Origin of the sequence: Nitrospira sp. (assembly GCA_029194665.1) — a bacterium.
In the GTDB taxonomy this organism is placed as follows: Bacteria; Nitrospirota; Nitrospiria; order Nitrospirales; family Nitrospiraceae; genus Nitrospira_D.
The window spans coordinates 57,672-288,357 of sequence record JARFXO010000007.1 but is presented as its reverse complement, the minus strand read 5'-3'; the positions used below and the strand labels follow the sequence as shown (position 1 = coordinate 288,357).

195 protein-coding genes, 2 pseudogenes and 1 riboswitch (1 of these 198 running past the window's edge) are annotated in these 230,686 nt (G+C 56.6%); of the genes and pseudogenes, 86 read left to right on the top strand and 111 right to left on the bottom strand.

Annotated features, from left to right (window positions below; genetic code table 11):
• Positions 1–84 precede the first annotated feature (84 nt).
• The 6 genes from P0119_21140 to P0119_21115 all read right to left on the bottom strand — a co-directional run bounded on the left by P0119_21140 (position 85) and on the right by P0119_21115 (position 2,821).
• Positions 85–270 carry a hypothetical protein gene (locus P0119_21140; protein ID MDF0668563.1) on the bottom strand — a complete coding sequence of 62 codons (186 nt, stop codon included), beginning with the start codon at positions 268–270 and terminating at the stop codon, positions 85–87.
• Positions 271–291: 21 nt separating this feature from the next.
• Positions 292–615, bottom strand: coding sequence for a nucleotidyltransferase domain-containing protein (locus P0119_21135; protein ID MDF0668562.1), 324 nt, complete (start codon positions 613–615; stop codon positions 292–294).
• Positions 591–1,019: a HEPN domain-containing protein gene (locus P0119_21130; protein MDF0668561.1), complete on the bottom strand. Its 429-nt coding sequence runs from the start codon at positions 1,017–1,019 to the stop codon at positions 591–593. Before P0119_21130 ends, P0119_21135 begins: the two co-directional genes overlap by 25 nt.
• 488 nt (positions 1,020–1,507) lie before the next feature.
• A complete protein-coding gene (locus P0119_21125) occupies positions 1,508–1,948 on the bottom strand; it encodes a type II toxin-antitoxin system VapC family toxin (protein MDF0668560.1) in 441 nt (146 codons plus the stop codon).
• A complete protein-coding gene (locus tag P0119_21120; protein MDF0668559.1) occupies positions 1,945–2,181 on the bottom strand; it encodes a type II toxin-antitoxin system prevent-host-death family antitoxin in 237 nt (78 codons plus the stop codon). Before P0119_21120 ends, P0119_21125 begins: the two co-directional genes overlap by 4 nt.
• A 364-nt stretch (positions 2,182–2,545) precedes the next feature.
• Positions 2,546–2,821 (bottom strand): hypothetical protein, encoded by a 276-nt coding sequence (locus P0119_21115; protein MDF0668558.1) that lies wholly within the window; start codon positions 2,819–2,821, stop codon positions 2,546–2,548.
• Positions 2,822–3,307: 486 nt separating this feature from the next.
• Between P0119_21115 and P0119_21110 the strand changes: the two genes are divergently transcribed.
• Together P0119_21110 and bioD are read left to right on the top strand one after the other, a co-directional pair.
• Complete coding sequence (locus tag P0119_21110) at positions 3,308–4,045, top strand: SDR family NAD(P)-dependent oxidoreductase (protein ID MDF0668557.1); 738 nt, start codon at positions 3,308–3,310, stop codon at positions 4,043–4,045.
• Positions 4,046–4,061: 16 nt separating this feature from the next.
• Positions 4,062–4,799 carry a dethiobiotin synthase gene (gene bioD / locus P0119_21105; GenBank protein MDF0668556.1) on the top strand — a complete coding sequence of 246 codons (738 nt, stop codon included), beginning with the start codon at positions 4,062–4,064 and terminating at the stop codon, positions 4,797–4,799.
• Here the strand turns inward: bioD and thiE are convergent.
• From thiE to P0119_21090, 3 genes are read right to left on the bottom strand one after another with little or no spacing between them, the layout of a single operon-like run.
• Positions 4,750–5,424, bottom strand: a complete 675-nt coding sequence (gene thiE, locus P0119_21100) for a thiamine phosphate synthase (protein MDF0668555.1) — start codon at positions 5,422–5,424, stop codon at positions 4,750–4,752. The genes bioD and thiE overlap by 50 nt on opposite strands.
• Positions 5,425–5,429: 5 nt before the next feature.
• Positions 5,430–6,014, bottom strand: a complete 585-nt coding sequence (locus P0119_21095; protein MDF0668554.1) for a hypothetical protein — start codon at positions 6,012–6,014, stop codon at positions 5,430–5,432.
• Positions 6,007–7,119, bottom strand: coding sequence for a DGQHR domain-containing protein (locus tag P0119_21090; GenBank protein ID MDF0668553.1), 1,113 nt, complete (start codon positions 7,117–7,119; stop codon positions 6,007–6,009). The genes P0119_21095 and P0119_21090 overlap by 8 nt, the downstream gene beginning before the upstream one ends.
• Before the next feature lie 485 nt (positions 7,120–7,604).
• Between P0119_21090 and queG the strand changes: the two genes are divergently transcribed.
• The 5 genes from queG to P0119_21065 all read left to right on the top strand — a co-directional run bounded on the left by queG (position 7,605) and on the right by P0119_21065 (position 12,743).
• Positions 7,605–8,612 carry a tRNA epoxyqueuosine(34) reductase QueG gene (gene queG, locus P0119_21085; protein ID MDF0668552.1) on the top strand — a complete coding sequence of 336 codons (1,008 nt, stop codon included), beginning with the start codon at positions 7,605–7,607 and terminating at the stop codon, positions 8,610–8,612.
• Between the two features lie 307 nt (positions 8,613–8,919).
• A complete protein-coding gene (locus tag P0119_21080) occupies positions 8,920–9,867 on the top strand; it encodes a multicopper oxidase domain-containing protein (protein ID MDF0668551.1) in 948 nt (315 codons plus the stop codon).
• A 59-nt stretch (positions 9,868–9,926) separates the two neighbouring features.
• Complete coding sequence (locus P0119_21075; protein ID MDF0668550.1) at positions 9,927–10,370, top strand: group 1 truncated hemoglobin; 444 nt, start codon at positions 9,927–9,929, stop codon at positions 10,368–10,370.
• Positions 10,371–10,645: 275 nt separating this feature from the next.
• Positions 10,646–11,104: a cytochrome c gene (locus P0119_21070; GenBank protein MDF0668549.1), complete on the top strand. Its 459-nt coding sequence runs from the start codon at positions 10,646–10,648 to the stop codon at positions 11,102–11,104.
• A gap of 301 nt (positions 11,105–11,405) precedes the next feature.
• Positions 11,406–12,743: a sigma-54 dependent transcriptional regulator gene (locus P0119_21065; protein ID MDF0668548.1), complete on the top strand. Its 1,338-nt coding sequence runs from the start codon at positions 11,406–11,408 to the stop codon at positions 12,741–12,743.
• Between the two features lie 46 nt (positions 12,744–12,789).
• Here the strand turns inward: P0119_21065 and P0119_21060 are convergent, their stop codons facing one another.
• The 6 genes from P0119_21060 to P0119_21035 form a co-directional block, all read right to left on the bottom strand.
• Complete coding sequence (locus P0119_21060) at positions 12,790–13,647, bottom strand: hypothetical protein (GenBank protein ID MDF0668547.1); 858 nt, start codon at positions 13,645–13,647, stop codon at positions 12,790–12,792.
• Between the two features lie 54 nt (positions 13,648–13,701).
• Positions 13,702–14,169 (bottom strand): thioredoxin-dependent thiol peroxidase, encoded by a 468-nt coding sequence (bcp, locus tag P0119_21055; GenBank protein ID MDF0668546.1) that lies wholly within the window; start codon positions 14,167–14,169, stop codon positions 13,702–13,704.
• A gap of 221 nt (positions 14,170–14,390) precedes the next feature.
• Positions 14,391–14,849, bottom strand: a complete 459-nt coding sequence (locus tag P0119_21050) for a tetratricopeptide repeat protein (protein ID MDF0668545.1) — start codon at positions 14,847–14,849, stop codon at positions 14,391–14,393.
• 19 nt (positions 14,850–14,868) lie between these two features.
• Positions 14,869–15,144, bottom strand: a complete 276-nt coding sequence (locus tag P0119_21045) for a DUF507 family protein (GenBank protein ID MDF0668544.1) — start codon at positions 15,142–15,144, stop codon at positions 14,869–14,871.
• Positions 15,145–15,218: 74 nt separating this feature from the next.
• Positions 15,219–15,500: a DUF507 family protein gene (locus P0119_21040; GenBank protein ID MDF0668543.1), complete on the bottom strand. Its 282-nt coding sequence runs from the start codon at positions 15,498–15,500 to the stop codon at positions 15,219–15,221.
• Positions 15,501–15,505: 5 nt separating this feature from the next.
• Complete coding sequence (locus P0119_21035) at positions 15,506–15,889, bottom strand: cyclophilin-like fold protein (GenBank protein MDF0668542.1); 384 nt, start codon at positions 15,887–15,889, stop codon at positions 15,506–15,508.
• A gap of 95 nt (positions 15,890–15,984) precedes the next feature.
• Here P0119_21035 and P0119_21030 point away from each other — a divergent pair, with 95 nt between their 5' ends.
• The 7 genes from P0119_21030 to P0119_21000 all read left to right on the top strand — a co-directional run bounded on the left by P0119_21030 (position 15,985) and on the right by P0119_21000 (position 23,484).
• Positions 15,985–16,329, top strand: coding sequence for a hypothetical protein (locus P0119_21030; GenBank protein ID MDF0668541.1), 345 nt, complete (start codon positions 15,985–15,987; stop codon positions 16,327–16,329).
• Positions 16,326–17,081: a protein phosphatase 2C domain-containing protein gene (locus P0119_21025; GenBank protein ID MDF0668540.1), complete on the top strand. Its 756-nt coding sequence runs from the start codon at positions 16,326–16,328 to the stop codon at positions 17,079–17,081. Before P0119_21030 ends, P0119_21025 begins: the two co-directional genes overlap by 4 nt.
• An 82-nt stretch (positions 17,082–17,163) precedes the next feature.
• On the top strand, positions 17,164–18,042 hold the full coding sequence (locus P0119_21020) for a nuclear transport factor 2 family protein (protein ID MDF0668539.1): 879 nt from the start codon (positions 17,164–17,166) through the stop codon (positions 18,040–18,042).
• Between the two features lie 77 nt (positions 18,043–18,119).
• Positions 18,120–19,124 (top strand): hypothetical protein, encoded by a 1,005-nt coding sequence (locus P0119_21015; protein ID MDF0668538.1) that lies wholly within the window; start codon positions 18,120–18,122, stop codon positions 19,122–19,124.
• A 311-nt stretch (positions 19,125–19,435) separates the two neighbouring features.
• Positions 19,436–20,713, top strand: coding sequence for an ATP-binding protein (locus P0119_21010; GenBank protein MDF0668537.1), 1,278 nt, complete (start codon positions 19,436–19,438; stop codon positions 20,711–20,713).
• Positions 20,714–20,729: 16 nt separating this feature from the next.
• Positions 20,730–22,160: a sigma-54 dependent transcriptional regulator gene (locus P0119_21005; protein MDF0668536.1), complete on the top strand. Its 1,431-nt coding sequence runs from the start codon at positions 20,730–20,732 to the stop codon at positions 22,158–22,160.
• A 199-nt stretch (positions 22,161–22,359) separates the two neighbouring features.
• Positions 22,360–23,484, top strand: coding sequence for a response regulator (locus P0119_21000; protein ID MDF0668535.1), 1,125 nt, complete (start codon positions 22,360–22,362; stop codon positions 23,482–23,484).
• 1 nt (position 23,485) lies between these two features.
• Here the strand turns inward: P0119_21000 and recN are convergent, their stop codons facing one another.
• From recN to P0119_20945, 11 genes are all read right to left on the bottom strand, one after another.
• Complete coding sequence (gene recN, locus P0119_20995) at positions 23,486–25,165, bottom strand: DNA repair protein RecN (protein MDF0668534.1); 1,680 nt, start codon at positions 25,163–25,165, stop codon at positions 23,486–23,488.
• 17 nt (positions 25,166–25,182) lie between these two features.
• The gene (gene trxA / locus P0119_20990; protein MDF0668533.1) at positions 25,183–25,530 is read right to left on the bottom strand and encodes a thioredoxin; all 348 of its coding nucleotides are present in this window, start codon (positions 25,528–25,530) and stop codon (positions 25,183–25,185) included.
• A gap of 86 nt (positions 25,531–25,616) precedes the next feature.
• Positions 25,617–28,085, bottom strand: a complete 2,469-nt coding sequence (gene lptD / locus P0119_20985; protein MDF0668532.1) for an LPS assembly protein LptD — start codon at positions 28,083–28,085, stop codon at positions 25,617–25,619.
• 1 nt (position 28,086) lies between these two features.
• On the bottom strand, positions 28,087–29,385 hold the full coding sequence (locus P0119_20980) for a bifunctional folylpolyglutamate synthase/dihydrofolate synthase (GenBank protein MDF0668531.1): 1,299 nt from the start codon (positions 29,383–29,385) through the stop codon (positions 28,087–28,089).
• Between the two features lie 25 nt (positions 29,386–29,410).
• Positions 29,411–30,247 carry an acetyl-CoA carboxylase, carboxyltransferase subunit beta gene (gene accD, locus P0119_20975; protein ID MDF0668530.1) on the bottom strand — a complete coding sequence of 279 codons (837 nt, stop codon included), beginning with the start codon at positions 30,245–30,247 and terminating at the stop codon, positions 29,411–29,413.
• An 86-nt stretch (positions 30,248–30,333) separates the two neighbouring features.
• Positions 30,334–31,044, bottom strand: coding sequence for a hypothetical protein (locus P0119_20970; protein ID MDF0668529.1), 711 nt, complete (start codon positions 31,042–31,044; stop codon positions 30,334–30,336).
• A 103-nt stretch (positions 31,045–31,147) separates the two neighbouring features.
• Entirely contained in the window at positions 31,148–32,215 is a 1,068-nt protein-coding gene (gene moaA, locus P0119_20965; GenBank protein MDF0668528.1) for a GTP 3',8-cyclase MoaA, read from the bottom strand.
• A gap of 178 nt (positions 32,216–32,393) precedes the next feature.
• Positions 32,394–33,089 carry a molybdenum cofactor biosynthesis protein MoaE gene (locus P0119_20960; protein ID MDF0668527.1) on the bottom strand — a complete coding sequence of 232 codons (696 nt, stop codon included), beginning with the start codon at positions 33,087–33,089 and terminating at the stop codon, positions 32,394–32,396.
• A 24-nt stretch (positions 33,090–33,113) separates the two neighbouring features.
• Positions 33,114–33,608, bottom strand: coding sequence for a cyclic pyranopterin monophosphate synthase MoaC (gene moaC, locus P0119_20955; protein MDF0668526.1), 495 nt, complete (start codon positions 33,606–33,608; stop codon positions 33,114–33,116).
• 181 nt (positions 33,609–33,789) lie between these two features.
• On the bottom strand, positions 33,790–35,319 hold the full coding sequence (locus P0119_20950; GenBank protein MDF0668525.1) for a hypothetical protein: 1,530 nt from the start codon (positions 35,317–35,319) through the stop codon (positions 33,790–33,792).
• Between the two features lie 261 nt (positions 35,320–35,580).
• Positions 35,581–35,982: a hypothetical protein gene (locus P0119_20945; protein MDF0668524.1), complete on the bottom strand. Its 402-nt coding sequence runs from the start codon at positions 35,980–35,982 to the stop codon at positions 35,581–35,583.
• 204 nt (positions 35,983–36,186) lie between these two features.
• Positions 36,187–36,257, bottom strand: a riboswitch (Fluoride riboswitch).
• 678 nt (positions 36,258–36,935) lie between these two features.
• Between P0119_20945 and P0119_20940 the strand changes: the two genes are divergently transcribed.
• The 3 genes from P0119_20940 (at position 36,936) to P0119_20930 (ending at position 38,408) form a co-directional block, all read left to right on the top strand.
• Positions 36,936–37,112 (top strand): hypothetical protein, encoded by a 177-nt coding sequence (locus tag P0119_20940; GenBank protein MDF0668523.1) that lies wholly within the window; start codon positions 36,936–36,938, stop codon positions 37,110–37,112.
• Positions 37,113–37,392: 280 nt separating this feature from the next.
• Positions 37,393–37,776: a hypothetical protein gene (locus P0119_20935; protein MDF0668522.1), complete on the top strand. Its 384-nt coding sequence runs from the start codon at positions 37,393–37,395 to the stop codon at positions 37,774–37,776.
• A gap of 83 nt (positions 37,777–37,859) precedes the next feature.
• Positions 37,860–38,408: an OmpH family outer membrane protein gene (locus P0119_20930; GenBank protein MDF0668521.1), complete on the top strand. Its 549-nt coding sequence runs from the start codon at positions 37,860–37,862 to the stop codon at positions 38,406–38,408.
• Between the two features lie 18 nt (positions 38,409–38,426).
• On the opposite strand, the gene P0119_20925 is transcribed toward P0119_20930, so the two are convergent.
• The gene (locus P0119_20925) at positions 38,427–38,792 is read right to left on the bottom strand and encodes a rhodanese-like domain-containing protein (GenBank protein ID MDF0668520.1); all 366 of its coding nucleotides are present in this window, start codon (positions 38,790–38,792) and stop codon (positions 38,427–38,429) included.
• 16 nt (positions 38,793–38,808) lie between these two features.
• Positions 38,809–39,822, bottom strand: a complete 1,014-nt coding sequence (locus P0119_20920; GenBank protein MDF0668519.1) for a PA0069 family radical SAM protein — start codon at positions 39,820–39,822, stop codon at positions 38,809–38,811.
• Between the two features lie 118 nt (positions 39,823–39,940).
• Between P0119_20920 and P0119_20915 the strand changes: the two genes are divergently transcribed.
• Positions 39,941–40,996, top strand: coding sequence for an NAD(P)/FAD-dependent oxidoreductase (locus P0119_20915; protein MDF0668518.1), 1,056 nt, complete (start codon positions 39,941–39,943; stop codon positions 40,994–40,996).
• Here the strand turns inward: P0119_20915 and P0119_20910 are convergent.
• A complete protein-coding gene (locus tag P0119_20910; protein ID MDF0668517.1) occupies positions 40,990–42,414 on the bottom strand; it encodes a patatin-like phospholipase family protein in 1,425 nt (474 codons plus the stop codon). The genes P0119_20915 and P0119_20910 overlap by 7 nt on opposite strands.
• A 424-nt stretch (positions 42,415–42,838) precedes the next feature.
• On the opposite strand from P0119_20910, the gene P0119_20905 reads away from it, so the two are divergent.
• Positions 42,839–43,753, top strand: coding sequence for a serine protease (locus tag P0119_20905; GenBank protein MDF0668516.1), 915 nt, complete (start codon positions 42,839–42,841; stop codon positions 43,751–43,753).
• A gap of 3 nt (positions 43,754–43,756) precedes the next feature.
• Complete coding sequence (locus P0119_20900) at positions 43,757–44,305, top strand: META domain-containing protein (GenBank protein MDF0668515.1); 549 nt, start codon at positions 43,757–43,759, stop codon at positions 44,303–44,305.
• Between the two features lie 8 nt (positions 44,306–44,313).
• On the opposite strand, the gene P0119_20895 is transcribed toward P0119_20900, so the two are convergent.
• Both P0119_20895 and P0119_20890 read right to left on the bottom strand, forming a co-directional pair.
• Positions 44,314–47,433: an alpha/beta fold hydrolase gene (locus P0119_20895; GenBank protein MDF0668514.1), complete on the bottom strand. Its 3,120-nt coding sequence runs from the start codon at positions 47,431–47,433 to the stop codon at positions 44,314–44,316.
• 44 nt (positions 47,434–47,477) lie between these two features.
• Positions 47,478–48,635 carry a hypothetical protein gene (locus tag P0119_20890; protein MDF0668513.1) on the bottom strand — a complete coding sequence of 386 codons (1,158 nt, stop codon included), beginning with the start codon at positions 48,633–48,635 and terminating at the stop codon, positions 47,478–47,480.
• Positions 48,636–49,428: 793 nt separating this feature from the next.
• Here P0119_20890 and P0119_20885 point away from each other — a divergent pair.
• The 10 genes from P0119_20885 (at position 49,429) to P0119_20840 (ending at position 59,342) form a co-directional block, all read left to right on the top strand.
• A complete protein-coding gene (locus tag P0119_20885) occupies positions 49,429–49,866 on the top strand; it encodes a hypothetical protein (GenBank protein ID MDF0668512.1) in 438 nt (145 codons plus the stop codon).
• A 361-nt stretch (positions 49,867–50,227) separates the two neighbouring features.
• Entirely contained in the window at positions 50,228–51,406 is a 1,179-nt protein-coding gene (locus P0119_20880) for a thiolase family protein (protein MDF0668511.1), read from the top strand.
• Positions 51,407–51,477: 71 nt separating this feature from the next.
• Positions 51,478–52,230, top strand: coding sequence for a 3-oxoacyl-[acyl-carrier-protein] reductase (gene fabG / locus P0119_20875; protein MDF0668510.1), 753 nt, complete (start codon positions 51,478–51,480; stop codon positions 52,228–52,230).
• Positions 52,231–52,248: 18 nt separating this feature from the next.
• Positions 52,249–52,806 (top strand): hypothetical protein, encoded by a 558-nt coding sequence (locus P0119_20870; protein ID MDF0668509.1) that lies wholly within the window; start codon positions 52,249–52,251, stop codon positions 52,804–52,806.
• Between the two features lie 70 nt (positions 52,807–52,876).
• A complete protein-coding gene (gene phaE, locus P0119_20865; GenBank protein ID MDF0668508.1) occupies positions 52,877–53,917 on the top strand; it encodes a class III poly(R)-hydroxyalkanoic acid synthase subunit PhaE in 1,041 nt (346 codons plus the stop codon).
• Between the two features lie 47 nt (positions 53,918–53,964).
• Positions 53,965–55,059 carry a class III poly(R)-hydroxyalkanoic acid synthase subunit PhaC gene (gene phaC, locus P0119_20860; GenBank protein MDF0668507.1) on the top strand — a complete coding sequence of 365 codons (1,095 nt, stop codon included), beginning with the start codon at positions 53,965–53,967 and terminating at the stop codon, positions 55,057–55,059.
• Positions 55,035–55,949 carry a hypothetical protein gene (locus P0119_20855; GenBank protein MDF0668506.1) on the top strand — a complete coding sequence of 305 codons (915 nt, stop codon included), beginning with the start codon at positions 55,035–55,037 and terminating at the stop codon, positions 55,947–55,949. The genes phaC and P0119_20855 overlap by 25 nt, the downstream gene beginning before the upstream one ends.
• Before the next feature lie 52 nt (positions 55,950–56,001).
• Complete coding sequence (locus P0119_20850) at positions 56,002–56,934, top strand: hypothetical protein (GenBank protein MDF0668505.1); 933 nt, start codon at positions 56,002–56,004, stop codon at positions 56,932–56,934.
• Between the two features lie 297 nt (positions 56,935–57,231).
• The gene (locus tag P0119_20845; GenBank protein MDF0668504.1) at positions 57,232–58,254 is read left to right on the top strand and encodes a patatin-like phospholipase family protein; all 1,023 of its coding nucleotides are present in this window, start codon (positions 57,232–57,234) and stop codon (positions 58,252–58,254) included.
• 116 nt (positions 58,255–58,370) lie between these two features.
• Positions 58,371–59,342: a biotin-dependent carboxyltransferase family protein gene (locus P0119_20840; GenBank protein MDF0668503.1), complete on the top strand. Its 972-nt coding sequence runs from the start codon at positions 58,371–58,373 to the stop codon at positions 59,340–59,342.
• A gap of 56 nt (positions 59,343–59,398) precedes the next feature.
• Here the strand turns inward: P0119_20840 and P0119_20835 are convergent, their stop codons facing one another.
• From P0119_20835 to istA, 5 genes are all read right to left on the bottom strand, one after another.
• Positions 59,399–62,134 carry an ATP-binding protein gene (locus tag P0119_20835; GenBank protein MDF0668502.1) on the bottom strand — a complete coding sequence of 912 codons (2,736 nt, stop codon included), beginning with the start codon at positions 62,132–62,134 and terminating at the stop codon, positions 59,399–59,401.
• Positions 62,127–63,764: a lipoxygenase family protein gene (locus P0119_20830; GenBank protein MDF0668501.1), complete on the bottom strand. Its 1,638-nt coding sequence runs from the start codon at positions 63,762–63,764 to the stop codon at positions 62,127–62,129. The genes P0119_20835 and P0119_20830 overlap by 8 nt, the downstream gene beginning before the upstream one ends.
• 67 nt (positions 63,765–63,831) lie before the next feature.
• Complete coding sequence (locus P0119_20825) at positions 63,832–65,673, bottom strand: peroxidase family protein (protein ID MDF0668500.1); 1,842 nt, start codon at positions 65,671–65,673, stop codon at positions 63,832–63,834.
• A gap of 943 nt (positions 65,674–66,616) precedes the next feature.
• Entirely contained in the window at positions 66,617–67,399 is a 783-nt protein-coding gene (gene istB / locus P0119_20820) for an IS21-like element helper ATPase IstB (GenBank protein ID MDF0668499.1), read from the bottom strand.
• Positions 67,396–68,664 carry an IS21 family transposase gene (istA, locus tag P0119_20815; protein ID MDF0668498.1) on the bottom strand — a complete coding sequence of 423 codons (1,269 nt, stop codon included), beginning with the start codon at positions 68,662–68,664 and terminating at the stop codon, positions 67,396–67,398. Before istA ends, istB begins: the two co-directional genes overlap by 4 nt.
• Positions 68,665–69,299: 635 nt before the next feature.
• Here istA and P0119_20810 point away from each other — a divergent pair.
• The 9 genes and pseudogenes from P0119_20810 (at position 69,300) to P0119_20770 (ending at position 77,063) form a co-directional block, all read left to right on the top strand.
• A complete protein-coding gene (locus P0119_20810; GenBank protein ID MDF0668497.1) occupies positions 69,300–69,911 on the top strand; it encodes a DedA family protein in 612 nt (203 codons plus the stop codon).
• A 169-nt stretch (positions 69,912–70,080) separates the two neighbouring features.
• A complete protein-coding gene (locus P0119_20805; GenBank protein MDF0668496.1) occupies positions 70,081–72,192 on the top strand; it encodes a PAS domain-containing protein in 2,112 nt (703 codons plus the stop codon).
• The gene (locus P0119_20800; GenBank protein MDF0668495.1) at positions 72,185–72,823 is read left to right on the top strand and encodes a response regulator transcription factor; all 639 of its coding nucleotides are present in this window, start codon (positions 72,185–72,187) and stop codon (positions 72,821–72,823) included. Before P0119_20805 ends, P0119_20800 begins: the two co-directional genes overlap by 8 nt.
• Before the next feature lie 283 nt (positions 72,824–73,106).
• The gene (locus P0119_20795) at positions 73,107–73,316 is read left to right on the top strand and encodes a hypothetical protein (protein ID MDF0668494.1); all 210 of its coding nucleotides are present in this window, start codon (positions 73,107–73,109) and stop codon (positions 73,314–73,316) included.
• Positions 73,313–73,726 (top strand): response regulator, encoded by a 414-nt coding sequence (locus P0119_20790; protein MDF0668493.1) that lies wholly within the window; start codon positions 73,313–73,315, stop codon positions 73,724–73,726. Before P0119_20795 ends, P0119_20790 begins: the two co-directional genes overlap by 4 nt.
• 308 nt (positions 73,727–74,034) lie before the next feature.
• Positions 74,035–74,583 (top strand): universal stress protein, encoded by a 549-nt coding sequence (locus P0119_20785; GenBank protein ID MDF0668492.1) that lies wholly within the window; start codon positions 74,035–74,037, stop codon positions 74,581–74,583.
• Positions 74,580–75,896 (top strand): NAD(P)/FAD-dependent oxidoreductase, encoded by a 1,317-nt coding sequence (locus tag P0119_20780; protein MDF0668491.1) that lies wholly within the window; start codon positions 74,580–74,582, stop codon positions 75,894–75,896. The genes P0119_20785 and P0119_20780 overlap by 4 nt, the downstream gene beginning before the upstream one ends.
• Before the next feature lie 326 nt (positions 75,897–76,222).
• Positions 76,223–76,531 (top strand): GYD domain-containing protein, encoded by a 309-nt coding sequence (locus P0119_20775; protein ID MDF0668490.1) that lies wholly within the window; start codon positions 76,223–76,225, stop codon positions 76,529–76,531.
• Between the two features lie 197 nt (positions 76,532–76,728).
• Positions 76,729–77,063, top strand: a pseudogene (locus tag P0119_20770) (transposase).
• Positions 77,064–77,293: 230 nt separating this feature from the next.
• Here the strand turns inward: P0119_20770 and P0119_20765 are convergent.
• Positions 77,294–79,486, bottom strand: a complete 2,193-nt coding sequence (locus P0119_20765) for a hybrid sensor histidine kinase/response regulator (protein ID MDF0668489.1) — start codon at positions 79,484–79,486, stop codon at positions 77,294–77,296.
• 651 nt (positions 79,487–80,137) lie between these two features.
• On the opposite strand from P0119_20765, the gene P0119_20760 reads away from it, so the two are divergent.
• The 27 genes from P0119_20760 to P0119_20630 all read left to right on the top strand — a co-directional run bounded on the left by P0119_20760 (position 80,138) and on the right by P0119_20630 (position 101,334).
• Positions 80,138–80,998, top strand: a complete 861-nt coding sequence (locus tag P0119_20760) for an arylamine N-acetyltransferase (protein MDF0668488.1) — start codon at positions 80,138–80,140, stop codon at positions 80,996–80,998.
• 33 nt (positions 80,999–81,031) lie between these two features.
• On the top strand, positions 81,032–81,352 hold the full coding sequence (locus P0119_20755; protein MDF0668487.1) for a hypothetical protein: 321 nt from the start codon (positions 81,032–81,034) through the stop codon (positions 81,350–81,352).
• A gap of 331 nt (positions 81,353–81,683) precedes the next feature.
• Complete coding sequence (locus tag P0119_20750; GenBank protein MDF0668486.1) at positions 81,684–82,784, top strand: efflux RND transporter periplasmic adaptor subunit; 1,101 nt, start codon at positions 81,684–81,686, stop codon at positions 82,782–82,784.
• 55 nt (positions 82,785–82,839) lie between these two features.
• Entirely contained in the window at positions 82,840–85,935 is a 3,096-nt protein-coding gene (locus P0119_20745; GenBank protein MDF0668485.1) for an efflux RND transporter permease subunit, read from the top strand.
• Positions 85,936–85,973: 38 nt separating this feature from the next.
• Positions 85,974–86,246: a hypothetical protein gene (locus tag P0119_20740; GenBank protein MDF0668484.1), complete on the top strand. Its 273-nt coding sequence runs from the start codon at positions 85,974–85,976 to the stop codon at positions 86,244–86,246.
• Positions 86,247–86,584: 338 nt separating this feature from the next.
• The gene (locus tag P0119_20735) at positions 86,585–87,025 is read left to right on the top strand and encodes a YciI family protein (GenBank protein MDF0668483.1); all 441 of its coding nucleotides are present in this window, start codon (positions 86,585–86,587) and stop codon (positions 87,023–87,025) included.
• A 63-nt stretch (positions 87,026–87,088) separates the two neighbouring features.
• Positions 87,089–87,613 carry an SRPBCC family protein gene (locus P0119_20730; protein ID MDF0668482.1) on the top strand — a complete coding sequence of 175 codons (525 nt, stop codon included), beginning with the start codon at positions 87,089–87,091 and terminating at the stop codon, positions 87,611–87,613.
• A gap of 14 nt (positions 87,614–87,627) precedes the next feature.
• Positions 87,628–87,990: a DUF1428 domain-containing protein gene (locus P0119_20725; protein ID MDF0668481.1), complete on the top strand. Its 363-nt coding sequence runs from the start codon at positions 87,628–87,630 to the stop codon at positions 87,988–87,990.
• 39 nt (positions 87,991–88,029) lie between these two features.
• Complete coding sequence (locus P0119_20720) at positions 88,030–88,350, top strand: hypothetical protein (protein ID MDF0668480.1); 321 nt, start codon at positions 88,030–88,032, stop codon at positions 88,348–88,350.
• A 58-nt stretch (positions 88,351–88,408) separates the two neighbouring features.
• Complete coding sequence (locus P0119_20715; GenBank protein MDF0668479.1) at positions 88,409–88,936, top strand: SRPBCC family protein; 528 nt, start codon at positions 88,409–88,411, stop codon at positions 88,934–88,936.
• Positions 88,937–89,026: 90 nt separating this feature from the next.
• The gene (locus P0119_20710; GenBank protein ID MDF0668478.1) at positions 89,027–89,602 is read left to right on the top strand and encodes a dihydrofolate reductase family protein; all 576 of its coding nucleotides are present in this window, start codon (positions 89,027–89,029) and stop codon (positions 89,600–89,602) included.
• A gap of 78 nt (positions 89,603–89,680) precedes the next feature.
• Positions 89,681–90,139, top strand: coding sequence for an SRPBCC domain-containing protein (locus tag P0119_20705; protein ID MDF0668477.1), 459 nt, complete (start codon positions 89,681–89,683; stop codon positions 90,137–90,139).
• 10 nt (positions 90,140–90,149) lie between these two features.
• On the top strand, positions 90,150–90,605 hold the full coding sequence (locus tag P0119_20700; GenBank protein ID MDF0668476.1) for a hypothetical protein: 456 nt from the start codon (positions 90,150–90,152) through the stop codon (positions 90,603–90,605).
• A 56-nt stretch (positions 90,606–90,661) separates the two neighbouring features.
• Positions 90,662–91,069 carry a hypothetical protein gene (locus P0119_20695; GenBank protein MDF0668475.1) on the top strand — a complete coding sequence of 136 codons (408 nt, stop codon included), beginning with the start codon at positions 90,662–90,664 and terminating at the stop codon, positions 91,067–91,069.
• A gap of 72 nt (positions 91,070–91,141) precedes the next feature.
• A complete protein-coding gene (locus P0119_20690; protein MDF0668474.1) occupies positions 91,142–91,741 on the top strand; it encodes a DUF1579 domain-containing protein in 600 nt (199 codons plus the stop codon).
• Positions 91,742–91,842: 101 nt separating this feature from the next.
• On the top strand, positions 91,843–92,106 hold the full coding sequence (locus tag P0119_20685; GenBank protein MDF0668473.1) for a hypothetical protein: 264 nt from the start codon (positions 91,843–91,845) through the stop codon (positions 92,104–92,106).
• 369 nt (positions 92,107–92,475) lie between these two features.
• A complete protein-coding gene (locus tag P0119_20680) occupies positions 92,476–93,549 on the top strand; it encodes a hypothetical protein (protein MDF0668472.1) in 1,074 nt (357 codons plus the stop codon).
• A 230-nt stretch (positions 93,550–93,779) separates the two neighbouring features.
• Complete coding sequence (locus P0119_20675; GenBank protein ID MDF0668471.1) at positions 93,780–94,640, top strand: SDR family oxidoreductase; 861 nt, start codon at positions 93,780–93,782, stop codon at positions 94,638–94,640.
• A 189-nt stretch (positions 94,641–94,829) separates the two neighbouring features.
• Positions 94,830–95,981: a nucleoside hydrolase gene (locus tag P0119_20670; protein ID MDF0668470.1), complete on the top strand. Its 1,152-nt coding sequence runs from the start codon at positions 94,830–94,832 to the stop codon at positions 95,979–95,981.
• 75 nt (positions 95,982–96,056) lie between these two features.
• The gene (locus P0119_20665; GenBank protein ID MDF0668469.1) at positions 96,057–96,605 is read left to right on the top strand and encodes a hypothetical protein; all 549 of its coding nucleotides are present in this window, start codon (positions 96,057–96,059) and stop codon (positions 96,603–96,605) included.
• A 15-nt stretch (positions 96,606–96,620) separates the two neighbouring features.
• Positions 96,621–97,043: a hypothetical protein gene (locus tag P0119_20660; GenBank protein MDF0668468.1), complete on the top strand. Its 423-nt coding sequence runs from the start codon at positions 96,621–96,623 to the stop codon at positions 97,041–97,043.
• A complete protein-coding gene (locus P0119_20655; protein MDF0668467.1) occupies positions 97,036–98,172 on the top strand; it encodes an alpha/beta hydrolase in 1,137 nt (378 codons plus the stop codon). Before P0119_20660 ends, P0119_20655 begins: the two co-directional genes overlap by 8 nt.
• Positions 98,173–98,331: 159 nt before the next feature.
• Complete coding sequence (locus P0119_20650) at positions 98,332–98,931, top strand: DUF1579 domain-containing protein (protein ID MDF0668466.1); 600 nt, start codon at positions 98,332–98,334, stop codon at positions 98,929–98,931.
• 258 nt (positions 98,932–99,189) lie between these two features.
• Positions 99,190–99,486 carry a MoaD/ThiS family protein gene (locus P0119_20645; protein ID MDF0668465.1) on the top strand — a complete coding sequence of 99 codons (297 nt, stop codon included), beginning with the start codon at positions 99,190–99,192 and terminating at the stop codon, positions 99,484–99,486.
• 59 nt (positions 99,487–99,545) lie between these two features.
• The gene (locus P0119_20640) at positions 99,546–100,010 is read left to right on the top strand and encodes a VOC family protein (GenBank protein MDF0668464.1); all 465 of its coding nucleotides are present in this window, start codon (positions 99,546–99,548) and stop codon (positions 100,008–100,010) included.
• A gap of 63 nt (positions 100,011–100,073) precedes the next feature.
• Complete coding sequence (locus P0119_20635) at positions 100,074–100,565, top strand: VOC family protein (GenBank protein MDF0668463.1); 492 nt, start codon at positions 100,074–100,076, stop codon at positions 100,563–100,565.
• Positions 100,566–100,791: 226 nt separating this feature from the next.
• On the top strand, positions 100,792–101,334 hold the full coding sequence (locus tag P0119_20630; GenBank protein MDF0668462.1) for a peptidylprolyl isomerase: 543 nt from the start codon (positions 100,792–100,794) through the stop codon (positions 101,332–101,334).
• 93 nt (positions 101,335–101,427) lie between these two features.
• Here P0119_20630 and P0119_20625 read toward each other — a convergent pair whose 3' ends face one another.
• The 16 genes from P0119_20625 to P0119_20550 all read right to left on the bottom strand — a co-directional run bounded on the left by P0119_20625 (position 101,428) and on the right by P0119_20550 (position 120,011).
• A complete protein-coding gene (locus P0119_20625) occupies positions 101,428–102,876 on the bottom strand; it encodes a hypothetical protein (GenBank protein ID MDF0668461.1) in 1,449 nt (482 codons plus the stop codon).
• 40 nt (positions 102,877–102,916) lie between these two features.
• Positions 102,917–104,053 carry a patatin-like phospholipase family protein gene (locus P0119_20620; protein ID MDF0668460.1) on the bottom strand — a complete coding sequence of 379 codons (1,137 nt, stop codon included), beginning with the start codon at positions 104,051–104,053 and terminating at the stop codon, positions 102,917–102,919.
• A gap of 61 nt (positions 104,054–104,114) precedes the next feature.
• Positions 104,115–105,419: a TRAFs-binding domain-containing protein gene (locus P0119_20615; GenBank protein ID MDF0668459.1), complete on the bottom strand. Its 1,305-nt coding sequence runs from the start codon at positions 105,417–105,419 to the stop codon at positions 104,115–104,117.
• A 56-nt stretch (positions 105,420–105,475) separates the two neighbouring features.
• A complete protein-coding gene (locus P0119_20610; protein ID MDF0668458.1) occupies positions 105,476–111,112 on the bottom strand; it encodes a CHAT domain-containing protein in 5,637 nt (1,878 codons plus the stop codon).
• 73 nt (positions 111,113–111,185) lie between these two features.
• Complete coding sequence (locus tag P0119_20605) at positions 111,186–112,022, bottom strand: caspase family protein (protein ID MDF0668457.1); 837 nt, start codon at positions 112,020–112,022, stop codon at positions 111,186–111,188.
• A gap of 272 nt (positions 112,023–112,294) precedes the next feature.
• Positions 112,295–114,280: a hypothetical protein gene (locus P0119_20600; GenBank protein ID MDF0668456.1), complete on the bottom strand. Its 1,986-nt coding sequence runs from the start codon at positions 114,278–114,280 to the stop codon at positions 112,295–112,297.
• Between the two features lie 102 nt (positions 114,281–114,382).
• Positions 114,383–114,808, bottom strand: a complete 426-nt coding sequence (locus P0119_20595) for a toll/interleukin-1 receptor domain-containing protein (protein ID MDF0668455.1) — start codon at positions 114,806–114,808, stop codon at positions 114,383–114,385.
• On the bottom strand, positions 114,780–115,214 hold the full coding sequence (locus P0119_20590) for a toll/interleukin-1 receptor domain-containing protein (GenBank protein MDF0668454.1): 435 nt from the start codon (positions 115,212–115,214) through the stop codon (positions 114,780–114,782). Before P0119_20590 ends, P0119_20595 begins: the two co-directional genes overlap by 29 nt.
• A gap of 90 nt (positions 115,215–115,304) precedes the next feature.
• Positions 115,305–115,856 (bottom strand): DUF4231 domain-containing protein, encoded by a 552-nt coding sequence (locus tag P0119_20585; protein ID MDF0668453.1) that lies wholly within the window; start codon positions 115,854–115,856, stop codon positions 115,305–115,307.
• 348 nt (positions 115,857–116,204) lie between these two features.
• Positions 116,205–116,579 (bottom strand): hypothetical protein, encoded by a 375-nt coding sequence (locus P0119_20580; protein ID MDF0668452.1) that lies wholly within the window; start codon positions 116,577–116,579, stop codon positions 116,205–116,207.
• Between the two features lie 12 nt (positions 116,580–116,591).
• Complete coding sequence (locus P0119_20575; GenBank protein MDF0668451.1) at positions 116,592–116,870, bottom strand: DUF6516 family protein; 279 nt, start codon at positions 116,868–116,870, stop codon at positions 116,592–116,594.
• 127 nt (positions 116,871–116,997) lie between these two features.
• On the bottom strand, positions 116,998–117,168 hold the full coding sequence (locus P0119_20570; protein MDF0668450.1) for a hypothetical protein: 171 nt from the start codon (positions 117,166–117,168) through the stop codon (positions 116,998–117,000).
• A 147-nt stretch (positions 117,169–117,315) separates the two neighbouring features.
• Positions 117,316–117,831: a transposase gene (locus P0119_20565; GenBank protein MDF0668449.1), complete on the bottom strand. Its 516-nt coding sequence runs from the start codon at positions 117,829–117,831 to the stop codon at positions 117,316–117,318.
• Positions 117,832–117,921: 90 nt separating this feature from the next.
• Positions 117,922–118,272 carry a transposase gene (locus tag P0119_20560; GenBank protein ID MDF0668448.1) on the bottom strand — a complete coding sequence of 117 codons (351 nt, stop codon included), beginning with the start codon at positions 118,270–118,272 and terminating at the stop codon, positions 117,922–117,924.
• A gap of 280 nt (positions 118,273–118,552) precedes the next feature.
• Positions 118,553–118,744, bottom strand: coding sequence for a hypothetical protein (locus P0119_20555; protein ID MDF0668447.1), 192 nt, complete (start codon positions 118,742–118,744; stop codon positions 118,553–118,555).
• A 61-nt stretch (positions 118,745–118,805) separates the two neighbouring features.
• Entirely contained in the window at positions 118,806–120,011 is a 1,206-nt protein-coding gene (locus P0119_20550; GenBank protein ID MDF0668446.1) for an SUMF1/EgtB/PvdO family nonheme iron enzyme, read from the bottom strand.
• Positions 120,012–120,561: 550 nt separating this feature from the next.
• Here P0119_20550 and P0119_20545 point away from each other — a divergent pair.
• Together P0119_20545 and P0119_20540 are read left to right on the top strand one after the other, a co-directional pair.
• On the top strand, positions 120,562–120,852 hold the full coding sequence (locus tag P0119_20545) for a type II toxin-antitoxin system prevent-host-death family antitoxin (protein MDF0668445.1): 291 nt from the start codon (positions 120,562–120,564) through the stop codon (positions 120,850–120,852).
• Entirely contained in the window at positions 120,849–121,277 is a 429-nt protein-coding gene (locus P0119_20540) for a type II toxin-antitoxin system VapC family toxin (GenBank protein MDF0668444.1), read from the top strand. Before P0119_20545 ends, P0119_20540 begins: the two co-directional genes overlap by 4 nt.
• A gap of 17 nt (positions 121,278–121,294) precedes the next feature.
• Here P0119_20540 and P0119_20535 read toward each other — a convergent pair whose 3' ends face one another.
• Positions 121,295–121,954 (bottom strand): class I SAM-dependent methyltransferase, encoded by a 660-nt coding sequence (locus tag P0119_20535; protein ID MDF0668443.1) that lies wholly within the window; start codon positions 121,952–121,954, stop codon positions 121,295–121,297.
• A 101-nt stretch (positions 121,955–122,055) separates the two neighbouring features.
• Between P0119_20535 and P0119_20530 the strand changes: the two genes are divergently transcribed.
• Positions 122,056–123,588, top strand: coding sequence for a carboxypeptidase M32 (locus P0119_20530; GenBank protein MDF0668442.1), 1,533 nt, complete (start codon positions 122,056–122,058; stop codon positions 123,586–123,588).
• Here the strand turns inward: P0119_20530 and P0119_20525 are convergent.
• Positions 123,576–124,172, bottom strand: a complete 597-nt coding sequence (locus tag P0119_20525) for a hypothetical protein (GenBank protein MDF0668441.1) — start codon at positions 124,170–124,172, stop codon at positions 123,576–123,578. The two genes, P0119_20530 and P0119_20525, sit on opposite strands and share 13 nt — an antisense overlap.
• Positions 124,173–124,462: 290 nt before the next feature.
• Between P0119_20525 and P0119_20520 the strand changes: the two genes are divergently transcribed.
• From P0119_20520 to P0119_20495, 6 genes are all read left to right on the top strand, one after another.
• Positions 124,463–124,897 carry a Fur family transcriptional regulator gene (locus P0119_20520; GenBank protein MDF0668440.1) on the top strand — a complete coding sequence of 145 codons (435 nt, stop codon included), beginning with the start codon at positions 124,463–124,465 and terminating at the stop codon, positions 124,895–124,897.
• An 83-nt stretch (positions 124,898–124,980) separates the two neighbouring features.
• Positions 124,981–126,048: an extracellular solute-binding protein gene (locus P0119_20515; GenBank protein MDF0668439.1), complete on the top strand. Its 1,068-nt coding sequence runs from the start codon at positions 124,981–124,983 to the stop codon at positions 126,046–126,048.
• Between the two features lie 15 nt (positions 126,049–126,063).
• Entirely contained in the window at positions 126,064–127,647 is a 1,584-nt protein-coding gene (locus tag P0119_20510) for an iron ABC transporter permease (protein MDF0668438.1), read from the top strand.
• A 7-nt stretch (positions 127,648–127,654) separates the two neighbouring features.
• Positions 127,655–128,782: an ABC transporter ATP-binding protein gene (locus P0119_20505; GenBank protein ID MDF0668437.1), complete on the top strand. Its 1,128-nt coding sequence runs from the start codon at positions 127,655–127,657 to the stop codon at positions 128,780–128,782.
• A gap of 123 nt (positions 128,783–128,905) precedes the next feature.
• Positions 128,906–129,340 carry a TonB-system energizer ExbB gene (gene exbB / locus P0119_20500; GenBank protein ID MDF0668436.1) on the top strand — a complete coding sequence of 145 codons (435 nt, stop codon included), beginning with the start codon at positions 128,906–128,908 and terminating at the stop codon, positions 129,338–129,340.
• Positions 129,324–129,698, top strand: coding sequence for a biopolymer transporter ExbD (locus tag P0119_20495; protein ID MDF0668435.1), 375 nt, complete (start codon positions 129,324–129,326; stop codon positions 129,696–129,698). Before exbB (P0119_20500) ends, P0119_20495 begins: the two co-directional genes overlap by 17 nt.
• Before the next feature lie 132 nt (positions 129,699–129,830).
• Here the strand turns inward: P0119_20495 and P0119_20490 are convergent, their stop codons facing one another.
• Together P0119_20490 and P0119_20485 are read right to left on the bottom strand one after the other, a co-directional pair.
• On the bottom strand, positions 129,831–130,856 hold the full coding sequence (locus P0119_20490) for an FAD:protein FMN transferase (GenBank protein ID MDF0668434.1): 1,026 nt from the start codon (positions 130,854–130,856) through the stop codon (positions 129,831–129,833).
• Positions 130,857–130,871: 15 nt separating this feature from the next.
• Complete coding sequence (locus P0119_20485) at positions 130,872–131,480, bottom strand: hypothetical protein (protein MDF0668433.1); 609 nt, start codon at positions 131,478–131,480, stop codon at positions 130,872–130,874.
• A gap of 161 nt (positions 131,481–131,641) precedes the next feature.
• On the opposite strand from P0119_20485, the gene P0119_20480 reads away from it, so the two are divergent.
• The 7 genes from P0119_20480 to P0119_20450 all read left to right on the top strand — a co-directional run bounded on the left by P0119_20480 (position 131,642) and on the right by P0119_20450 (position 137,842).
• A complete protein-coding gene (locus P0119_20480) occupies positions 131,642–131,818 on the top strand; it encodes a hypothetical protein (GenBank protein ID MDF0668432.1) in 177 nt (58 codons plus the stop codon).
• 132 nt (positions 131,819–131,950) lie between these two features.
• Positions 131,951–133,438: a TonB-dependent receptor gene (locus P0119_20475; protein MDF0668431.1), complete on the top strand. Its 1,488-nt coding sequence runs from the start codon at positions 131,951–131,953 to the stop codon at positions 133,436–133,438.
• 55 nt (positions 133,439–133,493) lie between these two features.
• Entirely contained in the window at positions 133,494–133,967 is a 474-nt protein-coding gene (locus P0119_20470; protein MDF0668430.1) for a hypothetical protein, read from the top strand.
• Entirely contained in the window at positions 133,964–134,632 is a 669-nt protein-coding gene (locus P0119_20465; GenBank protein ID MDF0668429.1) for an FMN-binding protein, read from the top strand. Before P0119_20470 ends, P0119_20465 begins: the two co-directional genes overlap by 4 nt.
• Positions 134,633–134,657: 25 nt before the next feature.
• Positions 134,658–135,176: a hypothetical protein gene (locus P0119_20460; protein MDF0668428.1), complete on the top strand. Its 519-nt coding sequence runs from the start codon at positions 134,658–134,660 to the stop codon at positions 135,174–135,176.
• Positions 135,177–135,280: 104 nt separating this feature from the next.
• Complete coding sequence (locus P0119_20455; GenBank protein ID MDF0668427.1) at positions 135,281–135,973, top strand: HD domain-containing protein; 693 nt, start codon at positions 135,281–135,283, stop codon at positions 135,971–135,973.
• A gap of 132 nt (positions 135,974–136,105) precedes the next feature.
• Entirely contained in the window at positions 136,106–137,842 is a 1,737-nt protein-coding gene (locus tag P0119_20450) for a cytochrome c peroxidase (GenBank protein ID MDF0668426.1), read from the top strand.
• 474 nt (positions 137,843–138,316) lie between these two features.
• On the opposite strand, the gene P0119_20445 is transcribed toward P0119_20450, so the two are convergent.
• The 26 genes from P0119_20445 to exbB (P0119_20320) form a co-directional block, all read right to left on the bottom strand.
• A complete protein-coding gene (locus tag P0119_20445; protein MDF0668425.1) occupies positions 138,317–139,879 on the bottom strand; it encodes a TolC family protein in 1,563 nt (520 codons plus the stop codon).
• A 193-nt stretch (positions 139,880–140,072) separates the two neighbouring features.
• Complete coding sequence (locus P0119_20440) at positions 140,073–143,189, bottom strand: efflux RND transporter permease subunit (GenBank protein ID MDF0668424.1); 3,117 nt, start codon at positions 143,187–143,189, stop codon at positions 140,073–140,075.
• A gap of 56 nt (positions 143,190–143,245) precedes the next feature.
• Positions 143,246–144,313, bottom strand: coding sequence for an efflux RND transporter periplasmic adaptor subunit (locus tag P0119_20435; protein ID MDF0668423.1), 1,068 nt, complete (start codon positions 144,311–144,313; stop codon positions 143,246–143,248).
• Between the two features lie 273 nt (positions 144,314–144,586).
• Positions 144,587–145,345: a class I SAM-dependent methyltransferase gene (locus P0119_20430; protein ID MDF0668422.1), complete on the bottom strand. Its 759-nt coding sequence runs from the start codon at positions 145,343–145,345 to the stop codon at positions 144,587–144,589.
• 73 nt (positions 145,346–145,418) lie between these two features.
• A complete protein-coding gene (locus P0119_20425; GenBank protein MDF0668421.1) occupies positions 145,419–152,642 on the bottom strand; it encodes an amino acid adenylation domain-containing protein in 7,224 nt (2,407 codons plus the stop codon).
• 2 nt (positions 152,643–152,644) lie between these two features.
• Entirely contained in the window at positions 152,645–153,715 is a 1,071-nt protein-coding gene (locus tag P0119_20420) for a TauD/TfdA family dioxygenase (protein ID MDF0668420.1), read from the bottom strand.
• Between the two features lie 10 nt (positions 153,716–153,725).
• Positions 153,726–161,633 (bottom strand): amino acid adenylation domain-containing protein, encoded by a 7,908-nt coding sequence (locus P0119_20415; GenBank protein ID MDF0668419.1) that lies wholly within the window; start codon positions 161,631–161,633, stop codon positions 153,726–153,728.
• Between the two features lie 12 nt (positions 161,634–161,645).
• Positions 161,646–169,535 (bottom strand): amino acid adenylation domain-containing protein, encoded by a 7,890-nt coding sequence (locus P0119_20410; GenBank protein MDF0668418.1) that lies wholly within the window; start codon positions 169,533–169,535, stop codon positions 161,646–161,648.
• Positions 169,536–169,543: 8 nt separating this feature from the next.
• Positions 169,544–176,110: an amino acid adenylation domain-containing protein gene (locus tag P0119_20405; protein ID MDF0668417.1), complete on the bottom strand. Its 6,567-nt coding sequence runs from the start codon at positions 176,108–176,110 to the stop codon at positions 169,544–169,546.
• Between the two features lie 2 nt (positions 176,111–176,112).
• Positions 176,113–177,138: a TauD/TfdA family dioxygenase gene (locus tag P0119_20400; protein ID MDF0668416.1), complete on the bottom strand. Its 1,026-nt coding sequence runs from the start codon at positions 177,136–177,138 to the stop codon at positions 176,113–176,115.
• A gap of 57 nt (positions 177,139–177,195) precedes the next feature.
• Positions 177,196–178,005, bottom strand: a complete 810-nt coding sequence (locus P0119_20395) for an alpha/beta fold hydrolase (GenBank protein ID MDF0668415.1) — start codon at positions 178,003–178,005, stop codon at positions 177,196–177,198.
• Entirely contained in the window at positions 177,957–178,199 is a 243-nt protein-coding gene (locus P0119_20390; GenBank protein ID MDF0668414.1) for an MbtH family protein, read from the bottom strand. Before P0119_20390 ends, P0119_20395 begins: the two co-directional genes overlap by 49 nt.
• The gene (locus P0119_20385; protein ID MDF0668413.1) at positions 178,196–180,640 is read right to left on the bottom strand and encodes a penicillin acylase family protein; all 2,445 of its coding nucleotides are present in this window, start codon (positions 180,638–180,640) and stop codon (positions 178,196–178,198) included. The genes P0119_20390 and P0119_20385 overlap by 4 nt, the downstream gene beginning before the upstream one ends.
• Positions 180,637–182,043: an aspartate aminotransferase family protein gene (locus tag P0119_20380; protein ID MDF0668412.1), complete on the bottom strand. Its 1,407-nt coding sequence runs from the start codon at positions 182,041–182,043 to the stop codon at positions 180,637–180,639. Before P0119_20380 ends, P0119_20385 begins: the two co-directional genes overlap by 4 nt.
• 76 nt (positions 182,044–182,119) lie before the next feature.
• Complete coding sequence (locus P0119_20375; GenBank protein ID MDF0668411.1) at positions 182,120–183,784, bottom strand: cyclic peptide export ABC transporter; 1,665 nt, start codon at positions 183,782–183,784, stop codon at positions 182,120–182,122.
• 13 nt (positions 183,785–183,797) lie between these two features.
• Positions 183,798–188,396 (bottom strand): SDR family NAD(P)-dependent oxidoreductase, encoded by a 4,599-nt coding sequence (locus P0119_20370; GenBank protein ID MDF0668410.1) that lies wholly within the window; start codon positions 188,394–188,396, stop codon positions 183,798–183,800.
• A 1-nt stretch (position 188,397) separates the two neighbouring features.
• Entirely contained in the window at positions 188,398–193,788 is a 5,391-nt protein-coding gene (locus P0119_20365; GenBank protein ID MDF0668409.1) for an amino acid adenylation domain-containing protein, read from the bottom strand.
• A 339-nt stretch (positions 193,789–194,127) separates the two neighbouring features.
• The gene (locus P0119_20360; protein ID MDF0668408.1) at positions 194,128–196,737 is read right to left on the bottom strand and encodes a TonB-dependent receptor; all 2,610 of its coding nucleotides are present in this window, start codon (positions 196,735–196,737) and stop codon (positions 194,128–194,130) included.
• 97 nt (positions 196,738–196,834) lie between these two features.
• Positions 196,835–197,800, bottom strand: a complete 966-nt coding sequence (locus P0119_20355; GenBank protein MDF0668407.1) for a FecR family protein — start codon at positions 197,798–197,800, stop codon at positions 196,835–196,837.
• 100 nt (positions 197,801–197,900) lie between these two features.
• On the bottom strand, positions 197,901–198,497 hold the full coding sequence (locus P0119_20350; protein ID MDF0668406.1) for an RNA polymerase sigma factor: 597 nt from the start codon (positions 198,495–198,497) through the stop codon (positions 197,901–197,903).
• A 488-nt stretch (positions 198,498–198,985) separates the two neighbouring features.
• Positions 198,986–199,204: a hypothetical protein gene (locus tag P0119_20345; protein ID MDF0668405.1), complete on the bottom strand. Its 219-nt coding sequence runs from the start codon at positions 199,202–199,204 to the stop codon at positions 198,986–198,988.
• A gap of 656 nt (positions 199,205–199,860) precedes the next feature.
• On the bottom strand, positions 199,861–201,132 hold the full coding sequence (locus P0119_20340) for a PepSY-associated TM helix domain-containing protein (protein ID MDF0668404.1): 1,272 nt from the start codon (positions 201,130–201,132) through the stop codon (positions 199,861–199,863).
• Between the two features lie 332 nt (positions 201,133–201,464).
• Positions 201,465–201,923 (bottom strand): hypothetical protein, encoded by a 459-nt coding sequence (locus P0119_20335; GenBank protein MDF0668403.1) that lies wholly within the window; start codon positions 201,921–201,923, stop codon positions 201,465–201,467.
• Positions 201,924–201,977: 54 nt separating this feature from the next.
• On the bottom strand, positions 201,978–202,808 hold the full coding sequence (locus P0119_20330) for an energy transducer TonB (GenBank protein ID MDF0668402.1): 831 nt from the start codon (positions 202,806–202,808) through the stop codon (positions 201,978–201,980).
• Entirely contained in the window at positions 202,805–203,179 is a 375-nt protein-coding gene (locus tag P0119_20325) for a biopolymer transporter ExbD (protein ID MDF0668401.1), read from the bottom strand. Before P0119_20325 ends, P0119_20330 begins: the two co-directional genes overlap by 4 nt.
• Positions 203,169–203,594 (bottom strand): TonB-system energizer ExbB, encoded by a 426-nt coding sequence (gene exbB / locus P0119_20320; GenBank protein ID MDF0668400.1) that lies wholly within the window; start codon positions 203,592–203,594, stop codon positions 203,169–203,171. The genes P0119_20325 and exbB (P0119_20320) overlap by 11 nt, the downstream gene beginning before the upstream one ends.
• Positions 203,595–204,019: 425 nt before the next feature.
• On the opposite strand from exbB (P0119_20320), the gene P0119_20315 reads away from it, so the two are divergent.
• Entirely contained in the window at positions 204,020–204,787 is a 768-nt protein-coding gene (locus P0119_20315) for a TatD family hydrolase (protein MDF0668399.1), read from the top strand.
• Here P0119_20315 and P0119_20310 read toward each other — a convergent pair.
• Entirely contained in the window at positions 204,774–205,295 is a 522-nt protein-coding gene (locus P0119_20310; protein ID MDF0668398.1) for an NYN domain-containing protein, read from the bottom strand. The two genes, P0119_20315 and P0119_20310, sit on opposite strands and share 14 nt — an antisense overlap.
• Before the next feature lie 546 nt (positions 205,296–205,841).
• On the opposite strand from P0119_20310, the gene P0119_20305 reads away from it, so the two are divergent.
• From P0119_20305 to P0119_20295, 3 genes and pseudogenes are all read left to right on the top strand, one after another.
• Positions 205,842–206,510: an N-acetylmuramoyl-L-alanine amidase gene (locus P0119_20305; GenBank protein MDF0668397.1), complete on the top strand. Its 669-nt coding sequence runs from the start codon at positions 205,842–205,844 to the stop codon at positions 206,508–206,510.
• A gap of 30 nt (positions 206,511–206,540) precedes the next feature.
• The gene (truA, locus tag P0119_20300; protein ID MDF0668396.1) at positions 206,541–207,278 is read left to right on the top strand and encodes a tRNA pseudouridine(38-40) synthase TruA; all 738 of its coding nucleotides are present in this window, start codon (positions 206,541–206,543) and stop codon (positions 207,276–207,278) included.
• A gap of 115 nt (positions 207,279–207,393) precedes the next feature.
• Positions 207,394–207,564 (top strand): annotated as a pseudogene (locus tag P0119_20295) (PsiF family protein).
• A 69-nt stretch (positions 207,565–207,633) separates the two neighbouring features.
• On the opposite strand, the gene cysE reads toward P0119_20295, so the two are convergent.
• From cysE to P0119_20160, 27 genes are all read right to left on the bottom strand, one after another.
• A complete protein-coding gene (cysE, locus tag P0119_20290) occupies positions 207,634–208,272 on the bottom strand; it encodes a serine O-acetyltransferase (protein MDF0668395.1) in 639 nt (212 codons plus the stop codon).
• Between the two features lie 23 nt (positions 208,273–208,295).
• A complete protein-coding gene (gene ispF, locus P0119_20285; GenBank protein MDF0668394.1) occupies positions 208,296–208,781 on the bottom strand; it encodes a 2-C-methyl-D-erythritol 2,4-cyclodiphosphate synthase in 486 nt (161 codons plus the stop codon).
• The gene (gene ispD, locus P0119_20280) at positions 208,778–209,497 is read right to left on the bottom strand and encodes a 2-C-methyl-D-erythritol 4-phosphate cytidylyltransferase (protein ID MDF0668393.1); all 720 of its coding nucleotides are present in this window, start codon (positions 209,495–209,497) and stop codon (positions 208,778–208,780) included. Before ispD ends, ispF begins: the two co-directional genes overlap by 4 nt.
• A 70-nt stretch (positions 209,498–209,567) precedes the next feature.
• Positions 209,568–211,121, bottom strand: a complete 1,554-nt coding sequence (locus tag P0119_20275) for a DegQ family serine endoprotease (protein ID MDF0668392.1) — start codon at positions 211,119–211,121, stop codon at positions 209,568–209,570.
• 235 nt (positions 211,122–211,356) lie between these two features.
• Positions 211,357–212,361: a class 1 fructose-bisphosphatase gene (gene fbp / locus P0119_20270; GenBank protein ID MDF0668391.1), complete on the bottom strand. Its 1,005-nt coding sequence runs from the start codon at positions 212,359–212,361 to the stop codon at positions 211,357–211,359.
• A 48-nt stretch (positions 212,362–212,409) separates the two neighbouring features.
• Positions 212,410–213,231, bottom strand: a complete 822-nt coding sequence (locus P0119_20265; GenBank protein MDF0668390.1) for a DUF3108 domain-containing protein — start codon at positions 213,229–213,231, stop codon at positions 212,410–212,412.
• On the bottom strand, positions 213,225–214,625 hold the full coding sequence (locus P0119_20260; protein MDF0668389.1) for a phosphomannomutase/phosphoglucomutase: 1,401 nt from the start codon (positions 214,623–214,625) through the stop codon (positions 213,225–213,227). The genes P0119_20265 and P0119_20260 overlap by 7 nt, the downstream gene beginning before the upstream one ends.
• A 124-nt stretch (positions 214,626–214,749) precedes the next feature.
• A complete protein-coding gene (locus P0119_20255) occupies positions 214,750–216,228 on the bottom strand; it encodes a mannose-1-phosphate guanylyltransferase/mannose-6-phosphate isomerase (protein ID MDF0668388.1) in 1,479 nt (492 codons plus the stop codon).
• Positions 216,229–216,237: 9 nt separating this feature from the next.
• Positions 216,238–216,720, bottom strand: coding sequence for an HAD-IIIA family hydrolase (locus tag P0119_20250; GenBank protein MDF0668387.1), 483 nt, complete (start codon positions 216,718–216,720; stop codon positions 216,238–216,240).
• Positions 216,721–216,968: 248 nt separating this feature from the next.
• On the bottom strand, positions 216,969–217,847 hold the full coding sequence (locus tag P0119_20245; GenBank protein MDF0668386.1) for an NAD-dependent epimerase/dehydratase family protein: 879 nt from the start codon (positions 217,845–217,847) through the stop codon (positions 216,969–216,971).
• Entirely contained in the window at positions 217,840–218,814 is a 975-nt protein-coding gene (locus P0119_20240; protein MDF0668385.1) for a glycosyltransferase family 2 protein, read from the bottom strand. The genes P0119_20245 and P0119_20240 overlap by 8 nt, the downstream gene beginning before the upstream one ends.
• A gap of 458 nt (positions 218,815–219,272) precedes the next feature.
• Entirely contained in the window at positions 219,273–219,503 is a 231-nt protein-coding gene (locus P0119_20235; GenBank protein MDF0668384.1) for a type II toxin-antitoxin system HicA family toxin, read from the bottom strand.
• On the bottom strand, positions 219,500–219,724 hold the full coding sequence (locus tag P0119_20230) for a type II toxin-antitoxin system HicB family antitoxin (protein MDF0668383.1): 225 nt from the start codon (positions 219,722–219,724) through the stop codon (positions 219,500–219,502). Before P0119_20230 ends, P0119_20235 begins: the two co-directional genes overlap by 4 nt.
• A 76-nt stretch (positions 219,725–219,800) precedes the next feature.
• Positions 219,801–220,745, bottom strand: a complete 945-nt coding sequence (locus P0119_20225; protein ID MDF0668382.1) for a glycosyltransferase family 2 protein — start codon at positions 220,743–220,745, stop codon at positions 219,801–219,803.
• A 301-nt stretch (positions 220,746–221,046) separates the two neighbouring features.
• On the bottom strand, positions 221,047–222,294 hold the full coding sequence (locus P0119_20220) for a glycoside hydrolase family 99-like domain-containing protein (protein MDF0668381.1): 1,248 nt from the start codon (positions 222,292–222,294) through the stop codon (positions 221,047–221,049).
• 93 nt (positions 222,295–222,387) lie between these two features.
• Entirely contained in the window at positions 222,388–223,233 is an 846-nt protein-coding gene (locus P0119_20215; GenBank protein MDF0668380.1) for a class I SAM-dependent methyltransferase, read from the bottom strand.
• A 191-nt stretch (positions 223,234–223,424) separates the two neighbouring features.
• On the bottom strand, positions 223,425–225,440 hold the full coding sequence (locus P0119_20210; protein ID MDF0668379.1) for a macrocin O-methyltransferase: 2,016 nt from the start codon (positions 225,438–225,440) through the stop codon (positions 223,425–223,427).
• Complete coding sequence (locus P0119_20205; protein ID MDF0668378.1) at positions 225,437–226,957, bottom strand: ABC transporter ATP-binding protein; 1,521 nt, start codon at positions 226,955–226,957, stop codon at positions 225,437–225,439. The genes P0119_20210 and P0119_20205 overlap by 4 nt, the downstream gene beginning before the upstream one ends.
• Before the next feature lie 260 nt (positions 226,958–227,217).
• Complete coding sequence (locus tag P0119_20200) at positions 227,218–227,442, bottom strand: DUF2283 domain-containing protein (GenBank protein ID MDF0668377.1); 225 nt, start codon at positions 227,440–227,442, stop codon at positions 227,218–227,220.
• A gap of 17 nt (positions 227,443–227,459) precedes the next feature.
• Positions 227,460–227,687, bottom strand: coding sequence for a DUF4258 domain-containing protein (locus P0119_20195; protein MDF0668376.1), 228 nt, complete (start codon positions 227,685–227,687; stop codon positions 227,460–227,462).
• Between the two features lie 354 nt (positions 227,688–228,041).
• Positions 228,042–228,443 (bottom strand): HEPN domain-containing protein, encoded by a 402-nt coding sequence (locus P0119_20190; GenBank protein MDF0668375.1) that lies wholly within the window; start codon positions 228,441–228,443, stop codon positions 228,042–228,044.
• On the bottom strand, positions 228,436–228,762 hold the full coding sequence (locus tag P0119_20185; protein ID MDF0668374.1) for a nucleotidyltransferase domain-containing protein: 327 nt from the start codon (positions 228,760–228,762) through the stop codon (positions 228,436–228,438). The genes P0119_20190 and P0119_20185 overlap by 8 nt, the downstream gene beginning before the upstream one ends.
• Before the next feature lie 212 nt (positions 228,763–228,974).
• The gene (locus P0119_20180) at positions 228,975–229,250 is read right to left on the bottom strand and encodes a hypothetical protein (protein ID MDF0668373.1); all 276 of its coding nucleotides are present in this window, start codon (positions 229,248–229,250) and stop codon (positions 228,975–228,977) included.
• Positions 229,251–229,252: 2 nt separating this feature from the next.
• Positions 229,253–229,558, bottom strand: a complete 306-nt coding sequence (locus P0119_20175; protein MDF0668372.1) for a hypothetical protein — start codon at positions 229,556–229,558, stop codon at positions 229,253–229,255.
• Between the two features lie 9 nt (positions 229,559–229,567).
• Positions 229,568–229,747: a hypothetical protein gene (locus tag P0119_20170; GenBank protein ID MDF0668371.1), complete on the bottom strand. Its 180-nt coding sequence runs from the start codon at positions 229,745–229,747 to the stop codon at positions 229,568–229,570.
• Between the two features lie 43 nt (positions 229,748–229,790).
• Entirely contained in the window at positions 229,791–230,441 is a 651-nt protein-coding gene (gene cysC / locus P0119_20165; GenBank protein MDF0668370.1) for an adenylyl-sulfate kinase, read from the bottom strand.
• Positions 230,431–230,686 carry the final stretch of an ABC transporter permease gene (locus P0119_20160; protein ID MDF0668369.1) on the bottom strand. The gene runs 608 nt beyond the window's last position, so the window shows 256 of its 864 coding nt (coding positions 609–864); its start codon lies beyond the right edge, outside the window; the stop codon is at positions 230,431–230,433. The genes cysC and P0119_20160 overlap by 11 nt, the downstream gene beginning before the upstream one ends.

Genomic DNA, 230,686 nt, shown 5'->3' with positions numbered 1-230,686 from the left:
GTCGATTCTCGATATGCCTGTCTCAAAAGCGAACTGGTGAATTGCCCCGTGGTGCGGAGCGGCCGACGTATTCACCCGCATTTGTCATGACGATTCGTGGCGCTTGATCTTGTGGAGTTTCTGTTCAAGTCGTGCCAACTGGGATTGAATCGACTCTCGTTGGAACACCGTCGTCGTGAGAAGCGTCTTCAACAGGCGGTGATAGGGAAATTGTGCAGAGCCAATGATGCGGATTGTATTGCCTCGCTTGACAAAGCGCGTGGTGAGCACGCGACCGGTTGCGAGCAGTCGTTAGCTGATTGGTTTGCCGTGGGTGCGCAGATATCCAAAAAAGTTGGTGGGTCGGGCGTCAGCGTATTGGCTAGCCCCGTATAGATGCAGCTCGACGGACGCACCGACTTGCCGTTCCACATCGACGACCAGCGCGACCCTCGTGGCGGCATCCATCGCATCTGCAGCCGGGCTAAAGGCGGCAATATCGATGTCGCTATGCTCATCCGGAACACCTTCGATCTGGGAGCCGAAGAGATAGGCCTCGGTGACCGGAATGCGCTTCCGTAAGAGCGAGAGAGTTTGGCTGGCGATTGTTTCTATCTCGGCAAGGTTTCGAGCCATCGGAGCAGGTCCTTTGTCTGTGTCAGTAAACGCGTCGCCAGGTCCCTTGTCGCTTCATCGGCCAAGGTGCGTACTTCTTCCGGATACCGTGTCCCCACATAGTATTTCGTTAAGGTCCTGAGAAAGAGGTCCTGACTATTGTCCGGCGTAACGTTGGCGACATGAGCCAACTTGGCCAGATCATGCGTGCGGGGTGGGAACGTCCCGCAGCGCTCAACGATGAGTCCTTTCAGGTGTTTCTCTACCGCCTGTTGGCAGCAAAACAACACATATAGGTACCGACCGGCGGTCAGCATGGCCTCGGCTGTCCCGAGATCATATGCCGCGAGCTCCCGCCATCGCTCGGCATCAGGATTCATAACGGCAGTATAGGCAGGATCTTCTGTCAATTCAACGAAACGCAAGTCTTAATCAACTGACTGCATCGACAATAGGTTCAATAGCTCACAGCCCGGTGAATAGGCCGAGGGACATCATGCACAGAACTCATTTGAGATCGGATCTTGTATTGTGCATTCCGCATCTCTCTCGATTGACAGATAGGCGATGGAGACCAGCATTGCACCGGACATTGCTGGTTGACAAGGGAGGGATATAAGAACGAGGTCAGGAGTGACTCTTTGGAGTCAAGGTGCAGACGGAGCAACTGCTGTGTAGGGAGTGGTCGGCATGAGGCCAGGCATGGCTAGTGATTTATTGGCGAGCACTACCGCCCATTTCTATCGAGCCTGTAGATCAGCACCCGCCAGTTAAGAATCCCGAAGCCAGCGCAGTAGGAGCACGTTCACGCCCAACCCACGGCGTCGCAACGGCTCTGGAATCACCAGCGCCGTGCCGCTTTTCAACGCACTGGCGATGCATCGATGGACAGCGCTTCTTCATGAGAGGCAGGTTATCCTGCACGCCCCACGGTGAGCAGTCGAACCGGCACACCCAACCTTTGAGCTTCGGCTGCGAGCCGGTGATCGGCTGTGACGATTGCTCCCCCGGTAGCCTCGGCCACGGCGAGATGCAAAGCATCAAGCGTTCTGAGTGTGCCACTGAGTTGTCCCAACCAAGACTTGGCTAGGCGATAGTCTCGCGGCCTCAGGGAGAGGACTTCATAGTATCCATCCTCGACATGCGTCTCGAATTGGGCCATCACTCTCGCCGCATGTTCCTGAGACAATGTCTTTTCCCTGACCTTCTTGGAAATGGCAGAGGCGAACTCGACCTGGGTAAGTTCGCTGATTGTTGGTGCGCGATGACTTCGGAGTGTGCGCTCCGCCGCAAGACTCAATGCTTCCGGGCAGTAGTACGCGGCAAGGACGCTGGTATCGACATAGACCGTCACGCGCGTTCATCCAGCCGCGAGTCAATCACGATACGACTCAAGGAGCGCCCTTTTCTCTTAATCGAGCCGCGTAACCGACTGAGAGACGGCAGTTGGCGAGGATGCCGAGAAGGAGGAACGAGTCTCGCGACAATTTCGCCATGTCGCGCGATGGTAATGGTTTCGCCGGCTTCGGCACGATCAAGGAGCGATTTTAAGAGGCGGCGCGTCTCCTTGACGTTGACAGATCCCATGAGTACCTCCCATGTACACGACTAGTGTACATCACCCCAGCGAGATGAGCAAACCTGTTTTCAGCGTTGCTTATGCTCGCCGAAGATGGATCGGAACGAGTGAACCGACTATGGATAAGAATTCGGGTTCGGATCTTGGATTATGTATTGTGATCTCCGATTAAAATCTTGGGGGTAGCTATTCCCAAAAAAGAACTGGTGAATGTGTCCATGGAGCAGAGCGGCCGGCGGAGTTGTGCGGGATGCCGGCGGTCAGGCTCTGATGGGGCAAGTCTTCCTCGGCTGCGCGCTGCTTCAGCACACAACGATCGGGCAGGCGTCGTGACGTAGGACTCCTCTATCTCCTTTAATGGACAGTGAGTTGCTAGGCAGCGATGTGGCGCTTGATCTTGCGGAGTTCCTGCTCAAGTCGTGCCAGACGGGACTGAATCGAATCTTGTTGGGACACAGTGGTCGTGAGAAGCGTCAACAGACGTTGATAGGGAGCTCCGGCTTTCTTGGAGTGAGTCTTTTGTGCTCGAAGATCGGCCGCGTCAAGATTGACGGTGATGGTTACTCGCCCTTTCCTTCGAATCGCGTTGCGAATGATTTCAGTGCCTCCTCGGTCGATCTTGAGATGGCGAAGGTTTGGTTGTTTCATGATAGAGCCTCCGAAACTTTCTCCATTCAGCGGAACCAATGATGCGTATGGTCTTGCCCCGCTTGGTAAAGCGCGTGGTGAGCACACGACCGGTTGCGATGCGGCCAACCCAGTACCATCGCTTTTCAGACCCAGAATGCTTGCTATCGGTCAGTTGAAAGCCCTGCGGATCAAGAAACGATTCGACTGCCTCGGCAAAACTCACTCCGTGTTTTCGGATGTTTTCATTGTCTTTTGCAAGGTCTCATTCAAATTCCACCGACTGGACCATACCACATCAATCATCAGCGTACCAAGCACTTGAGATGATTGCAGTCTACTGGTAGGGGACGACGGGGAGCCATCTAAGGCTCACGACTCAAGACCACGGTGAGCATCACCTCACAATGCCTCAGGCCACCTTCCTATCCCGTACTACCTCACAAAACGCCTGCCGGTCTTTCCACCGCTTGCCTTCGTACAGCTCTCCTCGCATAATTCGCTGCCATGCCGTCGCCGATTGGATCGAGACCAGCAGTCCTCATTACCGGCGCTTCTGGTGGGATCGGGCGTGCCATCTGTGAGGGATTCGGAAAGGCCGGGTGGTATGTGGGCCTGCACTACTATCGCAACAAACCGTCGGCAGAAGAGACATTGCGACAGGTGCTGAACGCAGGCGGAGCCGGTGATCTCTATCCCGCCGATATTCGAGAAGCGGAATCCGTTCGACGCATGGTCGACGGATTCTCCGGCTGCACGTCCGGCCCATTGGTATTGGTTTGCAACGCCGGAATCGGGCAAGGCGATTTGCTCGTGCGCCATTCAGACGAGATCTGGGAGAACGTCATCGCCACGAATCTCACAGGCACATTTCACTGTCTGCGAGCCATGGGGCCTGCCCTGCTCGCCCGCGGCGGAGGCTCCATCATCGTGATCGGTTCCCACACGGGATTCCATGGGGCGACGGGCCAGAGCGCCTATGCGACATCCAAGGCAGGACTGATCGGTCTTGTCAGAACGGCGGCGCTAGAATGGGGGCCACAGAATATTCGTGTGAATCTCGTGCTGCCAGGCTGGCAAAAGACCGACTTGACGGATGGAATATTCCCGGAAGATAAGGGATGGTTCGATCACGCACTACATCGGCCGGCATCTCTCGACGAAGTCGTCGGTACGATCGTACATTTGGCCCAGCTTAAGGACGTATCGGGACAGGTTTGGAACTGCGACAGCAGACATCTCTAGTAAAAGCCTCTCGCTGATGAACCACGGGATCTTTATCACCGGCACTGATACAGACGTTGGGAAGACATTGGTCACGGCGGCGCTCGCCCTGCATCTCAAGAAGCGCGGGCTGACGGTCGGCGTGATGAAGCCGATTGAGACAGGAGTCTCGGCAGGAAGAGCAGCTCAGTCGGATGCAGCCCGGTTACGAAACATCATTGAAAGTGAAGAGACATCGGGAGCTATCTGTCCCTATTCGTTTGAGTTGCCGGTCGCTCCACTTGCTGCTGCTCAGGCCGAAGGACAGACCATCGATCCGAACACCATCAAGAAAGTCTACCGCCTCTTGTCCGGCCGGTATGATTGCATGGTGGTCGAAGGAGTCGGCGGCGTGCACGTGCCGGTCACAATCAAGTCCAATGTCACGAATCTGATCAAGCTATTACGCCTTCCAGTCGTGGTCGTTGGGCGATCCGGCCTGGGAGGAATCAATCATGCTTTGCTGACCGTCGAAGCCCTTCGGCGACAGAAGATCCGGATCATCGCTCTCGTTCTGAATCGCACCCAGCCCGTCCGATCGGGGCTCGCGCTCGTTCAAGAGCGATCGACGATTGAGATCCTTCGCAAACAATCCGGCATAGCAGTGCTCGGCCCACTCCCTTACGAACCAGGCCTGCCGAACCGCTTCCGCCCCGCCATCACCCATCTTGCGCGATGCGCTGCGCTCAAGAACTTGGCGAAGTTGGTGTTGAAACCCGCGAGACAAAGTCGGTGACGGCCTGCGAAATATCCGGTGCCTTCAGAATTGCGGAGATGACCGCCACTCCGTCGGCTCCTGCTCGAATCACTTCCCCAGAGCGATCGGCCGTAATTCCACCGATGGCAAAGATCGGGAGCGTAGTCACGGGGCGGATTGTTCGTAGCCCCTGCAGGCCAACGACCGGATCATGGTCCAACTTTGAGCCGGGCGTGAAAATCGGACCAAAGCCGAGATAGTCCGGCCCGCCGGCTGTCGCCGTCGCCACTTGCTCTCGGCTGTGTGTCGAAATACCGATCAGTTTGTCAGGCCCCATGACCTTTCGTGCGAGATTGAGCGGTAAATCTCCCTGTCCGAGATGCACACCGTCCGCATCCACCGCCAGCGCCAAATCGCATCGATCGTTGACAATGAACAGCACACCGAGTTCTTGCGCTACTTGCCTCAGGGGCAACGCCTCCGCATAGGCGGTTTTCATCGAAGCCGTCTTGTTCCGGTACTGAAAAAGCTTGGCTCCTGCCTCGGCTGAAACCTTCAAGACATCGAGAAGGGGACGATCGGGACTGACCGATGGATCGAGAATGACGTAGAGGCCGGCGAGCACCGATGCACTAGGATTCTTCCCTCTGGAACCGTGAACCATATCAGTTATCGCTTGGAGAGCTCCAACGCCTTCTGTTTGACGATACGAAAGTGCGCCTCCAGTTCCTGTCGCATCGCGATTGCCACGAGCCAATCCGGCACCATGGATGCGATTTCAACCACCAACTCGAAATCACCCCGCGTCTGGGTTCCATCTCCGATCGACTGTAGTTTCCATACTCGATGATAGCGCTTGAAGTCGCCCCCCGTGAGGTCCGTCACAAGCCCGCCGCTCGATAAAGTCTTTGATGCTGTGACTAACTTGCGCTCCCCCGGCATCAACGGGTGATCGATGCGAAGATCGACCGTCGCGATCCCATCATGGATCTGTAAGTCGGCTACCCGCAGACGAACTTCAAAGAGCTCGGGCCAATGCGGATAGTCGGTCAACAACGATTGGACGATCGCTGGCTTGGCTGGAAAGAAGACCTGCGCCGTCGCGCGGACTCCACCACCGGATTCTACTCTCACCTCCAGCCTATCCGTCTCGGCCGCCAGCAGAGGCGCCGCCTCCGATTCGGCAACGGAGAGAAGCACGGCGAGTGATAGCCGTAAGACGACGCCCGACAAGAATGCTGGTCGGTTATCCAACAATCGCATCCAGCAGCCGCTGGTGAATCTTCCGTACCCGTTCAAGTTGCCCTTTAGCCGGAAATCGCTCATAGAAGCCGTCGGCGCGGAACTCCTTCGTCAGAGGAGCCCAGGGCTTGACGATCTCCGCAAACGGCTTGTGCGACCGTTGTTCGTCCCAGTCATTGATGAGCTTACGATCCACGATCAAATCGTCCAAGACGCGAATTAATGCCTTGAGCGTCACATCACGAGTAAACATATACCGATCGTTCTGCCCCCAGACCTCGCCCATGACCTCCTTGATCCCCTTCAGGTAGTCACGCACCAGTGCGTAGCAGCGATCTGCCTTCATCCCAAGATGAGTCTCTATCCAGCGCTTATGGATGGTCACGACTTTCAGCAGCTCGTTGAACACCTCGGACTGCAGAATCCATTTTTCCTGTTTGCTCCGCCCTCCGAGTCGATTGATCTTGTACTGCAGCGGTGAGTCCGGCTCGGCATACAAGAGGTTCACGACCTTGGCGGCGAACTTCTTCTCAGGACTTTCCCATGAGACTTTCTCGTAGAGATCGACCAAATGCGACCGGTTGATCCTCGTGTGGGTAGAGTTGATGATCACGAACATCTCCGTGGCAAAGTCGGCGCTCCGCCCATCGAACAAGAGACAGGGTACCTCGACCTGCGCGCTTTGATCGGGATGTTTTTCGTGGAAAAAGTGGAGCCCTGCGAGGCGGTGTTGGCCGTCGATCACCAGATACTTTCCCTTCGGCTCGCTCAGGTGGCCGATTGACTCTGAGCCCTCCGCCTTTTGAAAGCGAAGCGTCTCATCGGTAAAGAGCAGCACGGTGCCGGGAATCATCGGTTGAGCTACGACCGTCTCATAAAAATTGACGATCTGCTTGATCTTCTGCCGATTCAAGACCCGTTGGAACCCCTTCTCGCTCCGCTCGATTCCCGCAATAAACTGCGCCACGTCGTCATGGTCGGAAATCTTGGCCTGTGCGATCTCTTCCCCCTCGAAGTAGTATCGGCTGGTGAACCGAACCTTGCTCAAGAGCTCACCGGCCTTGTACGCGATGAAATAGAATGCGCCCTCTTTTTGCGTAATCCGTGTCGCGAGCATAGAGCCTCCATTGGTGTGAATAGAAGCCAGTGGGAAGATTCTACGCGGCCCTCTTCATGGCCGCAAGCCAAAGGACTGTGCTACCATCGAAACCTATGACGATTCGATGCAGGGCGTTTGGCCTTTTCACTTTGCCGCTCTTGATGCTGCTCATTCCTTCCCTCGACATCAGGGCACAGGAGATAGAGGATTCCGGAGCCACAACAGAGTTGTCGTGCAGCTTTTCAATGGAAAAAGGTGACACCGGACGCCCCTGCCACGTTCCGTTCCCACAAGGATGCCGGGTGGCCTCCATTCCCGGAACCAAGCAGCCCTGGAGCACGATCTCGAAAGGCGGCCGACTACAGTGCCGGTTTGATAAAAGGGAGACCGATTGGAAGACGAACATTGTCGGCGCTTGCGACCGATGCAAATCGGTCCGATGTTCGGCACACTTCAGTGTCCGCTTTGATTGCTCCGCCCAGCCTTGAGCTCACGTACATCCCATGTCCATCACGGCAACCATCAAACAAGAAGCCCGTAGGCTGGGATTCGATGCGGTCGGCATTAGCCAGGTATCCAGTGAACAGACAGGGTCGATTGCCGGCGATCGGGAAAAGAGTTCCCTTTCGCATCCCGAAACTGCAGTTCCCCGACGTCTCCTTGATCGTCTCACCGAATGGCTCAGGCGAGGCTACCACGGCACCATGGCCTGGATGGAACGGGACCCGAACAAACGCGCCGATCCTGGCCTGGTGCTTCCCGGCTGCCGCTCCATCATCTCGTTGGGGACCAACTATCTTACCGAGCACCGTGCCAACGAACAGCCAGGCTACGGCCGCATTGCGCGATATGCTTGGGGAGGAGATTATCACAAGCTTTTTGATTCCAGGCTCAAGCAACTGGAACAGTTGATTCACAGGATGGCACCAGACGCCAGAACCCGTTCATACAGCGACACCGGCCCCATCATGGAGAAAGCCTGGGCGGAACGAGCAGGCTTAGGCTGGATCGGAAAACATTCCAATCTTGTTTCAGCAGAGTATGGTTCTTGGCTCCTGTTGGGAGAAATTCTGACTACGGCGGTGCTGGACCCCGACGAATCGGCGACCGATCTCTGTGGCAGCTGCACGCTCTGCATTCAAGCTTGCCCGACGGGAGCCATCACGGAGCCCTACGTTGTCGACGCCACTCGTTGTGTGTCATACCTCACGATCGAACTACGTGGCGACGACAGCACCGTCCCTCACGAGCTACAAACAGGCATGGGAAACAAGATCTTCGGATGCGACGATTGTCTCGATGTCTGTCCGTTCAATCTGCGAGCGGAACCGACTCGGGAAGGCGCCTTTCAACCTTCACATCTGACACTCTCTCCTGAGTTGAACGAACTATCCAAGCTGGATGAGACGACCTTCTCGATGGTATTTCGACAGAGCCCGATCAGGCGCGCAAAACACCAGGGCCTTCTCCGAAACGTGGCGATCGCCCAGCGTAATCTCAAGCCTGCGTAACCATGTCGTGCAGTCACCAACTGCCTGGTAGATCATTCCCTTTGGCACAGAGATCAGAGTTACCTCTTTAACAACAGTGCCGGTATGTATTGTGCGATGCCGCTATTCCCATGGCCTTAGCCCCTGCGAAACAGGGTCCTGCTGTACTGGGAAGAACAGGTCATAAAAATTTTCTTTGTATTTTCTCCTCAGAATTTGGTAGATAGTTGGCCCGGCGCCTGCTTGATGAGCGATGGAGGGGGGGGTATTCGCAGAGCTCATTTAGTGCAGCGCCTCTTTTCCATAAAAAATCTAAAGGGAGGCTACTATGCAGAGGTTTCGTATGCTCACATCTACCCTGGGACTTGCCGTCCTCTTCGGAGCCAGCGGTTGTATCACGATGCCTGGGTCCGCAGCGGCGAAGGTCCATGACGTCACGTTCACGGCGACCGAAACGGAGATCGTCATCGACGGTAATGGTACGAAGTACAAGGCCTGGACCTTTAACGGTCAGATGCCAGGCCCGGTCGTCCGGGTGACGGAAGGGGATACAGTGCACTTCACCCTCGTCAATCCCCCGACGAACGCCAACGGACATTCGATGGACTTTCACGCGGCTGAGATCGACTTCCTGAAGAACTACCGCGAAATCAGGCCCGGCGAGACGATCAAGTATACCTTCGTGGCAAAGAAGCCCGGCGTGTTCTTCTATCACTGCGGCGCACCGCCGATGATCCAGCACATTGGCCGCGGCATGTTCGGTGCGATCATCGTCGATCCCAAGAACGCAAACGCTTGGCCCAAGGCCGATCGGGAATTCGTCCTGGTGCAATCCGAGCTGTGGCAGAACCCGGACAATGTGCAGGCGATGTTCGATCGGAAATTTGATTTCACGGTCTTCAACGGCGGCGTCTTCAAGTACCATCCCTTCTTCCCGGGATCCGAGCCGTTGGAAGTCAAGGTCGGCGAACGGGTACGCATTTACTTTGTGAATGCCGGCCCGAACGAGTTCTCTTCTCTCCATACCATCGCCGAAATCTGGGACAACGTCTACGAAAGCGGCAATCCGGCCAACAAACTTACGGGGGTCCAGACCTATGTGGTCGGTCCGGGCAGTGCAGCCACGTTCGATATGATCGTTGATGAACCGGGAGCCTATCCTATCGTGACCCACTCCTTGACGAGCGCTCTGCGAGGTGCGATTGCCGTGGTGGTCGCCAACCAGAACCCAAAGAAGTATGACAACTTGATGCCGCTGACCCCCTGGAATCCTTAATCACTAGGCCGGGGTACGGACGTCATATCAATCATTACTTACAAAAAGGAGCCGACGACATGAGATTCTCGAAGCAGATAGCGACGGTTGCCATTGCCGTGGCGGCCACCTGGACACTGAGCAGCGCGACATCCTTTGCGGCGGAGCGATCGCTCTATGAACGGCTTGGCGGGCAGGGTGCCATTCAAGCCGTCGTCACCAAATTCATCGGCAACGTAGGAGCAGACAAGCGCATCAACGGCTATTTTGCGAAAACCGACCTCAAGCAGCTCAATAAGCTCTTGGTCGAACAGGTCTGCCAGGCGAGCGGCGGGCCTTGCACCTACTCAGGCCGAGATATGAAGACGACGCACAAGGGCATGAAGGTCACAACGGCCGCCTTCAACGCCCTCGTGGAAGACCTGGTCAGTGCGTTGGACACCTTCAACGTCGGAAAACAAGAAAAAGACGAACTGCTCGGCGTCCTCGGGCCGATGAAAAAGGACATCGTCGAAGTTCCCTGATGACACAATGAGGGTTCGCAGTGATGATCACTGTGGTACTCCCAAGTTAGTCTCTCGCCAAGCTCGGGCTGGTAGGTTCGGGCTTGGCGAGGTCCTCAGCTGGCATCCCAAACCTGCCTGCAACTCGACTTCGGCCTGATCATTTTCCATCGGACATGGGCACTGCCGCTGAGGACCATATCGTGTTATCATATTTTTCAACATTTGCGTCTTCGGGCGCGCAACCTGAGCAGCCGTCTAGCGGTAACCTCAGCGGTAATCACCAAGGAGGAATCATGAGAGGTACGCGTATAGTCGTGACAGTATGCAACATAGTCGCCGTTGCCTTGTTGAGTACGGCTGGATGGGCCGCACCCGAGGCCGACCCATTGAAGCCGCGTGTCCCGGAGGCTGAACGGGCCGAAGTACGGAAGGCAAAGAGCCCTTTGACCGTGACACCCGAGATCATCGCCAAAGGCAAGGAACTCTATGAAGGCAAGGGGACCTGCGTCAACTGTCATGGCCTGACTGGAGAAGGGAATGGGCCCGGTGGAATGTTGTTGTCGCCGGGACCCCGAAACTTCACGAACTGCAAGTTTCACAAGAAGCGGAACGACGGAGAACTACACTGGATCATCAAGAACGGAAGTCCCGGCACCGGTATGCCGGCCCTGATCAAGGGAGGCGTCATCACCGAGGAGGAAGCCTGGATGACCATCGCCTACGAACGAACCTTCTGTAAGGACACCGAATAGCTGCTGAAGAAATCCGGATGCACCCTTCACGACGAGCTGTCAGTTGATGATTTCGGCTGACAGCTCGCCGGAATTGCATCATTCCTCAATCCCGGTCCCACTGTTCTCCAACATTCCTTTTCAAATACTCACGGAGTTGTTCTGCGAGTGACGTCTCCACGGGAAAACCCGATTGGCATAGGTACTCCTGTTAGACCCGGTTAAACTTCTCTCGCCTCCCCCCTTTTCTTCCATGCGCAAAGAGGTATAGGTTATTGGGGGTTCGATGGTTCGGTTGGAGATTACAACCGGGAGCACTCCGATGAACCTTCAGACGTTTCTCCTTATTTCCAAAGACTCCGGACTCCGGCAGCTAGTCCAGGTTGCCGCTCCTCAAACAAAAATCTTCTCTACCGAGAACGTTTCAGAAGGACTCACACTCTGGCCTGAGATTTCCCCGGCTCTGGTTCTCGGTGAAGGTAATCCCCACAGTCTGTCTCCGCTGCTGGAGTATGCTCGCCAAACGCCGGCATCCTCGCCGTTGCTCGTGATCGGGGAACGCCATTCCATCAAAGACGCGGTCGAGATCATGCGGGCCGGCGCTGCAGATTACCTGACGAAGCCCGTTCTTCTCGAAGATATACAAAGCGCCATCACTCGAGCGCTCAGGCATCCTAGCTCGGCCTTGCCCCCTTCCGCACAGGATCCATTCACCTCCATCATCAGCCTTTCCCCGCAAATGAATCTGATGAAGCAACTGGCAAAAGAAGTGGCTCTGACGGACGCAACCGTCCTCATCACTGGTGAAAGCGGAACCGGCAAGGAACTGTTCGCCAAAGCCATCCACCACTACAGCCCTAGAACCAATGGTCCCTTGGTCGCCTTGAATTGCGCCGGCATCCCGGAGAATCTCATCGAGGCGGAGTTATTCGGTTATGAGCCAGGTGCTTTTACCGATGCCAAACGATCGAAGGCAGGCCGATTTCAGATGGCCGAGGGAGGAACACTGTTTCTCGACGAAATCGGTGAAATGAGTCCCACCGCCCAAGCCAAACTTCTACGCGTGTTGGAAAATCACACCATTGATCCCTTGGGAGATACCCGCAGCCGTAAGGTCAACATCCGCATCATCGCCGCCACGAATGAGGATCTGCTTGCCCAGATCAAGGCCGGTCGTTTTCGCCTCGACCTGTACTATCGATTGAACGTCTACCAGCTGCGCATTCCCCCGTTGCGTGAACGACTTGAGGATATCGAGCCGATTCTCCTGATTTTTTTGGAACGGGCCAGACAGGAGCGCGGGTGCCGCATCAGGACTATCGCTCCGGCAGCCCTTACCGTCCTTCGGGACCATGACTGGCCTGGAAATGTACGCGAGCTCCACAATGTCGTCGAATGGCTGACCATCACATGCAAAGCAGAGATCATTCAGCCTGCTCATTTACCGGCATCCGTGAGAGCCGCTCCCCCGACCAATGGCCTGAGTCAGAGTGCCAAGCCATCGTTGCTGGCCTTCGGGCTGTCGTTTCAGGACATTGAAAAGCGGATGCTTGAGGAAGCGTTACGGAAGTCTTCAGGCAATGTCTCGGAAGCCAGCCGACTCCTCAAAATGACCAGGAACACGCTGCGCTACCGTATGGCCAAATACCACCTCCAATAAGCGGATGGCCAAGGCCATCGACGGCAGTGTGGATGGTGGATTTCCGTTACAACCTTTTCCGCACCTCCTTCCAATCCTTCGCCACCTTGGCTTTGCGCGGCACGTCGCCTTTGGTTGGTTCCGGCACGATGATGGCTTCGAGGCGGCGTTGTAGGAACGCTTCGGCGAAGGCTTTGGATCGGCCGATTCCGATCTTGACGGTCTTCCATCCCGCCGCATGGAATTCGTCGATCTTTGCCCCTAAGGCTTGGGGAGCCGACGGTAACGGCATCACATAGCCGGTTGGAAACTTGTGTCTGTTCAGCCAATCTCTCGCCTCAGCACTCGCCCGAGCTCCATCTCCTCCGGCAGACAAAGCGACGACATAAATGACCCGATAGTAGAACTTGGTGAGCTTGCCGAGTTCATCGGCTGCCTGGGTCATTGGTCTTCGTTCCGACTCAAACGCAATCCCCATGGGAGGGACAGGACTCGGCGTCGGTTCTTCCATCAGCGACGACAGCTCGATCATGAGAATCGGTTGTCGCTTTTCCCACACAGCCAGATTTGCCTGGCCTTCTGCGTGATCGACTCGAGGGCTGTTGCCAACGCGGACGAGGACTGTTGCGAGACCCGGGGCCTTCGGGCTATAGGTGAAGAACGCCCTTCCGTCCCCGCCCGTCAAAGCTGTGGCGACAACCTTCCCATCCAACACGAGTTCAAGTGGTTCCCCGCCAAGTGCGGCAATCAGCATGAGCCGTTTTGAGATGAGTTTGGCCTCTATGGTGGCAGACTGACCAGGAGACGTCAGCACGTCCTTGACGAGAATCGTAGCGGAACTTTTCTCCGCCGCAAACAGCAGACCAGGTGAGGCAATAATGACAAGGCAGAGAGAGAAACAGGCTCTGCGGAATTGGCTGATCATCGGCCGCACAGCCTTCTGAACAAGAAAAGACACGTCACGAACTGCCGGTGGAGATTAGGCTTTCAGCGCCTTGAGCACTTCATCCGCGTGACCGTCGACTTTGACCTTCCGAAAGATCGCCTTCAGCTTGCCTTCGGGATCAATGACGAACGTGCTCCGCTCGATACCCCAATATTTCTTGCCGTACATGTTCTTTTCCTTGTACACACCGTACGCCTTGGAGATCGCCGCATCTTCATCGCTGAGGAGCGGAAACGGCAATCCAAATTTCTTGATGAATTTCTGGTGGGACTCTCTCCCGTCCAGACTCACTCCGACGATTGTGCCTCCCGCCCGGAGAATCTGCGATTCCACATCCCGAAAGTCGCAGGACTCTTTCGTGCATCCCGGCGTATCGTCTTTCGGATAGAAATACAGCACGATTTGTTTGCCCTTGAAGCTCTTCAGAGTCACCGTCTTCCCATGCTGATCCGGGATCGAAAGTTCCGGTGCCTGATCCCCTACCGCAAGATCTTTGCTCATAGCTCCATCCTCATTCGGGAATTAACCAGGATTCCGCAGTAACCGTACAACGTGTGTCGATCTACCAAGATTCAGCCAAATGAATTCCTGCACAACCAGCAAAACCGACTTTCATCATATTCAACTGCGGCGCGCCTCAGAATTGACGCCTCAAGCCATTGGTGGTCGAGGTGTTGCTCGACCCGGCTTCTTGGTTACACCGGCTACTGCGAAATCCGGGATTAATACCCCCCGGAGGGCATGCCACCGCCGAACGACGAGCGGCGAGGCGTATTGGGACGCATCTTGGCCTTGTTTTTACTTTCTGGATTTCCGTATGGCGACAGCGCCGGAGAGTCCCAGATGACTTTGTCTCCTGGCGCTAAGTCGGCAGCTGCTATGAAGTGCTGCCGCGCGAGTTCAGTATCACCAAGCGCATTCAACGCCAATGCATAGTTATAATGGGCTTGGCCGGATTGCGGTGCTGCGGCAACCGCCTGTTCAAAGTATTGCTTAGCCTCTTCAAACTGTTTGCCCTGATAGGCTTGCGTTCCCTGTTCAGTCAGCGCCGTAGCCTGAGACTTCACCTCGCCGTCAAGGGCAAGTGGCACAAGCGGCTTGCGCTTCTGCGAACAGGCGGTCATGCCGACAAGCACCAGCACGATACTCAAGATTGCCAATCGTTGTACGGGATTTTTCATGACGATGCGACCTCAACCTTCAGACTTTCATCTGCTTGCGCGTTTCTTCCTCGAACAGCTTTCGATACAGCACGTCCCATTCGTTACTCCCTTCAATAATGCCTCGGGAATACGACGCGAGTTTGGCTTTCACTTTTCGATCAATCTCCTGTTCCTGGACCAACTCTGCAGCCAACACGCGCTTGATCTCTTTTAACAACCGTGCATCATCGCTCTTGACTCTCGCTCCGGCATATTGCTTGATGGCCGTGAGAATCACATGAGACAGATGACTGACTTTGTCCTCGCTCAACATGCAGCACGCGTCGTGGGTCGCTCGTCTCTCGCCATTCGCAAGCGCTTCACGAAATAGGCTTCACGTTTCACGCTTTATAAAATGATGCCCCGTTCACGGACTAACTTTTGTTTCACCATCTGGAACATCTTCTGATAGTCGACCTGCCCTTGCTCAATCTGATGTTCATAGGCCTTCAGCAGTTGCCGCACCTCCGCATTCACACGATCCTCCGCGGCCAGCTCATGCGTGATGGCCTGATCCAATGCCTCGACGAATCCCTTGCGCTCTCCGACTAGTTCGAGGTGTCCTTCCGCTTGGAGACGACCGGTGAGGCTCTCGGCTATATGCCGCCCCCGCTCTTTCGACAGCCGCATCGCATTCACCCAGGTTCGAGATGAATCGTCGGGACGTCCATGACCTGCCGAAATCGGCTCGCATCGCCGACGATTTTCCCGATGATATTCACCCGATCGGCCGGGACCGGGTCGGCCCCCAAACTCATTGGGGTTCTCCCAAAAAAGATCGCCAGCACCTTCCCTGCTCCCCAGAAGGCGATGTCTCCGACCTTCAGCTGGGTCGTCGCCGTTTCCCGATAGTCGCGGACCCCGGAAATCGGGAAGTAAAATTCCTCTCCCCATGTGCTGATCGCAGCCGTGACCGGAAGCGCCGCGTAGACTTCGTCAGCCGTCTTCGTTTTTCTGAGTTCTGCCTCCAGCTGAACTCCCCCCACGGTGATACGAATCCGCTTTGCCTGCACGGTCATGCGATCGATGATCCACTTGTCTCTTCACGGCGTTCTTCGTGATCCTTGGAACTGTAACTTGTCTCCTATGCGAAATCAAGGCTACAATCGCTGAGATGCCGACCTTCAGCCTCATCTTTTCACCAGACGTTGGGCCAGTCCGGCGCCGGCAACAAGAGGGTTTGTTCGAGCGGCGAACCTTGCGTAATCGCCCGTCGGTAGACGCCCTAGGCGAGCACCGCAAGATCTGGTACGATAGGGAGCTTCTAGAGGCGTATGGGACCTGCCGATCTCGGGCAAGTTACCTCGTCATCGAAACGACCGACGCCTTATCCGAATCTGAGGAGGTGACGGTCATGGGACTTCATCGCGAGAAGAAGGCGACGAGCATGGTTTGGTTCGGACTCTCCTCAATGTCGACCACTCTTCCATCGACCTATTCCCCGACCTATTCCCAATGAGTACCTGGATCGGCACCGGTCGGAGCGAAATCGGACTCGTGCGCACCCTCAACCAAGATGCGTTCGCTGTCATCAATGAGGTGGGTGTCTGGGCCGTCGCGGATGGAATGGGTGGTCATATTGGCGGAGAAGTCGCCGCTCAGACGGCTATCGCCACGATACAGGCCGAGGCCGCAGCATCGAGCCGCCTGCTCGGTAACGGTCAAACGTCTCCCACAGATGTGTTGACGGACCTGATCAGCCGAACGCATGACGCCATCCTCAATCGGTCCAGATCAAAATCCAGGCTGAAAGGAATGGGCACGACCATCGTGCTGCTGGCGATCATTTCTGGACCTGCCCCGGTCGCATATCTCGCCCATGTCGGCGACAGCCGTGCCTATCGATTTCGATCGGGCACGTTGACCCCTCTGACCAAGGACCACACGTTGATCGAAAAATACCTGGAACGAGGCATCCTCACGACAGAATCGGCGAAAACACATCCGGAGCGGCATGTGTTGACGCGTGCCTTGGGGGTAGGCGCGACAGTGAAACCTACCATCACCGCGTTTCCCATACTTCCGGAGGACCTGGTTCTGCTTTGCTCGGATGGACTGACCAAGATGCTGGAGGACGAGGATATCCGAACAGTGTTCGCCCCCGGCGAACTCGATCCGACTCATCTCTGCAACCGCCTCGTCACCGCGGCGCTCGATCGTGGCGGCGAAGACAATGTCACCGTAGTGGTGGTCGCTCCTCGTTCGTCCTGATTTTACTTCGTTGTTGACATGATCGTTCAGGCCGTGTAGTTTTCCTGCTCATTTGAACCTTGTCGCATATATGGAGCTCCCTATGCCCCATCGGGGATGGTTTGTCTGTGGAAGTCTGCTGCTTGTCATCGGGTTTGCTCAGGTGGCGAGCAGCGGTGACCCTTCCGACCCAGAAACGGCTATTCGTCAAATGGTCCGGGCCAATGCGGACAAAGACCTCCCGACTCTTTCTCGGCTTATGGCTCACGATGCCGACATCGTCAGTTACTCGGTCGGGGGTCGCAAATACGTGGGCTGGCCGGAGTTCGAACAGGAAATGAGAGAGGAATTCATCAACGCTCAGAAGATTGAGATTCCGATCAATGAGCTCAAGGTCTGGACGAAAGGCGACCTGGCCTGGTTTACGATGGAGGTCGACTATACGCGCTACGTCGGTGAAGGGTCCAAGGTGAAACGGACCGTGCTTCCTTTAAGGGAAACCGGTGTTCTCGAACGTCGTGCCGGCCGTTGGCAGCTGTTGTCGTGGCACGAGTCCTTTCGATCCGCTCAATTAGGAGGTTCCCTTGCCTCACCAGCGCTGGCTGCGGGATCGCAAAAGCTCGTCAGCAATGATGCTGCCGCAGCGGTGCCTGACGTGAGCGGAGAATGGGAGATTCTCGAGGTCGAGGACGAAAAACGGTACAAGGCCACGCTGGACAAGAACGGCAACGGGCCGTACACCCAACATGGCGGCCGTTTTGTCACCACGAAGATTGCCGATCGTCTGTGGCAAGGCACCTGGCAACAACCCGGTAACGATCGTGAGGGAGGTTTTGAAGTCCTCCTCTCAGAAGACGGCTCTCAGGCCAAAGGCGTATGGTGGTACACCCGCGTGGGCACGCATAAAAACATTCCAGCGCGCGAACATGGCGGTACCTACCAATGGAATCGGCTCACGCCGATCCCCGCCGGCACCCAATGAATCAGCTCACTTATTCAACCATGCCACCAAGTCGGAGTCCGGTTCCAATCACTGCTTTACTTCCTCTGGGAGGTCCTATGCGCAGATTCCTTATGCTTCCGCTCTCCGTGTTGCTCCTGGCCTCATCAGCCTATGCCGATGGGGGCCACGATCACCATGCAATTCCCACATTGAAAAAACACGTGGGCTCAAAGATCACCTATGGAGAGAATACCGCGATTCTGACCTTCGGCCCCATCGATCTTCCGACCGGCCATGGCGAAGGCGATATGGGCGATTCCATGCCTCGGTTCCACTTCCAGTTGCCGGAAGATAAATATTTGGTCGGCTTTAAGTCGGCCATTACCACGGTCGATGGGAAGGAATTACCAAAAAATTACCTGCACCATATTTTGATGATCAACAACACCAAACCCAGCGTGTCCTGTCCCGGTGAGCCACTCTTCTTCGGTGGAGCCGGACTCGAAATGTCCGAGACCCAATTCCCCGATGGATATGGCGTGAAGCTGTCGGCAACCGACAAATTGATGACGGTCGTCGCCTTCTATCACGGTGCCCCGCCCACCAAAGACGTCATTACAACGTTCACGATGTATTTTGCGCCGAAGACCAAACCGGTCAAAGCGATGGAGGTCTATCAGGTCGGCGTCAACATCGTTTGCTTCACCAAGTTCGGCGACCGTCCGCCGGATCAGACAGACGAAGGGATCGAACTCGGAGCGGGTGTCCAAGTCCGTACGGCACCATTGAAGTTTAGTATGGATGGCTGCGTCAAATACGCGTATCCGCACGGCCACGATGAATTGCTCCTGATCGCATTGGAGAATAAGACCAAGGGAGAGACCCTCCTCCGGACTGTACCGGATGTTGAGAGGGATGGAACGCTCCGCGAATTCTTACCCCATCAAGTCTATAAAGATGTCCAGGGTTTCCCCATCTCCAAGGAGGATGACTATGAGATGGTAATGGTCTACCACCATTCTCTACAGAAAACTGAACTCCAACATGGCATGGGCAATTACTTGCTCTACATGACTCCAGGGGCTTGCTCGGAGCAAGGCAAGACCGCCGCCGCGTACTGATCTCCTCCCGCAGGCTTGTCGGCAGGAACCATCCGACAGGCCTGCGGGCATCCCGCAGTTTTCTATCGTCCAAATTCTGCTTCACTATCTCAGCCGGCTCCGTGGAGCCTGATGGTTTGACAGCCGTGATTCCGGAGGTTCAATCCAGTTTTTCCGTCCACGACAACCAACGTCTACTCATCATTGTACGGAAGACCAAATCCGCTGGATGAAACAGCCCCTCGGGTGTATACTTTCAACCTAGGAATGATACTTAGTCATGTTTTTACCGCGACGAACGGCACCCGCATAAGACCTCACACACCACGCTCATGACGGATCGCACGACTCTGCAATCGGGCTCTGATCAATCAATTACAGCATCGCTGCAACGACTCACGCAATTCGCGCGGGACATGGGACACCCGACCAGTCTCCCCGTCATCGCAGAGCGCATACTTTCCGGCCTCTCCGAAGTGTCCCGGCACTCTCAAGCCGTGCTCTATGTGTTTGATCGCGACCGCGAATGTTTCTGCCAGGTGGTTTCACAACCGGAGATCCCTTCGAGAGTAGGATCTCCCATCGTTGCCCTCAATCATCCCCTAGTTCAGCAACTGGCCAACCACCAGGACATCCTCGATTCGTCCGCCTTAATCGATTCCCTATACATGGCACCGCTGGACAATACGACCGGTACCCAACTCGCCACACTTGCGATCGATCTGGCCATCCCGCTGCTGAATCGTGGAAGGTTGATCGCCTTCGTGTTGCTCCAATCCCGGACAGGTCCCATTGTCACTCCTTCCCATACCATGGAACTCCTGGCTGCTATGGCTCAGAATGCCGCCAACGCGATCGACTCCTTCCTGCTGTACGAGGATCTCGGGCAGTCACAGGCTCTCATGCGACGAACTGATCGCTTGCGTTCCTTGGAGACCATTGCCGGAGGTTTCGCTCATGAAATCAGAAATCCCTTGACGTCGATCAAGACCTTCATTCAGCTGGCTCCGGAACGCAAGGATGATAGTCGATTTATCGGTGAATTCAGTCGAATTGTTCTCGAGGACGTCAATCGAATTGAACGGTTGATTCAGGAAATTCTCGACTACGCTCGGTACATGGAACCTCAGTTGACCGATGAGGATCTGAATGAGATCGTCTCGTCCTGCCTGTACTTCATCCAGGTGAAAGCCGACAACCGCGGGATTAAGATTGAAAAAGATTTGGCGCCTGAGCTGCCCCGTGGCATGTTGGATCGGCAACAAGTCAAACAGGTGCTTTTGAACCTGCTCTTGAATGCGATGGATGCCATGAGCGATAAAACCGGAACCCTCCGTGTACGGACCACCAGGCTCCAGAAAGCGGACGGTGCGGTGTGGTCTCAGATAGAGATCGAAGATACGGGGCACGGCATCTCACCAGAAAATCTTGATCACATCTTCGACCCGTTTTTTACCACCAAACACACGAGCACCATCAACGAAGGAACGGGGTTGGGACTGACCATCGCTCATCAGATCATTCGGGAGCATCGCGGAGAGATTCAAGTTCAGAGCACGAAAGGGATCGGAACGACCTTCCGGATCACACTTCCCTCCCATCAGGGGTAGAAGGCAAGGAGCGCTTGTGGAAAGCTCGGTTGCTAAGCAACGAATTCTGTTGATCGATGACGATCCCCGAGTCCGTACCTCTCTGAAGATGGTCCTCGAACCAATCTATGACATTCTCCAAGCTAGTGACGGACATGAGGGGCTCGATGTGTTTCGGAAGGATGAGCCCGACCTCATCCTCCTCGACGTTCTTCTCCCCGGAACCGACGGTCTCGCAGTGCTTCAAACGCTCCGTATGGAGAGCAAGATAACCCCTGTCATCATGCTGACAGGCACCAAATCCGTCAAAACAGCCGTCGACGCCATGAAGCTTGGAGCCGCTGACTATCTCTCAAAACCGTTCGACGTCGATGAACTCCGTATCGTCATCGATCGAGTGCTGAACTCCTCCGAATTGGAGCGAGAGGTCAAGCAACTGCGGGCACAAGTCGTCCAGCGCTATGCCTTCCATAATTTGATCGGCAAAAGCCAAGGCATGCAGGAGATTTACTCAAAAATCGAGCAGGTCGCCGACAGCCGTACCACCGTGCTCATAACGGGAGAAAGTGGCACGGGAAAGGAATTGGTGGCGAGAGCCTTGCACTACAACAGTTCCCGGCGCGAACGCCCCTTCATTGCACTGAACTGCGCGGCTTTGCCTGAAACGCTCATTGAAAGCGAACTCTTTGGCCACGAAAAGGGCTCGTTCACGGATGCCACAGCTCGACGCGTCGGACAGTTCGAGTTGGCGAACACCGGAACGCTGTTCCTGGACGAAATCGGCGACTTAAGTCCCGTCACACAAGCGAAGCTTCTGCGTGTCATCCAAGAGCGAGAATTTACGAGGATCGGGGGGGTTCAGCCGATCAAGGTCGATGTCCGCATTGTGGCGGCGACGAACAAGAATATCGACGAACTCGTTCGAAAGGGGCAGTTTCGAGAAGACCTGTACTACCGCATCAACGTCATTGCGCTCTTTCTCCCCCCGCTCCGGGAACGTGGCGAGGATATTCCCCTTCTGGCCAAACATTTCCTCGAGAAACGGCTGGAGGCGGAACGACGTCCTCAGATCGATTTCGGGAAAGACGCTCTGGAGCTCCTGACTCGTTATGCTTGGCCGGGCAATGTTCGCGAGCTCGAAAACTTCGTCGAGCAAGCATTCATCTGGTCTCAACATGCTGCACAAATCACCCCCGAGCATTTGCCGACGCTGATGAAGAGCGACTCTCGTTCAACGTCTCTTCGAGACGATACCCTCGCCGGTCGCATGTCGCTTGAAAAAGCCGTGATGGAGTTTGAACGGGAGATTATCCTGGACGCGCTAAAACGGACCAATCACGTACAAACCCACGCCGCGAACTTACTGGGAATCAGCCGCCGGATGCTGAAATACCGAATGGACACCCTCGGCATTGGTCGTCCAGACAATTCCGCCGCCCAAGAGCAGATTCCACCCATGCAAGAATGACACACTTCTGCACAAGAATGTCGCACTTCTGCACACATGACCCTACTGATCAGCAATACAAATAGGTATCCTATTATTATTGTAAGCTACTTATAGTTGCCCGCCCCACCGTCCACCACCCTATATTGAACAACTCCCTAACTCCATGAAAAGGAATGAGAATTGCTTGCTAGCACGTGATTTGGAGTAGCCAGCGAGCATGGTCACGGCTTCTTGTCAGACAGGGACACAACCGACAGTCCTCGTAATCGATGATGAAGCGGGGCCCCGCGATGCTCTTAACGTGATACTTCGCACCTTCTGCAACGTTCGTTCAGCAGAAACCGCTAAGACAGCTCTTGAAGTCCTCGACCGGGAATCCATTGATGTGATCACTCTTGACCAAAAACTCCCGGATCGTCACGGACTCGATCTTCTCAAAGACATCAAGCACCATCGCCCCGACGTAGAGGTCATTATCGTCACGGGATACGGGAGCCTGAAGTCTGCCATGGAAGGTATCCGCCATGGAGCCGCTGGTTATTTGCTTAAACCTTTCAACGTGAATGAACTGACTACCCTGATTCGGCAGACGATGGACAAGAAACGCCGCCTCGACTTTCTACGAGGCTGTCTTCTGACACTCACGGACCTTTGGGGATCAGAGGAAGAGAGCGCACGAGCATGGGATCACGTCAAGACAGGATATGCCGCACTGTCCGACCCACAAGGCGATGCCGCTTTACGGCAAGACGACATGAACCTGCTTCCACTCTTGTCCGATATTCTGGAGGCCACAGACCGTCAATTACTCAATCATTCCAGCCGAGTGAGTTTCCATGCCACGTTGATGGCCAGCCGACTCAATCTTAACGCCTCCGAGCAAGAAGCATTGGCCCTAGGGGCCTTCTTACATGACATAGGGAAAACCAGCATCCCATCGTATAGGTTTTCAGAGGACCAGATCCTTCCGTCCGGCGAAGCATCCCCCTGTAGAGAACACCCCGACAGAGGAGCACGGATGATTGCCCCATTGGGATTCCCTATTGAGGTGGGACAAATCATCGCATCCCACCACGAGCAATGGGATGGACAAGGTTACTCTCGTGGACTCCGAGGCTCGGATATTCCGTTGTTGGCTCGCATTGTCGGCATCGCTCAAACGTTCGATCATCTGACCGCCGACGCACCTGGGCGAGTCGCTCTCCCACTGGATGTCGCGATCCGTCAGCTCTCCCTCCAATTCCATGGACATTTCGATCCGCTGTTACTGGAATTCTTCCTACAGGTCGTGAAGGACTCGCCCCTCTCGCCGCCCGCCATCGACATCGCTCCCGCCGCTTGATCTATTCACGCGTTTCGGCGATCAACTCCGCTGCCGCAGATCGTGCCTTTTGAGTGATTCGCTCTCCACCAAGCATGCGCGCAATTTCTCCCTCGCGACTCATACCGGTCAACGAACGCACCGTCGTGACCGTCCGTCCCTTCACTTCCGACTTTTCAACCGAGAAATGATGTTGGGCTTGAGAGGCGACCTGAGGGAGATGCGTGATGCACAACACTTGATGGTATCGGCCCAACTCCCTTAGCCGTTTCCCGATCGTGGCCGCGACAGCCCCTCCAACCCCTGTGTCGATCTCATCGAAGATCAAGACCGGCACATGATCGACATCAGCAAGGACGGATTTCAACGCCAACATGACACGCGATAGTTCGCCGCCGGATGCCACACGAGATATCGGCTTCAAAGGCTCACCGGCATTGGCCGACAGCAGAAACTCGACACGATCGCTTCCATCAGGACCGTAGCCATCGGCAGCTCCGCTCGGCATGACTTGAACAAGAAACCGAACCGACCCCATTTTCAGCGCGCTGAGCTCTTTGTCCACTGATTTCGTCAACCGTTTCGCTGCTTCCGCTCGCTGTTCTGAGAGCGTTCGCGCCAGCACCGACATGTTCCGTTCTTGTTCATCGATGAGATGATCATACCGATCGAGCTCGCTGTCCGCTCCTCGAAGTTGCTCCAAGTCATGCTTCACCCGGTGATGCGTCTCCAGGACAGCTTCTATCGTCCCTCCGTATTTCTTTTTCATCCTCTGGATGACGGCCAAACGATCCTCGATCGTACTGAGTCGCATAGGGTCGGCGTCCAAGCCCTCGGCATAACGACGAAGCGAATCGGCGACTTCTTTCAGGAGCACCTTGGCCTCGGAGGCAAATCGAAGGGCCTGCTGCATCTCAGGATCAATCTGACACAGTTCCGCCAAAACGCGCTCCATTGACACCAGGTTCGCCAAGATACCTTGCGCGTCGTCGTGAATTCGTCCCTGAGCTTCTGATGCCAGCTCGGCGAGACGTCGCGACGACCCCAACCGATGCCGTTCGGCTTGCAGTAACTCTTCCTCTCCGATTCGGCAGGCAGCCTCATCCAATTCCTGCTGTTGAAAACGCAACAAATCCTCTTGCTGGGCTCGCTGCTGCAGCCTAGCCGTCAACTCAGCCCGTGCCTCACGGAAACGTATCCAAGCACAATAGGTCGTGCGATACTGAGACCGCAGCTCCAGGAGACGGCCATAGGCATCCAGAACCTCGAGCTGAGCGGAGTTAGACAAGAGCGATTGCTGGTCGTGCTGGCCATGAATATCGATGAGCGTGCCAGCGAACTCTTCCAGCACATGGACCGGGCTTAGGACTCCATTCAAGTAAACCCGGTTTCTTCCTGATCGAGCAATGATGCGTCGAATGATGAGTTGAGAATCCTGCGGTCCTAGGACCTCTCGGGTCCGCAGGCGTTGAAGGAGGGGATGTGCGGGCGGAATCTCGAACGACGCTTCCAGCTGGGCTTCATCTTCCCCGAATCGAATCTGGTCGCTTGAGGCCCGCCCACCCACAAGCAGGGCCACGGCATCGATCAACAAAGACTTTCCGGTTCCCGTCTCTCCGGTCAACACGGTAAATCCTGAGTCAATGGTCAGACTCAGTCGTTCGATCACAGCAAAATTTGTGATGCGCAGCTCAGTGAGCATGGCTGCGAGGAGGCTACTTAGGCGGTCCCTGCATGTTGAACGAGCAGCGAGTCGATCATCTCTTTGAATTGACGTTTTGGCCTGGCACCCACCAACTTCTCAACCTGCTGGCCGTTTTTGAAGAAAAGAATGGTGGGGATACTCATCACCTGATAACGACCCGCAACCTCTGGATTCTCATCGGTGTTTAGCTTTCGAACTTTGAGCTTTCCGGCATATTCCTGGGCCAATTCGTCGACGATGGGAGCCACCATTTGGCAGGGGCCGCACCACACAGCCCAAAAATCGACCATGACAAGTTCGGAAGCCTTCATAACTTCGGCATCCCAGGTGGAATCTTCGACTTTCAAGGCATCACCAGCCACGTCTGCGCCCTCCTTCAAGGTTGAGATCATGAACACGCACCAACTTCGGCATCGTACCCCACCATTGTTTTTACTGTCAAATACGGTCATCGGCTGGTTTGAGCTCCGGGCAAGGTGTCGCCCGTTTCCGCAGCCTGCGGAGGCAGGCCATAGGGACCACCCGGCGCCGCCCAAGGAAGACCACGCTCACCCCACAGAAGCGGGCTCAAGAGAGTCCGTATCACACGCGTCCCGGAATCCTCGGTCCAGCCGATCCCAGTGAGGCTCAACATGAAGCTGTACTGCTCGCGGTCCGGGAATTTTAAAAAATAAAACCCCACAGACCAACACTTGCATGGATTCTGATAGAGCGCAACCGTATCCACTTCCGGAACTAGTCCGCTTTCGAGGTCATAATAGGCCTTTGCCCCGAAGGTCCATCCCCAAGGAGTGCGGAACGCGCCGCCCATCGTGGCAAACAGGATTCCATTGGCCGGAGCAAACACTTCATTGAACGAAATGGCATTCCAAATATCCCCTCTCCGTACCCGCGAGCCGTCTCGTGCGTAACGCTGCCCCACCTCGACATACCAATTGGTTCCTTCTTGGAAACGAAGGTCAGTGTTGATTTGACTGAACCCGAGTTGGTAGGGATCGACGAACGCATCGATCGTCAGATACCGATTGATCGGCGGGCGCAACGCCCAGGCCTGGGACGCGGGTCCGAATATCGGCGCACCCATTTGGGAGAGTCCGAATTGCGACGGGAGGTTGTTGCCGATGACGGCCCGCATCCAGATATCAGAAAACTTTTTCCCTTGAATCGGCACGGTCGCCGGTTGGAGCGGCTGGGTAGGCGTTCCTATGGTCGGAGTGACACCGGGAGCATAATCAGCCGCCATCGTCTGCACATCACCGACATGATAGCTCTGGGCCACCATCAGATCGAGCCAGTTGAAGGCATTTCGCTTGCCGGATTCCAATAACCGGCTGCGCAGCATGTAGGTCAGCAGATTCTTCCCCGGCAGGTCATCGACTGCGTCGATTTGAGGCAGATTGGACTGGTTGGTCACCGGAACATACTCGTAGGTGACCCTCGGTTCGAGCGTGTGCAAAAGACTGTTTCCATCAGCCAGCGGGAACCGGCGTGCCAGCTTCGAAGTCGCATCCAGTCCTAACCAAAACGTTTCTCGATTTTGCGCCTCATCATCTTGTATGCCTCTGGTATAGTACACCTCACGAAACTTCGCCTGGGGGCGGAGTCCGATCATCCGTCCGAGATGAAACACCTCGGTCGAAATACCCGGAACCACATTGATCCGATTGAACGTAAACCCTTCCTGTCGGTACCAATAGACCTGTTGTCCGTCCATGCCGAAGAGGATAGGTGAATTAAACAGTGAGACATAGGGTAGGTTATAGCCGGCCTCTGGGAGACGTTGGAATGTGTCCGCTCCTCCCTGTTGTAACGGCTGTAGATAAAGGCCCAGGAGATAGAGATTGCCGTAGGGCAAGCGCTGAGTCGCCAAGAAGTTTGATTCGGAATTCGGTAACGCTCGGAGCGCTCCGGAATTGCTCAACTGATTCAAAATCTGTGGGTCTGAAAGCAAATTCGCGTTGGCTCGGAGCAAGAGGGTATCGGTGATGTATTGCGTATGGGTTCCGGTGAGCACCGCCCGTCCCTCTTCCGCACTTTGCCCGCTGGCAGCGGCACCGGAGACGTTGGGAAGCTCAGTCTGTTGTAGATAGCTCACAAACCACTGCCCGCGAGATCGCCGGTCCAAGGCATACCGATACAGAAAATCTGACCCATACCCGAGGTTACTGTAATACGATGGTGTCACCGTCAGGTCATGACTCGGATTGATCGCCCAAAAAAAGCTCTGTTTCACGTGGAATCCGAACCGATTGTCATAGCTCGGGATCGGCATCAGAAATCCGGTGCGTCGTCTGTTCATAGGATACGAGAAGATGGGCAGTGGAATCGTAGGCACGTCTAATACGCAGAACCAGGTGCCCTTCAATCCCAACGTGTCCCCGAGCGTCATATCCAGATCTTTAAACCGAAAGCGCCAGGCCGGCACTTCTCCATCTTGCGCATCACAATTCGTAAAACTGCCATCTTTCGCTCGGTAATGATATTCGGAAAATCTCTGTAGGAGGCCTCCGGAGATTGAGGAGTTGGTCGTCGGAGCATAGAGCCGGCCATGCGTCACGACGCCGGCCTCAGTATTGATATTGAGCTCCATCCGCTCAGCCGTCACGTCAGCCTGCGGGTCTGTTAAATGGACATGGCCGACGGCGGTGAGAATCCCCGGCAAGGCTTGAATGGTGGCGTGGTCAGCCGTCAGCTTGATCGTTCCCTGCTGAATCACGACCGATCCGTTCGCTTCGAAGACGTCTTCCTCTTGTCGATAGTCGATACGTTCTGCCGTGATGTCGAGAGGAGCGGATCCAGCAGAGGACGTTCCGGCACCAACTCGATTGTCTGCCGCTGATCCAGGAAACGGAACGACAACGAGGGCGGCGACGGCAAAGAAGAGCCGCCAGCGGACCCACACGAGAGGACCCACCATGCTAGCCACGAATCGGTGACAGCCCACAGCCACGCACTGCCGCTTTGATATCCCCTAAGAGCATCAACGATCCGGCAATACAGATGAGATCGTGAGGCATGGCTCGGCTTCTGGCGGCTGTCATCGCGTCCATGGGAAGAACAGCCTCGAGCACCGGCCCCTGCCATTCGTGCAGCGTTGCACGGAGCTCTCGGACCGTAGCAGAGCGCGCGAGAGTCGCCTGCGTCAGCACGATTTCCGACACAAAGGGTAACAGTGGAGCAATAAATCCATGTCGATCTTTATCCCGCATCATGCCCCATACGAGAATGATCCGAGAGGTGGGGTGACTGATGGAAAAGTCCCTGAGATACTCCGCGAGCGCATGCGCGGCGGCAGGATTGTGGGCGCCGTCGAGCAGGACCTTTGGATACTCGTCGATCAGCTCCAAACGACCTTCCCAGGAGACCGTACGCAAACCAGCACGCACAGCCATGTCATCCGAGTCGATGCCTGCTCGGCCCGCCGCTTCAAGGAGTGCTAACGCACAAGCGGCATTATCCCGCTGGTGGCGCCCTTCCAGACCGCAGATCAGATCCTCACAGACGCGCGTCACTCCCCGATAGGTGAATCGATCGGGACGATGTCCGTCAACAGCAAAGTCCCGGCCAAGCTGCCACAGAGGGGCCGATCGATCCCGCGCAATCCGGCGTAGGACCTGTTCAGCTTCCTGCCCCATCCGTCCGATCACCACCGGTACAAATGGCTTGATGATTCCCCCCTTTTCAAACGCGATCGCCTCCTCCGTTTGCCCCAGATACTCCTGATGGTCCAAGCCGATCGTCGTGATCGCAGTGGCCAGCGGTTGCTCCACGACGTTGGTTGCATCGAACCGTCCACCCAACCCGACTTCCAATACGGCGACGTCGACCGCTGAATCTGCGAAATAGAGGAACGCCAACGCCGTCGTCATCTCAAAAAAGGTTGGTTCCAGATCATCTTTCAGAGCGACTCGTAAACGCGCGATCACCTCTTCGACTTGATTCTCCGTGATCATGCACCCGTTGATACGAATCCGCTCCCGGAATTCGACGAAGTGGGGAGACGTGTAGAGCCCCACGCGCCGGCCTGACTGCTGAAGCACCGACGCAACCATCGCCGCCGTGGAACCCTTGCCGTTGGTTCCTCCGATATGAAGCGTGCGAAGCGAGCGATGGGGATTGCCGAGCCTGTCTAACAGAATCCGCATCGGCTCCAGCCCCAGCTTGATACCGTGCTTCTGAAGCGCGTAGAGATACTCGATGACGGAGGAGTAGCTCATCAACAAGCCGGGAGGACGCAGAAAGCTAAAAATGATTCACGAGGGTGCCGATCGTCTCCTTGAGACGCTTACGCTCGACGATCATATCGATCATGCCGTGTTCGAGAAGAAATTCGGCCCGTTGGAACTGATCCGGCAGCTGTTGCTTGATGGTTTGTTCGATGACGCGAGGTCCGGCAAACCCGATCAGCGCTTTCGGCTCGGCAATGATGACATCCCCCAACATTGCCACGCTGGCGGTGACGCCGCCGAACGTGGGATCGGAGAGGATCGAGATGAACGGCAGTTTGGCCTCGCCTAACTTCGCGATCGCAGTCGATGTCTTGGCCATTTGCATCAACGAAAGAATACCTTCCTGCATCCGGGCGCCCCCGGAAGCGGTGACCAGGATGACCGGCAGCTTCAGTTCCAAGGCACGATCAATCGCTCGACAGAGCTTTTCGCCGACCACGGATCCCATACTTCCGCCCATAAAGCTGAAATCGAAGACACAGAGCACCACACGGCGCCCATTGACCAGGCCTTCGCCGATCACGAGGGCATCTTTCCGGCCCGTCTTTTCTTGATGAGCCTTCACACGATCTCGATAGGCCTTGGTGTCTTGGAAGGTCAATGGATCTTGGGGTTCGAGTTCAGCATCCCATTCTTTGAAGGTCCCGAGGTCGATCAGTAACCCGATTCGCTCTGTGACCGAGATTGGAAAGTGATACTCGCACTTCGGGCATACTTTGCTGTTCCGATCGACTTCCTTCCGATAGACGATCTCCCGGCAATGGTTGCACTTGAGCCACATCCCCTCGCTGCCTTTCGATCGTGGCGGCGGGCTAGATTCTGCGGGCTTCTCTTTCTTGAACCAGGCCATTGCGCTCTCCTATCGGATCTTGCACTCCATTCTTATAAGCAGTGCCGAGCTTCAAGCATGCATGCGATATCCACAGAGAGATGGCTTCATTCCCCCGCAGCCGACAGCGCCAACTTGAGCAACATCCACATGCCTATCGAGACACTGGCAACACTTGCCATACCCTGTACCGCCATAAAAAGGCGCCGACTCATCGAACGTGAACAAATGACCGGCACACTGATCGTCAGCCCAATCACCATCATGCCGATAATCGAGCCGACTCCGAAGACGAGAATGGACAGAAGTCCGGCTCCCATCTCCTTCGTGGTGGCAAGAATCGTCAGCATCAACGCCGCCGATCCAGCCAGTCCATGAGCCATCCCGATGCAGAGAGGGCGGATTGACTGAACCATCCAATGCCGATGCCGGTGATCCTCCTGCCACTGGTGGCTGTGCAGGTGGGAATGTCGTTCACCGTCGTGGTGATGGCTGTGCACATGCCATCGTGCTCGGTAGAGTTTCAGCGCCAGGGAAGCGCCGAGGGCGATCAGTAGAATCGCCACACCTGATTCAGCCAAGAATTCGAATTCCTGGGGAATACGAATCCTCCACGCAAGCACAACCGATCCCACCAGCAATAGAGTGAGAGTGTGCCCAATGCCCCAACAGAGTCCCACTGCCCCAGATGCCAGAAGTGACGGCCGCTCCGCAAGCACCGTCGAGACAGCGGCCAGATGATCGCTGTCCAAAGCATGCTGCAGCCCCAGCAGGAACCCGACGCCTAGCAACGACACAAATTGTGGATCAGGCAGCATGTTCTAGGAAATCAAACCCATGGACGACCTTCTTTTGAATAGTCGGCTGAAACAGAACTTTTGAAGGCGGGCACCTATTGTAGCAGATCCGTCTAAGAGAATCTCATCCTCCGCGGGCATGCATCTCTAAGTGTGGATCTTCACGGAGGCGATCAATCTCGATCAACCCTCCGTCCCGAAGCCCCACTCGCTCCAACGCCTTACGCTCCTCCGCTCCGCGATCGCGGCGAGCGGCCCATCCCGATCGAATGATTTCCCGCATGTGGTCTGGGTGCTCGTTCAGGCGAAGCGGCTTACGGAGGTCGACTCCCGATCCCGCGTACAAGCACAGATACCACAAGCCGTCGGCCGTGAGACGACTGCGATCACAATGCGAACAAAACGGCGCCGTCGTCGAAGGAATAATCCCAAAGATCGCGCCATCCGGCAAGCGAAATCGCTGTGCTGGGGCGGCTCCTCGTCCCGGAAGCGGCGTGATCCGACCATACCGTCGGCTTAACACATCCAGGATCATGCCTTGCGACAGAACCTTATCCAGGCTCCACTCGTTCGCCCCCCCGACATCCATATATTCGATGAAGCGCACCTCGGCCTGCCAGTGTTTAGCAAATTCGATTAACGCACCCAGTTCATCTTCATTGAACCCACGAATGGCGACCGTATCAAGTTTGAAGTTGGTAAAGCCCGTTTTCCCGACCGACTCGATACCTTCCAGAACTCGTGAAAATTCATCCCGCCCGGTCAGTTGCCGGAACCGCTCCGGTCGGAGCGTATCGAGACTGACCGTCACCCGATCAAGCCCCGCCTCGTAGAGTGCTTGTGCACAGTCGGTAAAGAGTATGCCGTTCGTAGTCAAGGCCACTTCAGTAATCCGCCGATCCTGTCGGAGTAACCGCACCAGCCGTGCAAGATCCCGCCGCAGCAAAGGCTCGCCCCCGGTCAATCTGATCTTGTCCACTCCCAGATCAGCGAAGTATCCCGCGAGCGTCGCCATTTCCTCGAGGCTGAGGATATCCTCACGCGGCAGCCAGACATACTCAGGCTCCGGCATGCAATACCGGCAGCGAAGATTGCAGCGATCCGTGACAGACAGTCGCAGACTGCCAAGTGGTCGACCAAACGTATCGGTTACGCCTTCCACAAGATCACTATGAGAAGAATCTTCTTTCATCTGTCTCTCATGAGGATGGTCAAAATGGTCGTCGTTCTCACCCGCCCACCCCAGCGCGCCAAGACGCGCCCTTCACCGGGCAAGGCCGCAGCGAGTAAAGAGGCGAGTCGTACATTGTTTGGTACGTCGAGCCTCTGAGCGATGCGAGAACGAAGCTGGGCGCCATTTTCACCATCCTCTAGGGATGTTCCTCCACCCAGACCTCCCCTTCCGGCGTATGTTCCAGCTTCCAGATCGGCGTGATTTGCTTCAACTCGTCGATCGCCCACTTGCAGGCCCGGAACGCGTCTGCACGATGCTCGGCCCCGGCGATGATCAGGACGATATTTTCACCGATCGCAATTTCTCCGTATCGATGGATGATGAGCAACTCGAGGATATCGAACTCTTTCAGCGCTCGTTCCCGAATTTCACCCAGCTTCTTCTGCGCCATTCCTTCGTAATGTTCGAACGTAATGCCATCGACAGCCCGCCCGCGGGACCGATCACGGGCAATGCCCAAAAACGTCGCAATTCCGCCGATTCGCTTCGATCGGCTGCGCACCCGATCAAGTTCCCGATCGATGGAAAAATTCTCCCGCTGCACCCGGACGAATTGACCATCGTGAACCTGTTCCAGACCTGTGCCTCCGGCAAACGGAGGGAGCAACGCAACCTCATCGTTGTCCCCAATGATCGTCTCTTCATGCGCGATTTCTTGGTTCACCGACACAAGCACCTTCTTCTTCTGAATCAGTTCGCCGATCGCGGGGTAGCGAGTTAGGATGAGTTCCACCAGCTCTTTAACCGGTCGACCGTTGTCCACACTCAGCGACAGAGAACTCTGATTCCCTGCCAGCAGTTTCGTCATACCAAACAACCGAACCGTGATCATCGTCCCTCAGCCTTAACCAAAGTCTTAATCATTCCTCGAATATGTCCCTGATTTTCCACCTGATTTGGACATCAAACAGACATCACTGAAACTCATGCCGCGATCCACCGCCTTACACATATCGTAAATAGTCAGCGCCGCAACCGAAACGGCCGTCATCGCCTCCATTTCGACTCCCGTCGGCCCTGTCGTCTTGGCGGTTGCCGTAATAGTAATGGAACAGCGCCCCCCTCTGTCTGGCTGCGGCTCCTCTTTGAAGGAGATATCGACCGCGGTGAGCAGAATCGGATGGCACATGGGAATCAGGTCCGGCGTTTTCTTCGCACCCATCACCCCGGCAACCTGCGCAACCGCCAAGACATCGCCCTTGGCAATCTTGCCTCGTTGAATCTTTTCAAGAGTTTCGGGGAGCAGGAAGACCTTGGCTTGAGCAGTGGCAAGCCGTTCGGTTGAATCCTTGGTAGTGATATCGACCATCCGCGCCCGTCCCGATTCATTGAAATGGGTAAATTCTGCCATTTTTGCCTGTTGAATCAGTATGTTGCAATCAATACGTAGCGGGACTCGAGGGGATTATAGGTGCCGCTGGAGAGGAAGGTCAAGAAAGGGAGATTTTCCTCGGCGCTTTCTGCCATGTTGCCGCTCGCCGGAACAGAGCCCGTGTTTGCACGATGATCACCGTCGTGTTACAGAGCACGTTTCACGGGAGATAATAGCGAATCGTTGTCATGATCGTATGTTGTTCCCCCCAGGGTTGTATCCCATCTAACCCCGACCACACAGTGCGATGCGTGTACTGATAGGAGAGTCCGAGCGCGACGATCCCAAGCTCTGAGTTGATCATCCGATACCAAACCCCAGGTTGAACCTGGGTGACGGTCTGATTGCCGGCGTGGCAAGGCTGAGTTCCCGGATCTTCGACCCCACAACCACTGAGGTCAGCCAAGGGAGAACCGTATCCGATCGATGTGCCGGCATAGGCTGTCCTCGCATAATGCTCTAACCCGTAGTACGCATAGACATCCCAATCATCTCCTGGATGCCATTCGAGTCCTGCCATAAAATGGACCGCTGGAATCGGCACAACCCTCCCCGAGGGGCTGGCGACGACATCGGCCCCAATCGTGGAGGCATAGCGGCCGATTCCTTGTCCTACCAGGCCCTCAGCAATCAGAGTGAACGTTCGTGTCACGGGAAGCACGGCAGCTAGTCCTAGCCCGCCACCGACAGCGACATGGTTCTCACCGCCTAATCGGTCTCGAAAAAATCTGACAAGACCTTTCATTTCCCAATGCCCATATCTTGGCTCCCATACCAGCTTCCCTATAATGTCCGGTGCAAGATCCGTCGAAATACCATTGGCTCCCGGCGTGGCACTGGTGGTGAAAAAATTAGAGGGATTTTGAGCATTGGGGGAGGTATTGAAACCCTGTACACCGGTCGGCTGGACGACTCCGTTCACATTGGTTTCTGGATTTTCGATCGAAACAGCCATGAGAAAATTGGGACCGAAGGCTTTGGTGACACGCAATCCCCATTGCCGCGCCCAATTGTTCCCCACCACTGTTTGGAGGTCGGTGTTAAGAGGAATGAACTCGTGCCTCGGTTTGATTCTGTCGCGATAGGTGGTGAGAAGAGACCAGCTTTGGCCGAACAACAGAGAGAGGCCATTTGGAAGATCGACATTACCCCACACTTGCCGCAGCCTCGGACCCCAGCTATTCGTCTCCAACTCGTTCGAGTAGGTCGCGCCGCCGAGAAAGTCGAATTCGACATAGCCGGCAATCGCAGCTTTCCGATATTCCCCTTCGACTAAGAGGTTCAAACGGGAGCCACGGGCCGTTCCTCGAAATTCCGAAAGCTGGCTGTTTGCCGACCCTTGGAGCGCGATGTTTCCATACGTACTTTGAACGTCTGCATTTTCATTGGTAGAACGGAAAATAGCGGTGCCGTCGAAAAAACCACCGGGCGAAATGACGATGCCTTTGTACCGAAACAGTTGGTATCCTCGTCCAGCAATCCGCCCCGCAGTGGATGACCCTCGGCTCGTAGATGGCTGCCCTGCCTCCTCTGTAGCATCCGTCTCCGAGCCTTCCGGGCTACTAGCCGGTTGAGGCTCACTCGCCGTATCAGCAGCTGCATTCGTGCTCGAATACCCCTGCATGAACAACAGGGCCAGGAGCGCTAGGCTGACGAAGCAAAAGCGATCACGCCTCACACCCGATACCATCGCACTGCTCCGGACTTATTTTGAGTGGCTTCGCACCTCGGCACTGACCGGCTCTCCTCTTCCATGCTCCGCATGGTCAAACGCAGTTCCGTTGTCGCATCGACTATGGTTTTAGCCTGCCATGTCGCCACCATCTCTGGTCGCGCCCATGCCGCCACAGCGGCACACAGGCAGGCTCCTCGACGCTTCATCTTACCGGCGAAAATCTGACGTCCCCTGCGCCAACACTCAGGGCCTACAGGACTCGTGGCAGCGAGGCCGCTACTCTAGTTTGGATGAGACCATAGTTCCCTCCGGCCTGCTCCCTCTTCGTCCTTCAGGTAGAACAGACGCCTGTTGGTGTTTGACATGATCGTAGGGGCGCCCGGCCTGTCCGCCGATTCGTGCCCCGGCCTGTCCCTCTACTCCTTCTTCAGCTTGGACCTGTGCTTGTTCAGGATGATCGTAGGGTTGTCCAGCTTGCCCTCCAATCCGTTCTTCAGCTTGGACAGGCGCGAACTCCTGTTTGACGTGATCGTACGGCAGCCCGGCCTGTCCGCCGATTCGTTGAGCAGAACGGGAGACGTTTGTTTCGTCTCCAGCCCACGTGGTCTGATCTGACAGGCCAACAGTCAACACAAAGCCGCACGCGACGGTACAAACCATTTTGGCTACAGCTTTCATGAGAACCTCCTTCTTTGGAAAGAAACTTGGAATGACCTACAGGGGAAAACGACATCGATTGCATTGGTGCAGACAGAAATGGCGTGATGACGTGAGACTGCAGAACGGAGCTGCGTCTCTCTGGAGAATGTACGAATGAAAGGGGAAAGGAAAAAGCGGAAAGGGCTCGACCGAGGGTGCCCATAAAAAACTCCTACCAGATGATGTCAGGTAGGAGTCATCGTTCCCCTCGGTGGAGAGGACGGTTCTTGGTGAACTCCATCACCGCTTAAATTTACTCAGTAAACATTGCAAACCTCGCACCAAACAAAAGCCTGACGAAACGGCTCGGTTCTACAGGCTCCTGCACAACAAAAAGCATATCCGCACAGTGGACCATGTGCAGCATCTCACACATTTAGTCATCGGTTTTATTGATCCCCCCACTCCGTTGGAATTCATGCTTACAACGCCTACGAACTGTGACTGGCAGAGCTGCACTTGGTTGACGCGGGCAGGCGAGAGTGTAATCCCACGGTGATAATGTCCGCTTCTGCCACCATAGAAATGTTCTCGGTGGACTGTCAGCTCCAGCAAGGAAAGCTGGATGGTTGGAGAGGATAGAGTCACGATGAGTGGAAACCCTAGTTCCAAGCCTCGGTAGAAATCATTGATGCCATCGAAGCGGAGCTCCGCGACGAACAGATCGTTCCAAAACCCAGGAAACCCTTACCCATTCCCATTCGTGATCCTGATGACCAGTTAGAATCTCTTTTGATACAGGGCCCAAATCGTTTCAGATACAGTTCTCTTACTCGATCTCGTGCCCCAAGCCTTCCGCCTTTGTATGTTTATGAAAAATCAGCACTGACCTTTCCTGTGGTCTTTGGTACAAACCTTGCGGGTGTTCTCACCAAAGATTCCCGTTCCCTTTCATTGTTTCGGCCGCTTTAATCTGCTGAGGAGGGAGCTCCGTGAAAGTGATCAACTATTACTACTTGGAGGATGAGCAGCAGTGGTTAGGCTACCTGCAAGACCAACCCGATTACTGGGAAGAGGCAGAGTCGTTCGAAAGCCTGCACTCCAACCTTTCTCACCTGAACTCTGACCTCACCCTAGTGAGAGCCCTAAAGGGTAGTAAGGCAGCCTGACCTCTAGCAGATCCAGCTCCCCTCTCCATCGTAAGCTCACGCGGCTGCTGGGATCGCCTCCGCGGATTGCGTACGTGAACACCCGAAAACAATTCGGTATCAGCGATAGAAGCTGCTGCAAGGCTCACCATCCCCCTCTTCTTGCAGTCTGGAAAATCGCCGCCCGTTTCAGTACACTCGCTGAATCCTAGCCGCTTCGTCGGACGGACAAGCCGCCCTATCACAGCTTCACGATCTTGCAGCGAGGATTCCGATGGGATTTCTAAGCAGGCTTCTGGACATGCCGTCGTTCAATGGCGCCACCAACGCGCTCTTGGTAGAACTGGCTCTTCCAGAACTCACGGACCTTCAACGCTCCCAATTGAAAGGCCGGGTGATTGAATTGTTCCAAACGCATCGCGCTTCAGATGGTTCGGGGGAAGTCGTATTGGTAGAACTGAATCAAACGCCACGCGTTTTTCAGCTGAACATCTTGGCGCTCGCCATGAAGGACCTTGGGTATCCCCTTCCGTTCAAAAAGGAAAAGATACAGAAAATCCAGAATCCCTTCGATCCAAAGCACGCGGATGAGCACGCCATGAGAGCAGTCGCGCGACGCCTGAAATGGCAGTATGGCGTCGAGGTCTGGATCGCAGAAGAGTCGATCACCTTTGATACATGGTAGTCATCTGATCGCTTGACAGACCCACTAGGCGCGGTTATTCTGCCGCGGTTCCCTCATTCAGGTCAGGAGGCCCAAGAGACGATATGCGTATTCCTGCTTTGCAAACCCTGTTGCCGACGGTGCTGCTCGCTCTCCTTGTTCCGCTCTCAGCGACATCCATCCAAGCCGCGGAATTTAAGATGGGGGTGGTGGACCCCCAGTCCGTCTTAGAAAAATCCAAGGCAGGGAAGCGAGCGCTAGACGGACTGAAAGAATATGTCTCGACCAGGCAGAAGCTTCTGGCGAAGGATGAGGACGACCTCCGCAATTACGAAAAGCAACTGAAGGAACAAGCTCCCAAGTGGAGTGACGCCGAAAAGAAAGAGAAGGAAGGCCAGTTCCGAACGAAGGTCCAGGATTTTCAGAAGCGTGCGCAGGAATTCAACATGGAGCTCCAGAAGAAACAGAAGGAGCTGGTGGACGAGTACATGAAGAAAATCTCCGTTGCGACACAAACGGTCGCTGAAAAAGGAGGAGTCGCGCTCGTGGTGGATAAAGGCAGCGAGCAGACCGTCAAGATCGTGATCTACAGTAAGGACACAATCGATCTGACCGAGCAGGTGATAAAGGAGTTCGATCGAGTGAACAAGTAACCTGGGACGGCACTCAAGCTATTCCAACGGGTACCCTGCCTCCCGCCATGCGCTGATCCCTCCATCCATAGAGAGCACATTCTCATACCCCATCTGCTGCAACGCATCAGCTGCCAGCGCCGACCGATAGCCGCCGCCACAATAGAGCACGACTGAGTCCTGCTTATCAGGAACCACCGACTCGATATCCCGCTCAATAATCCCCTTCCCAAGATGTCGAGCGCCTCGAGCATGGTCCTTGGCGAATTCGTGATCCTCCCGAACATCGATGAAATGGAACCGCTCGCCCCGGTCGAGACGAGCCTTCACCTCGGCCACGCCACACTCCTTGACGCGTCGTTTCGCCTGTTCGACAAGTTGTAAGAACCCCGGATTATGTTTCATGTCTCCTCTGCTTTCTTCAAAACAGCGACATCTGTTGAGCGCCTGGACGTCGAAACGTTTGAGGGATGATGGTCATGTCATCTTCAGGAAATCCCACCCTCCGTTTCGCAAGAGCGAATAACTGCTCGATCAGCTCCCAATAGGGTCCCTGTCCGGCCTGCCGCTTGAAAAATCGGCTCTCGGACAACGTCCCGCCCCTGACCTCACGGAGCCGATGGGTGATCTTTCCGATCCGTTCGGGAAAGGCCTCCTGCATCCGTTCCAAGAACACCGGCTCCAGGCTGCCGGATAATCTCACCAAGTTATATGTAGCAGTACGGGATCCGGCACAATAGGCGCGATCCAGCAAGGAGGGAATATCATCATCATTAAGACCGGGAATGACAGGGGCAATGGAAATTCCTGTCGGAATGCCGGCGTCGGCAACTGCCTTCATGGCCGAGAACCGCTTCGTGATCGAGGGCGCATGCGGTTCCACCTTGCGAGCCGTATCGTCCGAGGCGAAGGGAATACTGAAATACACCAGTACCGAAGCTTCCCGGCGCAACCGAAGCAACAGGTCCAGATCACGAAGAATCAATGCGCCTTTTGTGATGATACCGACAGGGTTCCGATAATCCGCGCAGACCTCCAAACAGGCACGGGTCAATCCGTACTCTGCCTCAAGCGGTTGGTAACAGTCCGTGTTACCAGAAAACACAATCAGTTCTCCATGCCAGGACGGCTTGTCAAAGGCACGCCGCAGCAGCTGCGGTGCATCCTCCTTCACCACGATCTTGCTCTCGAAATCGGTTCCGGCGCCGAATCCCCAATACTCATGCGAAGGACGCGCGTAACAATAGGCACAGGCATGGAAGCAGCCTCGATAGGGATTCACGCTCCATCGAAAAGGTAAATCCGGGCTCTCGTTACGGCTTAAAATCTCCCGACTGTCGTCCGCATAGACTGTCAGCTTGGCTGGGCCGGCCGGTTCAAGCAGGTCCCGATGGTGCGACTCAAATGGGTTTGGAGGATTGGCAATTTGGCGCATAAGTCCATCCTGGCGCTTGCACGGATCGAAGTCAATTCTCCATCGAACTTTCCTTGGATTTTCATCTGCTCTCACATTTCGTTTACGTCAGGCCCAGGGCTGCCTATAATCCTCCGCCATGCAGCAGTCTCAGCCCATCTCTATCGCAGGAGCCGGTCCCGCCGGCTTAACCGCTGCGATCACCTTGGCCCGTGCAGGGCAGCAGGTCGTCGTGCACGAGCGCCGGCCGGACGTGGGCATGCGGTTCTGCGAAGATTATCAGGCGTTGGAGAACTGGACCTCGGAAGAAGATACCCTGGACACGATTCGCCGACTCGGAATCCAGCCTGACTTTTACTGCCGACCGATCACCCGCTTATCGTCGTACGGCCCGCGCAGCGCCGCGCACGTGACGTTTGCAGAACCCCATGCCTACCTGATTCGACGAGGCGCGAAGCCCGGTTCTCTGGACAGCGCGCTGAAGCGGCAGGCGCTCGATCTCGGAGTGGATATACGCTTTGAGAGTGTTGCGACGGAAACAGAAACAGACATTGTCGCGATGGGACCCCGCCAGGCTTGCGCGATCGCCGTCGGCTGTGTCTTCGACACCGACATGCATGAGCAGGCGGCCGTGCTGCTGGATAACCGGCTCGCCCCCAAGGGCTATGCCTACCTGCTGGTCGCGGAGGGACGAGGCACGTTGGCCACGGTGCTCTACGATCAGTTTTCAGCGGGCAAGGCCTGTCTGGAGCGAACCATAACCCGTGTTCAGGATCTCGTGGGCCTCACGATGCGCAACGTGCAACACTTTGGCGGCTACGGCACGTTTGACCTGACCAGGCCGTTGGTCAGTGGCCGGCGACGCTACGTCGGCGAGGCGGCGGGATTACAGGATTATCTGTTCGGCTTCGGCATCAGACAGGCGATGGTCTCCGGCCACCTCGCCGCTCGCAGTATCATTGAAGGTTCGCAGTACGATCGATTGTGCCGAACTTCATTAGGCAGTCAGCTGCGGACCTCGCTGATCAATCGCTACTGGTACGAATTCATGGGGCAACCAGGGTATGACCTCCTCGTGCGCCTCAGCAGCCGCGCACGGAATCAGCGAGCCTTTTGGTCGAAGATCTACACCAAGCCGGTGCTCCGGCTGCTGCTCTATCCCCTGGCCCGCCGGGCCGTGCGACGGCCTCAATGAGTGGTCCGCCGACTGATCAATGGAGTTTTTGCAGCTTCCGTCTCCAGGTCCCGTAGGAGGCGTTGAAATTCTTTGTCGGTCCTGACGAGTTTGGAAGCGGCCAGCAGCAGGTCGTCCACTTGAGCACCGGTCAGTGCCAGATTCGTGGGAATGCTCATAAGGCGCGATAGTTCTTCCGGGTCTTCCAACTCCGACAAACTCGCGTCGATCAAGTAGATATCCGCATCGGGTGCGAAGACGCTCTTCTCGGTCCTGGCACGCTGGCGAAGTTGTACCTGCCACTGCGTGACGGCCTGGTGCATCATCTCCAAGGTGTCGTCGGAATACCGGTTGATCGGGATGTCGACCAACGCATTCAACACCCGTGTGAGGCTGGGCAGTTCATCCAGGTGGTAATGACTCAGATTCGGATCGGTCTCCGCGCTCACCATCAGAAACACGAGTTTTCGGACCTTCTTCACCCCGAGGATCTGGAACGTAGAGTCGAGATCTTCCACAAGGGCTGAGAGTTCCAACATATTGCGCATGCCGAGGTTATCAGCCAGTCCACCGTCCAACAGATGGATGTACGGGCGCTTCTCGGAATCAAAATATGACCGTAGCTCGGCGGCGCGCCTTCGACCCCAGGAGGTACGCTTGGTCTCGGTCAGGTATGCCGGCGGGTCAAGTCCGCACTGTCCGGCGTAGTTCTTCAACGAAATGGGGCTGAGAACCAAAGGGAGGGCGCTCGATGCGGCGGTCGCCACCGCCAGCGGGAACTTGCTGAGATCGGAGCAGATCAGGTCGAACTGTCGCTGGTTGAATTCGAACCGCGAGACGGTGGCCATGTCGGAGGCGTGAATGAAGACGATCGGCCGCTGAGTGCTTGAGACGAGATCATTGAACGTCGCCCCATCGAACAGTTCTTTGTCCAGGAGTTCGGCAAAGATGTGCGCCCGCCCGAAATAGGGAGACAGGAGCCGCAACCAATTGCCGGGAGAATGTAAGATCCGCGTGCGCAGTTCATCTTCCCAATCCTTTCGCAGAAAGCGAGATTCAAAGTCCCGAAAAATCCGATCGTGATAGAGGGCATAATAGGCCGCAGTGAAGCTGCCCCCTGAGAGCGCGTTGATGATACTGAGTTCGTCGGCGAGAGTTTTCCGATAGCCTTCCCAGACGATCGGCGTCCGGGCCAACTCCGGCAGCACGCCGTAGGAGAGGGCGGCCGCGCGCGCGCCGCCTCCGGAGAAGGAGGCCACGAGAAAGAGACTGTCCGTGCTGCCCTCCAACGAGGGCGGAAGATTGGCGAAGCGATATCCGTACTCAGGATTCCACTTGGGAAGCGGCTCGTTCATGGTGGGGCGCACATACTCGCCGCCGAACATCACGCTCACAAGAGCGATCAGCACGATCAGTGTACAGAGAGCGGCCCACTTCATGGGATGAGGAAGGTACAGACCGGGTGAATGGCTGTCAAGCCGGCAGCGTCGGGACGACGCCTACTTCCTCTTTTCCGTGTTTTTCAGACAAAGCAGCCTGAGTTGTCTGCTTTTCCCGTTTTTCTCTGCCACTTTGTTTCACTCCTCTTTTCGCTGCTGCGTACTTTTAGCAGGTTGCGGAAAAACCCTCCGTTCATCCTTCGAGAGCCTCAGGACGAACGGAGCGGCCATTGAATTTACTGAGTTTTTCCGTTCGCACTGAGCCCGTCGAAGTGCAGTAATCGAGTTTTTCCGCAGCCTGCTTAGAATAGCTGCGGTTGACTTCATAGGAGGAATCACCTATAGAGGTGACCTCTACCCAGGTACTGTATCGTCACAGGCACCAAGTGGCGTGCGGGACCAATCTCAGAAAAGGAGGCGCACGATGTCGATCCTGATGCTCATCGTCACATTGTTGATCGGCGTTCCGGCCATCGCGGGGGTGCCGGTCAAGGAAGAATCATACAACAAGGCCGTGAATGAACTGGAAGAGAAGGGGTCTGTACCGCTGATCGACGCCGTGAGCCGGTCGGAGGGCAAGGGACACTTGGAAGGAATCCGGTTTCGCCCGCGGATCGTCGGCGGCGAGGACGCGGAGATCAAGGACAGCCCCTGGCAGGTGTCGATCGTCGCGGCGGAATCCACCTCAAACCTGACCGGACACTTCTGCGGCGGATCTCTGATCAAACCCAACTGGGTCCTAACGGCGGCGCATTGCGTCAGTCGAGGCACCATGCCGGATCAAATCGACATCATCTCAGGGACCGATGATCTCAGGTCGGGCGGGAAACGAAGCTCGGTCAAACAAATCATCATTCACGGTAAATACAACGCCAATACCAATGACAACGACGTGGCCTTGCTGAAGCTCTCCAGACGCGTGAAAGCCTCGAGCCTGCGTGCGCCCATACGCCTGATCACCGCGCAGGAAGAAAAGTCGAAGGTGAAAGCCGGTGAACCGGTCCTCATCACCGGATGGGGATACACGAAAGAGAACGGTGAGGTCTCGCCGAAGCTCCAGCGCGCGACCGTGCCTGTTGTGGACAGGAAGACATGCAACGCTGAAGGTTCCTATGACGGCGCCATCACCGACAATATGCTGTGTGCGGGCCATCAGGAAGGTGGGATGGATTCGTGCCAAGGGGACAGCGGAGGCCCATTGGCGGTAAAGATGGACAACGACCTGTATGCGCTGGCCGGTGTGGTGAGCTGGGGAGAAGGTTGCGCAAGAGAAGATAAGCCGGGCGTCTATGCCCGTGTGTCGAAATACGTGAAGTGGATCAATGACCATGCCAAGTGAGCCATGACGCCTGTGTTCATCAGCCTTGTCATTTTCGGTATGGCCCTCATGGGCATCGAGGTCAGTCGGTCAGCAGCGATGAATAATCTCGTCGGCGCGAGCGGCCTGCTGATATGGCCGCTCGGAGAACCACTCTCAGTGCCTCCTCGTGAGGGAACATCGCACGGTGGAACGGCCACCAGAATCGGGAATGGAACGGTGCAACAGGCAGACCTCCTGGACCGCGAGTGGGCGCTCATCCAAATTGGTGATCGATCAGTCCAGGCAGGTTCAGGACCCAGGGCCTATTTCCGCCTCGTTTCAGGTAGCCGAAAGGTAGAGGGCTTTACGGGTTGCAATGGCTTACAGGGGCACTTCGAATCAGCGGACCGGAACGTGAGATTTGTCGGCTTGGCCACCACGCGAAAGTTTTGCCCAGGGCTCATGGAACAGGAGCGGGCATTCTTGACCGGTCTCGAAAGGACGAGACTCTGGAATGCCGAAGACGGACAACTCGTCTTGATGAACGAAGACCACGAAGCGGTCCTGATGTTCAAAGCACATCCCCAGTGACGTGCGTCTTACGTCTGTTTCAGCGCGAAATCGTAGCTGCCGTAATGAATGTAGTCGGCCCAGTCGATCGATTTGAGCTCGGTGCGGACCCTTTCTCTGCCGGCCAGGAGGGCCGCGCCGATCGTCTTCTGCCGTAACAGTTCCATGTAGAAGGTTTGCGCAAAGGCTTCAGCTGCCTGGTCTCCGACCGGCCAGTACGTTCCCACGTAATTTGCCACGCCTCCGCGCAAGAACGCCTCCGCCAATCCCACCGCCCGCTCGATGCGCTGATCCATATCGAGGTCTCGCCGCTTCCTTTCCGGCGGCTTCCTGATACGGCCCGCTTCACAGGCATTGAAGAAGACCAGGCTCGGAAGATTGCCGATAGCCGCCAAATCCGCGCCATTTAGTATTTCTTTCCCGTGGCACAGAATGCCGCTGCGAGCCGGCATGCGAGGGTCAAAGAACGCATGTCCGGCATAGTGGACGACATCGTAGGCACCGGATTGGAACTTCGTCAGCAACGCGGCCTTCGTGGCTTGTGGGCCATGGATTTTTTCAACAACGACCCCCGGTTGAGCGCTGAAGAGACTCTCAACCCGCTCCCCTTCCCTCTCGGCTCCCGGCAAATCTTGAGTGGGGTTCACGACGAGGAGGAGTTTGAGCTTATCGGTACGCTGCCGCTGTTCCAACCACTTCGCCACCGACAAGTTACCGGCAAGATAGCGCCGGCTCAAACCCTGACTGATCGCCGGTGCCCATCCGTCGATCTGGATCGTCTCCCAAGGGATACGTGAGGATGGGGCATCATGCACCACGACCAGATGTTGCTGTTTCATTTGTGGCAGTACCGCGAGGATTCGCTGCGGAAGCACGAGCTGCGCCAACTCATCGCCGAATCGAGTCAGCATGTCAAGATTGAAGGACGACGACTCCACCTTTTTAAAGTGCCGATCCAGGTCCTCGCTCGTAAGCTGTTGCGTATCCGTGATGACGCTGGCCTTGGATCCCGGCGTCAGGATGGATGACGTCAAGCTGAGCATGCCCTTGTCCTGATCGGGCGTCTCCTGCCGGACCAGCAAGTAGGCCGGCTCGGGACCTTTCGGAGCACGAAGCCCGCTGGGTACCAACGGAGGCTTGAGCCGCACCTCATCGAACGTGACTTCAATGTCATCGAAGAGCGGAGTGGTCGCAAGCCGCAAGAGTGCCGAGCGAATGTCTTGATAGCGCTGCTGGTTCATCTCACACACCGTAATTCGTCTGAACCAATGGTCCCCGTCCGTATCTTTCAGCGCACGGAAAAAGCCAGTCAGCAAATCCTGCAAGGCCCTGTCGATGTCTTGGCCGCTCCGCCCTCCCAGCAAAACCGTGCCGAATTCTTCGACGCTCGTTCGGATACAGGTGCGAACGATATTCTCTGCGCTTACCTGCAAGACGGTATCGCTGAACTGATCGAAGTCGCCGAGCCCGGCGAAGATGATGAAGTCCGCTTGGAGCGGGTGGCGGCCGGTCGGCATCACGAACACCTCGCCCACATTGCCGGCGAACATCCGCCTCGCCGTAAAATCTCTAATGGCCCCACCCATCCGTTCATCGAGCGCATCCGCCGGGCCGCTGGGAGCGACATTGCGGTAGATGCCCAACACGTAGGCGCGACTGTCCAACTCCGTGATGCTGCCCAGCGCCAGTCGGATGTCGAGGCGATGCTGCCTTCGACGGCCGACGATCACCTGATTCAACGGCTGCTCAAGCAGAGTTGGTTGCGCTGCTGCCGCGGCGGCTGGGGCGCCAGCCACAACCGGTTGTTCCCGACTGTCAGGAGCGACAAAGCCGTCCAGAGCGTGCCGAATGTCCTGCTCGGTCAACTCCTTCCCTTTACGACCCCCATAGGCCGGGATGCGGAGCTCCTGCTCCGGCAGGGCGCGGGCCGTGCTGCGCTGGCTCGGTGCCCATTGCTGAGGCAACAGCGAGGTATCGCCCTGCTGCAGGATGTCAATGGTCGCTTGAGCGACGGTGCGATTGTTGGGCAGACTGCCGTGTGATTCTTCTATATAATAGGTCTTCGTTCCCTCCAGTTCAGCAAACGCTTTCGGCACCGTTCCATCACCCTCGTTGGACTGCTCATACACGAATTCATTGTCACGCAGCTCCACATCGACGACCGTTTCCTGGTTCACGCCGGCGATGAGGAAGAATCGATCATCAGCCGGCGCGAGCGACTGCTGAACCGGCGGCACCTGTGTCAGGAGGGACTGCTGCGGCTTGGGACCTTCGGTCGGCCAGGAATCGACATCGAACAGATCGATGTCGTCGAACACCTCCTTGGTCGGGAGCAGTTGGTACAGACCAGGGAACGTCGTGAACACCAGCGACGACAGCTCCTCCGCATCGTGCACCAGATCGATGGCGGCGACTTGCTTGACCACTGGGTAGACGGCCCGAATCGCTTGCACCGGCGCGAACGATCCATGGTTCGGGGTTCCAATCATCACCAGACGACTGATCTTCCTTGTCACGGACGAGTCTCGTGCCACAGCCGCTCGCACGACCAACCCTCCCATACTGTGTGCCACAAGCGCTACCTGTGCTGCTGGTTCTTGTTGCAGCTGAGCCACCAATTCCTTCCCCAGGACATCCAAGCCCTTTCGCCAGTCGTAATAGTGAAAATCCGCATCGAAGCCCGCCGACTTCAATCGCAAACTCAACCCTGTATAGGCTAGTGGAATGGCCCCCAATGCCGTGAAATTGTTGGTCGACCCATCGAGGGCGAGCTGAGTCAGCCTCCCCCGCGCAATATCGACCGGATCAAACCACAACACATCGTCACGAATCGAACGACCTTTTCCGATCGTCGACCCCATGATGCCGGGCAAAATCAGCACCCGCTGGCCACCTCGGACTGTCCTACGTTGAGCCTCTGTCGCCAGCCCTCGCAGCTCTTGATACTGGGTCTCGCCAAAATAGGACTTCAGTAGGTCGGAGTCCTTGCCCGTCGCCAGGGCGTCCTCGATCTGGTCTTCGCGGTAGGAATAGGCGACAAACTCTTTTCGACCTTGCACGTCCTTTGCGTCTCGGCGGCTCGGCCGCTGTCGTTTAGATGGGGGGGATGAGAGGGACCGTCCTCGCTGCTTCGCCTTTGGCTTTGCCATGACGGCCCCTCCCGACGTAATTCTTACTTTTTCCTAGCGGCCTGTTAGAAGTGGAGCGAGAGCCCTCCGACTACATGATTAATCATGTAGTCGGCCTTCACTCCTGCTGCTCCTCCGAGAGAGCCATCGGGGGTGTAATCGAAGGCCGCAAAATTGTATTTATATTCACCAAACAGTGCGATGCGCTCGGTAATGAAATAGCGCAGACCAGCCAAGGCATTGAAGCCCGGCACAGCGTTGTCGGAGGCGCCGCTGCCGCTGTTCGACAGATGGGCAAAGAAGACCCCAAGCCCTACCCCGCCATAGGGTTGCAACCGGCAAAACTCCCGCTCATAGTGAGTTTCATAGCGAATGTCATGGGTCGCCTTCACAGCTCGTTCCATCACAGCTCGCTCCACGTGGATCACCTCTCCCGTTTTCGCATCTACCCGATCCACGTACAGCTCTCCCGTCTTCGGATCTCGCCGCTCCATGTATTCCATGTATATGTCTCCGGTGCTCGGATCTCGCCGTTCTCTGTACGGCTCTCCCGTCGTCGGATGCTTCCGCTCCACGTAGGTGCCTTCACCCGTCCGCGTCCCCGCTCGCTCCGTTCGCGTCTCTGTTCGCTCTGTTTTCGTTTCACAGCCGAATTTGAGCCGGCCGACCACATTGAAGGCCAAGGTCGTGACTCGCTGGTGGATCCCTGGCAACTGACCGTCCTGCTCCACATGGGGAGTCGTGTTGTACGCCTCCATCTCCAGGCCCAACCAATCCATTCGATCGCCGAAGAAATGCCCGACCTTTCCACCGTAGACGACCGAACTAGCAAGATCGCGATCATTGCCCCGAACTCCGGACAGGATTCCCGTACCTTCCACGTCACTTAGCCCACCGCCGAAGGTATAGCCACCGAACCCTGCCACATACGTTTCGCTCGGGCGCACCAGTTTCCGTTCAATTCTCGTTTCCGGTTCGACCCCTTTCGTTGGTTCGGCTTTTTTCAGCTGCTCGGCCCCCTTGGCCCGTTCAGCTTCCGTCGGCGTCGTGGTAGGTGGCTGCTGACTGGGGACCGGCTCTGTGGGGACCGGTTCTGCCGGAACAGGCTGTTCGGACGTCGGTTGCGAATAGGCAACCGGCAATCCCATGAGCATCAGGCTCCATGACAAGAGCAGCATCGTTCCATAGGAAACCAGTTTTCTTGATCGCGATCCGTTGTGCATTGCGAACCTCCTCCTGATCTATGAATGTCGTTGGGCAATGTGTGATCGGGTGATGCTGAGATGGAGCGTCCAAGCCTTCATGATGTGGGTCTCTTTTCCTGTAGGACCATGATGCCGTAATGCCATCCTCTCCTGGTCAATTGCTCGGAGGCGACTGACGTTGATTTCCTTCACTGCGACATGAGCTGGGCCGACCGACTTGCTGCGGTAGGAGCAAGTGGCCCTGGTCTAATGGTCCGCGAGTATAGGGAAGAATCTCTCTTAAAGCTAGCATTAAGTACTGTCAGTATTAAATTCTGGCAGGGCTGAACGGGCCCCCTCTCCTATTATGTAGCCCCCGTCCCGGCCCAAACCTGATACGGGGTACTTGATCTGCGATAGTCTTTTGTAGTAAGTTCTGATGCGTCGCGTCAGGACTGTGGTCTCATCCGAGTCAGACTCTCACACCTGCCCAGCGAATCAGCCTCGAAATATTTTTCTGGACTCGTAGGCAAGAGATGTGTTAGGAGTGCAAATTATTCGCGCTTGTCGCTCGCGACGGCTTGCGCGAGAAGCGTCGGCTCCAATTGATTGCTGGTAGTTGATAGAGGGGGTGGTTATGGCAGCAAAACACACAAAGAGAGGCGACAAAGAAATCGGCAAAGAAATCGGGAAGAGCCACGGAACCGAATCGGCCCCTCGGCTCGAGCCGCCGGTTCCCGTAGCGACAGTCGCTACAAAAGAAGCAGTGCACACGAGCCGACAGGAACAAAAGGAACCATCACCTACACAACAAGAATTGAGGAGGTCAGACATGGCTACTGAAGGGACAAACGGAGAAAGAGTGACGGAAGGGTACAGAGAAATGGCAAAGAACTGGAAGGACGGATATCTTCAAGGCTTGAACCTGTGCCTGCAATGGCAGGAAGACAACGAGCGCTTGATTAGGGATTCGTTCAAACAGGGCTTGTCAGGGTCGCGTCAAGTCCTGACTTGGTGGAAAGATTGGGTGGAAGATCAAGCGCAGAAGCAAGAGGAGGCCCAGAGACAGTCGAGCGTGGCAAGTCCGATTCCAGGCTTGACAAAGCAGTCGACCGGCGTCGTTCTGGCTGCGATCGAGCCAATCTTCAAACATTCGGAGACGATTGCCGAGAACTCATTCGGATATTACGAGCGCTCGGTGGCGGCCCCGTCGAGGACATACGTTCGCGAGATCAACAAGCAAGTGTTGAACGTGATGATTCCTTCGTAAATCCGAAACTTGCATAGAACAGTGGTGTTATGGCTAAGGGGCGACCGGACGTGCCCCTTAGCCTATGACGTGATGCCATCTATGTCAGTGTGCTGTTGGTTCGTCGGTATCGAGGACCTCGGAAACTTTTCCTCAGCATTTCGGCGTCTTTCCTAACTATTCGGTTTATCGATTCAGAGGTCATCCGGCAACCGACACTTCTGAGTGAGGGGGACGTCTAACTGCTCGCGGACGGACAGGATCTAGACAGCAGGATCGGATGAGTCTAGTATTGGCTCGCTCACTCTAAATCCTACGTCGCAGCAATCTAGGAACACTTCTTTATGGATCAGCGCTCGAATCTCAAACAAGGAGGTGGGTTGTGCGACAAGTAATCATAGCTGGGGCAGTACGCACGCCGATCGGGAATCTCAACGGGTCGCTGAGCACCGTGAGCGCCACCGAGTTGGGAGGTCGTGTCATCGGGGAAGCGTTGCGGCGGGCCCATGTCCAGCCCGAAGCGGTGGATGAAGTCATTATGGGAAATGTGCTTTCAGCAGGCCTTGGCCAGGCTCCTGCCAGGCAAGCAGCAAAGGGAGCGGGGCTCGCTGATACCGTCTGTGCCACGACGGTGAATAAAGTCTGTGGATCAGGGTTGAAAGCCGTCATGCTGGGTTGCCAGTCGATTCAATCAGGAGACGCCGATGTCATTGTGGCAGGCGGCATGGAAAGTATGAGCCGGGCTCCCTATATCCTGGAGCGGGCCAGGTCCGGATACCAAGTGGGGCATGGAGAACTCACCGACAGCATGATCAAGGATGGACTCTGGGATCCGTACGGGAACCTCTCCATGGGCGCCTGCGGTGAGTTGTGCGCTGAAAAGTATCAACTCTCGCGCGAAGAACAGGACAATTTCGCGGTGCAGAGCTATGGTAGAGCGCTGAAGGCCAGGCAGGAAGGCTGGTTCCGCGGCGAAATCATGGAGATTGAGGTGCCGGGGAAACCGAAGCCCATCGTTGTCGGCGATGATGAACGGCTTGCACGATTCGACGAGGCCAAATTGCGCAAGCTCAAGCCAGCCTTTAAGCAGGGCGGAACCATCACGGCAGGGAATGCCTCCGGCATGAACGATGGCGCGGCCGCCATGGTGCTCCTCTCCGAGGAACGAGCCGAGTCGATGGGTGTGGTCCCACTGGCAAGAATCCTCGGGTACACTCAAAAGGCGATCGCTCCAGAGTGGTTCACCATCGCGCCGATCCAGGCCATTTCGGCCTTGTTGAGCAAGCTGCGAGTCGATGCGGCTCAGATCGATCTCTATGAGGTGAATGAGGCGTTCGCGGTCGTGCCGATGGCCGCCATGAAGGAACTGAGGATCGATCCGGCCCGATTGAACGTCCATGGCGGGGCGGTCGCACTCGGCCATCCCCTCGGCGCGACCGGTGCTCGAATGTTGACCACGTTGCTGTACGCACTGAAGCGGATGGGTCTGAAGCGAGGGATCGCAAGCCCTTGCATCGGCGGCGGAGAGGCGGTCGCCGTGGCGGTCGAACTCTTGAGCTGAACCGACTTCACCATGGTCGGTGCGACCGGCTGTGCGAACGATAACCATACTGGACACAAAGAGGCAGACACATGGGAGATGCATTGAAGGGTCGAGTGGCGCTGGTGACTGGAGCAGTGGGAGGGATCGGCCAGGTGATCGCGTCCCAGATGGCGAAGGAAGGGGCTGCCCTCGCCCTCCACTACCTTGTCGAACCGGACAACGTGGCGGCAGATTTTCTCAAGGGGTTTACCCAAGAAGGCTATCGAGCAAAGCTCTACAAAGCGGATCTCGCTAAATATGCGGAAGTCACGGCTCTGGTCGAAACGATCATCAAAGACTTCGGCCAGATCGATATTCTTGTCAATAATGCCGGGATCACCAAGGATCGAACCCTCAAGAACATGAGTCCCGACGAGTGGGAGCAGGTGATTGCGGTCGATCTTTCCTCGGTCTTTTACTGCTCCAAGGCGGTGATCAATCAGATGCTCGCCCGTGGGTACGGCCGCATCATCAGCATCAGTTCAGTGGTCGGAGAAAAGGGGAATGTGGGACAGACGAATTATGCGGCGGCCAAGGCCGGGATTATCGGCTTCACCAAATCCCTCGCGCTGGAAACAGCCAAGAAGGGGATCACCGTGAACGCCGTTGCACCGGGGTTCGTGAAGACCGCCATGACGGACAAAATCCCAAAGGAGATCATTGAGAAGATCGTCGAGACGATCCCCGTGGGGCGGATGGCTGAACCATGGGAAGTTGCCCGAGCGGTTGCGTTTCTGGCGGATGAAAAATCTTCCTACGTGACCGGTCAGGTCTTAAGTGTCAACGGGGGCCTGTACATGTGAGAAGCCATGCTCTCATGCATGAACAGACCGCTACAGAAGGCAATCACAACAAAGACGGAAAACGGAGGAGCGATGGAAACGATGGAATGGACCAAACAATCAGAAGAGATGTTCAAGACCTGGACCGACACCCAGACGAAGATGTGGAACGACTGGTTGAAGGCGATCCAAGGATTCGGGAAGTCTCCCTCCAGTCAAGTGTGGGATAAGACGCTTGACGCCTGGGATGAATCGATCAAGAAGATTCTGGACGCTCAGAGCGATTGGAGCAAGCGCTGGACGGAGAGTTTCACCGCAAGCCAGGGCACTCCGAAGGAAATGGTGGAATGGGCCAAGCAAGGTCAGGAAATGAGCAGTCGATGGACGGAGACTCAGAGGCAACTCTGGACCAATTGGTTCCAGGTCGTGAGAAAGCTGGACCCCACCGCGACAACGGGGATGAGTTGGGCGGGAGAGGGTCAGAAATTCTTGCAGGGATGGCAGGACGCTATTCAGAAAGCAATGGATGGCCAGGCAGAGTGGGTTCGCCAGTGGTCCGCAGGCATTCAGAAGCCCAAGGGAAAAACCGGAGGCTGAACCGGGCGCGATAACGGGTCTAATCTTTGAGGGAGACAATACTGTGTATTCGACTGAGCAGGCCGAAACGATGGCCAAAGCATTGACCGAAGCTCAAAAGCAAATGTGGGAAAGCTGGATGGGTCTGATGCGGGCGGCACCAACGCCAACGCCGGTGTCGCCTGCCCTGGCCGACCAGTGGCGGGACACTGCGACCGAGGCGTTCAAAGGTTGGACGACCGAAGCTGAGCAAATCGCGAAGGACGTAGGGCACCGACTGATCAACTCTCAAGATTGTGTCCTGCGTTTTCTCGAACTTTCGCTCAACTCATGGAATGCCATCGCTCCCAAGGTTGAAGCCGGCGAGGACTGGAACAGCGTCCTGGCCAAATATACCGAGCGGTTGCGTGAGCAGTTCTTGCTGTCTCCCCAGGCAGCGCAAAAGGCGACCCAAGACACGAATGAGCTCTGGGGCCTCTATCTGGAGCAATGGCAAAAACTCGTCCAGCCCTGGGCGTCGTCCCTACAGCAGGCCCCATGGCGTGTCGGCCAAGCTTCCACCGGGGATGGGTCGGCCCTCGTGGAGCTGATGCATCTCTATGGGAACGCGTACGAGCGCACCTTCGGCCGTCTGATCGAGAGCCCGAGTCTCGGACATACGCGCGAACTGAATGAAGACCTCATTAAAGGATTCTCGGCCTGGGTGGAGTACCGCCAGGCGAGTTTTGCATACCAAGTCCAAGTGGGTGAAACCTGGACGCATGCCTTCGAAGAGTTTATGCGGAACCTGATCGCCCGGACCGAAAAAGGCGAGACCGTTGAGAGCCTGAAGCAACTCCTGTTTCAATGGATCGACATCATTGATCAGGTATTTGCAAAGGCCTTCCGATCCGACCAGTACATTCAGTTGCAGGGGCACTTACTCAACACGGCGATGACCTATCGACTCCGTGAGCGCGAAATCGTCGAAGTCTTTCTAAAAACCAGTCATGTGCCGTACCGAAGCGAGATGGACGAAGCCCACCGCAGAATCTATCATCTCCGCAGAGAAGTGAAGGAACTGAAAAAAGAGCTGCGCGCCATCAAGGCGCAACTTTCCACCCAGGCTAAGAGTCAACCGGTCCAAGGCTAACCATCCTGCATCGAGGGATGGCGTCGAGCCGGCAAGGAGATTACGAGATGTCGCTTCCGTTCTATCTGAGTCCTGAGCAGACCATGGGTGAACTCATCGACCTGAACCGCAAGGTCGTCACGGGAATCGAGCGCCTAAGCCATGTCCGGGAAAAGGACATCAAGGCCGGGATCAGTCCAAAGGAGGAAGTGTATCGAGAGGACAATGTGGTCTTGTATCACTACATTCCCATGGTGGAGAAGCCGTTCCCCATTCCTGTCCTCATCGTGTATGCCTTGGTCAATCGGCCCTATATGGTCGATCTGCAGGAAGACAGATCCTTGGTCCGCAATCTCCTGAAGCTTGGCATGGACGTCTACCTGATCGATTGGGGCTATCCTGGCCGGGGAGACCGATGGCTGACCCTGGACGACCATATCAATGGGTATATCAACGACTGTGTGGATGTGGTGCGTGAATGGCATGGTTTGGAGCAGATCAATCTTCTGGGAGTCTGTCAGGGAGGCACCTTCAGTCTCTGCTACACCTCGCTCTATCCCGAAAAGGTCAAGAACCTGATCACGATGGTCACCCCGGTGGACTTTCACGTCCAAGAGGGCGTGCCCAATCTCTGGGCCGGATGTAGTACGACAGCCCACACCATGGACGTGGATGCCTTGGTCGATGCCTTCGGCAACATCCCAGGCGAGTTCATGAATCTCGGGTTCCTCATGCTGAAACCCTTTCAGTTGGGCCTGGGGAAATACCTTGAAATGATCGACATCATGGACAACGACGAAAAGTTGCTCAATTTCCTCCGCATGGAGGGATGGATCTTTGACAGTCCGGACCAAGCGGGTGAGACCTATCGACAGTTCATGAAGGACTTCTACCAGGGCAACAAGTTGATCAGCGGCAATGTAAAGATCGGATCAAAAACGGTCAACCTCTCTCAGATCCGGGCGCCGTTGTTGAATGTGTATGCCGAGCAGGATCACCTCGTTCCGCCTGCCTCCTCCATCGCGCTCGAGCGTTATGTAGGAACCAAGGATTATACTCTGCGGTCGTTCCCGGTCGGGCACATCGGCATGTATGTCAGCGGCAAGGTGCAGAAAGACCTCCCTCCCACCATCGAAAAATGGCTAAAAGAACGAGCCGCTTGACCGGCAGCGACGGCGCCCGCTCGTCCCTGCCGCGTGGCGCGCCGGCACGACGCTTCTCGGCAAGTGCGGCACCTCGGGGAAAAGACGCGCCGGCGGTGAAAGCATATTCCGTATGGGCGGCTCTGGCCGCGGGGATTGTGTGGATCGGCTCAATGGCCTTGTTGGGCGGATGCGGGCACGGCTACGAATGGCAAGCGCAGACGCGCTCCTTGCCGTTGTCCTCCCCGATGAGTCCCCTGGTTCTCCACCAAGAACCGATCGCCGTCCTCGAGACATTGACATCGTTTCCCGAGAGGGGCATGCGACAAGGCTTCAGCTCCGCACTCGATCGAGCGCTCTCCGAATCCGTCCCCCAACCGGTCACGGTGATGCCCAGTCATCATGTGTTGAGCCAGCTCAACGCGGCGGGCCTGGCGGCCGATTATGAAGAACTCGTCGTCGCGTACGAGCGAAGCGGCGTGTTGGATCGGGCGCGACTGCAGCGCATCGGGACCGCATGTCGCGTGAACTATGTCTTTCAGCCCGTCTATTCGACATTCAGCCAGGAGACCGAGAATCGATTCAGTCTGTTTGGCTGGCGTCTGGTCCAAACCCGCATCACGAACCTGCGACTCGGCCTGGAGCTTTGGGATGTACGGACCGGTAGGGTGGTCTGGGCTTCTTCCGGAGAAGTCACGATCGCCAGCGACGTCATGGGACAGGCGCGCATCCCGCTTGATGGCACCGCGGAAATCCTGTGGTCGGCCATGCTTCAGGACTTTGAGGAGGGGAGAATCGACTCCACCTATACCCACATTGGGAAGGCGATTAAGTCCCTGAATCCTTTCTCGGGCAAATGGAAGCCGACCCAGTCCGATACCGTGCCTCCGCGTGATGACGCAGCGAGATAACCCCGTCCCGGTGGCCGAGGCTGTCTCTACGGCCTCAATGGACGACATCGGCATGCCTCGACGTCGACAAACCCCTCTGGTCAAGCGCTGCATGATTGCTCTGTATGTCGTGGTGTTCGCACTGTCGGCGGCGACGGTTGAGGCTTCGCACAAGGTGGCGCACTGCAAGCCGCTGCCCGCCGACAATGAGTTCGCTTCCGACTTTTCCCTCATCAAGGACCAGGAGTGGGGAATACGCCTCGGAGGATGGGGCGGCATTCGGAAAGGCCATCCCCTGCGTCGACCTCCTGTGATTTTCGTCCATGGCAACACCAGAGATGCCTGGGACTGGGATGAGGAAGGACGCAGCGTCAAGCAACGCTTCTTGGAATCCGGCTACACCATGCAGGAGCTCTGGGCGATCTCATATAACGGGAAGTCCACCAAGCTCAATCCTCCCCCGCTGCAGTGTCGAACGGACAACGGAAGCAATGTCTCCGACCTGACGGTCTTTGTGAACGCCGTATTGGCCTACACGGGCGCAACGAAAGTCGACCTTGTGGCGCATTCCCTGGGCGTGACGCTCGTACGAAGCGCAATGAGAGCGAACCCCGAGCTGTCGCAGGCGGTGCGCAAGTTCGTGGGGATTGCCGGTCCCAATCATGGCACCACCGTCTGCCGTCGGCTCTGGTTGATGTGGTTCATTGGCTGGAATAATTTCATCGGCTGTGACGAGCTGGTTCCTGGTTCCGACTGGCTGGCGAGGCTGAACGATGGTCGCGGCAGGGGTGAAACTCCGAGCCCCGCACGTTCCATGACGATCTATGATGGAACCGGAGCGGACATCTTTTATCGCTCATGGCTCTTCGGATGGCCCGTCGGGGATGCGGACAGCCCAGCTCTAGATGGGGCTGAAAACAAACGGCTGCCTGGGTTGACGCATGACGAACTGAGGACTGATCCAGAGGCCGTTGCCCTCTTCCTTCGATTTGTGTCCGGCCCTTAGGCCTGTCCAGTCTCTGTGCGGCTGCCACCCGACCCGGTATCTGGAGACATTCCAGGTCCTACCCAGGCGGCCGGGACTCGCTCCAACAGATCGTCATGCAAGTAGATCCGGCATGAGACTGCTACCAGCGCGAGTCCCGCTCAAGCAATGGGTTCAGGCCGGCCGCTGCGTACGTTTGTAATACTGGGTCTCGCTGTGCTAAGAATGCGCAAGCAACGCCGCGGGTACGTGCCCGTTATGGTTTCTGCCAATCGATCCCATCACAAGAAAGCTTCAATAGCCAGCAGGAGGTCATCGATGCCGACACGCAAAGTCAATTTGGCGCTTCAAGGGGGTGGCTCACATGGCGCCTTTACGTGGGGCGTGCTCGATCGCTTGCTTGAAGAAGAAGATCTTGAGATTACGGGAATCAGCGGGACCAGCGCCGGCGCAATCAACACCGTCGCCCTTGCCGACGGTCTGTCTCGGGACGGCAAGAAAGGCGGCAAAGCCGCGTTGACTGCGATGTGGGAGGCGGTCGGCCGCATGCCCGGGCTTGCCGCATTATGCAATCCGTTCGGCATAGGGGACCGGTTCAGTTTCGATTCCTCACCGGTCTATCTGTTTTTTGATTTGATGACTCGGATGTGGTCACCGTACAAACTCAACCCGTTCAACTATCATCCGGTTCGTGACTTGCTCGCCGAGACGATCGATTTTGAGCGGCTCCGGCGCAGCGATACCGCTCGCGTGTTCCTGTGCGCGACCAATGTCCGAACAGGAAGGCGAAAAGTCTTCAGTAATGATGAACTGTCCGTGGATGCAGTCTTGGCCTCCGCATGCCTGCCGCACCTTTTCCAGGCGGTTGAAATCGATGGTCAGTCCTACTGGGACGGCGGCTATTCCGGGAACCCGGCGATCGCTCCGCTCTTTCACGAGACTCCGGTCGATGATCTGATCATCATCGGCATTAATCCGTTGATTCGACCCGAGCTGCCTTGGAAGGCCAGCGAGATCATCGACAGGACCACTGAGATCAGCTTCAGCACCGCATTATTTTTGGAACTGGAAGCCGTGAAATATGTCCTCGCGTTGCCAGGCAGGGATCAGGATGGTCATCCCTTGAAGGGCCGGAATCCCCGACTGCACGAGATTCATGCCGAAGAGCTGCGCGAGTTCGGCGCATCGAGCAAACTCAACAATGAATTGCGCTTCCTGCGGCACCTCCATGCCATCGGACGGCGGATCGCGTCGGAATGGATCGATAAGCATCTGGATGCCGTAGGGAAGGAGTCGACTTTGGCAGCCACCCTGACTGCACCGTCCTTGTACGACCGCTGATTTCGCGTTGATCGTAGGGCGGTCGCAGTGTATTGGCTTCGGTTCCTCTCGCCATGTCAAGTTTGGCGCGAGGTCGAATCGATCGACGTACACATCGCTCGGGCAGGTTGCACATAATGGAACCTGTCGGCATCCGAGTCGTGACGAGCGGCTGGTTCACCACGGTCCAAGACCTGGGACGGTACGGCTACCAACAATACGGCGTCACCGTTGCGGGAGCGATGGATTGCTTCGCCGCAACAGTTGCCAATCGCCTCGTGGGAAATTCCGACGTCGCCGCAGTCCTCGAACTCACCCTGAAAGGACCTGAACTCCAGTTTGAGCGAGACGCGATCATCGCCATCACCGGCGCGGATCTCTCGCCGTCTATCGACGGCATGGGCACAGCGCTTTGGGAATGCATGGAAATCCGGCGTGGCAGCCGATTGAGCTTCGGCAGGCCGCGCGCCGGGTCTCGTACGTACCTCGCCATCGCCGGCGGCATCGATGTCCCACTGGTTCTCGGAAGCCGTTCTACCCACTGTTCGAGCGAAACAGGTGGACTTCAGGGAAGACCGTTGAAACAGGGAGACATGCTCCGCACTGGACGACGCAGCCGATCCGTGGGCAGTCTAATCGGGAAACGGTTGCCTTCGCAGTTGCTTCCTCGTTACAGCCGATCGGCGACCCTGCGTATCGTCCCTGGTCCGCAACGAGAGTTCTTCTCGCTCGGGTCGTTCGCGACCCTGACTGACTCCTCCTACCAAGTCGCTCCACAATCCGACCGCATGGGATATCGTTTGATCGGACCGAGGATGACCTTCACGCGATCAGCGCATTTCATTACCGACTGTACCGTGACGGGAGCCTTGCAGATCCCACCGGACGGGCAGCCCATTCTCCTGATGGCCGACCGACAGCCGACCGGCGGATACCCCAAAATCGCCGTCGTCATCTCGGCCGACCTCCCTCTGGCCGCTCAACTGGCGCCTGGTCACGCCATCTCTTTCGTTCAATGCACCATGGCTGAGGCCCAGGCAGCGTTGCGGCATCGCCGCTTGCTGCTCGATACGGCCCTTCCGCCACAACAGCGTTCACTGCTGTCTTAATAAGGTTTGGCTTCGGTCGGTATCCAAGATTGGCTTCTGAACGACGAGGACAAATTCTATAGAGAAGGGTTTGCGAACCAACTCCGGACGGCATGATGGAGTTCCGATAGGTTGAACGGCTTCAACACATAGGCCTGAGCGCCTAGGCTGATGGCACGCACGGCGAGGTCCTTCGATTGCGCCGCCGTGATCACGACGATGGGAGTTTGTTGGTTCCACCGTCGCACCTGACGGAGGACCTCGAGTCCATCCAACTGTGGAAGGCCGATGTCCAATAGGACTCCGGCAAACCGGCGTTCCTGCATGGCCTGGAGGGCCTGCACCCCGTCGATCGCCGGTTCGGTTTCGTAGCCCTCGGCGGCCAAGCGATCGGCCAAGAGTTGTCGAATGTCCGGGTCGTCATCCACGATCAGCAATCGCTTCGAGACCGGTTGGTCATGCGCTGCTGCCAACGGGGCGGCTGGGATGAGGGGGAGCGTCACGGAAAATTCGGAACCCTGCCCCGGTTCGCTGCATACAGTGATCCGGCCGCTATGGAGTTCGACGAGCGTCTTCACGATAGAGAGGCCTAAACCGAGCCCTTGCCCTTCGGTGCGTTGCGGTCGTTTTTGGACTGTCCGGTAGAACGGATCGAAGATCTTTGCCAATGCCTCCTCGGGAATCCCAGGCCCCGTATCGCGGACGCGAATCGTGGCGAAGGCCCTATCGGAGGCGAACACCGACACGTCGATACGTCCCTCCGTCGGCGTGAATTTGATGGCGTTGTGCACCAAGTTGGTGAGGATTTGGATCAACCGATCCCGGTCGACCCAGACAATGAGTACTGAAGGTGGATAATGACTCGTCAGCAGCTGCTGTTTTTCCTTCGCCAAGGGTCGAAGCTGTTCGATGACCTCCGCCACGCAACGTTCCAAATCCACCTCCGCCGGGCAGAGGGCAAGCTGGCCCGTTTCAATGCGGGTTCGGTCAAGGAGGTCGGTGATCATCCTGATCAGTCGCTCGAGATTGTCGGAGATGCGCCCCAGGTACCGTTGCTGTTTGCTGTTCAACGGACCGGTCAGCCCATCGAGGAGGTTCTCCACGTAGCCCTTCACCGACGTGAGCGGCGTTCGTAACTCATGCGAGACATGCGACAAGAAGCTCGACCTGATCTGGTCCGCACGTTCCAACTCTGCCGTCCGTTCCTGGACTTTGGCTTCCAACCCGGTATTCAGCTCCTCAATCTGTGCGTACGCCGAGGCGTTGTCCAGAGCGATGGCCACCTGGCTGGAGACCGTCTCCATTAATTCCAGGTCATCGTCCGTCAAGCTGTTCGGCGCAGTACGGTCAACCGTGAGCGTGCCGAGCAGACGGTCCTTCGCTTTCAGCGGCACCCAGATCACCGAATTCGTGCCGGTCCATGCAGCCAATTGCTGATTCATCGGATGCAGACGCGCCCAAACGGTCTTGATGTCGCGAATCAGCACCGGCTTGCCGGCGCTCAGCGCCGACGCCGGAAATTCGTCGGGATCGGACACCGGCAGCTCCCGCCGACGGACGAACTCTGCGATGTCATCGGAGACTCCGACGACCCTGCCGCTGTGAAGAACCCGACGTACCGGGTCGTAAAAGCTGATCATGGCTCGATCGTAGTGGAGATCCTGGATGAGGGTCTCCAGGACGGTCTGCACTAGTGGTTCGCGGTCGAGCGTCGATCCGAACGAGAGGCCTGCGCGGTGGAGCGCGGTAAGCTGACTCACTTTGCGACGGAGTTCGACACGGGTCTGTTCCTGATCGAGGTACGCGTCCTTGAGTTCTGTGTACCGTTCTTCGACAAACTGCGTTTGCTCGTTGATTAACGACTCGCGTTTGCGATTCGCGGCCCGTTGACGGGATTCGGACAACATTCCCGCCGCCAAGGTGGGCACCGTCGCCAACAACAACGCCTCGATTCCGGACACCATGGGATAGAAATAATGGAGGTACAGCCACGCCGCGACTCCCGGCACGAAAGTCCAAGCAGACCAAAATGTTTGTCGCGGCTCGTGCTGCCAGCGTACCTCCCATTCACACCAGGGTGCCCCGTCGACGATACAAGTCCGATCCGTCACTCTTGCGGGCGGTCCTCCGTGAATGAGCGACGGAGCCGCCACTATTCGTCCCTTGGTCGAAGCACAGACCTGATGGGCACAGGCTTTGAGATACGGTCCAAACTGCTTCAGCGTATGCTCGGTAAAACGAAGCCGATAGATCATCGAGCAATTTGTGACGTCGGCGATCTCGCACTCGACGGTCCCCTGCGTGTACCGTTGGGTCCAGTACAACGCAAGCTTGGAGAACTGGGCAAGGGTAAACGGGCGCCCCAGAACTCGAAACACCGGGGAAATGACGGTGGTCAGGCCGGTATTGTAATGAAACTGCGGATCACCCGAGAGCTGCTTGCAGAATTCCCGCAGATAGCTCAAGAATTCATAGGAATAGCTGTTCCATTCTTTTCGCAAAAATGCGGGCGTCACATGGTAGGAAGGATCCGGAATACGTCCATTGAGCAGCCGGCATAACTGTTCGACAGTCTGGACAGCCGCCGCTCCGCTGGATTTTTCCACACAATGTTCGAGATGTTGGATCGCAGACACGACGAGGGTTCCGCTCACGTCGGAAATTTTCTGCCCCTGCTCATCCTTCCCAAACGGCCGAAATTTCATCAGCGGACGATCGAGGATCGTGTGCTCCAGAGTCAACAACTCCTTCTGCTCCTCGCTGTCCGACACAAGGGCGTCGGCAGCAAGCGGGCTTGCCGATACATCAGGCATTAATGCTGACCTCAAGTTGGACAGGGTAGATCTTCCATGAAGCCCACGGCTCCTGCTCCATCGCATGCTCTACGGCTCGGAGCCGATCCGTAAAGACTCGAAAGACTCGCTCCGCTTCTTCCATTCGCTCGCCCTCCAGCGCCAGATTCGTCAAATCGCTCAACAAGGGGGTGCGCACAATATTGAGAATATAGTTGGTGTTGACCAATCGTTGGTAGACGTCTTCAGGTACACGGCGATTGTCGCGATAGACACGCACCGGATGTGTGTGTGCCCATAATTGATAGTTCCAACAGTGCGTGCCGACCTGCTCATGGTGCACGCATTCCATATACATCAGTTTGGCGACCACGTTGGCGAGCGAGGCACATCCCAGCTTGACCGGGGGGAGCCCGAGACCGTTTGGAAGCAATCGGTCCAACTCGCCGACCCAGTCTTGTATCTGTTCATCGTACCGTATCGCCTCGTCGGTGTAGTAGAGCCGGAAGTACCGGTACGCATGGGCCTGCATGATTCGAAACAGGCGCTTGCAATTGTCGAGTGTCGGGGTAGGAACTCTTCCCCCCATGTCGCGATGATGCCGGTCTTCCCTGGGATCGAAGCTACCCAACCGGAAGGTTGCGGTCGACTTGCTGATCAAATGACAGAGGCCTTTGTAGGTCAAGCTGTAGACTGCTTCAAAATCGCCGCCCGGCACCAGTTGACCTAACGTCGCCAGCCGGTTGCTGGCCTGTGTCCCGACCAGGTGCGGCCAGAGGAGTCGGTAAAGCGGATGAGAGTCGCTCAGTTTTGTGCGGGTCGCAAACGCGAAGAGCTCCCCGCCGACCAAATGGGTCCAGGTCCAGTGCCGTACGAGGGCGGTATGGGTCGTGGCGGCACAGACAGCAATGCGCGATGCAAGCGGCCACTCAGGATCGTCCGGGACAATCGTTCCAAGTTGACATTCAATCCGACAGGGTTTGAGCGAGGCGTCTTGCTCATGGAATTGGAACAGCACGTGAGCCCAGGGTTCGTAGAGGTCTGGATATGACTCGTACGATGAGAGCTCACGCAAATCCCACTCGTACTGTGCACGAGAACCTTTCACCTTCTTCAAGTAACCGGCATAAGGCCCCCGCAAGGCCAGCATACCGAGATCCGGGAACTGTTCCAGCTCGGGCGGCAAGGTGGGCGGCTTCAGCGTTCTCTTCGGATCAAGGGTCAACGCTGCCGACGTGTGTATCACCGTCCGGCGGTGTCCTTTGGTATAGGCTTGATCCAGGGCGACATAGGGATCAGCCGGAATCTCGGGGCGGCCCGGCTGCATAGGACCACATGTGGTGGTATAGAGCCATGCTAAAACGCGCAGGACCAGTTCTTCTGGAAAGAATTTCGGATACAGCCTGGTCAACAATCGCCGTAGCATTCCCCGCTTGGCGCGGCCCTCGTCTTGTAGTGGATGATCGGCGATCCAAATATCGCTGATCGGGATGCTCGGATACACCTGTACCAAAGGGATCAATTGAAGACGAGCAGGCGTTCGATGAGGATGATCGACCACCATCGGGATATTGCGTCTATATTTTCTCTTCGCCACGAAGTTCCAGAATCCCTTCCGAATGGTCCATTGTAATGTGGTCATCAACGACATAAGCCAGCCTCCTTCACGAGAAGGAGCCAATGGGTTTGCGCCGCTTCCAGCGGTCGAGGCTCCTCAATCAGGTCGGTTTGTGTCCAGCCGGTTCGTGAATGTTATGCCAAGGGAAAAACGCATTGCCCAATCCCTGTAGGGCCGGAGCGAGCGTCGGATAGTGGCGAAGCAGGACGCTCGTCAGGTCGTTCATCTGCACCCAATCGATTCCCATGGGGGTATACACCTCCGGGCGAAAATCAGCCGTGAAGAACCGATCGCTCTTCAGCCTCCGCGGCGCCATGAGCGTAAAGATACGAAATGCAGTGTCGCTGATCGCAAAGCCCTCAGGCGGCTCTTCAGCGAGCAACCCGACCAGGGTGTCGATGCGCTCAACATCATTGTCATACACATCCCGGAGTGTTTTCGCCCATTCACGGTTTAACTCTTCGAAGCTCCGGACAGGGCGCATGCGCAACATGCGTCTGAAGTTGTTGTACCGAGGCACCGCCCGTTCACGATCCCGGAAGACGTCGATCGCGGCCACATCCAGGATCTCCTCCTTGCCGTCCTGAAGCAGCTTGATCCGCTTGAAATCTTGAAGGAAGCGAGGAAAGTTGCCCAGCGTGAGTTTCCCGGGATGTGCCAGACCGAACGAGAACCACAGGTTCTCGACGCCCAGCTGATCCATCAGGGGGCGCGTGTTGTTGCCTTCGACTTCTCTGAAGCTCTTGTAGTGACAAGCTGTCGGGTCTGTGAGCGAGTTGAACCGATAGTCGTCGGGAATCAATGGATGCAGCCGATAGACGGCGACAAACTCCTCGGTCAGGGAATAGGGAACGCCATGATGATCCGTGGGAGACCCTGGAAGTCCTCCCAACACGTCGTTGTCGCTCAATCGCCCGAATCGCTTGCGAATCTGTTCTCCGAACGCGCCCCACCAATTGATCCGCATCGCGCGATCGGCCGTTGGGTGCTGCAGCAATGCGGGCGTCCATTCCACGGTGTGGATTTTGGCCATGAGGGCGCTGTTGATCAGGCGGGCTTTTTGGAAGAGTTGTTCATCGGTCCATAACGGATAGCTGACGTGCAGGGCTTCGCAGATCGCGTTGTGCTCCAGCGCAAAAAGCGTGTGAAACATGCTGAGGCCAATCCAATAATTGTCGTTGAAGCCCGTGAGATCAATACCTGGCTGGTCCGCGTCGATGGTTGCCATCGATGGGAGGCGTCCGTCGATGAGCATGAGCTTGCCATACTGCTCCTCACCGCGGACCAGCTGTTGGCGGGTGACATCGCTTCCGTACAGTTGGGATCCGTCCCACCAGTGCGTTCCGGTGTTTAAGAAGACCGGCATGGAGGCGGGACAGCCCCGCGAGCGTGGCGCTTCGTTGGTTTTGCGGACCATCATCGGGTCCTCATGCCATTCGTCGCCTGGTCCTAAGCGAATCGGCGTATCCGGGTAATCGCTTCGTTTATGATTGAACCAGTCATGCACCTGAAACTGAATCCAGGCGGCAAGGAGCAGATTCACCGAGGTGGCCGGAATGAACTGTGTGCGTGTCAAGAGCACACGGCTGACGGTCTTGGGACTGGGGTTCTCGCCACCGGGGTCTTGCGAGACTGGGATCGCATTCAACGGACAGTTGCGGCCGAACGGCGTTCCTGCCTGTCCCATCGAAGGGTATTGCAGGTCATTATGCGATCCCTCCGCCCGTCGTGCCGAAAGATCGGTCGCATGAAATGGACATCGCTTGCCCGTGTTTTCTGCAAACGGGGTCGTGTCGTATAAATTCCATCGCCGAAGGTCGTGCTGAAGGGCGATCAGGTTGAGAAGCCCCAGCAGTTTCGGCAATCGGTGCCACGGGACCATACGGTTCAATGCCCTATAACACCACGCCATCACGCGCAATGCCCTACCCGAGCGTCTCATGGTGTCCTCCCGGCTGCTCCTAGGTTGTTCCTTCTTCAGACCCTTTCGCTTATGCAAGACATGGACGCATGCAACGTATCGGACAGGCTCTGTGGAGCGATGTCTGGGAAAACGGTCAAACACAAGGAATGACTTGTGGTTGCACTCGTAGTGATCGCCGAGACAGATGTGAAGGAGGATCAGTCTGATTTCCGACTAGGACTTTTACCGGTATCTGTTCCGATACAGGACTATCCGAAAAGGATACACCCAGGATACAGGTCAATAATCAAGAGGGTATTTACCCTAGAATGTCTATGGTGGAATGGGCATCCAGGTGGAAACAACTTTCGGGGTATATTGAACTGTAAGGCCTTGTATGATGAAGGCTGCTTATGCCATGATGCGGCCCTAACAAGGAGGTGCGTATGGACCATATAAAAATCATGATTTACGGGTTTATCGGCATCGGAGTCGTTGTTGCAATCACGGCTTTGCTCACCAACTTACTTGGTATCACCAGGCAGTGAGCCTGCCGAGGGGAGCATTCCTCGCTGGAGCGCCAGTCTGCTCACAGACATGAAAGAGAACAGCCTTTCATTGGGGGTCTGTACCTTGTCGTAGCTCCACAATAAACTGGCACATTTCAACAAAATTAAGTTTCGCCTGTGCGTACAAACGCTAGAGGCTCGCATCCGCGAAACGGTGAGATGTGCCGGTGTTGTGGGTCTGCCCTCTGAGGTGGAACCGATCGAGGCGGCGAGGCTGGAGTACTCTGACTACCTTTAGCAGTGGCCCTCGAACCGGATTCGTCCAACCCTCTCTTCGGCCAGCAGGCTGGCTTTGCGAGCTTGGCTGGTCCTCGCTCGCTGCTTCGCATAAGGGATCGGCTTGCGCCAGGTGAGCATTTGTCAAGGGTCATCCAAATTGCCCCAGTTATGGTCATCGAAAATTCCCCACCCCGTTAGGTTGTCGTTGACGCTTCTTCGACCCGCACAAGTCCGGCTTTGAGTTTCTCCTTCAGCCGGTAGGAATGGCCCCGGATGTTGATGGTGATCGCGTGGTGGAGCACCCGATCCAGGATCGCAGTCGCCAGCACCCGGTCGCCAAACACCTCGCCCCAAGCCCCGAAACTCTGGTTACTGGTCAAAATCATCGGCCCCTTCTCATAGCGGCGTGAGATGAGCTGAAAGAACAAGTTGGCCCCGGTGCGGTCAATGGGCAGATAGCCGATCTCATCAATGATCAGCAACCGGGGAATGGTATAGAGCTTCAGCTTGTCCTCCAGCCGATTCTCCGTGAGCGCCCGAGTCAGCGTAGCGATCATGGCGGCGGCTGTCGTGAACAACACCCGATAGCCCTGGGCAATGGCTTGCAGCCCTAGCCCGATGGCCAGGTGGCTTTTGCCCACACCGGGCGGCCCCAAGATCACGACATTCTCGCCGTGCTCGATGAAGTGGCAGGTCGCCACCTGCTGAATCTGCTTCTTATCCAACGAAGGCTGGTAGCTGAAGTCGAAGACCTCCAGACTCTTGACGAATGGAAATCGCGCCAAACTCGTCCGCATCGCAATGTTCTTCGCGGTCTTGGACGCGACTTCTTCGCCGAGCACCTGGTCGAGGAAGTCGGCATAGGGCAGCTCCTTGACGGCCGCTTCTTGTAAGAGGGCCTCCAGCCGCTCCCGACTCTTCAAGAGCCGTAGGCGCGTGAGTTGGTCACGGAGCCGTTCCAGTTGCGCCGCGTTCATGGCCGCCCCTCCTGCGACGCCGTGCGCTCACACACCGCCTCGTACCAGGCCAGATCCCGCACTTCGACCTCCGGCAAGGCATCGGGGCGAGGGGACCGATCGCTCACCGTGGACCGACGGTGGCGGGCGAGACGCGCACTGGCTCCAGGGCCGTGCTCGGGCTGGATTCGGAATTGGTGCTGGCCCGGGAGCACCGGGTGCGTCGCGATCTCTTGGTCACGGTGAAAGATGTGGACCGTGTCCCCCCGTCGTTGCACTTCAACCCGCTGACCAATGAGCCGGAAGGGCACGGAGTAGCGGTTCGTCGCCAGGCTGACCAAATAGTCCTCGGCCACGATCCGTGAGACGCGCGCCTCCTGCTGGAAGGCGCGCTGGTCCGCCAGCGGGACCAGGTGGTTGCGTTCTCGCGCAAACCGGACGAGTGGCTCCTCATGCGTCGTGCCATGGATGCGGCGGTCGGCAATTGTCGCGGTCCATTCGTCAAGTTGGGTTTGAAAGTCCACCAGATCGACAAACGTTCGTCCCGGCAGAAAGTTCCGTTTCAGATATTTCACGCCGGATTCGACCTTACCCTTGGTCTGGGCCCGATAGGGCCGACACACGCGCGGCTCAAAGCCCCAATAGTCGGCGAAGGCTTTGAAGGTGGGATTCCAGAGCCGCCGCCCCGTCTCATCCGCATAACAGACGGTTCGCGGTCGGTCATACAGATGCTCTCGCGTGTGGCCACCGAAATGCGCAAAAGCCCGTTCATGGGCCTCGAGAAACTGCGCCAGCCGCTCATCGGCACAGGCGTAATAGAACCCACGTCGGCTGAACCCCAACGTCAACACGAACACGTGCACCACCGTCGGGCCGGCGCGGAAGGGCACGGTGGCTTGGCCCCAATCAATCTGACTCTGCTGGCCCGGCGGTGTCTCAAAGCGGAGGAGGGCCCGCTCCGCCTGCAGCTGACCCTCACGCAGCGGCGCCACCCCTCGCTTCACCGTCTCATAACTGCCGATGTACTCGTGGCTCGCTCGCAGTTCCTGATAGAGAATCCGCGCCGAATAATTAACCTGCGACGCACGGGTCCGCACAAAGTCGGCATGGGCGGTCAGCAGCGTCTCCGTCATCGCCGCTCGGCGATAGGGTTGCCACGTCGTCTGCTGCAGACTGCGCCGCACGGTCTTCCGATCCAGGTCCAACCGCCGCGCAATCCCTGAAATGGATCCCCGCTCTTCATGACGCAACCGTCGAATCTCCGCCCACCGCTCTTGATCCACCATACATACCTCCCGAGTGTGGTCTACCTGGGACGGTATGATCGTTGTCTCCTTGCTATCGTCAAGTTCCATCACATCCCTCCTTCGGTGAGAGGGTGGGGAGAATTCATTGACCACATCTGGGGATTATTGCATGACCGCTGACAAGCATTACCAGGTTGGCCTGAATCCTCTGCTTATCGGCCCCGTGCGTGACCGTCGGATGCATGGCCGTGCAGCTCAAATAGCCGGCGTGAGGTAGCCTCGAACCTCACGTTTTTCACAGCGTCTACCAAGCCCCTGCTCTATCAAAATCGACTTCTGCTATTGAGGCCGTCATCGCGCAGCAAGCAGTGCGGGGCGGAGACCTCCGGTTGCACGTAACGCATCGCCCGCTCATACCTTCGTCCCCTTCCGCTTAACCTAAGCGATCACGAAGGAGGATGATCTTGGATCGTCGTAAGGACAGACCAAACATCCACCGGTTCCTACAGCCATTGGTCCGGTCTGACTATCGTCGGTCTTGTCACCATCGACATTCGTGAACAACAACCGCCCTCGCAGTCGGTATACAATGGTCTCATGCCGACACCGGCTGGGAACCTGGCGAAGCCATCCCAGCCGGTGTGGATCGATTAACAGACAGTGAGCGGAACATCATGGAGACAATGCTAGCTTGGGTTCACAACTATGAATACCCTGCCATTGTCCTCCTCCTCATGCTAGGGATTGTCGGCCTCCCAATCCCCGATGAAACGCTGCTGCTCTTTGTCGGCTATTTGAGTTTTAAAGGTGAATTGTCGACAGCGCTCTCACTGTCAGCCGCTGTGGTGGGCAGCGCCTGTGGGATCACGATCAGTTACGGCCTGGGTCATCTCTTGGGGGCACGCGTCCCCACGACAGTAGGGCCATGGCTCCATATCGACCACACCAGCTTTCGTACTGCGCAGCAGTGGGTCAGCCAATGGGGAAAGTATGGACTCCTTGTTGCCTACTTTGTACCGGGTCTGCGGCATCTGGGCGCACTGATGTTAGGTGCATCCGGACTTCGATATCCCACCTTTGCGATTTTTGCCTACAGCGGCGCGATCCTTTGGTCCGCCACGTTTATCACGGCGGGCTATCTGCTTGGTGAGGAATGGGTGACCTCTTCCACAACCCTTCACCAGATGTTCAGATGGATCGGCATGGGAGCCCTGATGATCGTGGTGGGGCTAATCATGGTGATGAGGCTTCGGCGTTCGTCGGGTAGGTCAGAGAAATTCGACTGAGCCACAATGTCTCGCCGTGGAAGCGGCAATCGAATTCCGCCACGCCGGCATCGGTACTGAGCAATGTTTCGTGAACCCTGACAGCGTGGATGTGACTCAGGCTACGACAGGAGACGCCGCACGTGTTTAGCGACCGTCTTACTCCGCGCACGTGCAAGGAGGCGGGTCAATGTTTGAACGTCTGATCCAGGTTTCGCTTGAGAAAAAGCTTGCGGTGGGCCTCGGCGCTGCGTTCATTCTCTTGCTTGGAATCGGGATCGTTTCTTATCGTAGTGCGGCTGACCTCATCGATCATGAATCCCGAGTCGTGCAAACGCATGAGATCAGAGAAACGATTGAGCAGCTGCTTCTCCTCCTAGAGGACTTGGAATCCAGGCAACTGATCGATCTGCTGACAGGTGAACGGCAATACCTACAATCATCTCGTGAAAAGCGTCAGACCATAGAGGCAGTCTTGCGCACCCTTGCTGCCCAGACGTTGGACAGTCAGGTTCAGCGAGAACACGTGCTGACGTTGCACCGTCTGATCGACTTGAGGTTGACACAATCCCGAACAGTCATCGACCTCAGGGATGTTGACAAGATAGACATCCATGAGATGAAGGCGCATCTCGACGCCGGTACAGAGACGATGAATAAGATCAAAGTCGTGCTCGGGAAGATGCGGGAGCAGGAGCAGATGTTACTGGCCGGCTGGTCGAAGCACACAGACAGCGCTGCTGCGTTCACATTGTCGCTCATTTTTGGTGGAACCCTCTTGACCATTGTCCTTGCCGGCGGCGGAGGGCTCGTGATCTTTTACGACTTGGCGAAACGCCGCCAGGCTGAGACAGCCGTCATGGTGGGGCACGCCCGCCAAGCCTTAATTTTGCGCAGTTTGCCCATTGTGATGTATTCCGCGAGGCCTTCGGGAGACTATGGGGCCTTGTGGGTGAGCGAGAACAGTGAGACGGTGACCGGTTATCCACCAAACAGTTTTGTGGATAACTCATCCCTTTGGGCATCGCGGCTCCATCCCGACGATCAAGAGAAGACTCTGGCGGAGTTCAACAACCTGTCCCAAACCGGCGCACTGGCGACTGAGTACCGCTGGCAGACATACGACGGCCAGTACCGCTGGTTCCGTGACCAAGCGGTGTTGATCCGACGGTCAGATGGAACCTCTCAAGAACTCGTCGGCCTCTTCGCCGACATCACCGCACAACGACAAACGGATGAACTGATTCGGAGACAGGCCGACATCATCAATCAAATCCAAGAAACGGTGATCACGGTTGATATGAACGGCTATGTGACGAGCTGGAATCACGGGGCGGAACGATTGCTTGGATATACGGTATACGAGGCCCTCGGCAAACATATCTCATTTGTCTACCCAATGGAGGACAGCGACTTCCTGGAACGTGACGTGCTTACTCCTGTCAAGGCCAAAGGGACCCATCAGGTCGAAATCCGGAGACGCACCAAGTCCGGAGCACTACGGGTTGCCCACCTGTCGCTCGTCTTGCTGCGGAATGACAGCGGTGCTCCAATCGGCATCGTCGGCTGTTCGATGGATATCACTGATCGAAAGCGCGGAGAGGAGGCGCTGCTTAATTCCCGCAACCAACTTGCGGCGCTGGCAGTTCGCTTGGAGTCGGTGCGTGAAGAAGAACGAGGAAGGATCGCGTTGGAGGCTCATGATGTGCTGGGGCAGGCCTTGACGGGCTTAAAACTGGATGTATCGTGGGTCTACAAGCAAATTATGGAATCGAACGGCTCGTTCGAGCCATCTGCTGTCCTGTCACGATTGGCTTCGTCGCTGGAGCTCGTGGATTCCACCATTCAATCGGTGCGGGAGATCGCGACGACGTTACGGCCCGGTGTGTTGGATCAACTCGGCCTGGAAGCCGCGGTTGAATGGCAAGCGCGTGAGTTTCGCCATCGGACCGGAATTGCCTGTACGACCAGTATTTCGCCGGACCGGATTGGTGTGGGGGATCAGCAATCGACCGCGCTCTTTCGCATCCTCCAGGAGGTCTTGACGAACGTGGCTCGGCATGCCCATGCTAGCAATGTGGACATCAGACTGGAAGAAACCCGCGACCATGTGATCATGCAAATCAGGGACAACGGCCAAGGCATCACCCCCGATGAAAAGTCCGGGCCGAAAGCATTCGGCCTGCTGGGGATGCGTCTACGTGCCAAACAGCAGGGCGGTGCGTTCGACATTCAGGGCAGGCCGGGAATCGGAACAACGGTCACCGTCAGGATGCCGCGATCTCCGACAAGCGATGATTAACATTCTCCTGGCAGACGATCACCCGTACCTGCGCCGAGGTCTGACGCAGATTCTCACCGATGAGTTTTCCGGAGCCGTGATCGGTGAGGCTTCGAACGTCCATGAGTTGGTCGAGCAAGCACAGCAACGCCGCTGGGATGTAGTTGTATTGGATTTAACCATGCCGGGACGCGGCGGGTTGGAGGGGTTGCACGAACTGAAACGGCTCTTCCCAAACCTTCCCGTGTTGGTATTGAGCATGCATCCGGAGGACCAGTTTGCCGTACGTGTGTTACGTGCCGGTGGAGCCGGCTATCTGACGAAGGAAAGCGCTCCCCAAGAATTGGTGCAGGCCATCAAGGTGGTTTCGCGCGGAGGGAAATACATCACACCCAAGACGGCTGAACTCCTGGCCTCGCACCTTCATCAACAGAGCGACCACGAGCGACCGCCTCACAATTCCTTGTCCGATCGCGAAGACCAGGTGTTTCGTCTGATTGCCGGCGGCAGTACGATCACGGAGATCTCCGACCAACTGTCCCTCAGCATCAAAACCATCAGTACCTACCGTACCCGCATCCTAGAGAAGCTGAATCTCAAGACCAATGCAGACCTGGCGCGCTACGCGGTACAACATCACCTCGTGGAATGATCACGACAGCCGACCCCTCTCTGTCCTCACGACGTAGTTCACCGCCAGTATCCCTCCACCCATAACGCCCCTACTCTGCCGAGTCGCTACCCTGTCGGACAATTCCCACAGCCAACTCCAGCCGACTCCCACATGCACGAGCGCCTTGGTCCTATCCTTCTGAGTGGGGCGATGGTGTTTACTACAGTCCATGGCTTTTCGGTGCTCACAACCTCTTGGAGCCTCTGCAGGCCGACTAGTGCACAGGTCTCCTCGGGTGAGATGATCGAAGGAAAGGAGCGGGATGAGTTGTCCACGTTGCGGAGGAATGTCGGCAGCCGATCTTGCCGCTGCGATGGACGAATTGGTCTGCGGGTGGGCGGTAATCGATGGTCCCTACTGTCATTGCGACGAGATTGAAAGTTCGATGCAGGCAGGTTCGCTGGGAGAGAGGAACGACGGTGCAGTGGAGCGGCCGAATCGCAGCACGCCATCGGAGAGGAGAAGACCATGATCGGCTATGGGAAACGTTTGCTACTCATCCATGATCCCGAGACAACGCTACTGCCTCTCGACGCAATACTAGCGCAGGAGGGATTTGTCGTTGTGCAGGTGCCTGATGGGATTCACGCACTATACGAGATGCAGTTTCGCCACTTTGATGCAGTCGTCATCGACTCGCACGTTCCTGATCTTCATGGGCTCGATCTCCTGAAGCAATCTCGAGCGACCTGGCCCGAGCCACCGATCATTCTATTCACGGAAGTCGACTGGGATATGTACGACCTGGCGCAGGCACTGAGAGCTTTTGCCTGGGTTCGAAAGTCGTCTGACACGGACATCCTGTTGAGCATGCTGAGCTTGGCCATGACTCAGAGAGTGGAACGGGAATCCGTGCGGGCAGTGGTGTGTGAATTCATGTGAGGTCAAGACCGGGTGTCGCTTATCCTCCTCTGTTGTCTTGTGATGGTCAGTGCGGTCAGCTCGTTTGGGCTGATGTTGTGGTTCGTAGTGCTGGGAATTGTGTGGTTCGTCATGCCGGGGTTGAAGGGGGGGTGAGATAAGCCGACTGTCTTGAACAACTGTGCTCTCGACCAAGATAATTCTATTCATCTATGGAGTAGGTCGTACAAAGAGAATGTCGCTGTTCGACTCAAGGAGAGCTTCAAACACTCATGCCGCACAACTGTGATGGCATAACTCTAGATAAAACGTGCCAAGGAGGTGTGTCCATGCTTCAAGAGGTAGAGCAAAAAGCAGAGAGTGTAGACAAGGAGACAAATCTATCGGTCGCTGGGCGAATTCTGCTGGCTGTGGACGAGTCCGAAAACTCCCATCGCGTGGTCCAGTATGTCGGATCTCTGCTGAGCCGAACGCCCAACGCCGTCATCACCCTCTTTCATGTGCTCAAACCCATGCCGCGGAGGTTCCTGGAACATGGTGGATCGGAGAATCCAGCGGTCGAGGCGCAATTGAGCGTACAGTTGCGCAATGAGCAGGACGCCTGGATTCAGAAGGAGCGGGAATCCGAATGTCATGTCCTGAAGGAGGCATGCGAAACACTGGCACAATCCGGGTTCGACATGAACCGCGTGGCGGTGAAGTATGGTCATGACGACGATATTGCCAGAAACATCCTCGAAGAGGCCCGCAGCGGGCATCACGATACCATTGCCGTGGGACGGCAGGGAATATCGCGGATCAAACAGATCTTCGGCGGCGGCACAACCGACCATCTCCTGCACGCCGCCAAGGGATTTGCGATTTGGGTGGTGGCATGACGATGTTAAACGGCAAGCCACGCGTGGTGATTCTGGGTGGGGGCTTCGGCGGGATGTATGCCGCGTTGGAATTCGAACGCGCCCTGGCGCGCGGCGCCGACTTGGACGTCACCCTCGTCAACCAGGACAACTTTTTCCTCTTCACCCCGATGCTGCATGAAGTCGCGGCGAGCGACCTGGATATCACCAATATCGTCAGCCCAATCCGCCGGCTGTTGCGTCGCGTGACCTTTTTTCATGGCGAGATCGAAGCCATCGATCTCGCGCACAAGCGCGTCGGTCTGTCGCATGGGCACGAGGTCCATTGCCACTCGCTGCCCTACGACCACCTGGTGCTGGCCCTCGGGTCCACCACGAACTTCTTCAACATCCCCGGCTTGGCAGACCGGGCGCTCACCATGAAATCGTTGGATGATGCGATTGTGCTGCGCAACCACCTCATCGCAAACCTGGAAGAGGCGGACTATGAGTGCGGGGCGTCACTCCGGGCGCCCCTCCTGAATTACGTTGTGGCCGGCGGCGGGTTTGCCGGGGTCGAGACCATCGCGGCCATGAATGACTTTCTGCGGGAGGCGGTGCAGTTCTTTCCGCATCTGCGGGCGGACATGCTGCGGATCATTCTGGTCAGTGCGGGCAAGGTCATCTTGCCGGAACTGGGAGAGGAACTCGGCGCCTATGCGCAGCGCAAACTCGCGGAGCAGCAGGTGGAAATCCATGCGCACTGTAAAGTCACCGCCGTGACGGACCACGACGTCACCCTCAGCGATGGGACGACGGTGCCGACCAATACGCTGGTCTGGACCGCCGGCACCAGCCCGCATGCCCTCTTGGACACCCTGCCCTGTCCGAAAACGAAAGGCCGGGTCCTCGTCAACGAGTACCTGGAAGTGCCCGGCTGGTCGGGCCTCTGGGCCTTCGGCGACTGTGCGCTCGTGCCGGATCTCAAGACCGGTGGCTCCCACCCCCCGACCGCGCAACATGCGCTGCGTGAAGGGCGAGTGGCGGCGCGGAATATCCTGGCCACCCTGCGAGGGGAGCGCATGAAGCCCTTCGTCTACTCGACGCTCGGGCTCCTGGCGCCCATCGGGAAGCGGACCGGGGTCGCGAACATTCTCGGCGTGAACTTCTCTGGCTTCATCGCCTGGTGGCTGTGGCGGACAATCTACTTGCTGAAACTGCCTCGCTTTGAGAAGAAAGTGCTTGTGGCCTTGGACTGGACGCTGGATGTGCTCTTCTCGAAGGATCTGGTCCACTTTCGAACGAAGCGCTCTCGTATCCCGCATGGGACCGCAAAGCGGCAGAACCCTGCCTGAAACCGTCACGCCTCGCCTCAGCTCACGCCAGCCAGACTGCGGACTACCGTGAAATGGGGACAAAGCCTAGCCCAGCCCGCCGCGATCCGGCTTGCACCATGAACGACTCCCCCACATATCGTACGACCGGAGGAAGAAGCTGTGGGAACTCGTCGCCAAGCTGGTCACAGCGGTATATCAGCGATTGCAGGGAGAGACGGTCGTAAAGAATGTGGATTCCGAACTTAACCATCCACGTGACTTCTCGCTTGTGTTGGCCGTCCGAAAGCGTCTAAAATCCCGCAACCCGACGCTCCCTATGCGTCGACCCACCAAGGAGGTTTACCATGCCGAGTTACGTCAGCCTCATCAAGTTCACGCAGCACGGTCTTCAAACCATGAAAGACAAAGGGATTGAACGCGCCGACATGGTCAAGAAGAACGCCCAGACGCTCGGCGGCAAGCTGATCCAGGCCTACTATTGCCTGGGCGAATACGACGTCGTCGCCATTTGGGACTTTCCAGATAATAAGGCGGCCATGAAAGCAGCAGTATTGAATGCCTCGATGGGTCATATTGAGATTACGACGATGCCGTCCGTCAACCGGGACGAATGGAAATCTCTCCTGCAAGGAACAATAGGCAAGAAGAAGTAGTTCAGCTGAACCCGCTCATGACCTCATCCGTCGAGAGATCACCATGGCAGGCTTATCTCAGTGGTGAGCCTGCCTGAAACCCCACGTGCTTGGGACAAACTACAATTTTCTAGACAGGCTGGTTTAGGCCATCAGCCTTCTAAGCGGACGGTCCATTGAAATACCAACTTGGGTCGGCGCTCACCGCGACGCGCTGCGCCAATCTCCCCGAGCTGGGGACCTTGACGCGCAAAGAAGTGGCCGCCTGAGTCGGGGTCGCTCCGTTTCCACGCGACAGCGGCACCCTCAAGGGGCGGCGGATGATCTGGGGTGGGCGGGCTCATGTCCGGGCCGCGCTCGATATGGCCGCGCTCGTGGCTACGCGGAGGAATCCCCTGATTCGAGCGTTCTATCAGCGATTCTGTCAGGCAGGCAAAGCAAAGACGTTGGCGCTGACGGCGTGCTGCGGAAGCTGCTCACGATTCTCAACGCCATGGTCAAGAGTGGGACGCCATGGACTCACGGGATGAAACCGGCCTGTGTCGAGGCATAGGAGAGCCTGGACTCACTGGCGATCGTCGTTCCTACGCCAATTGTATGCGACAAATTTTCATGGGTGAACCAAAAAACGCCCAGTTCAACTCTTGACAGCACAGACAGTTGCTGACCCTATTGTGAGAAAATCCTGCCTGTCCCATTTTATCCTCACTTCATCCACGGTGACTTCTGCATGAAACAGTGGCTGATGCTCAGTTTCCCTGCACCGCAGTTCTTCATGCAACCTTACGTATTACCAACGGTAGCGCCGAACCATTGGTCAACGGCCTGCTGAAACTGGCTTCCATTAAGCGGCTTGAGGAGATAGGCCTGGGCACCGGCAAGCATGGCTGCAGAAGCCCGCCCTTCCGATGCAGCGGCTGTGATCATCACAATAGGCAAGTACGCGTGGTTCGCTCGGATTCGTGCCAATACGTCTAGACCATCAAGACCAGGCATCCCTATATCGAGAATCATGCCGTGAATCGAGCGTAGGGCCAACACATCAAGAGCTTCTGCACCATCACGGGCGGAGAGGACATCATATCCGCTCGCTTCCAAACGGTCGCTCAACATCTGTCGAATATCAGCATCGTCGTCCACGACCAGAATTGTGCGCCTCGTAACGTTCTGCGGAACGCCTATGACAGCGGGGGCTTGAATCAAAGGTACGGTGAATCGAAATTCTGTTCCTTGATGTGGCGTACTCTGCACATCAATATGTCCACCGTGCAACTCAACTAACTGTTTCACTATCGAGAGGCCAAGCCCAAGACCTTTTACGATGTTTTTCTCCGAACGATTCACACGGAAGAACGGGTCAAACAAGCAGGGGACCAATTCAGCTGGAATTCCTTCACCGGTATCAGAGATGACTACCGTCGCATATTCATTGGTGCGTAAAAGCCGGATACCGATGCACCCACCTTCTCGAGTATATTTGATCGCGTTGGAGACCAGATTCGTCACAATTTGGCTGATCTTATCCGGGTCGACCCAGGCCGTCACATCATCATCGATTCTTGCATTCATGATGTGATGTTTTTCCTCAAGCAAGGGTCGCATCTGGTCGACGGCTTCAACAATCACGGCAGACAACGATACTTCCATGAGCGACAGACGAATCTTTCCGGCCTCGATGCTGGCTTGGTCAAGAAGGTTGTCGATCATCCGACCGAGATGGCCCGCATTAGCTGCGATCCGTTTCAAAGAATGTGTTTGTTTGTCATTCAGAGAGCCGGTGATGCCATCAAGCATGTTCTCGGTAAAGCCCGTCATACTCGTCAGAGGGGTACGTAGTTCGTGAGACACATGCGCGATAAATCGTGACTTAACCTGGTCCATCTCGATCAACTTCGCGTTCACGGCTTGTAGCTCTGCTGTCCGGGATTGAACTCGAGATTCTAGACCAAGGTTCAGAGTCTGGAGTTCGTCACGCAACTCAGTCAGCTCGATGACCTTACGTCGCAATTCCATGCTGGTTTGCTGTTGTTCCATGTAGGCCTCACGTAGTTCTTCTTGTCGTCCGTACTCTGTCTCATGCTGCTCTAGGATAACTGAATAGAGTCTCTTTTGCGTTGCAAAACCGAGTGCCCACATCCCGAATGGTAGAAGGGAAACCAGAATCGCTTCGGTGGATGTCACCATTGGGTATCGATGTCGGATACCGATGAAGAGGAACAATCCTATCAACGCAGATACCATAGGCCATACCCAATTTCGTGTCGGTTCCGGCGCCCAAGAAGCATCGATTTCACACGCCTCATCGCCGTTCCCCATGCAACTCTTTTCATAAAGAGTGAGAGGAGGCATTCCATGAACTCTAACAGGAGTGTTGGTCATGGCACCTTTTAAGCCCTGGCAGACCATCCAGGTACAACGCATGCGATACGGGCCGAACTCCTCGAGGACGCGATCAGTAAACCTTATTTTCACAATACCGCCGCTTGCGGAGGAAGAAATCGTTTCAACAATGAACTGTGTGGAGAACTTCGGCAGAATACGGGGAAGCATGGCAAACATTTGTGAAATCGTTAAGGGGCGCAATAAAATCATCAGAGGCGACAAAAGGTAGCCTTCCTGCCCAATTTTAAAGTGAAATTCAGGGTCTCCGGTGATCTGTTCGCAGAACTCTCGCAAATACATGGTGAACTCGTAACTATAGCTATTCCAGACATTTCGCAGGAATTTGGGGTTCACATGATAGGCGACATCTAGAACGCGACTATTCAACAACTCACAAGCTTTTGACACGGCTTCTGTTCCGGCAGCGCCTCCATCACGTTGTGTAACGTACTGCTCCAAAAAAGTCACCATAGCGCGCACGCTGATACCACTTACGTCCTGAACCTTCTTGCCATTCTCATCTATCCCGAAAGGACAATAAACCATATAGGGCCGTTCAAGGATCGTATGGTCACGGGAGAGCAGCTCAATCATGTCCTGTGGCCTCTTCTGTGCATTCACTGTCCAAAGATATGCTGATTTCGGACTTCCCGCTCCAGCTAATCACAAATACGGACAACGTACAATGCGAAATTTTTCCCTCCCAAAACGTCGTGAACAAGCCTCATAGGAGTTATGTACCTACCAATCGGATCAGAGTGAAATTCTGAGAGAACGACTCATGATATCGGGATGTCCCCGAGCACAATAACATTCTGACCCCAATGTGATCCTCTCCTGGTGCCCTGAAAAACCCTGAAGATCACAGACATCCTTTCAATTCTGAGCGCTACTGATCAGTCGACAACCGATGCGCTTGGCTCGTTCCTGTTTGGGTTGGTCCTAACCAAGCCCGCATTCTTGGTTGTGGCGTAGAGCTGAAACCAAGCCTGTCGGCGGCGAAGCGCTTCTTGAGCACCATGCAGGGAATGCCAATATCCATCAGTTCATTGAACCTGAATCCGGCATGAACGCGTGAGCGTCACCCTGTGAGTCGTGTGATCTGTCGCAGCAGCTTGCGTGTTCGCGGTCGCCGCCATAAGCCTCTTGTTGCCGAAGTTTTGGGTATACTACACGGAGCCTACGGCATGATCGCATCCTGTCACGACGAGACGGGTACAGCCGTACTGGCTCTCAGGAGCATGCATGGATAGTCCAACGCTGCAACGGACTCCGTCGGCAAAAATCAACTTAGACGCCTATTTCAAGCGTATCGGCTACGAGGGAGCACGCCGTCCGACGCTGGATACTCTGGCGATCATCCAGCTCCTGCACACCGAGACCATTCCGTTTGAAAATCTGAATCCCTTGATGGGATGGCCGGTTCGCTTGGATGCCGAGTCGCTTCAGCAGAAGCTGGTGCGGGACGGTCGCGGGGGTTATTGCTTCGAGCAGAACCTCCTGCTCAAACATGCGCTCGACGCGCTGGGGTTTTGCGTCACCGGACTGGCGGCGCGCGTGCTATGGAACATGCCGGAAGGAGCCGTGCCGCCCCGGAGTCATATGTTGCTGCTGGTCGATCTCGACGGAGGGCGCTACGTTGTGGATGTCGGATTCGGTGGGGTGACGCTGACCGGCCCATTACGGCTCGAAATTGATATTGAACAAACCACCCCGCATGAACCGTTCCGTCTGGTGAAGGCCCAGCAGGAATTTGAGGAATTTATCGAGCAAGTCAAAATCGGCGACGACTGGGTCTCGTTGTACCGGTTCAGCTTGGCCGAGCAATTGTTGCCCGATTACGAAATGGCAAATTGGTACATCTCCACCCACCCGAATTCTCGGTTTGTGACCGGCCTGCTGGCGGCCCGACCGGCACCGGATCGACGATATGGGCTGCTCAACAACCAACTGACCGTGCATCATCGAACCGGCGGTAAAGATCGGCGGCTGATTACGAGCGTGACCGATATGCGGGAAACGCTTGAAGGAGAGTTTCGGATCGTTCTGCCGGACGCGCCTGAACTCGACGGGGCACTGGCACGGCTGATAGCGAACGCGCCATGATTCAAGACTTCTCATGAATTCCAGAGGTGTACCATGAAGTCCGTGACCTTCCTGCTCTCTGTTGTGTTGGCTGTCACCGTACCGCTCCTCTCCGGATGTTATTGGACCTTGGAACAACGTTGGGAGGCGTTTGACGCGCAGATGCGGCAAGAGGTGGGTGTGAAGACGAAAGATTACTATCTGCGCGAATGGGGACGGCCGACGAAGCGAGCGAAAGCCGGAGACGGTGGAGAAGTCTTGCGATGGGAGTTTCGGGGCTACGGCGGTGCTCAGGGTTGGAATAAGGTTCTCACGTTCGGCCCTGACGGAGTCTTGAAGGAATTTCAACGGGACTACTGGCCGAAAGAGCAATGATACACGTGAAGGAACAAACCGGGTATAATCGCGGCGCTATAGCTTTCCAAACATTCCGGAGTTCGTCTCCACGAACGAGAGTGCGCATCCAGCCTCGGTTCTGCGCTCCTTAATCTGAGTGATTTGCGCCGATATTTCGGCACCTGTCGAACTGACGGCAGAGTCGCATCGGCAATGCCTTTCTTCTTGTTCCAAGATTTCTCCAGCGAAATAAATATTTCACCATTATATTCATGGGTTACACATTTTACCGGTTCGCCACTCTTACTGGAACGTCCATTGCTGAATCCCCTCTGTCAGATTCAGGCCAGTGGGCAGGAGGGTATCGATCATGAATCGTCGTGGGTGGTTCAACTTATTGCTGTTACTCGGCATCATCGGGATCGTGACCAGCTTGGGAGTATGGAAGTACGGGACCATCCAAGCCAGTGCCGAGGCTTCCGCCAGACAACCGGAGCCGATGGAATCGGTCATGGCAGCTGCTGCCAGAGACATTGAACATCGACAGACCACCACCTCGATCGGTACGGTTCTGGCCTTACGTTCGGTCATGCTGAAGAACGAACTCGCCGGGACTGTCCGCGAAGTCCGGCTCACGCCGGGACAGATCGTAGAAGCCGGCACCTTGCTGGTCGCGCTCGACGTTTCCGTCGAGGAAGCGGAGTTGCGGGCGCAGGAAGCCCAGGCCTCTCTCGCCAAGACGGTGCTCAATCGTCGGCAGAACCTCAATCAGGAACTCGCCACAACTCAGGAGGAAGTCGACCGAGCTCGTGCCGACTTGGATATTGCCCAGGCCCAGATTGCCCGTACCAAGGCGATCATCGCCAAGAAGACGATTCGAGCTCCGTTCCTGGCGCACGTCGGGATCGCCGATGTTCACCCCGGCCAATACCTGAACGAAGGAACATTGCTCACAACGCTCCAGGGCGTGAGCGATGCGGTGCATGTTGATTTCACGGTGGCACAGCAAGTTGCATCCGGCTTACGGGATGGGGAGATGGTCGAGGTGTTCGCGGCCGGAGAAGCATCGGCCACCAGAGCCAACATCGTCGCCCTCGATGCGCGGATAGATCCGACGACTCGCAATGCCATGGTACGGGCGCGGGTTGATGATACAAGCCATAGGCTGGCCCCCGGCACGTCGGTCCGGGTGCGCGTGCCGGTCGGGCCCCTCCGGAAGGCGGTCTCCGTTCCGGTCAGTGCGTTGCGCAAGGGGCCGGGAGGCGATCAGGTATTTGTCATCGCGCCGGATCAAGAGCAGAAGATGCGGGCGCATGTGAGGTCCGTCGAAAGCGGCGCGATGGTCGGCGACGAGATCGTCATCCACACAGGGTTGTCGGCCGATGAGATGGTGGCGGCATCCGGCTCCTTCAAGTTACGCGACGGTGTGCTGGTGGCCGTCATCGGGGAACAGGGTAAAGCGAACCGCTGAGTCAATTGCACAGCAGCCATTAATTCAGTCGAAAAGGCACAAGAAGGATATCCGCATGCGCTCATTCACAGACATTTTTATCAAGCATCCGGTCCTTGCCGTGGTCGTCAACCTCGTGATCATCCTCGTCGGTTGGCGAGCGTTGATGTCCTTGCCTGTGCAGCAGTACCCGCAGATCGAAAGCTCATCGGTCATCATCACAACCGTCTACTACGGCGCGAGCGCCGAAACGGTTCGTGGATTTTTGAGCACACCGATTGAGCGAGTTGTCTCCGCGATCAGCGGCGTCGATTACGTGGAGTCAACCAGCCGGGCCGGTGTCAGCACGGTCACGGTACACCTGAAACTCAACCATAACAGTACGGCGGCGTTGGCCGAAGTCACGGCACGACTCCAACAAGTTAGGGCGGAATTGCCGACGGAAGCGGAGCCGCCGGTGATCGAGCTGCAGCGGGCCGACCGGCCCTACGCTTCGTTCTACCTCAGCTTCGCCTCCAGCGAACGAACTGTGCCTGCCGTCACGGACTGGCTGCTGCGCACGCTCCAGCCGCAACTGTCCACACTCGCCGGCATCCAGCGAGTCACCTTCGAAGGCGGTCGCCAAATCGCCATGCGCATCTGGATCGATCCCGACCGCCTCGCATCCTTCAACCTGTCGCCCGGAGACGTGCAGAACGCGCTGCGGCGCAACAACTACCTGGCCGCGGTCGGGCGGACGAAGGGAAACTTCGCCCAGATCAACCTGCTCGCGAACACCGACCTTCGCTCCGCCGCCGAGTTCGAGGAGCTGATCGTCGCCGACCGAGGCGGGGCCATCGTCCGGCTAAAAGATGTGGCGAAGGTCGAGCGCGAGGCCGAAGAAGCCGACATGATCGCCAAGTACAACGAGACGGAAGGCGTGTACCTCGGGATCTGGCCGGTACCGGGTGTGAATGAAATCGAGGTCCAGCATCGGTTGGTCGACGAGATGGAGCGCATCCGGCCCACGCTGCCCCCCGACATCGACATGCAGCTGGTGTGGGACGGCACGATGTTCATGCGGAATGCACTGACGGAAATCACGAAGACATTGTCTGAGACGATCTTGATCGTCGCAGTCGTCGTGTTCCTCTTTATGGGCTCGGTCCGAACCGCGCTCGTCCCCCTCGTCGCGATGCCGGTGTCGCTGATCGGCGCGGCTATCTTCATGGTTGCGTTCGGCTTCAGCCTCAATCTCCTGACGCTGCTCGCGATCGTGCTCTCGGTCGGGTTGGTCGTGGACGACGCGATCGTCGTCGTCGAGAACGTGGAACGGCACGTGCGCCTAGGCAAGTCGCGGATCGATGCGGCTCTGATCGGAGCCCGCGAACTGCTCGGTCCGATCATCGCCATGACGATCACGCTGGCGACGGTCTACACGCCGATCGGATTCCAGGGCGGGTTGACCGGCTCGCTCTTCTTGGAGTTTGCCATCACGCTCGCCGTAGCAGTGGTATTGTCTGGCGTCGTCGCCATCACGCTCTCGCCGGTCATGAGCTCGCGGTTCGTCCACCCGCAAGGGAAGGAAGGCCGGTTGACCGCCTTCGTCAACCGACGGTTCGAAGAGGCGCGCCGCGTCTACGCCTGGCTGCTCGACGGCGCATTGACCATGCGTTGGGGAATCGTGACAGCATCATTGCTGATCATGGCCATGATCTGGCCGTTGTACCTGTTTTCGCGACAAGAACTCGCGCCGGTTGAGGATCAAAGCCACATCAGCTTGTTCTTCGAAGCGTCCCCGGACTCGACGGTTGCCGCCAGCAACCGCGAGCATCTGAACGTCGTCCAAGCCATCACGTCCCTTCCGGAAACGAAGTTCACCTGGTCGTTGACGACGTCCTGGGGCGGGTTTGGGGGCCTGGTCGCGAAGGACTGGCACGAACGGACACGCTCGACTGAGGCAATGTACGGTGAGATGTTCGGCCTGGTCTCTCAGGTGCCGGGTCTGCGAGTCTTCCCACGTTTGGACCCGCCTCTGCCGACGCCGGGCCAATATGACGTCGAACTGCTCTTGCAGAGCGACCTGCCGATCGAGCGATTGCTCGAAACGACGGGGGCGGTCCTGAACGCCGGGTGGCAGAGCGGCATGTTCTTGTACGTCGATACAAATCTAAAGATCGATTTGCCCGAAGCGCGCGTCGTGCTGGATCGGGAGCGTCTCGCCGATCTTGGGTTCGACCTGGCCGGAATCGGCCGGGAACTCGGCACCATGCTCGGTGGCGCCTATGTGAACCGGTTCAACTACTTCGATCGAAGCTATAAGGTCATCCCGCAGCTGGGCGACAAGGACCGTTCGACCGTCGGTCCCCTGCTCGATTTGAAGATCAAGACGCCGGGCGGCCAGCTGGTGCCGGTGTCGACATTCACGCACATCGAAACGAGTACCGCGCCACGCACCTTGAACCGTTTTCAGCAGCGGAACGCCGTGCGCATCTTCGGCGGCGTCAAGCCCGGCGTCACGAAAGATCAAGGACTGCGGGTGCTGGAAACGGCTGCGGCGAAGGCGAGCAATCCTCCTGTCATGCTCGATTATGCGGGCGAGTCCAGACAGATCCGCCAAGAGAGCGCTGCATTGACCGTCACACTGGGCTTCGCCGTCGTGCTCATTTATTTGGTACTGGCCGCTCAGTTCCACAGTTTCCGAGATCCGCTGATCGTCTTGTTGGGCTCAGTGCCGCTCGCGATCTCCGGCGCGCTGGTCTTTACGTTCTTGGATTTCACGACCATCAACATTTACTCACAAGTCGGGTTGATCACGCTGGTCGGGTTGATCGCGAAGAACGGCATCTTGATCGTGGAATTCGCCAACAAGCTTCAAGCCCACGGACTCGCTCGTCTCGACGCGGCGCGTGAGGCTGCCTTGACCAGACTGCGGCCGGTACTGATGACATCGGCGGCCACAGTCTTCGGACATCTTCCCCTGGTGTTGGTATCCGGGCCCGGCGCCGCAGCACGCAACAGCATCGGCATGGTCTTGGTCACGGGGATGACCGTCGGCACGATCTTCACGCTGTTCGTTGTTCCCGTGTTTTACTCGTTGATCGCGGCACAACACCAACCGGTCATAGAGCCTGACGCGGTGTCGTTTAATCTCGAAGGGAAGAAATTGCTCACGATGGAAACACCCGCATGAGTCGATGGTTGTGATGGAACAGTTCCAAGGATATTTGCATGCTGAAGATTACCTCCGAAAAGAATTCGAATACGATGCGACTCAGACTGGAGGGCAGCCTGACCGGACCCTGGGTGGGTGAACTCGAGCATGAGTGGCGAACTATGCAATCGGCCGAAGCAGTCCCTTTCGTCGTGGACCTCACTGGTGTGACCTTTGTCGGAGAGGACGGTAAGCTTCTGTTGAAACAGCTGTGGCGAGAGGGAGCTCAATTGATCGCAACCGGATGCTGTACCGGTCACCTCGTCGAAGAAATCACCGGCTCACGTTAGCCCGTATCATCGATCTGCAGCAAAAGAAATGAGTGGAAGCATTCACACCTACAGTCAGCCTCCATTTTTTCCTGGCCTTCACGTTGGTTGCCATCCTAGCCGCCCAGTAGGCCCTCATCAGACCGGGGATAACTGCGCCCAGTCTTAGCCTGGCCGCAAATTTGGATCCAGGCTATGGCGCAAGCGCCGCGTGACGCTCTCACAGCCGTCTGAATATGGTGGAAATCACAAAGTATTTTGGAATGTAGAAGAGCATTGAAGATCGCTGTCGATTTCGGGTCTACTCGTTCGACTACAGATCGACGGAACCATTGGCCGAACAGACAGAGGAGATTGATATGCGATTCATGGTCATTGTGAAGGCGACAGAAGAGTCGGAAGCTGGTGTCATGCCGAGCACGCAACTGCTGACCGAAATGGGCAAATTCAACGAAGAACTGGTGAAGGCTGGGGTGATGCTTGCTGGTGAAGGGCTCCAGCCGAGTTCGAAGGGTGCACGCGTCAGATTTTCGGGAAAGACTCGCACCGTGATCGACGGCCCCTTTGCCGAAACCAAAGAACTGATCGCCGGCTACTGGATCTGGCAAGTAAAGTCGAAGGAAGAAGCAATCGAATGGGTCAAACGCTGCCCAAACCCCATGCCAGGAGAATCAGAGATCGAAATTCGCCAGGTGTTCGAGGCGGACGACTTTGGCGCGGAGTTCACCCCGGAACTGAGAGAGCAGGAGCAACGAGTCTTTGAGAAAGCCGAGCAACTCAAGAAGGGCGGAAAACGATAATCAGGGAACGGCTCACGCGTTTAGGGGTGAGAGCCCGGTCAAAACAGAGAAAGGAAGCCCCCCATGCTCAACATCATTATCGCCGTCATGATTCTCCTTGTCGCAACGCTGCTGATCTATGCTGCCACGAAACCAGATACCTTTCGTCTTCAGCGTTCGACGATCATCAACGCGCCGCCGGAGAAGATCTTTCCGTTCCTCAGCGACTTCCAGCATTGGCTGGTCTGGTCGCCTTGGGAGAAGCTGGACCCAGAATTGAAACGATCCTTTAGCGGTGCGTCCCAAGGCAAGGGCGCGCAGTATCAGTGGGAAGGCAACAGCAAAGTGGGCACAGGGGGCATGGAAATCATGGAGGCAGCTCCTTCGAAGATCAGGCTGAAATTGGATTTCCTCAAGCCGTTCGAAGCCCACAACTTCGCCGAGTTCACGCTGGAGCCGCGAGGCGGAGTCACGAACGTCACTTGGGCCATGTACGGCGCGCAACCCTTCATGGCGAAGGTCATGAGTCTCTTCATGAATTGTGAAAAGGTGGTCGAACCGCAGTTCGAGACCGGCTTGGCCAATCTCAAAACGATCGCTGAACAATGAGGAGGACCACTCCCATGCGTTACGTCGATGGATTTGTCTTGCCCGTTCCGAAGAAGAACCTCAAGTCGTATTTTCAGATAGCCACGAAGGCCGCCAAGATCTGGAGAGAGCACGGCGCGCTGGAATACCGTGAGTGTGTCGGCGACGACATCAAGGTGAAGATGGGCCTCCCGTTTCCCCGATTGGCCAAACTCAAAGCCGGCGAGACGGTGGTGTTTTCATGGATCGTCTACAAATCCCGCACGCATCGCGATCGGGTGAACGCCAAGGTCATGAAGGACCCTCGTATCAGTGGAATGTGCGACGGGAAGGCTATGCCGTTCGATGTCAAGCGCATGGCCTACGGTGGGTTCAAGGTGCTGGTCGATATGAGGTAACTGGGAAGAACGGCGGCAGAGAAACGAAAAGGTGATGCTGTGAAGATCCAAGGAGACGGAAGGATACAACATATCGGGTGGCCGACCGGCATCGTCGGCCTGCTGCTCTTCCTTAGTCTCGGACTGGAGTTACTCGCGCATCAAGTGTTCGGAAAGACCGATCTGGGCACTCTGCTTTGGGCGCTCTATTTGGATGCCTGGAGCTTTGTCCTGGGCACGCTCGGGTTTCTGCTTCTCGCCGTACGATGGTTCGTGGAGTGGCGACATATTCGAGCGAGCCAGGGGGTGAACGGACCAGAACGAAATCTAAACGAGTTGTGGTCTGTCGATTTCAGTCGCGCTCGTTCGACTAATGAGTAAGAAGCCCACAAGTCTCCTTAGAACGATGCGCTAACACGAGGAAGAGAGGAAGGACACCATGTTCAAGATCATCACCCTCACCATCATCGTTCTGGTCGCGTCGGTGCTGATCTACGCCGCGATGCAGACTGACACCTTTCGCGTTCAGCGCACCGCGAGCATCAACTCACCGGCGGATAAGATTTTTCCGCTCCTCAACGACATGCGTAGCTTCAATACCTGGAACCCTTATGAAAAGAAGGATCCCAACATGAAGGGGGCCTACAGCGGTCCTCGCAGCGGCAAAGGCGCTGAGTATGCGTTCGACGGTAACAAGGAAGTCGGCAAGGGAAACATCGAGATTACCGAGTCATCGCACCCTTCCAAGGTTACGATGAACTTGAACATGATTGATCCCTTCGAGGCCCACAACGTCGTCGAGTTTACGCTCCAACCGGTGGGTGATGGTACCAATGTGACCTGGTCTATGCAGGGCTCCTTGCCGTACATCGCGAAGGTCATTCACCTGCTCTTCGATATGGACCGCATGGTCGGCAAAGATTTCGAGGCCGGCTTGGCCAATCTCAAAACGATCGCTGAAGGATAAGTGACATCGCATGCACTACATTGATGGATTTGTATTCTCTCGGCCGAAGAAGCACCTGAAAGTCTATGTGCACACGAAAGAGGAATTGTGATGCGAAAGCTGATCGCTGCGATGAAAGTTTCGGTGGACGGGAAGATCGAGGGGCCGGAGGGATATGCGGATTGGGTAGAAGCGTGGTCGGACGACTACGGCATGATGTCTCAAGTCGACGCATGCCTGCTTGGAGCAGGCATGTACCCCGGCTACGAGCAGTATTGGACCGCGATACAGAATGAGCCTGCCAAACCCCTACCGATGACCGGCAAGGCGCCGACGTCGGCTGAGATCGAATGGGCCCGCTTCGCCGCGCAGGTCCCCCACTATGTCCTGTCTAGCACACCGACTTCGGTACGTTGGCCGAAGACGAGTTTCGTCCGGAGACTCGAAGACATCACTGCCCTCAAGCAGCGGCCTGGCAAAGACATCTATCTCGTTGGAGGTGCCCACACGACAGAGAGCTGTATTGAAGCCGGGCTGGTGAATGAACTCCGGCTGATTGTGTATCCCCTGATCGCCGGTGGAGGAAAGACGCTCTTTGCAATGATGACTCGTCGTCACGGACTTCAACTACAGAACGTTCAGCAGGTGCAGGGTGGTCGTGTCAGCCTGATCTACGGAGTCAGCTAACGGCCCGGGTTAGAAAATGGACTGTCGATTTCTTAGATTATTGATCAGTTCAATCTTGTCTCAATATGGAGATATGACATGACGGAAATCCTTCATCGCGTAGGAATCAAGGCTGGTCCTGACAAGGTTTTTTGGGCGCTCTCGACGATCGAGGGACTTGCTCTTTGGTGGACGGAGAGCACGAGAGGGGTCGCTGACGTCGGCAAAACCATAGAATTTCAATTCCATGATCTCAATGGGAAGATTATCGGTGGATTCGAGATGGAAGTGTTGAAGCAAGAGCCATTCAAAAAGGTTCAGTGGAAGTGTGTCAAAGGGCCTGAGGAATGGATCGGGACGGAAATCGGCTTCGATTTGAAACAAGAAAACGAATTCGCGATCGTGTTGTTCGGCCATCGCAACTGGAAGGAGTCCGGTGAGTTTACCGCCCACTGCAGCACAAAGTGGGCCGTGTTTTTGATGAGTCTCAAGGAACTCGTCGAAACCGGTAAGGGCAGACCTGCTCCCAGAGATATCAAAATCGATAATTGGAACTAGGAGATCACTCATGGCAAGTCCAATTGTTTTTGTCGCCTTGGCCGCAGTCCTCGCGTTCGCTTCGCTCGGGGGAGGCCTGTACGAATATCTGGTCATCGACCCCTTTTGGCCTCGTCGACCGGACCTGGTCCAGCCGCAACGCGGGGGCATCAACCGCAAGCGCTTCTGGATTCCTGCTCACACGACGTTCGAATTATTGCTGATCGTCGCGCTGATTGTCGTTTGGAACGAATCAACCGTCCGGACGCCGCTGCTCATCGCCCTGGCCGGCCATGCTGCGATGAGAATCTGGTCTGCATTCGACTTCATCCCACAGGCCTTGGCTTTCGAGAGGATGGATCCGGCTGCCATCGAAGCGGATGCCGCTCGATCCTGGACTCGGCGAAGCAGGGGCCGGTTGCCGCTCGACCTCGTAGTCTGCGGCGCGATGCTCACCGCCTTGGTGTCCGTAGCCCGGCTTGGATGAGCAGGAATGGCCTGAAATCCCACATGAGAGGGTCGTGAATACAGTAGGAGGCAACCATGGTCAGCAAAATCTTCGTCAATCTTCCCGTCAAGGATCTCAGCAAATCGATGGATTTTTTCAAGACGATCGGTTTCTCGTTCAATCCGCAATTCACGGACAAGAACGCAGCCTGCATGGTCATGAGCGACGACATCTACGCCATGCTGCTGACCCACGACAAGGTGAAGGAGTTTACGAAAAAGCCGATAGCCGACGCACACAAAACGCTTGAAGTGCTCACGGCACTTGCCGTTGAGAGCAAAGCGAAGGTGAACGAGCTCGCGGACAAGGCAATCAAGGCCGGCGGGAAAGAAGCCTACGCGCCTAAAGACTTCGGCTTCATGTTCACGAGAAGCTTCGAAGACCCGGACGGCCATATCTGGGAACTGTTCTGGATGGACGAGACGCAGGTGCAGGAAGAATAGGCACTGATCATTGCGAGCACACGCTTGCTACTTTACTCAACAACTCAATACTTAGCCCACAAGGAGGCCGCCATGCAGTTGAAACAATTCGCCGTGACCACATTATGTCTCATGCTGATCGCCTCGCCGGTTATGGCGAAAGAGAAGAAACACGAGAAGCCCATGGATGAGAAAGCAATGATGGAGATGTGGCAAAAATTGGCCACGCCCGGCGAGCCCCACAAACAGCTCGCAAGTCTGGCCGGGAGCTGGACCACAACAACCAAAGAATGGATGGAACCCGGCAAGCCTCCCATGGAATCAAGCGGCACGGTCGAAATGAAGTCGGTCCTGGATGGACGGTTTCTCCAGCAGGAGTTCACCGGCAGCATGATGGGCCAACCGTATTCGGGCATCGGGACGACCGGCTATGACAACTTGCGCAAGAAGTATGTGTCGACCTGGATGGATTCGATGGGCACGGGAATCTTCGTCATGGAGGGCACGGCGAGCTCCGACGGGAAAACGATTACACTACGAGGCTCACATCCTGAGCCGGGTGGCGGCCACATGACCCATCGGGCGGTTTGGAAACTCGTCGATCAGAACAGCCAGATCTTCGAGATGTACGGGGCCCACAAGGGCGAGAAGGAAATGAAGGAAATGGAGATCACCTATGCGCGTAAGCAGTAGTGAGACGGTCTGAAGAAAGGGAGCCCCTCATCTTTGGATTCACCTGCGACATCGATCGTCACCCTGTCGAACAACCCCGCTCGTTCATCAAAGAGGGAACTATGAGCACGCCAACACCACAACCTGATTACATGTTACTTTTTCGCGGCACCGACTGGTCGAAGCAGCTGCCGCCGGAACAACTTCGAAAAGTCGTGTCTGACTGGGCTACGTGGTTCGAATGCCTCGTGCAGGAAGGGAAATGCACAGACGGCCATCGATTGCACCGGGAGGGCAGGCTTGTTTCCGGCAAGAACGGACGCATCGTAACCGACGACTCGTTCGCCGAATCCAAGGAAACCATCGGCGGCTACTTTTACCTGTAGGTCGCAAGGCTAACACGGGTTCATACGTCAAACTGCAGGGTATCCGTATGTGGTACCGCCGGCGTTTTCAATAGAAAGGCTGACTTCCTGGCATGTCCGATCGCCGGACACAGGTCACGTTTCGGCCCGGCTAATGCTGAAAGATTAGTCAAACGGCTCGTGCACGATGGACTGATCGCTGTTGCGCAAGAGAAAAGGGGTAAGCTCCCCTAAATCCAGTCCCGAGGCTCGGCGTCTCAGATGTACTGACCTCCATACACCACCTTGACACTGGGACCCTCCTGCGGAGCAAAGTGCGCCTGGGTGCAGCTCAAGAATGCAGGCGATGAGCATGTTACTTCTTTAAACAAAGCCGTGAGGGAGATAGTCATGAAGCAGCTTGACGAAGCCTATGGTTGTCCTACGTTGATGGTTCTGTGGTCGGTCCTTACGTTGTTCTTTCCTGTTTCGCTCTATGCGGTAGAGACGCTGCCTCCTTACAACGCCGATCTCTCTCAGACTTCCCTGTCAGGCGTATCTTCCGGCGGCTATATGGCGGTTCAATTCCATGTCGCGTATTCCAGCATGATCAAAGGTGTGGGGATCATCGCCGGTGGGCCTTACAACTGTGCCGAAGACAGCGTATGGAGGGCCACGCATAACTGCATGGATCCTGATTCATCCTATCCGTTACCAGATCTTAACCATTTGATAGCCACAACCGACGAGTTGGTTCGCTCACGTGACGTGGACGATTCCGTCCATTTGAAGAATGCGAGGGTCTGGCTCTTTTCCGGGACCAACGACACGATCATCCATCAGCCTGTCATGGATGCTTTGAACCGATATTACGAGCACTACGTCGACCCAGCCGACATCGAGTACAACAATAACTTGCGCGCAGGGCACGGCATGATTGTAGAGGACAGTACGGCAAACGCCTGCCCGACCTCTGAGAGCCCTTACATCAATAATTGCTCGTATAGCGCCGCAGAACACTTGCTGAAACACATTTACGGTTCTCTTAACCCGCCATCGCGCGAGCTAAGCGGTACGTTTGTTGAATTCGACCAAACGGAGTTCCTGGGCGGCGATGCCTATTCACACGGCATGCGGGACTCCGGCTTTGCTTATCTCCCTCGTTCTTGTGCTTCGACTAGATGTCGCGTACACGTAGCATTTCATGGCTGCCTCCAACACTACGATGCAATCGGGGATCGATTTTACAAGAAGGGTGGGTACAACGAATGGGCTGACAGCAACGACATCATCGTCGTGTATCCACAGACCATTGCCCGTTTCGGATGGAACTGGAAGACTTTTTGGACTCTCGGCTATATTTTCAACCCGAATGCCTGCTGGGATTGGTGGGGTTACGATGATTCCGATTATTACAAGAAAAGCGGCAACCAGATCGTCGCGGTCAAGGGGATGCTCGCCCGTTTGGCTTCGCCTGGAAGGTGAACAGAACCGTGAATCACGTGACAGGGGAGAGTTCTAAAGCATCAAAAGCCTGCCCGCTATTCGCGCAAGGCAGCCCCGAAAGGGAGCAATGAACATGTTTTAGGTTAGGCAGCATAGACGGAATCAAGGGGCACCAACATGACGCAAGCCACGAAACCCCAACTACCCATCGGATACAGCAGGCGGTGGAAACAGAATGACAGGAGTCATCAGACAAGGAGGTACCGACCATGATCTGTGTGACGGGAGCAAGCGGGACAGTAGGCAGTGAGGTGGTCAAGCAACTGGGAACAGCCCACGCGCCGTTTCGAGCCGGGTACTTTTCTCGCCGGACGGCAGAAGCTGCACATACACGAGGGATCGACGCGGTCGTTATCGACTACAACAGACCCGAGACCCTTCGCGCAGCCTTTCAGGGGTGTGACAAGTTATTCCTGCTTGGGCCGACCCTGCCGAATCAAACGCAGCTCGAACTCAATGCCGTCGAAGCAGCAAAACAGGGAGGCATCCCGCATATTGTCAAGCAATCGGTCATGGCTGCCCACGAAGAGAGGTACACCATCGCGCGCGTCCATCGGGCCGTCGAGAGGAGAATCGAATCCAGCGGGATGGCCTGGACGTTTCTTCGCCCGAACAGCTTCATGCAGAATGCGGTCACGTTCATGGGCGGCACGATCAGAGCCGAATCGGTGTTCTACAGTTCCAGTGGAGACGCACGAATCAGTCATGTGGATGTGCGGGACATCGCTGCGGTGGCCGTTCGAGCACTGACCGGCACGAACCACGAGGGGCAAGCCTATACGCTTACGGGACCGCAGGCACTGACGTATGACGAGTTAGCCGGCGAGCTTTCGAAGGCGCTCGGGCGAACGATCCGCCACATCAACCTTCCCCCGGAAGACATAAAGGCCGGCATGCTGGCTCAGGGCACGCCCAACGAGATCGCCGACTGGCTCATCGACCTTGAACGGTTTTATCGAGAGGACGGTGCAAGCCGTGTCACCGACGACATCAAGCGCGTGACTGGGGGTGATCCGCGACGGTTCGGGGACTTCGCCCGCGACTATGCATCGGTCCTCCAGCCCGTCTAGGAGGATCGCAGATGAGCTTCAGCGGCGACATCATAGAGATTCCTCGTCGGTCACACACCTAAGATGTTTCTGAGCACTGCATAAGGAATCGTTTATGAATCTTCCGCCCTACCATGTCGGGTTCACCACCTTTGATGAACAGATCCGCATCGACCGGATGACAACCCTCTCACTGTAAGAGCGTCTATCATGGACACTGTTTTGCGGCTCCTTCGCATTGGCTTTCGAACAGCCGGCATTTTGGCGCTTCTAGGAATCGTAGCCCTCGTGATTTCGTTGATGCTACCCATCAAAATTTGGCGAACCGGAGAAGTTCTCTCGGAACCGATCCAACTTCATCCTGCCGAACCCTTCTCTACTTCTCCTATCCGGGTTTGGATCGACACCGATGCCGCCTGTGGGCTTGGCCAGCGGACCGATCCGGATGATTGTTTTGCAATTCTGCTCCTTGCGCAACAGGGTCATGTCCAACTTGTTGGCATTTCCACAATTTTTGGAAATGCCCCCCTCGACGGAACGGATCGCACGACGCGCGATCTGATCGCTCTCCTCGAAACCAGCAGACGGCGTGCGATCCCGGTATACCGAGGAGCATCCGAGCCAATCAAGCAAGAAGAAGCGATCGAAAGCATTCGGCCACGGGAAGCGTCTGAAGCGTTGCGCAAAGCTCTTGAAGAAGAACCCCTCGCCATTGTCGCCCTAGGCCCGCTGACGAACATCGCGCTTGCATTGAAGGACCGTCCCCAACTGCAAGTCAACGTGACGCGACTCGTTGCAGTGATGGGTCGTCGAAAAGGGCATGTATTCCATCCAGTCGAAGGAGGCACGGCACACTCGTTCTTGGGACATGGTCCAATTTTCAGAGACTTCAACTTGACGGAAGACGAACAAGCCGCCGCGATCGTTCTCGCGATGGGTTTGCCCCTGACACTCCTTCCCTACGAGGCGGCGAGGGATATCCTTCTGGATGCTTCGTGCCTCGACAAGATGGACGCACGAGGTGGGGCTGCTGCATGGGTCGCCCATCATGCCCGCCCATGGCTCACCTATTGGGAGGAGGACATCGGCGTTGACGGCTTCTATCCGTTCGATCTCCTGGCCGCGGCCTATATAGTTGAGCCTTCGCTCTCGCGTTGCGCGCAGGTACCGGTCGCCATCGAAGATGATACCTGGTTGTTCGGCTGGCTCGGGTATCGTGGATTGTTTATCGAGTCGGAGCACGAAACCAGATCCCAACTATTGGCTTCCGGTTCGGCTCTGTACTGTCCCAAGGTGTCAACACATCTATACACTTGGCTGGTGGAGCAGTTGACGGATGTACGTGGAAGAGATCGCCTGTGAATGACACATCCAGCAGAGGGCAGGATGACGCGGAAGAAAGACTGCTGAGCATTCGCGCGAAGTTGAGGTCGTAGGGTGCCGTACAACGAGAGGACAGTGTTCCATCGAGTGATCTTCCATCGTTACGTGCGGTTGTGGATGGCCGTCGCGTTATTGTTTGCCGGGCTGCTCGGCCTTGCCGAATATCAACGGAATCCTCTAAACGATCCTGATCAAGCTCAACAACGCACGGGTGTGCTTTTGCCGCCAAGACAAGGACTGGCGCCGAAGGTGCCGGCCATGAGTTTCACCGACCGGCCGACGGTGATCATTTTTGATCGTGATTTGACCGGACGACACCTGTTTCACGATCTGGCCGACCAATCCGACCTTACGAGAAACGCGGAACTCGTGGTCGTCACTCACGATGGGTCACGGCCTATTATTGAAGCGCGCATTGATCGCGTTCTAGTCGATCCGGATGAGGCCGTAGCCGGGGCCTTTGAACTACGCAGGCCGATCGATGGCGGCTATCCGGTCGGATACGTTCTGGTCGACTCATCCGGCTTCATACGATTCCGCACTCTCGACCCTGGATACGATCGACGAGCGTGGGAGATCAAACTGCTGCTCAGCGAGATGTAGTGGTGGGTCACGAACATGATTATCCATTCCCGCATGTGGTCCTGGTCGTTGTTCATTGCAGCGGAAGTATTTCTCTACATATCGTATCGTCAGAATGACGGACGGTTCCATTGGTTCCTGCATTTGTTTGTGGGCGCCTCAACCGTGCCCATCATGATGGCGCTTATCATGTGGCTGTCAGGGCGCATCCTCCGATATCCTTTGCGATGGATCTTTGTCGGCCATGTCGTCGCCATGTTTCCTGACATCCTTTGGAACTTCTTGATGGGGACCCATGAACCATGGATGGATATGTTCTTGGGGCATATCAGCGCTCACTTTATTCCCGGCCGGAATTGGACCTGGTACGCCGTCTTCCTCGCGAGCTTAGCATGTTATCTGTATCAACTGGCCATGAAGGAAGCAGCGGCTGGAGCTGGGCAACGTCGGAATGTTTAAGAAAGAACGACACAAGTCGCTGAAGGCACGGTATCAAACAGTGGACTTTTCATGGCCGGCGCGAGTCATTGTTTTCGCTGCTGTTCTCTCGTTTTATTTGCATGGTTGCACCCATACCGCTCCCTTTCGGGATAGCCAAGGGCGGATCATCCCAGGGAGTATTGCCGCCATGGAGACTGTTTCTATCGGCGGCATCCCACAACAGCTCTGGTTTCGAGGCATCGATACGCACAATCCGGCTTTGCTGATCTTGCACGGCGGTCCAGGGGTCAGTGAGGCGGCCCTCTATCGCTATTTCAATTCCGAGCTGGAACAGCACTTCTTGGTGGTGAATTGGGAGCAGCGCGGAACGGGACGCTCCTTCCGCACCGGCATTCCACCGGAATCGATGACGATCGCACAGTTTCTCCGCGACCTGGATGATGTCGTCGAATTGATCCGGAAACGATTTCATAAGGATCACGTCGTCTTACTCGGCGAATCCTGGGGGACCGCTCTCGGCACGATCTATGCCGTTCACCATCCGGAAAAGGTTGCAGCCTATGTGGGGATTGGACAGGTGGCCAATATGCCGGAAGGTGAGCGACTCTCGTACGCCTACGCGATAACACAGGCGAGAACAAGCGGCAATGAGAAAGCGGTCAAAGAGCTGAACACTATCGGACCTCCTCCCCACACAGTCGATGAGATGTTGATCTCTCGCCGCTGGGTGGAGCGATTCGGTGGTTCGTTCCATACCAATCTTTCGACCGGCAAACTAATTTGGGCGGCGCTGAACACCGACGAGGCCAACGTTATCGACCTCATTCTGTTCGGACGTGGTAATCGCTTCTCGTTGGAGCATCTCTGGCCTGAGTTCTCACGGCTTGATCTCACCATCTACAACAAGTTCGAGATGCCCGTGCTTTTTCTGCTCGGTCGTCATGATTGGCAAGTTCCATCGACGCTCGCAGCTTCATACTTCGAGTCCATCGATGCTCCAAGCAAACAACTGATCTGGTTCGAACGCTCCGCCCATCACCCGCCGTTCGAGGAGGCCGAGACGTTCAATAGAGTCATGATCGAGGCTGTCCTTTCGCTGGTAGCGGGCCAACCTACCGGCCGATACGAATGGATACCAATAAATTAAGGTACAGAGTCGGCTGTCTGGAGGAGAAAGAAGATGAACTTCAAACCTTGACTATAAAAGTTAAGCGGCATGTCGATTTCGTCATCAGCGAGCGACTATGGTATGAAAACCACCATGTAAGCCAAGATTCGAGGCTTAATAACCAACAAGGAGGCCACCATGCAGTTGAAACCCTTGGCAGTGACCACATTGTGCATCATGCTGACTGCCGTGCCAGTTTTCGCGAAGGAGAAGAAGCACGAACAACCGATGGATCCGCAGGCGATGATGGAAGTCTGGAAAAAGTTAGCGACACCCGGCGAGCCGCACAAGCTGTTCGCAACATTAGCCGGCAGCTGGACGACTCAGACCAAGGAGTGGATGGAGCCGGGCAAGCCGCCGACGGAATCCACCGGCACGGCGGAGATGAAAATGGTGCTCGATGGGCGATTTCTCTATCAAGAGTACAACGCCCAAATGATGGGGCAGCCCTTCTCTGGGATCGGGCTCGATGGGTACGATAATCTGACCAAGAAATATGTGACCGCCTGGATCGATACGATGGGGACCGGCATTTTCTTCATGGAAGGCACGGCGAGCGCCGATGGTAAGACCATTACGCTGCGAGGCTCACATCCTGAGCCGGGCGGCGGCAAGATGACGCACCGTGCGGTCTGGAGACTCGCCGATGTCAACAACCCAACGTTCGAGATGTACGGCGCTCATGGAAAGGAAAAAGAAATGAAGTTCCTGGAGATCATCTACAGCAGGAAACCGTAATCGGACGACGAGTTGACGAAGCGGCTGACGGCTGCCCGCCGAAAGCCGATCATCACGAGGAAGGGGTCATTTATGAGCAGCATTTGCCTGCTGGTCGGCACCCGCAGCGGGATTTGCCCAACGGTTTTATCGGTAGAGGTGCAGACGCTCGCGTGACGTTACTCGTTAACCGTTATTCGTGAATCGCAAGAATCATGATTCGCTACGTTTAACAATTCACGTTTAACGAATAACGTGCTGAGCAAGGAGCCAGCGCCCATGGTTCGAGTGATATTGCCACAGCATTTGCGGACCCTGGCGCGCGTCAACGGTGAAGTGACTCTTGATGTCGACGGTCCGGTGACGCAACGGGCGGTCCTCGACGCGCTTGAAGCCAGCTATCCGGTGTTACGGGGAACTGTCCGTGATCACGTGACGCTCAAACGCAGACCGTTTATCCGTTTCTTTGCCTGTGAGCAGGATCTGTCCCATGAATCGCCGGATGCTCCCCTGCCCGACGCCGTTGTCACGGGAAGCGAGCCGTTCCTGATCGTGGGAGCCATGGCGGGAGGATAGTTCCCGCACAGAGAAACCAAGAATAAGTCACCCGAACAATCAACCGAAAGGAGCACGCGATGAACAAGCCGGTCAAGCCGATTCCAGATGGGATGCATACTGTGACCCCGCACTTGGTGTGCGCCGGTGCCGCCGATGCAATTGAATTTTACAAGAAGGCCTTCAATGCCGTGGAGCTGTGCCAGGTACCAGGACCAGAGGGAAAACTTCTCCATGGCCTGATCCAAATCGGCAACTCTCCCATCATGCTCGTCGATGAATTTCCCGATCACAACTCATTCGGGCCGAAGTCGTTGAAAGGTTCGCCGGTCACCATCCATCTCTATGTCCAAGATGTGGAGGCGGTCTTCAACCAAGCCGTCGCATCCGGCGCGAAAATCATGATGCCGGTCGCAGACATGTTCTGGGGAGATCGTTATGGCCTGCTGGAAGATCCCTTTGGGCACCAGTGGTCGATCGCCACGCACGTTCGAGACGTCAACCAAGAAGAATTGAAGGAGGCGGCAAGAAAGGCCTGCGGCTGACCGTTCGAGTTACATCAGAATACAGCCTCATTCACAGTCCACGTGCGAGGAGAAAGGGACACAATGCCTACTATACAACGAATTACCCCTTGCCTGTGGTTCGACGACCAAGCCGAAGAAGCGGCACAGTTCTATCTGTCGATATTCACGCGTTCGAGGATGGGTCCCATAACACGCTATGGAGAAGCCGGCGCCCACGTCGGACGGCCGAAGGGATCGGTGATGACCGTCACGTTCGAGATCGAAAACCAGGAATTCGTGGCCTTGAACGGCGGCCCTCTCTTCAAATTCACCGAGGCAGTCTCGTTTATGGTGAAGTGCGAGACGCAAGCTGAAATCGACGAGATGTGGGACAAACTCTCCCAAGGCGGGGAACCTGGGCCATGTGGCTGGCTGAAGGATAAGTATGGGCTCTCATGGCAAATCGTCTCTCCGGAATGGGACAAGATGCTGCGAGACAAAGATCCCAAGCGATCCGAACGAGTGATGGAGGCCATCCTGCAAATGACGAAACCGGACCTTCAAAAGATCCAACAGGCTTACGACGGCACGTGAAGCATCGTGGCCGGGCCTATTGCCATGGCTCAGTGGCGACATCGCCTTCCTCGCGCTGTATCACGGTAGGATGCTCAGGAAATTGTGGGTAGCATCACGCGCACTCATGTGGTAGCGTGACGAGTAACCCAGCAACATAGTCTGGAACCGATCGCCCGTCCTGTCGCGCATCCGGTCCCGCGACCCTTCCAGTCTACACACGAATCACTTCTCACAGGAGGTCCCAATGAGACGCCCATACCTATTCTTTGCGCTGTCTACTTGGAGCGCAGTTCTCTTGTTATCGACGGTGGCTGCATGCGCCGGAGACCAGAAGAAAGGAGCCTCAGCGACGACGGTCTCGAACGGAAAACAAGTGAGCCTGGAGTACACCCTGAAACTGGACGATCAATCAGTCGTCGATACCAACGTCGGTAAGGAACCGTTAAGAGTCACTCAGGGCAGTCATCAAATTATTCCTGGGGTCGAGAAACAGATCGAGGGGATGGCGGTCGGCGAGAAAAAGAAGTTCTCGGTAGCCCCAACCGACGGCTACGGCACCGTCGATCCGAAAGCATTTCAGGAGATCGACAAAAACAAAATACCGGCGGATGCTCAGAAGGTTGGAGCACAGTTGGAGGGAAAAACCGCTGAGGGGAAAAAGGTTTTTCCGCGTGTTTCCGAAGTGAAAAACGATACGGTCGTCCTGGATTTCAACCATCCGCTGGCCGGCAAAACACTCCATTTCGATGTCAAAGTCCTGGACGTCGCGCAAGCATCATCGAAGTAATTTCATCCTGTTGGTGCGGGGCGGTAATCGCCCCGCACAAGATCAGTCGCTCACTGTAGGCCAGCGCCGTGAAATGTCGGAAGGCTACTGCCTCTACTTGATTTCGTTCAGCCGCTCAGTGAACCAGCCAATCCAGTCCTGGTTAGGCGCTAAACGACCACTCGTTTTCAAATTCTGCTGAATCTTGAGACCGCGCTGCAGATAACTCCGCCGCTCATCGGCCGTGATGCCCGCGTGCGTACCGAGTTTGGCGCAGGAAACAGCAACATCATTCTGCCACTGGGTGTTGGCGGGATCGCGTGCCGCCAGCGCTTCACCAATCGCGAGCCCTTTGCGGTACGCCGTGAGGGCGCCCGGCCCGTCCCCCTGCGCCACCAACACATCACCGATCTTGTTGTGACTGACGGAAAGGTCCCGCTGCCACTCGGTGTTGGCAGGATCGCGTGCCGCCTCCTCCACTACAATATTCCGCGCCGCGGTATACCGCTCCAACGCTTCGCCGAGGTGTTCAGTGCGTAAAGCGAGATCGCCTAGAATGGTCAAAGCCACCATCCGATCCCAGCTATCGCTGCTCCTTTCAGCTTCCTCCAGCGCACGGGTGAGGGCATGGTTCGCCTCATTGGTATTCCCCACGAGCATCTGAGCCTGCCCGAGAAGACGCCAGCTATTGGCATGACTGGGTTCCAGTTCGCATGCGCGGCGATAGTAGCGCACCGCCTTGCCGATGTCGCTCAGCAACGCCAGGTTGGCGATGTGACGTGCCGCCTCTGCGGCCTCGTGCGCTGCGACTTGAGCTGCCACGCTCCGCTCTCGCAGCACCCGCTCGAATTCCGCTTCGGCACCGGCTGTGTCTCCACGGCCCAGTGCTTCCAGCGCGGCAGTGATGAGCTCAGCCCTCTGCGATGCCGGACGTTCCGCCAACTGCCCGGTCAATGCGACAACGGTCCCTGTCAGGGCACGGATCTGATCGGTTTGGAGGTGTTTTTCCTGCTCCATCGCCCGCATGCGCGCCTCGGCTTCGCCCACTCGGGTGATTAACGTATCGACATCCGCCGCCGGCGCCTGACCAGTACACTCGGCGGCCGCACCGATCAAACGGCGAACATCGTCTTCCCAACCTTCCTCACTGAGAGGATAGGCATTCCACTCAACAAGCTCGTGGAGTTCTGTGGGTAGGTCGGCCTTCTTGGGAACCTTGGCTCCTTCTACCAATGTCAGAATGATGGTAAGCCCCTGAGCGGAATGGGCCAGGGCGGTCACGAGTTCGTGACGAACCATGTCATGTTCGTCAGCGAGACGAGGGCCGTTGGTCGCATCGCACCAACGAAGGCCGATCACTGACAAGCAGACGGCTGAGGCGGCCAACGCCTGATCGATTTTGAGACGCCACTTACCTGCTCCTATACTGGCGACATCACGAAACACCTGATCCCGCCCGAAGGCGATGCGCAGCCAGTCGTAGAGCCGACCACTGGCGCCGCGAGCATCATCCCGACGATAGCTGATGAAGATTCGAGTCCGGCCATTCATAGGCTGCGTCATCTCACCAGTCCTGACCAACGATCTCGGCCGTACGGCTGCTTCAAACAAATCCCTTGAAGTGCTCCGGCGACACTTTGCGCGTCGCGACGGCTTGGCCCACGCGCAGCAGCTTGTCGATGTGCTCGACGGAATCCAGTTGTTGCACATCTTCTGGTTTGATCTCACTCAACCCCAGATCGGCGAGGCCTTGTTTGCTGAGCTCTGCGTTATAGCGCATATAGGTGAAGAGTTTGGGTGAAACCGGCCCCTTCTTCCCGATGAGATCCCCCACCTCTCGATCGAGCAGATCCCCGGCCAAACAGTTCCCAAAGACCCGGCACAGCAAATCCTGTTCATTGAGCGCAGCATACATCAACGCAGAAGGCAGCGATGTGGCGTTGTACATCACATTCAACTCTTCAGGTGCCAAATTGAAATTCGCCTGAGGACTAGTCCCAGTGCCGATTGACACCACCAGCAACTGCTCCTCCCCGGTCGCCCACCCCATCTTATACGGCTCCACAGTCGCCATCAGAAAGGCTTGGAAGGAGGGATTGTTGTACATAGTAATCCCACCATCGACGAAGATAAATTGATACTCCTTCGGCGTTCCCGGAGCGAACGTCACTACTTCAGGGGGGAAATACACCGGCGCCGCTGTACTCGCACGGATCAGTTGCCACAGCGGAATATTGAGATTGCCGTCCTTTCGGTCCCGCTGGTTGTACTTCGCAAAGGGATTATTCGACATAGGCCACGGGGAATCCGTCGTGGCGTTGCGCATAACCATCATGAGGACCGTCTGCAGCTTGTCACTCCCCAGCGTGGTGTCCTTGCCGAATACCTCTTGTAACTTTTCCGCAAGCTTCTCATCCTCATACTTATGGCGAAAGCGTTTGAGCACAAAGGCTTTATCGAACATCTTCTCGCCGCTACTGATATAGAAATCACGGATCTCGGACACCTTCATGCCATAGGAAATGCAGGCCGCGATGATCGCTCCCGTACTCGTGCCCGCGACGAAATCAAAGAAGTGGGCCAGTCGAAAACCCTCTCCCTTGTTCAGGTTTTTCCGCAGAAGGTTCTCGATTTGCGCCAGCACCTCGATGGTCATCATGCCGCGAATCCCGCCGCCGTCGAGGGCAAGAATTTTCTTTGGTCCTTTGGCCGTGATGCGGGCGTTCAGATGCTCGCTCATGGTGCCTCCTTCCTCAGATCGTACGTGATCGTTGATACATTGGGCTTCTACTCGTGAGCGGTCATTGGGCGCTCAGCTGCGCAATCTCCAGCAACCTCGCCTGGCTGGAGCGGATCTGGCTCTCAGTGGTTTCGAGCATCCAGGCCGGCACCCTTAGCGCTCGCGCCCGGGCCCGCCACTTTTGCGCCTCCGCTTCGTCGCGCAATCCCATCGTTGCTTCCCAAAGCGTCGCGACAACCCAGTAGCGTTTGTCGTCCGTCATATCGTTCGCAAGCGCCTGCTCAGCATAGCGAATCACATCACGTCGGATTCGCCTGGCTTGCACGACGTCCGCGACGCCTTCATCGCGTTGGCCAGCCTTGAGGGCAATCAATCCTCGAAGGTCAAGCAAGAGCGCGAGGTTGATGCCGTTGTAGTAGTCCTGCTTGAGATAGAACCCACGCTCATAGGCCACGATGCTCTCGTTCAGGTCTGACTTCTGACCATTGAGATCCCACAGCCGTTTGTGAATCGCGCCCCACAGCCCCAACGTCTCCGGATCGTTGGTCGTAGCCGGCGACAGTTCCTCAAGAATCTTTTTGGCCTTGAGCAGAGCCGCTTCGGGGGTCGGCTGCTTGGCCTTATAGGTTGCCAGCGCGAGCTGCTGGACGATGAAGCTGTCGTTGGGCCGTTGCTTATGAACCTCCTCCATCAGCGGACAGGCGGCGACGAAGTCACTTGCCGCAATCCTCTCCAAGGCGGCATCCAATGAGGACTTGGCGCTTTGCGCAGCCGGGCCGGCATCGGTCCCATTCTGGTTGAAGCCAACCGATCCTCGCGTTCCGCCTGTCGCAGCCGCAGCTGCCTTCAGCTCAACCGAAGCCGCCGCTTGCTCCTCCCGCGGCGGGCTTAGCCGAGGCAAGAAGGTATAGACCGGACTGTCGGTCTTGGGCTCGGCAAGGATCTCCGCGATGGCCTGCTTGAGATCGTCACGGAACCGCTTCGCCTCCTTTGTACCGATATCCTCTCCCAGGTGCTTATAACGCCGGATGACGATATGACCGACATCAAACGGATTCTTGAAGCCCTCCTCGGCGACGATGATGGTGGCATGGGGCCTGAGTCCATAACGCACGCCCAGTTCGAAGGCGGCATTGACGTTGTACGTCGAAAGATCCGCTATCACCAAATCCGCCTGTAACAGTTGCTGGTACATCGGCAGATCGATGGTGCCGGAATGCTGAATCTCGTCGGCACGGATACACTTGAGTCCAGCCACCTCAACCGCTTCCTTAATAATGGCGTAGGAGGCATCCAAATCGAGTACACGACCGTCAGTGAAGTCCGTCTTCTTCCCGAAACCTTGGACGACAAAACAGGTAGTCATCGGAGCATCCCTCCCCTCTGATCAAAACCGAAATCAACGATTGCCCGCTTCTCCATCTAGCGTTTTCTTGCCGGCTTGAACCGACGCGCCGCCTTCTCCCGACCGGGATTCTTCGCCGGTTTCCGTTTGGTCGAGGTCTTTGAACTCGATGATGAGGCGGCAGACTGTTTTGTTGTGATTCGTGCAGGATCCTCAGCCTTCTTCTGTGGCTGCAACTGCTCTCGGATATACTCCAAAGATTCAATGGTCGTTTTGATGGCCTGTTCCCTAGAAAAAGGAAGTTTCTTGAGGATATCTCTTACGAATGTCATCTGAGTCAGAGCTGAATCCTGTTCTCGCTGAGATGCAGCCGATTCGGCAAAGGCCGATCGATACTGCGCGACAAGAGTATCCCCTTCCTGTAAGAGTGTCCGCCGAAGAAACGCTCGGATGAGTGCCACATCGGCGATGGTGACCGCATCCCATGCACTGCGTGTCGCGTAAAACCGCTGTTGCGCCAGAGACTCGCATTTCGCGAGCAACGATTCGATATCGAACCCCTTCTTCCCTAACAGAGCCTGGACTACCAGTTCATTGATGATCGGATAGGGATCCGGTGTTCCTTCGTCCTGGAGCCGCTTGGCCGCTCGGCGGTAATAACCAGCCGACTGTTCCAGGTGAGTGTTCATCTTGGAGGGATCGCTTTCCAGTCGTGCCAGTCTCTTATAGGCGCTGCCCATGATGTTCAGCCGTTCTGCCGTCTCCGCAATGGCGAGAAGATGCTTGCCTCTCTCGATAGCCGTATCGATTATTGTCGTGTCACCGTCTGTCTCTCCGAGCCGTACGGTGAGGTTGATCCATTGTTCAATCGCACGTAATGTCGCAGGATTTGAAGAATCTTCGCTTTCGGCCGCCTGTTTGTAATGTTGGGTGGCTTCTTTGAAGAAGCCGCGCTCGCCGTAGACCGCTCCGAGTCGCTCCTGAAGAGGTCCCTGTTTCAACCAGTCTGACGCACAGCTCTGCTGAATTTTGACGGGGTTTTCGTTGCGAGAAAGTCGTTCGAGCTTGACGAGGGCTTCCTCGACGGCAACGGGAACATCGTCAAGATCGAGGGCATACGCTCGCGAAGCTGGATCGAGGCAGAAATCCGGATCTCCATAGGCCTGATATGCCCCCCATGTGTTGGATTCCGGAAATCTCGTCCACGTTTGCCGTCTGGCTTCTTCCAGCGCTCGACCGAAGGAACGGTTCTCGAGGAGTTTCGTATAGAACGCTTGCGCAAAACAGAGGGCCGCGTCGTCTCGAACAGGCCACCCAGCTGCCACGACTGCTCGCACGCCTTTCCTGATCAATTCGCGAGAGATGCTGGCGGCCATCTTATTGTAGGCGGTACCGCCGATCTGACCGAGGTAGCAACAGTTGAGGAACACGAGTTCCGGAATCGGATCCAGCATCGCTATCTCTGCGGCGGTGAGAAAGAGGCCGTCGTCGAGCACGACGCCGGCCTTCGCCCCAGCCGTTTCAATGTCCGCCTCGCTGTAATAGCCATGTCCGGCAATGTGGATGATGCGATAGGGTCGAGCAAAGAGTTGGTTCAAGACTTCGAGGGCTCCAAGCCGTTGATTAGAGTGGGTCACTTCATATTTACCCTTGCTTAGCAAGGAAGCTACGAGCTCCGCTTCCTTCCTAGCACCAGGAAGCTCCGGATAGTTGGAGGGAGTGAGGGGATCTCCGACCACATACGCGCTGGTTGAAGTGGTGTCTCGCGGGCGCTTATCGTAGTCGACGGTTTCAAGTTGCCTGATCATGCCCATCCGAACGCAGAGGGGCTTGTCCGTATCAATCATCAGCTCCCAGGGATAGTTGGCCGTCACGTCGTCGAGAATGAAGACCACACGATCCTGGTTGAGGAGGCTGTCCTTGAGGTCGGGAGGAATCAATAATTGGAAGAGCGTTTTGGCCATATCTTGCTTGAACGTCGGTTGCCTGATGGATCGTTGAATCAGTTGAGCGATCAGTTCAGGCTGGTTCTCTTGCACGGTGACTTCAGCTCTCGCTCTGTCTGAGAGGGCAAGATACCGGAGTTTGAAAGGCCGGCGAGGTGCGTGTTTCTCCTCTCTGAAGCCTAACTCAAGGAGGGCATTCCAAATCTGAGGATCTCTTTCCGGATCCGCTTGCAATATGGTGCGGAGGCGATGCTTCAGGGCTGGCGGCAGGCTCACGGCTTCGGGAGCAGGAACGTTGGGGACCGCAGTGATGGTCCACCGGCGCCAGTACCCTTCGCTGCTCGTCGGAACCAGCCGGGTCTGACCGTCTTTGCCCTTATTTAATCGAGGATCCACCTCAAGCTCCGTTTCGAGTTCGCGTTCGATACGCTTGGCCACGCGCTGTATGGACTTTGCCGCATCGACCGCTACATCGAGATAGAGTTCGACGAACTGGATGTGTGTCACGCGAGGCAATGCATGGTTCTCTTTCTTGACGGAAGGATTTGCGAGGGCACGATTGGCCAAAACGACGCCGCGCACAATGGCATTGACCGAATCCTCCACGGCAATGTTGGCGGAGGTATTTGATCCGATCAGCAAACTGTTGATCGTGAGTCCCGATGCCCCCATCGATGGGTCCGCCAAGCCGTTGGACTGGTTGATGTGCAGGCCATACTCCATCACACCCTGCTGGACGGCTTGGGTGAGTGCCGAAGGCCTCAATACGCTCCACTTGCCGAGTCCGATGACAATCGCGCCATGTTGCACACCCAAGGATTTCTGAATAGCATTGGGCGGGGCCAGCACGACGGCCACCGTCCCCGATCGTCCCGGATAACGGCCCAAGTGGTAGCGTTGCGACAAGGCCTTCCCGACAAGGCCGTCTACGATCCGCTCCGCTCCGGCAATGGTGTCGCCTTCGTAGTGGCTCATCAGGATGGGATGATTGGTGTGCTTGAGATCTCCGTGCAACACGGATACACGGAGCTTGTCAGAGGTCCGTACTTGGAGGGATTTCTGTTTTTTGCCGAGAAGACCGGCCTCCAAGTCGGCTGCGGTGGGATAGAGGACGGGCTCGGATTCATACTCGAAGATCGAGGCGCCGCCTCGATCGGCGCTCAGCGGCGATGTGGAGAGGCGAGTGGTCACGCCTTCATCGAGTAATTCTCGATAGGCAGCGAACGCGGGCTGGTGGTCCGCTAAGTCGCCGTGCTCGGCATCGACATACCAAACGGGAATGTCCGGAAGAAGGCCCGCTTTGTAGGTCACGCGTCCGTCGCCTTCTGCCGTGGCTTGAAAGAGCAGGCGACCGTCCGCGACCTGTATTCCGCATACGGTCTTGGGGGCCCATCCCGCCACATAGCGAATACAATCGGCGTGGGGGATCTTTTCGGGAAGGTCCTGGACGGCGGTCTTTGCGGCCGAAAGTAGCTGTGCGTTGAGCCGGACTTTCGACTCCATGACCGGCCGTAGCCCTGCCCAGGTGTCGGCTGAAAAGTATTTCCAATTGTTCTTCTCGTCCTTTTCATGGGGCAAGAGTTCGAGCGCACCCTGATAGGCTGCTACAATGTCCACGATTTCGCTCGTGGTGTGATCAAGATCGAGTAAGGCAAGTTGCTTCACTGTCTTTGCCATTCCGGACAGTGACTCGACCATATCGTAGGATCCTCGGTTGGGCGTTCCGAGCATGATAAACCGGGACCCCTTCCGCTCACACAACGCCGTCCAGAGTTCCGGGTGGTCATGGATGAACCGACGAACCACCAGGCCGCCCATACTGTGGGCGATGAATCGGATCGGCTCACGAGTCCGTTCCGCTACCTTTTTCACTTCGCCTGCCAGCTGAGAGGCGGCCAGTGTAATGGAGTGACGCCAATCGTAGCCGAAGGGGATGACTTCATGGGAATCCGCCAGATAGTCGCACAGGGCGCGGTAGTAGGAGCTGACAAGTCGAGGGACGGTGACGTTCGGTGCACCCATGGCGATTTTGCCGATATGGCCCCGGAGGAGGCTCCAATAACTCAACCACACATCCTCACCATCTGCCTGCAACTCCGAACCCATGATTCCCGGAAGCACGAACACCACCGGCTGGCTGGCCCCGGATCTCGTTTGAATGGAACGCAACATGGGAACCGGTTCCACCTTGGCTTCTTCGAGCGAGCGAAATTCAGGAGGCCATTGCTCCCCGGAGTTCGTAATCGACTGAACCAGTAAATGGCGAGTGCGGGCATTCCTGAAATAGCGGAAATGCGAGACATCGGACCCCTGGTCGAAAACATAGCGGGACGCCCTGACGCGGCGCACCCCATGGAACATGGATTGAGTGTTGACAACCAGGTCATTGTCTTGATTCTCATACAAGAAGGCGTCGGTCATGAAGACCCCCAACCGTTTGAACCAGTTTTCACCTTCAATGTCTCCTGCCACGACGCCGAGGTCACCGGCAGCCGCAATCTCCGGGTGATTGAGCAACGCAACGAGAGGGGATCGGGGAACCATCGACTCAAGGCCCGGAAGCTGGGATGGATTCCAGCGGCCCTTGACCACTTCGAGCGTGATGCGCTTGGCAACATGGTGCAGCGGAGACTGGCCGACGCCGGGAATCAGACCGATCAGGCTGGTCAAGACTGAGAGAAAGCGATCCAAATTCTCCGAGGCCAGCAACGTCCCTTGCGTGGGGCACGCCACACGGATGAGCCGAGTGATTTGAAACTTTTTCCGTTGAAGAACTTTCGCGAGCTCTGCCAACTGCTTGCGATCATGTTGGTCTGCCTGGATCGATGGGCCGCCTTTCCGCCTGAACTGACCGATATGTTCGGACGACAGCTCCTGAAGACACAGTAAGTCGGCAACCTGCCCCCCGCGCGAATGTGAAACCAGAGACAGTTGCGCTCCGTCCGGAAGTGCGTTCGCCAGAGTCAACGCATTATCGATCGGGCTCTGACTCATGGTGCGGTGTTCAAAGGCGTAAATGTCATCCTTGAAGGTTTGTGTGAGCGCCTCCCATTCGGAGGAGGCATCGTCCGTGTGCAGCCCTCCAAAACTGCCTTTCGTACTGGACGCCGTTCCATGGATGAAAAGCAGAAGAGGTTTACCTGAATGGATCGTGCCAGGAGATGTCAGCGCGGGAGCATGTTCTGACTGTGGCTTCGCCCAACGATAGAGTCCTTCTTGAGGATCAAGTTGTTTCTCGATCAGCCAGATGATGAGCTTCGTCGTGAGCCAGCTTCCGAGTGCATCAAATTTGGTAAACCCGTACTGTTTGAGCCAGTCCGGCCATTTAGCTGGATCTTCCGCCTGCTCCCAGATCTCATCCCGTTTCAGCCGTAGGATTCGCAACGCACCTGTCGCGATATCCGACCTCACTCCTCTGCTCGGAGTGCCAGGTCCAAGAACCGATTCGATGTCCAGTTCCTTCGTTTTTCGCAATTCTGGCTTCAACCGATATCGTCGATCTCGATAGGCTGCGACCGATGTCCAAATCGATACGCCGTCTTCGAGGACGAACTCGATGAGATCGTCATCTTCGGCATCAATCGCGATGGGCCCCTCACCTGCGGCGCGAGCCGTTGCACCCACATCAAAGGCACCAAGAACCTCTACAGCATCAAGCAAGTGACCCTCGGATTGATCAGCGCGCTCGGGAAGCAACTCCCCTCGAACCGCAGTTTTAGCGTTCTCCGTTGAGGTAGGTAGGCCGAAAATCCGGAGCTTGGTACTCATGGGAACTCCTGTGCGATATTATGGGTTCCGTAAAGACCGCGGCGGCCTGGAGGCCGTCGTGGCGTTTATCCCTTTAACTGAGAAATTGGCGATCGAATGAAGTCTTCCGCCCTTCCAGTTGTGGAACCTGATCGAAATCGTTCTTCTTCAGTTTCGTGACTGTCTGCTGATGGAGCTCCCGATAGGTCAATTTGCCCTCAGCTTCTTTGATCGCCTCAACTAAGTAATAGGTCAAGGCCCCGTTATAGGTCCCTCCGATATCGGCATCGGCTGACGTTTGGGCATCCCGACAGCCGGTGATCAACAACTCTTGAATATCCGCATGGACGATATCGCTCCTTCGCTGGCGTCCGCGTGGCGCCTTTCCCAGCTGGCTTCGAAGGACCCCACGCAGCTTTCTGCCGGACTCGGTTGCCATGAGGTCGAGTGGGCAAGGAAGGAACCGCTCTCTTCTTGGTGCATCCGGCGGCGTGATAGCACGAGTGATGCTGCCGGAATGGCAACAGTCCATGATCACCGTGAGGCTCACCCCCGATCGAAGTTTATCGAACGTCTTTCGAAGCCAATCATCGCGCAGCGTGTCTTTCCAATCCAGATCGGTCGGGCACAAGATCTCATCCCGATGGTCCGCTTCGTCGCCGTTGTCATCCGGCACATTCGACCCATGCCCAGAATAATGGAGGAGCAGGACATCGCCCTTCTTTCCGCTCGCAATCAGTTTCTGGATCGCCGATTGCATCGCCTTCTTCGTTGCCTTCAGATCGGTAAGGGTCGCGATGTCTTTATCCGCAAAACCATAGTATGACTTCAGCACCCCACTCAGGTTCTTCACGTCATTGACACAGCCGTTCAGATCCGACCCAGGAACCCGATACTTGTTGATCCCGATGAGCACCGCTCGTTTGGCCATATGCACTCCTTTCTGTGATCGAATAGATACAAGACAGATCGGGACAAAACTCGAGATGCGCTTCGATTTGTGGACTGAGCAAGCATCTTGCCAGTATGAACAGCAGAAGGACATAGCCGGATCGCATCGCTATGTACTCTTTCTAAGGATAATTTTCACTATGGTTTTTCTACGGCAGCGAGGAAGGTGTGGAACCGCTGCTAGACCGGCTGGAAGCGGTCGGGGGGAGGATCTAAATTGATACAGCCCTGTATCGAAATGGATACGGCGCGTTAAAGAGCGCGGCTATCAATCCAGGTGACTTGACCAGTCCGGCGATTCACTTCGCGGTACATGTGGGCGGTGCCGCCGGGACCGTCCCCTCCCCCGCCGTCCCAGAGGCAGATGAACTGCACCCTGCTGATGCCATACGACAATGCCGTATAGAGTAGCCAGAGATTACAGCGCTCATAGGGATCGACGCCCTTCGGTGGAGGACCGAGTTCGCCTGGTGCTGAGCGAATGCCGATCAGGGTTGTTGTAAGCTTTGCTTTGGCAGCCAAGTACCGATCGCGCCAGGTTTCGCCCCGACAGACCACGGATCTCTGGATAAAGTCCGGCTCGTCGAACGGTTGCAGCCACTGCACCCTCACCCCTCGCTGCTGACAGGCCTCGGTGAATAACAAATCACCGCCACAGGCACCCTGGGTGAGGGCCAAATCCTCGGGACCGGCTCCGAGTTTCTGTAAGGCTTCGGCAATTTTCTGCACCACAATCGGTTCCTTGGATGCGGGAAAGCGCGGAGTTGGCCTGGTCGGCGAGTCGATCATATGCCCGCTGAAGAGGAACACCTGTCTCGGCTGCCACTTATCTTCCGGTTTTTGGAGCTTCTGTAACGCTCGATCAAAAACGGTGATGCCGGCCTCCACATTGTCCAGCCGGAATCCTAGATCTTTGAGAAGTTGCAACTGTGCACGACTTGATTTGAGCGCAAACCAATCCTTGTCGTTCTTGGCGAGAGCCTCCTTGAAGGCAACTTTGGTACTGTCCGCGGTCCCGACCAGGACTTCGAGATCGCCGAGCGTCGCCTTGGCCCAGAAGGCTTGGTTAGGATCAGTTTCCATCTCAGCCGCAAACCGCACGGCTCCGGCCATTGTCGCCATCTCTTTGTCGTACCGTGCCTCCTGGGTGAGGTACCGATACAGCTGCATGAGGGTCTGGGCGTTGATGCCGGAGTAGTAATGACCTGGATAGCGGCGGTAGGCGGTGGCATAGCTTTCGATCGCCGCCCGCAGCAACGCATCTTCATAGGCCGCGTCATCCCGCAACTGTTGCGGTGTCTTTCCCGATTGCTGCCAGGCCGTCACCCAGGCATCTTTGTCCACACGTCCGAGCAGCGCCCAGGTTTCGGGATCGGTTGGAAACGCGTCCAGCACTTCTCGATAATGGGTCCGTGCGCGATCCAGCGAATGACCGGGCTTGCCCTCTAATGCCAGCCGTTGCAAACAGATCCCCTTCTCCCGGAGCCCTCGCAAATTGTGGGGCTCGATGGCGAGGCCTCGTTCCAGTTGTTCCAGTCCAAACGTGAATCGTTCGGCCTTACGCAACGCTTCGCCCGCAGTGAGCCAAGCTTCGGCACGAAAAGCGGCGATCGGCGCCTCGTCGGCGAGCACGAGCACATCTCCGATCTGACCTGCTTTTCTGGCTAAACCGATACGTCGTTCCCAGTCCTTATGCCGTTCCCAAAATTCCCGCGCGTCGCCGAGCCGGAGTGACTTCCAATCAGGCTCTTGAAGATACGGCAGGAGATTATAGACCGGGCTCACCTTGCGACCGTGCCAGGATTCCATGGTCGCCTGTACCATCTTGGTAAGGACTACCCGATCCTGTTCCAACGTTGCGGGATCCGGGCCGAGACCTTTGATGGAGTACCGGAGTTTGCGATCGGTATAGAGATCAAAGGCGGTGGTCACTCGCCCACCACTGATTAAAACGACGCCCCTTGCACGCAACGCGTGGCGCACACCGAGTTCATACCAGACATTGGGGTTGTCGATCGTGAGATCCGCGACCACCAGGTCCGCGATGAGCAACTCTTGAAACATGTCCGTGCGAATGTCGCCGGCTCGCTCCTCTTCGTCCGCTCGGAACACCTCGAGCCCTGCGGCTTCCAGTGCCGGTTTAATCAGCTCCGAATAGACGCGATTGAAGTCAATCTCAGTGCCTTGGTTGTCTTTTTTCACGCCAAACGGCATCGCGACAAAGGCATGGGGTTTCATGGAAGATTCCCCTTTATGGTCATCAAGATCATTCGGATTTCAGGAAGTGATAGAAATGGTCGCATTTCTCGGACAAGATCAAAGCGCCATTGAGTCACCGGGCTAACGACCATATTTGATGTTCCAGATACGTAAGAGTTCGTAACAACCTTGATCAAAATCTTTTCGAAAGTCAATCCATTGAAAGCTGGAAAGAGTCCATGAGAGTTTGTCCGCATCGCAGGTCTTGTACAGGATCGGAACGATCCGCTCCTTGAAGCGGTGTGCTTGCAAAGCATAGATCAATTCATGCTTGACCCACTTGGAGGAGACCGAATGCGGCGAGAGCACGACCACAAACCAGTCGCATCGTTTCAACGCGGCTCCGATTTCATCATGCCATTGTTGAGCGCCTTGGATATTCTTCTTGCTGAAGAAGGTCCCCACGCGATGGGCGCTGAGCGTCTTCGCCAACCGACTCGCAAAGGCGAGATTCTTGCTGGAATGTGACAGGAAGACTTCAGTTGGCTTGGCGACGCTTCGTTTCACGGGTATCTTGGGGGTGGGTCAGCAATTCAACAATGCGTCGGCTGGTCTTGCCGGGCTCCTCGTAACGGATCATCTGGAGGGTTTTCAGAATCCAGGGCATTTGCTCGGTTGGGCGGACGACAACCGGAATCAGCCGTCCGCGTAAATGTTTGGCTCCTAATGCATATTCGATTTCATGAGATACCCACCGGGATTCCATGGCATCAGGCGAAACGAACAGGACGATCGCCTCAGCCCTATTCAACGCTTTCTCCAGATCCGCGGCGAAATCCGAGCCGGGAAGCAGTTCCTGCTCGGGATCCCAAACCTCCAAACCGGCTTGCCGCAAACGGTCACCAAGTTTTTGGGCATGCTCTCGATCAGCCCGTGCATAACTCAGAAACACTTTCCTAACTGGACTATCCATGTGAATCAGTCTACTCGAATCACGCCATCAAGACAATTGCGGAACCAGGTATCGAGAAGGATCAGGACAACGAAGTCAATTCGTTGCTCCTCATGTCACGGAAGATGTCTTCTCGTCCGCCTCCTTTTTGTCCTTGAACACCTGTGTGATGTAGGACTCAACCTCTTCGCGGCTCAGCGCCTCAACCCGCGTCGCGAAGGCTGGATAGGCTTGAATATGGGTCTGGTTGGCGTAGCTTCCGCTCAGCTGGAGAAACTGCCAGCCTTCGCTCTTGAGCGACTCGGTCATCCGGCGATAGTGCCGCCACCGCTCGCCATAGCGAAAGAACTCCTCCACGGCCGCACTCATCGCCACCACAAGGCTGACGATGAACGTGATCGCTTGAACCAGCCCTTGCATCTCGCTGCTGAAGTTCAGGCTGACCAGCGACGGTACGATCACGCCGCCGATGATCGTCGCCAGACGCAGCCTGCGATACCACCAGACGGACTCCTGCGCCTTCCCATCCATCCAAATGACCAGCTCCAACCACCGCGCCCGCATAAACTCCTTGTTCAGTTCCGGCAAATCCAGGGATGCGATGAGCTTGTCCATCTCGGCCCGCATGGACTCATGGTCTGTCGTCTTGCTTAGATTATTCATAGGCTCCTCCATCGAGTCGTTCACTCCAACAGAAAGGTTGATCGTCTCTCATGGCCCTTGTCGTCGATCCTCCCAGTGACGTCGGCGCTATCCTCGCGGCGATAGGAAATCAGGATCTTGCTCATGATCCAGCCATCACAAAAGACATTGGACTTCGTGAAGTGCCTTTCCCCTTCAACTGCTTGGCACTCAAGAATCCAGATGTTTTCCCGCGTTCGCTCGACGCAAACCTATACTTAATGAGATGGGGGGTCAACGTGGTACCAACCGCAGAGAAAACTTACTTTTGAACTCTTCTCATCACCGAAATCCCATCCCGAATCGTACCAGTGCTCATGTGGTTGACGGCTAGACGGCGATCTCGAATTGAATGCGCTGATAGGGGACCGATAGGATGACCGCATCTCGCAGCCGAGGTCCCGATTTGGCTTCCACGAGCCCAAGCTCCCTCAGCACGTTGACATCGGCACGTACGTTCTTGAAATCCCGATGTACCAGTTTGGCGAGTTCTGCGAGCGATTGTGGTCGCCGTGTACGGATTGCATGGAGAAGGGCTAATCGAGGCTCCGTGAGTACCTGACGCATGGCTTCTACGCTGATAAAATACACACCGGTTCGCTTCGTGACCCTCCGTCCGGCTTTAATGGCCTTGAGTGTCTCTTTGAATTCCGACAGCCCCTCTTCAAGGGAGCGTACTCCGACTTTGAGCCTTTTGACCTTCATTTCCGTAGCTCCTTATCTCATGGCCGCCGCGTCCGCGAGAAAATCTTTCACCAACGTCTCGATAGACGTAAATACATATGGGACCGTCTCATCCCGATGGTGCCGGTGATCTCCTTTCCGTTCATGATTGTCGTAGCCAACCAGTCGCTGACCATTGAAGACATACACCAGAGAATACTTGTAACCTCGTGGCGTGTTCACCGTTCTTGGGACCTGATAGACCTTCATTTCGGTGATGACTCCAACCTCGTCAATGTACTTGGTATGGAGAACCAATCTGCCATTCGGCATAGGGCATTGGACACCATAAGCTAGGGGCTCGTCAAGCTATGCAGCCCGGAAAGAGCGCTGGCGGAAAGCACGAGAGGAAGATTGGAAAAGCAGGGAAAGCCAAGGGTGGCCGAAGTGAGGCAGAATTCTACGTTTTTCTCACCAGCAAAATCCCGTCACGGATCGTGACCAGGACGGCGGTGACGCGGGGATCAGCTGCTACGGTCTGATTGAGTTCCTGAATGGCGGCGGTGGATTCATCAGGCGGTGGCTGTTTCAAGACTTCGCCGCTCCAGAGCACGTTGTCGATCAGGATCACGCCGTTCGAGGCAGGTGGTTCGAGCGAACGTTGTGTAGGTCTAACAGGCTGCGGAAAAACCCTCCGTTCATCCTTCGAGAGCCTCAGGACGAACGGAGTGGTCGTTGAATATGCTGAGGTTTTCCGTTCGTGCTGAGATTCTATGGTTCATGTCAAGCATTTTGTTATTCGCTCTGGATTAAATGTTGTCCGGTAATGATGAATAGACCACGCGGTCCGGGCGATTTTGCGAGCGATGATCACCAACGAGGCGGTCGTACTCCAGCCTTGCGTGCGGTACGATTCGTAGATCGGTTTCCAGACGGTAGTTTTGACGGCCGACATCGCAGCGTTAAACAGCAAGCGGCGCAACTCGGCCGGGCCGCGTTTGGACAAGCGGCGGCGACCGGCTTTCTGTCCCGAGTCATTCGCCCGCGGATCCAACCCGGTGAAAGCGACGAAGGCATCCGCCTTGCGAAACGGTACGCGCTCCAACGTATTGGTCAAGCTGAGGCCTACCAGGGGACCGACGCCCACAATGGTTTGCAACCGATGTTGGGCCTCCTGGTGTTGGGGCGAACCAGCCGCAATCGCAGCCATGGCCGTATCAATCTTGGCAATCAACGCCTCCAATTTGCTCATCACGGCCTTGAGTTCGGCGGCAAAGCCGCCCAGATTGCGCATCGTCAGCTTGAGCGTGCCTTGGAGACGGACAATCGTGGCACGCCGTCGAATCAGCTGATCCAGCTTGCGTTGATTCGCCGTGGGAGGCGTCTAGGCACGCAAGGGCGTGTGCTCTTGCGCGATGAGTCGGGCAATCAATTCCGCATCCACCCGGTCGGTTTTGGCCCGGTTGCCCATGGCCTTGGCGTAGTGCCGAGTATCCAACGGGTTCAGCAGGAAGACGGTATACCCGTGGGCCTGCGCCAGGGCCGCCAGCAATTCATGATAGGTGCTGGTGGATTCCAAGCCGATGCGGCTGCCGGCTGGGAGAGATTTCAGCCATGTCCGCAAGGGGGCCCGCTGATTGGGAATACGCTGGACCGGAAAACTGTGCTCGGCACATGCGACCACAACGGCGTCTTTGGCCACATCCACGCCGACATTCAGAACGGGTTGCATCATCGTCGCCTCCTTGAAAGCAGAAATGAATGACGCTGGGGTGGCACACACCAACGTGAGCTTGCAGACAAATCGGCGGTCAGGGGTCCTGCCGCGAGATTCTTCATCGACGTTTGTGGTGTGGGTGGGAGAGTTCTCAGACAGTCTGTCCGCTGTGCGGCAGATGCTAGTCGATGTCCCTCCACCCCAGCTCCTCGTAGCTTCTCAAGAATGAACGGTAAAACACCATACAAGCCTGTCGAAGCACACAGATCAAATTTTTCCGCAGCCTGCTAAGCGAGGGTTACGCTGGCGTCATCGGTCGCAGCACGTGATACCACCACACAGACTCCCACGCCTTCTCGTCCATCCAAATGACCTGCTCCAACCACCGCGCGCGCAGGAACTGCTTGTTCAGCTCCGGCAGCTCCAACGCCTCAATGAGCCTGCCCATTTCCGACCGCATCTGCTCAGGAGCTTTCGGTTTCTTCAGCATGGTCACCTCGCAGGAAAAATTCAGAGTCGGAGCAAAGGGTCAAAGAACAAAGGGCAAAGGGTTATGGAATGTCCTGGGCAAGGCGGAAGCCGATGCCGGAGTCCCGGCCGCCGACGCTGCTCCCGTACCGGAGCGATGCACGCAAGAACTCCGGTTTGTTACCCCAGGAACCACCGCGGACCACGCGCCGGCCGGCTGCTTGTTCGTACCAACTCGTACACCATTCCCAAACATTCCCTGCCATGTCACAGCACCCATGGGGACTGACTCCCTTGGGATACTGAGTCACCGGCGTCGTGAGGCTAAGACCTGTCTTCACGCTGTTGCATTTCTCCTTGTTGAACTGGTCCCCCCAGGGGTACTCCCATCCATCTTTGCCCCGTGCAGCCTTTTCCCATTCCTGCTCGGTCGGGAGCCGCTTGCCAGTCCACTTGGCAAAGGCTTCTGCCTCATAGTAAGTCACACCCACCACAGGATGATCTGCTTTGTTCCATTTCACGTCATTCCAATATCGAGGATCTGTGATGTTATTCTTGGTTTTCCACTCCCACCCTTCAGATGACCAGTAGTGCTGATTTTCATAGCCGCGAGCCGTGATGAATGCTCCATACTGCTGGTTGGTTACGGGATACTTGTCTATCCAATAGTCATAGTCGATCGATTCACGAGTTTTCTGTTCACCGTACAAGAATGGCCCTTTCGGCACGATCACCATCTCCACTGGCGCGGCAGAGTGGCCTAGCTTCCTCTCTTTGAAATCATGTTTAGATTGCTCATCCGGTTTCGGCTGAGGTTCGCTTTGGGCACGAACCTGTTGCTTGAGATACTCGATCAATCGATCCATGTCCCGGTGAAAATCGGGATCAGGACGTACCTCGATGCCGTGACGGTAGGACAAATCTCGAATGCTCTCCGGGAGCCGATCAGCGGGTGGGATGGCAGCCCTACTGACCAGTACTGGAATCACAGGAATCTGGCGCTTGAGCGCCGACTCGACCTCAATGCGGACGAAATCTCCCGGGTCATCGAGTCTGGACTTGCCCTTACTGCCCCGTTTTTTCACCCAATCCCGCCCAATCACCGCGAGGAAGACATCGCACTTGGCGACCTGCTCATCCAAATACTTCCGAAAATCGACCCCGAATGGAATGGAATCGACATCCTTGAAGATTGACCCTGCGCCGAACTGTTGGACGAGCCGGTCGTAGATCCGCCCCGTGACATCGGCACTATCCTCGCGGCGATAGGAGATCAGTATCCTGCTCATACTCTGTGCTCGGTCCTACAAGTCCGGTCATGGTGAGCACGTCGAATCATGAACTGAACGACACGTGTCCGACCGCCCTTCGACCAGCTCAGGGCGAGCGGAGTGTCACAGGAATTAAAAGTTCGCAACATGCCCACCATGCCAACCCCTTCAAACGCATCCCACTGCCTTGTTTCTCGTCTACAAACGCAATTTCACGAGACGTTCACGAGTGTTATGAAAACTCGTGAACACACAGTGCAAGGAACCGCTCTTTATGGTGTGACGGCACCGGCGATGAATGTGTATCGCCATAACGACGTATCAAAGTAGATACCGTAGAGACCTGTACAGATACCATAAGTAGGAAGGGTTAGGGAACCAGGGCTTGATCGACTCGGGAGGCATGAGACACTCAAGCCTGCCTTTCTTGTCGTCGCGTTCTCGACTCGGCCCTTTGAGAACAGCCTGAACACGCTGGCCCGAACGATTAGCTCAACCCTGCCTTTCCTTGCACGGAATCACCTGAATGGACTATATTGGTCACATGCACATGCACTAAGGAGTCGTCATGAAACGTGCGGCAGTTTCGACGCTGAAAGCCACCCTGAGTGCCTGTCTTGCCAAGGTCAAAGCCGGTGACGAGGTACTGGTGGTCGAGCGAGGGAAGCCTATCGCGAAGCTCGTGCCCCTGTCGAAAGACAGTCATGAGAGTGACACCCTGCGCGATCTCGCTCGTGCCGGGCTGGTTCGCTTGGGAACCGGCAAATTACCGGCCGGCTTCTGGAAACTGCCCCGGCCCAAAGATCGACAGGGTCGAGGGCTCAAAGCACTCCTGACGGATCGGTCAGAGGGGCGATGAAGTTTTGGGACGCTTCCGCTCTGCTCCCGCTGTGTCTTCAGGAACGCGAAAGTCCCTCTCTCAGAAAACTGCTTCAGACAGACCAATCCATCGTCGCGTGGTGGGCCTCGCCGATTGAGTGCCTGTCGGCTCTCGCAAGACTGAGACGAGAGGAGGCTCTTGGTATCGAAGAAGATAAGCAGGCACAAGTTATCCTACGAGCCTTGGTGGCCGCTTGGACAGAGGTAGAACCGGGTGAAGCTGTGCGGGAGCAGGCCGCTCGCGTCTTGCGACTGCATCCCTTACGAGCCGCCGATTCCCTGCAATTAGCGGCGGCCCTGGTATGGTGTCAAGGCAATCCATCTCAACGAGAGTTTGTGTGCCTCGACCAACGACTGCGAGAGGCTGGGCGTCGAGAAGGTTTTAACATCTTGCCCCGAGGTTGATCTGCGTAGCGCTCTCGTCACCGCGATTTGGAACTTTCTGCCCTTCTTATCACAAAAATCCCATCGCGAATCGTGACCAGGACGGCGGTGACGCGGAGATCAGCTGCTACGGTCCGATTGAGTTCCTGAATGGCGGCGGTGGATTCGTCATGCGGCGGCTGTTTCAAGACTTCGCCGCTCCAGAGCACGTTGTCGATCAAGATCACGCCCTTTGGGGCAAGCAGGTCGAGCGACCGTCGGTAATAATTGAGATAATTAGTTTTATCGGCATCGATGAAGATCAGGTCAAAGGGGCCGTTCAGTGTTTTCATGGTATCAAGAGCCGGTCCCATTCGGATGCTGATCTTGCCTCCAAAAGGCGATTGCGCGATAAAGCGCCTCGCCAGCGTCGCCGACTTCTCATCGATTTCGCAGGTGATCACAGTCCCATCTTCCGGCAGGGCTTCAGCAAAGCACAACGCGCTGTAGCCGGTAAACATCCCGATCTCGAGCACGCGCTTCGCGCCCACCAACTGCGTCATCATTTTGAGGAAGGCCCCTTCCAAAGGACCGACCAGCATCTGGGAGTGCTCCATGGTCCGATGGGTCTCTTCACGCAGCGCACGACAGACCGAGGACTCCGGGATGGAATGGGCTTCGGCGTACGTTTCGATGTCGGACGGAATCAATTGTTTCATCGTATTCCCTTCAGCAATTTGAAAAGACCGATGTGGTTGCGTACACTGCGCACAACAGCCGAATCATGAGCGGATCTTAACATAGTGGGAAGGAGACCGGATTGAAGACGCTCGCGACGTTGGAACCCCTTACGACCAGACTGCTTGAAATTCAACGCATCAATAGCGCCGCCTCGGTCTTGTCTTGGGATCAAGAAACTTATATGCCGGTCGGCGGGGGGGAAGCGCGAGCTGAACAGATCGCCGTGCTTCAGGGCCTGGCCCATCAGAAATTGGTCTCGCCGGACGTTCAGCAGCTCTTGGCTCAATGGGTCGATCCTGCTACCGGCCAGACAGCCGACCAATCTGGTGAGACGTGGGATGAGCCGTCACGCTCGCTCTTGCGCGAAGTGTGGCGGGATTTCAGCCGCGCGAAGAAGCTACCATCCGATTTCGTCGTGAAGCTGAGCCGCGAATGTTCGCTGGCCCAGCAAGTGTGGGCGGAGGCAAAAGACCAAAATAGATTCGCGATGTTTCTACCGAACCTCCGGACGGTGCTGCAGCTCAAGCGGGAGGAAGCCGAGTATCTCGGATATCAGGATTCGCCCTACAACGCCCTGTTGGATGTCTATGAACCAGGCGCGACCATAGCCGGCCTCCAGCCGGTGTTTGCCGCAGTCAAAGCGCGTCTCGTGCCCTTGCTGAAGCGAATCACTCAGAGCCCCGTTCACATCGATGACGAAGTATTGCGCCATTCTTATGACCAAACTCGACAGCTGGAGTTCGGCCGATTGGTCTTGATCGCGATGGGCTATGACTTCGAGCGCGGCAGACTGGATCTCTCGGCCCATCCCTTCACAACCTCGTTTCACCCGACCGACGTGCGCGTGACGACCCGCGTCCACGAACATGAATTACAATCCTGCCTCTTCAGCTGCATCCATGAAGGAGGGCATGGGCTGTATGACCAAGGCCTGGATCAACGGTATTTCGGCACGCCATTGGGCGATTCGGTCTCCCTGGGCATCCATGAAAGCCAGTCTCGCCTCTGGGAAAATTGCGTCGGACGTTCGCGAGCCTTTTGGCGCTTTTTCTACCCGATTTTACAGCAGACGTTTCACCATCAACTGGGCGGCGTAGATATAGACCGGTTCTATGCCGCCATCAATCGCGTGAAGCCGTCGTTGATCCGTGTGGAAGCCGACGAGCTGACCTACAATCTCCATATCATGCTGCGGTTCGAGATCGAGCAAGCGCTCGTGGAAAACAAGACTCAGCCCGACGACTTGCCGGCGATCTGGAATCAGAAGATGAAGGACTATTTGGGCATCGTTCCGACTTCCGACGCGGAAGGGGTGCTGCAGGACGTGCACTGGTCGTTCGGCGCCTTCGGGTATTTCCCCACGTACACCTTGGGCAACCTCTATTCCGTGCAATTCTTCGAGCAGGCCAAGCTAGAGATTTCACATTTGGAGGATGAGATTGCAGCCGGTCGGTTACTGATCTTGCGCCGGTGGCTGGAACAGAAAATTCACCGCTGGGGCCGCATGTTCACGCCAGCCCACCTCGCGCAACGTGTGACCGGTTCGACCATAAGTCCCGAGCCTTTTCTCAACTATGTTGAAAAGAAATACGGCGAGCTCTACCAACTCTGAGCATCTATGACTGGTCGGCTGTCATAGCCCATGGCGGCGTTGAGCTTTCCGAGGATGGCCGGAGACAATGCAACTTCAGCCTGCACCTCGATCCGGTGCGGGACGAGCAGCGTGGTGTGGAACACAATATCTCGAATGGGAATCTTGAGCTCAGGGTCCTGGGGTGTGCTCAGCTGAACCGATTCGACGGAATTCGTGATGGTACCGCTGTCTTGATGTCCATAGGCTGCGACGACGGCATCGACAATGTCTTTGGCCTTCTCGTTGGCCTCCACCCCTTCGATTGCGTTCAGGAGTAACGGTATCGCCTCCTCCTTCACCTGATCCGATACCGTGAAATTCTCGATCCGCCCTTTCCGACGGAGGGAGGTCAGGTCGTTATCGAGATCTTTGCTGAAGGCTCCGTATGCGAAGCGAAAGAATTCGAAATGGAAGGCTTTCAAGCCCTTGGCAAAGGTTTGGAGTTCGCACAGAAAACAGAGCTGCTGCAACTTCACATCGCTCATCCCATCGTAGGGCTCTGCGAGCTGCAGAACATAGAGAAGCAGCGCACGATCAACCGTGATTTGGCTGGGTGTTCTCAAGGTCTCCTTGCGATGTGCGTGAGCGCTTCACCCGCCTGAGCAGGAACCACGGCTGTTAGCTAAGCGCAGCGAGTGTCCGCCGAAGCCTTGGCGAAGGGGAACAGGCTTCGGCGAGGTGTCGCCAAAGTACCATCAGGAATCACGGCCGTAAATCCGTGGGGCTTCACTATAGACAGCCGGGGAAGCAGCCGTCAAAGGGAATTGGCGATGGCTATCCATCCGACAAAGACACTCTTGACCGGCTGCTCAGTTTCGTCTTTAATTCTCCGTCTAGGAGGCTCGGTCTGATCATGATGGCGAAACATGTCAAAGAAATGGAGGTCCTGAAGGAGCATCTTGGGAAGCACCAGCTCAAATTTACGCGGCAGCGTGAATTGATCCTCGATGCCTTTCTGAAGCAGGAACACATCACGGCCGAAGCGATGTACCATCAGCTGGCGCGCAAAGATCCTCACCTGGGCCTCGCGACCATCTACCGTACACTCAATCTCTTCTGCGACGCAGGCCTGGCCCAGGCCAGGCACTTCGGTACGCAAACCCAGTTCGACAATGTGTCGCATAAGGGCCATCATGACCATCTTATTTGCACAGGCTGTGGGAAAATAGTGGAGTTCGAGAACTGCGACATTGAGCGGCTTCAGGAAGAAGTGGCATCGCGGAACGGTTTTACCATCCAAACTCACCGCCTCGAGCTCTACGGACTCTGCTCTCGCTGCCGTCATTGACCCCTGTTGCCGTTTCTGGTATTCGTTTTTTTAAGGCGGCTTGCCGGTTTCAACTCCCCTCCACCTAGACAGAAGGGTTGGTCATGCGTTTATTTTACCGACGTTCACCTCGCGCCACGGCTATTGCCTCTCAACTCAAGCTCCTCGGTGTTTCAGTTGCCTGCATCCTCGCGCTCTTTTGGTTGATCATGCCGCCCTTCGCATCGGCTGCCGAGAAATTGACCGTCTATTCCGGTCGAGCTGAACGGCTGATCAAACCGGTACTCGATGAGTTTACCGCGAAGACCGGTATTCAAATAGAGTTGCTCTCCTCCGGCACCATGGAGTTGGTGAATCGAATGAAGGCAGAAGGGAAGCGCAGCCCTGCCGATGTCTTTATTACCAACGATGCCGGCAGTCTGGAAATGGCTCGCGCTGCGGGACTCCTTCGCCCATTGAACATGCGGGAGGTCGAACGGGCCATCCCTCCCCAGTTTCGCGCATCGGACAGCAGTTGGGTCGGTTTGTCAGGACGGTTTTGGATCGTTGTGTACAACACGACGATGGTGAAACCCGATCAGATCACGTCGTTGCTGGACTTGGCCAACCCGAAATGGAAGGACAAGATCGCCATTCCGAACGCCGGCAGCGAATATTTGCAAGCGGGTGTGTCGGTCATCCGCGCGAGCGTCGGTGACGATCAAACCAGGAAATTTCTTGAAGGCCTTCGGGACAATGCCGGCACCAGGGTTTATCAAAAGAGCTCGCAGATCGTCGAGGCCGTCGCGAAGGGTCAGGTCGCCATGGGTATCGTCAATCACTATTACGTGTACCGACATCTCGCGACACAACCCACTGCTCCGCTGGCGGTATTGATGCCCGATCAACAGGAAGGAGGCATGGGCGCCATCATGAATGTGGCGGGCATCGGCATTCTAAAACACACTCCCCGCTTGGAGAACGCCAAATTGCTCGTGGAGTTTCTCGTGGCACAAGCCGGTCAGAAGCTGTTCGCCGACCTCGACAAGGAGTACCCACTCCATCCTGAGGTCAAGGCCGACCCAGCTCTGATCGAACGCAAGAGCTTTCGAGCGGCCCTGGTGCCTTTGAGCAAGCTGGCCGAACTGCGGGAACCCACATTGCTTCTCATCGAGCAGGTGGGGATGCGGTAACTCCCCAAGCTCCCAGTGATTGCCATACACCGACCATCTGTCTCTCCTCTACAACTCGCAGTCCTCGCCGGCGCGACACTGATCCTCCTGCCATTGGGCTATGTCACTGTCCTTGCCTTGTCGGCCGATGTTGCGATTTGGCATCGTCTCTGGACCACCCGTGTCCCTGAGCTGCTGTTGAATACGGTTTCACTGGCCGGTGCCGTGGCCTTGCTCACCTTCGTGCTCGGCGTATCAACCGCCTGGATGGTCACGCGATTCGAATTCCCTGGCCGCCGCCTGTGGGAAGTTGGTCTCGTGTTGCCGCTGGCCATGCCGACGTACGTCTTGGCCTATATCTACAACTATCTCTTGGGATTCGGCGGCCCAGTCGAACAGCTCTGGCAGATGCTCGCAGGACCTCAGGCCAGAATCATCTCACCGCAAAGTTTTTGGGGCGTCACCATCGTAATGGCGCTCGACACGTTTCCTTTCGTCTATCTGCTCACACGTAGTGCGCTGCTGAGTTTTAACGTGTCGTTTGAGGAAGTGGCCCGTACCTGTGGCGCCTCACCACTTCACAGAACGCTGTTCGTCACCCTCCCATTGCTACGCCCGTCCATCGTCGCCGGTCTCGCCCTGGTCATCCTGTACGTCGTCTCAGATTTCGGTGCCGTCTCCCTACTGCGCTACCAAACACTGACCTACGCCGTGTTTCAGCAAATGACCGGCCGGTCCGACAATCAGGCAGCGAGCATCCTAAGCATCTTATTGGTCATCCTGGCGCTCCTGTTCTTATTGACCGAACGATGGTTTCGTCGAAAGAGCCGGTTTTACCAGACCTCCGGACGCTTTCGGACACCGCAACGAATCCGGTGCCGATGGTTGCACGCTGCCGCTCTGACGGCATGCTTGGCCACCGTCATCGGCTTGGCCTTTGGAATCCCGGCCTATCTACTGGTGATATGGAGCCTGTCCCCGGAAGCCCAGGCAATCCTCGACGCCCGCTTCTTCGGGTTTGTGTGGAACAGCGCCTTGCTGTCGACCCTGGCAGCCACGGCAGGAGTGTTCGTCGGACTACCCCTTGCCTACCTGGCTAGCCGCAAACCGACCTGGCTCAATGTCGGCTGTTTGCAGGCTGCTTACGCCGGGTACGTCCTACCAGGACCAGTCGCTGCGCTCGCGGTGTTGGTCCTCTTTCTCAAAGTCCTCCCGTTCTTGTATGGTACAGTGATCGTATTGATCGTCGCCTATGTCCTACATTTTCTCCCAGTCGGCCTCCAGTCGCTCGAACCATCGATTCAACAAATCACGCCTAATTTGGAGGAAGTCGCCCGCACCCTGGGGCTTACCGTCCGAGAAACCTGGCGTCGCGTGACGTTACCCCTCATCCGCAACGGAGTCATCGTGGCGTGGGTCTTGATCTTTTTGCAGACGATGAAAGAACTCCCGGCAACGTTGCTGCTGCGACCGGTGGGATTCGACACCCTGGCAATTCGTGTCTGGCTGGAGGCAAGCGAAGAGTACTATCAGCTGGCGGCTCCATCCGCGTTATTGATCGTGCTCGTCGGCTTACCGGCGCTGGTCTTATTGCTCTCCCGTGATTGGCGGGCAGCGTAGAACTACCATGAACGAACCATCGCACATCGCACAGGTGGATGCCGAACAGCTCGACGGCCAAGTGAATCTCTACCAGCCGGCCTCTTCCATCTTGGAGCTTCGTGCCGTGTCCTGTGCCTATGATCCAAGCAGGCCTGCGATCCACGATATTTCATTTTCCGCGCAGGAAGGTGAAATTCTCTGTCTGCTCGGTCCATCAGGCTGCGGCAAGACGACCATTTTGCGGGCGATCGCGGGTCTCGAACCGGTGCAGGTCGGACAGATTTTTTTGTCAGGCCGGTTAGTCTCATCCTCCTCGGAAACGATTCCGACGGAGGACCGCCGAGTAGGCATGGTCTTTCAAGAGTACGCGCTCTTTCCACATTTGCGCGTCGCCGACAACATCGCCTTCGGGCTCCGCCACCTGTCGCGGGCGGAGCGGAGATGTCGTGTCCAAGACATGCTGCGGCTGACCGGCCTCGAAGGACTCGACCGACGTTACCCGCATGAGTTATCGGGAGGACAACAGCAACGAGTGGCCCTTTCACGCGCTCTCGTGCAGCATCCCGTCTTGCTCCTCCTGGATGAGCCGTTCAGCAACCTGGATCCCGATATGGCCGGCCGCATGCGGCAAGAGCTCCATGCCCTGTTGCATCGGATGAAAACCACGACGATTCTCGTGACGCACGATCACCACGAAGCCTTTGCCATGGCCGACCGCATCGCCGTACTCAATCAGGGAATGCTCGAACAGTTGGATTCGCCGGAGCTCATTTACCATCTTCCGGCTACAAGGTTCGTGGCCGATTTTGTGGACCAAGCCGACTTTATCACCGGACAGGTCCGCGAGGGCCTGGTCCATACTGAACTCGGAGAGTTCCCCAATACCCTCAATCGCCCCGAGGAAAGCGAAGTCGTCGTGATGATTCGCCCCGACGACATCCAGCTGGTGCCCAACAAATCGGCGAAGCCGCGTATTGCGGCTCGCCTGTTCCGAGGTTCGGAGAACCTCTATACGATCCGTCTGCCCTCCGGACAGATGGTCCACAGCAGCGAAAGCTCAACCAGCCTCTACGAGGAAGGGACCGCCGTGGAACTCCGCGTCTCTGCCACGCACACTGTGGTGTTTCCTGCCGAACAGTCTTCTCGTTCGTAGAAACCGGATCGAAGCGATCCGTGTTGTGGATTGACAGTTTCCCTTCCGGTCTGCCATGAATAAAACGATGTGCTGGCTCCCAGCCTACCGGATCGAACCATATTTTCACATTAGTAAGGAGTTATGATGGATGCGCTGAAGAATACCATTGATTATGGGATCATCGGGCTCTTGCTGGCCCTGAGCCTCTGGTCTGTCGCGGTTGCCGTCGAACGCTGGCTCTTCTACCGACGGGTCAATTTCTCACAGTTTTCAAATGCCCGGCTGCTGGAAATCACGTTGACCAAGCGCCTCGTGATTATCGGCACAGTGGCCGCCAATGCTCCGTATATCGGCCTGCTCGGAACTGTCCTGGGAATCATGTTGACGTTCCACACGATGGGAACGTCGGGAACGATGGCGGTCAACACCATCATGATCGGCTTGAGTCTGGCATTGAAGGCGACTGCCATCGGTCTATTAGTCGCCATTCCCTGCGTCGTGATGAACAATGTGCTTCGGCGTCGCGTCACCGAACTTCTGACTGAGTATGGAGTGCAACATGGAACGGAACATTGATCAAATCAACGTCATCCCGCTCGTGGATGTCATGTTGGTCCTTCTCGTCATCGTGCTGACCACCGCCACCTTCATCAGCACGGGACAGATTCCCGTCAACTTGGCTAAGGCCAAAGAGGTCAGCGACCACAAGGATGTTCCCATCGTGATTTCATTGACTGCGGATGGAAACTTGTTTCTAAATGATGCTCCGGTTCCATCCGGGGGCCTCCCATCGGTCTTGGCCGCCAGAGCTCGCGAATCGGCCGTGGTCGTGCGAGCGGACAAGGTCACATTGCTCGAAAAATTCGTCGCGCTGGTCGATGAGATTCGTGGCCTAGGCTTTCAGCAGGTCAGCTTGGAGGTCGTTCGGCTGTGATAAACGATTCGAGGCTACTGCGGAACCGTCCTGATCCGATCCGCAGCAAGTATCGCGAGCGTCGTAGGGTCGCCATCATTGCGGCATATCTCGTCTCCGCGTTCACACGCTACCAGAGGAAGTTGCAACCCGCTATGGCGCACGCAGCCGATCACGGAGCCCGGATGAAACGGTCATCTTTCCTTCATGGTCGATGATGATCGCCTCAACATGCGGCAAGCGTTCCACCAAGGCCATCCCGCGCTCAGGCCCCAACACAAAAATCCCTGTGTCCAAACCATCAGCCATCGTACCATCCTTGGCGATGACTGTGACGCTCTGACAATCACGTGCCGGCTGCAAGGTTTGGGGGTCCAGGATATGATGGTAGCGAACACCGTCCCGTTCAAAGAACCGTTCGTAATCTCCGGCCGTTGAAATGGCCTCATCCTTCAGGTCGATAACGGCAATCAGCGCCCCTTCTTCACGAGGATGATTGATACCTACCGGGAATCCTCCTGCGTCTGGGAGCGCGCCGAACGTTTTGATATCGCCAGACAAGGCAACAACTCCTCCCTGTGCGCCGGCCTGTTTCATTTCATCGACCGCATGGTCTGCGGCATAGCCCTTTCCAATTCCGCCCACATCGATCCGCATTCCCCCGCAAGGTAGGAAGATCGTCCGGGCATCCCGATCGAGCTGAATGTTCGTCCAATCGACCAGAGCCTTGAGCTGATCCAACTCGGCATCGCTCGGAATGTACTGTCGCTCGGTAACACTCCACAAGTCGACGGCAGGACCGACGGCGATATTGAACCCCCCTTGCGTCAGGCGAGCTATCTCGATGGATCGCGCCACGATGTCGAAGGTCTCCCGGCTGACTTCGACAGGATGACGACCAGCTGCATCATTGACGTGGGATAGTTCGCTTGCGGAACTCCAGGTACTCAACAACCGTTCGAGACGTTTGATTTCATCGAACCCAGCCTGAATCGCCCCTTGCGCCACCTTCTTATCGGACGCCACTGCGGTAATCGAAACCAGCGTCCCCATGTGCATCTGCGTCCGCTTGACAACGACAGACTCGGGAACGGGTGACACCTCCACGCAGCCGACCAAACCGGTAAGTACAAGGCTGACCATCGCTTTTCTGAGATCATCTCCGCCTGGCAACCTCATAGCGGCAGAATGTCCTTACCACCACTGCCGGCGAAAATAGGTGGGATAGCGCGGGTACGGCATGACTTCGAACAGACGCGCCTGAAAACTGGGAGGATTTGGCAGGACACTCACGACTGTTTGTGTGTCCAACGATGGGTAGGTCTGCATCAAGAATTCGGCCGCACGGGTGCGGTCATCCTCTACATCTTCCATTGACAGGCTGAGCATGCGCCCATATTTGGGGGAATCCGCTCCAAACCGCCAAAACCCGACGTAGGTGATGAGGTCATTCTTCACGAGAAAGGTCACAGTCAACTGAGCCATCGACAGGAACGGTCCTTCGCTGATCTGAACACGGTCCAACTCATACTCTCCTGGGTGAAGCGGCAGGACAAATCGCTCGTTTGCCGAATTCATCTCCACGATAAACCGTTCGTGCGTCCGGCGGTTCTGAATCTCGAAGAAACGGATTTCAGGCATGTACAAACGAGCGCGTTCTCCTGTAATGACCACTGATGCTCGACCAACAACCACCGTCCCGTGAACAAGTTCGGGATCGGGAATGGCCGGTAGATACGAGGCACAACCCGGGAGGAGCAACGTCGTCGTTGCAAGTCCTCTGAGCAATGAATTCCATCCCACCGACATGCCGTCATTATACGCTATCCGCAGAGCAGCGCTCTCCGCTCATTCGGCGTTCATGTGATCGATGGCCCTCCCCTTGACACCAAACACTGAGTAGGTATAGATTCGCCGGCGATATTAATAACTGTTCTCAATTCCAAAGCCGATCAACTATCACAATGATTATGACGCACGTGCCCGAGCGCCATCGGGCCAAGGGCCAGGAAACTCGCTGTGAATGCGGACAATTGATCGCCAAGGTGTGCGAGCAAGGGCTGGAGCTGAAGTGCAAACGCTGCAAGCGCATCGTCGTGATTCCCTTTTCCTCGATTGAAGGCTGGGGGACCGGAACATGATGATTCATTGTGCGAAAGGAGGCGCAGCGACCGCACTTCCATTACACGACTACATCTCTTTTGTTTGCTTAAAGGCCAGAGACCATCGAGTCCCGAGTCAGACCACAACCTTACTCACAAGGGAGGATACCGATGAAAATGCGGTCAATCCTCGGGGCTCTCGTCATCGCCGGCCTGACAGTCATGCCAGTGTGGGCTGCAGAGATGACCCCGGAGGAGATCAAGAAGATGGTCGATGAAGCAGTGGAAAAACGCCTGCAAGAACGCGACCGCCACGAGGGACTTGGCGAACAGAAGGAGGGTCCCCCGGGTGAAGAGACCCAGCCAGGGATCGGCTCTCTGCCGGAGGTCGCGAAGGAGCGCCGGAGGGAGCAGCAAGCGCCTCTTTCCTTCGGGTCAACCGGGTCTGGCCGGTTGGTGTATGCCAAGCCCTTCGTGTCGTCACCGAAGGCGATTGTGGGCGGCTACGCGGATATTCAATTCCGCGCCCAACGCCAAGCAAGCATCGAGAACGGCTATGGCGGCACAACGAACAGTTTCGATCAGCAGAGGTTCGTCCCCTTTATCTATGCGGACATCACAGAGCACGTGAAGTTCGCGTCTGAAATTGAGTTTGAGCACGGCATTCGTGAGGATTCCACGCAAGGAATAGAAGTCGGGATAGAATTTGCCACTATCGATTACCTCGTCGCGGAACCTATCAACGTTCGCGCCGGAATTTTGCTGCTTCCGATCGGCAAGTTTAACCTGCTGCATGATTCCCCGCTCAATGACCTCACCGATCGTCCCTTGGTCAGTCGGCTGGTTATTCCTAGCACCATGTCTGAAACCGGAGCGGGATTCTACGGAACCTTTTATCCAGGAAGAACCGGCAAGCTGGACTACGAGTTCTATTTCACGACGGGACCATGCTCATACGACAACGACGGAACTCCTAGAATCAACGAGGCAAGTGGCACACGAGGGGCACGGCAGCGGAAGTGCCCGGCTGACGATGGACTGGATCTCAACAACGGTAAGGCAGTTGTCGGACGCATGGCGTTCAGTCCTATGCTCGGAGTCGAAGTGGCGGGGTCTGGTTATTATGGCAATGGAGCACCCAACTCAAGTTACAACCCTCTCAGTATTTTCGCCCTCGACTGGACGCTTCAGCGGGGACCATTTGAACTGATCGGCGAAGCAGCCTGGTCCTATGCAAGGGGAAACGCACGAGCTATTAACGGCAACACGATTGGATTTGCCCCAGGCTCACTCCTGACGGGGATACCCGGCAATAGCGGCCCTGGAATCCCGCCGCAGCGCGGAAGCGGCTTTTATATCCAGGGCAACTATCACTTCATGCCGGCGTTCTTGACAAAACTTTCCCCGAAGCGGTTTGGTGAGGGTTCCACCTTCACAGCTGTATTCCGGTACGACAGGGTGAACACCGATCTGGATAACTTCAATGGCACAGGGGGCTGGGGTAATCTGCAGCAGTTTTCCTTCGGTTTGAACTATCGACCCATCCAGGACACAGTCTTCAAGATGAGCTATCAATATCAGCCGATGGCATTTAATCCCAATACGGAACAACGGATTCACGATAGTGCCTTCGTGATATCGGCAGCCACCTATTTCTAGGGAGTTGGCGGGGAGGCTTTCTCTCGAGAAAGCCTCCCCGCAAGAGGATGACTTGATGTACGGAACACGACCTATGGGCCTTCTGCTCGTTGTGCCGCTGTTGGCGTTGACTGCCTGTGCCGGCCTCACCGGCGGACAAAATTCCTACTTCGTCTGCTCCTACGATACCGTCTGGGAGGCAGCGGTGGAATCGACGAAGGGTTACTCCATCACCGGGCTCAACAAGACCGATGGGACCATTGAAACCGCATGGATTGAAATGGAAGGTCGGAAGCAGCCCTATGGGGTGTTCCGGCGTGAGGGGTTCGGCAACATCGAGCGGGCCCGCTTGACGGTGGCCGTCAAGAAAATCGACGACGTCACGTCCGTCAACGTGTTGGAAACGCGTCAACGTTGGCATGCTCGGGGCGGTGCGTCCCAGCAGGCCATGAAATGGTGGGCTGTCGAACCATCAGAGGAAGTGACGAACGCGGTGACGGAGAAACTCCATCTTCGACTCAAGGAGAAAGGTTGTGAGGCCTCGTCATGATAACGCGTCTGTGTGTCATGGTCATCGCCATTCTCCTGATGCCAGTCACCCAGGCAAGCGCTGAGCGAATTTGGGATAGCGACCTCAAGCGTTATCTGACGCAGCAGGAAATGACCGCCGCCGAAGAGTTCATGAGCGAGGAAGAGGGGGTCAAGATCATGCTCCCGAAATCCCAACAAGTTCGCAAGGAGGTGATCAAGCTCACCCAGGAAAAGAAGGTCCACATCGAGGAACGAATCGGCTGGAAATTCCCGGAAGAATCGTTCGAGGTGTATATCGGGGAGTCCGGCGGTCAGGTTGACGGCTATGCGGTCGTCCAAAACACGATCGGCAAGCACAAGCCGATGACCTACCTGGTCGGCATCGATAACGAAGGGTCCGTATCGGACGTTGAACTCCTGGTGTTCCGGGAATCGCGCGGGAGCGATGTCGGGAAAAAGCGGTTTAACGCCCAGTACGAAGGCAAGACCGTTCTCGACCCGATCCGGATCAAAAGCGACATCACCAACATTACCGGCGCCACGATGTCCGTTCGCTCGATGAGCGCCGGTGTCAAACGAGTCTTGGTATTGATCGACGAGTTTTACTTGAAACCGGCCGGAATCGGCAGCGACACAATGGCGAAACGGAATAAAGGATTCTTCTCGTCCATATTCGGGAACTAACTTCCAGCGGACCCAGCGTCCCTGCATGCGAAACTTTAACCAGAAATTCAGGCTGCGCGACGCTGATCGACATATTCGGTTGCTCTATACCTTGTTCCTGCTCTTGATGTTGGCCGGCTTTGCTTTCTCTTTCTTTTGGGCGCATAGCATGACGAGTCTTTCACCGCAAGGCATCGCCGATCACTATCGAGGGTCAGATACGACGTTTGGGGAGCCCATGTCCTTTCGAGAATTGGCAGAAATTACTCACTTCCATCTTTTTACGATGCCAGTCGTGTTCATGATTCTCATCCATGTGATGTATCTGACCAGCGCAAGTCATATGCTGAAAACGGTCGTGACCTGGGCCGGGTTCGGCGGTGTGATTCTCGACCTTCTGTCGCCATGGTTGATCAACTATGTCTCCCCTATTTTCGCCGTCTCGATGTTGACCGGCGATACGCTGATGACCGTCAGTTTTCTGGTGATGTTTGTCGTCCCGTTGTATGAGATGTGGGTGCTCGAGCAACCGCTGATGGAGGGGAAACGACCGCAAGAATCATAAGATTCAGATCGTCCACACAACTTTTCAAGCGGCCAGCGGTTATTCACCCAGAGCCCAGGGTCACGACAGTGTCTTGGGCTCTTGATATTTGCGGAGGTGATGCGATGCAAGTCCACATAGCAGATCAGGTTGAACCGGCCGTGCTGAAGATTCAAGGCATGTTGCAGAAGATCGACCGCCTTCATCTTCCGGCAACATCTCGACGCGATCTGGAGAGTATTCTGGTTCGGCAAGTGACGAAGGAACTGGATCGACTTCTGCCGTGGCAAGCAGGGCATGGTCAAGAAACGGCGGCTGTTGCTGTTCGTATGGGGCTTGCTGCGAACCTCTGCGACGAGCTCTTACATCAATTGAAACAGGCCGCCTTGCTTCACGACATCGGTCTCCTGATGCTTCCGTCTCACCTCCAAACCGGGCGAGAGGCCATAGATCCGGCCTCGTACGTGGCCATTCAAAATCATCCACGACTCGGAGCGACCTTGCTCGAGCCTTTTTCATTCCTTCGTGACGCAACCATCCTGATCGCCCATCATCATGAACGGTGGGATGGATCAGGCTATCCCTACGGCCTGAGGGGACAATTCATCCCACTGGGCGCGAGGATTCTCGCCGTCGCGGACGCGTTCGAGGCTATTCGGGTTCCCCATGTCCACGACCGGTCTTTGCGTGATCGTATCGCGCTCCGAATCCTGCGGGTGGCCTCCGGAACCCAATTCGATCCCTTTGTCGTCGATCTCTTGGTCGAACTGATGGGAGAAACGGAAACAACCTATTTAGAAGGAACACCTCATCGGTAACACAGCCGGTGTAGGGCCTACGTCGGCCCGTGGAGTGGGAACCCACCTCTCCCACTTTGCAGGCGAGGGTCCTCACCTCCCGAGGACCCTCGCCTCCCCTCGATGTTCGATTAACGGAAGGAATGATGTGTCATGAGTCATGCCTATGTGCCCCATCAAACACCGACGTACCTAGCCCTTCTAGGTTCCATCCTTTTCCTCGTTGGCCTCCTTGCCTGTTCTGGCGGTGAGAGCTCGCCTCCTCCCCCATCTCCCGTTTCGACAGGTACGCCAGGCGCCGAAGAGGACGTCGGCGAACGGCTGTTCCTTGACACCAGATTTTCCCAGTCGTTCAAGGTGTTCATGGACAACGGCGGCAAGGTCAACGATCCCAACTCCGGCGATGCGGTTGTCGCTACCCTCGAAACCTTGGGAGCCCCGATCAACCCAGGGCCATTCAAAGGCATGTCGATGAACTGTCGGACCTGTCACTTGGTCGATGATGCCCTCTCAGCTCCCGGCGGCGGCATGAGGTCCTATGCCGACTTCGCGCGCCGCAGTCCTGTTCCAGCAAGGGCCGACGGCGATACCAACACACCAAGAAATTCTCCTCCGCTGGTCAATTCCTCCCTGAACCGGCCAGGCGGCGTCTTGCTCCACTTCGATGCCGAGTTCAATTCCATGGAAGACCTGGTCGTTGGGACCTTTACCGGTCGAAACTTTGGCTGGCTTCCCGGCGAAAAGGCTCAGGCGATTTCACATATCGCAAAAGTGGTTCGAGAAGACGATGGTTCCTTTGATCTGACCGACACCGGCTTGTCTTATAGAGTTTTATTTACCGGCACCAACCCGAATATTCCTGACGAGCTGCGCCTGCCTCCTCAATTTCGCGCCCTGATCGGCTCGGGCACCGACCAAGAGGTCTTCGACGCAGTCGTGAAGGTCGTCGCGGCGTACGTGAACGGCCTCCGGTTTTCTAAGACCGACGACAATGGGGTACCGATTCGCTCGCCGTTTGACGTGTTCCTGGCGATCAACGGTCTACCTCAGCAGCCAAATCCGAACGAGCCTCCGCTCTCCTATAGTCAGCGGCTTCGGGCCCTGATCAACGCGCCGAGCTTCTCCCCGCAATTTGTGACCTCCAACCCCAACCGATCAAATGGCCAGTTTCAGTTCCACGCTCAACCGTTCGCGTTCGGCGCAACGGAGCTGGCCGGATTGAAGATGTTCCTGGCGGAACCTGCCACGCCTGTCGCTTCACCCGCCGAGCTCACCGCGGGCAAGGTCGGCAATTGTATTGCCTGCCATGCCGCACCCAACTTTACCGATTTCAAGTTGCATAATACGGGCACGACACAAAAGGCATACGACGGCATTCACGGTGCCAATGCATTCGGCGCTCTCGTGATCCCAAACCTCACCGTTCGCGATGGAAACTACGATGCCTACCTCCCTGCCACGGAAAACCATCCCAACGCCTCAGGACGCTTCCGAGCCATCCCTCTGCTTGCCGACCCCACCTTGACCGATCTGGGCGTATGGAACGTCTTCGCCAACCTCGATATGCCGAACCCGCAAGCAAAAATCCGACCCATCTTGTGCGATGACCAGGTCCCATGCCCCATATCCGATTCGATCCTACTCGACCGTGCCATCGCGCGATTCAAGACCCCCGGCCTCCGTGACCTCGGACATTCGGCACCCTACATGCACAATGGGCAATTTGATACGTTGGAGGACATCATCGTTTTTTACCGCGACGTCTCGGATCAATCCCGCGCTGGAACTCTGCGCAATGGAGCCGTCCAGCTTCAGGGCATCGCCCTCCTAACCAATGACATCGCCTCCCTGGTGGCATTCCTCAGGTCGCTGAATGAGGACTATCAATAGCCGACCGTCTAGTACTGAGATGAGGAACCGGGTACCCATGCAGCAGGCAGAGTCTCAGGTCTCATGCGCACCTTCCGAAACGCGTGTGACAACCTGTAGCCGCTGCAACCGACCTACAGGGCACCAGAGTCCCCTGCTCTGGTGCCCAAAGTGTCGGCAGTTCCAGCGTCAACGAGGGCAGGCCAGAGGGCTGGTGCGATCGCTTCACACGCGACGGCTCAAAGCTTGGATGAAACGCTTTCCCTCCTGAGGCATCTCAACAGGCACGTCTGACGGCGACACGGCCACGCCCCATCGAACCCTCACGATGTGACAGCAATCGACCTCGGTGGAACAGCAGGCGCGATCAATGAGCGCCTGTCCATAGGCCCTCTCGCAACCATGCCGAGACAAGGCCGACGACGCTGGGGGTTTAGGCAATGTTGGATCTGTCGGTTTGTCGGCAAGGGCGAGCGGTCGTGGACCGGACAAGATCTACGACAGTTCGAGATGATAACGGTCCAACGTCGTGGCTTTATGACGCGAAAAGTTCGACAGCGACTTGTTGTAATCAATAATGGCCCGTAACTCGTTTCCCTGCGCGGTTGCGAGGTCGCGCTGAAAATCGAGCACAAAACGAGTCGTGCTGAGTCCCACCTTCAACCGTTCCTGCTCCGTCTTCAACTGTTTTTCCGCCAAAATGCGCGCCGACTGCGTGGTCTCGATACGTTTAAAGTCTGTCTGGACCCGGCGCACCGCTTCACGGACACCGACAATAATCTCGTGGCGGACGCTGGCGAGTACTGCTTCCGCACTTCTGGCCTCGAGTCGGCGCTTGTTGTACGTGCTGATGGCAGAGCGGTTCCCGATCGGATAGCTGAACAGCAGACCCGCCCCATAATTGTAGAAATCGCCGCTGAAGTTTCTGTTGAACGAGCTGCCAAAATCACTACCTATCCCGGTGAGCCCCATGGTCCCTTGGAACGACAGGGTGGGAAGCAATTGGTTGCGGGCAAATTGTGTGTTCAGCTCACCGGACTCGACATGCTTTTTCGCCTGGATGATTTCAGGACGCAAGTCGATCGCGATATCGATCGCTGCCTCCAGGCTGATGGGTTCAAGGGCCGTGACAGGAGCATCGAGGGGTGTGAGACGCATATCCTTCCTCAGAGCCGCTTCACCAGGATTCAACAGACGTCGCAGTTGATCTTCCTGGTCGCGAATGGCCTTCTCGGCCACCAAGATCTGCTCGACCCTTGATGCAACGGCGGCCTCGGCTTGGAGCACATCGACGGTGGACATCACACCGGCTTTGGCCTTGGCGCGATTGCTCGCCAAGAGCTCTTCGGCTGCCTTCAAGGCGGCTTGTGCCACCGTCAGGTTCTCAATCGTAAATACCAATTCCCAATAGGTTTGTTCGACCGTGGCGATGACGGTCATGACCCGGTCTCGGAAGACATGCTGTTCGACGTCGGCATTGTTTTGAGCCACCTTGATGAAGGTCTTGTTGAGAGCGATCCCCGCGTTCTTGAGCAACGGCTGGGTCAGGGTGAAAGTCAGGCCGCCGGCCCACTCCGGATTGAAGAGAAATCCTTGGGCGACTTCCTGATTGTAATTGTTCCTTACAGGGTTGTACCTCACGTCGAGCATGCCCCCGGTCAACAAGTTTTTGGTCGCGTCGATCGCCAAGGAATGATGTCGCTGGTCGAAAATCGTAATCTGATTAAGATTCGGTCCCGTTCCACCGAACAGGGGTTGATTGAGCGGATCTACGGTCCGATTATATCGACCGTTCACGCTCACGGTCGGATCGAACTTGGCTTGTTCGACGACGATGTCGGCTAACCGACCCTCCTTGGCATAGCGGCTGATACTGATGTCGAGGTTGTTCTGCAGCGCGCGAATCGCCGCATCCGCCAGCGAGATGGCCTCTCGCCGTTCCGCTGAAATCGGTTGCGTCGCATCCAAGCTCCAGACTTCAGGCGGCGACGAGAGGCACCACAAGGCGATCAGCGTCAGACCTACGACTCTGTAGTGAGCCGAGTGACTCCAATCCATACCATTTCTTCTATATCCAGAGTTTTCGACAAGAGCTGCCATGCTGTTAACCGAACGAGGCTAGATAGACCGCTATCTCCAGATAGAGATCATCCAGTTATTATGACGAGGCAACCCCACTTGTTCCTCACATCCAGCTGTGCGCCGGCTGTGACCTGCTCGATTCGGATCGCTGATCGTCTTCAGCAGATCGTCAGTTGTGATCAGCGGACGGCGAGCCCATCATGAGGTCTGTGCCAGGAAGGCCATGCGGCTGCTTCGCTCCATGAGGATCGGAAATCCTCACCCGTCTCGATAAGATGGCATAGCCGGCTGGCACCAATATGAGCGTCACGAGCGTTGAAACCAGCAGCCCTCCGATGAGCACGACGCCGATCTGACGGCGGCCGGCTGCTCCCGCCCCGGTGGCCAGCGCGAGCGGCAAGGCTCCGAGGATCGTCGCACAGGTCGTCATGAGAATTGGGCGAAGTCGCAACGTCGCCGCTTCAGTCACCGCCTGGGACAGGTCGAGCCCCCGTTCACGAAGCTGATTGGCGAATTCCACGATCAGAATGGCGTTCTTGGTCACCAGCCCGATCAAAATCACCAAACCGATTTGGCTATAGATGGTGAGGGTTCCGTCGATCACGGCCAAAGACAACAACGATCCCGACAGGGCCGGAGGCACCGTGAGAAGGATCGTCCAGGGATGCCGGAAACTCTCGAACTGGGCCGCGAGCACCAAGAAGATCACCGCCAAGGCCAACCCGAACGTCATATAGAGGTTTCGATTGCTTTCGGCGAAAGTCTTGGTTTCTCCCGCATAGGCCGTCCGCATGCCAGGCTTGATCACGTCTTTTGCAGTCTCGTCCAAATAGGTCAAGGCCTGCCCCAACGTGAACCCGTCGGCCAGCCCCGCGCTGACAGTGACGGCGCGCATGCGATCGAAATGGTTCAACGCTTCAGGGGCCGGTACCTCTTTGACCGTCACGACATTGTTGAGTTGCACGAATTCGCGTTCATTCCCACGCACATAGAGCCGACTGATATCCGAGGGTGTTTCGCGACGTCGATCGTCCACTTTCACGATCACCTTATATTGACGCCCGTTCTGTACGAACGTGCCGACCGGCCTTCCGCTGAGCAACGTCTCCAGCGTTCGCCCGATGCTGGTGACGGACAGGCCGAGATCCGCGACCTTGTCGCGATGTGTTTCGACGACAAGATGCGGCGTATTCAACGCTAAATCGATTTCAGGCGTGACGAAGCCGGGATGGTCGGCCAGTCGTGCCCTCAACCTTTCAGCGGCCTGCTGCAACTCCTGATAGTCGAACCCTCCGAGGACGAACTGTACGGGTGTCTTATCCGACCAGTCTCCAATAGAAGGAGGATTCAACAAATAGGCCTTCACGCCGGTCAGCTTGCCGAGTTCTTCATTCAAGCCTGCCACGATTTCCTGCTGACTCCTGGCGCGATCGTTCCAATCCTTCAACGTGACCCAACTCTCGGCACGATTGACTCTCGTCGGACGCTCTCCGCTCGCCACCGTCGTATAGATATGCGTAATTTCGGGGACCGTCTTGAACAGCGATTCCAATTCTTTGGCGTAGGTATCGGTATAGCGAAGAGTGGCGCCCTGAGGCGCGGTGAGGAAACCGGAGAACCACCCAGCGTCTTCGAGGGGAGCCAATTCTGACGGGAGCCGGGTCAGGATGGAGAGGCTGGCCAGGCTAGCTCCGATCGCCACGACGACGACCGCCGTCCTGGCATGGAGCGCCCATACGAGCCCATGGCGATAGCGTTGAACGACACCTTCAGCCAATGATACGGCTGATCGAAACCGGGTGGACCTGATTTCTTGGGGCAGCAATCGCCCGCACATGACCGGTGTCAACGTCAGCGCCACGAAACCGGACAGCAGCACGGCCGACGTGACGGCGATGGCCAATTCGGCGAACAGTTGGCCCACGATTCCGGTTAGAAAGGCGATCGGGACGAAGACCGCCACCAGCGAGATGGTCGTTGCGATGACGGCAAAGGCGATTTCGTTCGTGCCCTCGATCGCCGCTTGTATGGGCGGCATGCCGGCGACGATCCGGCGATGAATGTTCTCCAACACGATAATCGCGTCATCCACCACAAGCCCCATGGCGAGCACGAGCCCGAGCAAGGTCAGCACGTTCAGCGAGCACCCGGTCACCGCCATGACCGTGAAGGTCCCGATGATCGATGCCGGAATGGCGACAGCCGGCACAAGCGTCGCGCGTACGCTCCCCAAGAAACAAAAGATCACCAGCACGACGAGGACCAACGAAAGCCCCAAGGCCACATACACTTCGTGTAGCGACTGCTCGATCGGCGTCGAACTGTCCCAGGCGAGCGTCATCTGCATGCCGTCGGGCAGCCCCGCCGCAATGACGGGAAGCTGTTCCTTTACCGCGCGCGCCACCGCCAACGTATTGGCTCTGGACTGCCGGGATACGGAAATGCCCAAGGACGGCTTGCCGTCGAAACGTCCAAGCTTTCGGGTATCCTCCGCGCCGAGTTCGACGCGAGCAATATCCTCCAGGCGCACCGGATAGTCGTCGCGGTAGGCCACGATGAGCGATTCGAATTGCTTCGATGTCTCTAAGGTGCCCTTCAACGAGACGCCGAATTCCATTTGATTGCTCTCGATCCGGCCGGCCGGGATCGAGGCGTTCTGATTTCGGAGAGCGTCTTCCACGTCCTCAACAGTCAAGCGACGAGCAGCGAGTCGGTCTGGGTCCAACCAAATCCGCATGGCATAGCGCCGTTCACCGTCGAGGTAGGTCGCGGATACTCCGGGAATCATCGCCAACCGTGCCCTGATAAAGCGATCGGCGACGTCGGTGAGCTCCAATTCAGAATGACGGTCGCTGGATACGGCAATCCATAGAATTTCGGTATTCTCCGCCGCGGCCTTTTCGACATACGGCTCAAGAATGCCCAGCGGCAGCAATGGACGGGTCTGAGAAACCCGATCGCGGACGTCGTTGGTCGCTCCATCCAGGTCACGCCCCAATTCAAATTCGAGCGTGATCAATGACACTTCTTCGCGGCTGGACGACGTGATCGTCCTGAGCCCCTGAATGCCGCTGAGTGAGTCCTCGAGCGGTGTCGTCACGTCCGACTCGATAACGGATGCGCCGGCCCCCGGATACACTGTTTGGACCGAGACGATCGGTGGCTTGATGTCGGGGTACTCACGAACCGGCAACCGAAAAAAACTCAAGAGGCCGAATAACATCAGCAAGAGCGTCATGACGACAGCGAACACCGGCCGATGGAGACAGGTCTCGGAAAAGCTCACGCCCACACTCGATGGGAGCGCCAGGTGATCTTCATAGGGGGAAAGACTGTCCCTTGCTACTCGGATGATTTGATCGAGACACGTTCACCGTCATGCAACTTGTGGGTGCCGGTTCGGACCACACGATCGCCCTCCTTCAATCCGGATCGAACCTGGACCAGCCCCCGCTCACGCAGACCTAGGGCGACTTCAGTGAGTCGGGCGGTTCGTTCCTCCAGCCGAAACACCATCGCCTTGTCCTGGCGAAGAAACCCCGCCTCTTCCGGGATCAGGAGCGCCTGCGTATTCTCGCCCAGGTTCAACCGCACGGTGACAAAGAGACCGGGACGCAGTGTGCCGGCCGGATTCGGAATCGCGGCGCGTACCGCGACCGTCCGGTTGGTCGCATCGACTCTCGGATCGATCGCCGTCACCTGTCCATCGAACGTCGTGTGAGGGAACGCATCGGTCGTCACGATCAGTTTTTGGCCGACATGGAGGCGACTCAACCATACTTCCGCCACCTTGACATCCACATGCAGCGTACTCAAATCCTCCAAATTCACGATATCTTTCCCGGGCTGCACGTAATCCCCGACCGAGACGCGACGAAGCCCCACCGTTCCGCCGAACGGCGCGCGGATGACGGTTTTCTTCAGCCGGGTCGTATAGAGAAGGCTGTTCGCAGCCGCCGCATGCCAGGCCATTCTCGCTTCATCGATCTGTTGGGTCGGCACAATGACGTCTTGCTGATCGTTCAGCCGCTTCAGTCGCTCGTACGTCAGCAACGCCATTTTTTCCTGCGCCGTTGCCTGATTCACCTGTGACTGGAGTTCCTCCGGCTCCAATTCCAACAGCGGGGCCGACCGTTCGACAACCTGTCCGTCTTGAAAATGGATCCGGCGAATCACACCGGCAATCTCGGGCCTCACCGTGATCGAGGCGATGGCCTCCAGCGTCCCCACGGCCTGGATCGACTCCGTAACTGAACCGACGATGACGGGTGCGACTTCAACCATGACGCTCGGTTCTGATGCCGGTACTCCCGTCGCGGACTCACTCGTTGACCAACCTCCGAGTTTGACACCTATGGCGGCAAGTACGGCACAGATTGCGACCACTCCCGCGACGTTTTTCAATCTCATACGCAACGTTGTTTCTCGCCGCCTGACAGGACCCCATACTGTTCAGGTTGGCACACTGACCCCAGACGTATATATGACGGATGAACCGCGAGAAACCTCACCTGCAAGATCGAGGTTACAATGGCGTGACGGCATACGAGGAACGGTTTTCAGACTGGGCGTGGGCACGCTACTTCGGAGACAACCCTTTTCGCTGGAGCTCGTACGTCGTGGCAGGAAATATGCGCGTAGAAAACCTGGGAACCGGTAACATGAGAGGCAGCGATGCCCGAATCAGACAAGCACCGCCTGCGCTTGTTCAGCCTGGCATTCCCACAGACTCCATGAGTAGTCCATTGAGATCACTTGATACTCGGTTCTCTTTACAAACCCCGAATATTCCTCAAGCATCACCTCCTCGACCGGACAGGAGTAGGCGATCAAGACGCGGTGTCCCGTCACGGCTTGGAACCGACGCATGTTATCGGCGACCTCTTTAAACACAGGCCCGAGGAAAGGCCGGTACATGTAAATGAGCAGATCGGTGTCCGGAAACTCGAACTCCACCGCATTGATGCAGTCCACCCTGATATTCCGGCACAACACGGGATGTCTTCCGTTCGACAAATACCCCTCGACATTGGCCGTCGCCACCTCGCAGTGCAATGGGGACAGCTCGACGCCGATCACTTCCTTGAACGGTAATTGAGCAGCGATGATCAAGGCGCGGCCTTTGCCACATCCCAGATCCACGAAGGAATAGTCCTTGAGATCGAGTCCCTTCGTCGTGTTCGTCAGAATATGCCGGATCACGACCTCTCTCGTCGGCACATATCCCACTGCCAAGCTCCTGGCCGTTTCATCGGCGATGCCGGCTTCAGAAGATTCTGTCACACCCGCGGTCGCAACTCCGTATTTCCGGTCGAAGTTATCGGCTGGTTTTTGGCTGAGAAGGTACAGAATCACTTCCTTGACTGTTTCCCAGACTCCGAATACCCGATAGGTGTTCATCACAATCTTGAATTTCTCGTTGGTATTGGGCTCGTACTGCATATGGCTCCTTTCGTGCTCCCACGGCGCCATCGTGCCTTCGCGGTCGGCTCGTCGTTACGCAACGGACCTGCCTTCAGCGACGCTGCGAGACTCTCTCGAATCGCGACAAAATTTCACCGATCTGCTGGTGGACCTGAATGCTCCGAACCGCATCCGTGTGTTCACCGAGGGTCGTTCCGATTTCCACAGGGCCGCTCGTGCATCGTGTCCAGTCGACCGGCGGTCCTCCGTACCTGCCTAGAGTTGCGCTGGTCCACCAGGCATGAATCGGCGCCCGCAAGGGATTCTGCATCACAGCGTTCAGAATCCTGACCGTCTCCCGGTCCATGGCATAGGCCACCTTCAGAGCGGCGACGGACGCATCGGACTCCTCGCTAGACAGCAGCTTGCGGGCTTGAGCCCATCCGATCGCATGTTCCACCCGTTGTTCCTCGTTCAACTGCGCCAGTTCATCCTTCAACGCCTTCCGCTCGGTCTCGGGCAAAGCGAGGAAGGTCTCCCTGCGATCGCCCTGTATATAATGGTCAAGCTCCTCACCGACCGAGGCCGCAGGCTCCGATTCCGACTGGGGTTGTGTATCCAAAATGCCCAGAAATGCGAGGGATTGCCCCTGTTGCTCGAGCAGTCGCCCCACGGCCAAGGCGATAGACCCTCCGTTGGACCATCCGAGCAGATGATACGGCCCCTCCGGTTGCCGCTCACGGATAATTGCTACGTAGCGTGCGGCGATCAGGTCCATCGACAGCGCACTCCACGGTTCAGAGAAAATCCAACTCAAGGGCAATCCATAGACGGGCCGGTCTTCACCCAACGCGTAGGCAAGTGATTGATAGGCAGAGACGTGCGTTCCGGTCGGATCGAAGCAGAAGAGCGGCGAGCCCTCGCGCCCAGCTTGAAGCACCACGAACGGAGAGGACGCTATGTCGGATTGACCGGAGATCCGTTGCGCCAAACCCGCGACCGTCGGAGCCTGGAAAAGGTCGAGCAGCGCGATCGGATTTCCGATCATCCGTTGAATACGGGACACAAGCTGCACCGCGGTCAACGAGTGACCACCGAGATCAAAAAAGTTGTCGTGAATTCCCACTTGCGGCAGGCCGAGCACCTCCGCCCACTCACGCGCAAACCTTGTTTCCATATCCGTGCGGGGTGCAACGAGCGTCTGTCGGGGATCCCGGCCGGCAGGTTCAGGCAATGAACGGCGATCGAGCTTGCCGTTGGCGTTGCGGGGCAGCGACTCCAGCACGACGATGACGGACGGCACCATAGAATCAGGCAATCGCCCGCGCAAGAACTCGCGAAGCGCTTCACTGGACACAGGTCCAGCCGCATAGGCGACGAGCCGTTTGTCTCCTCTGGCATCTTTCCTGGTGACGACCGCGGCCTCATGCACGTCCGGATGGGCGAGGAGTTGTGACTCGACTTCTCCCAGTTCAATCCTGACCCCCCGCACTTTGACCTGATGATCCATCCGGCCGACAAATTGGATGACACCGTTCGACAGATAATGGGCCATGTCGCCGGTCCGGTACAAACGGGCGCCCGGCTCTTTCGCGAAGGGATGGGGCACGAATACTTCGGCCGTCTTGGCCGGATTACGCAAGTATCCCCGCCCAACGCCGACTCCCGCCACACATAATTCTCCCGCCACTCCGACCGGCAGCGGCTGGAGAGACGATGACAGCACATAGAGCTCGAGATTGGGCACCGGCCTGCCGATCGGCATAGAGGCGGCCTCCCCGTCCGGACTCTCGATAATCTGATGCAGAGCCACGTCGTCCGCACATTCCGCCGGACCATAGGCATTGACCAGTGGAATGGCCGGATAGCGGGCGAGCCAGCGGCAGCACAGTTGCCCGGACAGCACCTCTCCGGTCGGCAGAACCATCCGCAGCTTGTTGAGTTCCGGATTACAATCATCCGAATCGGTTGCCATATCGAGCATGCCCTGCAGCAACACAGGCACGGTCTCGAGGACCGTGACGCCAGCCTCTTCCACGTGGCGCAAAAGCCGGACCGGGTCATGAGCGATGTCGTCGGGAACGATGCAGACGCGTCCCCCGCACAAGAGCGGGGTCAAAAATTGCCAGACGGAAATATCGAAGCACTGGGACGCAGTCTGAGCGATCACGTCGGCAGCGGTCAGCCGAAGCGTCGTCACCTTCCCACACAGGTGATTGAGCAGCCCTCGATGCTCGACCATCGCTCCCTTGGGCATTCCCGTGGAGCCGGAAGTATAGATCACATAGACGGATTGCGCGGCATGCCACGGCGTACCGGGATTGCAGTCCCGTTCCACTGACGACTGAATCTCCTCTATCGTCAGCAGAACCGGCCTTGCGTTCTCTGCAACCCCTTCCGTCAACGGTTTCACACGCTGCCGATACGCCTCCGTGGTCAACAGCACGGGCGCACGGCTTTCGCCGAGCATATGCGCCAACCGATGATCCGGGTGCCCCGCGTCGAGCGGCAGATAGATACCCCCCGCCTTGAGAATTCCCAGCAGCATCGCGAGAAAGTCCAAATTTCGGTCGCCCAAGAGCGCCACGACCGTTTCTGGCTTCACTCCTTCGAGCAACAACGCGTGGGCCACTCGATTGGCCCGGCGATTCAACTCGCGATAGGTCACACGGCGATCCAGCCAGACGGCCGCGATGCTGTCCGGAGTCTTCGACGCCCGCGCCTCGAACAATTGAGAAAAAGACCCGTCCGGCACCTGCAAACTCGGTCCCTCGTTCCAGTCCGTCAACAAGCGCTGCTCTTCCTCGTCGGTCAACAGGCGCAATTCCTCGATCGCCGCCTCGGACCTCGCAGCCATGTCTCCTAGAATCAATTCATAGTGCCGAAGCATGCGCATGACGCTGTCGGTGGAAAACAAATCGGTGTTGTATTCCATCGATGCCGTCAGGCCGCTTTCGGTTTCACACAGCGTCAGCGTCAGATCGAATTTTGCCGTCAGCGGTTCCACATCCACTGTACCGATGTGAAGTCCAGGGATGTCCAGTTCCGATGCAGGGGCGTTTTGCAGTTCGAACATGACCTGGAAGATCGGCGAGTAGCTGACGTCGCGCACCGGCTGCAGCACCTCGACCAGTTTTTCGAACGGCACGTCCTGATGGGTGTAGGCGCCGAGGCAGACCTGTCGAACCAGCGCGAGGAGCTCGCGGACCGTCTGCCTTCCCGACAGGTCGGCCCGCAACGCCAGCGTGTTCACGAAGAAACCGATGAGCCCTTCGATCTCGCTACGGGTGCGGTTGGCGATCGGAGACCCGACGATGAGGTCCGTCCGGCCGGTATACCTGAACAGCAGCGCATAGAACCCCGCCAGCAGGGTCATGAACAGCGTCACACCCTCGCGCTGGCTGAGCTCGATCATCGCCGAAGACAATTCAGGGGACAACGAGAGAGTCAGCGATGCGCCGCGGGAGGTCTGGACCGGAGGTCGCGCATGATCCACCGGAAGATTCAGCGGCTCGAGCCCACCGGCCAAGCGTTCCTTCCAGTAATCGACTTGGCGATCCAATCGCGCACCGGACAACCATTGTCGCTGCCAGATCGCGAAATCCGCGTATTGAACCGGCAGTTCTGGCAGCGACGCCGGTCTGCCTTGAACCTGAGCAATGTACAGCTCGGTCATTTCCCGCACCAGAATCTGCGAGGACCACGCGTCGGACACGATATGGTGCATCGTCAAGAGAAGGACGTGTTCCTCCGCGTCGAGTTTAAGCAGCGTGACACGAAGCATGGGGCCATAGGCCAACTCGAAGGGACGCTGGGCTTCGGCCGTCGCAAGCCGCAATACAGTCGCGTCCCCTTCGGATTTATCCAAATGATCGAGCGTGACAACGGGGACAGCCACCGCCGATGACGGCGCCACGATTTGTACCGGTTGTCCGTCCGACAGAGACACCGTGGTCCGCAGCACTTCATGCCGACGGACCAGTTCATTGACGCTCCGTTCCAGGGCCGCAGCATCCAGCGTCCCTGACAGCCGCAGCGCGATCGGCAAATTGTAGGAGGCCCCATCCGGTTCCAGTTGCGCCAACACCCAGAGACGCTGCTGGGCGAAGGACAACGGAACCGGTCCGTCACGTTCCACTCGCGAGATCGACCGCGCGTCCATGCTTCCGTCCAGACGGCTGGCCGATTCCACGGCTTCGGCCAGTTTGGCCACTGTTGCAGTCTCGAACAAGACTCGCATCGGCAGATCTACGCGAAACACATCACGTAACCTCGCCATCACCTGTGTCGCCAGCAAGGAGTGTCCGCCTAAATCAAAGAAGTTGTCGTGAACACCCACCTGCGCCACCTGCAACACATTCGCCCAAATCCCACATAACAATTCTTCTGTCGGCGATCGAGGCGCGACATATTGATGCGCCAATTGCCCGGTCACATCCGGCATCGGCAACGCCTTGCGGTCGACCTTCCCGTTTGGCGTCAGTGGAAACCCTGTCAACACGACCGTCGCCGACGGAATCATGTATTCAGGCAGACGCTCCTTGAGGAATTTTCGCAAGGCAGTCGTATCCTGGGCCTTTTCCCGCTGAACGACGTACGCCACCATGAGCATGTCCCCCGTCCCAGCTTCGCGCGCTAGGACGATGGCGTCCTGCACTGCAGGGTGTTCGAGAAGTCGTGCTTCGATCTCGCCCAGCTCGATGCGGTAGCCGCGAATTTTTACCTGCTGGTCACTCCGCCCCGCGAACTCGATAGTGCCGTCCGGTCTATAGCGAGCCAGATCACCGGTTTGATACAACCGGCCACCCTCTACTGGAGAAAAGGGGTCTGGAATAAACTTCACCGCAGTCAGGTCCGGCCGGTCGTGATAGGCACGAGCCAGTCCCTCTCCGGCTATGTACAAGTCACCCAGCATGCCGATAGACACAGGTCTCATGCGGGCATCCAAGATGTAGATCCTCACCCCGGCAATCGGTCGGCCGATCGATACGGTTGCTCCTTCATCCGAAACACTGGTCCGATGTACTGTGCTCCAAACGGTCCCCTCCGTCGGCCCATACTCATTAAAAAGCAACGCAAGAGGGAGATTTGCTTGGTGTCTAGCCACCAAGTCCTTCGGACAGGATTCTCCCGCGACAATGATGGTCTGAAGCGAGGTCAGCTGTGCGACGGGCACTTGTTCAAGCAAGACGGAATACAGCGAGGGCAAACATAACAAATGGGTCACTTGCGCATACTCGATCAATGCCCCGAGTTCAGGTGGAGCCTTCTGAACTCCCTCCCGGACAAGACAGAGCCTGCCACCCTGGCTCAACGTCCAAAAAATTCCCGCCACCGAGCTATCGAACGCAAACGAAGACAATAAGAGAAAGTTGGTTACGGGCTTCTTGTAGTACGCGAGCCGTGCCCTTGTAGAGTGAACCGCGTTACGATGAGTGACTAGCACACCTTTGGGGCGCCCGGTCGAACCCGACGTGTAGATGATATAGGCCACTCCGTCCGGAGTCTCATGAGTCGATGGTTTCAGCCCGCTGTATTCCTCGAATGGCTGAGTCTCCGAATCAATACTCACGATGGAGACCGGCGTTCCAAGGAATTCCTCCCGAAACCGATTCTGAATCAACAGAATGGGAGCGCGTGAATCGTGGAGGAGATAGTCCCTTCGATCCTTCGGATACGATGGATCAATCGGTACATAGGCCCCGCCTGCCTTGAGAATCCCAAGTAGCCCCACGATCAATTCCGGGGAGCGCTCTACACAAATCCCAACCGCTGTTTCAGGTCCAACTCCCTGACTTTTCAGATAGTGAGCCAATCGGTTGGCCCGCCCGTCAAGCTCACGATACGTGACTGATTGCTCTTCATATACCAGAGCAATATTGTCCGGTGTATGCGCGGACTGTGCCTCAAATAAGTGATGCAGGCATTGATCGCCCCGCTCTTGAGGGGGACCGACATTGAAGGTGTGCAACACTTGGTGGCGTTCCATCTCGCCCAATGTCTGGATGTCGCCGATGGCTGCCTCTGGTTGGCATGCAGCTTGACTCACAAGCGTCTCCAACTGTTTCGCAAGGCATGCCATCGCTTCATCCGGATAGCACGATTCGTCGTATTGCAATATGGCATCGATGAAGCCGTCTTTTTGATGACAGACGAGTCGAATTTTGAATCGATCGAGGTACGTTTCTTTGCTCTCGATTCGGAATGAAAGCGTGCCATTCGAGCAGAATGATTGTTCTTCCTCGAATTCGAAACAGAATGGAAAGTAAGAACCATCGCCGCGTATTGTCGCGTTCTGGATGTCCTCCCACGTGAAATACTCTTGCCATTCATGAGCTTCAACCACGGCTTGTTGGAGCCGCTCGAGAGCCGTGCTGAATGGGAGGTTCTGATCTAGACCGGTCAACACCGGGAGGTATCTTGCAAAAGGCCCGAAGGCACCCCGCATTTCGTCATGCGTCCGGCCGTCACAGGCCACACCAACCACGATGTCTTCTTGTCCGATGAGCCGTTGGATCAAGATGCACCAGCATGCCAAGAAAAACGTCGAGCTTGAACTCGCCTTCTGTTCGACAAGGGAATCGACTTGAGCCAAGCACTGCTTCGATATGGCAATGGGTATTCGCTTGAGAGTGAGATTCACACCGTCGCTGAGCGCCCGCTCGAAGGGCAACCGATTTCCAAGCGGACCGACGATCGCCTCCGCCTGCTTGCGCCAATGCGTACGCCCAACCTGTCCCGCTTCATCCGACAATAACGAGTGCTGCCATTCCGCAAAGTCCGCGTACTGCAACGGATCATCGAGAACAGCACCGATGCCTTGAGCATAGGCCTCGTAGGTTGCTTCGAGTTCGCGGATGAGATTCTTGAATGTCACCCCATCTACACAGTAGCCGGGCAAGTCGATCATCAACAGATGCTTGACGTCACTGAGCTTTATCAAGGTCGTAAGCATCGACGAGCTGCGCATCGAATCGGCCCGTTCCTCTTGCAATCCTTGCAAGAGCGTTTCGATCTGACGCTCCTGGTCACTAGGCATCCGTCCCGTCAAATCATACTCCTGATACGACAACAAGCCCTGTTCTGCGATCACCTGCACCGGCAACGTCGTGCCCGGAATACATTGGAGTGTGGTGCGGAGAATCTCATGACGTTGCAGAATGTCCTCAAGCGCCATTTTCACCACCGCTGCATCAAGCGAGCCCTCGAGCATGACGCGACATCGGGCAAAAAGACGTGTTGACGGCGCACCGCGCTCTAACAACCACACACGCTCTTGTTGGGGTGACAGGCGATACCCTTGGACCATACTATTCGGTGCGTCGCTCCATGACATGATCACACCTCCTCTGCCGCCAGGCGAAGATCGGCTCCGCGGCAGGCTTCCGCCATCGCCACCAAGATTTTACGCGGTCCGCTATACGGCCTGCGCCCGTGAAGGGTCAGCATGTTGTCCAATAGCAAGACATCCCCCTGTTGCCATGGAAACACAACCATGGCTTCCTGATAGATCGACCGAAGCTGTTCAAGAACGTCCGGCTCAATCGGCTGCCCATCTCCGTAGTATGTGTTTTGAGGCAAATCCTCTTCGCTGAATTCTTTCAGAAGCGCTTCTCGTATGGTTGGTTCCAATGTGGAGACATGGAAGAATGTTCCATGGTTGAACCAAATGGGCTCCTGGGTTCGTGGATGGCGCATGACGGCCGGTCCCACTTGCCTGGTCCTCAGTCGATTCCCTGTCTTCCATTCCACTTCTATTCCCACGCTTCGGCAGTATGCCTCCACTTGAGATCTATCCTCGGTCTGAAAGACCGTCGGCCATGGAAGGCCGAAACCGTCGCCATAATTACGCACATACAGGATTTGCTTCTTGAGGAATCGTCGCTTGATTTCTGGATCGATATTCCGATGAACCTCGCGCGTATCCCCGATCGGAGTTTCTCCGCCGTTCTGCGCCGGAACGGCGCAATAGAAGAACAGCTGAAGCGGAAAGACCGGAGAGTACGCGTGCTCGTTGTGGGGGAAAATGCTCTGGTCAGGCGGATAGTCGGTAGCCGTATACACATTCGCACCCACTTGCGTGCGCGGTGAGGCCCGAAAACGGTACTCCAGCGCACCTCCGGATAGGGCGGTCACACACTGCTCAAAGTCTGTGACCCCATTGACGTGAAAGTTGTGAAACAAGATGGCACCGTGACACAGAAGCTGCGTCTGTACCCATTCCCGTTGTTGCTCGGCCCAGCCCACTAGGCTGAGTCCTGTTACAGTTGGCTGAACCAGCAATGGAAGCACTTTCTCGGGGAGAAGCGGTTCCGCCGTCACAAGGCGCTCCTGGGATAAGCTGATGGCCTTCCGGCGTATGCCTTTCAATCTTGGCATGGTCTCGGTTTTCTGACTTGAATCGTTCATCGATCGGTCCTCATGCTTGGGAGGTTTCTACGGGAGGGCTCATTGCCCTTCGCCTGATGCTCTTGAGACTCCTACTGGTCGCTTCGTGACGCTCTTGTCGCATTCTGGTTCGCTGGAGATTGTCACGCCCCGCCAGCATGCGTTCGATTTCTTCAACGGTGACATGGGGATTCGTTCCAGCCTGCTCGACAATCGCCGAGAAATTCCCCGCAAGTCGAGCGATGGTCGCGCCATCGAAAAGATCGATGTTGTACTCAAACCATCCGCTCAATCCATCGGCGCTCTCTTCAAAATTGAGTAACACATCCAATTCGGCGGTTGTCTTTTCATTGTCGATGACGCTGAGCGCCAAGCCAGGAGGCTCGTCTGCAGGTGGAGTGGCGTGTTGCAGGATCAGTTTGATTTGAAACAAGGGTGAATACTGAAGCTCGCGCTTCACATTGAGGGAAGCGACCAGCATTTCAAACGGTACATCCTGATGGGCATGCCCTGCCAGCGTCACATCACGAACCCGATCAAGCAGCTCTTGGAATGAGAGCGTAGAATCGACGGCCACGCGCAGCACGATTTGATTGACAAAGAAGCCTATGAGGTTTTCGACTTCGAGCAGGTTGCGATTGGTCACGTCGGTCCCCACCACGATGTCCCGCTGACCGGTCTCATATCGAAGCAGCACCTTCAGGACAGTCAGGAGGGTCATAAACAACGTCGCCCCACGCCTTCGCCCCAAGGTCCTGAGCTGGTCCACCACACCATGAGATATGCTCATTGAATGGATGGCACCTCGGTACGTCTGGACAGCTGGTCTCGGCCGATCTGTCGGCAAGGCAACCACGGGAACATCTTTCAACTGTTGTTTCCAGTACGCCAATTGTCTTTCCAGTACATCTCCCTCCAGCCATGTCCGCTGCCATATCGCATAATCTGCGTATTGCGCCGACAGCGGCGATAGCGAGCATGCCTGTCCGGTCACAGATGCGGCGTATAACTTCGTTATCTCATCGATAAGGACGGTCATTGACCAAGCGTCTGAAATAATATGGTGCATGGTGACGAGCAGGACCTGTTCCTGGTCGTCTATTTGCAACAAGCGCACGCGCAATAACGGTCCGCTCGACAGATCAAAGAGCTTGCGTGCTTCTTCCCGCGTCAGTGATTGAACCACTGCCTCGCGTTCATCCTTCGACAGATGCCTGAGGTTGGATACAGACATCGAATGTATGGGTTCCGGGGCGATGACCTGTATCGGTTGACCTCCGCTCATGGGAAACGTTGTACGCAATACTTCATGGCGGCACGCCAATTGATAGAAACTGTTTCCCAGCGCCGCTTCATCCAAGGCGCCGGTGATTCGCAGAGCCACGGGAACGTTATACATAGGACTGTCCGGCGCTAGCTGCCATAGAAACCAGAGCCGCTGCTGCGCAAATGATAACGGCATGGATTCGATTCTCGGCGCAGGCACAAGAGGCGGAAGCTGTCTGCCTTCTGCTGCTGCCACAGAGCCATCGACAGCAGCAGCAAACTCTTCAACGGTGGGATGATCGAATAAAGCGCGCAACGGCAATTCAATATGAAAGACCGAGCGAACCCGTGATACAACCTGCGTCGCGAGGAGAGAATGGCCGCCCAGCTCGAAAAAGTTCTCGTGGACGCCGATGTGCTTGAGGCCGAGAATCTCGGCCCAGATCCCGGCCATAATCTCTTCGGTCGCGGTGCCCGGGGCCCCGTCGCGCGGCGACAGTTGATCGTCACCCGGCACCGGCAAGGCCTTCCGATCGATCTTCCCGTTCGGCGTCATCGGCAGCGCGTCCAGGAACATCACGACGGAAGGAACCATGTAGTCCGGGAGCGCTTCGGCCACGAACGATCGGATGGTTGCGGCGTCGCACGCAGGGCTCCTGCCGACGACGTAGGCAATCAAGCGCTTGTTTCCCGGCCGGTCTTCCCTGATCGCCACGACAGCTTCCCGCACCTGTGGATGCTGCACGATCCGCGCTTCGATCTCTCCCAACTCAATGCGATAGCCACGGATCTTGACCTGATGGTCACGCCGTCCCAAGAACTCCAGCCTGTCGTCGGAGCGGAACCGCACGAGATCGCCGCTGCGGTACAGACGCAGGCCCGGTTCGGTTGAGAACGGATCCGGCACGAAGGCGGCTGCGGTCTTCGCGGGATCGTTGAGATAGCCACGCCCGACGCCCACCCCGCCGATATAGAGTTCACCAGCCACGTCGAAAGGAACCGGCTCTCCGCTCCCGTCCAACCCGTAGAGCCGAAGATGAGGGATCGGCCGGCCGATCGGTACGTGGGTCGTGCCCTCGGGAAGGCCACCGGTCACCGCATGCACCGCGACATCGTCCGAACACTCCGCCGGGCCATAGGCATTCATCAAGGGAATCGACGGATACCGGCTGAACCAGAGCCTGCATAACTCCGGGGTCACCGCTTCGCCAGTCGCTAGCAGCCACCGTAGCGGAGGCAAGGGTACGACCGGCCCATCGAGTCCGGCGACAAGGAGCGATGGCACCGCCTCCCACACCGTAATCTTGGACCGTTCGATCTCGCGGAGAAGCCGCTGTGGGTCGCGCACAAGGTCGTCAGGCAGGATCCGAATGCAGGCGCCGCAAAGCAGACCGGTCAGGAACTGCCACACCGAGATATCGAAACACTGTGACGCGGTCTGCGCAATAACATCGGATTCCGACAGGCCCAGCGCGGGAATCTTGCTGAGCAGATGATTGACCATTCCTCGTTCTTCCACCATCGCACCCTTCGGAGTGCCGGTCGAACCGGAGGTGAAGATGACATAGGACAGATTCGCGGAGGTGCCCAGGCGCGGCGGATCGTCGTCGGCGTCTGCTTCGTTCATCAAGGGATCCAACAGAACAAGCTGTGTCGCGGATTCCGGAGTCATGGCAACGGCGGCTTCGGCCAACGCTGTATGCGCTCGTACCGTCAGCAACAGCATCGCGCGGGCGGTTCCCAGAATCTGCGCCATCCTGGCGGGCGGATGATGAGGATCCAGCGGCAAGTAGGCGCCGCCGGCCTTCAGGACGCCGAGGATCATAATTAACAAGTCGATGCCGCGAGTATGAAGCAGCGCCACGATCTGGTCCGGTCCGACGCCGCGCCGGCGCAATGCGTGAGCGACCCCATTCGCACCGCGATTCAAGTCCAGATAGGTCATCCTCCGCTCATCGTCGATCGCCGCAACTGCATTCGGAGTCCGCCTCACCTGAGCCTCGAACAATTCGGCGAATCCGCTCTCTTCCGGTCGCGCTCCGGTTGTCTTGTTCCATTCCACGAGCAATTGCCTGCGTTCCTCGGCACTCAAGAGAGACAGATCGCAAAGGCATGTCTCCGGCTGCATCGCCATGGCCTCAAGCAGGTGCGTCAAATGCCTTACCATCCGACGCACTGCGTCCGGCTCAAACAACCATCGGTCGTATGACAGGCGCATGCCCAATCGCGGACCTGGGTATGCCACCACCGTCACCGGGTAATTCGTGTGAACACGGTCATGGTCGAACTCAAGGTTCACGTCGCCGACTTGCTCTCCAAGCCGCGGGTCGTTCGGGGCGTTTTCGAAGACGACCAGGCTCTTGAACAGCGCCTGTCCTTTAGGGATCTCGCTCCACTGCTGGATCTGGACGAGCGGTGGATATTCGTATTGCCGGATGCGGTAATTGTCGGCCAACAGGCTCTTGAGCCATCCGAGCACCGAGCTGTCCGGCGTGATGCGAACCCGTAACGGCAGACTGTTGATGAACAGTCCGACGATGGATTCCACGCCTTCGAGCTCCGTTGGACGCCCGGCCACGGTCACGCCCATCACGACATCGTCGGAACCGCTGTAGCGGCTGAGGAGCAGCGCCCACGCGCCCTGCAAGAACGTGTTCAGCGTCAGCCCCTGCTGTTGAGCGAGCGTGGTCAGCCGTTCAGTCACCGGTTCCGACAGTTCACCGAACTCGTCGCCGACTTCGGAGACCGCTTCCTGGCGAAACGACGACAGACGCTCGACGCCGAGAGAAGTCGGAGCACCGAATCCCTCCAGCTCCTTGCGCCAGAATGTTTCCGCCGCGCCAAGATCCTGGCGCTGGAGCCACGCGATGTAGTCGCGATAGGGGCGCGGCGACGGCAAGTCGACCGAGCGGTCCTTCAGCGAGGCCTCGTAGTACGACAACACTTCCATCATCAGAATCGAAAAACACCAGTCGTCGGTCAAGATATGATGGAAGCTTCTGACGATGTGGTACGACTCCTCGCCCGTCCGGATCAATCGAATCCGCATAAGCGGCGCCCGACTCATGTCAAATCCAGTGGTCAATTCCATCTCGAGCGTGCGGATGAGACAATCTTTTTGGTCGGCAGCGGACGAGCCTCGCCAGTCGAGCACGTGAACGGCTTCGTTGAGATTGATTCGTCGCTGCACGACCTGCAGCGGCCGCTTCAGATCCTTCCACACGTAGGCCGTGCGTAAAATAGGGTGCCGGTCGATGACCCACCCCCAGGCCTCGACAAGCCGTTCGAGGTTCAAAGGCCCGTTCCACGTGTAGTGTTGCTGCATGAGATAAATCCCGGAACCGGGATTCAACAGCGTATGGAACAGCATGCCCTCCTGCATCGGCGTCAACGGATAGAGATCCTCGATTGCGCTCCTGTCAGGAAATAGCGCCTCGATCTCGATCGGCTCAAGCCCGCTCAGTGAAAAATCCTGCGTCGCAGACACTCCGGTAACCTCAGTACGCGCAGTCGCCGCCACGGCCGCGACCGTCGGATGCTCAAATAGATGTTTCGGCGTCAGCTTGATGCCGGATTTGTGTGCGCGCGCGACGACCTGGAGGCTGCGGATCGAATCCCCGCCGATCGCAAAGAAGTTGTCGTGGATTCCCACGCGATCCAGGTGGAGAACGTCGGCCCAGATTTGCACGAGCGTCGTTTCGACGTCGTTCCGTGGAGCGGCGTAGGCGTCACGCTGCGGCGTCTGTGCCTGTTCGGGGTCAGGAAGCGCCGCTCGATCAAGCTTGCCGTTGGCGGTCAGGGGAAGCGCTTCCATCACGGTAACGGTCGAGGGAATCATATAGTCCGGCAAATGGACCACGAGACGAGCCCGCAACGAGTCCACGTCGAGGTCGGCCGGCGCCGCCACATAGGCTGCAAGCTGCTTCGTGCCGTCGGCTGCTTCGCGCACGATCACGACGGCATCCTTCAATCGGCTATCGGCCCTCAACTGCGCTTCGATTTCTCCCAACTCGATCCGGAATCCGCGCACTTTTACTTGATGGTCCGCACGGCCATGGAACTCAACCGTGCCGTCCGGTCGATACCGCGCCCTGTCACCGGTGCGGTACAGCCGCCCGCCTCCGCCACTGAAGGGATTCGGCACAAACCGCTCCGCAGTCAGGTCCGGACGATCGAGATAACCTCTCGCCAGCCCGTAGCCGCCGATATACAGCTCGCCCGAAACTCCAACCGGAGTCGGCTGACCGTCCGGATTCAAAATGTAGACTTGGCTGTTCGGCAAGGGTCGTCCGATAGGAATAGCCGCAGGCCGGTCCACGTTCGAGTCAATTTGATGAGTCAACACGCCAATCGTTGTTTCGGTGGGGCCATAGTGATTGATGACCTCGCAGCCCGGTGCGAGCCTTCGGATCCGTTCGACAAGACTGGGATGAACGGCTTCCCCGCCGAGGATCAGGCAGCGCCGCGGAAGCACCTGCTCCGGCCTCCCCGCTTCCAACAGGCCAGCCAGATGGCTCGGCACGATTTTCAACACGTCGATCCGGTGGCCAGCCATGTAGTCCGCGACGGCGTCGGGATCGAACCCCCGATCGACCGACAGCAGGTGAAGCGTGCGACCGGAGCAGAGTGAACCGAAAATCGAGGTGTTGCCCAAATCGGCCGCGACCGTGGACAGGGTCGCAAAACTGGCCTGCTGATCAAGCGAGAGGCGATCCAGAAGTCCGGAGACGTAATTAACGACCTGGCGATGCTCGACGGCAACTCCCTTTGGCCGTCCGGTCGAACCGGAGGTGTAGATGACGTAGGCCAAGTTCCCCGGCCGCACGTCCCGCCGCAACGGCTGATCAGTCCCAGCCACGATTTCCGGCCAATCGCGGTCCAGATAAACTTGCCGCAACATCGAATCGCTGAACAGGTCGCGGGATGCGGTCTGCGTGAGGACCACTCGCGCACCGCTATCTGACAGCATAAAAGCCAGACGTTCTTTCGGAAGCTTGGGATCGAGCGCCACATACGCACCACCTGCTTTGAGCACCCCGAGCAATCCCACAATCAAGTCGAGCGATCGTTCCACACAGAGACCGACCCTCAGGTCCGGACCGACCGCGAGTTTTTGCAAGTACTGCGCAAGCCGGTTCGCCCGGGCGTCCAGTTCTCCATAGGTCAAGGACTGGCCCTCATAGACCACGGCCACGGCATCGGATCGTTCGTGCGCAACTCGTGCAATCCGTTCATGAATACATTCGCTCCTCACGGGAACCGTGGTGCGGGTCCAATCCATCAGCAGCCGGCCACGCTCCGCCTCGTTCAACGGAGACAGTTCGGCCAGCCGGACCTCCGGCCGTTCCGCCATCGCCATCAAGAGCGTGCGGTAATAACCAAGGAGGCGCGCGATGTCTCCATGGGCAAATCGCTCGCGCGCATAGGAGAGAATCAACCGTACCTCCGCGGCCGGCTCCACCATCAGTGACAACGGATAGTTGTTGCGACCGGCAGTCAGAACATACTCGGCACCTTGCCGGTGAGAAGCCAAAGGAGTGATCCGCAAACCGAGCTGATCCGTGTCACTCTCATCTTCCGGGTAGTTTTCAAACACGATGATACTGTCGAACAACGACCGCCCGCCCGGTGTGTCGCTCCAGCGTTGAATCCGTGACAAAGGCGTCCACTCGTATTGCCGCAGCAGGCTATTCTGTTCCTGTAGCGAAGCAAGCCAGTCCTCCAGTTTCGCATCAGGAGGCAGCGTGACCCGAACCGGCAGCGTGTTGATGAACAATCCGACCATGACGTACGACCCGGGGAGTTCCGCCGGTCGGCCCGAGACGGTCGCGCCGAACAGCACCTCTCGATCCCCCGTGCAGCGGTGCAACAGGATCGCCCATGCCCCTTGCGCCAAGGTGTTCAATGTAAGGCGGCGGCGTTTGGCGACAGTGGTCAATGTTTCGACTTCCGCCTTCGACAGTCGCACTTCCTGCTCCGCGTACGGCAGGGATTTCAGTTCGTCGGAAGCCACGCGTTGCGGCATCTCCAGCGGCAACGCGGTCGGTGTCGAAAATTCCGCCAGGCCGTTCCGCCAGAACATCTCGGCGGACTCAAGATTGCGGCTCCCCAGCCAAGTTAAATACTCTGCGTAGGGCCTTACTGGTGGCAGCACCGGTTGCCGACCATGGGCGAGCGCCTCATAACAGATCACAACTTCGCGCAGCAGCAGTGCCACACTCCAACCATCCAATAAAATATGGTGGTGGCTGTTGATGAAATACCAGCGATTGTCCTCGATCCGGATCAGCGTGAGCCGCATCATAGGCGGCGTCAGCAGATCGAACGGTTTCCGGCGATCCTCACGCAGAAACTGCGCCAGGGCTTCGTCCCGCTGACGGCTGTGACGGTCCCGCCAGTCGAGCAGCTGCAACGGAACCCGCACGTCGCGCCGCGCAACCTGCATAGGCTGTTTGACGCCGTCCCAGACGAAGCCGGTGCGGAGGATTGGGTGACGTTCCATCACCTTGTGCCAGGCCTGCTCGAACGGGTCGAGATCCAGATCTCCGTCGATGACGAAGCCGGTCTGCGTGAAATAGGGATCCGCATCCGCGTCGGACACGGCATGAAAGAGCAGTCCTTCCTGCAGGGGAGAGAGATAATGAATCGACTCGATATCCTTTTTCTTACTCATGTCCGCTCCAAGTCAGTTCATTTGCTCCAAGATCGCGTCCAGCGCGTCCTGTTCCAATTCCACATCCGGAAAATCAGACGGCGTGTAGCCGCCTGCGTCGGTGGACAGACAATGGGCGATCAACTTGCGCAAGTCTGATAGATATGCCGTTGCCAGGGACGTGATCGTGCAGGAACGATAGCGTTCGCGGCTGTAGGTCCACATGACCTCCAGGCATCCGTTCACGACCGACGCATTGATATCCAGTTCATATTCCATCGGATTGCGGGGATCCTGCTCCTTGCCGACCGATTCTGTAGACAGAACGAAAGCCGACTCTTCCGTGGCGACCGCATCGAACTGTCCGAGATAATTGAATCCCACCGGAACCCGCGGCGCAGGACGTGCCCTAGCTGAGTCGAGGCCGTTCTTCGTCAGATACCGAACGATGCCGTAACCGATACCATGGCCTGGGATCTTCCGCAGTTGTTCTTTCACCGACTTAAGCGCTTCTCCGGGCGACTCCGAACGTGTCACGTCCAAGGTCACCGGGAAAACACTGGTGAACCACCCGACCGTGCGCGAGATATCCAGTTCTGGAAACAAATCCTCCCGCCCATGCCCTTCAAGATCGACCGTCACACGATCGAGACCGATCCACCAGCCGAGGGTCTGGGCCAACGCCGTCAACAACACATCGTTGATCTGCGTTCCATATGCGGCAGAGACATCATGTAACAGCGCCTGCGTATCCCGTTCGTCCAATGACACAGTCAGCGTCTCGGAGGCGGCCTCCCGATTACTGCCGGTTGGATCGTCGACAGGTAGCACGATCGATCTCTCTCCCGCTGTCGTCGGCCAGAAGATGGAAGGCAGATCTTTCGTGACTTCGGTTTCGGCATACCGCCGTAACCGTTCGGCCCACTGGCGGAAAGAAGTCGTCTTGGGCGGCAATTGTATAGGACGGTTTTCCACGGCCTGCCGGTAGAAGGTCTGCAGATCCTCCAAGAGGATTCTCCAGGAAACACCGTCCACCGCAAGGTGATGCACCGCAATCAGCAACCGATCAGACAAACCGTCCCCCATCTCGAACCAGACCACGTGCAAGAGCGGCCCTTCCGAGATATGTAAACTCCCCTGCCACTGCGTGGCCTGCGCTTCGAACGCTGCACGGCGTTCCGAGTCGGAGAGCGCGGCGAGATTCACACGGCAGACGAGCGGCCCCTGCGGAATCGGCGCGTGTGATTGGCGCCAACCGTCATCCGTCTGCACGAATCGAAGCCGTAGCGCGTCATGGTGAGCGATGAGTGCCGTCACCGCAGCCTCCAAGGCGGACTCCACGAGCGGCTCTTTGGCTTCCAGCAAAACCGATTGATTCCAGTGGTGAAGATTGACCAGCGGCAATTCAAAGAACGCGCGTTGAATGGGCGTCAATGGCGCCTCGCCGGTGACCGCTCCCTGCTCCGCTTCCAGCGCAACCACTGCTTCCCGTCCGGCGACCGCCGCAAGCTCTGCCACTGTTTGGTATTGAAAGATCTGACGAGGGCTAAACAGCAGTCCGACCTGTTTAGCCCGGGCAATCACTTGCAGACTTGCAATGGAATCGCCGCCGAGATCGAAAAAATTGTCGTGCCGACCGACTGCTTCGAGGCCGAGAATCTCTTTCCAAATGTCTGCAATCGCCTGCTCGGTATCGGTCTGGAGTGGAGCCGACACCGGTTCCGTTTTCTGAATCCGTCCGGCGAGAGCTCTCAGCGCCTGACGATCCACCTTCCCACGCGACGTCAGCGGTAAGGTATCGAGGAAGATCCAGGCGGCGGGAATCATATATCTGGGCAGACGTTCGGCCAGGAAGCTCCGAAGATCCTGCGCCGTCGTGGCGTTGTCGATCCGAGGAACGACACAGCCCATCAATCGCGACTCTCCCCTTCGTGCCCCACCAGGCTGCTCGTTCAATTCCTGGAGGACCAACGCATCCTTGACGGCCGGATGTCGCTTCAGCCACAACTCAATCTCGGCCGGTTCCACCCGGAACCCCCGAATCTTTATCTGGTCATCGTATCGACCGAGGAATTCCAGATTGTCGTCCGCCAGCCGTCGAACCCGGTCTCCCGTCCGATACAAGCGAGCCCCCGGTTCACGGCTAAAACAGTCCGGGATAAACTGTTCGGCCGTTCGGGCCGGCTGCCGATGGTACCCCCTGGCCACTCCCGCGCCCCCGATGTAGAGCTCTCCCGCCACCCCGATCGGAACCGGCTGCAAGGCAGGATTGAGGACATACAATTGCACGTTCGCAATCGGTCGGCCGATCGGCACGGTCGATGCCGCACTCCAATCCTTCTGTCGCTCCGGCATGAAGTAGCTCGCCGTGATCGTGGTTTCGGTCGGTCCATAGGAGTTGCACCAGGCGATACGGGCACCGGCCAGGCGCTGCCACCGAACCAGGCTCTCCGGCAGAGCCTTCTCACTCCCCACGATGACCAAACGGATCGCGTGCGGAAGCGTTGTGTCGGTCTGTTCCATCGCTTCAATCCATTCGGCCCAGTACGGCGTCGGCAAGTTCAACACGGTGAGGCCGTGGTCCGCGATGAACTGCTCGAAATCCGCGAACGCCGGGACCGACTCGTTGGGTCGCAACACCACCGTCGCCCCGGCCGCCCAGGTGGGAAAGCATTCCTCCGCCGCCACATCGAAGCTGATCGAAGCGAATTGCAGCACACGATCGGTCGGCTGAAGACCGTAATGCCTCGCCATGGCCGTACTATGATTGACCAACGCTCGGTGGGAGATTTCAATGCCCTTCGGTTCGCCGGTCGTCCCAGAGGTGTAGAGAATATAGGCCAGGTTCTCCGGTGTGGTATGCCACCGGGAATCGATGTCGGATAAAGCGGCGACGGAAGGCCAACTCTCGTCCAGCGCAATGATCGGAACCGTCCGGTTTTGAAACTTGTCGAGGAATTGCTGTTGCGTGAGCACCAATTGCGCGCCGCTGTCCTCGATCATGAAACGGAGTCGTTCGCGGGGATACAGGGGATCCATCGGCACATAGGCGGCTCCGGCTTTGAGAATCCCCAGCAGCCCAGCGACCATCTCCAGCGAGCGTTCCATGCACAGCGCGACGCGACTTTCCATCGCGATGCCCTGCGATCTGAGATAACGGGCAAGCTGATTGGCTCGTTCATTGAGAAACCGGTAGCTGTACGACGCGCCGTTCCACACCATCGCAATGGCATCAGGAGTGAGTCGGGCCTGTTCCTCGAACAGGTGATGGAGGCAGGACTCGCGTGGATAAGGCGCAGTCGTCTTATTGCAATCCTCAAGTACGTGTCTGCTCTCATCCTGACTCAACAGGCCCAGTGCGCTCACGCGAGCTTCAGGGTTCAGCACGATCTGCCTCAACAATTCCTGAAAGTGTCGGACCATGCGCGCGATGGTTTCATCGGCAAACAGGTCGGTGCTGTACTCAAAGGAACCGGACAACCGATCAGGTTCGAGCACCATGTCCAGCGACAGGTCGAAGAGCGTGGTACCCGGCTCGATCTCCATGTTGTCCACCCGAAGTCCCGGGGGTTCCATGGATTGATCCGCCGGCGTCTGCAGCGTGAACATGACCTGAAAGAGCGGAGAATGGCTCAAGTTCCGCTCCGGCTGCAGCGCGTCCACCAGATATTCGAAGGGAAGATCTTGATGAGACTGAGCCCGCAAAACCTCTCCTCTCACCCGATCCAACAGATCGATCCAGCGCGGGTTGTCCGGAATATCCGTTCGCAACACGAGCGTGTTGACAAAGAGCCCGATCAGCTCTTCCACCTCGATTCGGAGTCTGTTCGCGACAGGACTACCGACCAGAATGCTGGTCTGGCCACTATAATGGCGCAGCAACGCAGTGAACGCGGTGAGCAATGTCATATAGAGGGTGAGGCCGTGCCGGCGACTGAGGGCCGTGATTTGCTGCACCAACTCGCCGGGCACCATAAACTCGCAGCATGAGCCGCGATAGGTCTGCACGCTTGGGCGAGGCCGATCGGTCGGCAACTCCAATGCGGCCGGCGCATCCCCCAAGCGGTCTTTCCAATAGGCCAGCTGAGTCTCCAGAACGGCCCCCTGCATCCAGTCACGCTGCCAGACCGCATAGTCGGCATACTGGATGGGCAACGGCGGTAGCGCAGCCGGCTGTCCTGAGACACCCGCTTGGTAATACGTCACCAATTCCCTGATCAAGACATCCATCGCCCAGCCGTCGGAGACGATATGATGCAGGGTCATCAGCAGCACGTATTCCTCTTCTCCGATATGCCACACCCGTGCGCGCACCAGCGGACCGTGGGTCAGATCAAATATTCGCTGGGCCTCCGCTTCGCTCTGCTTGGTCAGCTCGACCGTCCGCTGCTCTTCGGGGATCTCGCGGAGATCGACGACGGGAATCTCGACCATCATCGAAGACAGCACGACCTGCGTCGGTTGCCCATCGGTCTGATGAAACACCGTCCGCAACGCTTCATGCCGCGCGATGACTTGATTGAGACCGGCCGTCAACAGGTCCACATCCAATTTCCCCCGCAGACGGAACCCTGCTGGCAGATTGTAGAAGGGGCTGTCCGGCTCCAGTTGCGCGAGGAACCAGAGACGCTGCTGCGCGAAGGATGCGGGCAGCGGACCGGTGCGGGCGACCGGTACCAACGGAGGTCCCTGTATGACTGCGCCATCTTTCCACGCGCGGTCTACGGCTGCGGCCAAGGCCGCGACACTCGTGGCCTCGAACACGATCCGCAGCGACAGCTCGACGTGGAAGGTGCTGCGGAGCCGCGACATGATCTGCGTTGCCAGCAGCGAATGCCCTCCCAACTCGAAGAAGTCGTCGTGCACGCCGACTCGCTCGACACCCAACACATCGGACCAGATGCCTGCCAGAATTTCCTCCGTCGCCGTACGCGGCGCCGTATAGGAACGGGCGAATTGATCGCCCAGATCCAACGCCGCCAACGCGAGGCGATCGATCTTGCCGTTTGGTGTGCGCGGCAACGCCGGTACCGGCACGAACGCCGTCGGCACCATATACTCGGGGAGCTGCGACGATAAGAGGTCGCGCAATGCCGAAACGTTCAGGCCTCCTTCTTCATGACCGGCGAGATAGGCTGCCAATCGTTTCTCGCCCCGCGCGTCGGTATGCAGCAACACGGCCGCTTCCCGCACGAGCGGACTCGCCAACAGATGCGTTTCGATTTCGCCCAATTCGATCCGGAACCCGCGTAGCTTGATCTGCTGATCGACGCGTCCGACGAATTCGATGGCTCCGTCCCGTCGATAACGGGCCAGATCACCGGTCCGGTACATCCGTGCCCCCGGTTCGGATCCGAACCGGTCCGGCAGAAAGACTTCGGCGGTCCGAGAGGGGTCTTGCAAATACCCACGGCCGACCCCGACCCCTGCCACATATAACTCCCCGGAAACCCCCGGCGGCACCGGCTCCAACCAGACGTTCAAAATGTGCAGACGGATCCCTTCGATCGGGCATCCGATCGGCATATGCGTCATGTCGGCCGTCGGTGGCTCAAGGATAGGATGGACGGCTACATCGTCGGCACATTCAGCCGGCCCATAGGCGTTCAATAATGGTATTGACCGATACCGGGCCAACCACTGGCGACACACCGGCGGCGGCAAAGCTTCGCCGGTGGGCAGAACCCATCGGAGCTTTTCAAGCCGAGGTGCGCCGTCGAAGCCCGCCTCCGATCCCGCATCCAACAGGCCCTGGAGGAGAGCCGGGACGGTTTCCAGAATCGTGATGTCCGCCCGTTCAAGATGCGTGAGTAGCTGAAATGGATCTCGTGATGTATCGTCAGGCACGATGCTCGTCCTGGCTCCGCACGTGAGCGCCGTCAGGAACTGCCAGACGGAAATGTCGAAACATTGCGAGGCGGTCTGCGCGATGACGTCGGCAGGCCCCAACGCCAACCCCGACACCTTGCTCCGGATATTGTTGAGCATGCCGCGCCTTGTGACCATCGCTCCCTTCGGCACTCCGGTGGAACCGGAGGTATAGATGACGTAGGCCAGATGCTCGGATTGTCCTCGATCGCCGGGATTATCTTCACGACCGGCTTCGTCGAGAATCCGTTCGATCGGCATGAGCCGGGGGCGAGACGCCTCATCGATTTGCACGACCGCTTCTTGCAGTCGCGCGAGATAATCCTGCGACGTGAGTACGACTGAGGAACGGCTCAGCTTCAGAATCTGTGTGAGACGCGACACGGGGTGGTGCGGATCGATCGGCAGATAGGCGCCGCCAGCCTTGAAGACTCCGAGCATCATCGTCAAGAGATCGATACCGCGATCATCCAGCAGCGCCACGACAGTATCCGGCTGCACCCCCGCTTCGGCCAACGCATGTGCGACTCGGTTGGCCCGCCGATTCAGTTCACGATACGTCGCCTTCTCTTCGAGGCATTCAACCACCACCGCATCCGGACGACGCTCGACCTGTTCCTCGAACAGCCTCGGCAGGCTTTCGGACTGTTCCTCGCCGGCAGCCACGACCTCAGGATTCCAATCGGTCAACAGTTGTCGCCGCTCATCCTGTTTGAGCGGCGACAGATCGACGAGCCGAGCGGTCGGCTGTTCCGCCATCGCTTCGAGCAGTGTCTTGAAATGCCTGATCATGCGGCCGGTCGTATCTGCATCGAACAGCCGCTTGTCGTAGGAGATCTTGAGTCCCAATTCTCGTCCCGGCCATCCCATGACGGTAAGGGGATAGTTCGTGTGGACTCGGTACTGTTCCTCTTCGCCCTTGAATATGATCCGTCCCTCGCAAAGCTCCCGATCGACCGGCGCGTTTTCGAAGACGAACAGGCTGTGGAACAGTGCTTCTCCCCGTGGCACCTCACTCCATCGCTGCACCTGAACGAGCGGCGCATAGTCGTACTGCCGCACGCGCACGTTCTCGGCCAACAGGTCCTTCAGCCAGTCCATCAGGGGACGGTCCGGCTGCATCGAGATTCGAAGCGGCAGAGTATTGATGAACAGACCAAGAATCGACTCAACGCCCGGCAATTCGGTGGGACGGCCGGCCACCGTCACGCCGAAGAGGACCTCACGTTCGCTGCTGTAGTAACTGAGCAATAACGCCCAGGCCCCCTGGAAGAATGTGTTCACCGTCAGGCGATGCCGCTGGGCCAGATCCACGAGCGTCGCCGAGGTGTCGGCACTCAGGTGCAAACAATGATCCGCGGCGTCTTCGTTTTGGTCGGCAAGGCCTTCCGGCAGCCGGTCGTAAGGCAGCGGCGTCGGCGTGGGGAAGTTTTTGAGGTACCCCCGCCAGAAGGATTCCGCAGCAGTGATGTCCTGTTTCTGCAACCAGGCGATGTAGTCGTGATAGGGACGCGGTCTCGCTCGCGTGAGTCGCTCGCCCCGCACCAGCGATCCATAGTGACCGAGGAAATCCATCAAGAGAAGGGAGATGCACCATTCGTCGAGGAGAATATGGTGAAAGCTGTGCACGAACTGGTACCGGTCATCCGCCAGCCGGATCAGCCACAGCCTCATGAGCGGCGCCTTTGCGAAATCGAACCCTTCACGAAGTTCGGTTTCGAGCTCGGCGTCCAACCTCGCGATCTGCTCAGGACGTGTTTGGCCTCTCCAATCCATCGATACGATCGGCATGTCCACCCGTTTGTGCACCGCTTGCAGCGGACGCTTTTGGTTCTTCCACAGGAACGAGGTTCGGAGCACCGGATGTCGGTCGAGCACCACATCCCACGCTCGCACAAACGCGTCATAATTCAGGTCGCCCTCGAGGAGATACCGGTTCTGCATCAGATAAATCCCGGTGCCGGGATTCATGAGCGTATGAAACAGCATCCCCTCCTGCATCGGAGAGAGAGGATAGATCGAGTTGATATGGTCGGGTAATGCTGACTTCGCCACTCCGTCTCCTATTTCAATTCTTCCAGCAGATTACTCATGTCTTCGTCGGACAGCTCAATGCCCACGAGTCCGCCGGTTTCTGTGTCTTTTCCCGGTATCTCCACTTCGGAAGTCACCTCTATCGGCACCGCCACCGCGGCGGCTGCCGCTACCGTTGGATGCTCGAACAATTGTTTGGGAGTCAATTTCAAGCCGCGCTGATGGGCACGGGCCAGCACTTGCAGCGTGTTGATCGAATCGCCGCCGAGCTCGAAGAAGTTGTCGAACCGGCCCACATGCGGCTGTCCAAGCACCTCGGCCCAAATAGCAGCCAGATTCCGTTCAAACTCCGTGATCGGCTCTTCATAGGCCCGCGTCCGCCGTGGCTGTAGATCCGGGACCGGCAACGCTTTGCGATCCACCTTGCCGTTGGGTGTGACCGGTAGGGTTTCGATCACCATCACGACACTTGGGACGAACGCATCGGGCAGCTGCGCCCCTACCCATTGCCGTATCGCCTCATCCGACACTTCGTGGCCCATTCGGGGCACCACATAGCCGATCAAGCGTTTGTTCCCAGTCGCTCTGTCCTGCGCCACGACGACCGCCTCTTGCACCGACGGATGTTGGAGCAGGCAGCTTTCGACCTCGCCCAGTTCGATTCGTACTCCTCGGATCTTTACCTGATGGTCCAGCCGGCCCAGATACTCGATCGCGCCATCCGGCCGGTGCCGCGCAAGATCACCCGTCCGGTACAACCGTCGACCCGGCTCTGCGCTGAATGCATCCGGCACGAACCGCTCCGCCGTCTGCGCCGCTCGCCGGTGATAGCCACGTGCCACATTCACACCGCCGATATGCACTTCACCCGGGATGCCGATCGGGACGGGTTCCCCTCGATGATCCAATATATAGATTTGGGTGTTGGCGATCGGCCGCCCGATCGGGACTGGATCGGCGGGAGCGGTCGGATCACACGACCATACCGTCACATCGATCGCCGCTTCCGTCGGGCCATAGAGATTGTGCAGTTCCACCCCCGGCAATCGCGCCCAGCACTGCCTCTGTACCGCCTCACTCAGCGCTTCACCGCTGCAGACCACTCGCCTCAACGTTCCGGCACAGGCCTCCACCCCAGGCGTTTCCAGAAACGCCTGCAACATCGGCGGGACGAAGTGCATCGTCGTGATCTTCTGTTTGAGGATCCTCTCTTTGAGCCGCAGTCCGTCCTTGTGTTCATCCGGCAGAGCCAGCACTAACTCCGCTCCGGTCATCAAGGGCCAAAGAAATTCCCACACCGACACGTCGAAGCTGAACGGTGTCTTCTGCAACACACGGTCGGCCGGTGTCAGACCGAAATATTCCTGCATCCACTGCAACCGATTGAGTAATCCTCCATGCGTGTTGCCCGCTCCTTTGGGACGCCCGGTGGAGCCGGATGTATAGATCGTGTAGGCCAGATGTTCCGGCCTCACCGGCGTCGGCGGAAGATACGCCGTTTCAAATTCTTCCGGCGCAGCAGCAGAGAGTTCGAGACACAGGCCTGCGAACAGCGGCAGCTGCTCCCGCAGAGCTGGCTGCGTCAGCAACACCACCGGCGCCGCATCGGCCAGCATGTAGGCGATTCGATCGGCAGGATAACTCGGGTCGATCGGCACGTAGGCTCCGCCTGCCTGCAAAATTCCCAGAAGGCCGATGACCAATTCCAGCGACCGCTCGGCACAGATTCCCACCAACACATCGGGACCGACACCCTGCCGCCGTACCTCGGTTGCCACAGCCGCGCTTCGGCGCCACAACTCTCCATAACTCAGCGTCTGGTTGTCCAGCCGCACCGCCACGGCGTGCGGTGTGCCTTGTACCTGCTCATAGATCAGCTTCGGTACCGTCGTGCTCGAATAACTCCGCTTCGTTGCGTTCCAGTCGTCCACCAACTGCCGCCGCTCCCCGATTCCCAGCACCCCGATCGCCGACAGGCGCGTGTCCGGCCGCGCGACCAACTGGTTCAGCACCATGTCCAGATGCTTTGCTATGCGTTGTACTCGTTCAGGAGAGAACCGCTTCTTTTGATAGGACAGGAGAAAACAGAGCGATTCGCCCGGCACGACGTTGACGGTCAACGGATAATTGGTCTGGCCTTCCAGATAGACATCGTGAGCGGTCAAACCGGCACCTCCGTCATCCAGAGTTCTGTCGATCGGATGGTTGTCGAAGACCAGGAGGCTGTCGAACAGCTGACTGCCGCGCGGCATCTGACTCCAGCTCTGGATCTGCGCGAGGGGGGTGTGCTCGTATTGGCGCAACTCGGCGTTCTGCTGCAGTAATCCGCGCAGCCAACCCCGCAGAACGGCGTCCGGCGACAGGGTGACTCGGAGCGGCAACGTGTTGATGAAGAGCCCGAGCATCGTCTCGATCTCCGGGACATCCGCAGAGCGTCCCGACACCGTCGTGCCGAACAGCACGTCTTCCTCACCACAGTAACGGCCTAGTAACAGCGCCCAGGCTCCCTGTACCAGCGTATTGACCGTGATGCATTCTCTGGAGGCATACTCCTGAAGGGCCGATGTCCTGGCGGCTGAGATCGTCAATCGATGCATGCCGTAGCCGGCATCCGACTGCGTGCCGTCCGGCGAGCGATCCGTCGGAAGGGATGTGGTCGACGTGATGCCCGCCAGGATCTTGCGCCAGTACCGTTCCGCCGCCGTCTGATCCTGAGATGCAATCCATTCGACATAGTTTCGATACGGTTGCGACTGCGGCTTGCCCGGGTCCGAGCCGCCTTTCAAGAACGCATAGTACGCGAACAGATCACCCATAATAATGGGAAGGCACCAGCCGTCGAGCACGATATGATGATGCGTCCAGATGAGATAGCGCGCGTCATCTGCAACACGGATCAAGGCGAGGCGCATCAGCGGCGGCCTTGCCAAGTCGAAGTCCCTCAGCCGATCGTTCCACAGAAATTCCCGCAATCGTTCTCTCTGGTGTGATTCGGATGCATCGCGCCAATCGAGCTCGATGATGGGCGGGGCCTCGCCCGGCAACACAACCTGCACGGGCCTGTCAAGTTCCTGCCATACGAACGCGGTGCGGAGCGGTGTCGAACGCGCGATCACCATCCGCCATGCATCGAGGAATGCAACATGGTCCAGATTACCTCGGAGGAGGCAACTCAGCTGCTCGATGTAGACGCCGGACTGCGGTTCGTACAGACTGTGAAAGAGCAGTCCCTGCTGCAAGGGAGTGAGCGGATAGACATCTTCGGTCGTGGGATACAATCGCCGCACCGCTTCGAGCAGGGCTGGATCAGTCGGTCGCTGAGCCCGTACCTCGTGCCTTGGCCTCGAATCGACTGCTTCAGTCCTTCCGCCTGCGGCCTCCGCCAGTTCGGCGATCGTCTGATGCTGGAAGAGATGTCGCGGTAGGAGCGGCAGGCCTTGCGTCTTGGCACGCGAGATCACTTGTAGACTGAGAATCGAATCCCCGCCCAACTCGAAGAAATTGTCGTGAACACCGACACGTTCCAACCCCAGCACCTCGGCCCAGACCGCCGCCAACCGCGCTTCAGTCGGGGTGCGGGGCGCTGTCCATTCCCTTGCCGCCACATGGTCCGGCTCGGGCAAGGCCTGTCGGTCGATCTTGCCGTTGTCGTTGCGGGGCAACGCCTTGAGCGTCACGATCACAGAGGGGACCATCGACTCCGGCAATTGCTCGCGTAGCAGTCGGATCAAGACATCGGAGTCGCATGACCCACCGTCATAAGGCGCCACATAGGCCGTTAATCGTTGTTGTCCCGGACGGTCCTGACGCACGATGGCCGTGGCTTCGCGAACGTCCGGATGGGCCTGCAGGCGCACTTCGATTTCACTCAATTCAATGCGCACACCACGGATTTTGACTTGATGATCCCGTCGCCCGAGAAACTCCATCGTCCCGTCCGGACGATGCCGGACGCGATCGCCGCTCCGATAGAGCCGCGCGCCCGATTCATCGGAGAAGGGATCCGGCACGAAGGCTTCGGCTGTCCTGGCCGGATCGCGGAGATAGCCGCGGCCGACACCGGCTCCCGCTACGCATAGTTCACCCGCGGCACCAATCGGCACCGGTTCCAGCCAGCTGTCCACGACATAGCCACGAAGGTTGGCGATGGGCTTGCCGATCGGAGCATGAGCGTACGTTTCGTCCGGCGGAGTTGTGATCGTCGCCATGGCAACATCATCGGCGCATTCGGCCGGTCCATAGGCGTTGATCAACGGCACATGCGGGTATTGCTCGAACCACCGGTTGATTAGGGCAGGCGGCAGAGCTTCGCCCGTAGGCACCAGCCATCGCAGTCGGGCTAATGTCGGTGCTTCAGCTCCGGCCGCAGCGGCTTTATCGAGCATGCCTTCCAGCAAAGCCGGGACTGTTTCGAGGACGGTCACTTCCTGCGTACCCACATGGTGAAGCAACTGCTCGGGATCGCGGGCTACTTCGTCGGGCACGATGAGTGTACGGGCGCCGCAGAGGAGCGAAGCCGTGAGCTGCCAGACGGAGATATCGAATCCCTGGGAGGCGGTTTGTGCGATGATATCGGTCGGTCCAAGCCGGAGCATAGAAATCTTGCTCCGAAGATGATTGAGCAGCCCCAGGTCGGTCACCATCGCTCCCTTCGGAACACCGGTTGAGCCACTCGTATAGATCACGTAGGCCAACCTCGCAGGCGGCCACGTGGCTCGCTCCCTAAACAGAACCGGCTCTTCTGAGAGACAGGCCTCGACTGTGAGCACCGCAGGCCGCGCGTCCTGTGGCATCTGAGCGATCATGTCATGTGCTCTGGGTACCCATGCCTCCGTCGTCAACACCATCGAAGCCCTGCTCGCTTCGAGAATGGATATCCCTCGTGGGGGCGGATGTCCGGGATCGAGCGGCAGGTAGACCCCTCCGCACTTCCACAGAGCCACCATCATAGCCACATAGTCGATGCCACGTTCGCCGAGCACGGCGACGACGGTCTCGCAGCCGACACCGGCAATCGAAAGTGCGCGGGCAATCCGATCAGCGCGATCGTTCAAATCCCGATAGCTGAGTGTTTCCTTGTCGCAAGTAACGGCCACGGCCTCCGGCGATCGCGCCGCCTGCGCTTCAAACAGACGGACGATCTGACCGTCCTCAAAACCTGGGACCGACGTGTCGTTCCAATCGATCAGAATCTTCCGACGCTCTGCCGTCGAAAGCATCGTGAGTTCACTGAGACGAGCCTGCGGATGATCGACGATACTGTCCAGAAGTTGCTGCAGGTGAGCCGCCATCCTGGCTACGGTCTCCTGATCGAACAGATCCTGGTTGTACTCGAACGCGCAATCCAGTCCGGTCTTGTCCTCCGTCATATCAAGCGACAGATCGAACTTGGCGCCTCCGGCATCCAACTCCATCGCGCTGACGTCCAACGACGTGATCGCCAGCGTCTTGGCCAGCGAAGTCTGCAGCGCAAACATCACCTGGAACAGCGGCGTATGACTGAGCGCACGGGCCGGCCGCAGTGCGTCCACCAGTTGCTCAAACGGCAAGTCTTGATGAGCCTGCGCACCGAGAACCGTTTCCTGTACACGCACCAACAGATCGACGAACGGCGGATTGCCCGAAAGATCCGCCCTCAGGACGAGCGTGTTGGCGAAAAAGCCGATCAACGACTCAGTCTCCCGTTTCGGCCGGTTTGCCACCGGCGTGCCGAGGCAAAAATCGTCGAGGCCGCTGTACCGCATCAGCAACAACTGGAAGGCCGCGGCAAGCGTCATGAAGAGCGTCACGCCCTGTTTGCGGCTCAGCGCGTGCAGCCGATCGGTCAGAACACGCGATACAGAAAAAGAAAAGCGTGCGCCCCGGTCGCTCTGCACGGCTGGGCGCGGATGGTCTCTCGGCAAGTCGAGAACCGGCAGGCTGCCTTTCAACTTCTCTTTCCAGTAGGCCAGCCGGTCCTCGATCACCGGTCCTTGCAGCCACCCGCGCTGCCAGACCGCGTAATCAGCGTATTGAATCGGTAAGGGAGGTAGCGGTGACGGCAGGCCCGAATCAAATGCCTCGTAGAGGGCCACGAATTCTCGCGCGAGAATCTGCGACGACCACCCGTCGCAGACGATATGGTGCAGCGTCAGGACCAACATATGGTCCTGTGGTCCCAGTTTGAGCAGACGCACCCGCATCAAGGGTCCGGTGCGAAGATCGAAGGAACGATGCGCTTCCGCCCGCGCCGCTGCGGCTGCCGAAACTTCGCGTTCAGTCGGCGACTCGAGGCTGAAATCCACCACCGACAGATCTATCGCGCGATCCTCGGCGATAACTTGAACCAACTCCCCGTCCACCTCATCGAAAGTCGTGCGCAGAATTTCATGCCGCTGGATGATTTCGTCAAGACTCTGCGCCAGTGCCGTTCGGTTGAGTGGGCCTCGCAACCGTACCGCCAGCGCCGTATTGTACGCGGCGCTGTCCGGTTCCAGCTGGGAAAGAAACCACAATCGCTGCTGCGCGAAACTCGCGGGAAAGACGTCCTCATTCGAGTGAGGTTCGGCCGGCGCCGTTGCGCGGGTGATCAGTGCGTGGGAACGTGTCGATCTCATCGTCAACTCTTGCTCGACTCAGCCATCGCCACCAGAACTTTTCTCGGTCCCTTGAACGGCGTGCGTCCATGCGCCGCCAGCATGTTGTCCAGCATCAATACATCGCCTTCCTGCCATGGGAACTGGACGGCACGGCAGTGATAGGCGTCCCGGATCTCGTCCAATACAGCCTCCTCGATCGCGGTTCCGTCTCCGTAACAGGCCTGCCGAGGCAGATCCGCCTCACTGACGACGGACAGCAGCGCCTCGCGGACGGCTGGCTCCAAATTCGAGACATGGAACAGATGCGCTTGGTTGAACCACACCGTTTCGTTGGTGCGGGGATGGACGGCGACGGCCTGGCAGACCTGACGCGTGCGGAGTTCTCCGTCCGGTTTCCATTCATAGGCGATCCCAGCCGCACGGCAGAACCGTTCCACGACTCGACGGTCCACGGTGTTGAACACTTTGGTCCAGGGCACGTCCAGTCCGTTCCCGTAGTTGCGTACATACATCACACCCTTCTCGATGAACCGCTCTCTGATGCGGACCGGAATGTGCCGATACACCTCGCGGCTGTCCGCGATCGGCGTGTAGCCGCCTTCCGGCGACGCCTGCGCGCAATAAAACCAGATTTTCATCGGCCATTCGGTGGTATAGGCTTGTTCGTTGTGCAGGGGGATGTGCTGATGTGGAGGATATTCCGTCGAGGTATAAATCTGATTGTGGACCTTCGACCGGGGTGTTGATCCAAACTCGTAGGAAGCCAGGTCAGGCGAAATCGTCTTGACCAACGCTTCGAAGTCAGCCGCCGATTCTATAGGAAACCCCCTGAACAGCAGGCCTCCCACGGTCGACAGATATGTGCTCACCGTCTGTTCAATAACGTCTCGGTATTCAGCCAACGAACGATTTTCCGTGGGACTGACCACGACAGGAAGAAGGGTGTTCGAGGCCAAGGAACTCACCCGGCAAGACAGCTGAGCGACTGCCTCTCCACATGTTTCCTCGACGGGTATCGGCGAAATATTATTGTGATGAGCGTGCATGATGCTCCTCCACATGCGTCGTTGCGACGAATCGTTCCGTGACTACGACCGTCATCGTCATCGCGCAACCTCTCGATATGGGGATAACGCCGTAGAGAGCACCTCCAGCAGTGGTCCCTGCGCGCTCCGCATGAAGAAATGATCTCCTTGAAACAGCCACAATTGAAATCGTTCGCGAGTATGTTGCTGCCAAGCCCGCAACATCAGACTATCCACATGTGTATCGCTCATCCCCCCGAATGTAGTGATGGGACAGCTCAACGGAGGCTCTTCTCGGTACACATACAGGTCACGGAGCGAGAAATCTGCCCGAAGCACTGGAAGCATCATGTGCATCAGTTCCGGGTGGTTCAGGACCTCGGGCGGCGTGCCGTTGAACCGATGCAGCCGCTCAAGAAATTCATCCTCCGACAGGTCACACATCCTCTCCGAACAGGGAAGATGCGGGGCAGGACCGCCGGATACGAACAGATGACTTGGCTCGATTCCATCGCTCCGGCGTAACTCACGGGCTAATTCAAAGCTTACCAACGCGCCGATACTGTGACCAAAAAATGCACAGGGTCGATCCATGTAGGGTTTCAAGGCTTCGCGCAACAGAGACACCAGCTGACGCAAATCACCGACAGACGACTCGGTGATCCTGGCCTCCCGTCCAGGAAGCTGAACGGCACAGACTTCGATATCCGCCAAGAACTCACTGTCGGCCCAGCCTCGGAAGACAGAGGCTCCCGCGCCTGCATACGGGAAACAAATTAAACGCGTTCCCGAGCTGACGGGCCGAGGGGTGACGATCCATGGAGATACGCGTGAGACGGTCAGCATGAGGATGTCGATTTTTCCGCCTTGGGCTGTTCGTCCATCCATTTCCTCAAACTCAACGGACGCATATCGGTCCATACTTCCGCGATATGGGCGAGACATTCGGCCTTGAGCCCGGTTTTCCCCTCGTCTCTCCAGCCCAGCGGATTCTCGCGATAGGATGGCCAGATCGAGTATTGCTCTTCATGATTCACCACTACCTTGTAAATGGTCGTGTCTTCGCGTTCTTCGCTGTTCATCGGTCCTCCTCCTGGTGTAATTGACGTTCGGCGGATATCGGTTTCTGTACAGCGGCCATCTGTGTGGTACGTGAACGAGGAACCAGCGTTAGCGTATGGACCGGCGTCCCGGCCAAAAACGGTAGCGGCAGCCCTTCACTCCAGTAACGTTGCTGATCCCGATAGTGTGGTGAGAGCGGATGTCCGGACTGTCCACCGGGCATATGGAGAATGCCCTCGTCTTGATGGCCAGGGGATACCACGAGCCTTTGACTCGCTCCGAGACCATCCTGCATCACCCGAATGCACTGCCCGCATCCCGACGCAGGTTCATCCGGCATGTTGAGGATGTACCCCAGTCCTGGCAATGCCTCGGCGAGAGGATGCTCGATCCTTACACGATTCAGTTGTCCCCAAGTGAGCTCGGTCAGTGACACAGAGGGATATTCCTCCTCCAATTCCCAGACACTTTGCTCGACTACGTTCAGAAGAAATTCCGACCAACTGGAAAAACGGCCTGGATCCGGATTCAGCTCCGGGATTTGCGTCGTCAAAAGTTCACGTAACGGAGTGTCCAAATCGCCGTCGTAGCTGAACTGCGCGTCGCGCTCATGACAAGAGGACAAATAAGGAGCAAACACCGAGCGTGACAGCAGTTCACTAAAGCGGAGTACAAGCGCGAAGCCACGGCTGTCGGCGTCCGCCTTCCCGTTCCAGGCCGCGAAGGCATGCCGGGCGTTCATTAAAGACGGGTTGCGTTGAATCACACCGTCCGTTAGGAGATCTTGCGCAAGTTGCCTGTAGAACTCATAGAATTGACTGGTCGAATCCAATTGTAGGTCAAACAGATCCCGCTCCCTGATTTTTGTCATGGACGCCAGTCTCTGCGAGATTCTGAACGCGCGATACCCATTGGCAAAAGAATGGCCGACCACGTAGGGATAGGAGACATCCAACATGCGTTGATTCGCGCTGACGACAAACCCCGACGGAGGATCGACAATGCTGGGTAAGGCCTCCGGAGACACATATCCTCTCCAATCGGAGCGGCCGTCCGCCCAGGAAACACTGACTGACCCGTCAAATCCGCGACGCACGGGAATTCTGCCTGTGTAGGTCCAAGCAATATGGCCGCTACTGTCGGCAAGAATGACATTACTTGGCGGACCGCCGGCATGGTTCATCACGGCTATGGCCTCGCTCACCGACCGGACCCGATCCATAGCGAGCTGACCGAGATCAACCGCTTCCGGATCGAGTGCGGTCCAGCGAACGGCCACAGGCCCCTTCAATAGAGGATCCCGTGACACAGGGCCCCAGATGGTATCGTTGAGCTCCACCATAGAGTGAGGAGCCTCCTTCACCTTGATGATTTCGCGCCGACTCGTAAACCGTTTCCATCCTCCCGGAGTCTTGTACTCGTTTGAATCGGCTGGATTGATTTCCAGTCGTATAAGGTCCAAAAAATCTCCCTCCACATTCGTCACACCCCACGCCACAAAACCGTTCGTGCCCGCAACGACGACCGGAATACCTGGCACCATGACACCGGCGATCTCGACCTGTTCGTATCGAAGCTGGAGACGGTACCAGATATTGGGAACCGCCATATCCAAGTGCATGTCGCTCGCGAGAACGGCTCGGCCGTCCGCCATCATGGCCCCATGGACGGCCCACCCGTTCGAACCCAATCCACTCCTGCCGAAACGGACCATGGCCGTTCGCCGAGCCTGCACCTGATCGACAGGCCGTCTGAGAGCCCTCAATGCCCGTACAGGAATCGGCGGACGCATAGAACTTTTAGACCTCCTGCTCAACAACGCGTCCGTATAAGGATCAGTCTCCGGGACGAGAAACGCGACGACTTCGGAAGGTAACGCCTCCTTCATCACCGTTTTCATCCGCTCTTCCCCGTCGGCCCCGTTCAGCATATGGAACATTTCCAGCAAGATCAGAAGACTGTCCTCTGCTTTCCAATGTTCCGGTGCATAGCCGAGCAGGACAAACTCGAACGGCGGCGTCTGCATCTGAGTCAGGTAGTCGTTCACTCCGTCCGTGTAGGCTTCGAGGACAGCTCTTTGATCTTGAGGCAGCTGCACAGCAATGGCTTTGGCTGTTCCGCTGAATCCAAAGGTCCGTTGCTTAAGATCGGTTTGACGCATCGCCTCGCCGAAAATCTCGGCCAGCCGCCCTGAAGCGGTACGCCGCAACAAGTCCATCTGAAACAGACGATCACGCGCAGTGACGTAACCGAGCGCGCGGATCGCGTCTTCTCGCGAACGGGCCGCAATCGTGGGAATACCGTAAGCATCCGAGGTGACCGTGACCGGTTCGCGCAGGCTCGTGACGTCCAATTTGCCGTCCAACATCGGCAACGAGGCTCGAATCGTCGTCACGGCGTAGCCGAAGCCTCCCGCCAAAACGAGGACGAGGAGGACCGATGGAAAAACCACGCGCTTCATGAACGTGAATCTTGCTCCGCTGCGCGGACTGCTTCGCAGAAAGTGCGGGCAATCGTATCCACTTCTTCTGCTGTGACGATGAGCGGTGATAGAAATCGCACGACCGTGCCGTTGCGTCCTCCCAGTTCGAGGATCAGACCGCGATTGAGGGCCTGAGATTGAATCTTTCTCGCGAGTTCCGGAGCCGCAGGATAGCTTCCTCGGGCGTCGGGGCGCGCGTTGATATCGACGATTTCAACACCGATCATCAACCCACGCCCTCGTACGTCGCCGAAGCTGTGCGACGATGCCTGGGCATTGCGCAGATGCGACAAGAGACGCTCTCCCATGATCTGAGCATGCTGATCGAGACGATGGGTTCGGACGAATTCGATAGTTGCCGCACCCGCAGCCATCGCCATCTGGTTTCCGCGGAAGGTGCCGGCATGAGCTCCCGGCTGCCACTGATCCAGCTCGGCTCCATACACCACCACGCTCAACGGCAGCCCCCCTCCAATTGCCTTGGACAGCACCAACGCGTCGGGAATGATCCCGGCCCGTTCGAATGCAAACATCGACCCGGTCCGTCCCAGTCCGGTCTGAATCTCATCGATGATCAGTGGAATGTTGCGATCTTTTGTGATCCGCCGAATGTCCCTGAGCCAGGTATCAGGCGAAGGAATCACACCGCCCTCACCCTGAACCACTTCCAAGATCACAGCCGCCGGGGACACGACACCGCTGTTCGGATCGTCGAGTAACCGCTCGATATAGGTGCTGGAGAGGCGGTGTCCTTCCTCGCCGCCGACACCGAACGGACAACGATAATCGTAGGGATACGGAAGGAACTGAACATCCGGCATCAGACCGCTGACGGCGGCTTTTGGTCCCAAGTGGCCGGTCAGCGCCAAACCGCCGTGCGTCATTCCATGATAGGCGCCATGAAACGACAGAATCGTTCGTCGCCCCGTCGCTGTCTTCACCAGTTTGACGGCAGCCTCCACCGCGTCGGCTCCTGACGGCCCGCAGAACTGGATACGCGCCTCTTCCGCGAACGCTTTCGGCAGTGCCCCGAAGAGCGCGTCGACGAAGCGGTCTTTCACCGGCGTCGTCAGATCCAGCGTCTGGAAGGGTACGCCTTCCTGCAACAATTGCTGGATGGCGTCCAATACAACCGGGTGGTTGTGCCCCAATGTCAGTGCACCGGCGCCGGCGAGACAATCAATGTACGTGCGGCCGTCGGTATCCTGCACGTAGATCCCCTTGGCCTTGCTGAGGGCCAACGGGAGCCGCCTCGGGTAACTGCGGGCGTTCGACTCCCGCCCTGCCTGTCGCTTGAGATATGGATTGTGTTCTCTTTCCTCCGTCACAGAGTGCGGCTTTGTCGGGAACATCTTCTTCAACTCATCCACATGAACGGTCATGACGGGCTCCTTCCTTCACACGTGCGGCATTTTGACGGCGATCGAGCCGATTGCCGCATGACGACGGCGATGCCGGTTATCGAAATGCGCCCACTCCTTCCGCCACTGTTGTGATCTTTCCTAGATCCATCCGGAGACATCGGTCCGCGACAGAAAAGTACTGATCATCATGAGTAATGACCAATGCTGTTTTTCCGCGTGCCTTCAAGTCAGGCAGCAGCTCCTCATAGAACACTCGGCGAAAAATCGGATCCTGATCGGCGGCCCACTCATCGAACACATAGAACGGACGGTCCTCGAGATAGGCGGTCAACAATGCCAGGCGCTTGCGTTGTCCTTGTGAAAGCGCCTGCGTGGACAACTCTCCGTCTCTGATCTGCACCTTGTCGCGAAGCTGCAGACGGTCCACGTATTCGTGTGCTTGCGTATCGAGACCGGGCTGGTGCAAACCGAACAACCTGTCGAACAGATGGTAATCCGAGAAGACGGCTGAGAAGAGCTGACGATAATTTTCGCGGTTGACTTCGTCGATCGGAACTCCGTCGAGACGAATCGTCCCTGATTCCGGTGCATAGAGACCCAGCAGAAGCAGAGCAAGCGTCGTTTTTCCACTGCCGTTTCCTCCCACAAGAAATACCAGCTCACCCGGTGTGAAGCAGAGCTCGATCGGACCGAGATGAAAACTGCCTTCCTCCTCCCGATAGTACCGATGCGTCACACCGACCATCTCGATCCGCTTCCACGTGACGTTGAGAACGGGTCCACCCATGCCGATGGTCCTGACCGTTTCACGTTTCTCGATCTGGTCCTGCGCGGAGGCCGTTTCCAGCGACAGCCCCAACGCCTCGACTTTTTCCAGTGCCACATTTGCGCGACCGACACTCGGAAGGGTTTCAACAATCTGCGCAAACGGCCCCATCAGATACAGGAGCACGAGCGTCGATCCCGCGACCGCCTGCGGAGTCAGCGCAAGCCACTCGGGGAGGACAAACAGAGCAAGCCCGATGACCGCATAAAACAAAAACATCCCCCAGTTTGTGGCGATGGCGTACACCGTCATGCCCTTGACGAAATCCCGCTTGTAGGCAGTCACTGTCGGACGGAGTGCCGTGGCGAGAAATGCATGGCGACGTTCACGATGCAGCTTGAGCTCTTTGATGCCCTCGAGGATCGATTGAAAATGTCGAAAGAGGGTATCGTCTGTTTCTCGAGCCTGTTTGAACGAGTGTAGCGCTTGCTTTTCCTGCGCCTGGAACGAAAGAGCGCCGAAGACCATGAAGCCGAGGACGATGGCCAGCATCGGCCAGGAAAGCCATCCGAGATACGCCAGGCATCCAACAACCGTCGCGCCGTTCACACAAATCAACGGAATTTGCACGTAGGCCTGAGCAATGACGTCCGTGTCTTCGTTGAGCGAGGCCAGCAATCGATGGCGACCGAGTTCCTGCACCTGTCGAAAAGGCGCACGAAGAATCTGCTCACTGAGATGTACCCGCAACTGCGCGATGATGTCTTGTCCCAATCGCGTCAACACCACCTCCGAAAAGGCCTTCGTGACCACCACGAGCACGACACCTCCAAGAAAACTCAGACCGAGAGCCACTGTGCGCTGGCTCTCCTCCAGCGCAGCATTGATAAAGGCGATAATCCCCGCGCTTGCCAGGCCACTGATCAATCCTGCGACCGTGGAGAGCATGACCAGTCGCCATGAATTGCGGTACAAGAAGCGGATCAAACTCATGGTCGTGCGTTCCTCATGATTCCGGTCCGCGCGGGACACTCGAATGCATGGCACCGCTCCGTTGAGCACGAGCTTTTCGAGGAAGCGGAACAATGTCCGGTACCGCCGTGACGCCACCCCCTTGTTCTCGCCGGATTTGCTCGGAGAGTCCGGCGACCGTCGGAGATTCAAAAAACTTCTTGAGCGAGACCTCCATGCCGAACATGTCCTGTACGCGGTTCAAGATCTGCAGAGCGGCCAGTGACTCGCCGCCCAACGTGAAAAAGTCGTCACGCAGACCGACGCGATCGACCCCGAGAATTTGTTGCCAGACAAGCGTCACTGTTTCTTCAATCGTCGCGCCGGCTATCTGGTCTGCCTTGGCACGGAGTAACTCTTGGCTCGCGTCCCGCTTGTGGGCGGCGAAACCAACGACATGAGACAGCGCAGTTCCGGCGCTTTGCCTCACAAGGGATGAACAGTCGCGAACGGACACGATCACCTGTGATGACGTCCCTCCCTGCAATATCCTGCCGAACACATCCTGCGCTTCCGATGCAGCCATGCCGTCGAATTCTGAAGCATCGATCTGTAGGGTTTTCAACCTGGCTTCTGCTTGCACCGCCATTCCAACCTGGTTCCATCGATCAAAATTCACTGAAATGACGCGCCTCCCGCGCTTCGAGAATGCGTGAGCCATCGCGTCTAAGGCGGCGTTGGCGGCACAATAGCCGACTTGCCCCACTCCTCCGGTCAACGCACTCAAAGAGGAACAGAAGCAGATGAAGTCCAAGGGTACTTTCCGAAACACATGGTCGAGGACGAAAGCGCCGGCCACTTTGGGAGCAAACTCAGCCTCCACAGTCTCCACGGTTTTGAGGTCGATCAGCCCTCCACCTGGTACCGCGGCGGCATGTATCACTCCGTGCACCGCACCGAACCGCTCCAAAGCCTGCGCCAGTGCAAGCCGCATCTGCTGCTCATCGGCTACATGCGCCTGAATGGTGAGAATTTCCCCGCCGCCTTGTTCCAGCGCCTTCAGCCGCTGCACCTGTCCTTCCGTCGGCTTTGACCGACTTATGAGGACAAGGCGCGCCTTGACGGTTCTGACGAGATAGTCGGCAAGTTGAAGACCGACTCCTCCAAGCCCCCCGGTGATGAGATAGACACCTTGTGTTCGCAGTAAGGCCGGCTGTTCGTCAGAATGTTCGAGCTTCACCGGTTGGAATGTCGGGACCCACCGATGCGCTCCCCGGTATGCAACGACTGGTTCATCCTCTCCAACAGAGTGTTCGGCAAGAAGGCGCGCGATCACCGAACGCGTCAGAGCTTCCTCAGTAGGTGTCGATACATGGAGATCGACCATCCGACAGCTGAGATTGACATATTCCTGCGGAATGACCCGACAGGCTCCCACGATCGGAGCCAGTTCCGGACGCAATGTTTCTTCACCTGTGACATCGTGCAACCCGGTTGTCAGGATGCACATGCATGTCGGATTCGCTGAGGTTCTGCTTCCCAAGGCCTGCGAAAGGAACACAAGACTGTGAAAGCCTCGATCTTGCGCACGGCGAAAAGTTTCGACAGACAATGGAGCGTCAGGGAAGCGCAGATTCCAACAGTGCACCACTCGATTCGGTGATAGATCTTGTTCCCGCAACTCCTGAATCAACCTGTGATAATCTTCACGAACGCCGGGCCGAATCGAATACATTCCTTTTGTGAGTTGTTCATATCGTTCCCCTGCCGATACCGTTACGACCGGCCGCTCACCTGATTCCAATTGTTCAACGATTCTAGTTCCTTCCCCATGCTCGCCGACGAATACCAGCCATGAGGCGTCCCGAATGGGCCGAGTCGGCAGACCTGTTCTTGACCTTCTCCATGACGGTTCGTAGAACCAGTCCCTGATGTTCGGTTTCTTGGAGAGCGCCAAGTCCTGACTTGTCGCAGACGGCCGGACCGGTTCGACCCAGAACCGTCGTCGTTCAAATGGATAGGTCGGTAGGGGAATCCGCCGCGGGCGTTCGCCTTGATACAATCCTGACCAATTGATTGGTATGCCGGTCGCCCAGAGACTCCCCACCGCTTCAAGAAAACTTGACGGTTCGGATGTCGCGGAAGAACCGTCTCGTGGTCTGATCAGAGATGGGAGAGTCATCACCGACCGTCCATCAATCTGTCGCTGAGCCAAGGTGCACAAGGTTCGCCCCGGTCCCACTTCAAGCAGAATCAGCTCCGGCTTCAGGTACAATGTCTCGATGCCATCGGCGAACCGGACGGTCCGCCGCAGGTGATTCGTCCAGTAGGACGGATCCATGGCCTGAGCCGGCGCAATCCAGTCACCGGTCAGATTGGAAACCCATGGAATAGTCGGCGCGTGACGCGCGACATCGGCAACCTGTGTTTTAAAGGATTCCAGGATTGGGTCCATCATGCGTGAATGAAACGCATGGGAGGTCTGGAGCCGTACGCTCTGTACACCTTTTTTTGTCAGTGTTTCTTGCAGATCTTTGATCCTGGGTTCCGACCCAGACAAGACGCACTGACTCGGCGCGTTGACCGCCGCGAGGTCCAAGTCTTCATGCAGAAGGGATGTTGCATCTGCTTCCGACATGGACACGGCGAGCATCGAACCAAGCGGCATACCTTGCATGAGTTGTCCGCGAGCTGCGACCAGTCGCAGTGCATCTTCGAGCGAGAACACCCCCGACAGACAGGCGGCGACATATTCTCCGATACTGTGTCCGATCATGCCTTGAGGATGCACATCGAGGCTCATCCAGAGTTTGGCAAGCGCATACTCCACCACGAACAAAGCCGGTTGTGTAAAGGCGGTGCGGTTGAGCCTCTCCGAATCCGTTGCGGACTCCTCAAACAGAACCGACTTGATATCCATCCCGATATGGGGACTGAGAATGGTCGCGCATCGGTCCACCTGTTCACGGAAAATGGGTTCCTGGGAGTAGAGACCGCGTCCCATCGTGCGATACTGGGAGCCTTGTCCTGAGAAGAGAAATGCCACCGGCCTCGGTTCGCCGGCCTGGGCGATCATTTTCACGGAATCCGGACGACTCAGCGCTTGCACTGCAGATTCGATGCCGTCTGCCACCGCCCATCGGCGATTGAGAAAGGCTCTCCGCCCGGTCTGCAATGTATAGGCAACATCCGCTGGTTCAACGGTTGGGTGCCGCTGCAGATGTGAGGTAAGTCGAGCCGTCATCTCGTTCAACGCCGACTTGGATTTGGCGGACAGGACGATGAGTCGCGGACGTTTATCGACAGGATCAAGCTCGCGCTCAACGCGAGGCGCTTCCTCCATGACCACATGGGCATTAGTTCCACCAAGGCCGAACGAGCTGACACCCGCACGCCGTGGGTTGTCATATGATTCCCAATCGGTCAGTTTCGTATTGACGTAAAAGGGCGTCCTTGGAAAATCGATTTCCGGATTCGGTGAGGACAAATGCAGGCTGGGAGGAATTTGTTTGTGCGACAGGGCGAGGGCTGTCTTGATCAGCCCTGCGATCCCCGCCGCTGCATCGAGATGTCCGATGTTGGTCTTGACCGATCCGATAGCACAGAATCCGCTTCTGTCGGTGTCGGCACGAAAGGCCTGGGTGAGGGCCGCCACTTCTATCGGGTCGCCCATGGGCGTCCCGGTTCCGTGCGCTTCGACATATCCTATCGATTCCGGCTCAACCCCAGCCGCCACCTGCGCCGCCCGAATCACCTTGGCCTGCCCTTCGACTCGCGGCGCGGTGTACCCGACCTTATGCGCTCCATCGTTATTGATCGCCGTCCCTTTGATCAGCGCCAAGATACGATCGCCGTCGACTCGTGCCTCCTCCAGTCGCTTCAACAGCACGATTCCCACTCCGCTCCCTCCGACCGTTCCGCGCGCATCCGCGTCGAAGGCCCGACAGTGCCCATCGGGAGAGGCAATCCCGCTCTTCTGATAGAGATAGCCGACCCTTTGCGGCACGTTGACGGAGATGCCGCCCGCCAGCGCCATGTCGCATTCGCCCGCGAGCAGCCCTTGACAGGCGAGATGGACGGCAACCAAGGACGTGGAACAGGCGGTCTGGACCGCGACGCTTGGTCCTTCCAGGTTCAACTTGTAGGAGACACGGGTGGGCAGGGAATCCTTCTCCACGCCAAGCAATCCCGCCATATCGGCAGCCGACTGCAACAACACGCCCTGAGGGAAAAGATTGAACAGGTAGCCGCTGGTGCTGGAGCCAGCATAGACGCCGATCGATCCGTGGATCCGTTCCGGGTCATAGCCCGCATGTTCGAAGGTCTCCCATGCACATTCGAGAAACAGCCGATGCTGCGGATCCATCAGTTCTGCTTCTTTCGGCGGCACGCCGAAGAAATCTGCATCGAAGAGATCAATCCCGTCGATGATGCCTCGCATACGGACATAGTTCGGATCCTGACGCAGCCGTTCCTGAACGCCGGCCGATCGCAGGTCCTCCTCGCTGAGAGCGGTAATGGATTCCACTCCGTCGCGCAAGTTCCTCCAGAATGTCGCGCTGTCGTGGGCGCCGGGGAAACGACAGGCCAGTCCGATGACGGCAATATCCAATCCATCGTGCTCGCTCATCTGATCGCCGCCGTTTCGATCCATCTTAGATTCCGCCTGTCATCGTCCGCCGTTGTTCACGCTGCCGCTTCAACCGTTGCGAACCTGCTATACGTCGTTCCCTTCCCTCTTGCGCCTTTTCATCCTGATCAACCCCTCCACGATCTCCTGTGACTGGCCCTTCACCGGCGACATACGCGGCAAGAGCCTGCACCGTTGGATACTGAAACAAATCGACCATCCCTAATGGCCGCGCGCTCAGCGAGCGGACCTGCGTCAGCACCTTACCCAGGAGAAGAGAATGACCGCCGAGATCGAAAAAATTGTCGTGACGCCCGACTGTTTCGAGGCCGAGAACAGCTTTCCAAATGTCTGCAATAGCCCGCTCGGTATCGGTCTGGAGTGGCGCCGACAGTGGCTCCGCCATGGGAATCCGTCCGGCGAGGTTTCTCAAGGCCTGACGATCCACCTTCCCACGCGATGTGAGCGGAAAGGCGTCGAGGCATACCCATGCCGTGGGAATCATGTACCCGGGCAGACGGTCGGCCAGGAAACTCCGAAGATCCTGCGCCGCCACGCCGCCCTCCGCCCGAGGCACGACATAGCCCACCAATTGCGGCTCTCCCGTTCGTGCCCCAGCCGGCACACCAGGCTGATCGTTCCATTCCTGGAAGAATTCTTGTAAGATTTTGGCATCCTTCACAGCCGGATGTTGCCTCACCCGAAACTCAATTTCCGCCGGTTCTACCCGAAATCCCCGAATCTTGATTTGGTCGTCGTATCGACCGAGAAATTCCACATTCCCGTCTGCGAGTCGCCGGACCTTGTCGCCGGTCCGATACAGTCGCCGGCCCGGTTCGTGGCTGAAACAGTCCGGGATAAACTTTTCGGCCGTTCGAGCCGGCTGGAGATGGTACCCTCTGGCTAAGCCAACCCCACCGATGTAGAGCTCTCCCGCCACCCCGATCGGAACCGGCTGCAAGGCAGGATTGAGGACATACAATTGCACGTTCGCAATCGGTCGGCCGATCGGCACGGTCGATGCCGACATCCAATCCTTCTGTCGCTCCGGCATGAAGTAGCTCGCCGTGATCGTGGTTTCGGTCGGTCCATACGAGTTGCACCAGGCGATGCGATCCCCGGCAAGTCGTTGCCACCGAACCAAACGATCCGGCAGAGCCTTCTCGCTTCCGACGATCACCAAGCGGAGCGAACGCGGAAGAGCCGTTCCACTGTGCTCAATCGCCTCAATCCATTCGGCCCAGTATGGCGTCGGCAAGTTCAACACGGTGAGACCGTGGTCCGCGATGAACTGCTCGAAATCCGCGAACGCCGGGACCGACTCGTTGGGTCGCAACACCACCGTCGCCCCGGCCGCCCAGGTGGGAAAGCATTCCTCCGCCGCCACATCGAAGCTGATCGAAGCGAATTGCAGCACACGATCGGTCGGCTGAAGACCGTAATGCCTCGCCATGGCCGTACTATGATTGACCAACGCTCGGTGGGAGATTTCAATGCCCTTCGGTTCGCCGGTCGTCCCAGAGGTGTAGAGAATATAGGCCAGGTTCTCCGGTGTGGTGTGCCACCGGGAATCGATGTCGGGTAAAGCGGCGACGGAAGGCCAACTCTCGTCCAGCGCACTGATCGGAACCGTCCGGTTTTGAAACTTGTCGAGGAATTGCTGTTGCGTGAGCACCAATTGCGCGCCGCTGTCCTCGATCATGAAACGGAGTCGTTCGCGGGGATACAGGGGATCCATCGGCACATAGGCGGCTCCGGCTTTGAGAATCCCCAGCAGCCCAGCGACCATCTCCAGCGAGCGTTCCATGCACAGCGCGACGCGACTTTCCATCGCGATGCCCTGCGATCTGAGATAACGGGCAAGCTGGTTGGCTCGTTCATTGAGAAACCGGTAGCTGTACGACGCGCCGTTCCACACCATCGCGATGGCATCAGGAGTGAGTCGGGCCTGTTCCTCGAACAGGTGATGGAGGCAGGACTCGCGTGGATAAGGCGCAGTCGTCTTATTGCAATCCTCAAGTACGTGTCTGCTCTCATCCTGACTCAACAGGCCCAGTGCGCTCACGCGAGCTTCAGGGTTCAGCACGATCTGCCTCAACAATTCCTGAAAGTGTCGGACCATGCGCGCGATGGTTTCATCGGCAAACAGGTCGGTGCTGTACTCAAACACCGCCTCCAAAGATCCATCCTTCATCGCGACCAGCTCAAGCGTGAGGTCGAAGACAGATGTCTGTGTGCTCGTCTTCATCCGGCGGACATCCAGACCCTCCAGCCGGCAGAGATCGGGCTGATCCTCTTCCAAGCTCAGCATGACCTGATAGAGCGGCGTATGGCTGAGACTGCGCGGCACTTGCAGCACCTCAACCAGCCGCTCGAATGGAAGATCTTGGTTGGCCTGCGCTTGAAGAACTGTCTTTCGGACTTGCGCCAGAATGTCCGAATGCGAGGGATTTCCCGACAGATCGGCACGCAATGCAACGGTGTTGACGAAGCAGCCGATAATCGCCTCACATTCCGGTTGTGCTCGGTTGGCCACAGGTGTGCCGACACAAAACTCCGACTGTCCGCTGTAGCGGGCCAAGAGGATGTTGAAGGAAGCCAAAACGGTCATGAATAGTGACGCCTGCTGCCTGCGACCAATTACAAGTAGCTGCCGTCCTACCTCCGCATCTACCGTCCAGGCATATCGCTCCCCTCTCTGCCCTTGAACAGCGGGACGCGGGAAATCGAATGGCAGCGCCAGCACATGCGGTACGGATTCCAACTGCCGACGCCAGTACGTCTCTTGCTGCTTCCATTCCTGACTGTCCACACACTCACGTTGATGGAGAACGGTATCTAGGTATTGTTTCGATAGAATGGCCAGAGGAGATTCAAGCCCGTTCTTGAATGCCCCATACAACTGCACCAGTTCCCTTGCAAGTAGGCGCATGGACCAGCCGTCGGCAACGATGTGATGTATGGTGAGCAACAGGACATGTTCCGTTCGACCCAACCGAATCAGCCGAACGCGCATCAAGTGACCAGCCTCCAAATTGAACGGCTGTTGGGACTCCTTCGACGTCAAGAGCCTGACCCGTTCTTCCTGCATCGGCTCGGATAGGCCCATGAGATCTTCGGTTGGGAGAGGAAGCTCAAGATGCGGAACGATAACCTGGCCCGGTTGGCCGTGACGGACGATGAATCTCGCACGAAGGATTTCATGACGCCGCACGATTTCCGCCAATGCACGATGAAGCGAAACAGGGTCGAGCACTCCCTTGATCCTCAACGCGACCGGAATGTTGTTGAATGCGCTGCCGGGCGACAGTTGATCGAGAAACCAGAATCGTTCCTGCGAAAACGATAACGGCATGACGGCCTGCCTTGTCACCGACTTTTGCAGTCTTCGTGACACAGCCGGCACAGATCGATGCTCTCGTTTAATCAACGCCGCCATACCCGCTACCGTCGGAGCGTCGAACAGAGATTCAAGAGGAAGATCGACTGCATAGGCTGCCCGTACCTTCGCCAATACCTGGATGCCGCGTAGCGAATCCCCGCCTAGTTCGAAGAAATTGTCATGAGGCCCTATGTGGGTGCGATCAAGCACTTGTGCCCAGATTTTCGCTACTGTTTCCATCACGTCATCATCGAAATCAACCGCCGCGTCTTTCGTCCGATCTTCCGTCCTCCTCTCCTGGAATCTGGTTCGAATGCCCTCAAGTTCTTGCCCAAGAAATCTTGTCCGACACAGATGGCGCTGAACCTTCCCGCTCGAAGTCTTGGGAAGGGTTCCAGGCTTGATAAGAACAACGGCATGTACTTGGATTTCGTGATGCTCCGTGACAGCCCGACTGATTTCCGATGCGACATCGTCGAGATCGACCGTAGGAGCGCCGACAACTTCCTGTACCACAACCAACTGTTCCTCATCGTTGATGGGGATGGAGAAGGCCGCGCCGCCGCCCGGCTTGAGAGACGGATGGCTTTCCTGCACTGTGGCCTCAATGTCCTGCGGGTGATGGTTTCTGCCACGGATAATGATCAGATCTTTCACTCTCCCGACCACAAACAGTTCGCCGTCCTGGATCACTCCCAGATCGCCGGTCCGAAGAAATGGACCTTCTATCGTATCCGCCGTCGTGGCCGAGAATGTGATAGCCGTCGTTGCAGGGCGATTCCAGTACCCCTGCGCCACGCTTGCGCCCTTGACCCAGATCTCACCAACCTGTCTCTGATGACGACGTGAGCGCGTCTCAGGATCGACGATGATCACTTGCTGATCGGCACCGGTTCGACCGCATCCTACCAGCCGTCGAGTGGAGGTACCGGCCTGGGAACCGTCGATCATTTCCCCTCTCTCCATCGCGGCTTTCTCAACGGTCTTGAGAACGGGTACAGCGCCAGCTTCGGCTCCGCCCACGAACAACGTCGCTTCGGCCAGCCCATAACAGGGATAGAAGGCTTCTCGCCTGAACCCACATGGACCAAATGTTTCCGAAAATCGATCCAGCGTTCCGGCATGGATCGGCTCGGACCCGTTGAAAGCCACCGACCAGGAACTCAAATCCAACGAAGCTCGTTCCGCGACGGAAATCTGACGCACGCAGAGGTCATAGGCGAAATTCGGCGCGCCACTCGTGGTGGCGCGATACCGAGAAATGGCGGACAACCAGCGATACGGCTTCTGCATAAAATGAACGGGCGACATCAGCACGCAAGGCCTGCCGAGATAGAGCGGTTGAAGAACGTTCCCGATCAGTCCCATATCGTGATAGAGCGGAAGCCATCCAAGAACGGTCGTCTCTTCGGTGTGGCCGAACGCCTGTTGAATCATGCGCTGGTTGTGCAACAGATTCTCGTGGCTGACCATGACGCCTTTCGGAGATCCGGTCGAACCAGAGGTGTATTGGAGGAAGGCAAGCGTCCGTGACGTCAACGCAGGCTGTTTCCAAGCGCTCTCGATGGCTTGGGGTGGAGCGTCAGTCTCGACCCACTGCACCTTCTTGAGCTCATCAATTCCTGAATCCCGGCGGGAAAGCCGTTCGACGCCGGCGCGAATCTTCGTCGTCGTCAGGGCAAAGGTAGCTCCAGAGTCTGCAAGAACTGCCTGCAATCTTGCCAGCGTTCGCTTCCGTTGCGGAGGATAGGCCGGTACGGCGACGACGTCCGCGTACAAACAACCGAAGAAGGCCGCGATGTAGTCAAGACCAGGCGGATAGAGAAGGATCGCCCGTTCACCCTGAGCTCCCAGTGACTGGAGCCAAGCCGCAATAGCTCGCGATTGACGGTCCAATTCACCATACGTGACTTCGCAGGCCTCCGACTCACCGTCGGTTAAGAATGTGTAAGCTGTTCGATCCGTGAAACTGTCGGCTCTATGACGAGCAAGGTCGACGAGCGTTACCATGTCTTTGTGGCCATCAGACGTCACTGGAGCCTTTCTCAATCATGAGAGACACCCCTAGGGCGGGATGCCGGTTGCCTTCACCCCGAATCCTCGTGAACCTCTGTAGGGTTTCTCTCGTTACCTCAGTCGGTGAGCTCGAAGGCCATCTGCATCGAAGGGAACCAGACTAGCGACGTGGCGGGACCGCGTCCCTTCTCTGATGACTGAAGCGTTCTGTACTACGTAGACGGAACACGAAGCATTTCCCTCACCTGGCCTACAAGACCTTCTTTCCGAGAGGATCAGCTTCGGACCACGACGCGCCTTGTGAGTTTCTCACAGAGTACGTATTGCTACTTTTCTGTTGAGAAGATGAAGTGCCGGCTAGAAAAACTCCAGCTTCACGGAACCGATCACCGTGAAGGGCGCGCCGGTGTAGACAACTTCCCGGATTCCCAACGTTCCGGTAAAGTACCGCTGATCCAACAGGTTGGTGAAGTTCACGGCAGCGAGTAAGTTGGTTCGGGTGAATATTTCCGGCTTCCGATAGTACACCGCGGCATCCATGCGAACAAACCCGGGAAGTTCGTACGGTGCCGGGCAATCGTCTGGATTCTGGCATTGGGGCATGCCGTTCCGCTTGCCTTGGGCATACATGCCGAGTCCAGCGCCAAGGCCTTTGAGCGGACCCTCCTGGAGAAAATAGGTCGTCCAGAGGCTGCCCTGGTTGAGGGGGACGTTGGGCAGTCGGCTTCCTACCAAAAATTCATTATCTTCGGTGACCCTCGCGTCGATGTAGGCATAGTTGCCGATGAGATCCCACCCCGGCAAAATCCTTCCTGCCACGTCGAACTCGATACCTTGACTCCGCTGTTCACCCGTCGCTACCACAAACGGTAATCCGTTGATAGGATCGATCGTCGGCACATTTGTCTTATTGATGTGAAAACCGGCGATCGTCGCCCGTAACCGGTCCTCGAAGAATCGAAACTTGACCCCTCCCTCATAGGCCTTGCCCCGCTGTGGACTCAACAGCGACCGGTCAAAGCTTCTGGTTCCGACATTAGGCATGAAGGACTCGGTATAGTTGGCATACAACGCGATGGGTTTCCAGGGTTGATAGGTCAGTCCAACCGACGGGCTGAAAGCCGTGTCGGTTAGGCCTTCCTCAGTTTGAGTCGGATCGAGATCGGTGGGACGATTGGTGAGGTCTTGCTTAAAGTAATCGAACCGGCCACCGGCGTGCAGGTGGAGCTTGTCCGTGAGGCTCAGGTGATCGCCGAAATAGACGCCCAGAATACCGTTGACTTCTTTGCTATCGCTGGTTGTGGTGAGCGGGGTATCCAGAAAGAGTCGGTCGGCAGGATTGAAAACGTTAATATAGCTGAAGGCTCCCTGTACGGTGGTATCCTGACCCTGATTATCGTCGGCTACTGACTCATCAGAGACTTCACGTCCCAGCTCGATCCCGACGATGGCCTTGTGCTTGATCGGGCCGGTGGAAAAATTTCCGTGCACTTCATTCTGCAAATAGTAACTCTGGCTGGTCTTCGGGATGTAAAACTGCGCCAGATTCAAAATGCCATCGCTTTCGTCCCCGACGTAGAACCACGCTTCCCGGCTCCGATACTGGTCGCTGTTCACCGCCGCTCTAAAACCGGTGCGCCACCTGAACATGTCGTTGAAGTCGTGTAACAGGATCAGCGTGGCTTTCCCATTTTGCGCTATATCCATACGAGCCGGATCACCTAAGAAGGTGCTGATCGGGATCGGCAAGACGCCTCCGCCGAAGGCGGTCAATCCGCGGTCGATGGGGGCGCGACTGTATAGGTACTCACCTTCGAACCTCAAGGTCGTCCGAGGCCCGATTTCCCACCCGATCGTCGGCGCCAGGAAGGTCCTGGTCGACTCGACCCCTTCTCGGTAACTGCCAGATGACTCGAACATGCCGTTAAATCGAAACGTCAGCGTCTTGCTGGCGTTCAGCGGGCCGCCGATGTCGAACTGTGGACGATACAGGTTATAACTGCCGATGAGCATTTCCGCCGAGTAGTAAGGATTTTTCAGCGGTGCCTTCGTGATTTGATTGATCACACCACCCGGATCGCCCCGACCGTACAGATAGGACGGTGGACCTTTGACGACCTCGATGCGCTCTAGGTTGATGATGTCTCGCGCGGTGGTTGAGGCGAATGTGGCGTCATCGCGAAAGCCGTTCTTGAAGACGTTGAACTCCGACGCAAATCCCCGGATCGTGAATTCGCCGGCGCGACCGCCCTGAGTATTGGATTCCGCCACCCCGCTTACATTGCGCAGAGCCTCACTGAACCGGGTGACTTTTTGATCGTCCAGCACCTGCCTCGTTACCACCTCGACCGATCGAGGGGTGTCGTGCACCGGCACAGGAATCCTGGTCGCGCTCGAGACTTCATCGACAGTATAGGAATCTCGCCGCTCACGTTTTTCTTTCACCACAATTTCAGACACCTTGATGGGCTTCGCCATTGTGGTATCCGTCGACCCAGCCTGCGATCCCGGCGTTGTGGCCTCACTTCCACCGATCGACGGTGCGGCCACGGTCGGCATTGCGGCTCCCGGCACGAGCGTGACGGCATTGCCCTCGGTCAAACTATAGGTCAGTCCTGTACCGGCCAACAGCGCCTGAAGCGCAGCTTCAGGCTGATGGATCCCGCTGATCCCAGAGGATGTCCGATCGGCGACCAGCTCGGTCGGCACACTGACCTGCCAACCAGTCTTCTCGGCGAAGGCGTTCAGCGCGGAGCCGAGCGGTTGCGCAGAAATGTTGAACTCAATCGGAGCGTTTTTTGTCCCAGGCGGAACGCTCTGTTGCGCGAATAGGTCGTCGGCGACCGTCACGATCAGTGCGAGAAGCAGGATGCGCCGACACAAATCCCGCAACCACGCGTGAACCCATCGGCCGTCTCGATCACCGTCTCGTGAAACAGGTCCGTTATCTCGCTCCACTCTCTTCATTCAGCTCAGCGCCTCATGTGCTCACCCACCCTCCTGTAGACGGAGGGCGAGAGAATTCTCCTCACCTGCTTGAAGCTGAAAGAGGGTGAAAGCGAGTCTAGAAGAGAATCACAATGCGATCGGTCCAGCTGACCTGTCGGATCGGAAGGGTCTGGGTCAGAAGAGACAAGACTCTTGCGGGGTCATCAAGGTTATAGGTCCCCGTCACCCGCATCTCGTCGATGGTGTGGTTCCACAAGACGATCGTGCCAGGATAGTACCGACGCAATTCGTCGATCACCTGGGCGAATGGGACGCCGTTGACCACGAGCCGCCCTCGCGCCCAGGCTGAAGCCGCCGAGATATCGACCGGGTACGGTTCCCCCATCCGGCCTTGCACCATATCGATCCGCGATCCGGAAGTCGCGATTGCCGGTAGATGCGTCTCTCGTCTAGAACTGATCGCATCGACTTCGACAGCACCTTCGATGACGATCACCTGATCACCAGCCGGCTCCGCTCTCACGACAAAAGCCGTTCCGACAGCTCGCGTGGCAGTGTCGGCGCTTTCCACGATGAACGGATGAGCCGGATCATGCCGGACGTTGAAGAGCGCTTCCCCTTTGAGCAAACGGATTCGGCGTGTCGAGGCGTCAAACGAAAGCTCGATCGCTGATTGAGTGTTGAGGGTAACAATCGACCGGTCCGGCAATTCGACAGTGCGGCGCTCGCCGACTTCGGTCCGATAATCGGCCCGCCATCGCGTCATAACATCGAGGTGTACCGCGACGACAATGACCAGGATGATACAAGCGGCGACTGGAATCGGCCACCATCGACGCACCGTAGTTCTTATCTTGAACGAGGAAGGATCGGCCTGCACAGCCGCTTCCGCAGCCGCGCGCAAATCGGGACTGTCCCAAACGGTCAAAACCTTACGAAACATCAGCGCATGCGCCGGACTCTGCTCGTACCACCCGTTGAATGCCCGTCGCTCTTCCGGCGACAGGCTATCGTTCTGCAACCGAACAACCCACGCTACGGCTTCCTTCCGGAGCCTGGCTTCTTCTTCACATGGACGCATGTCGCCTGATTCGTTTGTTCGCTGTATAAACGGGCCTCGTCGGCTGATGCTCGACGAGGCCCACTAGTATACAGTGTGACGAATCCGGGGACCACCTTCCTCACTCAGCGTTGTTTAACACGTCGAGCGCTTCACAGCTCCGATCCAGCGCGCGCATCAGCAGCTTCTCCACGGCGCTTTCAGAGATATTCATGCGGGTCGCGATCTCTTGATAGGAGTACCCATACACTCTGCAGAGCAGGAAGGCTTCGCGGGTTCGGGAGGGCAAACGTTCAATCGCTTGAAGGACGATTCGAAACCGCTGTTTGCCGAGCAACTCGCGTTCCGGAGAGGGCACGTGACTGGGCACCGCCATCGCGGCATCCAAACCATCGGCGGCATGGACCGGATGCTTTTCTTTTCGTAAATGGTCGATCGCCAAGTTGGCCGCAATCCGGTGAAGCAGGGCGCGCGGTTGCTCGACGGCCTGCCGACCGCCCAGCCGCAGCAGCCGCACATACGTATCCTGCACAAGATCGGCAGCGGTCTCGTGCGATCTCACCATACCGACAAGGCGGCGGGTGAGTTCCTCGCGGTACTGATGAAACAAGCCCGCGATCTGCTCGTACGTGAGTGTTAGAGAGGTACCCGACGACCCGCGAGCATCGCGCGATACCATGGACTCTATTCCAACAAGATTCAGGCCCTGGGTCCTCATCGTGTGTCTCCTCAACATCCTTTGTGTAAAATAGAAACCCCACGGTGTCCCTTGATACCTCGGGGTCCGATCTGCAACGAGCACGGTCCTTGGCTAGTGCTGATTGCTAGATACCGAGTGTTTTCAGCTAGACCCGAACACAGCCGTGAAAGTGCCGACGTCACGGCCATCAATACGGCAAGGTCCATGATTACATTATGGTATATCCAAGCCTTCCTCAGCGGTGACTGTCGCCCTACTCTCCAAAACATTCGGCCAGATCCACATGGCCGCCGCAGCCGACACGAGAATGCTGATCGACGCCGCCAAGCTAAGGAACACGGCAAGATCGTCACGAGATGCGATCTGATGCCTCTTCACAGCCGACCCTTCAACGGTCTTGCGCGAAGGCGCACGCTACACCTGGCCTGTGCTCCGTCCATGCGTCCGCCCCCTGTCTCCAAGCGATTTCCCCACACAACTCCAGTCGGACACTCGTCGCCCTCGTCTCAGTGACATCCTTCGGATAAGGAGGACCGTGCCCCCGCCGACGCCTGAAAGGGTGCGGATTGTCCCACGATCGCTGCAAGGCGTCCTATCGATTCGGCAAACTTCTGAAACTCGTTGCGGGTGAAATGCAGGGTCACGGAACCTAACGTCACATGCAGTTTGCCGCAATCGCACAGGACCAACTTCATCGCTCCATTGGCTTGTAACGTATTTTTCACGATGTCTTCACCTTTCGTCGATCAATGTTTGACCTATTTGCCGACCCGACGGTTCATCAATGTGATGGGTCGGCTTGAACGCATTTGAGTCTCCCTGCGGTACCAACCGCAGTTGACACATTTCCAACATCGCGTTTGGTAGTAATCAACCGTTTGCTCTCCTACCAGGAAACCTCCGCATCGTTTACAGATTGATGTCATGATTTCTTCTCCCCAGGCTTGTATGAACCGGTTCTTGTTCCTGCTTTGCCAGGGCCAATCGCCTTACCGAGATCCCATCACGGATGATTCTCGTCCTCGACCCGATGCCGAATCTCCATCCAACCAACAACACCCTAATGAGGCAGCGCTGAACGCTGCTTTCGGATCTGTGTCTCAAAACACAAAAGCCCAAAGCATCTCATGACGCCTTGGGCTCCGGTCAATGCGACCTCTGGCCTCTTGGTTCCTGCGACTGTCAATCAAGGATAGGGCTTCGGTGCCTGACTGACATCTCCTTGATAGGAGTTCTCAATATCATCGTTGCGGGGAGGTTGTCAACCCCTCATGTTAGAGTTCGGTGGGAATTCTTTCGTTGTCTCGGGTCTCGTTCGCTATAACGGGTGGCAAGACGTGATGCCGAGTCACCTGTCGCAATGGAACGGCTTCAGGTACGATCAATCCGGCAACGGAGGATGGCGATGATCATGTTCCGGATCATATGCCGATCGCCGGCGATGCGCCTGTCGCTTGAGCCACCACATACGCAGCGCAGTGACGTAAAGCACGGGAGGGACAAACCCGATGAAGAACACGATCCAGCGACCGGCGAGGCCGAATGCTTCGCCGTTGTGCAGAGGAAAGAGCCAAGCCAAGAACGTTTCGCCGCCGGTAAACTGCCGCCAATCGTAGACGCGAAGGATCTTACCGCTGTATTGATCCAGCCAGACTTGGCTTTGACCGCTCGATTCCATGACCTCGCCCGGCTGGCGCAGACTGATTTGATAGACATCCGTATCCCCTTGAGGAATGCTGATGGACCGCAACTCCCCTTCCGGAAGCACTCGCCCCGCGAGCGCGATTGCCTCCTCGGCGGACAACGGCGGAGTGCCTGCCATTGGAATGGATTCCAGTGTTTCTTCTTCAGGAAATTCTTGAACCGATGAAAAGAGTCGAACGATCGGAACCACATAGTCGCTAAATTCCAGGTACAGACCCGTAAAGGCGAGCATCCCCAGAATGATCGCGCCGTAGAACCCACTAAGCTTGTGCCATTCGTACTGTCGGCGAATCAGGCTCCTGGCCGATGTGAAGATCAGTGCTTGACGGAGGCGGCCGGAACGCGGCCACCAAAGATACACACCGGTACTAATCGAGACAAGCAGCGCGATAGCGACAAACCCTAATATCGTCGCACCAACATCGTCCATCAGGAGTGATGCATGCAGCTTGTAGATGAACGACACCAGGTATCCGCCCCATTCACGGTCTTCGGTCAGCACGGCTCCCGTATACGGATCGATGGCCACTTGAAACCAGCGGAAGCCACCGACCGTATCGGCCGGCATCTTGTGCCAGGTAAGAAAAACACTGTGCCGGTGCGACGGCCATTCGATACTATCCAGCAGGCTGTCGGATGGGCCAGCCATCTTGGCCACCACGACGATCTCATTCAAGGGTCGGTAGGAACCCTCGCCGCTCGTCGTCACCAACGCAGGATTCAACCATTCGTCGATGGCCTTATAGAAGACCAAGAAGCTTCCGGTAAGGCTCATTAATACGAACAGCCCGCCACCAAACAGTCCCAGATAGAGGTGGATCTTCAGCCAAAACTTTTTTAATTTAAAATGAGGCTGCGCCGACGCTGGTGAAGAAAGGCCTGTAGAAGCATCAATGGGGTCGATCACCTTCGCTTGCGTGATATCAGACCTGAACTGGTCGGTAATCATGTTGCTGCGCCTATGAGAATAAGAACTGTATGGCGTGTAGCCGGTAGTTCAGACTCACGATCCCTTGGCCTTGCAGCGAATGTGGTATGTGTGGACGAGAAGTTACCGTGGACGCGACATGAGCCCGTGAGGCGGCAAGCCGCCGATGGCGGACGCATGAATTCGGACGAACCGTCTGCAACGCGTACACTTGATAACCAGGCCTTCACCTTGCCAGCGAGCCACCAGCTTCCCGCAGTGGCACCGGACGTCCATACCTAATGCGGCCGACACGCGAGACTCATTCATGGCCCTACCCCGTTCGTCGAATGCTGTGGTCCGGCGAAGAAAGCCTACTTGAATGTGAGCTTTCTCAGTTCCGCAGCCGGCAATTCGACTTCCCCGAATTCGGATTGCCCTTTGAAACTGCCTGCGACGGCCAAGATAAACTCACCCGTTTTGCCATCGTTGAGTGTAATGGTCACATTCGGCGCTGTGCCGTTACCTGACGGCTTGAGGTCGATATGTTTGATACCGTCGAACTTGATTTTGACGGTGGCAGTACCACGCTTCACGGGTAGTTCCCGCATCTCGTGCGGCACAAACGCGGTTTCGCTGATCTTTTCTTCGTAATAAAAGGAGACGTTCTTGACGTCTGTTTCAACGCTCTTCGCATCAACCGCCACGGCATGGAAGGCTTTCTCGCTCTTGTTCTGGGCCCAGGCTAGATCGCCAAACAGACAAAGCGTCCCAATTACGGATATGAATGACGTGGTGCGAATGATTGAGCGTCTGATCGTCCGGCGATTCATCGTGATTCTCCTTGTGTATGTGTTCCACTCGACTAGAGTCCCTTGCTCCGCTCGTTACCCGTCCAATCGATAACTGATCGGAACCAGAATGGTAATCTGCGACCTCTCCAATTGATGTTTGAGCGTCAACGGGGATGCTTTCTTCATGACCACCAACGCCTCCTCATCCAGCAGCGGGTGGCCTGAGCTTTCAGCGACACTGAGATCTCCCACTGTCCCGTCCGCCTTGATGACTGCCTGGACGACGACCCTGCCTTCCCAATGGTTGGTTCTTGCCAGCGCCGGATAGCGCTTTAATTCTTCGATCCGTTCCCAAAGCATGTCGCGGAGCCAGCCGTAGTCCGTTTGGGTTCGACGATACTGAACCTGCCGATATTGAACCGTTCGGTGCTCCACGGCAGGTCCTTGGGATTCGACCGGATATGCCTGCTCAACCCTCTGCGGGGTTGATGGTTCGACCGTTTGTGCGACGGCGGCCTCCGATGTGACGACCTGATTTTCAGCCGTCTCTACGGGAGCATATTCCATCACCGGCTCTGCGTGGGTGACCACAGACTCCTGTTGTATCATTGGTTGAGGTTGTTGAGCGATCGGCTTGGATGTCGGTCTGACGGGTGGCTTCGGCGTGACGGGCGAAGGAGGAGGCTGAACCACCGGTTCGGCCGGCGGCGCTTCAGATTGCGTCGGTGCTTCCACCATCGAGACGTCCCAGTGAAACGACTCCGGCAGAATCGGCTTGTCGATTTCCGTCATGAGGAAAAGCGCGCCTGCCACGGCCACGCCATGAAGCAGCAGGGAGACCGTCCACCCCCGGGCCTGCTCGCCGACCGCACTCGTGTCGACGACAGCACTCACGCCGACCTGACTGAGCTCAATGGTCGTCATGATCGCAAGACCTCAAGACTCACCTGCTTAAATCCAAGTCCCCTCACTTCGTCGACCACTCCCACGAACCGCTCCAAGACGGTCACTCGATCAGCCCGCAATACGACCGCTGACTCGCGAGGATGATCGTTCAAGGCAGTCGCCAGCCCATTGTCCGGGACTGGTTGGTCGTTCAGAAACAGCCGGCCATCGGACGTCAAGGTAATCATCAGCGGCACGTCCTGGTGATCGCTGACTTCCTTCGCTTTTGCCAGTTCGACCGGCACTTGTCCCGTCGAAATGAACGTGGCCGTGGTCAGGACAATGACCAAGAGAACCAGCATCACGTCCACGAGAGGGATGACATTGATCTGATTCAGCTCACGCTCCATGCTGCACCTTGTACAGGGTAAGCAGTTCGGCGACACGACGCCTGAGGATGTTGTTCAGCACAACGCACGGGATCGCGACCAACAGTCCGATAGCCGTCGCCTTGAGCGCCAGGCTTAACCCGACCATAATGGCACTGACCGCCATTGTTCCCGACATGCCCATCGTATGGAACGTCAACATAATCCCCAACACGGTCCCCAAGAGACCAATGTACGGCGCGTTGGCAGCCACCGTTCCGATCACGACCAGCCGTTTTGTCAGGTCTATTTCCATGATCTGAATATTCTCGAACTGATTGAGGCTCACACGTCGATAGTAGAGCCACCGTTCCACCGCCACGGCCAGTGCCCAGAGACTGAGCGCTAAGAGCAGCCCAATGATTCCGTAATCCACTAGATCTTTAAGCGCGTCCATGTTGCGATTCCTTGTTTCTGAGCCGACGCTGAACATTCCCGACGGCACCACTTCATATAGGAGACGATTGAGCGTACAAAACCCTCACCATGAAATTGTCTAATCTTCAGCTCGCCTCCCTAATCACTGGAACGTCGGCGACATTGACCTATCCATTCCATATCGGCCGACAATAAAAAGCCCAAGACCGCTACCTGGCGATCTTGGGCTCTGGAGGTAAAGTACTCTGGTCTCTCACCGATGGCCTATTTCATCTCGGCCTCGGCATTGATTGTGATAATTGAGGTCCGTGGATCACACGTCTCGTTCTGTCACTCCCTCTCCTTAGCTTCGACAGTTCCACGACCGACCAATTTGATGGCTTCCGCCATTCAGCGGCCTATTCGACTATCTCCGGAGTAATCGCCCATGTTACGATGCCTCCGATGATCGACACCCACACACATCTCGATGATGCTCGATACAACGAAGACAGAGAGGCTGTCATCACCCGCGCCCAAGAGACCGGGGTCGAGGCATTCGTCACCATTGGCTGTGATCTACCGACCAGCCAAGCGGCCGTCGCGCTCTCTGAGCGATATCCCTTCGTGTACGCGTCGGTCGGCGTCCATCCCCATGAGGTCAAACATGTCCGGGACGGCTGGTACGATGAATTCCGGCGTCTGGCGGAGAACAAAAACGTGGTGGCCTATGGGGAAATCGGGCTGGACTACCATTACAATCACTCTTCGCCAAAAGAACAGCGCGATCGGTTCCGCGAACAGGTTCAGCTTGCACGCGAGCTCGCGCTGCCCGTGATCATTCATACAAGGGAAGCCCAAGAGGATACGCTTGCGATTCTGAAGGAGGAGAGAGCGTCGGAGGTTGGTGGGGTATTCCACTGTTTTTCCGGAGATAGCCGCCTGGCGAAAGAAGCTTTGCAGCTTGGGTTCTACCTGTCGTTTTCAGGAATCCTCACGTTTCAAAACGCGACTCCGCTGCGCGAGGTCGCCAAACACACCCCGTTAGATCGCGTGCTCATCGAGACCGATTGTCCCTATCTCACGCCCGTTCCCTACCGGGGGAAACGTAACGAACCAGCCTACGTATCCCAGGTGGCCAAGCAACTTGCCGGGCTCCATCCCGAACTCTCCCTCGACGACGTGCAGAGAATAACCACCGTGAATGCCAAGCGACTGTTCAAAATCGCCTGAGTCGGCGGTCTCGCTGCCGTTGCGCCTTTGGAAGCTTGCGAGGATTTCCCTTCTTCTCCGGTCCGCGTCTCGGGCGGGTGTCGTCGCCAGAATCTAGTTCTTTGTATGGTACAGTGCCGACCGCCCCCGATGACATGCGGAGCTTCCCAGCAAACTCCCGAGCACCCATGGTAAAGGCCCCATGGGCTTTGGCCGCATTCATGATCTCGTGATCGGAACTGACAACCGCACAATCCGCCCCATACCCCCGTGCCAACCGTTGGATGACCTGATCCGCTCGCTCACCCCGTTTTGAATAGATCACTTGGACTCCGGCACGATGCTCCCGTTGCTCCGATGATCGGCCTTGCTGCCAGCCGTCGAATACGACTGTGATGATGTAATTCTTTCGATGCCGATAGGCCGCAAGATCGTGCACCAACGTTTCGCGGGCCGATTCAAGGTGTCCGGAAAGACTTCCGGCGCCAGCCAGCACGTTATACCCATCGACGATCAGATGCGTCGGCATACCTGACGCTATCGCGGTCATGAGCAAACAGTCAATCCGAACTCCGCATAGCCAACCGGTGTAATTCTTGACAAGGCGGCAGACATCTGAGAATAGTCTCCCATTGTCTTCGACTGATAGAGGCCCATGCGCGTACGAAAGCCTCGGCTGCTTTCAATCAAGTCTCTCACCCTTCTCTTGTCCAGTACCGTCTTCCTGTCCGCATACGGAAGCCTCATCCAGGCGGCCTGGGCTTGGACGTCCCATGATCATCATCCTCTGCCGGTGATGTCATCGGGACACAGCCGACCAGCAAGAATGACCGCTTCCCTTACTCCCGTGACCGTTCGCAATTTCCGTGTGCTGACGAGCCCAGAGAGAACCAGACTGGCCTTGGATCCTGATAGACACTTCGCTCCTTCTCATCCGCCTCGCTTAGTCATGGACGTGACTCCGCCCCCTGCACAAGTCCCTCCTCACCAACCTGACTCGCATGGAGTCCCTCAGCAGTCGACTTTCCCAGCCTCACAACCCATAACATCGCGCGCCAAGGGATACACAACCATTGTGATCGATCCCGGCCATGGTGGGAAAGATCCTGGCGCACGAGGCCTCAGAAGGACCGAGGAGAAGGATATTACCCTCAAGGTAGGACTCCGGCTTCGTGAGCTCCTAAGCCGACGGCCCGGCGTACGCGTGTTGATGACCCGGGACCGTGATATGTTCATTGACCTGGAGGATCGAGCCAGGTTTGCAAACAGGAACGAAGCCGATCTCTTTGTCTCCATTCACGTCAACTCTCATCCATCACGCGCGGTCAAAGGGATCGAAATTTATCACTTCGGAGAGGCCAAGGATCAGCGGGCTCTCGAGGTCGCGGCACGGGAAAACGGCACCCCGATCAGCAACACCGGGATCGGATGGGAATACCTCGTAGCGGATCTCTTAACGGCGAAGAAGATCGAGGAATCTCTGGAGCTCGCTTGGAACGCCAAGGAATCCATGGTCTCCCGGTTGAACGGGCAATACGTGGTCAACGACCATGGCGTCAAGACGGCACCATTTTATGTATTGAGGTTTACGAGCATGCCGAGCATCCTGACCGAGATCGCCTATATTTCTAACCCTGACGAAGAAGCTCTCCTTAGAAACCCGGCGTTCGTCCGGGATGTCGCTCAGTCCCTCTACCATGGTATTGTTTCGTTTCTCACCAATAATCGGCAGAACATCCGATGACCGTGCCACCCATCGCCATCCACGTGCTCCATGCCAATCATCAAGCTGATTCTCGAATATGACGGCACGGCCTACGCAGGCTGGCAGCGTCAGCCCAACCGACCGACGATCCAAGAAGCTCTCGAAACAGCTATTCTAGGCGTTACTCAAACCGGTGTATCCGTCATGGGAGCGGGGCGCACTGACGCGGGAGTGCACGCGCTTGGTCAGGTCGCGAGTTTTCGTATCGACCGTGATATGACGCCCCGGGAATGGACCAGGGCGCTGAACGCTCATCTCCCAAAGAGCATCGTGGTGCGAGCAGCCGCGCCCATGCCGGACACATTCCACGCAAGGCATTCGGCTCAGGGCAAATTGTACGAATATCGCATCCTAAATCGCCCGGAGCGTCCGGCAGTTGAGCGCGACTATTGCTGGCATATCCATCAGCCTCTCGACGACGCTGCGATGAATAAGGCTGGGATGGCTCTGATCGGATCACACGACTTTTCTTCGTTTCAGACCCAGCCGACCGACAACGACGATCTCATCTGTCATCTGCGGCGATTCACCGTCTTCCGAGAAGGAAATCGACTGCGAATCGAGGCCTATGCCGACCGCTTTTTGAAACAGATGGTGCGCTCGATCGTCGGCACACTCGCGGAGGTCGGCTTGCACAAGCGCACGCCCGACAGCCTCAAGAGCATCCTCAATGCGCGCGATCGTTCAGCTGCCGGTAAAACAGCTCCTCCGCATGGGCTCTTCCTGGTGCGGGTCGACTACGAGTAACGCTTCAGATTAAGCTCGATAGGCCGAAGAAACGAAGGATGAATGGAAGGTACTTCGGAAGGAGTATCTATCCGCCAAGCCGGAGAAACCCCAGGGCGGCAAGGAGGCTCAGCAGAATAAGACGAAGACGTGCAACAAAGAGGCGGGCGAGCAGAAGCTGAAGGGCGACGAGCTGAAAGACTTTATGAGCACCTGCCTATCGACGAACATTCAGGCAGCCTGCGTGGCTCGTGCCGCACCAACAGCCAAACTCGAGGCCTCAGCTACCAGTGCAGCCGGTGATTGAACAAGAATTCCCAGTGGCAGAGTAACTGTTCGCTGCAGCTGTAGGAACCCCAAGCGAGAGCAAGGTCGGTCAAGAATTCCGATCATCGACTTTTTTGCGGAGTTCGATCAATTCCTGTTCAAGAGCAATCAACCGATCACTGATTGGGTCGGGCAGATCGACTTGATCCATGGTCGCGTCAGGTAGGCGTTCGCCCTGGGACTTGATGACGCGGGCCGGTACACCGATCACCGTCGAATTAGCAGGCACGTTCTTCAAGACGACTGAATTCGCTCCGATCTTGACGTTATCACCGATCTTGATGCCGCCGAGAATCTTCGCACCGGCTCCCACCACCACATGATTGCCGAGCGTCGGATGCCGCTTGCCACGTTCCTTGCCCGTTCCTCCCAATGTTACGTCTTGGAAGAGGGTCACATAATCCCCGATTTCCGCCGTTTCCCCGATCACAACTCCCATCCCATGGTCGATGAAAAAGCCGGTCCCGATCTTGGCGGAAGGATGGATCTCCACCCCGGTCACCCAGCGGGCCAATTGCGAAATCACGCGCGGCAGGATCGGTACATCGTATGACTTGAGCCAATGGGAGATGCGATAGGCGAGCAATGCGTGGAAGCCCGCATAGGTGAGGATCACTTCGAGCTTGCTTGTGGCCGCCGGATCTCGGTCAAAAACGGCTTGGAGATCTTGCTTAATTTTCGCTAACATCACGTGGTACGCTTATTCTGACGTCAAACCGGTTCTATTAAACACACGGCATGCGCGATCATCCCCTCTTCACGTCCGACCGCATCCAAGCCTTCCCCACTTTTCACCTTTACATTGACGAGATCCGGCTCGATGCCGGCAGTTTCCGCTATTTTCTTCTGCATCGCTGGAAGATGAGGCCCGAGCCGAGGGGCCTGGGCCACAATCACGCTGTCGATGTTTCCCACCCGATACCCCTTCGCTTTCAGCTTCGCCATGACGTCTTCCAGCAGTTTCAAACTTGAGATCCCCTTATACTTGGGATCGGAACTTGGATAGTGCCGACCGAGATCCCCCTCCCCCATCGCTCCCAATAGAGCATCGCAAATCGCGTGAACAAGGACGTCGGAGTCAGAATGGCCGAGCAATCCTTTTATGTGTGGAATCTCAATCCCTCCCAGGATCAATCGACGATCCGCTCCGAGCGGGTGGACATCGTACCCATAGCCGATGCGAGATCCCGTCCTCATGCCGATCCTCTGCTTCCGCTCAATCGGCGCGATGCCAAGATCGCTTCGCCGATCACCATGTCTTCCGGCCTCGTGACTTTGATGTTTTCGCCGCTTCCTTCGACGACAGACACGGGATGTCCGGCCCACTCCATCAGATAGGCATCATCGGTTGCACGGACCCCTTCAGCATGAGCCTTGCGATGGGCTGCCACCAGCCAGTCTCGACGGAAGGCTTGCGGGGTTTGAGCGAGCCACAAGGACCGCCGATCAACCGTGTGTTCAATGACACGATCGGCTCTCACTTGCTTGACGGTATCCCTCATGGGAAGGGCGATAATTGCCGCTCCCATGGTCTGAGCCGCCTTCACGACTCCTTCCACCATATGTTCGGTGAGAAACGGACGAACTGCGTCATGCACCAACACCACATCGACATCGTCATGGACCGCCTCAAGCGCATGCCTGACGGAGTCTTGCCGTTCGTGTCCTCCTGGCACTACTTTCGTCACCTTGGTAAACCGATGCTTCGCCACGATTTCATTGAGGCAATAGTCCATCTCGTTCTGGGGAACCGCCAGAATGATTTCCTCGATGACGGAAGACGCTTGAAGCACACGGAGCGAATGGAGGACGAGCGGCTGGCCGCCGAGTACGAGAAATTGTTTGGGTACCGAGCCGCCCATGCGAAGCCCCCGCCCAGCGGCAGGGACAAGGGCAACAGTGCGATTACTCACGAGGTGAAACTCAGTTGTTCGGTTCTATTCGGGAAGCGATCGCGCAAGTTCTACCCAGGTCCGCAGACCCTCACGGGCGAAGGGTGAGATAGATCGTCCTTCCTTGCCGTTTGAGCAGCAATAAAACCGCCTGATCCTTCGGCAGCTTATCCGCAACCCGCTCAAAAACTTTCACAGACGCCACAGCTTGGCGATTCACCTCCAGCACGATATCGCCCTCGCGAACTCCCAATTCTTCGGCCGTACTCCCGGGCTTGACCCGAACGATCACCACGCCCCGCTCACTCGACTTCAGCCCGTACCGACTTGCCAACTCTTGGGTCAAGTCTCGGACCTCAAGGCTGGAGAGCACACCGGTCGGGGTGGCCGATTCCCCTCCATCGGCTTCGCCGTTTTGCGACATCGACTTGGGCTGCTCGGCGATGGTGAGATCGACCGTTTTCGGTTTCTTATCACGAATGAACTTGATCGTAACTTTTTTCCCAACCGGCGTTTGAGCCACTGCATTGCGCAAGTGAGTCGGTGAATCCATGGGTTTGCCGTCATACTCGACGATGACGTCGGCTCGTTCGAATCCGGCCTTTTTCGCCGGGCTGTCGTCCATGACATCACTCACGAGCACACCCTTCGTCTCCGTGATACCAAATTGGGATGCCAATTCCGGCGTCAACTCCTGAATAGATACACCAAGCCAGCCACGGACAACTTTTCCAGTTTGTACGAGCTGGTTCATGATGGACATAGCCATATTGCTCGGCACGGCAAAACCGATCCCCATGTTTCCGCCGCTCTGGCTGAAGATGGCTGTATTGATCCCTACCAACTCGCCCCGCACATTGACCAAGGGTCCACCGGAGTTGCCCGGGTTGATGGCCGCATCCGTCTGGATGAAATCTTCGTACTCGGCAATGCCGGCGGCTCGCCCTAGGGCACTGACGATTCCCAAGGTGACGGTTTGGGTGAGTCCGAATGGATTCCCGACGGCCAGGACAAACTCTCCGACTTCTAGTTTGTCTGAATCGGCCCAGGCTACGGTCGGAAGCCCCGTCGCGTCGATCTTCACGACGGCCACATCGGTCTTTGGATCAGTGCCGATCAGTTTCGCTTTGAATTCTCGTTTGTCCGACAAAGTGACGCGAATTTCATCCGCCTTGCCGACGACATGATTGTTGGTGATGATCAATCCATTTGAATCGACGATCGCCCCGGACCCAAGTCCTCGCTCTTTTCGTTCCTTCGGCTGTTCGAACTTCCTGAAAAACTCGTCGCCGAAAAACTTTCTGAACAATGGGTCGTCAAACGGCGCAGTACCGGAGCCTTCACCACGTCCGCTTTTGGTCGCGTAGATATTCACCACGGCCGGTTTTACCGACTTTGCAATGTCGACAAATGTTTGATTGCTGCCGCCCAGCAGGGGCTGAGGGGCGGTCGAGACTGGTCTGACAATCGGAGGAGGGGGCTGAACGACAGAAGAAGAATCAGGAACCGCATGCCCGGTGGGTAGCCAGCCAAGGTCCGATGCAACCACAAATCCAATGATGATCCCAGCCGTCAACAGGGTTGCGGCAACAAGCCACCTTCTGGTTCTCTGGGACGGTTTGCGGTCAAAATCTATTTGATTCATGGGGTCGATGCACTCTTATCAAGGCTACGCAAGGCTCACTGAACCTCGCCACTACCATGACAGGCTTTTCGGTCCCGGCCACTGTTTCGGGCTGTAGGAAACTCGCGATGTTGGTTTCAACCTCGACCTTATCGCTGCCACACCAGCTCAGAAATCCTTGAACCGGGTCTTCCACAATCTCTTCTCAACAACATCACAGTACCACATAACTACGCATCTAGTCTTTACTAGGCACCTAGGCTTTCCCCTGAATGTACATTTCAGCTTGTTCGACATCTTGTCGGCTTCCGATGATCAGTGGCACACGCTGGTGCAATTTCTTGGGCTCCACTTCCAACACTCTCGATGTCCCCGTTGAGGCTTTTCCGCCGGCCTGCTCGACGACAAACGCCAACGGATTGGCCTCATAGAGCAGCCGGAGTTTCCCATCCGGTTTGTCGACCTCACCCGGATAGAGATAAATTCCTCCGCCGAGCAACAGGCGGTGCACATCGGCCACCAGACAACCCGAATAGCGGCTGCTATACGGACGGCCTGTCGCCTTGTCGCTGACTTTGAGTGAAGCCACAAACTTCTTCGTTCCCTCCGACCACTTGTGGCAATTTCCTTCGTTGACAGCGTAGACCCTGCCCCTTTCCGGAATCTTGATCCTTTCGTGCGACAGGAGATATTCTCCGATGCTTGGTTCGAGCGTGAATCCATACACACCTTGTCCCACGGTATACACCAGCATGGTACTGGACCCGTACAGGAGATACCCGGCCGCGATTTGTTCGGTCCCTCGACGCATCAACTCCCCCTCGGTAGGCAACCGATCGTCCCGGTCGTACTTCAGGACGGAGAATATAGCCCCGAGCGGCATATTGTTGTCCGTGTTAGAGGAGCCATCGAGCGGATCGAACAGCAACATGTACTTGCCGTGCGGCCAATTGTCCGGAATCGAGATCGGTTTTTCCATTTCTTCCGAGGCCAGGGCGCAGACATACCCGCTGTGTTGAAAGACTTTGACAAAGTCGTCATTGGCGATGGCATCCAGCTTCTTGACCGTTTCTCCCTGCACATTCGTCTCGTCGGTCGCTCCAAGGATGTTGATCAATCCGGCTCGACGAAGATCCTGCGAAATGAGCTTGCCGACGAGACCGATCTGGGTCAGAAGGTTCGAAAATTCCCCTGTCGCGCCTGGATGCGAAGCCTGACTCTGAATGATAAAACGGCTTAAAGTAAGGGGAAATTCTCTCATGCTAGTGTTCAGTATACCGGGTTTGACCTGTGCGAACAACGACCTATCTCAAGACCCTTGCATTGCGTCCCGATTTGCGAGGCCATCGATCAGATTGGCCACGATCAATCCAAGCACGACCTTCGCTTTCATCCGAACAGGGGTCCTCCGTTCATCATTCGTGACCCAAACGCGGATGTTGCCCTGATGCATAAACAGCCCATAGAACGGCATCATCACAAGCACCCGAAGGGTCTCCGTCTTTCCCCATGCTCCTTCAATGGTCTCGATAGCCTCAACACGAACCTCGATCGGACGATTTTTTTTCTCATGATACACATTCATTTTTAGCGAGGCGCCTGGATTCGGCGGCAACCTCGTACGCGCATAGTACAAGCATGACATGATATCCTGGGTCCCGGCTGGAATGGGGAGCGACTCAGTTGTTCCTTCTCCGACGGTCGTGACCATGCCCTCTTTTTGATGGAACAGGTACTCGATGTCTTCCTTCCTCTTGCCTTCGCGCCGGCGGAACGTCATATGGTCTGGAGCGAGAGTCTCGAGATCCAGTTCAGATTCAACGCGGTTATCTATCGGGAAGAACTTGGTAATGATCGGTGTTGATTGCGCCGTCCCAACCAACCTGGCAACTGCTTCACCCCTCGACCCTGCCGTCGGGGCCACTTCCATCACAGCGATCACAGCTGGCATATCGAGCCAAGAGACCTCGTACGTCAGCCGTTCTCCGATCTGGAATGGCCGTATCGTTTCGCCCAGCACTTCTGCATCGATTGAACCGACAAGGAGTACCAGAGCTGAAACGACGGCAGAATGGCAGATGCTGGTCGGAACACGAATGTGGGCAAGTCCGAAAGAGAATAGTCTTAGCACCCGAGCGCTCGCTTCGCCGACGCGAGTTCATTTTCTATGAGCGCCCGAATGATGTTGAGTTGTGCGGAAGAGGTTGCTTCAAATCGCAATACTAAGGCTGGTTGGGTGTTGGAAGCTCTGACCAGCCCCCATCCCTCATCGAATATCGCACGGACGCCGTCGATCGTGATCAGGTTTTGAAGCGTCAGTTTTTTCGGCCCGAGGCCTTGCCTGGTCATCAAGTACTCGGTGAAGCTCTGGCGAATCCGCTCAACGACATCGAACTTGACGGTATCAGGAAGATCCACTCGTATCTCTGGCGTGACGACCGACCGGGGCAGATCCGACACTAAAGCGGAAAGCGGCTGTCCGGCCTTCGCCAATATTTCTACGAGCCGGCACGAGGCATACACTGCATCGTCATACCCGAAATATCGATCGGCAAAAAACATGTGCCCCGACATTTCACCGGCCAATACCGCCGCCTCTTCCTTCATTTTCGCCTTCATCAGCGAATGGCCGGTCTTCCACATGATGGCGCGTCCGCCGCGCTTGACAATGTCATCGTAAAGACTCTGCGATGCCTTGACTTCCGAGATGATAGTGCTGCCCGGCTTCACAGCCAGGATATCTCTCGCGTAGAGAACCAGGAGGCGGTCTCCCCACAGAACATTGCCCTGTTCGTCGACAGCCCCGATTCGGTCCGCATCCCCGTCATACCCGATTCCCACATCGGCCCCATGCTCCTTCACTGCTCGCATGAGGTCGGAGAGGTTTTCGAGGACCGTGGGGTCCGGATGGTGATTGGGAAAGCGTCCGTCGAGATCGCAATAGAGCCCCGTTACTTTACATCCCAACAATTCAAGGGCTTGTTTCGCAACAAGAGAGGCCGCACCGTTTCCGCTATCGATCACGACATGCAGTCGCCTCGCTTGGACATGAGAGAAGTTTTTCCGGATATACGCCAGATAGTCGGGAATGATCGGATGCTCGGAGAGATGTCCGCTTCCTGATACGAACGTGCCTTCTTCCATCACTCTTCGAAGTTCTTGAATTTCTTCTCCATGGATGGCGGTTTTGCCGACACAGATCTTGAATCCATTATATTCAGCCGCGTTGTGGCTCCCGGTGATCATGATGCCGCCGCCGACCGGCAAGGTAAACAATGAGAAGTACACCAAGGGGGAAGGGCAAATTCCGATGTCGATAATATCCAACCCGCCGGCAAGCAACCCCTTCAGAAGCGCCTTGTGAAGAGAGGGGGAACTCAACCGACCATCGCGCCCCACGCTGATCCGGTTCACCCCACGTACACTCACATACGTGGAATAGGCTCGGCCCAACCGTTCGGCCAGATCCTCGGTCAATTCGGTACCGACAATTCCTCGGAGATCATATTCTCGAAAAAGTCCCATGAGCCTCGTTATCCGTGAATCGTTAGCCGTTAAACGTCACCTGCTGGATGACGTCCTTGCTCTTGATAGCTACCGCAGAATCCATTCACAACTGAGATCGCCCTCAATACCGCCTCGAGTGCGTTCACGTCTCGCGTTTCACGTTTAACGCTTCACGATTAACGTCCCTTCCGTAGTCATCCTTGAATCGCACGATATCATCCTCACCAAGATAGGGCCCGTTCTGCACCTCGATAATATGCACCGTCTCCTGCCCGGGGTTTTCCAATCGATGCTTGGTTTTTACCGGAATGGCCGTACTCTCGCCAACCTTTAAATCGAACACCTCCTGATCCCTTGTCACACGTGCGGTACCGCTGATCACCACCCAATGTTCGCTGCGTTGATGATGCATCTGGAGTGAGAGGCGACCACCTGGGTTCACCGTAACACGTTTGACTTTGAATCCCGGACCTTCTTCCAGCACCGTATATGATCCCCATGGGCGCTGAACGGTCAGATGTTCCAAATGTTCGGGCGCCTGTTGCTGTTTCAGGATGTCGACGATCTTTTTTACATCCTGCGCTCGAGATTTCGGACAGACCAGCGTGGCATCCGGAGTGTCCACCACCACCATGTTTTGCAGCCCGATCGTCGCTACGACACGACGATCCGCATAGACGATCGAGTGCTCGCTCTCCAGGTCGATCACCCGTCCGGCGACCACATTGCCGGCCCTGTCCTTCTCCGCCACTTCGTCCAAGCTGCCCCAGCTCCCGACATCAGACCACTGAAACGTCACCGGCACCACGGCTGCCTTCGACGACCGTTCCATGACACCGGTATCGATAGAGACCGACGCGATTCGGCGATAGACATCGTCGATCGACTGCTTTGGGACACCGTCTATTTTCAGCTTCCTGATCCGTTCCATTGCGGCCATGATCGCCGGCTGGTGAAGGCCTATCTCCTCCAAGATCGTTGCGGCACGCCAAACAAACATGCCGCTGTTCCAAAAATAGCCGCCTGCTTTCACGTACTGAGCTGCCTTAGCAGCGTTAGGCTTCTCCACGAATTGTTGAACGAGATACCCTCGCAACTTTCCCTGTTGACCCAGGAGCGTTTTACCCTTCGGTTTGATGTAGCCGTAACCAGTCTCCGGCCTGATCGGCTTGATCCCGAACGTGACCAAGTAGCCTTCGGCCGCCAATTGTGAGGCCAATCGGACCGCAGTCTCAAAGTCGCGCTGTCCTGTCACCACATGGTCAGCTGGCACCACCAGCATGAGGCCGTCAGGATCACGTGTCAGCACCTCGAGCGCCGCCAACGCAATGGCAGGCGCCGTGTTACGCCCTTCCGGCTCGAGGAGGAATCCATTCGTGAGCTCCTCTTTCCAGTCGGCCAATTGCGCACGGATGAGGTCGGCTTGCGCTGAATTTGTCGAAATCAGTACGTTGGCGGCCGGCGCACAGCCTATGACCCGCCGCATGGTCTGTTGAATGAGCGTGTACTCCCCACTGATCCGCAAGAGTTGCTTGGGGAACAGATGGCGGCTCAACGGCCAAAATCTGGTCCCGCTCCCTCCCGCCATAATCACCGGATACAGTATGGATTTGCGCGCCATAAGATTTCCTTAACGTCGTCGCTTGATGCTCTTTGCCTCGCTCCGAGACAACAGTATTATTTCGGCGAGCTCTCTGACAGCCCCCTCTCCCCCCTTGTGTCGGCAAACATAGTTGACGATCTTCAACACTTGCGGAAGACTATCCGCCGGAGCCGCTGAGAATCCTACTGCCTGCAAGGCCTCGATGTCATTGACGTCGTCACCGATGTACGCAACTTGCCTGAGTGAGATGCCATGTCGCATCGCCATGTCGCGGATCACGGGCAACTTGTCGAACGCCCCCTGATGAAGCTCGGAAATAGCAAGCTTTTCCGCCCGGCGAGCGACCAGCCTGGTTCGTTCCTGCGTCACAATCGCTGTGATAAGGCCGGCCTTCTGCAGCAATTTGATCCCCATTCCATCACGGGTGTTGAACTTCTTCCACTCATCACCCGACTCGGAATAATACATGCCGGCATCGGTGAGGACTCCATCCACATCAGTCGCAAACAGGCGGATCCCTTTCAGTACTGTGAGGGATAGCCCCCTGCTTGCAGAACTTCGTTTTGCTGGTTTGCCTGCTGATACCAAGGGGTTGACCTAGACTAACTTCGGCGAAACCTATGATACCCGACAAGTATGCCTTTGCAAGACAAAAACATGCCCCACCGATCAACAGTTGTACAGGAGTCGTCAGTAGACTTTGGCCGCAAACCGTGAAACCGCTTCCATCACAACCTCCACAACCACAAGCGGAATATTCATATCGGCAAGTCCTCAGGCGAAAGCCGAAAGGGCCTTGGTGAAAAGCCTAGGTCCCGTGCTGCATCGGCATGGTCAAACACCAGGTCGCGGTTCATGCGTTCGGCCATCTCTACTGTCCAATGCCGATACCGAGGCAACAGACGCAACGCTGTCACTCCTAATCGAAACAACCACCGCGGTATTGTCGCCAGGCGTGGCAACTTGCCGATCGTGGCAAAGACGCGGCACACCATCTCTCGGTAAGGCAAGGTCTCCCCGCCTGAAAGGTTGTACGTCCTGTCTGCTGCAGCCGGCATACTCAGTGCCGATACACATGCTGTTGCAACATCCTCCGCATGCACAGGCTGACGCAAGCCCCCCGCCTGTCCCATCAGAGGGAAAAAGCCCCATCGCCGTACAAAGCGTACAATTTCGGAGAGATTCTTATCTCGTCCGCATCCATAGATCAGGGTGGGACGCAAAATGACCCACTCCACCCCCTGTGCCTCTGCCCAGACACGCAGGGCCCGCTCTCCCCCGGCCAAACGGCGTGCAATATCCCGCTCACCCTGATCCGACGAATCACCCTTGACAAAAAGGCTGGTGGAGGACAGTGCCACCACTCGGCGGGCACCAAGGGCCTCGATCACTCCAAAATACTGAGGCAACACCCAGATAGGAGCCACGCACAACCAATCCTTGATCGAGGAAACCTCGGAACAGGTCGGCAGAGACGTAGGAAGCCGGAGCCACGTCACGCCGGCTTCAGTTTTGCCTGCAGGTGGCTGCCTAGAAAATGCAACCGTGTGCCGTCCATCTTTACTCAGTCGCGGGATCAGACATCGACCGACCAGACTGTTCGCCCCGACCAAACCGGTATGCTCCCCTTCATCCACGCTGCATCCCGAGCCGACGAAGCATCAGCAAGGCGGAAAGGTAGGAGACGATCAAGCCGAATCGTAGCCAGATACCGAGTGCCACCAGCCACATCACAGGGCCTGGGTACTGATGCTGGAAAAACTTACGATAAAATCGCATCATCCCACGGTGCTTATGCCATTCGACAAATATTGGGCGAGAGTGGCTGCAGCCTCCTTTGGCATGAACGATCCTGGCATCAGGTGCAAACATGATCTTCCAGCCCTTGCCTCGCAAGGTCATGGAAAAATCCAGGTCCTCACAATGCAAAAAATAGCCCTCGTCCCAATGCCCGACGGCTTGCATCGCAGCGCGGCGGACCAGCATGCACGCACCTGAAATGGCCTCGACCTCGATGGAGTGAGTCGGCAACGGCTGCTTGTGTAAGTGAAAATCAAAAAACAGCCGCGGCCAACGCCCTGCGAAACGCGACAGACCGAATGCTCGCACAAAGGACCGCCATGGCGTTGGAATGGCCCGCCGCCCCCCCGCTTGTTCTGTCCCGTCGGGATTCACCAACAAACCACCGACCATTCCAACTTCAGGGCAGTCCTTCAGCGTCTGGGTGAGACGCTTCACAGAATCCGGTTCCAGGACACAATCAGGGTTTAGAAATAACAGACAACTACCTGTCGAATGATCAACTCCGATATTGCAGCCTGCGGCAAACCCAAGATTCTCTCGATTACGAACAATCTTCAATTTGCGGTCACATGGGAATAGAGCCTCAACTTTTTCTAGACTCCCATCGGTTGAAGCGTTGTCGACCACAATCACTTCCTCCACCTGATGCGCGGCAGACGAGACGCAGTCCTTAAGAAGACCACCTGCGTTATAATTCACGATAATCAGCGATACTGCATCGGAGGTCGAACATGTCTCGAGGTTGCCTGAGCAACGTGGTAATGAGGCGAGTTGTTGGTCGGAGCTCGTCGTGCTCAGCATTTGTATTCCTTAGCGAGATTTCGCTAAGCTGTGGCTGAGCCTTAAACTTAGGCCAGGCCTATCGCGCAAGTCAACCAGTCGATGCCGCGCAATCTGCATAAGACAGGGAGGCGATCTGAGAAATCCTGCTCTTCTAAAACACCATTTTGGGGAGCGGCACTAAGCTGGGATAGCCTTACCTTACTGGAAGGACATGCTTGTCCATCACACGCCAAATCTCACGCACTGTGGCAATGCGAGTCGATTGGATCGCCCGCCGCTTGTGCCACATCTTCGGCAACCTCAGCAGCGCATCGCGCTTGGCTCGCAAGATCACGCCGCCCCGTCCAGGGCCCACGTACAATACGCGACGGTTCTTATCGCCGCTCGAACGGAGTTAAATGACCCCCGGCAAAGACGGGGGGTTCACACTTCTCCCCCTTCACCGAGATCTAGTAGAACGGCAGGGTTAGGCGGCGCTACAAAAGCTCTTTGAATTTTTCAGGTGTGATCCGCATATCGTCGATAATGCCATGCAAAGTTCTTGGCTTAATATCGCAGCCTGCATGGACGGGGATGACGACGCGGGCTTTGTCGGAAGGGCGGTAAAAGACGGCATGACTGCCTTTCTGACGGTCCAGTTCAAAACCAAGCTGCTTTGCTACACGGATCAGGTCCTTAGCTTTGACCTGTGGAAGAAGCGGGCTCATGCAGCCACGTGGATGGGCTTGATGATTACATCCTCGGAGGGAATGGGTTCCGAATGGGCTTTCAGGCTTTCGATATACAGTTGGACAGCCTCTGTAATACTCTGCACCGTTTCTTCGTAAGAATCGCCCTGCGAATGGCAACCCCGAAGCGCGGGACAGAAAGCGTGGAAGCCGCCACTTTCGTCTCGCTCTATGATCGCGGTGTAATTATAATCGGTCATGGTGTTCTCCTACCTTTTTTACTACCCTACCACAAGCTGCAACGTTTCGCTCACACCTCCCCGGGGCCGACTTACCTCAATGAAGTAAGCGCTTGTCCATCAACCGCCAAATCTCACGCACTGTGGCGATGCGGGTCGATTGGATTGTCCGTCGCTTACGCCACATCTTCGGCAAGCCTTTGATAGCATCCCACTTCGCGCGCAAGATCACCCTACCCTGACCGCGCAGTGCGAACCAGACGATACTGACCAGATTCAACGTTACATGCAGCGGCAACAGCAGCCAGAACAACATACCCGGCACGTCTTTCACAAATGTCCAGACTAAGTTGCGATGTCCATGATACAGGGAAAAATCACTGTGCTGTCCACCGGTAGTCGCCGATCCCACGTGGTGAACCACCGCGTCCGGCACATACATAGCTTTGTGCCCCGCCAAGCGTAGGCGAAATCCAAGGTCCACATCCTCCACATAACAAAAATAGTCCTCATCGAACCCACCAGCATCCACCAATGCTTGCCGCCGATACAATGCCGCCGCCGCACAGGGTGAGAATACCTCGGATGCCTTCATTGAAAGGGAAGCCACGGGAACACGGTGCCCCATACGCCAAACCAGGCCACTCATATGATACACATCGCCAGCCCCATCCAATACAGACGGATCGGCGGCGTTCACCAGCTTGCTGCCGAAGACATCGAATTCAGGATCCTCCCGCGCCGCCGACAGTAACGCCTCCAGCCAATACGGTTCGGGGAATGCATCCGGATTGAGCAAGGCGATCCAGTCGGACTCAGCAGCAGCCTCGATTGCCACATTGTTGCCTTGTGCGAAGCCAAGATTCTCGTTCAGTTCCAGCACACGCACCGACGGATAACGCCGGACAATATCGAGCGACGCATCCGAACTCGCGTTATCGACCAGAATGATCTCGTTTGGAATGACCGTCTGTGCCAGTACTGCCGACAGGCATTGACCTAGGAAGCGTTCTCCGTTCCAGTTGACAATGACAACTGTCACCTTGGGCCACATTATTCTCGCAGATCGAGTCGGATGGTCGCCTTGCCAGCAGGAGCCAGAAAATGCCGATCACACCGAGCGCACAGGGGTCATAACGCAGGGACCTGGCTTGTTATCGAGAGGAACCTAGTCAGAACTGGGCAGGGGCTTCAACAGCTACTACGTGGGGTGTTACTCACATAATCCGAGTAGTTTTGAATGGAGGGAACGTGTGCTGGGCCAAACCCCCAGCTGATAGTCCACATTCGGACTACCCTCAATAAAACGGTATTTAGATAGGCTCTAACCAAATCGGAGTCCATCACAATTTTCCGCTCAAAGCCCGCAACGACCTTATGACAGGCAGCAGCATGAGGCGCAGCCGCTGTCGCCGATTGACAGCACGCTTTAGATTGCCGAACTTTAGCCAAACGTGGTAGCGAACCGCATCACCCACATCCCTCCAGAACATCCGGTGAGGTGCTTCATGCTTGTGAGGCAAGCCCATGTCCTGGAAGGCCGTAAACCTGCGCAAACCGTTTTTGACATTCAAGGTAGCTTGGAGAAACCCGTGATCCCACAGACGATCAGGCTCAAGATGACAGCCCTCCGCCCATTCGTTCCACGCATTGAGGAATACGAGTTGATCGCCCTTGCCTGTTCGTTGAACATGGTCGATAGTGGACGACAACCAGTACTCGTAGTTTTCTGGAGTTCCGTTAAGCACCATCAGTGCCCGATCGCTGGTGCGCGCTGTGTTATCCCATGCTGGGAAGACCGTTTTGAAGACTTTTGCCCGGCCGTACGTGCGATCGAGATACGATTGCGCAATCGTAGCGTACTGCATCACATTGCCTCGAAACGTCTCGTAGAACTTGATCGTGCCATTGATGTTTGCCGACTTCATGTTGTGGGGCGGGAATTCAACGCCGCTATCAAAGCCAAACTTCGTATAATCTTCGTTGCCGTGAGTCAGCGCGGCGCAAAGATGAATGTTCCCGATACCAACGGTCGCGCAATAGTCTCTCCACACTTTGGCCGTCTTTCGCGCATCCGGTAAATGTTGCGGCCGATACACGATCAAGAGGGGCTCGTTATTCAGGCGAATGTAGCGAGGGTCTCTAAAAAATGGAATGAGGCTCTTGATGAAGTTGATGTCGTCATCGGGCAGGTATTTTTGCGCGATCAGAATCTCATGTTCGGCTGCGTCCCACCGCCTGGTCCAGTTCTCATTGGCCCAACAAAGACAGAACGGCATATCGCTCTCCCGGTCCGCCAGCATGTCGTCGAGCGGCCTATGGAGAAGCCGTGTCCCAGAAAACCAGTAATAGTGGTAGCAGAAGCCATCGATTCCAAACCGTTTGGCAAGCCTGATCTGCTCGTGTCGGGTTTCCCTTAGCCGGAGATCATAGAAACCAAGATCGCTCGGAAGGTGTGGCTGATAATGTCCGTCGAACAAGGGCTTCGCCTTTGTGACGTTCGTCCACTCGGTGAAGCCCTTTCCCCACCATGTATCATTCTCTGGAATCGGGTGAAATTGCGGCAGAAAAAAAGCGATCAGCTTTGGCAAAGACTGCTTATCAGAAGCCAAATGAGCACACGTCCTTACTTCTCCCACGTCGTTGAATGGCCGACTGGAAAGAGGTGTGGCAGTCACAACTTGTTAGACACGAATCCCAAACAAACTGAGACCTAGGCGAATCCGCTGTTTGGCTTGATAGCTCAAGCGATTGGCGATACGTCTCTTCCACAATGCGGGAATAGTACCCCCTGTGCGCAGTGGTTGCGGAGGCACCAGCGGGACAGCATCACCAGAATAGCTGAGCGGCACAGCCTTGACGACGACTTGATACACATCGGCATGCTCGCTACTTTTCAGCGCATCCTGCACTGTTGCAGAGAGTCGGCACCAACTCGCCGCAAACTCGGTGTCCTCAGGCGGCTTAACAACATACCTGACCTCAATAATCTTGAGGTCGGCTTGAGCAAACAATTCTTTGATATTTTTGAAACCGAAGAAACGGATATGCGTACGATCGAGCAACCCCCAGTCGCGATATTCAAAATCTCCATTGATCAAGCACGACGCGACGGCTGCATGACCAACATGCGGAAGGGAGATTACAAGATAACCGTTTGGATTGATCAGAGGAATCATTCGTCGCAGTGTCGTCCATGGGTCATACAGATGCTCGAGCACATCTGCCGCCACAAGGACATCAAAGCGCTCCGCACCAGCAAGCAACTGCGGCCACTCTGCAGAATTCAGATCGGCCTGCATGATTGCTTCGCAATAGGGTGCGGCCTTTGTAATCGCTTCTGGATCCAGCTCAAGGGCCGTCACCCGGCATTGCCCATGCTGCGTCAGCAGCTTGGTGATCGAACCTGGCCCGCAGCCGACCTCCAGCACACGCTTGGACGAGCCAACCAGCTGTACGACATACGCAGGCGCGGTTTGTGCGGCAAGATCCACTGCGTATTCGTAATTGTGCCTAGATTCGGTATTCACTGACCGCTAAGTTGATGATCTGGCTGTTGCTCGATGCTATCGGACGTTTCAAGATCTCTTTTATGAATTTCCAAGCTAACTATGGGCCGGATTGAATTCGCTTCGGATGCGCGCAATTGACGGAATCGTACGTTGTGTTATAGATTCCCCCACCTTTACAGGTGGGGACCTCCCGCTGGTTTAGATGTATGTCATCGTCCGGTTAAGCTTCGCGATTCTCCATCCGCAGCAGGGCGTTCAGGAGGCGGCTGATTCATAAGAGTCTTTCTAATTTCAGAATCTCTACTGCTTGGTTGCATGCCATGTATAAACTCCCTGACAGCCCGAAGAGGTTTGGTTATTTTCCAACTCGTCGATGTATAGAGAGCAGCCAATTCTGCATTCCGATCGACCACAGCCTGGTTGAGGGTGGTGATCTGTGCATCTCGCTCGAGTAAAGACCGGTTGAGGCGGGTAATCTGCTCATCCCGCTCGATCAACGATTGGTTGAGCGTGGTAACCTGCTCTTCCTGCTCCGCCAAAGACCGGTTGAGGTGGGTAATGGCATTTCGACTCAGCTCAGCTACAGCCTGACTAAGGCGAGCCATGTGCAACTCTGTAGACGCCACTGTCTGGTTTAATTGATTACTCACTCCATCGCGCTTAGACGTTGTTGACTTTCTCCAATACACACCGACACCGTCAATCTCGACGATATTTGGCCTTAGGCTATGCCTACTGCAATAGTCATTCACGGCAGCTTTACATGCAGGCACCGCATGATAATCATCGATAATCACGTACCCTTGATGCGAGAGTTTTGGGTACAGATTGGTCAATGCGTCCATCGTTGACTCGTACATGTCGCCATCGAGGCGTATCAATGCTAATTGACCTATCGACGCAGTCGGTAAGGTATCCTTGAACCAGCCCTTGAGAAATTTTACTTGCTCGTCCAGCAACCCATAAGCACGGAAGTTGTCCCGAACTTCATCCAGAGAAACGGCAAGTTGGGCGTATGTATGAAAGTCGGAGCCAGCGTCAGCCGGATACTGTGCCTCATTGGGGCGTGGTAATCCTCCGAACGAATCGGCAACCCACACAGACCGATCGCTTACGTTATGGGCATACAAAACGGCGCGCATCAAGATGCAAGCGCCTCCGCGCCATACCCCAGTTTCTATCAAGTCCCCAGGAACATTGTCGGCAATCACAGCTTCGGTAAGCACTCGCAGGTTCGCAAGTCGTTTCTCTCCGATCATCGTTTGTGCATGACTCGGCCAATCGAGGCCATGGGCTCGAAGCTGAGAATTAAATGTTTTCGGCCCAAATGGTGCCTGAGAACAATCTCTGTAGAGACTACCGGTCAGGCAAGCTTGCATCAGTTCAAGGTAGTCATTCTGCGCATGCTGTAATTGCTGCTGAGGCGATTCGTGCTCTAAAGTCATATTTATCCCCAACCACCCATTACCACCCCTTTTCAAGGCTGGCGCCTTTCTTAACCAAACCTTGTTATACAGCACCCTATCAAGCTCGGTTAATTCAACCAACAGGTCCTTGGTCGATTGTGGCAAATCACTATGGGCAGGCCGACCCAGATTGGCATTTGAGACGATCCTTGCTTCCGGTGGCTCAATTCCAAGATCTCTAAAGATAGCATCTCGATCTGCCTCAAAGGTTTCCGCAAAGCCCACATACGAAAACTCATCGAGATGTTTACTTGCCAGTTCAAGCAATTCGATTGCATCGAAAGCAGATAACGGCCGAGTATCCAACACACCAAATCCGCAGGCGAGCTGCCACACCTGATTATTCCAGATGAAATTTTTGACTTCCGGGTCAACCAAACCCATCCGTAGAAATTCATCTAATGTCACTTGCTGGCTTAGCTTATAAAGCGCAAATTTCTTTGGGTCGGAGCCTTTGCAGAAATAATAGAAAGACAAAATCCTTTCAATAGGATCGCGCAAAAACGTAAACGAATACCTACCCGGCATATAGCGCTTCGCAAAGCCGTAGCCGAAATGACCGGAGAGAAAAGGTATTCCATGGAAATCGTCAAGCACTCCTTCATCTACCTTAACCTCACCTGTGGACGGAGAGTAATCCATTCCCTTGAGATAGTCGTCATGGCTCATGACGTTATGAATTCCATAAGCAGACCTGGCTAATTCAATAATTGTTGTGCCAGCTGTCTTTTGGATATGCAGAAAGACTGCAGGTTTCAAATTCCTTGACACTGTTCCCTCTGAACGTTCGTGGATTCCTTCGTTTGACCATATAGCTCGATCGAATCACAAACCAAACCAACCAAACCACTCACCACGCTGGAGGTATGAGATTCCAAACTGAAGGCATCATGTAACCACTGTAATTGGATGACACTCGGAGGTATGCCGTCCGCAATTGCTACGTCCACCGTATACGAACCAGGCGGCAATATTGGTAACCGGAACGTAAAAATACCTTTGACTACTTCATTCGGATTTGCTGCGAACGGGTTCAAACAATAAGCCATGTAAGAATTCTGGTCAAATACTGCTTGGCCAAGTCCATTCTTCAACTGAAAGCCGATAATAATATTACTGCAAGCCACGTTGACTAAAGCTTCGATTTCTATACGCACCATCTCCCCACCAACTACCCAAGAAAGTTGCCTTCCTGCTAAATCAGTCAGTCTCGCATTCGTGATCGTACCACCTCCGCTACCAAAGCCGCGCGTTTCTGACGAAAAACTAAATACTTCAATATCATTTCTTAAATTTGAATGGTTAATGAAGTCCATGCGTGCATCATGTTTTGATAGCGCATTTCTTCCCAAACTTAGAGAGGGAGTTTCCGTTATCTGTTTTTGGGCATTAAAGCACGCGGCATCATAACGCCTGGCAAGATATGCTTCACAAACATGTTTCGCCTCCCCTATTAACTGAGCCTCACCACGCTCCAACCAAATAGCACGATCACACAAGCTCACAACCGTACAGGAATCATGCGTGACAAAGATGATCGTGCCGTTCATCTTAAAGTTGTTCAAAAACCGCATACATTTTTGCCTAAAAAACACGTCTCCGACGGCCAACGCTTCATCTATTACTAAAATGTCTGCGTCAACATGAACAATGACTGCAAAAGCCAGACGCACAAACATGCCGCTGGAATAAGTTTTGACCGGTTGATCGATAAAGTCGCCGATCTCAGCAAAGGCAACAATCTCATCAAACTTGGCATCAATTTCCGCCTGAGACAGTCCGAGGATCGAGGCGTTTATATAGACATTTTCTCGTCCCGTAAATTCTGGATTAAAGCCTGAGCCGAGTTCCAATAAGGCTGCGATGCGGCCTTGTGTTTCGATCGTGCCGCTGGTCGCGCTAAGCGTGCCGCAGATCAGCTGTAAGAGAGTGGATTTGCCGCTGCCGTTGCGCCCGATGATGCCGACAGTTTCACCCTTTTTAATTTCGAACGACACATCTTTCAGCGCCCAGAATTCGCGGGCGTAGTTCTTCGGCTCCATGCCCATCAATCGCCGCAGGCGTGGATAGATCGCCTGCTTCAACCGATCATGCGGCTTGTCGTAGATGTGATAACACTTGCTGAGATTTTGCACGCGAATGGCGACGTCGTCTGCCACCTGTGCGGGTTGCTGAGGAGAAGAAGATTGCCCCCCCTCAGAACGACCCTCCTCCGCCAGAGCGCAGGAAAGTGGCGAGGGAATCGAGGATTCTTTTGCAAGCCCCTCAGAAGACATCAACAACTCCTTTACAGGTCTCTTGGAACCACCAGAAGCCGGCCCAGGCAATGAGTAGGTTCACGTCACTAGCAATGACTTCCCACTTGCACATCGGCCGGATGGGCCTGGCGGTTGTGCCGGAAACCGAGGATCATTCATTTCGGACCTGACTGGAGCACAGGGGGGTGCCAGAGTGAGAATCCAAACAACGGCTCTCGGTCAATCGAGTCTCGGTAGACCTCGCCGAGACAACCACTTACGAAAGCAGAAAGGAATCCTCAGCCCTCGGCGACCATCTCAAGAGGAAGATTCTCTATGGTGACATTGACAAGGTCCTGAATACCGATGCGGGAACTTGCATCCAGCACCTCGATCCCAATGATATGGCCTTGAGCATCCAGATCCACAACCACTCCTTCCTCCACTTCCTTGCTCTTCGCCACTTCACCTTGCTTGAAATAGACGTAGAGCGCATCGGCTGTCTTGCTATATTCGATCTTCATGTTGTTTCCACCCTTTGCTAGTCGCTTTTGTCTACAGCACTGATGATAAGGATCTCATCCGCAAACTCTCTATAGGTAACTTTTAGATAGCGGCTGCCGATTCGCCTGAATGCGTTCATCCGCTCTCTTTCGGTCTGCTCCACTTTATCGGGGACCGACAGAACTGCTTCGACCTCTTGCTCGGAGATTTTCCGCCATTTCATGCGCCTCCGTGCATGCCGATCATACCGCAAAGGCTTTCTCACGCCAACTCCGTGGCCAACGAGATCAATCTTGCACCCCTTCCAAACCTAAGCGAAGACGAGAGCGATTTCCATGCGCTGGTTCCATTAGTTCCACACAAGCGTCCAGAATTCGCGGATGTAGTTCTGAGGTGGCCATATGGCCGGATAGACTTCACCGCATCAAGCGGCGTGACGGAAATCAGTCAGCCAATTCCCGAATCAGCCACGCACCCGTGAGGGCCTTGATCGAAATTTGGAGGACTTCTTCCACTTTCTCCCGCTTCGCCTTCGGCCCGGGACTCAGCCGCCTTATTCACAAAGGCTTCTCATACAATCGCCGAGAATGAGTCGCCGGTCGTGAACAGCCAAATGCTCTCAGCTTGTCACAATCCCCCTCAGGTACTGCTCAACCGCCTCGACAAACGCCTCAGCTTCGTGAACCGCGCGGCGTGCCGTGTCTTCATCCAAGTAGGACAGTGCGTCGTAGTCTCCGGCCTCGAGGTCATCCTTCAGATTGGACAAGCACTTACCCCACTTCTTGTCCAGTTTTCCGGTTTTCACCAGCAGGAGCCCGAAGAGCATCACGACGCCTTTGTGGGTGTCGCCGCGTTGCCCCTCGGTCAGCAGGGCGGCTTGCGCCGCATGGTATGCGGCATAGTACGCCCGTGATATCGCGTCGTCCCATTCTCCCTTGGCATAGAGGTCGCGGGCAACCCGGGCCTTCTCGCGCGCTTTGGCCGAATAGCCCCTGATTAACTCCTGTTGCGCCTTATCCAATGAGGATTCCCTCTCGATTCACATGCTCCATAAAGGGCGTCTGCAAGGCCTGCAGTCTGGCAAATTCCTGTTCGGGAAACACTTTCAACGACACTAGGCGCCCGTGCGCCAGCAGGACGTCCATCACGGCTTCGTACAGAAGGTCGAGCAGCGCATCGTCTTTTCGCGACACGACCAGAAGGAGATCGTAATCCGAGTCGGGTCGATGGGTCCCTCTTGCGCGCGACCCAAACAGGATGAGTCGTTGGATGCGAGCACGGACCGGGGTGATCCTCTCCAAGAATTCATTCAGGACGATGTCGTCCTTGACTGTTTGCATCGCATGCCTCGGGCGTTCATCCTCCCTCCTCACCCGTGGCCCTCTCCATCACCCGCTGCAACGGGAAGAACAACAGGTACCTGGGATGCGACGATCAAGTTCCACATAGGAAAATTGGATCATGGCGCCTAATTTGCGCTCCACGTGCTCGATCTTCTCTGCAAGGCGGGCCTGATCGCTGCACTTCTTTCCTCTGGAGAAGGGAAAACCGTTCAATGCACGGGCGTTGGTTCGATTCGGATCCCGGCTATCCTCGACCGTTGTTCCGGCAGCAGCGAGCTCAGTCGAATATACACAATCAGCTGGTCTGCCTCCCGTCTTTCTTCACAGATCCGCCGATTGTACTCACACAACTCCGGATCATCCTCCGGAAGAAGGACAACACACGCCCCTTCAGGAACTTGGGCCTCGACTTCCGGGTGGTCGATCAGATAGCGGCTAAATTCGAAGCTCAACGTCATATTCCGCGCAACTACATCCGGTTCCATCGTTATTCCTCCCAATAGCGCCGACGATACCACTTCCAGTTTGCTTTCAAGTCAGATTCAGCGAACGTAAGTGCCGTGTTTAAATCTTTCATGCCTAATGGTGTTTTCACGACATTCTCTTTTGATGAAAACAAATCGCGATGGGCAAATCCATGCGCGGTATCATAGCGCACAACGAGCACCCATTCTTCTCCCTGCCTTACTTCGTACTGAATGACGAATTCAGTCACACGACCCGCAAGCCGGACATGCCTGTGACGAAAGCGATCCTGTTGGCTTAAGAGGATGACAAATTCAACAACCTTCACAACGACTCCTCAGTAAGTCGCGCTCCGTCTCTCTCTTCGGTCCACATCCCGGAACAGGCCGCCTGCAAGAAACGACCCGTGCAGCAAGGCAAGGAGAATCTCCGGCCTGTTCCCGAGCAGATCTCTCAGTTGCCGGATCAGCCGATCCCGCTGTTCGACCGTCACCTTTCCTGGCAGTGGATACGCCATCACCGTTCAGTGAACCCAATAGCAGGAAATCCTCAGCCACCACTCATTGGGAGTCTTTGACCGTGGGTTGCTTCTCGCCTTTGGCTACCGCAATGCGCGTAACTACTTCGGCCAGCACCTTCTCCACACACTCTGAGGGTGAGGCGATCGACGTGTCAATTGTCAGATCAGGCGTTCCTGGCGATTCATATGGATCATTCACGCCCGTAAATCCTGATAGTTGGCCCGCCCGCGCCCTCTTATACATGCCTTTAGGATCTCGCGCTTCACATGTTTCAATGGGCGTGCTGAGATAGACTTCCACAAAACGCTCTGTTCCGACAATCTCTCGCGCTAATCGGCGGTCATCACGATATGGTGAGATAAATGCCGTTATGACGATTAAACCTGCGTCGTTCATCAATCGCGCCACTTCTGCGATACGTCTGATATTTTCGGTTCGGTCCTGATGGGAAAACCTCAGATCCTTGTTCAAGCCATGCCGGATATTGTCGCCATCCAACACATAGCAGGCATGACCGATATCGACCAGCCGACGCTCTAACGCAAACGCCAAGGTGGATTTGCCCGAGGCACTTAAACCGGTCAGCCAGATTGTGGTCGGTCGCTGCCCAAGCAGGTGGCTACGATCTTCGGTTTGGACATGCCCATTGTGCCAAATGACCCCGGCCGGCTTGAGGTCCTCAGAGGACATCGGCAAATCCATTGCGTGTTTTTTGGAACCACGCATAACCGGCCCAAGCAACGGCAATTGCGACGAGTGCGTACTCTCCCAATCCCAGCCAGTTCGGCATGCGCCCCCAGATCAAGACTGCTCGCGCTTGCTCGATGATGAAGGTAAGCGGATTAGCCAGTAGCCAGGGTCGAACCGCCTCCGGAAGGGCGGTCACAGGGTAAAAGACAGGCGAAAGAAACAACATGACAGTCGTCATGATGCCG

Excerpts from the sequence above, each read along its gene's own strand:
- P0119_21135 (MDF0668562.1), bottom strand. The coding sequence starts at position 615 with ATGGCTCGAAACCTTGCCGAGATAGAAACAATCGCCAGCCAAACTCTC.
- P0119_21120 (MDF0668559.1), bottom strand. The coding sequence starts at position 2,181 with ATGGGATCTGTCAACGTCAAGGAGACGCGCCGCCTCTTAAAATCGCTC.
- P0119_21115 (MDF0668558.1), bottom strand. The coding sequence starts at position 2,821 with ATGAAACAACCAAACCTTCGCCATCTCAAGATCGACCGAGGAGGCACT.
- P0119_21110 (MDF0668557.1), top strand. The coding sequence starts at position 3,308 with ATGCCGTCGCCGATTGGATCGAGACCAGCAGTCCTCATTACCGGCGCT.
- bioD (MDF0668556.1), top strand. The coding sequence starts at position 4,062 with ATGAACCACGGGATCTTTATCACCGGCACTGATACAGACGTTGGGAAG.
- thiE (MDF0668555.1), bottom strand. The coding sequence starts at position 5,424 with ATGGTTCACGGTTCCAGAGGGAAGAATCCTAGTGCATCGGTGCTCGCC.
- P0119_21090 (MDF0668553.1), bottom strand. The coding sequence starts at position 7,119 with ATGCTCGCGACACGGATTACGCAAAAAGAGGGCGCATTCTATTTCATC.
- queG (MDF0668552.1), top strand. The coding sequence starts at position 7,605 with ATGTCCATCACGGCAACCATCAAACAAGAAGCCCGTAGGCTGGGATTC.
- P0119_21080 (MDF0668551.1), top strand. The coding sequence starts at position 8,920 with ATGCAGAGGTTTCGTATGCTCACATCTACCCTGGGACTTGCCGTCCTC.
- P0119_21075 (MDF0668550.1), top strand. The coding sequence starts at position 9,927 with ATGAGATTCTCGAAGCAGATAGCGACGGTTGCCATTGCCGTGGCGGCC.
- P0119_21070 (MDF0668549.1), top strand. The coding sequence starts at position 10,646 with ATGAGAGGTACGCGTATAGTCGTGACAGTATGCAACATAGTCGCCGTT.
- P0119_21065 (MDF0668548.1), top strand. The coding sequence starts at position 11,406 with ATGAACCTTCAGACGTTTCTCCTTATTTCCAAAGACTCCGGACTCCGG.
- P0119_21060 (MDF0668547.1), bottom strand. The coding sequence starts at position 13,647 with ATGATCAGCCAATTCCGCAGAGCCTGTTTCTCTCTCTGCCTTGTCATT.
- bcp (MDF0668546.1), bottom strand. The coding sequence starts at position 14,169 with ATGAGCAAAGATCTTGCGGTAGGGGATCAGGCACCGGAACTTTCGATC.
- P0119_21050 (MDF0668545.1), bottom strand. The coding sequence starts at position 14,849 with ATGAAAAATCCCGTACAACGATTGGCAATCTTGAGTATCGTGCTGGTG.
- P0119_21045 (MDF0668544.1), bottom strand. The coding sequence starts at position 15,144 with ATGTTGAGCGAGGACAAAGTCAGTCATCTGTCTCATGTGATTCTCACG.
- P0119_21040 (MDF0668543.1), bottom strand. The coding sequence starts at position 15,500 with ATGCGGCTGTCGAAAGAGCGGGGGCGGCATATAGCCGAGAGCCTCACC.
- P0119_21035 (MDF0668542.1), bottom strand. The coding sequence starts at position 15,889 with ATGACCGTGCAGGCAAAGCGGATTCGTATCACCGTGGGGGGAGTTCAG.
- P0119_21030 (MDF0668541.1), top strand. The coding sequence starts at position 15,985 with ATGCCGACCTTCAGCCTCATCTTTTCACCAGACGTTGGGCCAGTCCGG.
- P0119_21025 (MDF0668540.1), top strand. The coding sequence starts at position 16,326 with ATGAGTACCTGGATCGGCACCGGTCGGAGCGAAATCGGACTCGTGCGC.
- P0119_21020 (MDF0668539.1), top strand. The coding sequence starts at position 17,164 with ATGCCCCATCGGGGATGGTTTGTCTGTGGAAGTCTGCTGCTTGTCATC.
- P0119_21015 (MDF0668538.1), top strand. The coding sequence starts at position 18,120 with ATGCGCAGATTCCTTATGCTTCCGCTCTCCGTGTTGCTCCTGGCCTCA.
- P0119_21010 (MDF0668537.1), top strand. The coding sequence starts at position 19,436 with ATGACGGATCGCACGACTCTGCAATCGGGCTCTGATCAATCAATTACA.
- P0119_21000 (MDF0668535.1), top strand. The coding sequence starts at position 22,360 with ATGGTCACGGCTTCTTGTCAGACAGGGACACAACCGACAGTCCTCGTA.
- recN (MDF0668534.1), bottom strand. The coding sequence starts at position 25,165 with ATGCTCACTGAGCTGCGCATCACAAATTTTGCTGTGATCGAACGACTG.
- lptD (MDF0668532.1), bottom strand. The coding sequence starts at position 28,085 with ATGGTGGGTCCTCTCGTGTGGGTCCGCTGGCGGCTCTTCTTTGCCGTC.
- P0119_20980 (MDF0668531.1), bottom strand. The coding sequence starts at position 29,385 with ATGAGCTACTCCTCCGTCATCGAGTATCTCTACGCGCTTCAGAAGCAC.
- accD (MDF0668530.1), bottom strand. The coding sequence starts at position 30,247 with ATGGCCTGGTTCAAGAAAGAGAAGCCCGCAGAATCTAGCCCGCCGCCA.
- P0119_20970 (MDF0668529.1), bottom strand. The coding sequence starts at position 31,044 with ATGCTGCCTGATCCACAATTTGTGTCGTTGCTAGGCGTCGGGTTCCTG.
- moaA (MDF0668528.1), bottom strand. The coding sequence starts at position 32,215 with ATGAAAGAAGATTCTTCTCATAGTGATCTTGTGGAAGGCGTAACCGAT.
- P0119_20960 (MDF0668527.1), bottom strand. The coding sequence starts at position 33,089 with ATGATCACGGTTCGGTTGTTTGGTATGACGAAACTGCTGGCAGGGAAT.
- moaC (MDF0668526.1), bottom strand. The coding sequence starts at position 33,608 with ATGGCAGAATTTACCCATTTCAATGAATCGGGACGGGCGCGGATGGTC.
- P0119_20950 (MDF0668525.1), bottom strand. The coding sequence starts at position 35,319 with ATGGTATCGGGTGTGAGGCGTGATCGCTTTTGCTTCGTCAGCCTAGCG.
- P0119_20945 (MDF0668524.1), bottom strand. The coding sequence starts at position 35,982 with ATGAAAGCTGTAGCCAAAATGGTTTGTACCGTCGCGTGCGGCTTTGTG.
- P0119_20935 (MDF0668522.1), top strand. The coding sequence starts at position 37,393 with ATGCCGTCGTTCAATGGCGCCACCAACGCGCTCTTGGTAGAACTGGCT.
- P0119_20930 (MDF0668521.1), top strand. The coding sequence starts at position 37,860 with ATGCGTATTCCTGCTTTGCAAACCCTGTTGCCGACGGTGCTGCTCGCT.
- P0119_20925 (MDF0668520.1), bottom strand. The coding sequence starts at position 38,792 with ATGAAACATAATCCGGGGTTCTTACAACTTGTCGAACAGGCGAAACGA.
- P0119_20920 (MDF0668519.1), bottom strand. The coding sequence starts at position 39,822 with ATGCGCCAAATTGCCAATCCTCCAAACCCATTTGAGTCGCACCATCGG.
- P0119_20915 (MDF0668518.1), top strand. The coding sequence starts at position 39,941 with ATGCAGCAGTCTCAGCCCATCTCTATCGCAGGAGCCGGTCCCGCCGGC.
- P0119_20910 (MDF0668517.1), bottom strand. The coding sequence starts at position 42,414 with ATGAAGTGGGCCGCTCTCTGTACACTGATCGTGCTGATCGCTCTTGTG.
- P0119_20905 (MDF0668516.1), top strand. The coding sequence starts at position 42,839 with ATGTCGATCCTGATGCTCATCGTCACATTGTTGATCGGCGTTCCGGCC.
- P0119_20900 (MDF0668515.1), top strand. The coding sequence starts at position 43,757 with ATGACGCCTGTGTTCATCAGCCTTGTCATTTTCGGTATGGCCCTCATG.
- P0119_20895 (MDF0668514.1), bottom strand. The coding sequence starts at position 47,433 with ATGGCAAAGCCAAAGGCGAAGCAGCGAGGACGGTCCCTCTCATCCCCC.
- P0119_20890 (MDF0668513.1), bottom strand. The coding sequence starts at position 48,635 with ATGCACAACGGATCGCGATCAAGAAAACTGGTTTCCTATGGAACGATG.
- P0119_20885 (MDF0668512.1), top strand. The coding sequence starts at position 49,429 with ATGGCTACTGAAGGGACAAACGGAGAAAGAGTGACGGAAGGGTACAGA.
- fabG (MDF0668510.1), top strand. The coding sequence starts at position 51,478 with ATGGGAGATGCATTGAAGGGTCGAGTGGCGCTGGTGACTGGAGCAGTG.
- P0119_20870 (MDF0668509.1), top strand. The coding sequence starts at position 52,249 with ATGAACAGACCGCTACAGAAGGCAATCACAACAAAGACGGAAAACGGA.
- phaE (MDF0668508.1), top strand. The coding sequence starts at position 52,877 with ATGGCCAAAGCATTGACCGAAGCTCAAAAGCAAATGTGGGAAAGCTGG.
- phaC (MDF0668507.1), top strand. The coding sequence starts at position 53,965 with ATGTCGCTTCCGTTCTATCTGAGTCCTGAGCAGACCATGGGTGAACTC.
- P0119_20855 (MDF0668506.1), top strand. The coding sequence starts at position 55,035 with ATGGCTAAAAGAACGAGCCGCTTGACCGGCAGCGACGGCGCCCGCTCG.
- P0119_20850 (MDF0668505.1), top strand. The coding sequence starts at position 56,002 with ATGCCTCGACGTCGACAAACCCCTCTGGTCAAGCGCTGCATGATTGCT.
- P0119_20845 (MDF0668504.1), top strand. The coding sequence starts at position 57,232 with ATGCCGACACGCAAAGTCAATTTGGCGCTTCAAGGGGGTGGCTCACAT.
- P0119_20840 (MDF0668503.1), top strand. The coding sequence starts at position 58,371 with ATGGAACCTGTCGGCATCCGAGTCGTGACGAGCGGCTGGTTCACCACG.
- P0119_20835 (MDF0668502.1), bottom strand. The coding sequence starts at position 62,134 with ATGCCTGATGTATCGGCAAGCCCGCTTGCTGCCGACGCCCTTGTGTCG.
- P0119_20830 (MDF0668501.1), bottom strand. The coding sequence starts at position 63,764 with ATGTCGTTGATGACCACATTACAATGGACCATTCGGAAGGGATTCTGG.
- P0119_20825 (MDF0668500.1), bottom strand. The coding sequence starts at position 65,673 with ATGAGACGCTCGGGTAGGGCATTGCGCGTGATGGCGTGGTGTTATAGG.
- istB (MDF0668499.1), bottom strand. The coding sequence starts at position 67,399 with ATGAACGCGGCGCAACTGGAACGGCTCCGTGACCAACTCACGCGCCTA.
- istA (MDF0668498.1), bottom strand. The coding sequence starts at position 68,664 with ATGGTGGATCAAGAGCGGTGGGCGGAGATTCGACGGTTGCGTCATGAA.
- P0119_20810 (MDF0668497.1), top strand. The coding sequence starts at position 69,300 with ATGGAGACAATGCTAGCTTGGGTTCACAACTATGAATACCCTGCCATT.
- P0119_20805 (MDF0668496.1), top strand. The coding sequence starts at position 70,081 with ATGTTTGAACGTCTGATCCAGGTTTCGCTTGAGAAAAAGCTTGCGGTG.
- P0119_20800 (MDF0668495.1), top strand. The coding sequence starts at position 72,185 with ATGATTAACATTCTCCTGGCAGACGATCACCCGTACCTGCGCCGAGGT.
- P0119_20795 (MDF0668494.1), top strand. The coding sequence starts at position 73,107 with ATGAGTTGTCCACGTTGCGGAGGAATGTCGGCAGCCGATCTTGCCGCT.
- P0119_20790 (MDF0668493.1), top strand. The coding sequence starts at position 73,313 with ATGATCGGCTATGGGAAACGTTTGCTACTCATCCATGATCCCGAGACA.
- P0119_20785 (MDF0668492.1), top strand. The coding sequence starts at position 74,035 with ATGCTTCAAGAGGTAGAGCAAAAAGCAGAGAGTGTAGACAAGGAGACA.
- P0119_20780 (MDF0668491.1), top strand. The coding sequence starts at position 74,580 with ATGACGATGTTAAACGGCAAGCCACGCGTGGTGATTCTGGGTGGGGGC.
- P0119_20775 (MDF0668490.1), top strand. The coding sequence starts at position 76,223 with ATGCCGAGTTACGTCAGCCTCATCAAGTTCACGCAGCACGGTCTTCAA.
- P0119_20765 (MDF0668489.1), bottom strand. The coding sequence starts at position 79,486 with ATGATTGAGCTGCTCTCCCGTGACCATACGATCCTTGAACGGCCCTAT.
- P0119_20760 (MDF0668488.1), top strand. The coding sequence starts at position 80,138 with ATGGATAGTCCAACGCTGCAACGGACTCCGTCGGCAAAAATCAACTTA.
- P0119_20755 (MDF0668487.1), top strand. The coding sequence starts at position 81,032 with ATGAAGTCCGTGACCTTCCTGCTCTCTGTTGTGTTGGCTGTCACCGTA.
- P0119_20750 (MDF0668486.1), top strand. The coding sequence starts at position 81,684 with ATGAATCGTCGTGGGTGGTTCAACTTATTGCTGTTACTCGGCATCATC.
- P0119_20745 (MDF0668485.1), top strand. The coding sequence starts at position 82,840 with ATGCGCTCATTCACAGACATTTTTATCAAGCATCCGGTCCTTGCCGTG.
- P0119_20740 (MDF0668484.1), top strand. The coding sequence starts at position 85,974 with ATGCTGAAGATTACCTCCGAAAAGAATTCGAATACGATGCGACTCAGA.
- P0119_20735 (MDF0668483.1), top strand. The coding sequence starts at position 86,585 with ATGCGATTCATGGTCATTGTGAAGGCGACAGAAGAGTCGGAAGCTGGT.
- P0119_20730 (MDF0668482.1), top strand. The coding sequence starts at position 87,089 with ATGCTCAACATCATTATCGCCGTCATGATTCTCCTTGTCGCAACGCTG.
- P0119_20725 (MDF0668481.1), top strand. The coding sequence starts at position 87,628 with ATGCGTTACGTCGATGGATTTGTCTTGCCCGTTCCGAAGAAGAACCTC.
- P0119_20715 (MDF0668479.1), top strand. The coding sequence starts at position 88,409 with ATGTTCAAGATCATCACCCTCACCATCATCGTTCTGGTCGCGTCGGTG.
- P0119_20710 (MDF0668478.1), top strand. The coding sequence starts at position 89,027 with ATGCGAAAGCTGATCGCTGCGATGAAAGTTTCGGTGGACGGGAAGATC.
- P0119_20705 (MDF0668477.1), top strand. The coding sequence starts at position 89,681 with ATGACGGAAATCCTTCATCGCGTAGGAATCAAGGCTGGTCCTGACAAG.
- P0119_20700 (MDF0668476.1), top strand. The coding sequence starts at position 90,150 with ATGGCAAGTCCAATTGTTTTTGTCGCCTTGGCCGCAGTCCTCGCGTTC.
- P0119_20695 (MDF0668475.1), top strand. The coding sequence starts at position 90,662 with ATGGTCAGCAAAATCTTCGTCAATCTTCCCGTCAAGGATCTCAGCAAA.
- P0119_20690 (MDF0668474.1), top strand. The coding sequence starts at position 91,142 with ATGCAGTTGAAACAATTCGCCGTGACCACATTATGTCTCATGCTGATC.
- P0119_20685 (MDF0668473.1), top strand. The coding sequence starts at position 91,843 with ATGAGCACGCCAACACCACAACCTGATTACATGTTACTTTTTCGCGGC.
- P0119_20680 (MDF0668472.1), top strand. The coding sequence starts at position 92,476 with ATGAAGCAGCTTGACGAAGCCTATGGTTGTCCTACGTTGATGGTTCTG.
- P0119_20675 (MDF0668471.1), top strand. The coding sequence starts at position 93,780 with ATGATCTGTGTGACGGGAGCAAGCGGGACAGTAGGCAGTGAGGTGGTC.
- P0119_20670 (MDF0668470.1), top strand. The coding sequence starts at position 94,830 with ATGGACACTGTTTTGCGGCTCCTTCGCATTGGCTTTCGAACAGCCGGC.
- P0119_20660 (MDF0668468.1), top strand. The coding sequence starts at position 96,621 with ATGATTATCCATTCCCGCATGTGGTCCTGGTCGTTGTTCATTGCAGCG.
- P0119_20655 (MDF0668467.1), top strand. The coding sequence starts at position 97,036 with ATGTTTAAGAAAGAACGACACAAGTCGCTGAAGGCACGGTATCAAACA.
- P0119_20650 (MDF0668466.1), top strand. The coding sequence starts at position 98,332 with ATGCAGTTGAAACCCTTGGCAGTGACCACATTGTGCATCATGCTGACT.
- P0119_20645 (MDF0668465.1), top strand. The coding sequence starts at position 99,190 with ATGGTTCGAGTGATATTGCCACAGCATTTGCGGACCCTGGCGCGCGTC.
- P0119_20640 (MDF0668464.1), top strand. The coding sequence starts at position 99,546 with ATGAACAAGCCGGTCAAGCCGATTCCAGATGGGATGCATACTGTGACC.
- P0119_20635 (MDF0668463.1), top strand. The coding sequence starts at position 100,074 with ATGCCTACTATACAACGAATTACCCCTTGCCTGTGGTTCGACGACCAA.
- P0119_20630 (MDF0668462.1), top strand. The coding sequence starts at position 100,792 with ATGAGACGCCCATACCTATTCTTTGCGCTGTCTACTTGGAGCGCAGTT.
- P0119_20625 (MDF0668461.1), bottom strand. The coding sequence starts at position 102,876 with ATGACGCAGCCTATGAATGGCCGGACTCGAATCTTCATCAGCTATCGT.
- P0119_20620 (MDF0668460.1), bottom strand. The coding sequence starts at position 104,053 with ATGAGCGAGCATCTGAACGCCCGCATCACGGCCAAAGGACCAAAGAAA.
- P0119_20615 (MDF0668459.1), bottom strand. The coding sequence starts at position 105,419 with ATGACTACCTGTTTTGTCGTCCAAGGTTTCGGGAAGAAGACGGACTTC.
- P0119_20610 (MDF0668458.1), bottom strand. The coding sequence starts at position 111,112 with ATGAGTACCAAGCTCCGGATTTTCGGCCTACCTACCTCAACGGAGAAC.
- P0119_20605 (MDF0668457.1), bottom strand. The coding sequence starts at position 112,022 with ATGGCCAAACGAGCGGTGCTCATCGGGATCAACAAGTATCGGGTTCCT.
- P0119_20600 (MDF0668456.1), bottom strand. The coding sequence starts at position 114,280 with ATGAAACCCCATGCCTTTGTCGCGATGCCGTTTGGCGTGAAAAAAGAC.
- P0119_20590 (MDF0668454.1), bottom strand. The coding sequence starts at position 115,214 with ATGGATAGTCCAGTTAGGAAAGTGTTTCTGAGTTATGCACGGGCTGAT.
- P0119_20585 (MDF0668453.1), bottom strand. The coding sequence starts at position 115,856 with ATGAATAATCTAAGCAAGACGACAGACCATGAGTCCATGCGGGCCGAG.
- P0119_20580 (MDF0668452.1), bottom strand. The coding sequence starts at position 116,579 with ATGAAGGTCAAAAGGCTCAAAGTCGGAGTACGCTCCCTTGAAGAGGGG.
- P0119_20575 (MDF0668451.1), bottom strand. The coding sequence starts at position 116,870 with ATGCCGAATGGCAGATTGGTTCTCCATACCAAGTACATTGACGAGGTT.
- P0119_20565 (MDF0668449.1), bottom strand. The coding sequence starts at position 117,831 with ATGCGCAATCTGGGCGGCTTTGCCGCCGAACTCAAGGCCGTGATGAGC.
- P0119_20560 (MDF0668448.1), bottom strand. The coding sequence starts at position 118,272 with ATGATGCAACCCGTTCTGAATGTCGGCGTGGATGTGGCCAAAGACGCC.
- P0119_20555 (MDF0668447.1), bottom strand. The coding sequence starts at position 118,744 with ATGCTGAAGAAACCGAAAGCTCCTGAGCAGATGCGGTCGGAAATGGGC.
- P0119_20550 (MDF0668446.1), bottom strand. The coding sequence starts at position 120,011 with ATGAGCAGGATACTGATCTCCTATCGCCGCGAGGATAGTGCCGATGTC.
- P0119_20545 (MDF0668445.1), top strand. The coding sequence starts at position 120,562 with ATGAAACGTGCGGCAGTTTCGACGCTGAAAGCCACCCTGAGTGCCTGT.
- P0119_20540 (MDF0668444.1), top strand. The coding sequence starts at position 120,849 with ATGAAGTTTTGGGACGCTTCCGCTCTGCTCCCGCTGTGTCTTCAGGAA.
- P0119_20535 (MDF0668443.1), bottom strand. The coding sequence starts at position 121,954 with ATGAAACAATTGATTCCGTCCGACATCGAAACGTACGCCGAAGCCCAT.
- P0119_20520 (MDF0668440.1), top strand. The coding sequence starts at position 124,463 with ATGATGGCGAAACATGTCAAAGAAATGGAGGTCCTGAAGGAGCATCTT.
- P0119_20515 (MDF0668439.1), top strand. The coding sequence starts at position 124,981 with ATGCGTTTATTTTACCGACGTTCACCTCGCGCCACGGCTATTGCCTCT.
- P0119_20505 (MDF0668437.1), top strand. The coding sequence starts at position 127,655 with ATGAACGAACCATCGCACATCGCACAGGTGGATGCCGAACAGCTCGAC.
- exbB (MDF0668436.1), top strand. The coding sequence starts at position 128,906 with ATGATGGATGCGCTGAAGAATACCATTGATTATGGGATCATCGGGCTC.
- P0119_20495 (MDF0668435.1), top strand. The coding sequence starts at position 129,324 with ATGGAACGGAACATTGATCAAATCAACGTCATCCCGCTCGTGGATGTC.
- P0119_20490 (MDF0668434.1), bottom strand. The coding sequence starts at position 130,856 with ATGAGGTTGCCAGGCGGAGATGATCTCAGAAAAGCGATGGTCAGCCTT.
- P0119_20480 (MDF0668432.1), top strand. The coding sequence starts at position 131,642 with ATGATTATGACGCACGTGCCCGAGCGCCATCGGGCCAAGGGCCAGGAA.
- P0119_20475 (MDF0668431.1), top strand. The coding sequence starts at position 131,951 with ATGAAAATGCGGTCAATCCTCGGGGCTCTCGTCATCGCCGGCCTGACA.
- P0119_20470 (MDF0668430.1), top strand. The coding sequence starts at position 133,494 with ATGTACGGAACACGACCTATGGGCCTTCTGCTCGTTGTGCCGCTGTTG.
- P0119_20465 (MDF0668429.1), top strand. The coding sequence starts at position 133,964 with ATGATAACGCGTCTGTGTGTCATGGTCATCGCCATTCTCCTGATGCCA.
- P0119_20460 (MDF0668428.1), top strand. The coding sequence starts at position 134,658 with ATGCGAAACTTTAACCAGAAATTCAGGCTGCGCGACGCTGATCGACAT.
- P0119_20455 (MDF0668427.1), top strand. The coding sequence starts at position 135,281 with ATGCAAGTCCACATAGCAGATCAGGTTGAACCGGCCGTGCTGAAGATT.
- P0119_20450 (MDF0668426.1), top strand. The coding sequence starts at position 136,106 with ATGAGTCATGCCTATGTGCCCCATCAAACACCGACGTACCTAGCCCTT.
- P0119_20445 (MDF0668425.1), bottom strand. The coding sequence starts at position 139,879 with ATGGATTGGAGTCACTCGGCTCACTACAGAGTCGTAGGTCTGACGCTG.
- P0119_20435 (MDF0668423.1), bottom strand. The coding sequence starts at position 144,313 with ATGAGATTGAAAAACGTCGCGGGAGTGGTCGCAATCTGTGCCGTACTT.
- P0119_20430 (MDF0668422.1), bottom strand. The coding sequence starts at position 145,345 with ATGCAGTACGAGCCCAATACCAACGAGAAATTCAAGATTGTGATGAAC.
- P0119_20425 (MDF0668421.1), bottom strand. The coding sequence starts at position 152,642 with ATGTCATGGAGCGACGCACCGAATAGTATGGTCCAAGGGTATCGCCTG.
- P0119_20420 (MDF0668420.1), bottom strand. The coding sequence starts at position 153,715 with ATGAACGATTCAAGTCAGAAAACCGAGACCATGCCAAGATTGAAAGGC.
- P0119_20415 (MDF0668419.1), bottom strand. The coding sequence starts at position 161,633 with ATGAGTAAGAAAAAGGATATCGAGTCGATTCATTATCTCTCTCCCCTG.
- P0119_20405 (MDF0668417.1), bottom strand. The coding sequence starts at position 176,110 with ATGAGATCGACACGTTCCCACGCACTGATCACCCGCGCAACGGCGCCG.
- P0119_20400 (MDF0668416.1), bottom strand. The coding sequence starts at position 177,138 with ATGCACGCTCATCACAATAATATTTCGCCGATACCCGTCGAGGAAACA.
- P0119_20395 (MDF0668415.1), bottom strand. The coding sequence starts at position 178,005 with ATGGATGGACGAACAGCCCAAGGCGGAAAAATCGACATCCTCATGCTG.
- P0119_20390 (MDF0668414.1), bottom strand. The coding sequence starts at position 178,199 with ATGAACAGCGAAGAACGCGAAGACACGACCATTTACAAGGTAGTGGTG.
- P0119_20385 (MDF0668413.1), bottom strand. The coding sequence starts at position 180,640 with ATGAAGCGCGTGGTTTTTCCATCGGTCCTCCTCGTCCTCGTTTTGGCG.
- P0119_20380 (MDF0668412.1), bottom strand. The coding sequence starts at position 182,043 with ATGACCGTTCATGTGGATGAGTTGAAGAAGATGTTCCCGACAAAGCCG.
- P0119_20375 (MDF0668411.1), bottom strand. The coding sequence starts at position 183,784 with ATGAGTTTGATCCGCTTCTTGTACCGCAATTCATGGCGACTGGTCATG.
- P0119_20370 (MDF0668410.1), bottom strand. The coding sequence starts at position 188,396 with ATGGATCGAAACGGCGGCGATCAGATGAGCGAGCACGATGGATTGGAT.
- P0119_20360 (MDF0668408.1), bottom strand. The coding sequence starts at position 196,737 with ATGAAGAGAGTGGAGCGAGATAACGGACCTGTTTCACGAGACGGTGAT.
- P0119_20355 (MDF0668407.1), bottom strand. The coding sequence starts at position 197,800 with ATGCGTCCATGTGAAGAAGAAGCCAGGCTCCGGAAGGAAGCCGTAGCG.
- P0119_20350 (MDF0668406.1), bottom strand. The coding sequence starts at position 198,497 with ATGAGGACCCAGGGCCTGAATCTTGTTGGAATAGAGTCCATGGTATCG.
- P0119_20340 (MDF0668404.1), bottom strand. The coding sequence starts at position 201,132 with ATGATTACCGACCAGTTCAGGTCTGATATCACGCAAGCGAAGGTGATC.
- P0119_20335 (MDF0668403.1), bottom strand. The coding sequence starts at position 201,923 with ATGAATCGCCGGACGATCAGACGCTCAATCATTCGCACCACGTCATTC.
- P0119_20330 (MDF0668402.1), bottom strand. The coding sequence starts at position 202,808 with ATGACGACCATTGAGCTCAGTCAGGTCGGCGTGAGTGCTGTCGTCGAC.
- P0119_20325 (MDF0668401.1), bottom strand. The coding sequence starts at position 203,179 with ATGGAGCGTGAGCTGAATCAGATCAATGTCATCCCTCTCGTGGACGTG.
- exbB (MDF0668400.1), bottom strand. The coding sequence starts at position 203,594 with ATGGACGCGCTTAAAGATCTAGTGGATTACGGAATCATTGGGCTGCTC.
- P0119_20315 (MDF0668399.1), top strand. The coding sequence starts at position 204,020 with ATGATCGACACCCACACACATCTCGATGATGCTCGATACAACGAAGAC.
- P0119_20310 (MDF0668398.1), bottom strand. The coding sequence starts at position 205,295 with ATGCCGACGCATCTGATCGTCGATGGGTATAACGTGCTGGCTGGCGCC.
- truA (MDF0668396.1), top strand. The coding sequence starts at position 206,541 with ATGCCAATCATCAAGCTGATTCTCGAATATGACGGCACGGCCTACGCA.
- cysE (MDF0668395.1), bottom strand. The coding sequence starts at position 208,272 with ATGTTAGCGAAAATTAAGCAAGATCTCCAAGCCGTTTTTGACCGAGAT.
- ispF (MDF0668394.1), bottom strand. The coding sequence starts at position 208,781 with ATGAGGACGGGATCTCGCATCGGCTATGGGTACGATGTCCACCCGCTC.
- P0119_20275 (MDF0668392.1), bottom strand. The coding sequence starts at position 211,121 with ATGAATCAAATAGATTTTGACCGCAAACCGTCCCAGAGAACCAGAAGG.
- fbp (MDF0668391.1), bottom strand. The coding sequence starts at position 212,361 with ATGAGAGAATTTCCCCTTACTTTAAGCCGTTTTATCATTCAGAGTCAG.
- P0119_20260 (MDF0668389.1), bottom strand. The coding sequence starts at position 214,625 with ATGGGACTTTTTCGAGAATATGATCTCCGAGGAATTGTCGGTACCGAA.
- P0119_20255 (MDF0668388.1), bottom strand. The coding sequence starts at position 216,228 with ATGGCGCGCAAATCCATACTGTATCCGGTGATTATGGCGGGAGGGAGC.
- P0119_20240 (MDF0668385.1), bottom strand. The coding sequence starts at position 218,814 with ATGCTGAGCACGACGAGCTCCGACCAACAACTCGCCTCATTACCACGT.
- P0119_20235 (MDF0668384.1), bottom strand. The coding sequence starts at position 219,503 with ATGAGCCCGCTTCTTCCACAGGTCAAAGCTAAGGACCTGATCCGTGTA.
- P0119_20230 (MDF0668383.1), bottom strand. The coding sequence starts at position 219,724 with ATGACCGATTATAATTACACCGCGATCATAGAGCGAGACGAAAGTGGC.
- P0119_20205 (MDF0668378.1), bottom strand. The coding sequence starts at position 226,957 with ATGTCTTCTGAGGGGCTTGCAAAAGAATCCTCGATTCCCTCGCCACTT.
- P0119_20200 (MDF0668377.1), bottom strand. The coding sequence starts at position 227,442 with ATGAAGATCGAATATAGCAAGACAGCCGATGCGCTCTACGTCTATTTC.
- P0119_20185 (MDF0668374.1), bottom strand. The coding sequence starts at position 228,762 with ATGCAAACAGTCAAGGACGACATCGTCCTGAATGAATTCTTGGAGAGG.
- P0119_20180 (MDF0668373.1), bottom strand. The coding sequence starts at position 229,250 with ATGGAACCGGATGTAGTTGCGCGGAATATGACGTTGAGCTTCGAATTT.
- P0119_20170 (MDF0668371.1), bottom strand. The coding sequence starts at position 229,747 with ATGGCGTATCCACTGCCAGGAAAGGTGACGGTCGAACAGCGGGATCGG.
- cysC (MDF0668370.1), bottom strand. The coding sequence starts at position 230,441 with ATGTCCTCTGAGGACCTCAAGCCGGCCGGGGTCATTTGGCACAATGGG.